The organism is Enterococcus sp. DIV0175, assembly GCF_050529075.1.
In the GTDB taxonomy this organism is placed as follows: domain Bacteria; phylum Bacillota; class Bacilli; order Lactobacillales; family Enterococcaceae; genus Enterococcus_B; species Enterococcus_B thailandicus.
The window spans coordinates 2,249,188-2,479,873 of record NZ_CP172880.1; the positions used below are offsets into that span (position 1 = coordinate 2,249,188).

Annotated in this window: 213 protein-coding genes, 2 tRNA genes, 1 other RNA gene, 4 pseudogenes and 2 other annotated features (2 of these 222 running past the window's edge); of the genes and pseudogenes, 51 read left to right on the forward strand and 169 right to left on the reverse strand. The window is 37.1% G+C overall.

The window, feature by feature from the left end; translation table 11 throughout:
• Positions 1 to 391 carry the 5' portion of a TetR/AcrR family transcriptional regulator gene (locus IGJ76_RS10600; protein ID WP_071868838.1) on the reverse strand. The gene continues 191 nt to the left of window position 1, outside the view, so 391 of the gene's 582 nt are visible here — the first part of the coding sequence; it begins with the start codon at positions 389 to 391; its stop codon lies beyond the left edge, outside the window.
• Positions 392 to 542: 151 nt separating this feature from the next.
• On the opposite strand from IGJ76_RS10600, the gene IGJ76_RS10605 reads away from it, so the two are divergent.
• A complete protein-coding gene (locus IGJ76_RS10605; RefSeq protein WP_430596608.1) occupies positions 543 to 1,841 on the forward strand; it encodes a multidrug efflux MFS transporter in 1,299 nt (432 codons plus the stop codon).
• A 479-nt stretch (positions 1,842 to 2,320) separates the two neighbouring features.
• Here the strand turns inward: IGJ76_RS10605 and mnmA are convergent, their stop codons facing one another.
• Entirely contained in the window at positions 2,321 to 3,442 is a 1,122-nt protein-coding gene (gene mnmA, locus IGJ76_RS10610) for a tRNA 2-thiouridine(34) synthase MnmA (RefSeq protein ID WP_430596609.1), read from the reverse strand.
• 185 nt (positions 3,443 to 3,627) lie between these two features.
• Positions 3,628 to 4,239 (reverse strand): metallophosphoesterase family protein, encoded by a 612-nt coding sequence (locus IGJ76_RS10615; RefSeq protein ID WP_430596610.1) that lies wholly within the window; start codon positions 4,237 to 4,239, stop codon positions 3,628 to 3,630.
• Positions 4,240 to 4,397: 158 nt separating this feature from the next.
• On the opposite strand from IGJ76_RS10615, the gene IGJ76_RS10620 reads away from it, so the two are divergent.
• Positions 4,398 to 5,168 carry a hypothetical protein gene (locus IGJ76_RS10620; RefSeq protein ID WP_270492848.1) on the forward strand — a complete coding sequence of 257 codons (771 nt, stop codon included), beginning with the start codon at positions 4,398 to 4,400 and terminating at the stop codon, positions 5,166 to 5,168.
• A 700-nt stretch (positions 5,169 to 5,868) separates the two neighbouring features.
• On the opposite strand, the gene IGJ76_RS10625 is transcribed toward IGJ76_RS10620, so the two are convergent.
• From IGJ76_RS10625 to IGJ76_RS10690, 14 genes are all read right to left on the reverse strand, one after another.
• A complete protein-coding gene (locus tag IGJ76_RS10625) occupies positions 5,869 to 6,876 on the reverse strand; it encodes a sugar kinase (protein ID WP_430596847.1) in 1,008 nt (335 codons plus the stop codon).
• Positions 6,877 to 6,886: 10 nt separating this feature from the next.
• Complete coding sequence (gene dagF / locus IGJ76_RS10630; RefSeq protein WP_430596611.1) at positions 6,887 to 7,627, reverse strand: 2-dehydro-3-deoxy-phosphogluconate aldolase; 741 nt, start codon at positions 7,625 to 7,627, stop codon at positions 6,887 to 6,889.
• 24 nt (positions 7,628 to 7,651) lie between these two features.
• Positions 7,652 to 8,746 (reverse strand): DgaE family pyridoxal phosphate-dependent ammonia lyase, encoded by a 1,095-nt coding sequence (locus tag IGJ76_RS10635; RefSeq protein ID WP_430596612.1) that lies wholly within the window; start codon positions 8,744 to 8,746, stop codon positions 7,652 to 7,654.
• Positions 8,730 to 9,842, reverse strand: coding sequence for an amidohydrolase/deacetylase family metallohydrolase (locus tag IGJ76_RS10640; protein ID WP_067482678.1), 1,113 nt, complete (start codon positions 9,840 to 9,842; stop codon positions 8,730 to 8,732). Before IGJ76_RS10640 ends, IGJ76_RS10635 begins: the two co-directional genes overlap by 17 nt.
• 9 nt (positions 9,843 to 9,851) lie before the next feature.
• Positions 9,852 to 10,940 (reverse strand): DUF871 domain-containing protein, encoded by a 1,089-nt coding sequence (locus IGJ76_RS10645; RefSeq protein ID WP_430596613.1) that lies wholly within the window; start codon positions 10,938 to 10,940, stop codon positions 9,852 to 9,854.
• On the reverse strand, positions 10,937 to 11,200 hold the full coding sequence (locus IGJ76_RS10650) for a hypothetical protein (RefSeq protein WP_430596614.1): 264 nt from the start codon (positions 11,198 to 11,200) through the stop codon (positions 10,937 to 10,939). Before IGJ76_RS10650 ends, IGJ76_RS10645 begins: the two co-directional genes overlap by 4 nt.
• A 70-nt stretch (positions 11,201 to 11,270) precedes the next feature.
• A complete protein-coding gene (locus IGJ76_RS10655) occupies positions 11,271 to 12,614 on the reverse strand; it encodes a PTS sugar transporter subunit IIC (protein ID WP_067482684.1) in 1,344 nt (447 codons plus the stop codon).
• 175 nt (positions 12,615 to 12,789) lie between these two features.
• The gene (locus IGJ76_RS10660) at positions 12,790 to 13,491 is read right to left on the reverse strand and encodes a GntR family transcriptional regulator (protein ID WP_067482686.1); all 702 of its coding nucleotides are present in this window, start codon (positions 13,489 to 13,491) and stop codon (positions 12,790 to 12,792) included.
• Between the two features lie 445 nt (positions 13,492 to 13,936).
• On the reverse strand, positions 13,937 to 15,379 hold the full coding sequence (locus tag IGJ76_RS10665; RefSeq protein WP_430596615.1) for a glycoside hydrolase family 1 protein: 1,443 nt from the start codon (positions 15,377 to 15,379) through the stop codon (positions 13,937 to 13,939).
• Between the two features lie 22 nt (positions 15,380 to 15,401).
• Complete coding sequence (locus tag IGJ76_RS10670; RefSeq protein ID WP_270660226.1) at positions 15,402 to 17,258, reverse strand: beta-glucoside-specific PTS transporter subunit IIABC; 1,857 nt, start codon at positions 17,256 to 17,258, stop codon at positions 15,402 to 15,404.
• Between the two features lie 124 nt (positions 17,259 to 17,382).
• Complete coding sequence (gene licT, locus IGJ76_RS10675; RefSeq protein ID WP_067482690.1) at positions 17,383 to 18,231, reverse strand: BglG family transcription antiterminator LicT; 849 nt, start codon at positions 18,229 to 18,231, stop codon at positions 17,383 to 17,385.
• 292 nt (positions 18,232 to 18,523) lie between these two features.
• Entirely contained in the window at positions 18,524 to 19,270 is a 747-nt protein-coding gene (locus IGJ76_RS10680) for a class A sortase (RefSeq protein ID WP_071869161.1), read from the reverse strand.
• Positions 19,271 to 19,365: 95 nt separating this feature from the next.
• Positions 19,366 to 19,692: a nucleotide pyrophosphohydrolase gene (locus IGJ76_RS10685; protein WP_067482694.1), complete on the reverse strand. Its 327-nt coding sequence runs from the start codon at positions 19,690 to 19,692 to the stop codon at positions 19,366 to 19,368.
• A gap of 36 nt (positions 19,693 to 19,728) precedes the next feature.
• A complete protein-coding gene (locus IGJ76_RS10690; protein WP_285603207.1) occupies positions 19,729 to 20,187 on the reverse strand; it encodes a MerR family transcriptional regulator in 459 nt (152 codons plus the stop codon).
• Positions 20,188 to 20,261: 74 nt separating this feature from the next.
• On the opposite strand from IGJ76_RS10690, the gene IGJ76_RS10695 reads away from it, so the two are divergent.
• Entirely contained in the window at positions 20,262 to 20,993 is a 732-nt protein-coding gene (locus tag IGJ76_RS10695) for an SDR family oxidoreductase (protein WP_430596616.1), read from the forward strand.
• Positions 20,994 to 21,681: 688 nt separating this feature from the next.
• Here the strand turns inward: IGJ76_RS10695 and IGJ76_RS10700 are convergent.
• Positions 21,682 to 22,053: a winged helix-turn-helix transcriptional regulator gene (locus IGJ76_RS10700; RefSeq protein ID WP_067482702.1), complete on the reverse strand. Its 372-nt coding sequence runs from the start codon at positions 22,051 to 22,053 to the stop codon at positions 21,682 to 21,684.
• 278 nt (positions 22,054 to 22,331) lie between these two features.
• Here IGJ76_RS10700 and IGJ76_RS10705 point away from each other — a divergent pair, with 278 nt between their 5' ends.
• Positions 22,332 to 23,573 (forward strand): MFS transporter, encoded by a 1,242-nt coding sequence (locus IGJ76_RS10705; RefSeq protein ID WP_082294047.1) that lies wholly within the window; start codon positions 22,332 to 22,334, stop codon positions 23,571 to 23,573.
• Positions 23,574 to 23,658: 85 nt separating this feature from the next.
• Here the strand turns inward: IGJ76_RS10705 and IGJ76_RS10710 are convergent, their stop codons facing one another.
• Positions 23,659 to 24,477 carry a MurR/RpiR family transcriptional regulator gene (locus IGJ76_RS10710; RefSeq protein WP_067482704.1) on the reverse strand — a complete coding sequence of 273 codons (819 nt, stop codon included), beginning with the start codon at positions 24,475 to 24,477 and terminating at the stop codon, positions 23,659 to 23,661.
• Between the two features lie 158 nt (positions 24,478 to 24,635).
• Between IGJ76_RS10710 and IGJ76_RS10715 the strand changes: the two genes are divergently transcribed.
• Positions 24,636 to 25,325 carry an N-acetylmannosamine-6-phosphate 2-epimerase gene (locus IGJ76_RS10715; protein ID WP_067482706.1) on the forward strand — a complete coding sequence of 230 codons (690 nt, stop codon included), beginning with the start codon at positions 24,636 to 24,638 and terminating at the stop codon, positions 25,323 to 25,325.
• Between the two features lie 11 nt (positions 25,326 to 25,336).
• Entirely contained in the window at positions 25,337 to 26,851 is a 1,515-nt protein-coding gene (locus IGJ76_RS10720; RefSeq protein ID WP_067482708.1) for a PTS transporter subunit EIIC, read from the forward strand.
• 90 nt (positions 26,852 to 26,941) lie between these two features.
• On the opposite strand, the gene IGJ76_RS10725 is transcribed toward IGJ76_RS10720, so the two are convergent.
• From IGJ76_RS10725 to gnd, 10 genes are all read right to left on the reverse strand, one after another.
• Positions 26,942 to 27,661 carry an HAD family hydrolase gene (locus tag IGJ76_RS10725; protein WP_071869165.1) on the reverse strand — a complete coding sequence of 240 codons (720 nt, stop codon included), beginning with the start codon at positions 27,659 to 27,661 and terminating at the stop codon, positions 26,942 to 26,944.
• Positions 27,662 to 27,933: 272 nt separating this feature from the next.
• Positions 27,934 to 28,593, reverse strand: coding sequence for a bifunctional 4-hydroxy-2-oxoglutarate aldolase/2-dehydro-3-deoxy-phosphogluconate aldolase (locus IGJ76_RS10730; RefSeq protein WP_218657939.1), 660 nt, complete (start codon positions 28,591 to 28,593; stop codon positions 27,934 to 27,936).
• Positions 28,594 to 28,623: 30 nt separating this feature from the next.
• Positions 28,624 to 29,688, reverse strand: coding sequence for a mannonate dehydratase (gene uxuA, locus IGJ76_RS10735; RefSeq protein ID WP_311798051.1), 1,065 nt, complete (start codon positions 29,686 to 29,688; stop codon positions 28,624 to 28,626).
• 17 nt (positions 29,689 to 29,705) lie between these two features.
• Positions 29,706 to 30,149 (reverse strand): PTS sugar transporter subunit IIA, encoded by a 444-nt coding sequence (locus IGJ76_RS10740; protein WP_067482716.1) that lies wholly within the window; start codon positions 30,147 to 30,149, stop codon positions 29,706 to 29,708.
• Positions 30,143 to 31,069: a hypothetical protein gene (locus IGJ76_RS10745; RefSeq protein ID WP_311798052.1), complete on the reverse strand. Its 927-nt coding sequence runs from the start codon at positions 31,067 to 31,069 to the stop codon at positions 30,143 to 30,145. Before IGJ76_RS10745 ends, IGJ76_RS10740 begins: the two co-directional genes overlap by 7 nt.
• Before the next feature lie 85 nt (positions 31,070 to 31,154).
• The gene (locus IGJ76_RS10750) at positions 31,155 to 31,661 is read right to left on the reverse strand and encodes a PTS system mannose/fructose/N-acetylgalactosamine-transporter subunit IIB (protein ID WP_067482720.1); all 507 of its coding nucleotides are present in this window, start codon (positions 31,659 to 31,661) and stop codon (positions 31,155 to 31,157) included.
• Positions 31,662 to 31,682: 21 nt separating this feature from the next.
• Positions 31,683 to 32,549 carry a PTS system mannose/fructose/sorbose family transporter subunit IID gene (locus IGJ76_RS10755; protein ID WP_067482722.1) on the reverse strand — a complete coding sequence of 289 codons (867 nt, stop codon included), beginning with the start codon at positions 32,547 to 32,549 and terminating at the stop codon, positions 31,683 to 31,685.
• A 21-nt stretch (positions 32,550 to 32,570) separates the two neighbouring features.
• Positions 32,571 to 33,416: a PTS mannose/fructose/sorbose/N-acetylgalactosamine transporter subunit IIC gene (locus IGJ76_RS10760; RefSeq protein ID WP_067482724.1), complete on the reverse strand. Its 846-nt coding sequence runs from the start codon at positions 33,414 to 33,416 to the stop codon at positions 32,571 to 32,573.
• Positions 33,417 to 33,496: 80 nt separating this feature from the next.
• Complete coding sequence (locus IGJ76_RS10765; RefSeq protein ID WP_071869168.1) at positions 33,497 to 34,495, reverse strand: D-isomer specific 2-hydroxyacid dehydrogenase family protein; 999 nt, start codon at positions 34,493 to 34,495, stop codon at positions 33,497 to 33,499.
• 13 nt (positions 34,496 to 34,508) lie between these two features.
• The gene (gene gnd / locus IGJ76_RS10770) at positions 34,509 to 35,420 is read right to left on the reverse strand and encodes a phosphogluconate dehydrogenase (NAD(+)-dependent, decarboxylating) (RefSeq protein ID WP_067482728.1); all 912 of its coding nucleotides are present in this window, start codon (positions 35,418 to 35,420) and stop codon (positions 34,509 to 34,511) included.
• Positions 35,421 to 35,555: 135 nt separating this feature from the next.
• Here gnd and IGJ76_RS10775 point away from each other — a divergent pair, with 135 nt between their 5' ends.
• Positions 35,556 to 36,404 (forward strand): MurR/RpiR family transcriptional regulator, encoded by an 849-nt coding sequence (locus tag IGJ76_RS10775; protein WP_067482730.1) that lies wholly within the window; start codon positions 35,556 to 35,558, stop codon positions 36,402 to 36,404.
• 251 nt (positions 36,405 to 36,655) lie between these two features.
• Here IGJ76_RS10775 and IGJ76_RS10780 read toward each other — a convergent pair whose 3' ends face one another.
• The 15 genes from IGJ76_RS10780 to IGJ76_RS10850 all read right to left on the reverse strand — a co-directional run bounded on the left by IGJ76_RS10780 (position 36,656) and on the right by IGJ76_RS10850 (position 55,221).
• Complete coding sequence (locus IGJ76_RS10780; protein WP_067482731.1) at positions 36,656 to 36,883, reverse strand: hypothetical protein; 228 nt, start codon at positions 36,881 to 36,883, stop codon at positions 36,656 to 36,658.
• Between the two features lie 226 nt (positions 36,884 to 37,109).
• Positions 37,110 to 37,946: an MBL fold metallo-hydrolase gene (locus IGJ76_RS10785; RefSeq protein ID WP_067482733.1), complete on the reverse strand. Its 837-nt coding sequence runs from the start codon at positions 37,944 to 37,946 to the stop codon at positions 37,110 to 37,112.
• Between the two features lie 11 nt (positions 37,947 to 37,957).
• The gene (locus IGJ76_RS10790; RefSeq protein WP_368027080.1) at positions 37,958 to 39,085 is read right to left on the reverse strand and encodes a glycoside hydrolase family 88 protein; all 1,128 of its coding nucleotides are present in this window, start codon (positions 39,083 to 39,085) and stop codon (positions 37,958 to 37,960) included.
• A gap of 13 nt (positions 39,086 to 39,098) precedes the next feature.
• Entirely contained in the window at positions 39,099 to 41,054 is a 1,956-nt protein-coding gene (locus IGJ76_RS10795) for an alginate lyase family protein (RefSeq protein WP_430596617.1), read from the reverse strand.
• A gap of 11 nt (positions 41,055 to 41,065) precedes the next feature.
• Positions 41,066 to 42,832 carry a glycoside hydrolase family 35 protein gene (locus IGJ76_RS10800; RefSeq protein WP_270345860.1) on the reverse strand — a complete coding sequence of 589 codons (1,767 nt, stop codon included), beginning with the start codon at positions 42,830 to 42,832 and terminating at the stop codon, positions 41,066 to 41,068.
• 22 nt (positions 42,833 to 42,854) lie between these two features.
• The gene (locus tag IGJ76_RS10805; RefSeq protein WP_067482741.1) at positions 42,855 to 43,679 is read right to left on the reverse strand and encodes a carbohydrate ABC transporter permease; all 825 of its coding nucleotides are present in this window, start codon (positions 43,677 to 43,679) and stop codon (positions 42,855 to 42,857) included.
• On the reverse strand, positions 43,669 to 44,559 hold the full coding sequence (locus IGJ76_RS10810) for a carbohydrate ABC transporter permease (protein ID WP_067482743.1): 891 nt from the start codon (positions 44,557 to 44,559) through the stop codon (positions 43,669 to 43,671). The genes IGJ76_RS10805 and IGJ76_RS10810 overlap by 11 nt, the downstream gene beginning before the upstream one ends.
• Before the next feature lie 75 nt (positions 44,560 to 44,634).
• Positions 44,635 to 45,975: an ABC transporter substrate-binding protein gene (locus tag IGJ76_RS10815; protein WP_430596618.1), complete on the reverse strand. Its 1,341-nt coding sequence runs from the start codon at positions 45,973 to 45,975 to the stop codon at positions 44,635 to 44,637.
• A 593-nt stretch (positions 45,976 to 46,568) separates the two neighbouring features.
• Positions 46,569 to 47,570 carry a LacI family DNA-binding transcriptional regulator gene (locus IGJ76_RS10820; protein WP_430596619.1) on the reverse strand — a complete coding sequence of 334 codons (1,002 nt, stop codon included), beginning with the start codon at positions 47,568 to 47,570 and terminating at the stop codon, positions 46,569 to 46,571.
• 9 nt (positions 47,571 to 47,579) lie between these two features.
• Positions 47,580 to 48,197: a YitT family protein gene (locus IGJ76_RS10825; protein WP_430596620.1), complete on the reverse strand. Its 618-nt coding sequence runs from the start codon at positions 48,195 to 48,197 to the stop codon at positions 47,580 to 47,582.
• A 544-nt stretch (positions 48,198 to 48,741) separates the two neighbouring features.
• Positions 48,742 to 51,765: a polysaccharide lyase 8 family protein gene (locus IGJ76_RS10830; protein WP_430596621.1), complete on the reverse strand. Its 3,024-nt coding sequence runs from the start codon at positions 51,763 to 51,765 to the stop codon at positions 48,742 to 48,744.
• Between the two features lie 264 nt (positions 51,766 to 52,029).
• Entirely contained in the window at positions 52,030 to 52,482 is a 453-nt protein-coding gene (locus tag IGJ76_RS10835; protein WP_067482753.1) for a MarR family winged helix-turn-helix transcriptional regulator, read from the reverse strand.
• A gap of 3 nt (positions 52,483 to 52,485) precedes the next feature.
• Positions 52,486 to 52,959 (reverse strand): YbaK/EbsC family protein, encoded by a 474-nt coding sequence (locus IGJ76_RS10840; RefSeq protein WP_075491548.1) that lies wholly within the window; start codon positions 52,957 to 52,959, stop codon positions 52,486 to 52,488.
• Positions 52,960 to 53,164: 205 nt separating this feature from the next.
• Positions 53,165 to 53,839, reverse strand: coding sequence for a DUF4767 domain-containing protein (locus tag IGJ76_RS10845; RefSeq protein ID WP_071869176.1), 675 nt, complete (start codon positions 53,837 to 53,839; stop codon positions 53,165 to 53,167).
• A gap of 659 nt (positions 53,840 to 54,498) precedes the next feature.
• The gene (locus IGJ76_RS10850) at positions 54,499 to 55,221 is read right to left on the reverse strand and encodes a hypothetical protein (RefSeq protein ID WP_095803814.1); all 723 of its coding nucleotides are present in this window, start codon (positions 55,219 to 55,221) and stop codon (positions 54,499 to 54,501) included.
• Between the two features lie 324 nt (positions 55,222 to 55,545).
• On the opposite strand from IGJ76_RS10850, the pseudogene IGJ76_RS10855 reads away from it, so the two are divergent.
• A pseudogene (locus IGJ76_RS10855) lies at positions 55,546 to 55,863 on the forward strand (tyrosine-type recombinase/integrase); the annotation flags it as partial.
• 94 nt (positions 55,864 to 55,957) lie between these two features.
• On the opposite strand, the gene sufB reads toward IGJ76_RS10855, so the two are convergent.
• From sufB to IGJ76_RS10920, 13 genes are all read right to left on the reverse strand, one after another.
• On the reverse strand, positions 55,958 to 57,349 hold the full coding sequence (gene sufB, locus IGJ76_RS10860) for a Fe-S cluster assembly protein SufB (protein ID WP_430596622.1): 1,392 nt from the start codon (positions 57,347 to 57,349) through the stop codon (positions 55,958 to 55,960).
• Between the two features lie 4 nt (positions 57,350 to 57,353).
• On the reverse strand, positions 57,354 to 57,824 hold the full coding sequence (gene sufU / locus IGJ76_RS10865) for a Fe-S cluster assembly sulfur transfer protein SufU (RefSeq protein ID WP_067482762.1): 471 nt from the start codon (positions 57,822 to 57,824) through the stop codon (positions 57,354 to 57,356).
• Complete coding sequence (locus tag IGJ76_RS10870) at positions 57,811 to 59,043, reverse strand: cysteine desulfurase (protein ID WP_071869092.1); 1,233 nt, start codon at positions 59,041 to 59,043, stop codon at positions 57,811 to 57,813. Before IGJ76_RS10870 ends, sufU begins: the two co-directional genes overlap by 14 nt.
• Positions 59,040 to 60,329: a Fe-S cluster assembly protein SufD gene (sufD, locus tag IGJ76_RS10875; RefSeq protein WP_071869093.1), complete on the reverse strand. Its 1,290-nt coding sequence runs from the start codon at positions 60,327 to 60,329 to the stop codon at positions 59,040 to 59,042. The genes IGJ76_RS10870 and sufD overlap by 4 nt, the downstream gene beginning before the upstream one ends.
• Before the next feature lie 12 nt (positions 60,330 to 60,341).
• The gene (gene sufC, locus IGJ76_RS10880) at positions 60,342 to 61,115 is read right to left on the reverse strand and encodes a Fe-S cluster assembly ATPase SufC (protein ID WP_067482766.1); all 774 of its coding nucleotides are present in this window, start codon (positions 61,113 to 61,115) and stop codon (positions 60,342 to 60,344) included.
• A 532-nt stretch (positions 61,116 to 61,647) separates the two neighbouring features.
• Complete coding sequence (locus tag IGJ76_RS10885; protein WP_067482768.1) at positions 61,648 to 62,493, reverse strand: MetQ/NlpA family ABC transporter substrate-binding protein; 846 nt, start codon at positions 62,491 to 62,493, stop codon at positions 61,648 to 61,650.
• A gap of 24 nt (positions 62,494 to 62,517) precedes the next feature.
• Entirely contained in the window at positions 62,518 to 63,204 is a 687-nt protein-coding gene (locus IGJ76_RS10890; RefSeq protein WP_067482770.1) for a methionine ABC transporter permease, read from the reverse strand.
• A complete protein-coding gene (locus tag IGJ76_RS10895) occupies positions 63,197 to 64,231 on the reverse strand; it encodes a methionine ABC transporter ATP-binding protein (RefSeq protein WP_067482772.1) in 1,035 nt (344 codons plus the stop codon). Before IGJ76_RS10895 ends, IGJ76_RS10890 begins: the two co-directional genes overlap by 8 nt.
• Positions 64,232 to 64,302: 71 nt before the next feature.
• Positions 64,303 to 64,555 (reverse strand) — a binding site (T-box leader).
• Between the two features lie 78 nt (positions 64,556 to 64,633).
• Complete coding sequence (locus IGJ76_RS10900) at positions 64,634 to 64,972, reverse strand: glycine cleavage system protein H (protein WP_067482774.1); 339 nt, start codon at positions 64,970 to 64,972, stop codon at positions 64,634 to 64,636.
• 1 nt (position 64,973) lies between these two features.
• Entirely contained in the window at positions 64,974 to 65,330 is a 357-nt protein-coding gene (locus tag IGJ76_RS10905) for an arsenate reductase family protein (protein ID WP_067482777.1), read from the reverse strand.
• 4 nt (positions 65,331 to 65,334) lie between these two features.
• Complete coding sequence (locus IGJ76_RS10910) at positions 65,335 to 66,522, reverse strand: FtsW/RodA/SpoVE family cell cycle protein (protein ID WP_067482779.1); 1,188 nt, start codon at positions 66,520 to 66,522, stop codon at positions 65,335 to 65,337.
• Positions 66,523 to 66,628: 106 nt separating this feature from the next.
• Positions 66,629 to 67,156: a GNAT family N-acetyltransferase gene (locus tag IGJ76_RS10915; RefSeq protein WP_430596623.1), complete on the reverse strand. Its 528-nt coding sequence runs from the start codon at positions 67,154 to 67,156 to the stop codon at positions 66,629 to 66,631.
• Positions 67,140 to 68,015, reverse strand: a complete 876-nt coding sequence (locus tag IGJ76_RS10920; protein ID WP_067482783.1) for a LysR family transcriptional regulator — start codon at positions 68,013 to 68,015, stop codon at positions 67,140 to 67,142. The genes IGJ76_RS10915 and IGJ76_RS10920 overlap by 17 nt, the downstream gene beginning before the upstream one ends.
• A gap of 160 nt (positions 68,016 to 68,175) precedes the next feature.
• Here IGJ76_RS10920 and IGJ76_RS10925 point away from each other — a divergent pair, with 160 nt between their 5' ends.
• Positions 68,176 to 69,219 carry a YeiH family protein gene (locus IGJ76_RS10925; protein WP_071869096.1) on the forward strand — a complete coding sequence of 348 codons (1,044 nt, stop codon included), beginning with the start codon at positions 68,176 to 68,178 and terminating at the stop codon, positions 69,217 to 69,219.
• A 90-nt stretch (positions 69,220 to 69,309) separates the two neighbouring features.
• Here IGJ76_RS10925 and IGJ76_RS10930 read toward each other — a convergent pair whose 3' ends face one another.
• Positions 69,310 to 69,774, reverse strand: coding sequence for a methylated-DNA--[protein]-cysteine S-methyltransferase (locus tag IGJ76_RS10930; protein ID WP_067482792.1), 465 nt, complete (start codon positions 69,772 to 69,774; stop codon positions 69,310 to 69,312).
• 286 nt (positions 69,775 to 70,060) lie between these two features.
• Here IGJ76_RS10930 and IGJ76_RS10935 point away from each other — a divergent pair, with 286 nt between their 5' ends.
• A complete protein-coding gene (locus IGJ76_RS10935) occupies positions 70,061 to 71,005 on the forward strand; it encodes a glycosyltransferase family 2 protein (RefSeq protein ID WP_271015825.1) in 945 nt (314 codons plus the stop codon).
• A gap of 122 nt (positions 71,006 to 71,127) precedes the next feature.
• On the opposite strand, the gene IGJ76_RS10940 is transcribed toward IGJ76_RS10935, so the two are convergent.
• A complete protein-coding gene (locus IGJ76_RS10940) occupies positions 71,128 to 71,364 on the reverse strand; it encodes a hypothetical protein (RefSeq protein ID WP_067482796.1) in 237 nt (78 codons plus the stop codon).
• A 123-nt stretch (positions 71,365 to 71,487) separates the two neighbouring features.
• On the opposite strand from IGJ76_RS10940, the gene IGJ76_RS10945 reads away from it, so the two are divergent.
• Both IGJ76_RS10945 and IGJ76_RS10950 read left to right on the forward strand, forming a co-directional pair.
• Positions 71,488 to 71,560, forward strand: a tRNA-Thr gene (locus tag IGJ76_RS10945).
• A 268-nt stretch (positions 71,561 to 71,828) separates the two neighbouring features.
• Entirely contained in the window at positions 71,829 to 72,110 is a 282-nt protein-coding gene (locus IGJ76_RS10950; protein ID WP_082294022.1) for a DUF1905 domain-containing protein, read from the forward strand.
• 89 nt (positions 72,111 to 72,199) lie between these two features.
• Here IGJ76_RS10950 and IGJ76_RS10955 read toward each other — a convergent pair whose 3' ends face one another.
• The 8 genes from IGJ76_RS10955 to IGJ76_RS10990 all read right to left on the reverse strand — a co-directional run bounded on the left by IGJ76_RS10955 (position 72,200) and on the right by IGJ76_RS10990 (position 82,121).
• Positions 72,200 to 73,690: a pectate lyase-like adhesive domain-containing protein gene (locus IGJ76_RS10955; RefSeq protein ID WP_430596624.1), complete on the reverse strand. Its 1,491-nt coding sequence runs from the start codon at positions 73,688 to 73,690 to the stop codon at positions 72,200 to 72,202.
• A 72-nt stretch (positions 73,691 to 73,762) separates the two neighbouring features.
• Positions 73,763 to 75,667, reverse strand: coding sequence for a pectate lyase-like adhesive domain-containing protein (locus tag IGJ76_RS10960; RefSeq protein WP_430596848.1), 1,905 nt, complete (start codon positions 75,665 to 75,667; stop codon positions 73,763 to 73,765).
• 243 nt (positions 75,668 to 75,910) lie between these two features.
• Positions 75,911 to 76,540, reverse strand: coding sequence for a uracil phosphoribosyltransferase (gene upp, locus IGJ76_RS10965; RefSeq protein ID WP_067482804.1), 630 nt, complete (start codon positions 76,538 to 76,540; stop codon positions 75,911 to 75,913).
• 551 nt (positions 76,541 to 77,091) lie between these two features.
• Positions 77,092 to 78,336, reverse strand: a complete 1,245-nt coding sequence (gene glyA, locus IGJ76_RS10970) for a serine hydroxymethyltransferase (RefSeq protein WP_075491261.1) — start codon at positions 78,334 to 78,336, stop codon at positions 77,092 to 77,094.
• Between the two features lie 70 nt (positions 78,337 to 78,406).
• A complete protein-coding gene (locus tag IGJ76_RS10975; protein ID WP_067482809.1) occupies positions 78,407 to 79,429 on the reverse strand; it encodes an L-threonylcarbamoyladenylate synthase in 1,023 nt (340 codons plus the stop codon).
• Between the two features lie 196 nt (positions 79,430 to 79,625).
• Positions 79,626 to 80,462 carry a peptide chain release factor N(5)-glutamine methyltransferase gene (prmC, locus tag IGJ76_RS10980; RefSeq protein WP_368027070.1) on the reverse strand — a complete coding sequence of 279 codons (837 nt, stop codon included), beginning with the start codon at positions 80,460 to 80,462 and terminating at the stop codon, positions 79,626 to 79,628.
• Positions 80,455 to 81,528 (reverse strand): peptide chain release factor 1, encoded by a 1,074-nt coding sequence (gene prfA / locus IGJ76_RS10985; protein ID WP_067482813.1) that lies wholly within the window; start codon positions 81,526 to 81,528, stop codon positions 80,455 to 80,457. Before prfA ends, prmC begins: the two co-directional genes overlap by 8 nt.
• 2 nt (positions 81,529 to 81,530) lie before the next feature.
• The gene (locus tag IGJ76_RS10990; protein ID WP_067482815.1) at positions 81,531 to 82,121 is read right to left on the reverse strand and encodes a thymidine kinase; all 591 of its coding nucleotides are present in this window, start codon (positions 82,119 to 82,121) and stop codon (positions 81,531 to 81,533) included.
• Between the two features lie 247 nt (positions 82,122 to 82,368).
• Here IGJ76_RS10990 and IGJ76_RS10995 point away from each other — a divergent pair, with 247 nt between their 5' ends.
• Complete coding sequence (locus IGJ76_RS10995) at positions 82,369 to 82,968, forward strand: class I SAM-dependent methyltransferase (protein ID WP_430596625.1); 600 nt, start codon at positions 82,369 to 82,371, stop codon at positions 82,966 to 82,968.
• Positions 82,969 to 83,490: 522 nt separating this feature from the next.
• Here IGJ76_RS10995 and lepB read toward each other — a convergent pair.
• The 4 genes from lepB to IGJ76_RS11015 form a co-directional block, all read right to left on the reverse strand.
• Complete coding sequence (gene lepB / locus IGJ76_RS11000) at positions 83,491 to 84,063, reverse strand: signal peptidase I (protein WP_067482821.1); 573 nt, start codon at positions 84,061 to 84,063, stop codon at positions 83,491 to 83,493.
• 247 nt (positions 84,064 to 84,310) lie between these two features.
• Entirely contained in the window at positions 84,311 to 85,087 is a 777-nt protein-coding gene (locus IGJ76_RS11005; protein WP_071869103.1) for a DUF6681 family protein, read from the reverse strand.
• Positions 85,084 to 85,545, reverse strand: a complete 462-nt coding sequence (locus tag IGJ76_RS11010) for a hypothetical protein (RefSeq protein WP_067482825.1) — start codon at positions 85,543 to 85,545, stop codon at positions 85,084 to 85,086. The genes IGJ76_RS11005 and IGJ76_RS11010 overlap by 4 nt, the downstream gene beginning before the upstream one ends.
• A gap of 95 nt (positions 85,546 to 85,640) precedes the next feature.
• Positions 85,641 to 86,327 carry an epoxyqueuosine reductase QueH gene (locus tag IGJ76_RS11015; RefSeq protein WP_270344650.1) on the reverse strand — a complete coding sequence of 229 codons (687 nt, stop codon included), beginning with the start codon at positions 86,325 to 86,327 and terminating at the stop codon, positions 85,641 to 85,643.
• A gap of 195 nt (positions 86,328 to 86,522) precedes the next feature.
• Here IGJ76_RS11015 and IGJ76_RS11020 point away from each other — a divergent pair, with 195 nt between their 5' ends.
• From IGJ76_RS11020 to IGJ76_RS11030, 3 genes are all read left to right on the forward strand, one after another.
• Positions 86,523 to 87,923: a TrkH family potassium uptake protein gene (locus IGJ76_RS11020; RefSeq protein ID WP_067482827.1), complete on the forward strand. Its 1,401-nt coding sequence runs from the start codon at positions 86,523 to 86,525 to the stop codon at positions 87,921 to 87,923.
• A gap of 188 nt (positions 87,924 to 88,111) precedes the next feature.
• The gene (locus IGJ76_RS11025) at positions 88,112 to 89,464 is read left to right on the forward strand and encodes a Mur ligase family protein (protein WP_067482829.1); all 1,353 of its coding nucleotides are present in this window, start codon (positions 88,112 to 88,114) and stop codon (positions 89,462 to 89,464) included.
• Positions 89,457 to 90,152 carry a type 1 glutamine amidotransferase gene (locus IGJ76_RS11030; RefSeq protein WP_067482831.1) on the forward strand — a complete coding sequence of 232 codons (696 nt, stop codon included), beginning with the start codon at positions 89,457 to 89,459 and terminating at the stop codon, positions 90,150 to 90,152. The genes IGJ76_RS11025 and IGJ76_RS11030 overlap by 8 nt, the downstream gene beginning before the upstream one ends.
• 92 nt (positions 90,153 to 90,244) lie before the next feature.
• Here the strand turns inward: IGJ76_RS11030 and manA are convergent, their stop codons facing one another.
• The 6 genes from manA to IGJ76_RS11060 form a co-directional block, all read right to left on the reverse strand.
• Positions 90,245 to 91,201 carry a mannose-6-phosphate isomerase, class I gene (gene manA, locus IGJ76_RS11035; RefSeq protein WP_067482833.1) on the reverse strand — a complete coding sequence of 319 codons (957 nt, stop codon included), beginning with the start codon at positions 91,199 to 91,201 and terminating at the stop codon, positions 90,245 to 90,247.
• A gap of 38 nt (positions 91,202 to 91,239) precedes the next feature.
• Positions 91,240 to 92,265 (reverse strand): serine hydrolase domain-containing protein, encoded by a 1,026-nt coding sequence (locus IGJ76_RS11040; protein WP_071869104.1) that lies wholly within the window; start codon positions 92,263 to 92,265, stop codon positions 91,240 to 91,242.
• Between the two features lie 231 nt (positions 92,266 to 92,496).
• Positions 92,497 to 93,333 (reverse strand): VOC family protein, encoded by an 837-nt coding sequence (locus IGJ76_RS11045; protein WP_067482841.1) that lies wholly within the window; start codon positions 93,331 to 93,333, stop codon positions 92,497 to 92,499.
• A gap of 395 nt (positions 93,334 to 93,728) precedes the next feature.
• Positions 93,729 to 95,618, reverse strand: coding sequence for an ABC transporter ATP-binding protein (locus IGJ76_RS11050; protein ID WP_067482843.1), 1,890 nt, complete (start codon positions 95,616 to 95,618; stop codon positions 93,729 to 93,731).
• Positions 95,615 to 97,342: an ABC transporter ATP-binding protein gene (locus IGJ76_RS11055; protein WP_071869107.1), complete on the reverse strand. Its 1,728-nt coding sequence runs from the start codon at positions 97,340 to 97,342 to the stop codon at positions 95,615 to 95,617. Before IGJ76_RS11055 ends, IGJ76_RS11050 begins: the two co-directional genes overlap by 4 nt.
• 15 nt (positions 97,343 to 97,357) lie before the next feature.
• Complete coding sequence (locus IGJ76_RS11060; RefSeq protein ID WP_071869108.1) at positions 97,358 to 98,011, reverse strand: TetR/AcrR family transcriptional regulator; 654 nt, start codon at positions 98,009 to 98,011, stop codon at positions 97,358 to 97,360.
• A gap of 721 nt (positions 98,012 to 98,732) precedes the next feature.
• Between IGJ76_RS11060 and IGJ76_RS11065 the strand changes: the two genes are divergently transcribed.
• The gene (locus tag IGJ76_RS11065; protein ID WP_067482848.1) at positions 98,733 to 99,353 is read left to right on the forward strand and encodes an FMN-dependent NADH-azoreductase; all 621 of its coding nucleotides are present in this window, start codon (positions 98,733 to 98,735) and stop codon (positions 99,351 to 99,353) included.
• 109 nt (positions 99,354 to 99,462) lie between these two features.
• Here the strand turns inward: IGJ76_RS11065 and IGJ76_RS11070 are convergent, their stop codons facing one another.
• Together IGJ76_RS11070 and IGJ76_RS11075 are read right to left on the reverse strand one after the other, a co-directional pair.
• Positions 99,463 to 100,632: an AI-2E family transporter gene (locus IGJ76_RS11070; RefSeq protein ID WP_067482849.1), complete on the reverse strand. Its 1,170-nt coding sequence runs from the start codon at positions 100,630 to 100,632 to the stop codon at positions 99,463 to 99,465.
• 9 nt (positions 100,633 to 100,641) lie between these two features.
• A complete protein-coding gene (locus tag IGJ76_RS11075; RefSeq protein WP_067482850.1) occupies positions 100,642 to 100,995 on the reverse strand; it encodes a PTS glucitol/sorbitol transporter subunit IIA in 354 nt (117 codons plus the stop codon).
• 165 nt (positions 100,996 to 101,160) lie between these two features.
• On the opposite strand from IGJ76_RS11075, the gene IGJ76_RS11080 reads away from it, so the two are divergent.
• Genes IGJ76_RS11080 through IGJ76_RS11090 form a run of 3 tightly spaced genes read left to right on the forward strand, consistent with a single transcriptional unit; the run spans position 101,161 to position 102,772 of the window.
• A complete protein-coding gene (locus IGJ76_RS11080; protein ID WP_430596626.1) occupies positions 101,161 to 102,177 on the forward strand; it encodes a lactonase family protein in 1,017 nt (338 codons plus the stop codon).
• Positions 102,178 to 102,209: 32 nt separating this feature from the next.
• Entirely contained in the window at positions 102,210 to 102,560 is a 351-nt protein-coding gene (locus IGJ76_RS11085; protein ID WP_067482853.1) for a hypothetical protein, read from the forward strand.
• A 50-nt stretch (positions 102,561 to 102,610) separates the two neighbouring features.
• Entirely contained in the window at positions 102,611 to 102,772 is a 162-nt protein-coding gene (locus IGJ76_RS11090; RefSeq protein ID WP_086270684.1) for a hypothetical protein, read from the forward strand.
• Positions 102,773 to 103,449: 677 nt separating this feature from the next.
• Here the strand turns inward: IGJ76_RS11090 and IGJ76_RS11095 are convergent.
• The 6 genes from IGJ76_RS11095 to IGJ76_RS11120 form a co-directional block, all read right to left on the reverse strand.
• A complete protein-coding gene (locus IGJ76_RS11095) occupies positions 103,450 to 103,884 on the reverse strand; it encodes a hypothetical protein (protein ID WP_071869109.1) in 435 nt (144 codons plus the stop codon).
• 93 nt (positions 103,885 to 103,977) lie between these two features.
• Entirely contained in the window at positions 103,978 to 105,840 is a 1,863-nt protein-coding gene (locus IGJ76_RS11100; RefSeq protein ID WP_376022024.1) for an LTA synthase family protein, read from the reverse strand.
• A 106-nt stretch (positions 105,841 to 105,946) separates the two neighbouring features.
• Positions 105,947 to 107,131 carry an NAD(P)-dependent oxidoreductase gene (locus tag IGJ76_RS11105; protein ID WP_430596627.1) on the reverse strand — a complete coding sequence of 395 codons (1,185 nt, stop codon included), beginning with the start codon at positions 107,129 to 107,131 and terminating at the stop codon, positions 105,947 to 105,949.
• Positions 107,132 to 107,263: 132 nt separating this feature from the next.
• The gene (locus IGJ76_RS11110; RefSeq protein WP_376022026.1) at positions 107,264 to 108,100 is read right to left on the reverse strand and encodes an HAD family hydrolase; all 837 of its coding nucleotides are present in this window, start codon (positions 108,098 to 108,100) and stop codon (positions 107,264 to 107,266) included.
• Between the two features lie 322 nt (positions 108,101 to 108,422).
• Positions 108,423 to 109,247 carry an ammonia-dependent NAD(+) synthetase gene (gene nadE, locus IGJ76_RS11115; RefSeq protein WP_067482866.1) on the reverse strand — a complete coding sequence of 275 codons (825 nt, stop codon included), beginning with the start codon at positions 109,245 to 109,247 and terminating at the stop codon, positions 108,423 to 108,425.
• Between the two features lie 25 nt (positions 109,248 to 109,272).
• Complete coding sequence (locus IGJ76_RS11120) at positions 109,273 to 110,745, reverse strand: nicotinate phosphoribosyltransferase (protein WP_095803822.1); 1,473 nt, start codon at positions 110,743 to 110,745, stop codon at positions 109,273 to 109,275.
• 257 nt (positions 110,746 to 111,002) lie between these two features.
• Here IGJ76_RS11120 and IGJ76_RS11125 point away from each other — a divergent pair, with 257 nt between their 5' ends.
• On the forward strand, positions 111,003 to 111,233 hold the full coding sequence (locus IGJ76_RS11125; protein WP_067482870.1) for a hypothetical protein: 231 nt from the start codon (positions 111,003 to 111,005) through the stop codon (positions 111,231 to 111,233).
• Between the two features lie 138 nt (positions 111,234 to 111,371).
• On the opposite strand, the gene IGJ76_RS11130 is transcribed toward IGJ76_RS11125, so the two are convergent.
• The gene (locus IGJ76_RS11130; RefSeq protein ID WP_067482872.1) at positions 111,372 to 111,728 is read right to left on the reverse strand and encodes a DUF1827 family protein; all 357 of its coding nucleotides are present in this window, start codon (positions 111,726 to 111,728) and stop codon (positions 111,372 to 111,374) included.
• Between the two features lie 23 nt (positions 111,729 to 111,751).
• Entirely contained in the window at positions 111,752 to 112,600 is an 849-nt protein-coding gene (locus IGJ76_RS11135) for an HAD family hydrolase (protein WP_071869113.1), read from the reverse strand.
• Positions 112,601 to 112,722: 122 nt separating this feature from the next.
• Here IGJ76_RS11135 and IGJ76_RS11140 point away from each other — a divergent pair, with 122 nt between their 5' ends.
• Positions 112,723 to 113,484: a MerR family transcriptional regulator gene (locus IGJ76_RS11140; protein WP_071869114.1), complete on the forward strand. Its 762-nt coding sequence runs from the start codon at positions 112,723 to 112,725 to the stop codon at positions 113,482 to 113,484.
• A gap of 242 nt (positions 113,485 to 113,726) precedes the next feature.
• Here the strand turns inward: IGJ76_RS11140 and IGJ76_RS11145 are convergent, their stop codons facing one another.
• The 5 genes from IGJ76_RS11145 to groES form a co-directional block, all read right to left on the reverse strand.
• The gene (locus IGJ76_RS11145) at positions 113,727 to 114,650 is read right to left on the reverse strand and encodes a LacI family DNA-binding transcriptional regulator (protein WP_095803823.1); all 924 of its coding nucleotides are present in this window, start codon (positions 114,648 to 114,650) and stop codon (positions 113,727 to 113,729) included.
• An 18-nt stretch (positions 114,651 to 114,668) separates the two neighbouring features.
• On the reverse strand, positions 114,669 to 114,938 hold the full coding sequence (locus IGJ76_RS11150) for a hypothetical protein (RefSeq protein WP_067482878.1): 270 nt from the start codon (positions 114,936 to 114,938) through the stop codon (positions 114,669 to 114,671).
• A 154-nt stretch (positions 114,939 to 115,092) separates the two neighbouring features.
• Positions 115,093 to 116,505 carry a PTS sugar transporter subunit IIC gene (locus IGJ76_RS11155; protein ID WP_270608158.1) on the reverse strand — a complete coding sequence of 471 codons (1,413 nt, stop codon included), beginning with the start codon at positions 116,503 to 116,505 and terminating at the stop codon, positions 115,093 to 115,095.
• A 424-nt stretch (positions 116,506 to 116,929) separates the two neighbouring features.
• Complete coding sequence (groL, locus tag IGJ76_RS11160; protein WP_067482882.1) at positions 116,930 to 118,555, reverse strand: chaperonin GroEL; 1,626 nt, start codon at positions 118,553 to 118,555, stop codon at positions 116,930 to 116,932.
• Between the two features lie 40 nt (positions 118,556 to 118,595).
• Positions 118,596 to 118,880 (reverse strand): co-chaperone GroES, encoded by a 285-nt coding sequence (gene groES / locus IGJ76_RS11165; RefSeq protein ID WP_067482883.1) that lies wholly within the window; start codon positions 118,878 to 118,880, stop codon positions 118,596 to 118,598.
• Positions 118,881 to 119,115: 235 nt separating this feature from the next.
• Here groES and IGJ76_RS11170 point away from each other — a divergent pair, with 235 nt between their 5' ends.
• Complete coding sequence (locus tag IGJ76_RS11170) at positions 119,116 to 119,769, forward strand: CPBP family intramembrane glutamic endopeptidase (protein WP_071869116.1); 654 nt, start codon at positions 119,116 to 119,118, stop codon at positions 119,767 to 119,769.
• Between the two features lie 57 nt (positions 119,770 to 119,826).
• Here IGJ76_RS11170 and IGJ76_RS11175 read toward each other — a convergent pair whose 3' ends face one another.
• The 3 genes from IGJ76_RS11175 to IGJ76_RS11185 form a co-directional block, all read right to left on the reverse strand.
• A complete protein-coding gene (locus IGJ76_RS11175) occupies positions 119,827 to 121,260 on the reverse strand; it encodes a 6-phospho-beta-glucosidase (protein WP_067482885.1) in 1,434 nt (477 codons plus the stop codon).
• A 36-nt stretch (positions 121,261 to 121,296) separates the two neighbouring features.
• Positions 121,297 to 122,628 carry a PTS sugar transporter subunit IIC gene (locus tag IGJ76_RS11180; protein ID WP_067482886.1) on the reverse strand — a complete coding sequence of 444 codons (1,332 nt, stop codon included), beginning with the start codon at positions 122,626 to 122,628 and terminating at the stop codon, positions 121,297 to 121,299.
• Between the two features lie 191 nt (positions 122,629 to 122,819).
• Positions 122,820 to 123,569 carry a MurR/RpiR family transcriptional regulator gene (locus IGJ76_RS11185; protein ID WP_086270683.1) on the reverse strand — a complete coding sequence of 250 codons (750 nt, stop codon included), beginning with the start codon at positions 123,567 to 123,569 and terminating at the stop codon, positions 122,820 to 122,822.
• A 147-nt stretch (positions 123,570 to 123,716) separates the two neighbouring features.
• On the opposite strand from IGJ76_RS11185, the gene IGJ76_RS11190 reads away from it, so the two are divergent.
• Positions 123,717 to 124,346, forward strand: coding sequence for an NAD(P)-dependent oxidoreductase (locus IGJ76_RS11190; RefSeq protein WP_430596628.1), 630 nt, complete (start codon positions 123,717 to 123,719; stop codon positions 124,344 to 124,346).
• 266 nt (positions 124,347 to 124,612) lie between these two features.
• Here IGJ76_RS11190 and IGJ76_RS11195 read toward each other — a convergent pair whose 3' ends face one another.
• From IGJ76_RS11195 to IGJ76_RS11240, 10 genes and pseudogenes are all read right to left on the reverse strand, one after another.
• Positions 124,613 to 125,422 carry an MBL fold metallo-hydrolase gene (locus IGJ76_RS11195; protein WP_067482895.1) on the reverse strand — a complete coding sequence of 270 codons (810 nt, stop codon included), beginning with the start codon at positions 125,420 to 125,422 and terminating at the stop codon, positions 124,613 to 124,615.
• A 55-nt stretch (positions 125,423 to 125,477) separates the two neighbouring features.
• On the reverse strand, positions 125,478 to 126,350 hold the full coding sequence (locus IGJ76_RS11200) for a two-component system regulatory protein YycI (protein WP_067482897.1): 873 nt from the start codon (positions 126,348 to 126,350) through the stop codon (positions 125,478 to 125,480).
• Positions 126,351 to 127,670, reverse strand: coding sequence for a YycH family regulatory protein (locus tag IGJ76_RS11205; protein WP_067482898.1), 1,320 nt, complete (start codon positions 127,668 to 127,670; stop codon positions 126,351 to 126,353).
• Positions 127,667 to 129,502 carry a cell wall metabolism sensor histidine kinase WalK gene (gene walK, locus IGJ76_RS11210; protein WP_086270682.1) on the reverse strand — a complete coding sequence of 612 codons (1,836 nt, stop codon included), beginning with the start codon at positions 129,500 to 129,502 and terminating at the stop codon, positions 127,667 to 127,669. The genes IGJ76_RS11205 and walK overlap by 4 nt, the downstream gene beginning before the upstream one ends.
• Positions 129,503 to 129,505: 3 nt before the next feature.
• Positions 129,506 to 130,210: a response regulator YycF gene (gene yycF / locus IGJ76_RS11215; protein WP_067482900.1), complete on the reverse strand. Its 705-nt coding sequence runs from the start codon at positions 130,208 to 130,210 to the stop codon at positions 129,506 to 129,508.
• Between the two features lie 529 nt (positions 130,211 to 130,739).
• Positions 130,740 to 131,582 (reverse strand): annotated as a pseudogene (locus tag IGJ76_RS11220) (IS30 family transposase).
• Positions 131,583 to 131,728: 146 nt separating this feature from the next.
• Entirely contained in the window at positions 131,729 to 132,409 is a 681-nt protein-coding gene (locus IGJ76_RS11225) for an MIP/aquaporin family protein (RefSeq protein WP_067482903.1), read from the reverse strand.
• 84 nt (positions 132,410 to 132,493) lie between these two features.
• Positions 132,494 to 133,354, reverse strand: coding sequence for a DegV family protein (locus IGJ76_RS11230; RefSeq protein WP_430596629.1), 861 nt, complete (start codon positions 133,352 to 133,354; stop codon positions 132,494 to 132,496).
• Entirely contained in the window at positions 133,347 to 133,913 is a 567-nt protein-coding gene (locus IGJ76_RS11235) for a DUF1836 domain-containing protein (RefSeq protein ID WP_067482907.1), read from the reverse strand. Before IGJ76_RS11235 ends, IGJ76_RS11230 begins: the two co-directional genes overlap by 8 nt.
• 472 nt (positions 133,914 to 134,385) lie before the next feature.
• Positions 134,386 to 135,078 carry a MurR/RpiR family transcriptional regulator gene (locus tag IGJ76_RS11240; protein ID WP_067482909.1) on the reverse strand — a complete coding sequence of 231 codons (693 nt, stop codon included), beginning with the start codon at positions 135,076 to 135,078 and terminating at the stop codon, positions 134,386 to 134,388.
• Between the two features lie 44 nt (positions 135,079 to 135,122).
• On the opposite strand from IGJ76_RS11240, the gene IGJ76_RS11245 reads away from it, so the two are divergent.
• The 4 genes from IGJ76_RS11245 to IGJ76_RS11260 all read left to right on the forward strand — a co-directional run bounded on the left by IGJ76_RS11245 (position 135,123) and on the right by IGJ76_RS11260 (position 138,795).
• Positions 135,123 to 135,740, forward strand: a complete 618-nt coding sequence (locus IGJ76_RS11245; RefSeq protein WP_067482911.1) for a hypothetical protein — start codon at positions 135,123 to 135,125, stop codon at positions 135,738 to 135,740.
• Positions 135,741 to 135,752: 12 nt separating this feature from the next.
• Positions 135,753 to 137,051 carry a PTS sugar transporter subunit IIC gene (locus IGJ76_RS11250; protein ID WP_067482912.1) on the forward strand — a complete coding sequence of 433 codons (1,299 nt, stop codon included), beginning with the start codon at positions 135,753 to 135,755 and terminating at the stop codon, positions 137,049 to 137,051.
• 586 nt (positions 137,052 to 137,637) lie between these two features.
• A tRNA-Lys gene (locus IGJ76_RS11255) sits at positions 137,638 to 137,710 on the forward strand.
• Positions 137,711 to 138,372: 662 nt separating this feature from the next.
• Positions 138,373 to 138,795: a VOC family protein gene (locus IGJ76_RS11260; protein WP_067482913.1), complete on the forward strand. Its 423-nt coding sequence runs from the start codon at positions 138,373 to 138,375 to the stop codon at positions 138,793 to 138,795.
• Between the two features lie 113 nt (positions 138,796 to 138,908).
• Here the strand turns inward: IGJ76_RS11260 and IGJ76_RS11265 are convergent, their stop codons facing one another.
• The 6 genes and pseudogenes from IGJ76_RS11265 to IGJ76_RS11290 form a co-directional block, all read right to left on the reverse strand.
• Positions 138,909 to 140,636, reverse strand: a complete 1,728-nt coding sequence (locus IGJ76_RS11265) for an ABC transporter permease/substrate binding protein (RefSeq protein ID WP_368027058.1) — start codon at positions 140,634 to 140,636, stop codon at positions 138,909 to 138,911.
• A complete protein-coding gene (locus tag IGJ76_RS11270) occupies positions 140,629 to 141,822 on the reverse strand; it encodes a quaternary amine ABC transporter ATP-binding protein (RefSeq protein WP_071868952.1) in 1,194 nt (397 codons plus the stop codon). The genes IGJ76_RS11265 and IGJ76_RS11270 overlap by 8 nt, the downstream gene beginning before the upstream one ends.
• 141 nt (positions 141,823 to 141,963) lie before the next feature.
• Complete coding sequence (locus IGJ76_RS11275) at positions 141,964 to 142,596, reverse strand: GntR family transcriptional regulator (RefSeq protein WP_067482918.1); 633 nt, start codon at positions 142,594 to 142,596, stop codon at positions 141,964 to 141,966.
• Between the two features lie 184 nt (positions 142,597 to 142,780).
• Positions 142,781 to 142,861 (reverse strand): annotated as a pseudogene (locus IGJ76_RS11280) (FeoB-associated Cys-rich membrane protein); the annotation flags it as partial.
• A 1-nt stretch (position 142,862) separates the two neighbouring features.
• Positions 142,863 to 145,004, reverse strand: a complete 2,142-nt coding sequence (gene feoB / locus IGJ76_RS11285) for a ferrous iron transport protein B (RefSeq protein WP_071868946.1) — start codon at positions 145,002 to 145,004, stop codon at positions 142,863 to 142,865.
• The gene (locus IGJ76_RS11290; RefSeq protein WP_067482922.1) at positions 145,001 to 145,474 is read right to left on the reverse strand and encodes a FeoA family protein; all 474 of its coding nucleotides are present in this window, start codon (positions 145,472 to 145,474) and stop codon (positions 145,001 to 145,003) included. Before IGJ76_RS11290 ends, feoB begins: the two co-directional genes overlap by 4 nt.
• A gap of 410 nt (positions 145,475 to 145,884) precedes the next feature.
• Here IGJ76_RS11290 and nrdH point away from each other — a divergent pair, with 410 nt between their 5' ends.
• The 3 genes from nrdH (at position 145,885) to nrdF (ending at position 149,404) form a co-directional block, all read left to right on the forward strand.
• A complete protein-coding gene (gene nrdH / locus IGJ76_RS11295) occupies positions 145,885 to 146,109 on the forward strand; it encodes a glutaredoxin-like protein NrdH (RefSeq protein ID WP_067482923.1) in 225 nt (74 codons plus the stop codon).
• 124 nt (positions 146,110 to 146,233) lie between these two features.
• Positions 146,234 to 148,393, forward strand: a complete 2,160-nt coding sequence (nrdE, locus tag IGJ76_RS11300; protein WP_067482924.1) for a class 1b ribonucleoside-diphosphate reductase subunit alpha — start codon at positions 146,234 to 146,236, stop codon at positions 148,391 to 148,393.
• Positions 148,394 to 148,438: 45 nt separating this feature from the next.
• Positions 148,439 to 149,404: a class 1b ribonucleoside-diphosphate reductase subunit beta gene (gene nrdF / locus IGJ76_RS11305; protein WP_067482926.1), complete on the forward strand. Its 966-nt coding sequence runs from the start codon at positions 148,439 to 148,441 to the stop codon at positions 149,402 to 149,404.
• A gap of 435 nt (positions 149,405 to 149,839) precedes the next feature.
• On the opposite strand, the gene IGJ76_RS11310 is transcribed toward nrdF, so the two are convergent.
• The 4 genes from IGJ76_RS11310 to IGJ76_RS11325 all read right to left on the reverse strand — a co-directional run bounded on the left by IGJ76_RS11310 (position 149,840) and on the right by IGJ76_RS11325 (position 153,196).
• Positions 149,840 to 150,550, reverse strand: coding sequence for an MgtC/SapB family protein (locus tag IGJ76_RS11310; RefSeq protein ID WP_067482927.1), 711 nt, complete (start codon positions 150,548 to 150,550; stop codon positions 149,840 to 149,842).
• A gap of 112 nt (positions 150,551 to 150,662) precedes the next feature.
• The gene (locus IGJ76_RS11315) at positions 150,663 to 151,469 is read right to left on the reverse strand and encodes a PTS system mannose/fructose/sorbose family transporter subunit IID (RefSeq protein WP_067482929.1); all 807 of its coding nucleotides are present in this window, start codon (positions 151,467 to 151,469) and stop codon (positions 150,663 to 150,665) included.
• The gene (locus IGJ76_RS11320; protein WP_067482931.1) at positions 151,456 to 152,250 is read right to left on the reverse strand and encodes a PTS mannose/fructose/sorbose/N-acetylgalactosamine transporter subunit IIC; all 795 of its coding nucleotides are present in this window, start codon (positions 152,248 to 152,250) and stop codon (positions 151,456 to 151,458) included. Before IGJ76_RS11320 ends, IGJ76_RS11315 begins: the two co-directional genes overlap by 14 nt.
• A 19-nt stretch (positions 152,251 to 152,269) precedes the next feature.
• A complete protein-coding gene (locus IGJ76_RS11325) occupies positions 152,270 to 153,196 on the reverse strand; it encodes a PTS mannose/fructose/sorbose transporter subunit IIAB (RefSeq protein WP_271027074.1) in 927 nt (308 codons plus the stop codon).
• 229 nt (positions 153,197 to 153,425) lie between these two features.
• Here IGJ76_RS11325 and IGJ76_RS11330 point away from each other — a divergent pair, with 229 nt between their 5' ends.
• The 3 genes from IGJ76_RS11330 to IGJ76_RS11340 all read left to right on the forward strand — a co-directional run bounded on the left by IGJ76_RS11330 (position 153,426) and on the right by IGJ76_RS11340 (position 157,278).
• Entirely contained in the window at positions 153,426 to 154,133 is a 708-nt protein-coding gene (locus IGJ76_RS11330) for a GntR family transcriptional regulator (RefSeq protein ID WP_067482933.1), read from the forward strand.
• Between the two features lie 127 nt (positions 154,134 to 154,260).
• Positions 154,261 to 155,466, forward strand: coding sequence for a glycoside hydrolase family 88 protein (locus IGJ76_RS11335; protein WP_430596630.1), 1,206 nt, complete (start codon positions 154,261 to 154,263; stop codon positions 155,464 to 155,466).
• A 12-nt stretch (positions 155,467 to 155,478) separates the two neighbouring features.
• Entirely contained in the window at positions 155,479 to 157,278 is a 1,800-nt protein-coding gene (locus IGJ76_RS11340) for a glycoside hydrolase family 35 protein (RefSeq protein WP_376022030.1), read from the forward strand.
• A gap of 460 nt (positions 157,279 to 157,738) precedes the next feature.
• Here IGJ76_RS11340 and IGJ76_RS11345 read toward each other — a convergent pair whose 3' ends face one another.
• The 3 genes from IGJ76_RS11345 to nagB all read right to left on the reverse strand — a co-directional run bounded on the left by IGJ76_RS11345 (position 157,739) and on the right by nagB (position 161,575).
• Positions 157,739 to 158,572 carry a hypothetical protein gene (locus tag IGJ76_RS11345; protein WP_270492977.1) on the reverse strand — a complete coding sequence of 278 codons (834 nt, stop codon included), beginning with the start codon at positions 158,570 to 158,572 and terminating at the stop codon, positions 157,739 to 157,741.
• A complete protein-coding gene (locus tag IGJ76_RS11350) occupies positions 158,559 to 160,301 on the reverse strand; it encodes a DUF2264 domain-containing protein (RefSeq protein WP_376022031.1) in 1,743 nt (580 codons plus the stop codon). The genes IGJ76_RS11345 and IGJ76_RS11350 overlap by 14 nt, the downstream gene beginning before the upstream one ends.
• Positions 160,302 to 160,873: 572 nt before the next feature.
• Complete coding sequence (nagB, locus tag IGJ76_RS11355) at positions 160,874 to 161,575, reverse strand: glucosamine-6-phosphate deaminase (RefSeq protein ID WP_067482938.1); 702 nt, start codon at positions 161,573 to 161,575, stop codon at positions 160,874 to 160,876.
• Between the two features lie 236 nt (positions 161,576 to 161,811).
• Here nagB and IGJ76_RS11360 point away from each other — a divergent pair, with 236 nt between their 5' ends.
• Entirely contained in the window at positions 161,812 to 163,368 is a 1,557-nt protein-coding gene (locus IGJ76_RS11360) for an ABC-F family ATP-binding cassette domain-containing protein (protein WP_430596631.1), read from the forward strand.
• 90 nt (positions 163,369 to 163,458) lie between these two features.
• Here the strand turns inward: IGJ76_RS11360 and IGJ76_RS11365 are convergent, their stop codons facing one another.
• From IGJ76_RS11365 to rplK, 7 genes and pseudogenes are all read right to left on the reverse strand, one after another.
• Positions 163,459 to 164,640, reverse strand: coding sequence for an MFS transporter (locus IGJ76_RS11365; protein ID WP_067482946.1), 1,182 nt, complete (start codon positions 164,638 to 164,640; stop codon positions 163,459 to 163,461).
• 68 nt (positions 164,641 to 164,708) lie between these two features.
• On the reverse strand, positions 164,709 to 165,404 hold the full coding sequence (locus IGJ76_RS11370) for a TVP38/TMEM64 family protein (protein WP_067482948.1): 696 nt from the start codon (positions 165,402 to 165,404) through the stop codon (positions 164,709 to 164,711).
• A 320-nt stretch (positions 165,405 to 165,724) separates the two neighbouring features.
• Positions 165,725 to 166,021 (reverse strand): annotated as a pseudogene (locus IGJ76_RS11375) (hypothetical protein); the annotation flags it as partial.
• A gap of 514 nt (positions 166,022 to 166,535) precedes the next feature.
• A complete protein-coding gene (rplL, locus tag IGJ76_RS11380) occupies positions 166,536 to 166,904 on the reverse strand; it encodes a 50S ribosomal protein L7/L12 (RefSeq protein ID WP_067482950.1) in 369 nt (122 codons plus the stop codon).
• A 50-nt stretch (positions 166,905 to 166,954) separates the two neighbouring features.
• On the reverse strand, positions 166,955 to 167,458 hold the full coding sequence (gene rplJ, locus IGJ76_RS11385) for a 50S ribosomal protein L10 (protein WP_067482952.1): 504 nt from the start codon (positions 167,456 to 167,458) through the stop codon (positions 166,955 to 166,957).
• Between the two features lie 118 nt (positions 167,459 to 167,576).
• Positions 167,577 to 167,702 (reverse strand) — a sequence feature (ribosomal protein L10 leader region).
• 82 nt (positions 167,703 to 167,784) lie between these two features.
• Positions 167,785 to 168,474 (reverse strand): 50S ribosomal protein L1, encoded by a 690-nt coding sequence (gene rplA / locus IGJ76_RS11390; protein ID WP_067482954.1) that lies wholly within the window; start codon positions 168,472 to 168,474, stop codon positions 167,785 to 167,787.
• A gap of 108 nt (positions 168,475 to 168,582) precedes the next feature.
• On the reverse strand, positions 168,583 to 169,005 hold the full coding sequence (gene rplK, locus IGJ76_RS11395) for a 50S ribosomal protein L11 (protein WP_067482956.1): 423 nt from the start codon (positions 169,003 to 169,005) through the stop codon (positions 168,583 to 168,585).
• A 326-nt stretch (positions 169,006 to 169,331) separates the two neighbouring features.
• Here rplK and sdaAB point away from each other — a divergent pair, with 326 nt between their 5' ends.
• Together sdaAB and sdaAA are read left to right on the forward strand one after the other, a co-directional pair.
• Positions 169,332 to 170,000, forward strand: coding sequence for an L-serine ammonia-lyase, iron-sulfur-dependent subunit beta (gene sdaAB / locus IGJ76_RS11400; RefSeq protein WP_067482958.1), 669 nt, complete (start codon positions 169,332 to 169,334; stop codon positions 169,998 to 170,000).
• Between the two features lie 17 nt (positions 170,001 to 170,017).
• Positions 170,018 to 170,890, forward strand: coding sequence for an L-serine ammonia-lyase, iron-sulfur-dependent, subunit alpha (gene sdaAA / locus IGJ76_RS11405; protein WP_067482964.1), 873 nt, complete (start codon positions 170,018 to 170,020; stop codon positions 170,888 to 170,890).
• A gap of 874 nt (positions 170,891 to 171,764) precedes the next feature.
• Here the strand turns inward: sdaAA and IGJ76_RS11410 are convergent.
• The 5 genes from IGJ76_RS11410 to rpmG all read right to left on the reverse strand — a co-directional run bounded on the left by IGJ76_RS11410 (position 171,765) and on the right by rpmG (position 175,008).
• Positions 171,765 to 172,865, reverse strand: coding sequence for a lactate oxidase (locus IGJ76_RS11410; protein WP_067482971.1), 1,101 nt, complete (start codon positions 172,863 to 172,865; stop codon positions 171,765 to 171,767).
• Between the two features lie 151 nt (positions 172,866 to 173,016).
• Positions 173,017 to 173,922, reverse strand: coding sequence for an alpha/beta fold hydrolase (locus IGJ76_RS11415; protein WP_075491281.1), 906 nt, complete (start codon positions 173,920 to 173,922; stop codon positions 173,017 to 173,019).
• Positions 173,923 to 174,018: 96 nt separating this feature from the next.
• Positions 174,019 to 174,564, reverse strand: coding sequence for a transcription termination/antitermination protein NusG (nusG, locus tag IGJ76_RS11420; protein ID WP_067482980.1), 546 nt, complete (start codon positions 174,562 to 174,564; stop codon positions 174,019 to 174,021).
• A gap of 99 nt (positions 174,565 to 174,663) precedes the next feature.
• The gene (gene secE, locus IGJ76_RS11425) at positions 174,664 to 174,834 is read right to left on the reverse strand and encodes a preprotein translocase subunit SecE (RefSeq protein ID WP_067482982.1); all 171 of its coding nucleotides are present in this window, start codon (positions 174,832 to 174,834) and stop codon (positions 174,664 to 174,666) included.
• A gap of 21 nt (positions 174,835 to 174,855) precedes the next feature.
• Complete coding sequence (gene rpmG, locus IGJ76_RS11430) at positions 174,856 to 175,008, reverse strand: 50S ribosomal protein L33 (RefSeq protein ID WP_067482984.1); 153 nt, start codon at positions 175,006 to 175,008, stop codon at positions 174,856 to 174,858.
• A gap of 159 nt (positions 175,009 to 175,167) precedes the next feature.
• Between rpmG and cbpA the strand changes: the two genes are divergently transcribed.
• A complete protein-coding gene (gene cbpA / locus IGJ76_RS11435; RefSeq protein WP_067482986.1) occupies positions 175,168 to 175,806 on the forward strand; it encodes a cyclic di-AMP binding protein CbpA in 639 nt (212 codons plus the stop codon).
• Positions 175,807 to 176,092: 286 nt separating this feature from the next.
• Here the strand turns inward: cbpA and IGJ76_RS11440 are convergent, their stop codons facing one another.
• Positions 176,093 to 176,590 (reverse strand): QueT transporter family protein, encoded by a 498-nt coding sequence (locus IGJ76_RS11440; RefSeq protein WP_067482987.1) that lies wholly within the window; start codon positions 176,588 to 176,590, stop codon positions 176,093 to 176,095.
• Positions 176,591 to 177,078: 488 nt separating this feature from the next.
• Between IGJ76_RS11440 and IGJ76_RS11445 the strand changes: the two genes are divergently transcribed.
• Positions 177,079 to 178,056 carry a diacylglycerol/lipid kinase family protein gene (locus IGJ76_RS11445; RefSeq protein ID WP_071868933.1) on the forward strand — a complete coding sequence of 326 codons (978 nt, stop codon included), beginning with the start codon at positions 177,079 to 177,081 and terminating at the stop codon, positions 178,054 to 178,056.
• 93 nt (positions 178,057 to 178,149) lie between these two features.
• Here IGJ76_RS11445 and recD2 read toward each other — a convergent pair whose 3' ends face one another.
• The 4 genes from recD2 to IGJ76_RS11465 all read right to left on the reverse strand — a co-directional run bounded on the left by recD2 (position 178,150) and on the right by IGJ76_RS11465 (position 183,045).
• Positions 178,150 to 180,720, reverse strand: a complete 2,571-nt coding sequence (gene recD2, locus IGJ76_RS11450) for an SF1B family DNA helicase RecD2 (RefSeq protein WP_071868932.1) — start codon at positions 180,718 to 180,720, stop codon at positions 178,150 to 178,152.
• A gap of 18 nt (positions 180,721 to 180,738) precedes the next feature.
• Complete coding sequence (locus IGJ76_RS11455) at positions 180,739 to 181,395, reverse strand: histidine phosphatase family protein (protein WP_075491284.1); 657 nt, start codon at positions 181,393 to 181,395, stop codon at positions 180,739 to 180,741.
• A 57-nt stretch (positions 181,396 to 181,452) separates the two neighbouring features.
• Positions 181,453 to 181,956: a tRNA (uridine(34)/cytosine(34)/5-carboxymethylaminomethyluridine(34)-2'-O)-methyltransferase TrmL gene (gene trmL, locus IGJ76_RS11460; protein ID WP_270608578.1), complete on the reverse strand. Its 504-nt coding sequence runs from the start codon at positions 181,954 to 181,956 to the stop codon at positions 181,453 to 181,455.
• Positions 181,957 to 182,187: 231 nt separating this feature from the next.
• On the reverse strand, positions 182,188 to 183,045 hold the full coding sequence (locus tag IGJ76_RS11465; protein ID WP_270608579.1) for a methyltransferase domain-containing protein: 858 nt from the start codon (positions 183,043 to 183,045) through the stop codon (positions 182,188 to 182,190).
• 103 nt (positions 183,046 to 183,148) lie between these two features.
• On the opposite strand from IGJ76_RS11465, the gene IGJ76_RS11470 reads away from it, so the two are divergent.
• The gene (locus IGJ76_RS11470) at positions 183,149 to 183,787 is read left to right on the forward strand and encodes a copper homeostasis protein CutC (protein ID WP_270608580.1); all 639 of its coding nucleotides are present in this window, start codon (positions 183,149 to 183,151) and stop codon (positions 183,785 to 183,787) included.
• A gap of 220 nt (positions 183,788 to 184,007) precedes the next feature.
• On the opposite strand, the gene mgtE is transcribed toward IGJ76_RS11470, so the two are convergent.
• The 4 genes from mgtE to IGJ76_RS11490 are packed head-to-tail and all read right to left on the reverse strand — an operon-like array spanning position 184,008 to position 187,768.
• Positions 184,008 to 185,369 (reverse strand): magnesium transporter, encoded by a 1,362-nt coding sequence (gene mgtE / locus IGJ76_RS11475; RefSeq protein ID WP_071868928.1) that lies wholly within the window; start codon positions 185,367 to 185,369, stop codon positions 184,008 to 184,010.
• A gap of 17 nt (positions 185,370 to 185,386) precedes the next feature.
• On the reverse strand, positions 185,387 to 186,286 hold the full coding sequence (locus IGJ76_RS11480; protein WP_067483005.1) for an RluA family pseudouridine synthase: 900 nt from the start codon (positions 186,284 to 186,286) through the stop codon (positions 185,387 to 185,389).
• 1 nt (position 186,287) lies between these two features.
• On the reverse strand, positions 186,288 to 187,085 hold the full coding sequence (locus tag IGJ76_RS11485) for an NAD kinase (RefSeq protein ID WP_067483007.1): 798 nt from the start codon (positions 187,083 to 187,085) through the stop codon (positions 186,288 to 186,290).
• A complete protein-coding gene (locus IGJ76_RS11490; protein ID WP_067483009.1) occupies positions 187,082 to 187,768 on the reverse strand; it encodes a GTP pyrophosphokinase in 687 nt (228 codons plus the stop codon). Before IGJ76_RS11490 ends, IGJ76_RS11485 begins: the two co-directional genes overlap by 4 nt.
• A gap of 132 nt (positions 187,769 to 187,900) precedes the next feature.
• Here IGJ76_RS11490 and IGJ76_RS11495 point away from each other — a divergent pair, with 132 nt between their 5' ends.
• The gene (locus IGJ76_RS11495; RefSeq protein WP_071868926.1) at positions 187,901 to 188,476 is read left to right on the forward strand and encodes a CYTH domain-containing protein; all 576 of its coding nucleotides are present in this window, start codon (positions 187,901 to 187,903) and stop codon (positions 188,474 to 188,476) included.
• A 118-nt stretch (positions 188,477 to 188,594) separates the two neighbouring features.
• Positions 188,595 to 189,272 carry a ClpXP adapter SpxH family protein gene (locus tag IGJ76_RS11500; protein ID WP_086270670.1) on the forward strand — a complete coding sequence of 226 codons (678 nt, stop codon included), beginning with the start codon at positions 188,595 to 188,597 and terminating at the stop codon, positions 189,270 to 189,272.
• A gap of 198 nt (positions 189,273 to 189,470) precedes the next feature.
• On the opposite strand, the gene pepF is transcribed toward IGJ76_RS11500, so the two are convergent.
• The 4 genes from pepF to spxA all read right to left on the reverse strand — a co-directional run bounded on the left by pepF (position 189,471) and on the right by spxA (position 193,871).
• Positions 189,471 to 191,282, reverse strand: coding sequence for an oligoendopeptidase F (gene pepF / locus IGJ76_RS11505; protein ID WP_071868924.1), 1,812 nt, complete (start codon positions 191,280 to 191,282; stop codon positions 189,471 to 189,473).
• A gap of 109 nt (positions 191,283 to 191,391) precedes the next feature.
• Complete coding sequence (locus IGJ76_RS11510) at positions 191,392 to 192,408, reverse strand: competence protein CoiA (protein WP_430596632.1); 1,017 nt, start codon at positions 192,406 to 192,408, stop codon at positions 191,392 to 191,394.
• A 116-nt stretch (positions 192,409 to 192,524) separates the two neighbouring features.
• On the reverse strand, positions 192,525 to 193,181 hold the full coding sequence (locus tag IGJ76_RS11515; RefSeq protein ID WP_071868922.1) for an adaptor protein MecA: 657 nt from the start codon (positions 193,179 to 193,181) through the stop codon (positions 192,525 to 192,527).
• A 291-nt stretch (positions 193,182 to 193,472) separates the two neighbouring features.
• Complete coding sequence (gene spxA, locus IGJ76_RS11520) at positions 193,473 to 193,871, reverse strand: transcriptional regulator SpxA (RefSeq protein WP_067483021.1); 399 nt, start codon at positions 193,869 to 193,871, stop codon at positions 193,473 to 193,475.
• A gap of 767 nt (positions 193,872 to 194,638) precedes the next feature.
• Between spxA and IGJ76_RS11525 the strand changes: the two genes are divergently transcribed.
• Complete coding sequence (locus IGJ76_RS11525) at positions 194,639 to 195,346, forward strand: HAD family hydrolase (RefSeq protein WP_067483023.1); 708 nt, start codon at positions 194,639 to 194,641, stop codon at positions 195,344 to 195,346.
• A 110-nt stretch (positions 195,347 to 195,456) separates the two neighbouring features.
• Here the strand turns inward: IGJ76_RS11525 and IGJ76_RS11530 are convergent, their stop codons facing one another.
• The 4 genes from IGJ76_RS11530 to IGJ76_RS11545 form a co-directional block, all read right to left on the reverse strand.
• Positions 195,457 to 198,651, reverse strand: coding sequence for an SNF2 helicase associated domain-containing protein (locus tag IGJ76_RS11530; protein WP_430596633.1), 3,195 nt, complete (start codon positions 198,649 to 198,651; stop codon positions 195,457 to 195,459).
• Positions 198,652 to 198,667: 16 nt separating this feature from the next.
• Positions 198,668 to 201,820 (reverse strand): AAA family ATPase, encoded by a 3,153-nt coding sequence (locus tag IGJ76_RS11535; RefSeq protein WP_413127086.1) that lies wholly within the window; start codon positions 201,818 to 201,820, stop codon positions 198,668 to 198,670.
• A gap of 6 nt (positions 201,821 to 201,826) precedes the next feature.
• On the reverse strand, positions 201,827 to 202,945 hold the full coding sequence (locus IGJ76_RS11540; protein ID WP_270345728.1) for an exonuclease SbcCD subunit D: 1,119 nt from the start codon (positions 202,943 to 202,945) through the stop codon (positions 201,827 to 201,829).
• A 152-nt stretch (positions 202,946 to 203,097) separates the two neighbouring features.
• Positions 203,098 to 203,715: a lysophospholipid acyltransferase family protein gene (locus tag IGJ76_RS11545; protein ID WP_270345727.1), complete on the reverse strand. Its 618-nt coding sequence runs from the start codon at positions 203,713 to 203,715 to the stop codon at positions 203,098 to 203,100.
• Positions 203,716 to 203,847: 132 nt separating this feature from the next.
• Here IGJ76_RS11545 and IGJ76_RS11550 point away from each other — a divergent pair, with 132 nt between their 5' ends.
• Both IGJ76_RS11550 and IGJ76_RS11555 read left to right on the forward strand, forming a co-directional pair.
• Positions 203,848 to 204,582, forward strand: coding sequence for a tRNA1(Val) (adenine(37)-N6)-methyltransferase (locus tag IGJ76_RS11550; protein ID WP_071868919.1), 735 nt, complete (start codon positions 203,848 to 203,850; stop codon positions 204,580 to 204,582).
• Positions 204,572 to 204,847: a GIY-YIG nuclease family protein gene (locus tag IGJ76_RS11555; RefSeq protein WP_075491245.1), complete on the forward strand. Its 276-nt coding sequence runs from the start codon at positions 204,572 to 204,574 to the stop codon at positions 204,845 to 204,847. The genes IGJ76_RS11550 and IGJ76_RS11555 overlap by 11 nt, the downstream gene beginning before the upstream one ends.
• A gap of 81 nt (positions 204,848 to 204,928) precedes the next feature.
• On the opposite strand, the gene IGJ76_RS11560 is transcribed toward IGJ76_RS11555, so the two are convergent.
• From IGJ76_RS11560 to hisS, 4 genes are all read right to left on the reverse strand, one after another.
• Positions 204,929 to 206,908 (reverse strand): acyltransferase family protein, encoded by a 1,980-nt coding sequence (locus IGJ76_RS11560; protein ID WP_430596634.1) that lies wholly within the window; start codon positions 206,906 to 206,908, stop codon positions 204,929 to 204,931.
• Positions 206,909 to 207,201: 293 nt separating this feature from the next.
• Entirely contained in the window at positions 207,202 to 208,077 is an 876-nt protein-coding gene (locus tag IGJ76_RS11565; protein ID WP_067483039.1) for a YitT family protein, read from the reverse strand.
• Between the two features lie 126 nt (positions 208,078 to 208,203).
• Complete coding sequence (gene aspS, locus IGJ76_RS11570) at positions 208,204 to 209,973, reverse strand: aspartate--tRNA ligase (protein ID WP_067483041.1); 1,770 nt, start codon at positions 209,971 to 209,973, stop codon at positions 208,204 to 208,206.
• Between the two features lie 15 nt (positions 209,974 to 209,988).
• Entirely contained in the window at positions 209,989 to 211,287 is a 1,299-nt protein-coding gene (gene hisS / locus IGJ76_RS11575; RefSeq protein WP_270492987.1) for a histidine--tRNA ligase, read from the reverse strand.
• A 424-nt stretch (positions 211,288 to 211,711) separates the two neighbouring features.
• Here hisS and IGJ76_RS11580 point away from each other — a divergent pair, with 424 nt between their 5' ends.
• Positions 211,712 to 212,659: an aldo/keto reductase gene (locus IGJ76_RS11580; RefSeq protein WP_067483045.1), complete on the forward strand. Its 948-nt coding sequence runs from the start codon at positions 211,712 to 211,714 to the stop codon at positions 212,657 to 212,659.
• Positions 212,660 to 212,859: 200 nt separating this feature from the next.
• Here IGJ76_RS11580 and IGJ76_RS11585 read toward each other — a convergent pair whose 3' ends face one another.
• The 8 genes from IGJ76_RS11585 to IGJ76_RS11620 all read right to left on the reverse strand — a co-directional run bounded on the left by IGJ76_RS11585 (position 212,860) and on the right by IGJ76_RS11620 (position 219,918).
• Positions 212,860 to 213,030 (reverse strand): hypothetical protein, encoded by a 171-nt coding sequence (locus tag IGJ76_RS11585; protein ID WP_169819333.1) that lies wholly within the window; start codon positions 213,028 to 213,030, stop codon positions 212,860 to 212,862.
• Positions 213,031 to 213,444: 414 nt separating this feature from the next.
• The gene (gene dtd, locus IGJ76_RS11590) at positions 213,445 to 213,891 is read right to left on the reverse strand and encodes a D-aminoacyl-tRNA deacylase (RefSeq protein ID WP_067483047.1); all 447 of its coding nucleotides are present in this window, start codon (positions 213,889 to 213,891) and stop codon (positions 213,445 to 213,447) included.
• A 22-nt stretch (positions 213,892 to 213,913) separates the two neighbouring features.
• Positions 213,914 to 216,127 carry a RelA/SpoT family protein gene (locus IGJ76_RS11595; protein ID WP_067483049.1) on the reverse strand — a complete coding sequence of 738 codons (2,214 nt, stop codon included), beginning with the start codon at positions 216,125 to 216,127 and terminating at the stop codon, positions 213,914 to 213,916.
• Positions 216,128 to 216,432: 305 nt separating this feature from the next.
• Positions 216,433 to 217,062 (reverse strand): hypothetical protein, encoded by a 630-nt coding sequence (locus IGJ76_RS11600; RefSeq protein ID WP_218657966.1) that lies wholly within the window; start codon positions 217,060 to 217,062, stop codon positions 216,433 to 216,435.
• The gene (locus IGJ76_RS11605) at positions 217,052 to 217,819 is read right to left on the reverse strand and encodes a 16S rRNA (uracil(1498)-N(3))-methyltransferase (protein WP_285603196.1); all 768 of its coding nucleotides are present in this window, start codon (positions 217,817 to 217,819) and stop codon (positions 217,052 to 217,054) included. The genes IGJ76_RS11600 and IGJ76_RS11605 overlap by 11 nt, the downstream gene beginning before the upstream one ends.
• Positions 217,820 to 218,767 (reverse strand): 50S ribosomal protein L11 methyltransferase, encoded by a 948-nt coding sequence (prmA, locus tag IGJ76_RS11610; protein WP_067483055.1) that lies wholly within the window; start codon positions 218,765 to 218,767, stop codon positions 217,820 to 217,822.
• Between the two features lie 13 nt (positions 218,768 to 218,780).
• Entirely contained in the window at positions 218,781 to 219,272 is a 492-nt protein-coding gene (locus IGJ76_RS11615; RefSeq protein WP_067483057.1) for a DUF3013 family protein, read from the reverse strand.
• The gene (locus IGJ76_RS11620) at positions 219,259 to 219,918 is read right to left on the reverse strand and encodes a DNA-3-methyladenine glycosylase (RefSeq protein ID WP_376022050.1); all 660 of its coding nucleotides are present in this window, start codon (positions 219,916 to 219,918) and stop codon (positions 219,259 to 219,261) included. Before IGJ76_RS11620 ends, IGJ76_RS11615 begins: the two co-directional genes overlap by 14 nt.
• Positions 219,919 to 220,057: 139 nt before the next feature.
• Here IGJ76_RS11620 and IGJ76_RS11625 point away from each other — a divergent pair, with 139 nt between their 5' ends.
• The 4 genes from IGJ76_RS11625 (at position 220,058) to IGJ76_RS11640 (ending at position 222,520) form a co-directional block, all read left to right on the forward strand.
• Positions 220,058 to 221,338 carry a replication-associated recombination protein A gene (locus IGJ76_RS11625; RefSeq protein WP_067483061.1) on the forward strand — a complete coding sequence of 427 codons (1,281 nt, stop codon included), beginning with the start codon at positions 220,058 to 220,060 and terminating at the stop codon, positions 221,336 to 221,338.
• A 70-nt stretch (positions 221,339 to 221,408) separates the two neighbouring features.
• Positions 221,409 to 221,603, forward strand: a non-coding RNA gene (gene ssrS / locus IGJ76_RS11630) — 6S RNA.
• Between the two features lie 79 nt (positions 221,604 to 221,682).
• Positions 221,683 to 221,967: a hypothetical protein gene (locus IGJ76_RS11635; RefSeq protein ID WP_067483063.1), complete on the forward strand. Its 285-nt coding sequence runs from the start codon at positions 221,683 to 221,685 to the stop codon at positions 221,965 to 221,967.
• Between the two features lie 76 nt (positions 221,968 to 222,043).
• On the forward strand, positions 222,044 to 222,520 hold the full coding sequence (locus tag IGJ76_RS11640) for a universal stress protein (protein ID WP_067483065.1): 477 nt from the start codon (positions 222,044 to 222,046) through the stop codon (positions 222,518 to 222,520).
• 126 nt (positions 222,521 to 222,646) lie between these two features.
• Here IGJ76_RS11640 and IGJ76_RS11645 read toward each other — a convergent pair whose 3' ends face one another.
• From IGJ76_RS11645 to comGA, 10 genes are all read right to left on the reverse strand, one after another.
• Positions 222,647 to 223,297, reverse strand: coding sequence for a uridine kinase family protein (locus IGJ76_RS11645; protein ID WP_430596635.1), 651 nt, complete (start codon positions 223,295 to 223,297; stop codon positions 222,647 to 222,649).
• A 182-nt stretch (positions 223,298 to 223,479) separates the two neighbouring features.
• Positions 223,480 to 224,664: an acetate/propionate family kinase gene (locus IGJ76_RS11650; RefSeq protein ID WP_430596636.1), complete on the reverse strand. Its 1,185-nt coding sequence runs from the start codon at positions 224,662 to 224,664 to the stop codon at positions 223,480 to 223,482.
• A 25-nt stretch (positions 224,665 to 224,689) separates the two neighbouring features.
• Positions 224,690 to 225,697, reverse strand: coding sequence for a class I SAM-dependent methyltransferase (locus tag IGJ76_RS11655; RefSeq protein ID WP_067483071.1), 1,008 nt, complete (start codon positions 225,695 to 225,697; stop codon positions 224,690 to 224,692).
• 171 nt (positions 225,698 to 225,868) lie between these two features.
• A complete protein-coding gene (comGG, locus tag IGJ76_RS11660; RefSeq protein WP_270345715.1) occupies positions 225,869 to 226,237 on the reverse strand; it encodes a competence type IV pilus minor pilin ComGG in 369 nt (122 codons plus the stop codon).
• Positions 226,215 to 226,565: a competence type IV pilus minor pilin ComGF gene (gene comGF, locus IGJ76_RS11665; RefSeq protein ID WP_258173288.1), complete on the reverse strand. Its 351-nt coding sequence runs from the start codon at positions 226,563 to 226,565 to the stop codon at positions 226,215 to 226,217. Before comGF ends, comGG begins: the two co-directional genes overlap by 23 nt.
• Before the next feature lie 31 nt (positions 226,566 to 226,596).
• Entirely contained in the window at positions 226,597 to 226,899 is a 303-nt protein-coding gene (locus IGJ76_RS11670) for a hypothetical protein (protein ID WP_067483077.1), read from the reverse strand.
• Positions 226,900 to 226,924: 25 nt separating this feature from the next.
• A complete protein-coding gene (comGD, locus tag IGJ76_RS11675) occupies positions 226,925 to 227,377 on the reverse strand; it encodes a competence type IV pilus minor pilin ComGD (RefSeq protein ID WP_270345713.1) in 453 nt (150 codons plus the stop codon).
• On the reverse strand, positions 227,358 to 227,669 hold the full coding sequence (gene comGC, locus IGJ76_RS11680) for a competence type IV pilus major pilin ComGC (protein ID WP_071868905.1): 312 nt from the start codon (positions 227,667 to 227,669) through the stop codon (positions 227,358 to 227,360). Before comGC ends, comGD begins: the two co-directional genes overlap by 20 nt.
• Complete coding sequence (comGB, locus tag IGJ76_RS11685; protein ID WP_071868904.1) at positions 227,666 to 228,715, reverse strand: competence type IV pilus assembly protein ComGB; 1,050 nt, start codon at positions 228,713 to 228,715, stop codon at positions 227,666 to 227,668. The genes comGC and comGB overlap by 4 nt, the downstream gene beginning before the upstream one ends.
• Entirely contained in the window at positions 228,660 to 229,661 is a 1,002-nt protein-coding gene (comGA, locus tag IGJ76_RS11690) for a competence type IV pilus ATPase ComGA (protein WP_071868903.1), read from the reverse strand. Before comGA ends, comGB begins: the two co-directional genes overlap by 56 nt.
• Positions 229,662 to 229,792: 131 nt before the next feature.
• Here comGA and ade point away from each other — a divergent pair, with 131 nt between their 5' ends.
• Positions 229,793 to 230,686, forward strand: partial view of an adenine deaminase gene (gene ade / locus IGJ76_RS11695; RefSeq protein ID WP_075491253.1) — the 5' portion only. Its footprint extends 834 nt past the window's final position; 894 of the gene's 1,728 nt are visible here — the first part of the coding sequence; the start codon lies at positions 229,793 to 229,795; the stop codon falls past the right edge of the window.

Consider the following 230,686-nt stretch of genomic DNA (forward strand, 5'->3'; position numbering starts at 1 on the left):
CTTCAAAAATCTGCAAGATGATTTGATTCGTTTCATGGATCCCATCGAGTAAAATTTCTTCATTCGTGTGGGGAATACTAATCAATAACTCATAGACTGCGCGATTGGCAAAAGCAAATTCTTGATAAGTTTTTGCGTATATTCGGAGTGCCTCAGCACCACTTTTCCCAACTAATGCTCGTAACAATTGGTCATTCAGTTCACGTAAAAGCTGCGCAGTCAACGCCGTTTTCACCTCACGAATATTTTTAAAATAGTTATAGAGTGAAGGCGACTTGATGTCTAAACGTTTTGCTAAATGTTGAAAAGTAAGTTGTTGCACATCCATTTCTTCTGCTAACTCACGAAAACAGTCGATGATTTTTTCTTGAGACAGATTTCTCTTTTTCATTTCTTTAATCTCCTCATAAGTAAAAAAATCCTTAACATTCATAGTTTAACATGAAAAACTCGGATAAAAAAGGAAGTTTTGTTGATAAACTACAAGTTGTAGTTTATAATAATCGACTGTAGATGAAAATTTTCAGAAAGAAGGATTTTGCTTGACTACGGAAATAAAAAGAAAAATATTTAGAAGAAGAGAAGTTTGGGAACGCAATCTGCTCGTTTTATGGTTTGGAACTTTTATGGCTGGTATTGGGTTCAGTCTGGTCATGCCATTTATGTCGCTTTACATAGATACGTTAGGTCATTATAGTACCGCTCAGTTGAATTTTTGGAGTGGCTTAACCTTTTCTTCTACTTTTTTGGTAACGACGATTATCTCCCCATGGTGGGGAAAACTTGCCGATCAAAAAGGGCGAAAATTGATGCTGTTACGTGCTTCTCTTGGGATGGCAGTTGTGATTGCCTTAATGGGTTGCGTCAGCAATGTTTATCAACTTGTTGGCTTACGTCTTTTGCAAGGTATCTTTTCGGGCTACATCAGTAATGCCACCGCTCTCGTTGCGACAGGTACTCCTAAAGAAAAAAGTGGTCAAGTTCTTGGAACACTGGCTACTGGATCAGTTACTGGAACATTACTCGGTCCGCTGTTAGGTGGTATTTCTGCTTCAACCTTTGGCTATCGTCCAACATTTTTCATTACTGGAATTATTTTATTTTTGGTTTTTCTACTTAGTCTATTTTTTGTTCATGAAGAATTTATACCTGTGAAAAAAGAAAACATGGTTTCTGCTAAACAAATTTTTCGAGAGCTTAAGTATCCTCAAGTTGTCTTGGGAATGTTTATCACTACAATGATTATCCAAGCATCTAATAATTCAATTAGTCCAATCATCAGTTTGTATATTCGTCAGTTATTGAATGGACATGGGGACGTGACTTTAGTTAGCGGAATTATTGCCTCGATTCCTGGGATAGCAACTTTGATTGCAGCACCTCGTTTTGGACGGCTTGGTGATCGAATCGGTAGTGAACGAATTCTAGCAATCGGCTTAGGCTTTGCCGTCTTAGTTTATATTCCAATGGCATTTGTCACAAATGTTTGGCAGCTTGCTGGTTTGCGTTTTTTAGTTGGGATCTCGGATGCTTGTCTTCTTCCAGCGGTTCAAGCATTGATCACGAAATATTCACCACATCACGCTGCTGGTAGAATTTTTAGTTACAATCAATCTTTCCAAGCGACAGGGAATGTGATTGGTCCAATGATTGGTTCAAGCGTTTCAAGTGCTTTTGGTTATCGGGGCGTGTTTCTCTCAACCTCGTTACTCGTTATGGTTAATTTTTTATTAGTCCGTCATAATACACAAGAAATCCATGAACCCATTGTTGAAAAGTCAGTTTCTTTAGATGATTCAGCATTAACAAAGCATTCTTTGAAAGAAAAACAATTACATTAACTAAAAAATGAAAAGGTTGGTTGCCATGTCAGCCAGCCTTTTTTACACCAAATTCTCTTAACTTATCTGCTAGTAAATAAAAAAATAGCTACTCCCAATTAGGAGCAGCTATTTTTTTATTTATTTTTTGTTACTTGCGTTACTTAAAATAATCATTAATGTTTGTTCTAAACGATGACAACTGTTTTTGAACATCATTCCTTATCTTCTCGGAGTTAAACGATTTGGGCCGCAACCTTTGATATTCGGTGCTCTCAAATCAACTCCTTGTGATAACTCTTGATTGTTCCAAACGATGGCAACTGTTTTTGAACATCACTCCTTATCTTCTCGGAGTTAAACGATTTGGGCTGCAACCTTTGATATTCGGTGCTCTCAAATCAACTCCTTGTGATAACTCTTGATTGTTCCAAACGATGACAACTGTTTTTGAACATCACTCCTTATCTTCTCGGAGTTAAACGATTTGGCCGCAACCTTTAGATATATTGCAACACTTTTGCTTCTTGGAAGGCATTATCAATTAAACCGCCACCCAAACATTCCATTCCATCATAAAAGACAACTGCTTGCCCTGGTGTGATCGCACGTACTGGTTCATCAAAAATGACTTCTGCACGATTTCCAGGAAGTAAGCGAACCGTTACAGGAACATCTTGTTGACGATAACGGAATTTCGCTGTGCATTTGAATTCTTCCGGCATTTCATTGTTGGTTGTGAAATGAATTTCACTTGCTTCAAGACTTGTTGCATACAAGGCAGGATGATTAAATCCTTGTCCAACATATAACGTGTTTGTTGTTAAGTCTTTTCCAACAACAAACCATGGTTCTTGTGTCTTTCCGCCACCACCAATTCCTAATCCTTGGCGTTGACCGATTGTGTAATACATTAAACCAGCATGTTGTCCCATGACTTCACCATCAAGCGTCACCATGTTTCCTTTTTTTGCTGGTAAGTAATTGCTTAAAAATTGTTTGAAATTCTTTTCTCCAATAAAACAGATCCCAGTTGAATCTTTTTTCTTTGCTGTCGCTAAGCCAGCACGTTCAGCAATGGCACGTACTTCTGATTTTTCCATACCGCCTAGTGGGAACATTGTTTTTGCTAATTGTTCTTGTGACAATTGGCTCAAGAAATAGGTTTGATCCTTGTTATTGTCCACACCACGAAGCATGTGAACCACACCATTTTCATCACGAGAAACTTGTGCATAATGCCCAGTTGCTACATATTCTGCACCTAAATCCATTGCGTAATCTAAAAATGCCTTAAACTTGATTTCTTTATTACACATCACATCTGGATTTGGTGTCCGTCCTGCACGGTATTCTGCTAAGAAATATTCAAACACTCGATCCCAATATTCTTTTTCAAAATTCACAGAGTAATAAGGAATCCCAATTTGCGCTGCAACTTTTGCAACGTCTTTGTAGTCTTCCGTCGCTGTACATACGCCATTTTCGTCAGTATCGTCCCAATTTTTCATGAAGATACCAACGACATCATACCCTTGTTCCTTTAGTAAAAGTGCTGTTACTGATGAGTCAACTCCGCCACTCATCCCTACGACAACGCGTGTTTTGCTGTTGTCTGTCATACTATCACCATCATTTCAATTAGATTTTCTGAAACATCTACGAGTTGAAGGTCGCAACTTTTCAGCGCTTTCCATTATACGTCATTTTTTTGAAAATTTCATCTCTTTGTTCTTAAGATTTTACCAAAAATAATTTCAATAATTTATAACAAAAAAATCACCGTTTTATATAAGATGAAGTTTGTTCATAATCGGTTAATTTTTGCTAATTCTTCTTGCTTTGCTTGAAAAATTTCATCAATGTTTGCTTCTGATAATGGCGATCCGAATGGTAAGGTTTTGACTAATAATTTCCTTTCCGGCGCATCTACACCCACATTTACGTCATTGCCGATTGGAACACTATAATTATGGATGTGACCGTGCAAATTACGAACGGCATCATTTTGCCCCAACAATAAAGGATAATGCGTTAAGTAATATTGATGGTGATTAAATTTAACGATTGCACCGACATCATGAAAATAAAACTTCTTGTCTTGATTCATCATTCCAGGATCATTTTTTTCTAAATAACGAAAAAAGGCACGGCTATCATGGTTGCCTTTAATAAAATGGATTTCCCCATTTAGTTGTTTCACTTGTTCAAGTATTTCCTGACTCCCCTTTTCATACTGAGGATGCATGGCAAGATCACCTAAGTGATAAACGGTATCTTGCTCTTTTACAATAGCATTCCAGCTATCGATAAGTTGAGCATTCATTTCATCAACTGTTTTAAATAAACGTGGAGCAAAATCATTTTGTCCTAATAGAGCCTCATGAAAAAAATGAAGATCACTAATAAAATAATTCATGTTCTCGCCTCTTTCTAAACTTATCAAGTTCTCTTTATTTTAGCGTTCTTTTGCTAAAATCACCAAAGTTAAAGCCAAATAAAGGGAAGTTGTTTTTCATTCATGCTAAACTGAACGTAGCTATTGCTTAAACTAAACGAGAGAGAAGGGAAAACATTATGACAATCTCATTTACTGGAACAATCAAACCAGACCAAACAATTATCGAGTTAGCTGAGAGCCAAGGAACCTTAACCATTTCAACTAAGAAAGTAGAACCTATGGACAACTCTTTTGAATTATACTTCCAAAATCGCCACTGTGTTGGAATTGATTCCGTACCTAAGGACTTCGATACGCTTATTTTGGTAACGCTCCCTTGGGAAATAGAAGCAAATTATTTAAGTCACTCCTTTTTAGTACTCGCAGAAGAAAACAACTTAACCATTTCGAAACCAGAAGAAATTGCCAAGCAGATCCCTACAAATGTTTTACCGAAAATCGAGGAAACACGCGAACAATTTTTGCGTATACTGACAACAATCGGTTACTTCTTCTTGCCAGCAGAAACAAAGAAAAAGAAACCAGCCAAAGCACGTCATCGTTGGACAAAAGAAGTCAGTGAGATTCCATTCACTGTTCATTTTCGTGGCAGTAAAGCCACCCTTTATTGGAAAAGTCGAAATGAAATGCTAGTTAAAAAGGGCGCTATTATGATGGAGGAAGCTCCGCTTAATAAAGATGGTTCCGTGAGTTACGCCGCAAAGTATGGTGACAAATTACGTGCCGATCATCAAGAAAAAATTTCTGGTAATAAAACAACTGCTGATATTATTTTGAAAAGTGTCAATGAAGTGAGTCTGTTCCTTTACTTTGGCGGGACAAACAGTTGGCTTGAAATTCTGGATGAGAATGGGAAAAGTCTAGATGAATGGACTAGAGTAGACTAATTAATTGATAAAAAATTCAAACAAAAAAAGTAGCATCAAACATAGTAAAACAGGAGCTGTGACAAAATTATTGTCACAGCTCCTGTTTCTTAATAGGCGATATTTCCCAAATCAGCTTTTTCGGCAACAAGTCCTCTTTTCATAAAAATATGAGGAACTTTTTTTAGAAAAATTTCTTATTGCGTGAAGCTGACCGCTTGGAGCTACAACCTTTTTTCCTCGGTGTTCCCAAAACAACTCCTCGCAATAGCTTGCATCCACTTCAAAATATGAAAGGCTATTTTGAGTGCCAGCTCGCTATCTTGTCGGAGCTAAACGTTTTGCGCCACAACCTTTTCCTCGGTACTCAAGAAGTAACTCCTTCAAAATAAGAATAAATTTCACAAAAATTTTAGAAGCAATTTCTGAAAATTTATTCTTATTTATTAGAGCTGAGCACTTCTTTCACAACCTTTTCCTCGGCATCCCCAAAGCAACTCCTCAAATTAATTTACAACTGTCCAAAAATATGAAAAGCTATTTTTCTCAGTTGCTCATTATTTTTTCGGAGCTGAGCGTTTTGAGCCACAGCCTTTATTCACGGTGTTCACAAAGTAGCTTCTTCGGTAATAAGTCTTTTTTTCATAAAAACATGAGAAACTATTTTTAGAAAAAATTCCTTATTACTTAAAGCTAACCACTTTGAGCCACAGCCTTTTTCTTAACGAATCAAATCTGTGTCTGGATGTTCCAGTAATTGCTTGACTTGTTTTCGCGTTGTCAATGGTACATCCCCTTGAATCGCATGCGCAAGTCGTGCATTGGCAATAGCAAATGCAACAGTTTCTTCCAATGACCAGCCTTCTGCAAAACCAAGTAGGATTCCTGCGGCATACGCATCTCCAGCACCAATTCGATCTAAAACCTCTAATCGTTGTTTGGGTATTTCAAATGCGTCTGTCGGCGTTATCAAATAACCGCTCAAAAATTTTTCGTGATTAATCACTTGGCGTTTTGTACCAGCAAACCACGTAATATCATAATGTGCTAAAAAGGATTGGATAAAGGCTGTTTCATTTTCTGAAACGGAGACTTCTGTTTTCCATTGCATCAACTCCACCAAATCTCGGGTGGAACCAAAAACTATCGTACAATAAGGCAATATTTCTTCGTAACGCTGTTTCATTTGCACTTTTTTCCCTGGTTCTTGGTTTAAACTTGGGCGAAAATTAAAATCAAAACAAACGATTTTCCCCGCAGCATGTGCCTCTTTTGCCAACGTAATCGCCGTTTGTGCTGTAATTTCAGTCAAACTTAAACTAATTCCGCAGATATGAAGCATATCCACTTGCTCAATGAATTGTTTCACGTCATAAGCTTCGATTGGAGACAAACTAAACGAACTACTTTTTCGGTTTTGGTAAGTCACTTCGGTTGGTCTTGCACCAAATCCCATCTCCGCAAAGTACGTACCAATATGTTGATGTTGTTGAACGATATACGCTGTTTGAATACCTAAACTTTTTAAATTAGCTAAGGCAGCTTTCCCCAAACGATTATCGGGTAACGCCGTCAACAGATAACTTTCTATTTCAAAATGTGCTAAATTTCCAACCAGATTCACACCTGTTCCCGTATACGCCATTCGCAAAGTATGTGTTTGTTCCAATTGCAAATGTTCAGGGGGCGTCAAGCGTAACATCACTTCACCATATGCACCAATCTTCATTTTTTTCACTTTACTTCACCAGCTTCTCCATCATTTCCAATAACGTTTTAACATCTTCAACTTTTGTATCTCCTGTTTCTGAATCAATAATTGAGCTATAAACATGGGGAATGATTTTTTTCACACCAGCATCAACGGCAATCTGCACGATCTCTTCGAAATTCGCCAAATCAATGCCACCAGTTGGCTCCAACGCAAAATCGAATTTCGCACAAGCTTTTGCGACTGCTTGATATTCTTCTTTGTGCGCAAGTCCCTTCATAGGGAAATATTTAATGGATGTCCCGCCCATGTCTTTTAACAACTGAATAGCTGTTTCAATTGGTACTTCAGCTGCAGGTGCTTGTGAACTTAATGGCCCAGTTGCGATATTGACATAGCCCACTTTTCCAGTCGGTGACACAAGACCATTGACAACCGTTTCTTCTTGTTGTAGTAATGCTCGTGAAGCACCTACTCCCGTAAATACTTGGTTCACATGTTGTGGTTGCAAAACAGCCGACAGTCTTGAGACCATTTGGCTTTGATTGGGATCGCCCGCACCCAGACCAACGGACAAAGCATTATTCGTTGCTTCTTGATATTTTTTCATATCAGTAATTGCTGCTTCATCTGTTTCGTAATTTTTTGAAAGAACACCTAAAACAATATGACCATTGGCTGCTTCATAACATGCTTTTGCATTTTCGACAGAGTTTGCTAAAACGTTTAGACAAATTCGATCGGCTAAATAATTTGGACTAAGTGACATCTTCATTCTCCTCATCAATTGTTTTTAGTTTAAAATTTCTGCTAATCGTGTAATAATTTTTTTCATTTCGGCTTCTGTGACTGACCGAATATCAAATTCGATCACACCATTGTTTGCCTGATATTCTCTTGTATAGATGGCAGGATCTTTTTCTTTCAACTCAGTAATCACTTCTTTAGCTGACTTTTCACCTGAAACTTTGATGCTTGCCCGATAAATATCCCGACCAGCACCATCCTGCACGATTTTTGCTTCAATATTTGGTAGTTGGTTCATCGCCTCAACAAAAGGAAGTAATCTTTTTTTCATTGATTCCCCAGTTTCACTTCCTGTAAGTAAATAGTCCTCAACGGCTTGAGTAAAGCCTAGTAAATTATCTTTGCCGATTTTCATCGCACGTCCGATTCCTTTGCTTTGCAAACGAACCCATTCCACATACGTTTTCTTGCCAATCACTAAGCCAGCACTAGGGCCTTCAATTGCTTTCGCGCCAGAGTAAATTACTAAGTCGGCACCAAGTTGACTATAAGTAAACAAATCTTCTTCTGCGGCTGCATCAACAATTAAAGGAAGATCATATTGATGTGCCACTGCTGCAGCTTCTTGGACACTCAGCATACTTTTTTGAACGGTGTGATGACTTTTAATATATAAAATTGCTGCTGTTTCTTCCGTAATCATCATTTCTAGGTGGTCAGGTGTACACATATTGGCATATCCTGCCTCGACAACTTGTCCACCACCTTGTTCAACCATCACTTCAACAGGCGTACCATAATCCACATTATGACCCTTAGGTAAAATGATTTCTCGCTTGGTGATTTTTTTGGTATAAGGGTGATACACGTGATAGGCACTTCCTTGCCCAATAATGCCAGCAACTGACTGTGCAATTCCAGCTGAGGCACTCGAAACGATTTGAGTATCTTCGACTTGAAGTAGCCCAGCCAAGTAGCTCCCTGTTTCTTTCACTAATTCACTCATTTCAAAAAAGTGTTCACCGCCAAAACGCTGCGCTTCCAGCACTTTTTCTGAAACCTTTGATACACCTAGAATGGTCATTTTTCCAGAAGCGTTGATGACTTCTTTTAAGTGAAATTTTTCATAACTGACAGTCATAAATTTCCCCTCCAATAATGGTTTTGACTGGTTTGATCTGACTATCCGTCGTCCGAGTAAAACCATTGGAATCTGTTAACACTTTTGGTTCTTCTAAAAATTCAAAAATCGTTAAATCTGCATCAAATCGTTCTTTCAACTGCCCTTTATTGGCTAGATGAAAGTTTTCCGCAGGTGCCTTTGTTACTTTTTCAATAATTTCTTCCCAAGAATAACCAACGACATGTAACTTTTCCATCGTGGTTGCTAAATCATAAACTGGTCCATTTTCACGATTACGAATATAGATATCCGTACTAATTGATGATGCTTTGATATTTGCTTGTTTTGCGACTTCTGCCACATGAAAATTGAAACTATCTGTCCCATGACCAATATCAAAAATGATTCCTTTCGCAAAGGCTTCTTTAGCAATCAATTTGATTTCATTTGTTTCTGAATCAAGGATACCATTACTTTTTCCATTGAAACAGTGAGTCAAGACATCTCCCTTTTCCATTCTAGCTAAAACTTCGGCTAATTCTGGTGGCGCAGAACCAATATGAACCATTAAAGGTAGATGCTGATTCTCATTTTGGATTTTTTTAGCTAAATCTAGTGGTGTGATGCCATTTTTTCCTACCACAGTTTTACTCATTCGTGCCTTGATTCCAACAATGAATTCAGGAAGTTCATTCATTTTTTGTTTCACTAATGTTTCTTGCACTTTACTTAAATCAGCTAACTCATCTTGCGTGACAATTCCCCATTTAGAGATATTCAGTAGCGCATAGACATTCGTTTTTGCTTGCTTGGCGTAACGATAAAACGTTTCGATATTTTCTGCGCCAGTTGTTCCGGCATCAATAACGGTCGTCACGCCTTTTTCAACGCCAATTTTATCCGGATAATCATAATAAAGTGTCATTTCTTCAAAACAATGTACATGATCATCAATCCAACCAGCTGATAAATATTGCTGTGAGGATAAGGTCAACGTTTCTTTTGTCTCTCCCGTAATTTTGGGTGCAATTTGGCTGATTTTCCCATTTTCAATACCAATTTCAAAGGACGGACCTTTAAGTTCTTTTGCATTTTTTATTACTAAATCAAACATGGCGACACCCTACTTTTCAATAAATTTAAATTTTGACCAAGGATGAATAAATGGCAATAAAATAAGCTCTTCTTCACGAATTGTTCCTACTTTATTTTTTCTTGAATCACTATGAGGCTCTAAAACGACTTGAAGTTCATTTTTGTATTTGCCAAATTGATCATTGCCAATCACAACGTCACCCACTTGAAATTCAAAACTTGCATCATGGACAGGATTGGCTACATTTTTATATTTTTTTCGTACTTCAGTTGAACGAATCACTTGGTTGGTAATATCTCCACGACGAACATGTTGCTCATTCAATACGATTTGACGCTCTACTTCATTTACTTCTGGTACAAATTCAATCGCAAAAACAGTTTGATAACGATCAATCTTGCCTAAAGCTTCTAGCTCTTCTTCTGAAGCATATGCATTTCCGATAATAACGTCATCAATCAAGTCTGTCGCAAATAAATGTTTTGCAGCAACATCAACAGGTAAATGGCGATGCATTTCTAATGTTGGTAACCCATCGTTGATGTCCCAAGGGCCAATTTCTCCAACTTGTGAAGTAATGAATGCCGCTGTGCGAATACCTTGACGTTTAAAACGTTGGCTACATTTTTTAAAAAATTCAAAAGGTAAAGCCGTGCCTTCTTGGGGATAAAAATTATGACAACCATATAAAAATGGTGTATTTGCTTGATAAGTCAAAATGTTATCTAAGTAAGCAACATCATTACTCATATTTAATTCGATTGCTAATTCATAAGGATTGTATGTTAGCATTGCTTCCTTATTTCCATCAAAACCTAAATCTAAACGAATGCCATCCGCACCTAATTCGTGGAAAAAACTCAAATCATCATACGAAATGCCAATCTGTTCAAAAATCGTTGGTGCAACATCTAAAATCGTTTCGTAACCAAGTGATTTGGCGAAAAAAATCAAATTTTTGAATTTTTCTTTGACAACTTCACTATCTTCATTGATTTCTAACATACTCATAAAAATTCGACGGAAACCATAACGATGTGCCAGTTCAATATAAGCACGATCTGTTTCACTATCACTGTGGTCTGGATAAACTGAAATACCTAAAACTCTCTTCATACTTCTTCTCCTCGTTCCATTTTTTTAAATTTTTTTCGGTACTTATAAGCAATACTTGTGGCAAAAAGAATGGTCACAATTCCTACAAGTTGGTGTAAACCAGCAAAAAGTCCACTCAAAATAATCACAGTTGAAATACCAATGATTGCAATAACTAGAAAATAACGTAATTTCATCTGCTCCATTTTTGGAGGTAATCCTCTTTTTTCCAAATAAGTATGTGCTGCAATTAACACAACTATGCCAACGATCAGTTCCATTTTTTCACCACCATTCACTTTTACTGATTCAATTCAATAAAGGGCAGGACTGCATCCCGCCCTTCGTTGTTTATTGTTCTTGCGTGATCCCAGTATTCAATACTTCTTGTGTTGCTTGTTCTTGTGCCTGTTCTTCAGCTTCTCTTGCTAGCTGTTGTTTTTCAAATACTTTAAAGAATGGATAGTAAATTCCTAACGTAATGAAGAAGTTCACCACAACTAAGATTCCTGCGGCTACGCTCCAATTCGTGCTCATCCAAGCAGCGATTGGTGCAGGCATTGCAAATGGTAAGCGTGCGACCATCATCGGTACAACTCCGCTGATTGTTAAGACATAAGATAAAGTTGTTGTAATCAACGGTGCTACGATAAATGGAATACCTAAAACAGGATTCATCACGATTGGAGCCCCGAAAATCACTGGTTCATTGATGTTAAATAAGCCAGGGAGAATGGATAATCGTCCTAAACTCTTCAAATATTTTGATTTTGAGAACATAAACAACACGACTAAAGCAAGGGTTGTTCCAGCGCCACCAATCCAAATGAACCATTGTAAAAATTGTTCTGTGAAAATATTTGGCATGTTTTGTGCACTTGCTCCAGCATTGAATGCATCAATGTTTTCAGCAATTGAAATATCCCAAAACGGACGGATAACTGGTCCCATGATTGCTGGCCCATGAATCCCTAAAACCCAGAAGAAGCAGATTAAGAAAACAGTTAGTAAACCACCAAACAAGCTATTTCCAGCTAAAATCCCTTTTAGAGGCATCAAAATTTGACTTAAGAATCCATTCAAATCGAATCCTAGCATATGACGAATAACCCAGAAGAAAATCAAGATTACTGCACCTGGGATCAAAGCGACAAATGAATTGGTGACTTCAGGTGGCACGCCATCTGGCATTTTGATGGTAATTTTCTTTTCAATAAAAAAGCGATAAATTTCTACAGAAATAATTGCAGTTACGATTGCACCAAATAATGACCCTGAACCTAAATTAGCAATATTGATATAGCGTCCTGCACCAATCACGTTATCCACATCTTCAAATACACGTGTTGGTGGTGCTGCAACGATCAAAAATGACATTAATGCTAAAATTCCGGCTGTTAATGAATCGACTTTGTAGCTTTTTGCTAATGATGAAGCAATCCCGAAAGTTGCATATAATGCTAAGATCCCAACGGTGTAACGAAATGGAATATCTAAAATTTCTCGGTATGGTTCAATCACTGCAGCAACTGATTCAATCGGAATATTTAACAAAATAGTGAAAAATGAACCAACAATCGTTAATGGCATTGTTGCGATGATTCCCTTTCTGATTGCAGTCATGTGTCGTTGTGTTCCAATTCGATTGGCTACTGGCATAATCTTTTGCTCAATGATGCCTACAAATTTATCCATGTTGCTCCCCCTCTAGTTCCTTTTGTTGTTATAACATTATAATGTTTATACAAAGAGAATAACACATATTCTTTATAATGTAAACGCTTTTTAAAATACAAAAAAGAAAAAGTGGAATCATTGCCCTCCCACCTTTTCTTTTTGATGTACCTTCTTACTTTTCGGTTCAGCTTCCTTACGTTTCATAGTCAATATGATAAGGATGTAAAGCCGTGTGATAGATAGCTTCTGAATACTCAACTAGCTGACCGTCTTCTGTCAATGAACGTCTGATTCGTTTCATTCCTAGCGGTTCAGTTGTTTTCAAGATTGCTTGTTCTTCTTTGCTTAAAAATACCGCAGAAAAATCATCCGAAAATTGATCAATTGCATAACCTTTTTGCGTTAACAAACGATATAAAGATTCTTGATGGAACATTTTTTCCTCTAGCTCAGTAACTGCTTTTGGCAAATAATGCACAAAATAAATATATGGCTTTTCGTTGAGATAATACAATCGCTTAAATCGTACCGCTTGATTTCCAAAAGAAGAAAATAATGGATCTTCTTCTGCCAAATCAATTGGGGTAAGCTCTAAAGTTTCTTTGCGTACTTCATGTTGTGAGTTTTCTAAAATTTGCGTAAAACTTGCTGCTTTAGATAAACGATTATATGGACGATTACTTAAAACCGTTGTGCCACGCCCACTTTTCTTTTCCACATATTCATCAGAAGCTAATAATTCAATTGCCTTACGCACAGTGATTTTACTTACCTGAAACATTTCTTCTAATTCATTTTCCGTCGGTAGCATGGAACCTACAGGATATTTTCCAGAGAAAATATCTGCTTTAATTTTATCTGCAACTTCTAAGTATAATACCCGCGTTCTCTTCATAGTTTCACCCTTTATTTTACTCTTAGTAAAAGAATAGCACATAAAAAATAAAATACAAAAAGAAGAACATAAAAGCCTGGGATTGAATAGATCTCCCAGACTTCTTTATTGTATATACAACAGTGATACCGTTTTTCTTTTTGAGTAATTTCGCGATTTTAGGAAAAATTTTTATCAATTAGCGTTGAGTGTTTGTATCACAATTTCTATCTGCGGTGTTCAAGAATCAACACCCAACTTTCTAAAAACATGGAAAGCCATTTTGAGTGTCAGCTCACTATCTTTTCAGAGCAAAGCGTTTTGCGCCACAACCTTTTTCACGGTGTTCCCCAAGCAGCTCCTCGAAATAATTCATAACTGTCCAAAAATATGGAAAGCTATTTTTGTCAGTTACTCTTTATTTTTTCGAAGCTGACCGCTTGGAGCCACAACCTTTTTCACAACCTTATGCTCCTTCACCATTCGTCTTAATAACTTCTTTATACCAATCAAATGATTTTTTCTTTGAACGGTTCAATGTACCAGCACCATTATCATCCAAATCAACATAGATGAATCCATAACGCTTGCTCATTTCACCGGTAGAAGCACTCACTAAATCAATACAACCCCACGGCGTATAGCCCATCAAGTCAACACCATCTGCCACCGCATCCGCCATTGCATCAATATGTCGACGTAAATAATCAATTCGATAATCATCATCAATTGTTCCATCTGGCTTTACTTCATCAATTGCACCTAAACCATTTTCTACAATAAATAGTGGTTTTTCATAACGATTATATAATTCGTTCAATGCAATTCGAAGGCCATCTGGATCAATTTGCCAACCCCACTCACTTGCTTCTAAGAATGGATTTTTGACCCCGCCTAATAAATTACCAATTGATGTATCTGCTTCTGGACTAACTTCATCAACTGCGCTAGACATGTAGTAGCTAAAGCCAATGTAATCTACAGGATAACTTTTCAACAACTCAAAGTCTTCAGCTGTTTGTTCTAGAAGGCTCGCATCCACGCCATATTTTGCATAAGTTCGAGCGGTATATGCAGGGTATTCACCACGAACTTGCACATCCGTACAAAAGAAATTAAATTCTTGATTTTGGATCATTGTTGCAACCTGGTTCACTGGGTTGGCATCAATACTATAAGTGGTCGCATAAATAATCATGCATCCAACTTCAATATCTGAACGTAATTCATGCGCAATCTTCACTGCTTTACTGCTAGCAACAAATTGATTGTGCCACGCCTGAAAAATATTTTGATAATCTGCTGCCCCATTGCTTGGGACTAAGCCTTGGCTTAAAGCAGGAAAATGGAAAGCTGAATTGATTTCATTGAACGTCATCCAGTATTTTACTTTTTCGTGGTAACGAGTCAACACTGTTTCTGCGAATCGTTCATAAAACGTAATCAATTCGCGTTTTTTCCAGCCACCATATTTTTTAGCTAAGTTCAACGGCATTTCATAATGAGAAATCGTAATCACAGGCTCAATACCATACTTCAAACATTCATCAATCAACTGATCGTAAAAGCGTAAACCTGCTTCATTTGGCGTCAACTCGTCTCCTTGAGGAAAAATTCGTGACCAAGCAATTGAGAAACGATAACATTTAAAGTTCATTTCAGCAAATAAAGCAATGTCTTCTTTAAAACGGTCATAATGTTCAATTCCTCGGTGATTTGGATAAATATATGTTTCTTCATCAATTGTCCAGTCAAAGTCCTCACTACCGATAATCGCAAATCGTTGCTTTCCACCCGGCATTGCATCGGCAACGGATAAACCTTTGCCATCACGATCAAATGCACCTTCTAATTGATTGGCGGCTGTTGCGCCTCCCCATAAAAACTCTTTTGAAAAACGTGTTGTCATCACTTATATCCTCCTAGTGTCTTTATTTTACGATTGCTAGAAAATCTTCATTCGAGATAATTTCTTTTTGATCTAGTTCTAAAACATCAGCAAATTGATCGGTATTCGTAATTACAATTGGTGTCACGGTACTGTAACCCGCAGCATGAATTGCCTCAATATCAAATTTTACTAACAGGTCACCCGCTTTCACTTGGTCCCCTTGTTTTACGACCGTTTCAAAACCAGTACCATTTAATTCCACCGTATCCATTCCAATATGCATCAAGATTTCAATACCATCCGTTGTTGTTAAACCAACTGCGTGACCCGTTGGGAAAATCGTAGTAATTTCACCATCTGCTGGTGCAACAAGTTCCCCTTTTTCTGGCTCAATTGCGATTCCTTTTCCCATCGCACCAGATGAAAAGACTTGATCGGCCACTTCACTTAATGGTAACACTTTTCCTGTCAATGGGCTCTTTAGATTATGACGACCAGAAGAAAGTGTTTCTCCTGCTGTGGCTTTCTTCTTTGTTTCTTCTGCAGGATCTTCAAATCCAACCAATAAAGTTCCTACAAAGGCAAGAATGAAAGAAATTCCTGTCGCAATGATTGCCATCGTTACATTGGACTCTACACCATCAATTGTACTGATGAACGACGGGATCGTTAGCAAGCTGACTAATCCACTAGCAAAAGATTTTACGCCTGCAAAACCGATCAAGGCACCACCAATCCCACCAGAAACACAAGCTACGATAAACGGTTTTTTCAATGGTAATGTTACCCCATATACAGTTGGTTCTGTAATCCCAAATAACGCAGTAATTGTGGATGAAATACCTAACGAACGTAATTTACTATCTTTCGAACGAACTGCAACAGCTAATGCTGCACCCCCTTGTGCTAAAACAGCTGGTAATAGCATTGGCATCAAAATATCATAACCAAATTGATCAAGGTTCAAGAACATAATTGGGACAAATCCCCAATGCATTCCAAACATAACAAACACTTGCCAAAAGCTTCCCATAATCAAACCAGCGACAATTGGACTAAAGTCATAAATTGAGTTGAACAAGCTACCTAACGCATTCCCAGCAATTGTTCCAATTGGTCCTAAAGCTAAGAAAACCAAAGGAACCATGACTACTAAAATAATTAAAGGAACCAAAATCATTTGTAAAAATTGTGGAATAATTTTTTTTACAAGTGGTTCAAACTTACTTTGGACCCAAACAGCCAAAAGAATTGGAATAACAGAAGAAGTATAACCAGATGGCGATAAAATAACTGATAGCCCAAAGAAATCTAATGCTGTTCCAGCACCAGCTGCTGCCGTGATTGCTGGATAAACCAGTGCCATTGCAATAGCTACTGCTAAAAATTGATTCGTTTTAAATTTCTTAGCTGCTGTAAAAGCCAACATTACTGGTAAAAATGTGAATACGCCATCAGCCGCTGCAAACAAAATCTGATAAGCCCCACTATCTGCAGCTAGCCAGCCAAGAACAGTTGCCAAAGATAGAAATCCTTTTAAAACCCCCGCTGCTGCCATTGCACCTAAAAATGGTGTAAAAATACTTGAGATGATATCAATAAACTTACTTAACAAATTACCTGATTTTTCTTCCTCTGTTGGTTGATCCGCCAAGCCTTCTTCATCCACAATCGCTTGATAGACATCAGCCACATTACTGCCAATCACCACTTGATACTGACCGCCACTTTGAACAACCTGAATCACATCTGGATCACTCTTCAATTTTTCTGTGTCTGCAATAGATTCATCTTTTAATTTAAAACGTAATCGTGTTGCGCAATGAACCAGACTGTTGACATTTTTTTGCCCCCCAACTGCTTCCCATACACGTTTGCCAACTGCTTTGTTATCCATTTTTCTTCCTTCTTTCTACTAAATTTTGATAAAATAAAAAACCTAGATTGAAAAAACGGTCACGAGCTGCTTGCTCGTGTCCATATTTTCAATCTAGGTTTTGCCTGCCTGACAGTAACAACCCTTATGATTGGATCTGTTTTTCATTCACTACACGTTGAATGTGAATCGTCAAATAAATTTGTTCTGCAACTTCCATCTCTTGTTGCTGCGTATGAACTAAATAATCATTAATTCGTTGCACACAACGAAAGGCTTGTGGGTATTTTCCCTGAACTAATGCGTAAAGAAACTCATCTTTTTCGTCAGAATTCTCACCTTTTAGGTAACGCTGTGCAAAAAATTGTAGATGTGTGATAATTCGTTGATAATTCAATGATTCTTCATCAAAAACGACACCGAAAAATTTACTAATAATGCTCAAGATATCACGTACCATGGTTGTCGCAGTCATTGTCACTTGCATATCACCATTTCCTTGCTGGCTATTCACAAAATGAAAAGCGATAAATCCAGCTTCATCTTCAGGAAATTCAATAGCAGTCTTTTCTTCAAGAAAATGCAAGGCTTCTTTAGCAATCTGATACTCTTTAGGATAAAACTTTTTTGTTTCAAATAATAACGGATTTGGCAATTGAATTTTTTCTTTTGCTCGTCCAATTGCATAATGAACGTGATCCGTTAGTGTTAAATAAATATTTGGTGAAAAGTTCACAGCTAATTTTTCTTCCGCTAAATCAACGATTTGCTTTACTAGCTCGACTTCCTCAGAGGGAATGTCAGCCATCAGCTGTTGAAATTGGTTTCTTGAAAAAGAATCCTTGAGTACAAACTCTTTTTGGATTGCTTCAGGTGAAATCGAATCGCCGGGCTTCTTTTGAAACGCCAGTCCTTTACCCATGTAGACAATTTCTTCACCTAATTCATTTTTCGAAATGACGACATTATTATTCAACACTTTTTCAATAATCATCTCGTCTTCCCCTTTCCAAAAAATAAAAAAAACCTAGAATTCGCCTGTAAATCCTCAGCTGAATTCTGGTTTTGCCTGCTAAGCAGTAACAATCCATTTCTTAACTGAATTTATGATAACACTTTCTTTTCTTCTTTGCAACCCCTTCCAAGTTTTTTTATTTTTTGTTTTGGCTTTCTTCTATTGTTAACTGTTGACAACTATTAAAATAAAAAAACTGAGAACCTTTAGTTCTCAGTTTCTAAGCCTTTCTATTCTCCAGCAACGCTCACACTTTTTATGAAATTTCGTACTAAAAAGTTTTTGTTTCTAAATTAAAGGCTTGTTTCATTTCATCTGTTGCATCTTTTATCGGTGTTACTTTTTCTAATGCGCCTTGTACAACTAAGCGAGTTACTGCATTATTATCTCCACAAGTAATCAGGGTCACGATTTCTTTACCGTCCACTACATCTAATAACTCAGTTTCTGTTGGTGCTACTTTTTCTTTGAAAAAAGCTTTATACGTGTACACATTCTCTAAATCAGTCAAATAGATTGTAGCACCCATTGATAGATTTTCTAAAGGAGTGAACAATAGCTCTGGATTGGTTGAGCGGTGACTAGCCAGCGCATAATTTCCTTTTCCCATTTGTTGATCAGGTGATAAAGTTCCTGCACCATACAATAACGCTGTATTTGAAAGTCCCTTAAAAATTGGTAAGTTGATTGATACAGATGGAACTGCGACACTAGCAATCACTGGCAGATCCTTACTTTCAGAACTGGCCTCTGCTCGAATCACACGTTCAGAACTCATTGGTTCAACTGCATCAAAATCAAACGTTGTTTCTCGTTCGTTGTTTTTTTGCAAATCTTCTTTAGTTACATTAGCTATCGCGTATTGATCACCAGTATTCTTAACAAAAAAATCTTTGATTTGTTCATTAAAAATTAAAGCAATCCCTACTAGTAAGAGTAACAGCAAAAGTAAATTCATTAGCCAACGTCTCACGCGTTTTCCTTTTTTCTCTTTATTCGTGTTGTTGTCAGTCGCCATTGTACGACCTCCTCTTTCCACACCATATTTTCTTCATTTTAATGGATATCCCTACTTCTGTCTATCATTCAAGCGTAACTTACTACTCATTTGTTTTAGAGTTCCGTGTATTTTTCGCGCTTTCCTATACTCTTTTCGACAGGATATTTTCTATTATTTTTGATTAACTTTTCTTCAATGATTTCATCCAAATCGAAATCAAGATTATCCGCTAACATGTACGAATAGATTAAAACATCTGCTAGCTCTTCCTTAATTCGTTCTACTTGATTTGTCGTAACTTCCTCAGGTTGCTTCCATTGAAAAAGTTCCAGAAGTTCTGAAGCTTCCAAAGAAATCGAAATCGCTAAATCTTTTTCGTTATGAAATTGTCGCCAATTCCGATCATCACGAAATTTATTTACTTTTTCCATACTGTTCATTTGTCGGGCCTACTTTCTTTTTATCACTAAGTTTTTTTAGTAGACAGTCTTTGATAATTGGTCTTCATATTCTTGATGCCATTTTTTGCTGACTTGTCTTGTTCCTGGTTCAAAAAAAACTGTTTCTGTTCCAACTTCATTTGCTTTTTGATAATACCATTTCTTCCAACGTAAAAAAGCCAAATTAGCTTCTAATACTTGAATTTTTGCTTCTAAAATCGTTTCTTGTTCAACAATAAAGGCATAGCGATCAGGTAGAGTCCCATCACCTTGCATACACCATTCCATAAATGTTGCAATATCTTTTACTGGAATAGCCGATTTTTTTAAACACTCAATGACATTCAAGTAACCTAAATCATCCTCGGTAAATACACGTCGCCCCGCTGAATTTTTTTTCACGAATGGCAACAAGCCTTCTTTATCATAATAGCGTAAGGTGTCTGTTGATAATTGATACTTTTCAGCAATTTCGCCAATTGTATAAGTTTTCATTTTTCCTCCTTGACTTGGAGCTAACTCCAAGTTGTATACTACGTTTATCTTAACAGAAGAAAGCAGGAAATGAAATGAATAAACCCCTAATCGTGATTACTGGAGCAAGCTCAGGCTTTGGAGCAGAAATCGCCAAATTATTTAATAAAGAAAACTATCCCCTGTTATTGCTAGGTCGTCGTACAGAAAAAATCTATTCCTTACCGCTTGATTTTGATCAAGTGCTTGTTGACTCTGTCGACGTGACTGATGAACAAGCTTTCAAAGCCAGTATTGCCGCAGCAGAAGAAAAGTTTGGAAAAACTGATTTATTAGTAAATAACGCTGGTGTGATGTTATTAGGTAATGTTCAATCACAATCTCCATCGGAATGGAAAACGATGATGGACACAAATGTTTTAGGTGTGTTAAATGGTATGCAAGCTGTACTAGCAGATATGGTTGAAAGAAAGCACGGTACAATCATCAACATGTCTTCATTAGCTGGACGTAAAACTTTTGTGAATCATGCCGCTTATGTTGCCTCAAAGTTTGGTGTTCACGGATTAAGCGAAACCATTCGCGAAGAAGTTTCAAAAGATAATGTTCGTGTAAGCTTAGTTGCCCCTGGCGCTGCCGAAACGGAATTATTAACTCATGTTACAGATACTGGTGCTTTGTCGGACTATCAAGCATGGAAAGAAACAATGGGCGGAATCACTCTTGATCCTGTCCACGTCGCAGAAGTGGTTAAATTTATTTATGATATGCCACAAGAAGTGAACATCAGAGAAATTGACATTGCAGCAACACGCCAAGATGGCTAATCATTCTGATACTAAAAAAGGTTGGAACAAATGGTTCCAACCTTTTTTCTATTTAAGGAGTAGCTCCTAAAAATAACATGCTACTCTTACCATCTATGAAAAGTTTTTGGTATCTCTGTTTGATATTTTTGTCAGTTGTTCTTTCTCTTTTCGGAACTGAACGCTTGGAGTCACAGGTTAAGCCTTTTGCGCTACAACCTTTTCCCTCGGTGTTCCCAAAGCAACTTCTCGAAATAACTCTCAATTGGTCAAAAATATGAAAAGCTATTTTTTGTCAGTTGCTCTTTATTATTTCGAAGCTAAACGCTTGGAATCACAACCTTTTTTCTCGGTGTTCCCAAAACAACTCCTCCACATAGCTTTCATCCACTTCAAAACATGAGATGCTGTTTTGAGTAACTGCTTGCTATCTGTTCGGAGCTGAACGTTTTGCGCCACAACCTTTTCCTCAGTGTTCCCCAAGCAACTTCTTCGACAATAAGTTCACTTTTTCTAAAAATATGGGAGGCTATTTTTAAAAAAGTTTTCTTATTGCTTGAAGCTAAACACTTGGATCCACAACCTTTCTCTCAGTGTTCAAGAAGTACCTCCTTCAAAATAAGCCCAAATTTCACAAAAATTTGAGGAACAATTTCTGGAAATTTACTCTTATTTATTGGAGCTGGGCACTTCTTTCACAACCTTTCTCTTAATAATTCAAATAACCGCCGTGCGTATGTAAAAGTTTGACTGACTTGCCTTCTTCTTGCTGCTTTTCAATTCGCTCCTCACCCCAAACAGACATTGCAACCAAAATCTCCCGTAGTGATTTTCCTTCTTCTGTTAATGAATATTCTACTTTAGGAGGCACTTGATTATAAATCTTTCGATGAACGATACCGTCTTGCTCTAACTCACGCAATTGTTGCGTTAACATTTTTTGAGTAATTGTAGGAATTTTTCGACGTAGTTCACCCGTGCGAATAGCCCCATTTCCTAAATGGCAAAGAATAATTGGTTTCCATTTTCCGCCAATCACTTCTAAAGTTGCTTCAACACCAATATGATAAATTTTTTCCATTCACTTACTCTCCTCCAAAAAAGATACGCTCCAAATACTAGCACCTTCTATCAACTTTTGAAAGCAAAAAAACTTTTTTCAAAGACTATCAATTAATAATCAGCGTCTTAAATAAAAAATGAAAAATTTCTAATACTACAATAAAACGATTTTTTTCGCGTACTTACGCAAATGTTACAAAAAAGTACCTATTGTACTAAAAAGTAGGTACTTTCTACTTTCATAAATAAGGTCTATATTTTCTATTCGTCAGGTAACAAACTTTTAGGAGGAAAAAAATGAAAAATAAAATCTCACCCACACTTACATTGATGGCATTAGTTATCAATGCCTTTGCCATTGGTTCAACTGAATTTATCAGTGTTGGCCTTATGCCTTTGATTGTAAATAGCTTTCACGTTAGCTTGGCACAAGCAGGACTGACTGTTTCCCTTTACGCAATTGGCGTTACTGTTGGCGCGCCACTCTTAACTATTTTAACTGGAAAATGGAATCGAAAATTTTTAATGATGATGATTATGTCTTTATTCATTGTTGGAAATCTATTTGCTGCATTCGCTGCAAGCTTTGCCATGTTACTAATTGGTCGTGTTATTTCTGCCCTAGCTCATGGTATTTTCATGTCCGTTTCAAGTGTCATTGCAGCAGATGTTGTTCAGCCACATAAACGTGCCAGTGCAATTGCCATCATGTTTACTGGATTAACCGTGGCTACCGTTACAGGTGTTCCATTAGGTACCTTCATCGGCCAACAGACCAATTGGCACATGACATTCATTTTTATTGCAGCTGTTGGTTTCATCGGGTTACTCGCCAATTTATTCTTGATTCCAAGTGGCTTACCTATCCCAGGGTCGGTAGACTTGAGAGGTATTCTAAGAATCTTTAAAAATAAATTTTTAGTTGGTTCCTTTTTGATCACTGCACTTGGTTATGGTGGTACTTTTGCTGCTTATACTTACCTAACGCCAATTTTGCAAGACAAAATTGGTTATTCTGCACATGCTGTCGTTATCTTATTAGTTATCTATGGACTAATGGTTGCCATTGGAAATACGATTGGTGGGCATTACTCTAACCGGCAACCTTTGAAAGCTTTAGGTGTTATGTTTGGTCTGTTAGTTCTTTCTCTACTTTTCCTATTTTTAACAATTTTGAGTGGAAATAAACTAGTAGCAACCGTTGCAACACTCGTCTTAGGACTCTTCTCTTTCATGAATGTTCCTGGGCTACAATTTTATGTCGTTCAACTAGCTGAAGGCTATACACCAAAAGATATTACTCTAGCTTCAGCATTTAATATTTCTGCATTTAATATCGGAATCGCATTCGGCTCGTTTGTCGGAGGACAAGTAACAAAAACTGTCGGCGTTGGTTACACGCCAATTTTCGGAGCAGGTATTGTCTTACTGGCTGTTTTTTTAGTTCTAAAATTGATTGCTGAAAATAAAAAAATAGAACAACTGTCTTTAACTGCACAGGAAATGAATCCTGAAAATTCAACTAGTGTCACAAAATAAAGAAGAGGACGAGTCTTAGGCTCGTCCTCTTCTTACGTTTTCTTGATGCTTTTTTCCTATACATACGTTATGTCTATTTAAGCGTTTAATCGATACTCTTATCGATAATTGCCCGCAGTACCTTTTCCCTTAACTCAATCGAATCAACGTTATTTTTTCGTTCATAACCTTGAACCAGAATATCGCAAAGATAAAGCTGAGAGATTTTTCCAGCTAAAGACGCCCCGTTCAGAAACTCTTCAATTGCTGTTTGTAAAACAAAATCGGCGGTTCGTCCAATTGGCGATTGAAGATAATTCGTAATTGCCAAAATTTTGGCACCATTTTTTTTCGCAATTTTCATTGAATCATACGTATCTTTTGTTTTCCCTGACAGTGAAAAAACAATTACTGTGTCTCCTTCATCCAATAGTGAAGCAACCTGTGCTTGAATATGCGGATCTACTACTGCATGCGCCTTTACACCAACTCTTAGAAACATAGTGGCTAAATCTAAACTAGTCGTTCCACTTGATCCCACTCCAAATATATAAATGTTGTTTGACTGGCTAATCAGTTGAAGCGCATCGGCTAATGTTTCCTCGTTAAGTAATGATTCTGTTGCATTCAATGCCTCTTTTACTCCAACTGCGATTTCAGTAAAATATTTTGCTTCTTTCGGTAGCTCTTGTTTCTGGCTAAAGTCTTCTTTCGCAATTTCGATTTTCAAATCAGAAAAACCAGAAAAACCTAATTTTTGACAAAAACGAATAATTGTTGCATCGCCAACTTTTGTTTTTGCCTTGATGTCACTCATTGTATTATAAATAACTGATTTCCCAGAATCCAAAATATAGTCAGCTACTTTTTTTTCAGATTTTGTTAAAAATGGATAGTGCTCGCGAATCAAATAGGTATACTTCATGACTTCTCCTTCACTACAACGTATTCGCTTCATTATACTCCAAAACAAAAAAATTCTCCAAAATTCTCCAATTAAGACTTTACATGATTGTAAGCGGATGCTACACTATGTTCGGAGTTATTATCCAAAAATAAAACAAAAATGGAGAATTAAGGAGAATGAAAAAACAAACATTTTTAGATGCCATTTCTGGCGGGTTGATTGTTTCTTGTCAGGCTTTACCTGGCGAAGTATTTTACAGCGAAACTGGCGGAATAATGCCTTTATTTGCTTTGGCTGCTCAAAAAGCAGGAGCTGTTGGTATTCGTGCAAATTCTGTTCGTGATATTTTGGAAATCAAAGAACAAGTTGACTTGCCGATGATTGGTATCATCAAACGTGATTATTTACCTGAAGAACCTTTTATTACTGCAACCATGCGCGAAGTTGACGAGCTTGTTGCAACCGGTGTGGAAGTTATTGCTCTTGATTGTACTTTACGAAAACGTCACGATGGCTTAAAAATCAATGACTTTATTGTTCAAATTAAAGATAAGTATCCCAATCAACTATTGATGGCGGACATCGCCACATTTGCAGAAGGTGTCAATGCTGCTAAGGCAGGAGTTGACTTTATTGGGACAACATTGAGTGGTTACACAGCAGACAGTAAACACCAAAACGAGCCAGATATTGAGCTTATCAAACAATTGGTTGATGCAAATCTATGTGTTATCGCAGAAGGAAAGATCCACACACCTGAACAAGCAAAAAAAATCAAAGACTTAGGTGTTGCTGGACTTGTTGTTGGTGGTGCAATTACGCGACCGCAAGAAATTGCACAGCGTTTTGTTGATGGATTAAACTAGGAGGAATCACTATGTTCAAAAAATTTTCACAGCTTGGTCGTGCTTTCATGCTCCCGATTGCTATCTTACCTGTCGCTGGTCTTCTTCTTGGACTGGGTGGCGCGCTAACAAATGAAAGCGCCATAAATGCCTACCCACTTTTAGCACAACCATGGCTACACACGATTTTGAGTATTATGAGTGTTGCTGGTAATGCTGTTTTTGCAAATCTAGCGTTGATTTTTGCGATTGGTATCGCAGTTGGCTTGGCAAATGGCGATAAAGGAACTGCTGGATTAGCTGGCGGTGTTGCCTATCTCGTGTATACAGCAACAATTAGTGGCTTTCTGGAACTTTTTTCTCCAGAGGGTGCCTCTTTGGATACTGGAGTTGTTGGTTCAATTGCCATTGGTGGCACGGTCGCCTTTTTGCATAATCGTTATCGAAAAATCGAATTACCACAGTTTCTTGGTTTTTTTGGCGGCTCTCGTTTTATTCCCATCGTTTCTAGTTTAGCTGCAATTCTTATCGGTTCATTTTTTTATTTGATCTGGCCGCCAATTCAAAACGGCTTAGTCATTGCTGGAGAGCAAATTGCACAAATGGGTAGTTTGGGTACATTTTTATATGGCTTTTTACTTCGTCTGACTGGTGCAGTTGGTTTGCACCACACGATTTATCCACTGTTCTGGTATACTTCGTTGGGCGGAACAGAAACAGTTGCTGGTTCAACGATTTCAGGTGCACAAAATATTTTCTTTGCTCAGTTAGCCGATTCTAGCCACACAGGTCTATTCACTTACGGAACCCGTTTCTTCGCAGGAAGATTTGCTACGATGATGTTCGGTTTACCTGCTGCATGTTATGCAATGTATCGCGCGATTCCCAAACAAAACCGTAAGAAGAATGGTGGTTTGTATTTTAGTGGTGCGTTGACCTCTTTTTTAACTGGGATTACTGAACCTATTGAATATATGTTTTTATTTGTAGCTCCATGGCTATATGTCATTCACGCATTTTTAGATGGGCTCTCTTTTTATTTCGCTGATATTTTAAACATTCGAATTGGTAATTCATTTTCTGGAGGCCTCATTGACTTCTTATTATTTGGTGTTTTACAAGGAAACGACAAAACAAATTGGTTGAAATTACTACCTTTTGGTCTTGCTTGGGCAGTTATCTATTATGTTGTCTTTTCATTTTGTATCAAAAAATTCAAAGTGGCGATTCCAGGTATGGAGTTAGCTACAGATGAAACTCCGAACGAATTTGAAAAGGAAAACAAAAAGAAACCAACTACTTTACATGACGAGTCACTAACCATCATTACTGCACTCGGAAGCCAAGAAAATATTGAATCAGTCGAAGCTTGTGCTACTCGTCTGCGTGTTTCTGTCACCGACGGACAACTGGTCAATAAACAAGCTATCCAAGAATTAGGCGCTACAGCTGTTTTTGAAGTTAAAGGTGGCATCCAAGCCGTTTTTGGTGGTAAGGCAGATCTTTTGAGTCAGGAAATCAACCAAATTTTAAATAAAGATAGTTAGCAGTTTGCTACTTATTGATTGCATAAAAAAGAAGCTCAGTTGTCCCACACTAGACAACTGAGCTTTTTCATTCTTTCATTTACTAAATACTTATAAAAACAACTCTTTTTTCGCCAAAAAATTTCTAGCTTGCAACAAATCATGAAACTGAAAATCTGCGGGTGCTGGACGTTCTCGTAAACGTGAAAGATCTTTTTTCAGTGGATAGCGCCCTTTTCTAACTGGTAGATCCGTGATATCATCTTCAACTAGAACAGAAAGAATTCCTGCACGACGCGCTGCTTCGATCCCGACTCTTGAATCTTCAAAAACAAGCGCATGTGCTGGATCAACACCAGCTTTTTGACTGGCTTTTAAGAAAATCTCTGGATTTGGTTTCCCGGCTTCGACTTCATCCCCCGCCAATAGTACATCAAAATAGTCAGTAAGTCCTTCCATCTCTAAATAAGTTAAGACTTTTTCTCGGTTTGAAGACGAGGCAACAGCGATTTTAACCCCTTGTTCTTTGGCGAAATCTAATAATGGAACCAAACCATATTTTTTATGAACTGTTTTTTCTTTCGCCAATAGTTCATTTTTGAATACGTTCATTGAGTCACGCCATTCATTATAAGGTACCTCCTCGCCATAGAGTTCTTTCATCCCTAAACGAATATCTGGATCCGTTTTTCCTGTTAAATAATAATAAACATTATGATTCAATTCATAATCATGTTTTTCTGCAGAATTGAAATAGCCTCGATAACTAAGACGACCTGTATCAAACATTAGTCCATCCATATCAAAAATAAATAATTCGATTTTATTCATAATAGCCTCCAATAACTTGAGTTGGTTCATTCTACCTCAAAAGGGAAAGAAAGGATAGCAGTAAGCGATTAAGGAATCCTCTAACGAAAAGAAAAATCAGAGGATTCACAGCTTTTTCTACAATTATTTGCTCATTTCAGAACGTTGTTTTTTCTTTGCTTTTTCTTTGCTTTTTCTCGCCTAACTAATAGTCATTTCCGTCAAAAAGGCGGGCAAAACGCCTGTTCGTTTTGTCCCACCCTCTTTTTTACCCGTTTGATACATTCACAACTTTATCTGCTTGCCGTGAAAGATTGTTCTTTGATTGTTTCTATTAATTCGTTCAAGTGCTGACTGGCAGTTACTCCGTCATCTTGCTTCAAACTTGCTTCTGAAAGAATAAATGACCCACCAACTGCTACTACTTGAGGATGGTTCAAATAGTCGAGAACATTGGTTTCATCAATGCCACCCGTTGGCAAAAATTTCACGTCATAAAATGGTCCACTCAAGGCCTTGATTGCCTTTAGCCCGCCATAGATATCTGCTGGGAAAAATTTAACCATATGAATACCATAATCCACCGCTTGCTGAATTTCACTGGGTGTTGCCGTTCCAGGAAAAACGGGAATACCTTGAGCTAAACTATATTCGATGACTTCAGGAATCACAGCTGGTGACACAATAAATTTCGCGCCATTCTTAACTGCTGCCTTTGCCTGTGCCAACGTTCGCACAGTGCCCGCACCCACCAACAATTTTCCAGATCTTGCTAATTGTTTGATGGCCGCTTCTGCCAATTCACTACGAAACGTGACTTCAACTAACGGTAACTGATTTGCTAACAGAATTTCTTCCAATCGATCCAGATAGTCAAGATCCGTTGCAGTATAAAGAGGCAATAGCTTTGCTTCTTCGATTTTTTGATAAACTTCGTTTTGAATTGTCTGCATTTTCAAGCTCGCTCCCTCACAAAACGTGATCTATTTTTTGGCTTTTGTGATTGCTTCGTGTAATCCTTGCATATAGGTAATCCCCATTGCGCGGTCATATAAACCATAGCCTGGCATCGCCACTTCTCCCCAAATCGTTCGACCATGGTCAGGACGAATCACACCATCAAAACCAACGTCCACTAATGCTTGCATCAGCGCATACATATCAAGTGAACCTTCTGTTGATAAATGTGCTGTTTCCTTGAACTTTCTTTCACCCATAAAGCCAACATTTCTAAAGTGGACAAAGTTAATTCGTTCTCCAACTTCATGAATGATTTCAACCAAATCGTTGGCTGGATCTGCTCCCAAGGAACCTGTGCATAACGTAATTCCATTGTAAGGAGAATCAACAATTGATAAAATTCGTTTTAAGTCTGCCAGGTTCTTTGTAATGCGTGGGAAGCCAAAGATCTCCCATGGTGGATCATCCGGATGGATAGCCATTTTCACATCCATTTCCTCGCAAACTGGAATAATTTTTTGCAGGAAATAGGAAAGATTTTCAAATAAAACTTCTTCCGTCACACCTTCATAAGTTTCCACCAACCGATTGAATTTATCTAGGCGTTCTTTCTCCCAGCCGGGCAAACGAAATCCTTTTGATTGGCTATGGATCAATGTATACATTTCACTTGGCTGCATGTTGTCAACTACTGACTGATCATAGACTAACGAAAAGCTGCCATCTTCATTTTCATAAAACAAATTGGTCTTTGCCCAACCAAAAATTGGCTTAAAGCTATAACAAATCAAATGCACGCCACACTTCGACAAATTTTTGATTGTCTGGATATAGTTATCAATATAATGATCTCTATCGACTGTTCCTGCTTTAATTGCATCATGGATGGCCACACTTTCAATTCCTAATAATTCTAGATTTCCAGCTTCAACAGAATCTTTTAATTCCTGAATTTCGTCAACTTCCCAGATATCACCAGGTAACTTGTCTAACAAAGTCCCTACAATTCCATTGATGCCCGGAATTTGACCTACATTTTCCAGCGGAATCGAGTCTCCTTGACCATACCATCTAAATCCCCACTTCATCTTGGCTTACGCCTCCTTTAAAAGTCATCTTCTTCATCATTTTCTTCAGTCATTGATGTATGCCATGCTTGTAAACTATCTTCTCCCTGTGCAAGGATTGCCGGAGCAACTTGTTCTAAAGGCGTTTCAATTAATTGATGATTGATCGTTTCCAATAACATTGGTAAGTTGACACCGCCAATGACATACACTTGTTCTTGAAGTGCTGGTTCCAATTGACTAACAGCTAATACTGACTGATTGTAGGGACTAGCACTTACCAAGTCTGTTAATACAATGACACCATTTTCTTGATTGACTTCATGGATTGCTTTCCCGATTTTTTCACCTAAAAGTTGTACATCATCCGCTTGGTTCAAGCGAACGGTTGCTGTATTATTCGTTGCCCCAATGATTACCGTTGCAGCATCTTTTAATCCTTCACTCAACGTACCATGTGTTGCAATCACAATTCCTAACATGATGCTTCCTCCTCGACAGACAGTTTTGGTTCATTTCTTTTGAAAAAAGTCATAACTTTTACGATATTTTCCATATTAAGTTCTTTTTGATCGAGTACTTCTCGACTTAGATAAAAGCCAGTTGTCTCTGCTTGATTTTCACCACTAAACAAATACATCGGCTGTTTTTCTAACAATTGTTCGGACACAACTTCAATGCCTGCTTTTTTAGCAGCTTCACTTGTTTTTTTAGGCGTACCCAGTACTCTCAATGGTGCCTTCGCCCCAACGCTATCCAACAAGTACACTTCACAATTTCTTTTGGTTACACTTTGTAGTACCGTAACTCCTTGCTCACCAAAGCATCCTTCATCAAGCAGTGCATAAGCTGTTTTTTCATCGGGTTCTTCCATCATTGCTAGTAGCGTCAAGATCGATGACGTATTCCGAACAAGATTTTTACGATTCGACAATCCTTGAGTCACCTTGCCTAAAAAATAAAAGTAACTAGCAAAGACAGCTATTACGAGCCATGTACTAAAAGTAGTCACATCAAAAACCAATGCATGCCTCATTAAGTAAACGATCGTCGCCATTAAGCCAATAAAAATCAGGCTGACTGTGCCTAATAAAATAAATTTGGTCGTAGCCTTCGCTTGTTCTTTTCGTTGAAACAAAGTGTACGCCCCCACATGTCTAGGTGGTGTGTCATAATACGTGCAAACCACTCGCTCGGCATTTTCGACATCGCCAATGTAAATATTTCTGGAAGAGGTTCTTTTCTGTTGGTTATATTCAATTACTTGTACGTCTTCTCGCATCGGCAAAATATCTGCAATAACAGCTGAGATAAATCTTGTTTTTTGTTTGTGTGTACGCCGTAAGCGATAGACATATTGGTAACGAAACAACCAATCTTGAAAGCGTTCCTTTTTTTGCATCGTACTCCCCACCTATCCTTGTTCGTTTATTTGGGGAGTCTGGTAATCAATCCCAGACTCCATTTGCTTATCCTTATGCGTGATTTTACAAATCAAATTTGCTTAAAATGTCTTTTAAAGTTGATTTTGGCGCAGATGGCGTTGCTTGGAAATAAATATTTTCAACCCCATAGTCTTCGTTCAATTCTTTTAATTTTTGCGCATCTTCTTTATTTAAATAAACTGATTTTGTTACTAATAAATCTTTTTCTGGATCTTTTTGAGCAATCCCGCCAATATTTAATTCTTTCATTGGTATACCATGTTTGACTAAGTCATAGATCACACTCACTGTTTTGGCAATCAAGATGCAGTTATACTCTTTAAACTCATATTCATCCCAATAAAATTTTGCTTTATCGCTTGTGATGACAATCGTTTTTTGCCCCGTACGACTTCCCGCGTTTTTATAAAGATCACGCATGAATTTATCTTTTGCGACAACATCATCCACTACAAAAATGGAATTAACTCCGCTCTTTTGTGACAAAGTCACCATTACTTGACCATGGATTAAACGTTCATCTACACGTGCTAAGTTTACTTTTCCCATCAAAAACACTTCCTTTAATTTTTATAAAATTCCAATACCTGCTAAGACAATCAAAATCAATGTTAACCAGAGCAACGCTTGAGTTACTTTTAGTCCCTTTTTGTTATAGAACCAGTAAACACCCATCACGACTGCTAACGGCAACAACCCTGGAACAATTTGGTCCAAAATATCTTGAATGACGAAATCTTTACCCGAAATAACAAACTTCAAGGTTGACTCTACTTTGACATAATTACCTGCTAAAACACCCATCATGAATAGCCCTAAAACAGATAATGTTTCAATTGCTGTTTGAATGCCGGTGCTTTGCATCAAACCAGTGGCATTTCGTCCCATTGCAAAAGCTTGTCTTGCAAAGAACACCCCTAAAATCGCTTGATACGTGGCAAAACAGATGAATGGGAACAACGCGCCTAACGCACTACCTTGTTGTGCCCATGGAACTGCGATTGCAATAAAGATATATTGAACAGTTCCTGAGTCAATCGCATCCCCAATTCCTGCTAAAGCCCCCATCAAACCAGCTTTTGTGTTGTACATCAAATCATCTTGCATCAAAACTTCACTGTCAGTATATTCTTCTTCTGCACGTTGTTGTTCCATTGAAGACATTAACCCAGTGATTACACCACCACCCCAACTTAATTGGGTATTGAAGAACAACAACTGACGTTTATAAGCAGCTCTTCTAGCATCATCATCTTTATACAATTTTTTCAAAATCGGCATCATTCCATAAAGTAAGGATGGTGCCAAATAGCGTTCAAATGAGTGCGGAATTTCATTAGCGAAATGCCAACGTAAGTAGGCTTTCGTCACATCTTTTTTGGTAATCTCTTCTGGTGCTTGACTGTTTACTTGTGTTTTTTCAATTGCTTCTGTCATCATTCTTCCTCCTTACTTTGCTTAGAATCCATCATCATAGTCATCGTCATCATCATCGAACGTTGTCGTTGCAGTACCATTACCATTGTCAGCAGCTGCTTGGACATGTTTTCCTTGTTGTGATTTCACGAAAATCAAAGCAATCAATACACCAAAGATTGCGTAAGTTACCATCGTGATTTCTAATGATTTGAAGACAACACTTAAGAAATAAGCCAAGAAGAAGAACACCATATAATCTTTTCGACCAATAACATAAACTGTTGTAGCAATCCCAATTGCCGCTAAACCACCACCAACAACTTCTAAAATATGAATCACAACCGTTCCTTCTAAAGCAGTAATCACATCGGCAATAATTGGTGCCCCCAAATAAAGTGCGATAAATACTAACGGTACGAATAACAGAAATGAAGCCAAGGTTGGATATAAGATAATTGAACGTTTGATTGCTTTGTCGTTCAAGTCTTCAACAGCTTTATCTGTATATTTCCCTAAAAATGTATTGATAAAGAAGCGCAATTGATATAAATAACTTCCTAATAATCCTACTGGAACAGCTACTGCAATTGCTGCCTCAGGTGAAAGATCTCCTAAAAGTGCTACTGGAACAGCCACCGCTGCTGCAATTGATGGTTCAGCTGGCATTGAACCTCCAGGTGAAAAGACACCCATATAAATCATTTGTAATGAAGCGGTGATAATCATTGCTTGTGCCACGTTTCCCATGATGATTCCGACAACTAACCCTGTCATCAATGGCGAGAATCGAAGTGTTAACGTTGCCCCTCCGCCAAGCCATCTTGACATGATAGCTGCAACCCATAAGGCAATCAATAAACTTTGTATGATACTTAAATTTTCCATAAGTCCTCCCCTAAACTTTCGTTCATTTTTGTTTTGACCTAACGACCTTTATCCTACGAACTGATTTTATCAACTGAATTTTATACTAAATAATAGCTCTGACTTTGAACCGCTCGTTCTGGTAAACGACCAGCAACAATTCGCTCGACATCTTCAACACATTTTTTTCCCATCTCTTCTAGGCATTCCCTTGTATATGCAGAGGTGTGTGGTGTCATTACAACATTTTCAAATGATAGATAAGGATGATCTTTTCTTCCCGGTTCTTCTTCCAAGACATCTGTAGCAAAACCAGCGATTTTTCCTGATTTTAGCCCTGCAACCAGTGCTTCCTCATCAATCAAAGCACCCCTAGCACTATTTGACAGATAAACCTGATCTTTCATCTTTTCGATTTCAGCCGTTGAAATCATATGATAATTTTCTTCTGTAAGATTGGCACATAAACAGATAATATCTGCTGAAGCAAGTAATTCATCCAGCTCCACTTTTTTGGCACCAAAGCTTTGTAAATACAACTCTGATTTATAAGGATCATATGCCAAAACTTCGCAACGAAATCCATTTCGTAAAATCTCGACCACACAGCTTCCTGTGTTTCCAACCCCGATTACGCCAACTGTTTTGTTGAAGAGTGCCCGACCAACAAATTGTGCACGATCTTCCCAGTGATCCTTTTTCACACTAGAATCTGCTTCAACTGTGCATCTTAAAATAGCTAACAGATTTGTGATATTGTTTTCGGCTACGGCATCTCGCTCAACTAATGCCGGAATGATTGAAACAATCGTTCCTTTTTCTTTTGCTGCTTCGAGGTCGATATTGTTGTACCCAATGCCGTGTCGAGAAATCAAACGTAGTTCATCTTTATACTCGAAAAATTCTTTGGTAAAAAACGGGGTAACACTGGCAATAATCACATTGTAACCGTGCAACATTTCTGCAAGTTCTTTTCCAGGTATCTCACCATCTACAGTAAAGTGTTTGACGGTTCCTAACGCTTCTAATCGTTTTAAATGTTCAGGAAAAATTTTGCCAAAGCTACTTGAATTCACAATTGCGATTTGATACTTAGCCATTTTTTTACTCCCTTCACTCTTTTTTGATTACTTCATGACCACCAAAACCATTTCGCAAAGCAGAAACAACTTTTGCAGAAAAACTGTCTTCTTCCTGTGACAGATTTCTCATGAATAAGCTCATCGCAATCACCGGAACAGGAACATTCATTGCTAATGCTGTTTCTACCGTCCATTTTGCCTCACCAGAAGCTGCTACGATTCCACGATAATCTGCCAATTCAGGACTTTGGCGAAATTGTTCTTCTGCGATTTCCATTAACCACCCTCGAATAACGGAACCGTGATTCCAAACACGAGCTACATCTGCTAGATCGAAATCATAATCACTTTGTTCCACTAATTGAAAGCCTTCGCCGATTGCCTGCATCATGCCATATTCAATCCCGTTGTGAACCATTTTCAAAAAGTGACCGCTCCCAGCTGGCCCAGCATATAGGTAACCGTTTTCAATTGCAAGATCTTTAAATAATTGCTCAATAGATAAAAAGATTTCTTGGTTTCCACCAATCATCAAACACGCATTGTTACGCGCACCTGAAATACCACCCGAAGTTCCACAATCAAAATAATAAATGCCACGTTCTTCAAAAATTGCTGCGCGCCGAACTGAATCTTGATAATTTGAGTTTCCACCTTCAATCACAATGTCCTGCGGTGCTAAAAGTGGCAATAATTGCTCTAATACTCGATCAGTTGGGCTGCCTGCGGGTAACATCAACCAAATAATTTTTTGCTCTAGCTTGTCTTCTTGATAAGAAGCTAGTAAGTCTTCGACTGTTTGAAAGGCTTCGATCCCTTCATGACTTGCAATATTTAACGTCTCTTCAGCTAAATCTGTCCCCTTTATTTCATAGCCACGCTCTTTCAAATTGATTGCTAAGTTCATTCCCATCTTACCTAATCCAACAAAACTCACTTTCATGATAGCGCCTCCATTTTTATATCCTCATTATACAAAAAAATATTTTTTTGTAAACATAAAAAATAAAAATTTTTTCGTTTGATTTTTTTATTGAAACATTATATCCTTTATTTAGAGAATAAAGGGGGAACACATATGTCTGTATCCATTCGCTTACAAATAAGAACCATGTACAATGATTTCAGTCCGAAAGAGCAAGCCATTGCAGATTATGTTCTAGAAAATTCAAGTAAAGTAGCCCACAGTTCCATTAGCGATTTAGCGAATGAGCTTGGAATCGCTGACTCCACTTTTTTTCAATTTACGAAAAAACTTGGTTACAATGGATTCAAAGATTTCAAAATGGCAATGCTCATTCAAGAAAATGATTTTTCTGCGATTGCCATCCACGAAAACATTGATCAAAATGATACGGAATTAACCATGGCACAAAAAGTTTTTGACTCCAACATCACAACTTTGAATGATACACAAAGGTTATTGCGACAAGAAGATTTAAAGCAAGCGGTTGATCTGATCAACACTTCTGATCGGCTCTTTTTCTTTGGTGTAGGTGGATCTGAAATCGTTGCAACCGATGCTTATCACAAATTTTTACGCTCACCAATCTCAGTTTTTCATAGTACGGATTACCATATTCAATTGATGGAGGCTTCTCTTTTAACACCCACTGATTGTGCAATCTTGATTTCTCACACAGGTAAATCAAAAGAAACCATTCGTTTAGCAGAAACCGTCAAAGCCACCGGGGCAAAAGCAATCGTCGTCACAAGTCAGGCAAATTCTCCTTTGGCTAAGTTGGGTGACGTGGTCTTTATTTCCATTGCAGAAGAAACCGAATTTCGTTCTGAAGCTTTAGCTTCGCGAATTTCTCAACTAAGCATTATGGACTCGCTTTACGTCATTTTAATGTTTTATAATCAAGAAAAAGCACGTGATTCAATTTCCAAAGTTCGCCGAGTAATTGCTCGCAGCAAACAATAAAAAATCCACCAACCATTAGCTCAGATTACTAATGGTTGGTGGATTTTTTATTTGTTCTGAAAGTAAATTGTTTATTGGTGGCATCAAAAGGAGAAAGACAGTACACACGTGTCAAATCAGAGGCATCTGTGTTCTCTACTTATTTTTGTCTAGGTAAGAAACTACCTAGCACTATCCCACAAAAAAACAGGCAACTAAGTTTCCCCATACCATACTTCAGTAGTCAGCCTGCTTTATTGAATTATTTTTACTTAATCAATCACTTGTTTCACCTTGAACTCTTTTGTCTGTTCCGATTTTTCTTCTTGGCTCGCTAATTCAAACAATATATGTTCTCCACTTGATTCATCTTCGACAATGACCAATTTTCCCAGTGGCTGACGTTGGTCTTTCACGATTTGTGCTTCACGAATCAATTCTTTTGGGTCACGTTTTGCTGCTAATGCATTTCCTAAATTAAAAAAAACTGTTTCTTCCATCATAATCCCTCCCATTTCCACCGATATTTTGCTTTTTATCAAAACTTGAAATCTTTACGCGTTGGAACCTGCCTGTTGAAACTTCTATAGTTTTATTATACCATGCGTCAGAAAAACAATGTATTTTGGGCACACTGATTCATTTATAAAAAATAACTTGATTATAAAAATAGAAAAAAAGTAGAGCCAAACATTCACACGTTTTGCTCCACTCTTCTCTTCATCCTTAAATTTCAATCAGCATACCGTCATAAGCTGTCAACATTTGGTGCTCATCTGCTAATTCTTTCATTTCTTGATGTGTCAAACCTCCATTGTGAGAAAAATGACTAAGAACATAGGTCGTCTTTTCATCACATAACCCTCGTTCGGACAACGATTGAATCAGTCGTAAATTTTCTCCTAAATTCATGTGAATACCACCAACATACGTCATGTTTTGTCCTGTACAATCCAATGAGATCGCATCTAGTTTTAATTGATTTTCTTCTAAATAATCCAGAACTTCATCGGTTGGAAATCCTGTATCATGTGTATAAAACAAGCGTTTCCCATCACGTTCAATCACATAAATGAAACAATCTCCATTTTTTTGACCATGAACAGCTGGTAGTGTATGAACTTGATACTCACCAATTTGATACTTTTCAAATGGCGCTAATTCTTGAAACTCGATTCGTTCAGGTTCAATCATTTTTTCTAATTCAAATGCACGATCAAAGAAGCGATGAACAGTTGCATTACCATAAACGGTCAGTTTTTTATCCAAATCATTCGCATACGAGCTCATTCGAAAAGCCAAATCTTCTGCATATAAATGATCGCTGTGCCAATGTGTAATCAATAAATGTTCAATCTCATTGAAATTCAGCTGATGTTCCCGTAAATGAAAATAGCTATCTCCAGGAAAATCAATTAATAACTCACCATCATCTATTAAGGTTTGTGTCTGAGTTCGTAAGTCTTTTCCACCATGTTCTCGTGCATAACGACAAATACGACAGTTACAAAAAATCCCGGGAACTCTTTCCGCTGCCGCCGTGCCTAAATAATGAATTTTCATGTTGTTTCCTCCTACCAATAAGTTGCCCAGCTTCGATACAAACGTGTCAGTGCCTCAAAATAAAAATAGTCCCCCCAGGTAGTACATTCGTTAACTCCTGTCCCACCTGGCTTAGAGTATACGCCTTGAACTAGTAAACCATTTGATTCAGGATGACTTTTTGTCGTGTAATTCATCAGATTAACCATGATTTCCTGCGCAGCCTCTTCATATTTTTGGCGTCGTGAATCCGTTAACGGTAAGTTTTTTGCCAACTCCAACAAACCACAAACAGTAATTGCTGATGCAGACGTATCTCTTTCTTCCTCACCATCCATAAAAAACAGATCCCAATAAGCAATTTTATCTTCCGGCAAGTGGGCTAAGTAATAATCTGCTAAATAACAAGAAGACTCTAGTAACGTTGCATCACCTGTATGAGTAAAACTGATTGGAAATCCATAGATTCCCCACGCTTGACCTCTTGCCCAACAGGAATCGTCTGCGTAGCCTTGCGCTGTCGCGCCAAAACGAGGGTTTCCTGTCTCAATATCCATATAATACGTATGAAAAGTCGAATAATCCTCACGAATCAAATATTTTTGTGCCAATTTCACATGATTTTTAGCTGCTTCTCGATAACGTGGGTCGCCTGTTTCATTTGAAGCAAAATACAGTAAAGGCAAATTCATATTGCAGTCAATAATCATTCGACCTTGTTGCTCTTTATCAGAAAGCTCCCCCCATGCTTGGAAAATCTTCGCTGTTTCGTTATAACGTCGCATTAAAACATCCGCGGCTTGGAGCGCCATTTTTCGTGAAGAACCTGTGTTATTTTCACGATAGTCGGCAACTGCTGCCAAGGAGTATAAAAAACCAATATCATGGTGGTTCAAAACAATTTCTTCATCTAGTCGTTGTTGAAATACTTCTAGCTGTTTGGTAATCACTTGCTGAATTCGCTTGTCTGGTCGATAGCCTTGAGCCAAATGCAGCATACCAATCCAAAAACCATCTGTCCAATCTGCGTTTTCAACAGCTGGATAACAATAGTTTTTAGAAACTGCTGCCGGAACTAGGGTTTCAAATGTTGTCAGGTTCTCAATGATTTTTTGATAAACAAATTCAAGCTCTTGTGCTACTTTTTCTTTCGTTAGCATATTGTCCTCCAATTTAATACAAAACAATTTTTTCTTGGTCAGTAGCTACAACCACTCGGCCATAATAATATTCTCCCTCAACACAATAGGCTCTTCGCCCATGGGCAGGCTCTTGATGCTGAATTAGAATGAGTTTTTGTGTGCGATCTTTCAACTGAACCTTGATTGCTTCCACTACTTCATCTGGTTGTTGTTCTGCTTCTGAATAAACGGGTAGCTTTTCAACTTTTGTAACCAGTCCTTGTGGGTTTAAAAGATAAGTTGTTGCGGCTGTTCCTTGAATATTTTTCTTTGCTCTCGCACAAGTGATTTTTCGCAATTCATTATAGGTTGGCGCACTATTTTTTTCGTAACATTCCCAGCGTGCTTCTTTTGCTAAACATGAAATCTCGTAGCCTAATTCTGGGAAGATTAACATACTTTGCTTTTGTTGAACTGTTGATGAATCAAAGTGAAAAAAGGTTTCAATTTCATGATTTCCGCGACAAATATAGCTGTCACTAACAAAGCTGAATCCCTCCGGAAAATGAATCACTTTACGATCGACGTACACTGGATCAGCTAATGTAAAATAACCCAAATGTCCACCTTCAAAAAACTGGATGCCTGACTTTTCGGTAGCTTTTTGATTGATTGGTGTCGCCACTTTGACACTGTCCCACGCATCTGTATGCTGATTAAAGTTTTCTTTATCAATCACGATGGTATTATGCGCTGTTGCTTCTTTGAAAACCAGTCGGTGCTTACTTAATTCGTAGCTGTATCGACCTGAATCAATCAAGATATCTTTTCCTTGATAGGCTAAGTCAATATGGAGTAAATCATCATGTCCATGCCCGCCCCCCAGAGGTCCGCATTTAAACAAATGATACGTCAGTGGGCTTTTTGCAATCATGATTCCTGCTTGCTCAAAATGATGAAAGGCTTCTTTCAATAACAAGCAATCGGTAATTGGAAATTGACCTCTTCCTAAAGAAGTTTTTGCAAAAAAGGTTAAGTCTGCTTGATTTTTTTTCACTGGTTCTTCTGGATTGGTTAAAATAACTTCTGCATATTGCAATAAGCCCGTCATATCTTCTTGATCGCTATCGCCATACATTGGTTGCTGACCATTTGGTTTCACAAACAAGCTTGCTGCTCTTGCCAATTGTTTCGCATAGTCAACCATTTTTTCTGGTATGTCAGTTGCTGTCCTTTGAGCGAGTTGTAAAATTTCCAATAAACAAAGCAAAACCTCATTGTGATACATAAAAGATTGTTCTCGTTGCATACCATCTGCTTCCACTTGTAAAGCGAATGAATGCGTTAAGTAAAAGAGACTTTCTGCTTGCCATAAATCTGCCTTCTCGAAATTGGGAAAAGCTAGACTTAAACTATACAACCCTGCAATTTCTAAAACCTGCCAGTTGCTCTGCCCTCGTTCAATTGATAAATTTTCGTAGAGATACGTTCCTTGAATCTCAAGAGCTGTTTCTACTTTTTGCTTCAATTCGTCCGAAAAAAGTGGCAAGAAGCGATTCATTTCAACTAGCTTCAACCAATTGACTACACGTAGCCCAACATCAATGGTTCGCCAGCTAGACTGTTTTGTTAGTTGATTTAGCGGATTATGTTGAAGAAACGCGTGTAAAAAACGTTCAAGATATTCTTGGTACTCTGGCTTTTCAGTTAATAAATAGGCCAATCCTACATCAACTAAAAAGCGATGACGATGTAACATATAGAGCCATTCCAAATCACCATTTGGACTAGTTGACCACTCAATGTCTGCTACTTGCCAGAAAACAGGCTCGTGGGTTCTTTCCATGTCCCATGCGTTATCAAAAAGATATTCCCCAGAAACAAACCGTTGACTCCTCGCAAGCAGTTCTTGACACTCTTTTTCGTTATTTTTTAGCAACTCTTCTTTAAATTCAAACAGCTCTTCTTGACTTGTGCAATTGAAAAAACCTTTAAAATTTTGCTCCATGTCACTGACTCCTATGCCATGATAGGTGCTTCAGAAAAATGAATTTCATAGATTGGCACACCTTCTGTTTCAAAAATAATGACTTCATTTATCCCTTTTTTCCAAAAGAAATCAGGAATGAATAAAGACTGGGTCGGCCCTGCTTGCCAATAGCGCCCGATGTTTTCCCCATTCACGAAAACAACACCTTTACCAAAACTGCTGCAATCTAAAAACGTATTTCCAACTTCCTCTAGCAATAGCTCAATCTTATAAAAACTTGGTGTTTTCGCGATTGTCGCTTTGGTAAAATCAATTTTATCTAACTGCTCCGGTTGCAATTCTAACGGATAATGTTCCCAATCAGAGATGTAATGAATATCCTCCATCACCCCACTTCGAATCCCTTTTTGTTGACTATCTGCAACTAACTTCGGCCCATAATTATTTCGGCCCATATTTTCAACCAACAAACTCAATTCATTTTGTTCTTTAGTCAATTCGCATGCAAACTCTTGTCCTAATTCTGCCTGATATTGGGTTGTAATCAACTGCTGATTCATGAAAAATTGCACACGATCCAAACCATCAACAACTTTCATTTTGGCAATGTGACGTTTGTTCAATAATTGGCTACGATACAAAGTATACCCAAAATTTTGTCCGATTTTTTCCATTGGTAAGGTGTAGTCATTGATTATCGGTTCACTGATTTCTTCCAAAACAGAAAACAAACTGACACTTTCCTTCACTGCATAAGAACCTAAGTAAATTGTCTTTGGATAAACAGGTTTTGAAATTTTAGCTGTTGGTACTTCTTCTTGAATAACTTTTTGAATAGCAAAATATTTTTCTGTTGGCATACCCCATTCTGTTAATGGCGCATCATAATCATAAGAAGTGATCTGTGGTTCATTGGTTGCTCCTGCATCTGAACAACCATTATAAAATCCAAAGTTTGTGCCACCTTGAAACATATAGAAATTAATACTCCCTTTTTTTAACACTTGGCGTACTTCTTCTGCTGTTTCTTGTGGATCACGACGAATAATTGGTTTCCCCCAAGAATTGAACCAGCCATCCCAAAACTCCATGCACATGTAAGGTTCCTTCAGTCCATTTTTTTCCTGATAATTCTGTAACCATTTGAAGTTTTCATTTGCATCAGAACCAAAATTTGCTGTAGCTAAAATACCTTCTTGTGGTAAAGTTCCAGCTTCTAAAACTTCTTCCCAGCCACCATCTGAAGTTACTAAAGGAACATCAAAGTAACGACGGAGTTCCTCTGCCAAAAATTTTAAATACATTTTATCTTCGCCGTAAGAACCATATTCATTTTCTACTTGAACAAGCAACAAACGCCCTCCACGTGTAACTTGATATGGCGCCAATTTTGGTAATAATACATGATAATATTCTTTCACCGCCTGCAAATAACCTGGATGTTGGCTGCGAATACGCATGCTTGGATCTGCCAATAACCAAGCTGGCAACCCACCAAAATCCCATTCTGCACAAATATACGGGCTTGGTCGAACAATGATATACAAACCTAATTCTTCTGCAATATCTAAGAATTTAGTTACATTCGCAATCCCAGTAAAATCAAACGTTCCCTTTTGTGGTTCATGTAAATTCCAAGGGATATACGTTTCCACGCAATTACAGCCCATTGCTTGCAAATTTTGTAACGTTTGACGCCAATGTGTCGGGGCAATTCTAAAATAATGAACGGCACCAGAAATCAACTTGATTGGCTGCCCATCCACATAAAATTCTTCTTTGACTTCGAAATTCATCCTGCAGTTCCTCCTAAAATTCTTATTTAATTGCAGAGTCTAGACCATTTGACTTGAATTTTGATTGTAAAAACATATAAAGAAAGACAATCGGGATAACTGACGTTGCTAAGACCGCCATCAGCGCACCATAATTCAAAGGATCGTAATTGTTTTGTGTCATGTTTTGAATAATTAATGGTACAGTGAATTTTTTTGAATCGGATAAAACAATCAACGGAATCAAATAAGAATTCCAGTAGCCCATAAATGTCAGTAACGCTGTCGTAATGATACTTGGTGTCAACACTGGAACAGCAATTTTCCAAAAAATCGTCCACTCACTAGCACCGTCGATCCGGGAAGCTTCCATCAATTCATTGGGAAACTGCTGTGCATATTGACGCATCATAAATACGGAAGTTGTCGAAGCAACACTCGGAATGATTACCCCGGCAAACGTGTTCGTTAAACCAAACTTACTTAAAATATAGAAGGTAGGAATCAATGTAGCAAAACTTGGAATCATTCGCGAAACCATCACTAAATTAAAGATAAGATTGCTACCTTTAAACCGGTATTTTGCCATAACATAACCAGCTAACGTTGTGACAATCGTCGAAAGTGCTGTCCCTACCAATGTGATGACAGCTGAATTAAATAAGACTCGGATATAATTATATTTTTCTTGTATCTCACCGAGGTTTTTCAAAAAATGTGGGCCAATCGTAAAATTGATTTTTTCCCCTAAAATGACATCATTCGATTGTGTCGAAGCAATGAGCATATAAACATAAGGTAAAGCAAAGATCACTAAACCAATCAGCAAAACGAAATAAATAAGTAAAGGGTTCAATTTACGCTTCATTGTTTTTTCCTCCTACAATAAACTGAATGATTGATAGGATTGCAGCGATAATTACCATCGTCCAGGCAATCGCAGAAGCTTTCCCAAAATCAACCATTTCAAAACTTGTTTTATACAAATTCACACCAACTGTTACTGCAGAAGATTCTGGTCCAAATCCATTTTTGAATAAGATGTTTGGCACTTCAAAAGCACCTAACCCATTGATTGTCGAAAGAATCATTCCCATCAGCACAACTGGTTTTAACAAAGGAATCGTGATTTTAAAGAACTTGTGGAAACTATTTGCTCCATCGATATCCGCGCTCTCATAAATTTCTGAAGAGATATTTTGCAATCCAGCTAAAAACAAGACTGTGTAATACCCAACATTCAACCAGATTGAGATAATGATGATGGATACTCGTGCCCAAAATGGATCCGTTAGCCAAGGAATCGGCTCCATTCCCAAAGTTGTTAACACGGTATTGAACAAACCTGTTGGATTATAAAAAGTTAAAAATACGGATGACACAGCAACAATCGATGTGATTGCCGGTAAATAATACACTGTTCGGAAAAAACCTTTTCCTTTAATCGTTGGCTTATTCAATAAAACAGCAAAAATCAAAGCAAAGAAAATCGTAATCGGAATTGAAAAAATCATAAAGATGAATACATTGAAGTATGATTTAAAAAACAATGGATCTTTAAAAATAGCTGTAAAATTATCTAAACCAATAAAATCAATGGATGTCGATACTTTTGAAAAACTAAATCCTAATGACATCACTGCTGGAATCAATAAAGTAATGATGAAAAATGCTAAAAATGGCAACAACATGATGTAAGCTGTTCGGGAATAATTCGTAATGCCTTTTTTCTTTTTTGGAAATTCCATGTCCAGATACTCCTTTTCTGTTCTAAAAATAGGTTAGGACAGTATGGCAGCCCTCACTATCCTAACCCGTTTCATTTACTCGTTTATTTCTACGTTGTATTTCGAAGCAAAATCTTCTGCCTGTTTCTTCAATGCTTTATCAACAGACATACCATTATTCTTGATGTCATAGCTTGCAGCCTCAATATAATTATCTAAATCTGCTGAGTAAGGGAATGCGTAACCCTTGATACTATTTTGACTAATTTCATCTAGCGTCAATAAAATCTTTTGGTTTCCGTAATAAGGAAACTCTTTTTGAGCAACTTCACTTTGATAAGCAGTCACGTTTGCAGGCAAACCACTTAGTTCCATATAAGCATCTAAAGCATCTTTATCCGTTAATGCAAAGGTAATGAATTGTAGTGCAGCTAACGCATTATCTGATCTTTTAGGTACATAATAGCTAGAACCACCACTCATTGGTGAAAAGTTTTTCGATTCGTCCACCGCAGGAATCGCACTGATTCGCCAGTTTCCTGCATCATCTGGATAATCCGTTGCTTGATAAGAAGCCAACCAGCCACCGGCAAAGATTACGCCACACTCTTGTCCAATCACTGTATAATCTTTTGAATTACCATAGGCCACTAAATCTTCATCTTGAAGTTTTTGAATGATTTCGTACGATTTTTTAACAGCATCATCTAATAAATTCAATTTTCCATTTTTATCAAATAGAGACACACCTTGTTGTTCCGTCAAATATTTAACAAGATCTAATTCTCCTGTATCACGCATGAATAATAGCTTTTTACCCGTTTTTTCTTTTAATTTCTTTCCTACATCAATCAACTCGTCCCAATTTTTGATAGTTGTTACGTCAATCCCGGCTTCTTTAAAAGCGGTTTCATTATAGAACATGCACGCATTTCCCCAGTCATTAGGAAAACCAAATACTTTTTTCGACGGTGCAATATTCCCCAACATGTTCATTTTTGCATCATAAAAATCTTTGCCATACTCTTTTACAAAGCCAAAGTCTTCAGATGAATAAAACAAATCTTCAAACTTGTCAAAAACCGAACCAGCATTACTATCTTGCAAGAAAATCAAATCTGGCATTTTTTCGTTTGCAACTAATTTTGGCGTTACCTTTTGAACCATCGGGATGGCAGGTGCGACATCTACTGGATTCAATTCCAATTCTGTATCATACTTCTGATTGTAAAGCTCAATGGATTTTTGCAAATAATCGGTATTTTTGCCTTTTGGAACATAGACCTCGATACTTGCTTTTTTCACGCGTTCTTCTTTTGCCAAATCCTTAGCAGAATCTGCCCCGGCTTCTGCTTTTGAATCACCGCCACCACAAGCTGCCAAACTAACTACTGCCAATAATCCTAAAGCACCGCTCAACAATTTTTTGTACTTCATAAAGTACCTCCTAAATTTTTGTAAACGCTTTATTCATTCGTAGAATACACGAAAGCTAGTCAAAGGTCAATAAGTTTAGTGAACTTTTTTATTTTATTCACTAAACTTATTGGAATTAATTTTTATAGGGTCTTTTTAAATAAAAAAGAGGTATGACAAACGCATTGTCATACCTCTGGTTTCCGAGTGAATGGTGTCCCAAAACAGCTCCTCCACCTAGCTTGCAAGCACTTCAAAATAGGAATTAGCTATTTGGGGTGCTATCTCGTCGGAGTTAAGTGTTTTGCTCCACAACCTTTTCCCTCGGTGTTCCCCAAGTAGATTCTTCGGTAATAAGTCCTCCTTTCTTAAAACTCCGGGAAGCTATTTTTAGAAAATATTCCTTATTACCTGAAGCTAAGCACTTTGTGTCACTACCTTTATTCACGGTGTTCACCAAGCAACTTCTCGAAATAGTTCATAACTGTTCAAAAATATGGAGAGCTATTTTTGTCAGTTGCTCATTATTTTTTCGAAGCAGAACGCTTGGAGTCACAACCTTTTCCTATTCATCCGCTTAAACAGTGAAACAAATAATCAACCATTAATCCAGTTTAATCGCCTGTACTTCCACGCAAACTGAGTTCCGTCGCAATAATTAATTTTTTAGCTACTTGTCTGCCAGTTTCTAATTTCTCCAACAGTAACTCCACGCTTGCTTCGCCCATCAGTTCTGTATGTATTCTAACTGAACTCAACGTTGGAAAAATATGTTTAGCAACACTCGTATCGTTGAACCCAATTAACGATACCCTTTCAGGTACCTTGATTCCCGATTCTAGCAATGCTCTTAATGCACCAACTGCCAAAGGATCATTTGCGATAAAAAATGCCGTTGGTAACTGTTGCCCTAAGGTAACGATTGCTTGTTTCATCATCTCGTAACCACTTTCGACATCAAAGCTACTTTGAAATACATTTTCCTCCCGATACACGTCGCGTAAACTCGTGTATTTCTCAAAAGCAATTGTTCGCTTATCTTTTCCAACAGGATGATTAGGTAATGTTTTGCCGTAGTCCAAACCACCAATGAACCCAATATTCTTATGGCCACGCGCACAGAAAAAGTCAATCACACTATTCACAGCTTGATCAAAGTCTAGTGAGACAGAATCATATTTGGTTGAAAGAATATCCATTCCAACAAAAACCAAGTTATCTGTAAAATCAATTAATGATTGTTGTTGTTCTGGCGTACATTCGCCAATCGAAATAATCCCAATTACCTCTTCGTCAAATATGCGTGTATCGTTATAAAAATAGCGCACAATCTCATAGCCTTCATCCAAAATCTTCTTTTCAGCACTCATTCTTAGTGAAAGATAATATACATCATCTAGTTCATCTTTTTCCGTCATCCACTGAACGATTGCGATTTTTCCTTTATCAATTACGCGATTCCGTTTATATTTGGTATATTCTAGTTTCTCTGCTGCTTCAAAAATTCGTTTTTTCGTTTCATCACTTACCGATAATGTTTGATCAAAATTCAATACTCTAGAAACGGTCGTCTTAGAAACGCCTGCTAAATCTGCAATGTCTTTAATTGTTGCCATGTCAGCACCTCATTCTTCAATCCTTCGTTTTAATAAAAAATCTAACATATACGAGTTCAGTAAACTGAACAAAATACCTATCACTACTGATTTTACCCCATAAGTCAAAAATCCCAAAGCCAGTACCATCACATTGATGTAACGGATTCCTCTGGCAATACTAAATTCTGGATGTTTTTTATTGATTGCTAAAGCAATGACATCCATTCCTACCGTAGAAGCATTCGCGGAAATGCAGCAATAATACCCAATCGCGATAAAAATACAAGCAAAAAGAAAATCGACAACCAAATTGATTTGCACATTGAGTTTCAGCAAATAAAACATCGTAAAGAACAGATTGTAGCAAATACTGCTAACGATTGATTTAAGAAAGTTCCCTTTGCCCAGAAAGAACCAACAAAAAATCAGTAGCAAGACTGTTACACCAGAGGTTAAATAAAAAATCGGTATTTGCGAGATTTTTTCTAAAATCATCGCGACACTTGTCACGCCTCCATTGATAATATTATTCGGTTTCATCCAATTTGCGTAAGCAAACCCTAAAAAAACATTTCCAACAATAACCTTTAAAATATTTTTTTGTTCTGTTGTCGTTACTTTACTTTGAATCACAGCTTTTCGCATTCATACTCTCTCCTAACAAAGCGCTTTCATTTTATTCTAGTAGACTATACCATTGATTCACCTATTTTTTCAAATAGTTTAGTGAAAATTCAGTAAAATAATTTAAATATTTTTGACCATCTATCTTTACATAAAAAAAGAAGAACGAGCGCAAACCCGTTCTTCCTTCTTAACTTCAGTCTTTCCTGCTATTCTCACTGTTTACGATTTGCAGCAACTAAATCAATAAATTTTTACAGTAGCTCATCATTTTGCGTGGCCATTAGCTAGTAAATTACCCTTACGTTGTGACTATTTCAAAATAGTGAACGCCTATGCCGAAATAACTCCTCCACATAGCTTTTATTCACTTCAAAATATGAAGAGCCATTTTGAGTGCTTACTCGCTATCTTGTCGGAGCTGAACGCTTGGCGCCACAACCTCATCCACGGTGTTCCCCAAGCAACTCCTCAAAATAATTCATAACTGTCCAAAAATATGAAATGCTATTTTTGCCAGTTGCTCATTATTTTTTCGGAGCTGAACGCTTGGCGCCACAACCTTTTATTCCCACTCAACTTCCAACTGACTAGATCCTCCTGTCATACCTGCTGTTTGAACTTGCGCACTTCTTCCATCTTCACTAATTGTTATATTTTCATCTGCGTGAATAACTGTTTTAACTGCTTTTGAAAAATTCAACGTCAGTGTTTCATTCGTTTGTAGCGGATTAGCAACGGTTACCCTCGCCTTATTTGATTCTTCTTTCAACAAAACAGATGCCGGATGGCTAAAGGTAATTCCTGCCACCGTTTGATTGGCTGCCCAAAGATTTGCTGCTGTTATTCCAGTGACTGTATCTTTGACACTTTGATTTGCCTTTTCATTTGATAAAATTTCGATTCGATTTTGTTTTGCATAATTCTCAAGACCTTGCTTTGTTGCATTTGGTAAAAGAACATACGCATACTTTTCATCGATTGGTTTTTGACCATGGTTAAGCAAAACTTTTTGATAGTTTTCCGTATACACTTGACTGTTTGGGAAACCTTCATTAATATCACTGTATTTTCCAGTACGCTGTTCATTAACCAAAGTAATTGTTTCTTCTTGAGGGAAGTAATATCCAATACTCTGATTTTTTTGTGAAGATGACAATAGGAGCCACTCATTTGCTTGCATCGTTTGTTCGCCGTTGCTGGAAACTTCACCTTGATTTGTCAACAACTGGTACGTACTGTTGGAATCAAGCATTCGGTTTTCAATCACTGTTTCAATCGAAGCTGACGTCGTCCCTTGAATGCCTGATCCTAATGCAACAATTTGGTCATCAAATACAAACCAAGATTTCTGTGCTTTGAGATCCATTGGTAAAACCGTACCGTTATTTTTCGTACCTGCTTTGTTTAACGCCATTCCAATAGCGGCATTTTCCCCGTCTGTTGCACCACCTACTTGTTTTTCTGAAGAACGCACCGTCGTAAATGAGCTCACTTCATCTGCTAATTTGACTGTATCAACTGTCGTACCAGGTAATCGGTATGGGTCAATCGTCGGCCAATAGCCTTCCCCATATTGCTGGTCTTGATTGAATAAATACAGCATGCCATCTGATGTATGCCAGCCTCGTTTATTCTCTTTGTTACCTGCCTCAAATGAAGAAATTCGGTTCGAGTACATGCTAAGTCCCACACTAAAATCACCGCTGGCATACACATAACGATCCATTGCACCATACAATTTGCTTCCTAGAAACGGTTTTTCTTTTCCAAGAATCGTTTCATCGCTCATCACCTGTTTCGTTAACAATAAATCCTTGAAATCACGTGCGTTGGTATAGTAATAAGCTGGATTCTCCTTCAACCAATACTTGACACTTTCCTTCAATTGACTGTTTGCTGATGGGTCTGCAAATTCTGATACTAGCAACAAATTATACATTGTTGGTGAACCAAAACCAGTTGTTTTTGTCGAAGTTGCCCGCGAAATTGAACGCCCATTCACCATTGGCATCATTTCACCTTTCTCAATTAACGGAATAAATGCATTATTCACGTTTGTCACAAAAGAATCTGTTACATCCTTTGGTAAATTCCATTTTGAATTGGCTAAAATTCCTAAAATCTTACTTGTTCCTTTCACCAAAACATTTCCATATGAACCAGTATATGGAATATCCCCATGTTGAATAAACGAGCCATCTTTATAGAATCCATCTCCTTTTGTCACAAGTGCAAAAACTTCTTTGATACTTTCTCCGGAAACACTTAATTTATCTCCATTTTTTTGTAAAATACCCAAGCCCATGATCGTTAACGCTAAATCCGTCCGATTCGCTCCTGTCGTTTGGAAATTGGGAATAAAATGCAAATCAACAAAGGTTCCTTGTGGCTTACCATACAATTGTTTATAAGGATCTGGAACATATCGTGAAATTACTTGCGTGTATTTCGCTAATTGGTCCGGTGTCAGTTCGTCTTTCATAATCATTAGAATATCAATAAATTTTTGTGGCACACCAATCTGCCAATCCCACCAGTTGCCGTGATATTTTTTCCCATCATATTTTCGAACATCTACCATAAAATCAAGCGCCTCGACAATGTCCGTTCCTACCTGTTGCTTTTGGTAAAGCGCCGTTCCCTGTGTCCCGTAAGCCCGAGCCAAAACAGAAAGATTAGCAAATTGCGTTGTTATATCTGCTGAGGCTGTGTCTGAAGCTACCTTTTCCCACAAATATGTGCGACTGGATTCTTTATTTAGTTTCCCATATAATTCATTCGCTTGTTCTGACAGCTTTTGCGTATACGCAATAACATCTGGATCATTTAACAATTCAGGATTTTTTTCAAAATCACCAACAAGATTGGTTTTCCATGTTTGTTGCAACTCTTTTGCTTCTGCCTCTGTTGGATCATTTGACTCTTCAGGATCTAAAGGAATTGAACCAATCTCCCCATTTTTTAACGTCACTACCTTCAACGTCACACGATCACCAAAAAGACGAATACCAATTTTTCCTTGCCAATCTCCATCAATGCTTCCATTGCCATTAGGATAGTTGACTTCTTGATTTTCATATAACAAGTGACCATTCAAATAAGCCATAATTTTTTTCTCTTCATAGCGCACCAACAAACGATATGTTTTTCCTTTGACCAATGGTGAACCTTTAATTGTGGTAATCCATTTTCCACCCGGTTGCCCTAGCTGCCAGTCCCCATCTCCATTGTAAGCAAAGGATTGCCAAGTCGCTGAATCAGTCTCACTACCTCTAAAAATCACCCCAAAGTTTTTTTGTCCTTCATAAAGAAAGCTCATCTCAACTTCTCCAGTTTTCTTTAACGGTGCATCTTGTAAAATACTCACAGATTCAATTGAAGTGCCTTGTGTTGTATTACTAATAACTAATTGATTCTCACTGAGACTAGTCTTGGAAGTCCCTTTGATATCTAACCAATTCCCTTTTTCTTGACTAAAATTAGTTTCAAAAATCTCCGCTGCTTTTACTGTTGTACTCTGAAACATACCAATAACAATGATACTTCCCACTAACGATAACCACTGAATCATCTTCCGTTTTTTCATCCAATACCTCCTAGATGACTTACCCACAGCATCTGCCTTTAATCCAATCGCAACACAACTAAATAAAGCGTTTTCAAAAAGCATGATAGCATAGACTTTATTTTTAGTAAACATATAAGATAATTCACTAAACTACTTCTCCCCCCCAAGTTTCTTTCGTAAAATACGGATTTTAAGCTATTTTATATCCGTCCAGAACATTGATTACAGACAAAGAGCCAAACAGACTACCCTCCTGTTTGGCTCTTTTATTGTTAGAAAAACCTAATAGATTCGTTTATTGCCGTTTTTAACAAACAGCCACTCTTCATCAACATTTTTACTCACCTTTTTCAATAGTTTTAACAAAGTTTCTCTTTCATTGGCTGAAAGATCGAGTAAAGCAGCTTTTTCTGAATAGGCTTCCTCACGTTTTAAATAGTCATAAAATGCTTCTGCTTTTTCAGTTGCATATAATCGACGAATTTTTTTATTTTCAGCATCAATTTCTTTCCGAACTAAACCAGCATTTACAAGTTTTTGAACAGACTTCGAGACAGTTGTCCGGTCTTGCTTGACCAGCTCTGCTACTGCATCATTGATGATACCCGGATTTTCATAGATTCTTGTTAAGTACAGATATTGTTCTTTGTTTAGCTCTAATTCCTTGAACTCAACATTGCTGATGTATGATAACGAACGGGAAATAATTCCAATTTCTCTTAAAATTTCAGACATTTTTTACTCCTCTGCAGGCAATAGATAGGTTTCCAAATTAAGCACTTCAATTATTCTATCTAAGTCTGCTACTTTCACCACCATGGTTTGATCTGGACGTCCTGGTGCGAAAACTAATTTTTCATGTGTCAATAACTCTTCGTCAATAATCACTGGAACATGTGCTTCGTAGCCAAAAGGTGATACAGCTCCAGGTTTTTGCCCCGTTTGTTCTTCCATCATTTCCGCAGAAACAACCGACACTCTTTTGCCAATTAACTTACTTAACCGTTTAAAATCACTCTTTTTCGTTGTGAAAGTCAGAAAAATATAGTTATTCTTTTGTTTATCTTTTAGGTATAAACTTTTGGTTTCTGTGCCAGAGAATCCTTGCTCTGCCTTGACCACTAACGCATCTTCATTGGTGTAAATCGCGCGATGATTATATAACTCAAAATCAATGTGTGCTTGACTAAATACTTCTTCTAAATTGATCAAAATGGCTCACTCCTCAAAATTGTTGAAAATTCTACATTAACTAGTTATAAACTTAACGCTTTTTTGTTGAAAAATCAACATTTTTTCATTGATGGATTGGTGATTTTTTAATCTATATTTGCAAGGAGCATAAAAAAATAACTTGTTAGAGTTACTAACAAGTTATTTTAATCATTTTCTTGTCAAAAAATTTTAAACTTTCGTTTTATACATTTCCCACAATTTCAGTAAAGCCATCTTTCAATTGTTGGTTCTCTGTCTCTTTGAAATATAAATAATTATCAGGATTTCCTTGATTCTGGCTCGTCACCAAGACTTTAGGAACACCCGCATCAATCGTAAAGAAATAAACATGCTTAGCTAATGATGCTTGCGTCTCCACATCAGAATAGACCGCTACTAACGCATAGCCAGCATTTGCTTCGCCATTTTCTGACCAAGTTAAAGTAATTGGCACATTATTGACTGTCGCTTGCCAGCCATTTGTGTTAGCAAGAACCGTATCAGGAAGCTGTAAGCCATATAAATTAACGTTATTGCCGGGACCATATTCTTTATAACTTTGTTTCATAGTTTGTCCCCAGCTAGCCATAAATGTGTTTAATTGTTGTGCCTTAGCCTCATTCCACAAAATATTCACCACTTGACTTTCTTTAATCGAAGAACTACTACTTTCCATGGTCATCTGCTGATTACTTGATTCTGTAGAGACGAAACTTGTACTTGTCTCCACTTCTTTTTTAACAGCAGCTGTCGAATTTGCCGTTGTTTCTTGAGTAATTTTAGTAGACGATGCCGTAGAATTAATCTCTTTATTTTGTTGACAAGCAGTCAACAATAATACTGTAAACAATAAACTGATGATCGACACTTTTTTCATTTTATAACTCCTCATAAAATAACTTTATTTTATCATTACAAAGTTATTATAACGAACTATATCTATTACTACAATTACCTACGAATTGTAAATAGTGAAAACTTATGCTGATTTGAAAAAGGTAATTCAGAATACACACTTATATTTTTTAACTTTTGCTAAAAATTTCATGATAATTAGTCCTTCAAGATAGAAGAAAAAATTTTAAGATAAGCCTGTTGAGACTAAGTATCGTTCAAAATCAATACAATGGGTTAAGACGCAGAATCAAAACTAATCCGTTGAAAAACTAAAAGCATATAGTCCCTCTAGGTAGAGTCCTACTGTACTATATGCTTTTAGTTTAAATTATCTGAAATAATTGCACTCACATTTTTCTCGTTTTCTATTTGCTAGTAACAAACACTCTCTTATTTTTCTCAATAAATTTTTCCCGCTATATAACATCCGGAAGAACTAAAATTGACACTACAGTAAAAAAAATCTATTCCCATTTAGCCTCAGATATATCTCACTTAAGCGGATTCAGAAAAAAGGAGTCCCTGATTAGCTTATCCCGAAAGTACTTTCTAAAAAATTCTATGAAGTAAGGTAACTCTTGATTTAGACTAACAAGAATATATGACATATTTATTAGTCAGTTCTCTATTTAACTATAGTCAGTTAATCTTTTTCATGGTATCTAATTTCTGAATAGTATCATTCGAAAACTGTTGCCATTGCTCATCTGAAACGCTCTGATTACTTGCATTTTCCAAAACTGTTTGAGCTAACCTTGCAACTTCTGGATCATTCCATGATCTTTGAGAAAAAGAAGACACTAAATCGTTTCTTGTGGAATTTTGGAGTGAGCTTTTAAGTGATAAAACCTCAAATGCCTTAGTATGTTTCCAAGTTCCATCGAAAAGAGTGGTACCTTCCTGAACAATCTGGGCAGTTTTATCGTTATTAGTATAGAGATCAGCCTGCCAAGTACCACTGTTATTTTTAACGGTAACAGGCGTTCTTGTAAAACGTTCCGACATATGACTCAATTCACCTTCTCGTGGCGTTATCGAACCATTAAAGCTCTCAAAAAAATAAACATGATTCAATAGTTCTACCCTTCCGCTAGAATCTTCTTCTGGCTCTGTACTACTTTCTGATATTCTTTCAACGTAATTATTATCCATTGAGGCGTTAGAAGTACTTATAGTACTTTCCCGTAGTTCTGTGCTATTTATGGTACTAGATTCCTCTATCTTTTTCTGATATTGTTCGTTCCTGATTGCTAAATTTTCTCGCTGACGGTCGAGATTATTCTTTTCAACAGTGGTATAAATCAGCGCTCCAGCCAGCGCTACATTAGCCAACAAACTAACTGCAAGTAATACTTTTTTCATTCTTTCCTCTCTTCTCTCTTTAATGTTATTCAATAAGACAAACTGTAGCAATATCCTAAAAATTTTTTTATTACTATTACCATCCAAAATAAAAACGCTTATCTATCAACTATTATACTCCTTAATCTCATTTCATAGATATGTTACTTAAACTGATTCTAAAAAAACTCCAGATAATTCATACTTTTCAGGAGTTTTCTAATATATACGTTCACACTGTAATAAATTAAATAATCAATTTAACATCCATACCTTAAACTATGGAATCTAAACATAAACCCGACCCTTCTTTGGATAGTGTTTTATATATGAAAAAATAATCGTAAAATTGTCTACAATACCAGTCTTAAAGAGCTATGTGTTTTTACTAGTTTAAAGAACGACCTCTACATGCCTAACACTGTGAATAATTGGTTAAGATATATTTTGAAAAAGTATAACTTGCCTTGTATTACGCCTCATGGGGTTAGACCTACGCATGCTAGTTTAATTATTAGAATCAGGAGAATCTGTCAAGGTAGTTCAACAACGATTAGGGCATGAAAATAGTAAAGTAACATTAGACATCTCTATACACACATTACAAACAACGCACCTAAGAAAACTGGTCAAGAGTTTGCTGATATGATGGCACATCAGTAAAAAAGCTGGTCAAAAGCTGGTCATTTCTATTATCAAGGTAAATTAAAAAAGCTAGAATCCTTATATATCAAGGGTTCTAGCTCCTATTACAGGTTTAACCTACACTGCCTTCCATCTCATAACTGATCAAACGATTGAGTTCAACCGCATATTCCATTGGAAGTTCTTTAGTGAATGGCTCAACAAAGCCCATCACGATCATTTCTGTCGCTTCTGATTCAGTCAAGCCACGGCTCATCAAATAGTAGAGCTGCTCTTCGGAAATTTTTGAAACTTTCGCTTCATGTTCTAAAGAAACTTGACTGTTGTGGATTTCATTGAATGGAATCGTATCTGATTTTGATAGTTCATCCATAATAATCGTGTCGCATTCAATGTGAGAAATAGATCCTGCGCTGTCTTTAGCAAAGGTTACTTGTCCACGATAGTTGACTTCGCCACCGTCTTTTGAAATTGATTTTGAGACGATAGAGCTTGAAGTGTTTGGTGCATTGTGAATCATTTTAGCACCTGTATCTTGGATTTGATTTGCACCTGCAAAAGCGATTGACAACATGGTACCTCGAGCACCTTTTCCGTCCAAGTAAACACTTGGGTATTTCATCGTTGTTTTCGCACCAAGGTTCCCATCAATCCATTCAACTGTTGCGCCTTCGTAAGCTTTTGCACGTTTCGTTACTAAATTATAGACGTTGTCAGACCAGTTTTGGATGGTTGTATAGCGGCAATAAGCATCTTTTCTGGTATAAATTTCAACAATCGCTGCATGTAAACTATTACTTGAATACGTGGGTGCCGTACAGCCTTCCACATAGTGAACACTAGCGCCTTCATCAACAATAATTAATGTTCGTTCAAATTGTCCAGTATTTTCTGCATTGATTCGGAAGTAGGTTTGTAAAGGAACATCTACTCGGACACCTTTTGGTACATAAATGAATGTGCCACCTGACCAAACCGCAGAGTTAAGTGCAGCTAATTTGTTGTCGGTTGGTGGAACTAATTTAGCAAAATATTCCTTGAATAATTCTGGATATTCTTTCAGTGCAGAGTCGGTGTCAGTAAAAATAATTCCTAATTTTTCGAATTCCTCTTTCATGTTGTGGTAAACCACTTCTGATTCATATTGAGCTGAGGCTCCTGCTAAATAAGCACGTTCGGCTTCAGGAATACCGATTTTTTCAAAGGTTTCTTTGATTTTTTCTGGTACATCTTCCCAATCACGAACAGGCTTATCACTTGGTTTTTGATAATATTTAATGGCCTCAAAGTCAATATCAGACAAGTCAGGTCCCCAAGTTTGCATCGGCATTTTATTAAACGTCTCTAACGACTTCAAGCGAAACTCGAGCATCCATTCTGGTTCTTCTTTAATTCGTGACATTTCACGAATTACTTCTTCAGTTAATCCTTCTCCGGTACTGAAAACAGGTTGCACATCATCGTGAAACCCAAATTTATATTCTTCTAATTCTGGTACGCCCATATTCTCACTCCTCTTCTTTATGGTAATGGTGGGCTGTTGCTGTGCCATTTTCAGTCACTGCTTGACTCAATGCTTTCCAAGCAAGTGTGGCACACTTGATTCTGGCTGGAAACTTCGCAACGCCACTTAACATGGCTGCATCACCTAATTTTTCTTCATCGGCGACTTCATTTCCTTGTACGAGTTGTAAAAATTCAACTGTTAAGTGTTGTGCTTCGGCAACGGTTTTACCGATTACAGCATCCGTCATCATCGAGGCACTGGCTGTACTGATTGAACAGCCACTACCATCAAATGCAATATTTTCAATCACGCCATTTTTAACATCTACTTGTAATTCGATCACATCACCACAAGTTGGATTGTTTAGTTCGATTTTATTCGTTGACTCGGTCAAACTTCCACGATGGTGTGGATGGGAAGAATGATCTAGAATCACTTGACGATAAAGATTGTCTAATTTAGATAGTCCCATGTTGGAAAAACTCCTTTGTTGCGAGAATTGCTTCAACTAACCGATCCGCGTCTTGCTTAGTATTATAGAAATAAAAACTTGCTCGAGCTGTTGCAGGTACCTGTAAATAATTCAATAATGGTTGTGCGCAATGATGGCCTGCTCGAACTGCTACACCTTCCATGTCAAGTGCTGTTGCCACATCATGTGGATGTAAATTTTCTAAATTAAATGCAATCACTCCGGTACGCTTTTCTGGCTCTTGTGGACCATAAATCGTTAATCCTTTGATTGCTTGAAGTTTAGGCAATACATAAGCTACAATTTCTTCTTCATAACGATGGATTTCTGCTAATCCAATCGTTTCTAAATAATCAATCGCATGACCAAGCGCAATCGCGCCAGCGATGTTCGGCGTTCCAGCTTCAAATTTCCAAGGCAGTTCTTTCCATGTGCTATCGTAAAGTTCAACGAAGTCAATCATTTCTCCACCAAACTCAACTGGTTCCATTTGTTCTAGCCAAGTTCTTTTACCATATAAAACACCAATTCCAGTTGGCCCACACATTTTATGACCACTAAAAGCATAAAAATCGCAATCAAGTTCTTGAACATTGATTGGCATATGTGGTGCAGCTTGCGCCCCATCAACCACGATTACGCCACCTTTTTCGTGAACGAGTTCTGCTAAATCTTTCACTGGATTTTTGACACCTAAAACATTAGAAACGTGGGCGATTGCAAGAATCTTTGTTTTTGCTGTAATTTTTTCTTTTGCATCAGCCATATCGAGTAATCTTTCTGGTGTTAATTCGATATACTTTAAGGTTGCACCTTTTTGTTTAGCCAGTTGTTGCCATGGAATGATATTAGAGTGATGTTCCATATAAGAAAGAACGATTTCGTCTCCTTCATGAATGAACTCCCCAAAGCTTCTTGCAACCCAGTTTAAACTTGTCGTCGTCCCGCGCGTGAATAGAACCTCTGCTGTTTCATTCGCATGGATAAACCGGCGAACTTTTTCTCGAGCAGCTTCGTATTCATGCGTTGCGCGTTCTGCTAAAGTATGAACCCCACGATGCACATTCGCATTATCTTTTTCATAATAGTTAGTTAGTGCAGCCAACACTTGCTTTGGTTTTTGGGTCGTTGCAGCATTATCCAAATACACCAAGGCTTCATCGTTCACTTCTTGAAATAAGATAGGAAAATCAGCACGTAATTTTTCTGCATGAATCATGCATTCAACTTCCCTTCAATGACCTCAATCAATTCTTTTTGCACTTCTTCAACAGGGATAGCCGTTAATACGGAACCAAGGAATCCGCGAATAACTAAGCGTTCAGCTTCTTCTTTATGCAAACCACGGCTCATCAAATAATACATTTCCTCTGGATCTACACGACCAACACTAGCAGCATGGCCAGCAGTTACTTCGTTTTCGTCAATCAAAAGAATTGGATTAGCATCACCACGAGCTTTATCTGAAAGCATCAAGACACGACTTTCTTGCTGTGCATCCGCACCTTTTGCGCCTTTTAAGATGTGCCCAATTCCGTTAAATGTTAACACACCTCGCTCACGAATCACGCCATGTTGTAAAATATGACCAATCGTATGTGGTGCTTTATTCGTCACACGTGTATCAATTCCTTGTGTTTGTTTGCCGCCACTAATAGCAACGATCTTAACTTCAGAATGACCGCCTTCGCCAACTAAATCAGAATCAAAGTCAGCAACAATATTGCCATCATTCATCACACCAATTGCCCAGTCTACAGAAGCATCACGTAAAATATGACCACGGCGATTCATATAAGCCGTCACATTCTCACCTAGTTGATCAACTGCGGAAAATTTCACTTTTGATCCAGCTTTCGCAATGACTTCTACCACGATATTTCCAGAAACTTTTGCTAGTTGCTCACCCGTTGTTTGAAAACGTTCAAGGTAAGAAAATTCACTATGTTCATCTGCGACAATCAAGACATGTTTAAAGAAATGTTGATCGATTGTGCCATCTTGAATAAATAAAGATTCAATTGGTTCTTCAATCACGACATTTTTAGGTACATAAAGAAATAAACCACTATTCATAAATGCTGCGTGCAAGGCAGTTAACTGATCTTCATCCATATTGACAGCTTTTGTCATATAGTATTCTTGTACTAATTCAGGATACTCTTGCATTGCAGTAAAGATATCGGTGAAAATCACACCTTGTTCTGCTAATTCTGTCGATAATTGTTCAAAAACAGTCCAAGTTCCCTGTTGTACCAGCACTGGATTGTCTTTCATTGTATCAAACGCAGCAACATTCCCAGCATCTGTCACAACATCTGTCATTTCTTTGATATCAAATAACGGCCAGCGAGCAAATTTTACTCGTTCAATTTTTGGTAAAACCAATTCATTTGCTTTTGCCAATGCTTGTTGACGAAGCTCTGTCATCCAAGCAGGCTCTCCTTTACTCAAAGAAAAGTCGTTGACCGCGTCAAGATGGTCGAGCCAGTTTTTCTCTTTCATTCCTGCTCCTCCTTACGCTTCTTCTTCTTTGTAGTCGATTCCTAATTCTTTACTGATTCCAGCATAGCCTTCTGCTTCTAAACGTTTTGCTAAATCAGCGTTTCCAGTCATTACAACGCGACCTTCCATCATGATATGGACCACGTCAGGAGTGATATAGTTCAACAAACGTTGATAGTGAGTGATGATTAATGCACCAAAGTTTTCGCCACGCATTTCATTCACACCTTTTGCTACTACTTTTAATGCATCAATGTCTAGCCCTGAATCGATTTCATCTAAAATAGCAAATGTTGGCTCAAGCATCAACAATTGTAAAATTTCATTACGTTTCTTTTCACCACCAGAAAAACCTTCGTTCAGATAACGTTCAGCCATTTCTTCAGGCATGTTTAATAGATCCATTTTTGCATCTAATTTTTTCAAGAAAGTCATGACAGACATCTTGTTATCTTCATCACGTTTTGCATTGATTGCTGCACGCATAAATTCTGCATTAGTGATTCCTGGAATCTCACTTGGGTATTGCATCGCTAAAAATAACCCTAGTCGTGCACGTTCATCCACTTCTAAGTCTAAAATATTTTTCCCATCGAATAAAACTTCGCCTTCTGTTACTTCATAATTAGGGTTCCCCATGATTGCAGCAGATAAAGTTGATTTACCTGTTCCATTTGGTCCCATGATTGCGTGGATTTCGCCCGTTTTCATTACTAAATTAACACCTTTAAGGATTTCTTTCTCCTCGATAGATACATGTAAATTTTTTACTTCTAAGACAGACATGCCAGTTTCCCTCCAAATTCTCTTTCGTTCTCACCCATTTTAGACTAATTGAGAATGAAGCGCAATGATCTAACCAGTCGAAATTAGAATAACTTTCATTTATTCTCAAAAAAGCTTTATTTTTACATTGTAATTTGTATAAAAAGAAAGGAGCTAGGATAAAAGTAGCCGAAATAGAAAAAAACGCCTAAAATTCGTTTTTTTAAACGTTGATTTTAGGCGTTTTTTAAATTAAAAAATGTATTATGAACGACTGATTTTTAGTTTTGTCTCGGTCTCTCTTTTATGAAACATTTATAGTTGTGCGTAGTGACGTTTCTCGTGAGATTTATTCTGATTTTATTCAAAATTTAGAAGCTATTTTGCATGCTTACTCACTATCTATTCGGAGCTAAACGTTTTGTGCCACAACCTTTTCCACGGTGTTCCCAAAGCAACTCCTCGAAATAATTCGTAACTGTCAAAAATATGAAAAGCTATTTTTATCAGTTACTTTTTATTTTTTCGGAGCTAGTCGCTTTGCGCCACACCTTTATTTTGCATCTGCTGAGACTGGCTTCACAGAACCGCCCCATTTTTCAGTGATCCATTTTTGAACATCATCACGGTGTAACACTTCAATCAAAGCTTTGATTTTCTTGCTGTCCTTATCTTTTGAACGTGTTGCAATGATATTTACATAAGGTGAATTGTCTTGTTCTAATAGCACCGCATCTTCCAATGGATTCAAACCAGCACCATAAGCAAAGTTTGCATTGATTGCAACTAAGTCACCTTCATTATTTTGATAAGTCGACGCAAGTAAAGAAGGATCAATTGTATGATTGAATTTTAAATTCTTAGGATTTTCTGCAATATCATCAAATGTCGCTGTTTCAAGATCCACACCATCTTTGACTTTCACTAAATCAGCATCTTGTAAAATTGTGATGATTCGACCCCAGTCAGATTCTGAGTTTGAAGTAATGATTGTAGCACCATCTTTTAATTCAGAAATATCTTTGATTGATTGAGAATACAAGCCCATTGGTTCAATATGGATGGCACCAGCATTCGCAAAGTCATACCCTTTTTCTTTGATTTCTTTGTTCAAATAAGGAATATGTTGGAAATAGTTGGCATCAATATCGCCTTCTTCAAGAGCTTGGTTCGGTAACACATAATCATCAAACTTAACAATTTCAAGATTGATGCCTTCCTCTTTCAATAATGGTTGGACGTGTTCCAAAATTTCTGCATGTGGTGTTGGTGATGCACCAACTTTTAATGTTGTTTCATCCGAACTATCCTTTGCGCTGTCTTTTCCGCTGTTCCCACAAGCTGCTAAACCGACTGTTAATAAAAGTGCTGCTGCTAATCCAAAAATTTTCTTTTTCATCCTGATATCCCCCTAGTATTTTTCTTATCTTCTATCTGTTTTCTTCGTTAAGAAATCTCCAATTCCCTGAACAACGAATACAATAGCTAAAATAATTAATGTTGCAACAAATGTCACTGTCAAATTACCACGTTGGTAGCCTTCTTGCCAAGCCAAACCACCTAGTCCGCCAGCGCCGATTGCTCCTGCCATTGCAGTGAAACCAATCATTGAAATCGTCGTTACCGTTAAACCTGAAATCAAAGCAGGTACACTTTCAGGAATCAACACTTTCCAAATGACTTCCCAATAACTTGCGCCCATTGCATCTGCGGCTTCAAGAACACCCGGACTTACTTCACGAAAAGCAATTTCAACTAATCGTGCGTAAAATGGTGCTGCAGATAATACCAATGCTGGAATCGCTGCTTGCGCGCCAAGCATCGTCCCAACGATTGCTTTTGTAAATGGAATGATCAATACCATCAAGATCATAAATGGTGTTGAACGGAAAATATTACTGATAATCGAAACAATCCCGTACACGATACGTGCATAAGGTTTATTTTTCCTACCAATCGAATAAAGAACTAAACCTAAAACTAATCCGATAACTGTAACTAAAACCATTGAAATCAATGTCATGTATAAAGTATCAACAATTGCTTGTTTCATCGTCTCTGCATTGATTTGGCTAAAATCTAAATAGGTTGCTGAAAAGCTTTTATCCATGATGAATCACCTCTACTTCTACGCCTTGTTCGGTAAAGAATACTTCTGCTTGATCTAATTCTTTTTCTTCACCTGTCATCAAAATCGTTAGTGAACCAAACGAACCTTCCTTTGCTTGTTTGATTTTGCCATAAACAACATTGATATCCACGTTATAACGACGAACTGCTTGAGAAATCACTGGTTCATTTGCGTTATTTTCGTCAAACGTTAGCGTAACTAGGCGGCCGTTTGGATTTTCCTTGATCAATTCAGCTAATAGCTCAGTAGAATCAGCTTCTGGTTCAATATCTTGTTGAACAAAACGTTTGGTTACTTCTTGTTTTGGATGACGGAAGACATTTAGAACCTCGCCTTCTTCAACTACTTTCCCAAGTTCCATTACAGCAACCTTATTACAAATTTTACGAATAACATTCATTTCATGTGTAATCAAAACAATCGTTAAATTTAATTTTTTGTTGATTGCCAATAACAGGTCCAGCACTTCTTCCGTTGTTTGCGGATCAAGTGCACTAGTAGCTTCATCACATAATAAAATTTCTGGATCATTTGCCAATGCGCGCGCAATCCCAACTCTTTGCTTTTGTCCACCAGATAGTTGCGAAGGATATGCATCACCTCTGCCTTCCAATCCAACAAGTCCCAATAGTTCTTCTGCTCGTTGTTGACGTTGCGCTTTTGGTATACCAGCAAGCTCAAGTGGCAACTGGATATTTTCTAACACTGTACGTGACCACAAAAGGTTGAAATGTTGAAAAATCATTCCGATTTTTTTACGAAAAGTTCGTAACTCTTTATTTTTCAACTTTGTGATATCTTGATTATTTACAATGACCTCGCCACTGCTAGGTAACTCAAGTCCATTTAACAAGCGGACTAATGTACTTTTTCCGGCGCCCGAGTACCCAACGATTCCATAAATATCTCCTTTGTCGATACTTAAAGACACATCGTTGACAGCGTGGATTGCTCCGTTTTTCCCACCAAAAGTCTTTTCGACATTGGTCAATTGGATTAGTGCCATATTTTCCCCATCTTTCTTCTAAAAATTTTCTTGGATAAACAAAAAAGCTTCCGCCCATTTGCTCCATTAAGCAAAAGGACGAAAGCATAAACTTCCGTGTTACCACCTTGATTCGTTAATGCTTTACAGCAATAACCTCTTTACAGTACTTGAATAATCACTCGTATACTGTCGTGCTATAACGGGCACTCCCGTAGTAAGTTCGCTTGTGCTCACTCACTCTGCTCTAAGACCATCTTCCATCTCATGTTCGTTACCCATTTTCAGCGAACAGGGCTCTCTTCAAACGTCTGTGAAATGTACTCTTCTTTTCAAAGCTTTCATGTAATTGCCTTTGATTATAGCAAGTAGAAATTCCAGTGTCAACAATTTTTAAAACTAGAATACTTAATCAAAAAATGATTATAGGTTTTCAAAATCCTGTGGATCAACCTCTTTAAAACTTAAAATCCAAGCATTCATTTCGTCTTCATCATTTAAAATGTTGATATCCGCATCGATTTTTTCATTTACGGAAGAAATCGTTCCTGTAACTGGGCTGGCAATTTCGCTGACCGCTTTTTCTGCTTCAACTTCAAGCAACGGTTCACCTTTTTGATACGTCTTGCCAACTTTTGGTAAATTGATAAAAGTAACTTGTCCTAATTCTTCTTGTGCTTCATTCGTTAAACCAATGCAGTATTCTTTTCCGTTAAATAAAACCCAAAGATTTTCAGTTTTCTTCAAATGTTTGCCTGCCATGTTAAACTAACGCTCCTTCATAAGTTTTTTCATTATAACCAACTGTTACTACCTGATCTTCTTTCACTAAAAGTGGACGTTTAATCAACATTCCGTCAGTTGAAAGTAGCTCACTAGCTTCTTCGATTGAAAAACCATCGATTTGTGATTTCAAACCTAATTCACGATATTTCATCCCGCTCGTATTGAACAAACGACGCATCGGTAAATCTGTATTCGTTAACCAAGTCTCAATTGTTTGAGCGGTTGGTGTTTCTTGAACCATATCGACTGTTTGATAAGCAATCTGATGTGTATCTAGCCATGCTTTTGCTTTTTTGCAGGTCGAACATTTCGGATACCAATAAAATGTGTACAACGTCTTACCTCCTAGATGTTTTGTCAGGTGTCTCGTTTTGGAAACGCATGGATAGAATTAAACCAATCCCAATCATATTTCCCAAAATAGATGAACCACCTTGACTAATAAATGGTAGGGGAATCCCCGTTAGTGGTAGTAAACCAATATTTGCGCCAATATTTTCAAAAACATGGAACAATAACATCATGATTAATCCACTAGCGATATACGCATAAAATTCATTATTTGTGTCAAAACAAACGCGAATCATTCGATAAATCAAAATAAAATATAAAAAGATCACGAATGCGCCGCCAATAAACCCAAAATTCTCGCCAATCACTGTAAAAATCATATCTGATTCACGAACAGGTACATATACATCACTGGTATTGAACCCTTTACCTAATAATCCACCAGAACCAATTGCCAATAAGCCTTGGGCAGGTTGATAACTCATACCAGAAGTATCGTGGAAAGGATCTAGCCACGAATCGATCCGAGCAAATTGATAAGACTTAAAACCAACTTTATATAATAAATCTCTTCCGCCTTCTGTCGTAACTAAATAGATCAGCCCTGCCCCAACAACTAAAGCGATCACTACGACAGGAATGACAATTTTCCAAGAAATCCCTGACATCAAGAAAATCCCACCAAAGATAGCCAAGAAAACTAGCATCGTCCCAAAATCATCTTGTGCCATAACTAAAGCTAAAACAGGTAACGTTACAAGCAACATCTTAGCAATCAGCCACAAATCATTTTTCGTCGTTCGTTCTTTCAACTGACTGTTGTGCTTGGTCACGATTAACGCCATCATCAAAATGTACGCAATTTTCATTAATTCCGCTGGCTGAAAAGTGAAGGAGCCAAAACTAAACCAGTTTTTTGACCCAGTTACCAATGCGAGCTGTTTGTCATAAAATTTGAGTAGCAATCCCATGACTACTAAACCCAGACCATATAAATAGGGTGTTAACTTCCAAATCCATTTGGAATTCAGGTGCATAATAACAATAATTGCTACAGCTCCAACCATGTACCACACGGTTTGCATCATTACACCTCGAAAGACAGATGGATTATTCGGATCGTGACTAAGTGCTACGTATAAAGAAAGTAATCCAATTAAACATAAAAGGAACACTGGTAAAATGACACCGTAGTCAATCCGATTATCGTTTGACGCTCTTTTTTTCTTTTCCATGTTTCATCCCTTTTCCTAAAACCATACTGCTATTTATTATAGCGGTCTGATTCTATAATTGAAAGTCTCAGCAAATGAGATTTGGGAAAAAATTAACTTTCCATCACTAAATTCCAAAAGCCGATGAATATTGAATGACACCAGCAGTTTTCACTGGTTTTTCTCCAATAAATTTTATCAAAGAGTACGCGTCGGGCACATCGAAAGGCAAACGAATTTGGGCTTGACTTGCTGGGAAGTACCCAAATTTTTGATAATACGCAGGTTCACCTAAAATACTGATTGCCACATAGCCTAATCGTTTCGCTCGTATTTCGAGTTCTCGAAGAATTGCAGCACCCACTCCTTGATGCTGACAAGTTGAACTAACTGCTAATGGCGCAAGTACTAATGCTTGGTATGCTGAATCTTCAGATAAGATATTGATTTTTGTCAGTAGTCCATAGCCAACTATTTGATTTTCTTTTTTCGCCACTACTTCTAACTCTGGAACATACGCCTCAGTTCCTCTTAATCGCTCAATCAATTCATGCTCATCGCCATCTCGATGCTCTGCCGTTAAAAATGCCTCATAAACCATTCTCTTAGTCGCTGAATAATCCTCTGGTTTAATCGTTTCAATCAAAAATTTCATTGTTCTCACCTTTTCTCTGCTTGATTTCTTTTTCATGAAAGAATGTTTTTAGCTTCTGCTTCAGCCAATCGTAGACGTCTGGAAGTAGGGAGTTTGTACTACTATGACCAGCTACAATAAAAATATCCCTCTTTTGTAAAAAATTACCTAGCGGTTGCCACTTCATATCCTCTGTAATCGATAATGATGACACGATTGATTTTCCAACACCTTCACGAATCAGTTGTAATAACAGTTCATTATTGTTCACATAGATGATTTGTGGATGTAAATCAAACTCATTCAAGTATAATTCATTAAAGAAACGTATACCAGAATCTTCTTCACGAATTAACCAATGCGCTGCTTCAGCATCACCAGCCAAAACCAATTGGTCTTCTAAGATGATTTCTTTACGAATATCATTTGTTGCTAACGGCTTCTCCAACAAACCAATGTCCGCGTGCCCAGCTTGAACAGCCAAAGCAACCTCGTTTGAATTCATCATGTTAATACTGAAATCAATTAACGGAAAAGTTTCAACTAAAGATTTCATTACTTTGGGTAACAAATAAATTGCGGTCGTATGAGAACAAGCAATGACACAATTTTCTTTAAAGTTATCTTTTTTGGCAGCTTGGGCAACCGAAGTAAATAATTCATTCATGACTGCTAAAAATTTAGGATATAAAAAATCAGCTTCTTTAGTTGCTGTAATTTTCTGCTTGCCATTTCTCAAAAACAATTGAATCTCTAACCGATCTTCTAACTTTTTGATTTGTGAAGATACTGTCGGCTGTGAGATGAACAATCGCTCTGCCGCAATACTAAAATTCTGTGTTTCATAAACAACTAAAAATGTCTGAATCCATTCAAACATTACGTTCACTTCTTTCTATTTCTTTTTTACTATTGTAACTTGTTAGCCTTAACATTACAAAACATAATCATAAATATAGTAATTATCAATTTTACAAATAGTTATTTTCTCTCTATAATACAGCTATCAGTTAAAATATTACTAGGAAGGATTCTGATTCATGAATAATTTATCAATACACCAAAATAAAACAGCGATGGCTCGCTTCAAACAGATTGCACCTGGTCTAGGATTGTCAATCATTGTCGCAGCCATTAGTCGTGTTTTAGCTATTTTTTTACCTACATTAGGAGGGGCAACAATTGCTATCTTATTAGGGATTCTTTTAGGAAACACGTTGTTCAAACAGCCAGTATTAGCTACTGGGACAAAGTTTGCAGAAAGTTTCTTGCTTGAATGTTCTGTTTTCTTATTAGGCGCAACAGTAACTGTTCAAACGATTGCGCAAATTGGCGTCAAAGGAATCTTTTTTATTCTTTTACAAATGACAGGGACAATCTTGGCAGCATACTTTATCGGGAAAAAATTATTATTTTCTGATACTGCTTCATTGATGATGGCAGGTGGTAACGCAGTCTGTGGTTCGTCTGCCATCGCAGCGATTGGGCCAAGCATTCGCGCTGACGAAGAAGAAAAAGGACAAATCATTACGTTAGTTAACTTATTAGGAACCGTAATGATGTTGACTTTACCATTTTTAGGTCTTCAGCTTTTCGGTGCTAATCTCATCGAAAAAAGTGCACTTTTAGGTGGAACACTTCAATCTGTCGGTCAAGTTGTTGCCGGAGCTAGCTTTTTAGATGCTTCTGTTGTTCAATTTTCAATGCTCTTCAAAATCTTACGTATTGTATTACTCGTAGTTGTAGTCTATATTTTTGAAAAAGTAATGGTTCGTAAACACCCCGAAAACTTTGTTCAAAATCTTCAAGATGTGAATAAAAGAAAATTACCACTACCATGGTATGTCTTAGGGTTTCTAGCATTTTGCCTAGTCAATAGCGTGTTCACGCTACCGACTGTGATTGATCACACTGCACATTTTATCAGCACTTGGTTTGAAATCACTGCGCTAGCTGCCATTGGTCTTCGTTTAGACTTTGTCAAATTTATGAAAGAAGGTCCACGATTTTTATCTTATGGTCTTGCCGTAGGTCTTTGTCAAACGATTTTAGCGGTAGGTTTGATTTGGCTCATTCGCCTATAAAAATCCTCGCTTACAATAAAACAGGAGAAAAAGTATGTCAGAATCTTTCTGACATACTTTTTTTGTGCCTCTAACTTTTTCTATTCATCTTTATTCTGAAAGAATTTTTTCTAATAAAAGCAATTTACGTTTCTTGGCTAACCCTTCTTCTCCATTGCCCATGTAGCCCGTTAACTGACCATTATGGCCGATTACTCGATGGCAAGGGACAATAATTGGCAGAGGATTTACTCGATTAGCTTGCCCAATTGCGCGCACTGCTTTCGGGTTGTCAATTGCCTGAGCAACTTCTTTGTAACTACGAGTTTCGCCATAAGGAATATTGATTAATGCTTGCCAAACATCTTGCTGAAATGCCGTACCTGTTTTAATCGATAATGGAACTGTAAACGCTTCTCGCTTTTCAGCAAAATATTCTGTAAATTGTTCTTTGGCTAAATTCAAGATTTCTTGATTAGCATTTTCGCTCTCTTCAATCAAAGTAAAGCTAACTTTTGTTACTCCTTTTTCGTCTGCGTCAAACCAAAGATCCCCAACAATTGTGTTCATCTTCATGATTTTCTTTGTGCCTACTCAACAGATGTGTGGTAGACTTTCCTCCTTAGAATTGTATGTAAAAAATAATCTTTAAAACTATTTCAAAAGTTTGCTTCATCATCTACTATCTCAGGTAAAATTGCAACTGGAAGGAGCTTTCTTCCTGTTTTTTAGCAATTTCTTTAAAGAAAAATTTTTTTAATTTTGAATGAAATGCTACACTAGACATATCACTAAAAAGCATAATACTCAACTTATCAACTAACCAAGTACTAGTTGTTGAGCAACAGAAAGGAACAAACGAATGAAAGTCTCTATCGTCGTACCCTGCTTTAATGAAGAAGCAGCAATTCCACTCTTTTTCCAAGAAGTTGAAAAATATCGTGGAACTTATACTTTTGAATACTTGTTTATTGATGACGGGTCCAAAGATCAGACCTTACCTGTCATCAAAGAATTAGCTAATGCCTATGATTCCGTGCGGTTCGTCTCATTTTCCAGAAATTTTGGAAAAGAAGCTGCATTATATGCTGGCTTGCAAGCTGCAACAGGTGATTTAGTCACCGTCATGGATGTTGATTTGCAAGACCCGCCTGAATTGTTACCAGAAATGATTGAACGTATCTTGACCTCTGATGTTGATTGCATCGGAACAAGACGATCTACTCGGGAAGGTGAACCCGTGATCCGTAGCTTTTTTGCCAAAAAATTCTATCAATTGATTAACCGAATCAGTGATACTGAAATGGTGGATGGCGCCCGCGATTTTCGTTTGATGACGCGTCAAATGGTCAATGCTGTTTTAGAATTAACAGAATACAATCGTTTTTCTAAAGGCTTATTCAGCTGGGTTGGTTTTAAAACAGAATATATTTCTTATGAAAATCGTGAACGTGTAGCTGGAGAAACTTCATGGTCTTTTTGGAAGCTGTTAAGTTATTCGATTGATGGCATCATCAACTTTTCTGATGCACCGCTTACCTTAGCTGCATTAATTGGCGCACTTTCTTGTATCGGTTCAGGGATTGCAATTTTATTTATCATTGTTCGCGCTCTTTTATTCGGCGATCCCACATCTGGTTGGCCTTCTATGGTTTCAATTACCTTATTCATCGGTGGAATCCAGTTGTTGTGCCTTGGTATTATTGGCAAATATATTGGGAAAATTTTCCATGAAACCAAGCGTCGTCCTATTTATATCATTCGTGAAACAGAGAAAATGAAACCTCATCAAATTGATTCTCACTAAAACATACGTCAATCAATACAAATTTTTTTAACGAGGCTGGGATAAAAATAAATCCTAGTCTCTTTTTTATTTTATAAAAAGACATAGAAAAAACCATCTCACTGGTACGAGATGGTTCATGACTAAATTTTTTGTAATTGTTTGTAATTAATAATAACTACGCCTTTGCTTTGGGTCATCAGGTTGGCATTTTCAGCAGTTTCATCAATTTCAACCACTGCAGAATTCTTAAGCTGCTTTGAAATCGTGCCAGTTTGTGGCTTTCCATGTACTGTAAAAGTGACGTGAGTGTCAATTGTAAATTTTTCACCCAATTCTGACGGGACGACATGTGTATCAAATTTTCCAAAAGTTGCCATTTCATAAAACCTGCCTTTCATTACAATTATAGCACATTTTATGAAAAAAATCATGAAATTGATAAAATCTACGAATATCTCTTTACATTCATTAAGATTGGGTTTATAATTTCTTTGGCATTTGCCAGCTTAGCTCAGTCGGTAGAGCAACGCACTCGTAACGCGTAGGTCACAGGTTCGATTCCTGCAGCTGGCATAAAAAGGTTGTGAAAGAAGTGACCTGCTCCAACAAATAAGAATAAATTTTCGGAAATTGCTTCCCAAATTTTTGTAAAATTTAGGCTTATTTGGAAGGAGTTACTTCTTGAACACCGTGAATGAAGTTGTGGCACAAAGTACTTGGCCGCAACTAAACAAATGCAAGAGTCTTGGGCATTCACTTGTCTTAGGCTCTTTTTTATAGCAAAAATCACTTATTTATTTTATATTGAAAAATACCTCACAGCAAAAGGAAGTTTACTATGATGAAAAGTTATCAGTTTGAATCAAAAATTTATTGTTCTGAAGCTGGCAAAGGTGGGGCCTACGTTATCTTTCCTTACGACCTCCGAAAAGAATTTCATCAAGGGCGTATAAAAGTCCATGCTACTTTTGATGGTGAAGATTATCAAGGAAGTATTGTAAACATGGGAGTGAAGAATGAAGACGGCAGCATTTGCTATATTCTCGGTATAAAAAAAGAAATTCGAAAGAAAATCAAAAAGGAGATTGGTGATACTGTACTCGTTACCGTTCACCCCATTTAAATCGTTAACAATAGCCTATCGCATAAAAAACTGGACTCTCTTGACAGTGAGAGCCCAGTTTTTATTTAGTACTCTTTCTCAACGTTTTTTTATTTAACGTTAACAGTTATATTTAGGCTGACCTTATCATTATATTCTTGATGAACTTCAATAATAGTGCCCGTTAGCTGTGCAGGAATGTCCATTACCCATTGTTTATCTTCGTCAACAGTTGTCCTTCCAATTTCAACATTGTTTACTTTTGCAATAACTGTTGCTCCTTTGAAACCTGTTCCTTGTAACTTGTCATCAACAGATGTTACTTCGCTTTGAATAGTAGGTGGCAATAAAAGCCACGGTGTATCATCATTAACGAATGAACCGCCAATTATTTTTCCTACTTGATTCGCCATAAAACCAGCCGAAAAATCTTCGTTTGAAGAGGAAATCATTTCCTGAACAGCAGTACTGCCAATTCCAGTAAGTGAAAATTCTGCTTCAACTGGTTCAGCATAAATTTGATCTGGTGTTTGAAGAAGCGCCCGACCACGCACCCAAGTTTTTACACCTTCCTTAGAATTCAGTTGGATAGTTGCTTTTCCACCAATATTGCTCCCAAAAATAGTTCCTAATTTTTGACTATTATTATTTACAATTTTAAAGTTAGCTCCTTCTTCAAAAATAATTTTTCCATTACTCATAATTGTTCCCTGTGCTTTTGTACCAATCGCTTCAAAAGTAGCGCCATTTTTTACTGTAATATCGGTGTTTTTTCCAACAATTCCTGTACTGCCACTTATTTTTGAGGTACTTCCAGATGCAAAATGTACAGAACTATTATTATCAACACTAATGGCAGAACCACCAAATCCATGAACTTCTAACGCTCCTTCATTAGTCAATGTCAGATTTGAATTGTTGTGTATTCCGTGAAGTGTACCTTGAACGTTTAAAGAAGCATTTTCCCCAATCGTAACATTTGGATTCGTACCGATCATATCAATTCCATTTGTTGCGGGATTAGGATAGCCCACTCTTGCACGCATATCTGCAATTGCATTCGGTAAAATTGTTAGTTTATTCCCTTGAAATGCCTCTTCTAAATTGGAAACACATTTAAAGTTTCCTGCAACTTGTAATTCACCAGAAGGCAAGTAAGTAAATTGATGCCCATTTTCAAAATCAACATTCTCAACATTCAATACAACGTTAGGTTGATCGCTCCAAAATACCCCATAGTTATCGGTATTTTCAATTTTTATATCTTTTAATGCTATCTGGGCATCTTCAACAGTGACCTTTATTTGAAATAGATTGGCATTGATTTTATGGTTATTGCCATAAATCGTTTTATTTTTAGCATTAGCTAAAATCGTTTCTTTTAAGTCCAGATCATTTTGCAAACTAATTTCTGTAATCGAACTGTCAATCAGAGCAGCCTTTAACTGTTCAGGAGTAGACACTTCTGCTAATCCTTTATACACTTCAATTTCATTTTGTCTCTCAGCATTCGAAATTGTTTGTGCTAAGCCAACACTTCCGTTCATCATCACTGCGCAAGTGAATAATGTCACGGAAAAATAAATTGCTTTTTTTATCATTATTCTTTCCTCCAAGAAATAGTTGATTTGCTAAGTATTTTGTTAACTCTGCAAGTTATTGTACGTTATCATTTATTTTACGACTAAATAGCCAATGCCATCTTTATCTAATGGCGCAATGGTGTGACTACCAACGGTTGTTTCTGGAATTTCAGTAAAGATGTGCGCATAGTTATCACGAACAGCACTTGCGACATTTAAGTCTTGTGTTTCTTTAAAGTCGCCTACTTCAAGTGTGATACTTAATTTATATTCGCCTGGTTCTAGCCCAGCTAGCACTGTATCTTCAACAATTGCTTGATAGCCATTGAAAACGCCAGTGTTGTACCAATCATGGTTTGCACAAGCAAACGTTCCGACCTCTGTTCCATCCGTTGCTGTTAGATGAAGCGTTTTCTTCACAGCATCTTTATTTGTTAAGTCTAAGCTTCCGTTATCAATTGAACCTTCTAAAATCAGACCATATCCTTGCCAGTAACCTAATTTAAAAAAGTTAACTGTTTGATCCAAATGACTAACGACTTGTGAAACAAACTCACTTTCGTTTCCGTCAACAACTTGATTCACATCAATTTTTGTTCCTTCTGCTTGTGGCTCAATCGAGATTGTCCAGCGACCATCTGCCCCTACTACTCCAGTTCCAAGCAGCACGCCGTCTACGTAAGCATTAATTGTTGCTCCTGGTGTACCAAGACCAGTTAACTGCTTATCTTTGTCATTCACAACGTTAAAAACAGGTGCATCAATTTTTTCTCCGACGTAAGTTCCACCTTGAATTTTACTTGTTTGTCCTGTGACATATGTACTCGAAAAATCTGCATTACTTGATTGCATGTTCGTTTGTTTCACACTCGATAGATAGCCTGACAACGTAAAAGTAGCTGTTGTTTTCTGGTACACTTTATCTGGCTGGCTTGCTTCACTATTTCCCAAATTCCAAGTATTGATTCCTCTGGTCGAAGCAATGCTGACATCTGTTGGAGTCGTGTAAGAACCCATGACAACTCCATTTTTATTATGATTTGTAATTGAGAAATTTGCGCCATCTTCAAACACAATCTTTTCACCTGCGATCAAAGTTCCTTGTGTCCCTTTACTTTCTGCAACAAAATCTGCACCTGTTCGTACAAATATACTTCCTGAAGTGGCTTCAACTGCTTCTTCAATTGTGTCTCCGCCATTTGCCTTCGTACTACTTCCTGCTTCAAAATTCATTTTACTCTTTGAAGCTAAATGAATTGCTTGATGTAGCTTTGAGGTAACTTCCAAATCTCCTTGATTTGTCAATATAAAATTAGTTCCGCCATAAATGCCAATTGAACTAGAATTTAATGTAAAGCTTGCACCTGTTCCAATCGTTAATTTCGCTTGGTCATAATCCATTGACACTGGCGCCCAAAGAGTAGAGTCGTTTTCAAATAAAACTTCTGCACCCGTCGTTAATTCTATTTCTTTTCCTTGAAAAACTTCCTCTGTATCCGAATGACTACTAACTTTTCCAGCTAGAATCAATTTCCCGTTTGGTAAGTAAATCATTTGCTTCCCACTATGGGTAATATTTTCATATGTAATTTGCACATTTTGATTGTCACTCCACAATAAGCCATAAATATCTGTGTTGATAATCGTTGCACTATCAATGGACCCGATTGACGAATCTTCATTAAAATATATTTGATAAGAATTCGCATCTAATGTATGACCGTTTCCATGAATATGTTTTTCTCCTCCCTGAATCGCTACAGTTGACTCTAATGTCAAATCATTCGCTAATGTGATATCTGAAACGTACTCATCACTTAAAGCATCTTTTAGCTCTTGCCAGTTAGCAACTTCGACTTTCCAACCCTTCTCTTTCAACAGAGCACTGCCAGAGATTGCGCTTTCATTCCCCTGTATTACTTGTCCACTTACCGTACTTGTTAACAATAACGTCGATAACAATACGCCTGCTAACAAGCCATTACGAAACACCACGTTTTTCAAAACTATACCTCCCGTTATTTTTATATAGAATTTTAATTCTAAAATAATTATACCAACAGAAAAACAAGACAGTCAATATAGATAAAATAAAGAATGTATGTTTTTTTAATTTTAAAAGAAGTTATTTAAAACCATTTTGATTCATTAGATAAAATAAAAGATACCATTCCCTCCGTATTAGAAAGAGAATGGTATCTTTTATTTCTTAACTAAATTTGAACTTATAGCCTTTAACTATTTTGTTCCAAATAAACGGTCACCAGCATCCCCTAAACCAGGAACGATGTACCCTTGTTCATTTAATTTTTCATCAAGAGCTGCTGTGTAGATATCAATATCAGGGTGTGCTTCTTGTAAAGCTTTCACGCCTTCTGGTGCAGCAACAAGACAAACAAATTTAATGTTTGATGCGCCACGTGCTTTCAAAGCATCAATAGCCATGATTGCTGAGCCACCAGTTGCTAACATTGGATCAACAACAAATAATTGACGTACGTCGATGTCTTCAGGTAATTTAACGAAATATTCGTGTGGTTCTAATGTTTCTTCATCACGATATAAACCAATATGGCCAACTTTAGCAGCAGGAATCAGTTCTAAAATTCCATCAACCATTCCAATACCTGCACGCAAGATTGGTACGATTGCTACTTTTTTTCCAGACAATGTTTTTTGTGTTGATTCTGTAATTGGTGTTTCAATGACGATATCTTCTAGTGGCATATCACGTGATACTTCATACGCCATTAACATAGCGATTTCATCGACAACTTCACGAAAAACCTTTGTTCCGCAGTTTTTGTCTCGAATAATAGTCAGTTTGTGTTGAATTAATGGATGGTCGATCACTTGAAATTTGCCCATTTTTAGCTCTCCTTTGTTCTGTCGTTTCTTTTTTATTTTAAAACAAAATTATCAGTTTAGCTAGTCCGAGTTGCCTTTTTCCGGAAGAAAATCATAGTCTAGTTTAATTTGTTTAAAAATAATCAGTCAAATTTTTGAGGAAGTCGCTTCAACTTTATCAAATCCTCATTCTCTTCCAATTGCTTTTTTCTCTATGAGAATACACTCAACTGTCATCTGTTCAACCAACGTATTAAAAAAGTTTTTCGCAAAAAAGGAGTTATGACAAAACTCTTGTCATAACTCCTTTTTACGAATAAACGGTGTTCAAGAAGTAACTCCTTCCAAATAAGCCTAAATTTCACAAAAATTTGAGAAGCAATTTCTGAAAATTTATTCTTATTTATTGGAGTTGAACACTTCTTTCACAACCTTATCCACGGTGTTCCCAAAACAACTCCTCGATATAGTTTGCCTACTCCTCAAAATATGAAAAGTTGCGTGTTTGCTCACTATCTTGTCGGAGCTAAGCATTTTGTGTCACAATCTACCAAATAGTTTTACCTTAAAATTTATTTTGAATACAAAGGATATTTTTGAGTCAACTCACGAACGCCTTGTTTTACTTCGTCTAACTGGGCATCGTCACCTTTTGATTGTAAAGCTTTCACAACAAGTTCAGCTACTTGAGCTGCGTCTTCTTCTTTGAAGCCACGTGTAGTGATTGCAGGTGTCCCAATTCGGATACCGCTTGTCTTGAACGGGCTTAATGTTTCAAATGGAATTGAGTTTTTATTTACTGTGATATTCACACTATCTAAAATTGCTTCTGCTTCCTTCCCATTAAGATCCATCTCACGAACATCGATTAGCATCAAATGATTATCAGTGGCACCTGAAATAACACGCGTACCCGTTGCTTGATTGAACACTTTGACCATCGCTTTAGCATTGGCAACAACTTGTTCGCTATACTCTTTGAACTCTGGTGTCAAAGCTTCTTTAAAGGCAGCCGCTTTTCCAGCAATCACATGCTCCAATGGACCACCTTGGATTCCTGGGAAGACAGCACTATTGATTTTTTTCGCTAATTCTTCACTGTTTGTTAAAATCATTCCACCACGTGGACCGCGAAGTGTTTTATGCGTTGTTGTTGTTGTAATATCAGCATATGGTACTGGGCTAGGATGAACACCAGCAGCTACTAAACCAGCAATATGTGCCATATCAACCATTAATTTTGCGCCGACTTCATCAGCAATTTCTCTGAATTTCGCAAAATCAATTTCTCTTCCATAAGCACTAGCACCCGCAACAATTAATTTTGGATGATGTTTTCGTGCTAAAATTCGTACAACATTGTAGTCAATGACTTCTGTTGTTGGATCAACGCCGTAAGCCACAAAATGATACGTTTTCCCACTGAAATTTACTGGTGATCCATGTGTTAAATGTCCACCTGCAGAAAGATCCATACCTAAAATCGTATCACCAGGTTCTACCAAGGCAAGGTATGCCGCAGTATTTGCTTGTGAACCAGAATGTGGTTGAACATTTGCAAATTTGGCACCAAATAATTCTTTGGCACGGTCAATTGCTAAATTTTCCACGATATCAACAAATTCACAACCGCCATAGTAACGATGTCCAGGATATCCCTCAGCGTATTTGTTTGTTAAAATACTTCCTTGTGCTGCCATCACCGCTTCAGAAACAACATTTTCAGAAGCAATCAGCTCCAAATTATTTTCTTGTCGCTCTTCCTCACGTGCAATTGCATTCCATAGATCAGGGTCAAACGTTTTGTAGTCTACCACAAACAACAGCTCCTTTTAACTAGTATACTGCATTGTATCATACTAAAAATTCATCGTAAAAAGTATTAGACTATTTTTCAAAATAATTTTGAGCCGCCGCTTTTTTCAAACGGTTCATGTAAGCGACACCTAACCCTTCGTTAGGGAAAACTTGAACAAAAATCAAGTCCAATCCAAGCAGTGGTTCATCTAAACCGCGTAGACCTGCAAACAAACCTTTTGCCGCAGCTTCAATAGAATCATCATGAAACATATATACAGCTGCCGTATCAAATCGTGTCTCTTCTGCAATTTTTGGTCCAGCAATCACGCCTGTTCTGAACCCTTTATTTTTTGCCCATTGGATAGCATCTGCCCAATCATTATCATGAACCATCAGGACTTTTGTGTCAGGTGAATAATGTTTATATTTCATTCCTGGTGCTTTCGGTGTCTCCGATTCTTTCACTAAATGCTTGTCAACAGAAACTTCTCCTACAACTTCTTCCAATTGCTCTTTGGTTACTGCACCTGGTCGTAAAATCATTGGTACTGCATCAGGATTACTTAAATCAATCACGGTTGATTCTACCCCAATTCGAGTTGCTCCATCCTCGATGATTCCAGTAATTTTCCCATGTAAATCGTGGTACACATGATCTGCCGTTGTTGGACTTGGCTTACCTGACGTGTTTGCACTTGGTCCTACTAAAGGCACACCCGCTTGGCGAATAACTTCAAGTGTTTTTTTGTTATCTGGCATTCGAAAAGCAGCTGTGGATAAGCCACCTGTTACGACACTTGGTAACTTGTTCTTTTTGATTTCAAAAATCATCGTCAACGGGCCAGGCCAGAAATTTTCAACAATTTTAGCTGTTGCAGGATGAAAGTTATCCACATATTCTTTTACTTGGTCAAACGAAGCAACATGAATGATCAATGGATTATCTTGTGGTCGTCCTTTCACTGTAAATACTTTCGCAACTGAATCGGGTAAAAGTGCATTAGCACCTAATCCGTAGACCGTTTCTGTAGGAAAAGCCACCAGTGAGCCATCGCGTAATGCTTGGGCCGCTTCTTTCAATTCTGATTCATTATATCGTTTTGTTTCCACAGTTTATCCACATCCTTTTTTTTGAAAATCCTTGATTTTTAACGATTTATCCTCAGGTTATCCCCAAATTGTTGATAAGTTATTTGTCAATAGTGGATAAGTATGTTGATAAGTTTTAAAATCGCTTTTTTAACTGTTATATCAGTGTTTTTTTATCATAAAAAAACACTAAAAAATTTTTTCATCCACAGACCTGTTAATAAACTTGAATCATTCGTTCATTTCCAGATAGATCTTTTTTTACTATGACCGTTTTATGCGGAAATGCCTGTTGAAAGATGTTTTGGACTGCCTCTCCTTGACGAAAACCAATTTCAAGAAAAATCTTTCCTTCTTCAGTCAAGACGTCTGGTGCTTCCCTCGCAATTTTCCGATAAATCGCTAAGCCATCAGCTTCTGCAAATAATGCCATTTTAGGCTCAAACGTTCGAACACTTTCATCCATTAAATCCCATTCTTTGTGACTAATATATGGTGGATTAGAAATAATTATGTCAAAACGTTGATCTAAGACCGGCTCCAATGTATCACCGAGATAAAAATCGATTTCAGCTTGTTCTTTTTCAGCATTTTCTTTTGCGACATCCAGGGCAGACGCAGATAAGTCTACTGCCGAAACTTGCCATCCTGGTCTTTCAGCCTTTAAACTAATGGCAATTGCACCTGTTCCCGTTCCAATGTCAATAACGGCTTGTTCAGAACCAGCTACTTCCGCCAAACACCAGTCCACCAGTTCTTCTGTTTCTGGGCGTGGAATAAGAGTTGCCTCCGTTACTTTTAGTCGATGACCATAAAAATCTGCATAGCCCAGTAAATATTGGGGGGGATGATTTTCCAGCAATAATTTCATATCCGTTTGGATCAAGAGCTGGTCAGCTTCTGAAATCACCTCATTCATATGCAATAACCAATCTAATTTTTGCCATTGTTTTCTTTCCAGAAACAAGAATTGGATACTATAACCTTCTTTGCCTTGCGCCTCTAAAAAAGAAGAAGCCCCTAACAAGGCTTCTCGATATGTTTTCTTATCCATTTTGCATAGCTTCCAGTTTAGAAGTTTGATCATACATAATCAAGGCGTCTACGATTTCATCTAATTTTCCAGCTAAAATTTGATCTAATTTTTGGATCGTTAAACCGATTCGATGATCGGTTACTCGATTTTGAGGGAAGTTATACGTACGAATACGCTCTGAACGATCACCTGTACCAACAGCTGATTTTCTAGTTGCATCATACTCACTTTGTGCTTCTTGTTGAATTTTATCATACACACGTGCACGTAGAATTTTCATTGCTTTTTCTCGGTTCTTCAACTGTGAACGTTCGTCCTGCATTGCGACCACGATTCCTGTTGGTAAGTGAGTCAAACGAACAGCAGATGCCGTTTTATTGACGTGCTGTCCACCGGCACCAGATGCATGATAAATATCTGTACGAATGTCTTTGTCTTCAATATCAATTTCAACTTCTTCTGCTTCTGGCATAACAACAACTGTAGCTGTTGATGTATGGATGCGCCCTTGTGATTCAGTTGATGGCACACGTTGTACGCGGTGTGCGCCACTTTCATATTTTAGTTTTGAATACACGTTTTCGCCCGTAATCATCATGATCACTTCTTTGTATCCGCCAATACCAGTAATATTCGCTTCCATCACTTCGGTTTTCCAACCTTGTGCTTCTGCATATTTTTGGTACATATTGAATAAATCACCTGCGAACAAGGCTGCTTCGTCCCCGCCAGCAGCGCCGCGAATTTCCATGATGATATTTTTATCATCATTAGGATCTTTTGGTAAAAGTAAGATTTTAATGCGGTCTTCTAAAACTTCTTTTTCTTTTTTTAGATCTGATAACTCTTCTTTTGCCATTTCAGCCATTTCATCATCAAGCTTTTCGCCTAAAAGTTCTTCCGTATCAGAAATTCCTTGGACAACTTCTTTATAACGACGATAAACTTCAACTGTTTCGCGTGTGTTTGCTTCTTCTTTTGATAATTCCATGAAGCGTTTTGTATCCGTAATTACTTCTGGGTCACTCAGTAACTCACCCAGTTCTTCATAACGGTCTTCAATTGATTGTAATTGATCGTACATGCTTATTCTCCTTCTTTGATAACTGGTGGGTGAAAATAATGATGTCTACATACTGGATAGTAAGCTTCATTTCCACCAATTTGGACTTGATCCCCTTCATAAACAGGCTGATCGTCGATATAATGTAAATTCATGATTGCTTTTTTGTGACAGAACCAACAGATTGTTTTCATTTCTTCAATCTTGTCTGCATAAAGCAATAAGTATTTTGATCCTTCAAATAACTCATTTCGAAAATCATTTTTCAAACCAAATGCCATAACTGGAATATTTAGTTCGTCAACAATTCTTGTGAACGCAATGACATGTTTCTTCTTCAAAAATTGCGCTTCATCAATCAAGACACAATAAGGTCTTTCTTCATCAATCATTTGGCTAATCAATTCAAATACATCTGTTTCTTCAAAAACTGGTATGGCTTCTCGCTTCAAACCAATTCGGCTTGAAACTACACCAATCCCATCACGTGTATCAACACCACTGGTCATTAATACGACATTTTTCCCTTGTTCTTCGTAGTTATGCGCTACTTTTAGAATCTCAATTGTTTTGCCGCTATTCATTGCGCCATATTTAAAAAAAAGTTGTGCCATTTATCCGTTCACCTTCCAGTTTGTTCCTAAGGTATTATACTTGATTTTCATCATTTTTTACAGTGACAATTTTTAACCATACTGAAATAAGTTTGAAAAGTCATTTTTATTTGTCTTAATTCCATCTCAACAAAGAAGTGATTCTCCTTGTTTTTATTTGAAACAGCTCGATAAACGTTGTTTCAGCTAACCTAAAAAATTTATGTTACAATCAATTTCTTATCAACGATGTTAAAGGAGACTTTCTATGTCTGAAAATATTTTTAATCAAATGGCCAATCATTATGACACACCTGACAGATTGGCGCTCGCAGAAATTATTCGTGCAGAAATTCGTCAAAATTTACCCAAAGAAACAAACCAAAAAGTTTTTATTGACTATGGTGGCGGTACTGGACTTGTTAGTTTACCTTTGGCAAAGTTATTCAAAGAAACTTGGATCATGGATGCTTCTAAAGCAATGTTAACTGTTGCTGACCAAAAAATAACTCACAGTCACTTAAATAATGTGCATACTCAGTTAGCAGACTTGACGAAGGATTTACCGAGTCAAAAAGCAGATCTTTTGCTGGTATCTTTAGTACTTTTACATATCCCCGATACTAAATTGATTCTGAAAAAACTAGCAGAACTATTAAACCCTGGCGGTCAATTATTCATTGTCGACTTCAATAAAAATGAAGCAGTCAACCATCCAAAAGTCCATAATGGATTTGAGCAAGAACCTTTGGAGCAATTGTTGGCAGAAGCTGGACTAACACCCCTCAAGCTAGAAACTTTCCATGAAGGAGAAAACCTTTTTATGAGGCAACTAGCTTCTTTGTTCTTAGCTATTAGCCAGAAATAAAAAGGGGCTGGGGCAAAAGTAGCCTAATGGATAGAAAAAAAGCCTAAAACCCGTTTTTGAAAACGTTGATTTAGGCTTTTTTTATCTGTTAAGAACGACTGGATTTTTAGTTTTGTCTCAGTCTCTTTTTCGTTAGCTGTGTTTTACCTTTCGTCCTTCGGGTTGCACTCTTTTCTACAATCATTATTTTTCCGTAAAATGAATAGCTATTTTTTGAAAGAACTTCGTATTGCTTGAAGCTAAACGCTTTATTTTTTCGAAGCTGAGTGCTTGAAACCACAACCTTCTCCTCGGTGCTCAAGAAGTAACTCCTTCCAAATAAGCCTAAATTTCACAAAAATTTGAGAAGTAATTTCTGAAAACTTATTCTTATTTATTGGAGTTGAACACTTCTTTCACAACCTCTTTCTCGGTGTTCCCAAAGCAGCTTCTTCGGTAATAAGTTTTCTTTTCATAAATATGAAAAGTTATTTTTAGAAAAGATTCCTTATCACTTGAAGCTAATCACTTTGCGCCACAACCTTAACTAATCAACGAAATTTCTGTCAACGGCCAATAACGGAAAACTACTTTTCCCTGAACCAATTTTTCATCAACTAAACCAAAAATTCGGCTATCTTTTGAAATCAAGCGATTATCGCCTAAAACCAAATAATTTCCTTCCGGCACCGTGTACTCAAAATCACTAGTGAAATTTGTCGAATTTTCTGCTTGAATTTGGAATGACTCATTATAAGAATACTCGTTTTGCAATTTGTCATCGGCAAACTTTTCTTTGTATTCATCCAAATAAGATTCATCATATTTTTTCCCATTGATTGTCAGCTGGTCATTGACCATCTTCACTGTGTCACCAGGCATCCCAATTATTCGTTTCACGATCATCCGTTCTTCGTCTTCCGGTTCTTTCGTGGTAATAATATCAAAACGTTCATATTTTGAAATTTTAGATGAAATCAATCGTTGTCCATCACTCAAAGTTGGATCCATCGAATGACCATTGACAGTTACTGGTGTAAAAACAAAAACTCTAGCTAGCAAAATAGCTGCCAAAACGAGAATTAATACGCCCCAGTTTTTCAAAAAATTTTTCACACTATCCCTCCTTTTTTCTTTGCATTCGTTTTTTATTCTCTTTGTTCATTTAAAAATAAAACTGATAACATAAGATTATGCTTACCTTTTATTCTACATTTTTTACAGAATAAAGAAAAGAAAAAGTGTCATTTTTAGTGACCTCTGTGTTTTCGATTTTAGGCATAAAAAAAGAAAAACTTGCCACTTTCCAAAAGAAACAATCTGCTTTCTTTTGGAAATTCTTTACTAGCAAGTCTCACTTCTTTTATGAATGTTTTCGACGCTGGCTTCGACTGTAAACAACAGGCTCTCCTGTAGCTGCTTGCAGTTGCTCTTTTTTCGCTATCAATTTTAGACGATATGGCTCATGGTAGCGCAGACCATCTTTCACGAAATCACCACCAACAATAAAAAGCCCTACCGGATTAATTGTTTCCTGACCAGCTTTTGCATGAATTTTGCCGACCTCAACTAACTCTGAATAGTTTTTTCCAATCTTCAAGACATATTCTTGTTCACTTACTTTTTTGACGTAATAATATGGATATAACGTATTACGATCAACTAAAAAACCATCCATTCGACCAAGATCATTAACCTTGATTTGACCCTCTGCAATCAAATAACTCATATTTTCAGCCAATTGCAGTTGATAATCTTCATTATAGTCAACAGTCACTTCTTCTGTATCTACTGATTGAAGTGTGTTTCCAGTTTGAATGCCACCTTCCGTTTGAATATTGAAAGCTTCATCTGGCAAGTACTTAACGAACACTTGTGTGACATCTGCTTTCGAGTTTTTGTCAAAAAAGTAATAGAAGATGTTTAAAACGATAAAATAAACTAAAACTAAAAAAACAATTCCATAAAGGAAAAACTGTAAATAATTCTGATTTTGCCACAAACCAAAAATGATTCGCAATAAATACATCGTTGGAATCACGCTTAAAATCGTGTATCCTCGATTCAAATATTTTGGACTAATATCCAAATAGCCTAAAAATTTGTGCACACCATTAATCAAATCTAATAAAAATGTCATTGATTCTCACCTGCTTGCTGATTACTCATTTGCGTTCCCGCTTTTTGTGTTGCAACGTCGTCCTGCGAATTCGCTGTCTCTGCTTCCGGCGTGGTATCATTTCCAGTCGCATCACTAGTTGTAGTGGCATCATCTTCCGTTGCAGAGGAATTCGTGGTTGGTGTTTGGTTATTCGTATCGTTATTCTCTGAACCAGAATCAATTACACCAAAATTATCTTTTGAACTACTTGTAGGTGTTTCATAAGTTGTTGAATCCGTTGTTTCGGCCCCTGTCTCTGTTGACTGGGTGTTTGGTAATGACGAACTGGTTGGTGTCGTTTCTTCTGTAGTTGGCGGCGTGGAGTTTGAGCTAGGAGCCCGATAACTTGAGCTATTAACTACGCCGGTTGCAGTTGCCACGATTGTGGAAATGGTTAACACTGCGATTGGTTTTAAAATCGGTGCTACTTTTCGCATCATATCTCTTCCTTTTCTAGTATCATCTGATCTTTCTATGTTACTTGATATTTATCATAATTCTTTTATTTTTTTCTTACGTTTTTATGAAGTTTTTATTGATTCGCTAGATATTCTTTCGCTTCAAGATTCACTTTTTTCAAGTCAATCCCTTGTTGTTTGGCAGAAAATACACAACCACAATAACATTGACGATAGATATCATATTCCTTACACATCTGAATCGAGCGTTCATAGCCCTTATTTTTCTTGAAATCACTAGGCAAATAATGGGTGCCATATATTTTTTGGATATCCATTCCAATTTGATTGATCAATGCCGCATTTTTTTTGGGCGAGATTGTTAGGGCACTCCCAAAGTAATCATAGCCTAATTCTTGTGCCTTTTGTGCTACTAAATCTAATCGCATGTTAAAGCAAGCTGTGCAACGTGCACCACCTTCTTTTTCATTTTCTAACTGATTTTCCAACACCATTTTGTTAAAAACGCTAGGACGATACTCATCGACAATTAGTTTCACTTGATGATTCGTATTTTCGTTAAATTCATCAACAAACCGTTGTTGCTCTGCTAACCGACGTAAATATTCACTTTTAGGATGGATATTTGAATTCGAGAAAAATAAAGTGACTTCTGCATACTCTGACATAAATTCTAATGTGTGCGTGCTGCAAGGAGCACAACAGGTGTGGATTAAAATGGTTGGCTTTTTTTGTGCCAATCCCCATTGTTTGATCATTTTTTTTAGAACAGAATCATAATTTATTTTTTGATTCTTCATTTTTTCAACTATTTCTGTGGCATCAACTACTTCCGTCACGCCAGCTCACCTCTTTTTAAAATATTGCTTCATTATATGCTATTTTTTCATAAACAAAAAGACGAATCTCACACTTATTTTAGCGATTTTTTTGAGCTTTTGCATTTGCACCTGTTATACTGTTAGCAACAACCCAAAGAAGGAGGCTTACTTTTTTTGAAGATTGAGCTTTTTTTGCGTAAGACGCAACGACACACGCAACGCTTTATCACGAATCACTTTACTTCGATTCAAATTATTGTGTCTTATTATATTTTGATGACTATCCTTTCATTAGGATTGTTTTATTTACCTGTTTTCCGAGAAAAAGGTAGCCACGTTCCATTTGTCGATATGCTATTTATGGCAATCAGCACGGTTAGCGTAACCGGTCTTTCTACTTTTGATATCAATTCGGTATTCAATGATTCGGGCATTATTTTATTGGAAGTTCTATTTCAAATCGGCGGGTTAGGAATCATGATGATTTCGACTGCTTTCATTATTTTATCCAAAAGGCGCATTACGTTGCGTCAACGGCAATTGATCATGACCGATATGAACCAGCCACGACTTTCGGGAATTGTGCGCTTGATTCGGACAACTTTTTCCATTTTGATTTGGTTTCAAGTAATCTTTGGTACATTATTTTCAATTTATTTCTACTATCAAGGGTACTTTGAGCGCTGGCGTGATGCTATCTTTTACGGTTTTTATCAAGCAATCTCAGCTGTAACCAACTCTGGCTTTGACGTGACTGGTGACTCCATCAAGCCTTTTGCTCATGACTATCCATTTCTGATTGCTATCATGTTTTTGATCTTCATTGGTGGGATTGGTTTTCCGGTTCTAATGGAAGTTCGCGAGTGGTTTTTGTATCGAAAACGAAAAGAACGCTTGCCTTTTCGCTTCTCTTTATTTACCAAATTAGCAGTTCTGGCATTTATCATTTTATTTATTAGTGGCACACTGTTGATTTATTTACTGGAAAAAGATCACCTCTTTCATTCTTCCAGTCAAGGTGTCCAGTGGATTAATTCCATGTTTTATTCAATGACTACCCGGAATGCGGGGCTTCAAATCCATGATTTAGGTAATTTTCAAATCACCACATTAATTGTCTTTTCATTGCTCATGTTTATCGGGTGTAGTCCAAGCTCTGTCGGTGGTGGAATTCGAACGACGACTGTTGCAATCATTGGGCTTTATCTGTACTCTTTCTTAAAAAGTGAAGATAATATCAATATTTTTGGGCGAAGAATCGATGATGATGATGTTCGTAAATCAGTCGTTGTGTTTATGTTATCCCTAGGTATGTGTTTCTTTTGTATCCTATTTCTATCTGCAACAGAAGAACAATCTCTAATAGCTATTATTGTAGAGGTCACATCTGCTTTTGGGACAACTGGTCTTTCATTAGGTATCACCCCAGATCTTTCTGTCATTGGAAAAATCACGATTGCTGGGCTGATGTTTATCGGACGAATCGGTATGCTTTATACCTTGATGTTGTTCGTGCCAAAAGAGACACGAGATTTGGGTTATGAATATCCTTCAGAAAAAATTATTATTGGGTAATCTCTTCTATATGAAAAAAAGAACGTTCTTGATTCTATCAATCAAGAGCGTTTTTCTTTTTTTTATTAACTTCCTCTGTAAAATCCTCCATTTCTTAAGAAAAAGAAAAGCAATTTAACCTTTTTTTCAACATGTGGTATGATAAGTTGAATTTACTCGTCAACACGACGTTTTTTGGAGGTTACATAATGGGAATACGCAGTCAATTTGCGATTGCAGTTGGGAAATCATCACAATGGGCATTGAAAACATTTTTTAAAGGTGGCTCAAGCTTACCTGGTAAGCTTGCTCTTAAAATAGATCCGCATATTTTAGATAGTTTAGCCAAAGATTATGAAGTAGTTGTCGTAACTGGAACAAATGGAAAAACATTGACCACTGCCTTAACTGTTAATATTTTGCGTCAACAATTTGATGAAGTTTTGACAAATCCAACTGGTGCAAACATGGTTCAAGGAATCGTTTCAACATTCTTACAAGCCAAACCAAAAAAAGGACAGAAAAAATTTGCTGTTCTCGAAATTGACGAAGCTAGCTTGAGTAAAGTGACAGAATATATGAAACCTGAACTATTTTTATTCACAAATATTTTCCGTGACCAAATGGATCGTTACGGTGAAATTTATACAACGTACAAAATGATTGTTGACGGTGCTGCAAAAGCACCAAATGCAACGATTATTTCAAATGGTGACTCACCAATTTTCAATTCGGTACAAACAGTCAATCCAAACAAATATTATGGGTTTGATCACGAAGAAGATCATGAACAAATGGCTCACTACAACACAGATGGCGTTCTGTGTCCAAAATGTCATCATATCTTACATTATAAAATGATCACTTATGCGAACTTAGGGAAGTATTATTGTCCAAATTGTGACTTTAAACGTCCTGAACTTGATTATCGTTTAACTGAGATGATTCGTATGGATAATGTTTCTGCTGATTTTGTCATTGATGGACATGAGTATGGTATCGAAGTTGGTGGAATGTATAACGTGTATAATGCGTTAGCTGCTACAGCTGTGGCTGAATATTATGGTGTCGCACCAGAAAAAATCAAACAAGGTCTGGGTTATGATGAAAAAGTCTTTGGTCGGCAAGAAACGATAACAATCAATGACAAGAAATGCACATTGATCCTTGTTAAAAATCCGGTTGGAATCAATCAAGTAATTGATATGATTGGTCTTGCGCCTTACCCGTTTTCATTAGTTTCCCTACTAAATGCGAATTATGCTGATGGAATTGATGTCAGTTGGATTTGGGATGGCAACTATGAAAACTTCGCAACCATGGCTATTCCAGCAGTTATCTCTGGTGGAGATCGCCATACAGACATGACTTTGCGCTTAAAAGTTGCGGGTATTCCAGAAGAAAAATTAACGGAAACAAAAGAAATTCCTGAAGTAATTGAAAAAATCAAAACACTTCCAACCGAACATGTTTATATTCTAGCGACTTACACCGCTGTTTTGCAGTTGCGTAAAGAATTAGCAAATCAGGGATATATTAAGGGAGGCATGAATAATGGCTAATTATGAATTAACTATTGCGCACCTGTATGGTAATTTAATGAATACTTACGGGGATAACGGAAATTTATTGATGCTCAAATACGTTGCCGAAAAAATGGGCGTGACTTTCAATTCTGAAATCGTCAGCATCCATGAACCTTTTGATGAAAAAAAATATGACTTAGTCTTTTTCGGTGGTGGGCAAGACTTTGAACAGCTGATTATTTCAGAAGACATTCAAGACAAGAAAGAATCTTTGACAAACTATATTGAAAATGATGGTGTCATGCTTGCGATTTGTGGTGGCTATCAATTACTTGGTCACTATTACATGGGCGCTAATGGTGAAAAAATCCAAGGAATCAGTGCTTTAGATCACTACACACTTAGCCAAGACAACAATCGTTTTATCGGAGATATTGTTATTCACAATGAAGAATTTGACGAAACTTATTATGGATTTGAAAATCATAATGGACGAACTTTCTTAGGTGAAGGTGAACGTCCTCTTGGGAAAGTCGTTCAAGGAGAAGGAAACAATGGCGAAGATCAGTCTGAAGGAGTTATTTACCGTAATGTTTATGGTTCTTACTTCCATGGTCCTATCTTAGCACGTAATGAACACTTAGCTGAACGCTTGATTCGCCTAGCTTTAGAAAAGCGTTATGGAAAAGAGTTAGATTTGCCAACTGTGACAACAAAAATGTAGCACCTAGCATTTCATACAAAAAACTCAAACAAAAAGAATGAACCAAAGCGAAATTCGCGTTGGCTCATTCTTTTTTGCATTCTTTCAATCAATTATTTCTTTTCACCGGGAACAGAAGCAATAATTGCTAACTCACCTTGGATCGTCCATTCTTTGACGCCATCAGGAATGATGCAGCTTGTCCCTTTTTCCAATGAATAAGTTTTTCCGTCAACCACTAACTCGCCAGCGCCAGCAATTACTGTCATCAGCGTATAAGGTGCTTGTTTTTTAAATGACATGATGCCTTTAACGTCCCATTCATAAACGTTAAAGAATTCTGTTTCTAGATACGTAACTACGGAAGAATTGCCTTCACGAATTTCTTTTACGTGTAATTCTGGCGTTTTCGCTGGAACAGTTGTTACATCAATTGATTGTTGGATGTGTAATTCACGGGTATTTCCTTGATCGTCTTTGCGATCGTAATCATAAACACGGTAAGTCGTATCTGAACTTTGTTGTGTTTCTAAAATCATGATTCCTTTACCAATTGCGTGGATTGTTCCACTTGGTACATAGAAGAAATCACCTTTTTTCACAGGAACACGTTTCAGTAAATCATCCCAACGACCTTCTTCAATCATTTTCGCAAGTTCTTCACGTGTTTTTGCGTGATGACCATAAATGATTTCTGCGCCTGGCTCTGCATCAATGATGTACCAGCACTCTGTTTTACCTAATTCACCTTCATGTTCCATTCCATATGTATCATCTGGATGGACTTGAACAGATAATTCATCTTCTGCATCTAAAATTTTAATTAGTAATGGAAAAACTGGTTCTGTGGGGTGACCGAATAACTCTTTATGATTTGCCCAAAGGTCATCTAATTTTTGACCTTTAAATTCGCCATTTTCAACGATACTTACACCATGAGGATGCGCACTGATTGCCCAGTCCTCTCCAATTTTGTCACTAGGAATGTCAAATCCAAATACAGAACGTAGGCGACTTCCTCCCCAAATTTTTTCTTGGAAAACTGGTTTTAAAAACATAGGTTCTTGCATAATTCAAACTCCTCTCAACTTTCATAGCTATTATAGCACTATTTTTGTAAGAACGCTTTCTCTTTCAGATAAGTTTCAACAATTTCATCACGACATTCAAGATAGGCTTCACGCGCATCATTTGGATGAATACGGTTGGATAAAAAGATAAAGCCTTCTTGACTAATAACATCAATTAACAGGAACGTTCCTGTATATCCCGTGTGGAAAAGTATCGGATGTTGATCCTTTTGATCTAATTTAAGAGCCCATCCTAATGATCGCTGTCCATTTTTTTCAGGTGTATGATCTTGAAGTAATGACTCAATCGTTTGGGTAGTCAAAAATTGTCCCCCATTGACTTTTCCTTTAGCCAAATACATTTGAACAAAAGAAATGCTATCTTCTAAATCCAAAAATAACCCTGCATTTCCAGCATGTTCAGCTAAAATTCTTGCTTTAGGGTCATGAGTGATTCCTCTTAAAACTTCTCCAGAGGGTAATTGTTCAGTAGGAACGATTTTTTTAGATGGAAAAGGTAAAAATAAACTATTCATCATTCCTAAAGGTTCAAGAACTTGTTCTTGAAATAATTCAACCGCTGGCTCTTGATAAATTTCTTCCAACATCAAACCAAGCAAGATCGTCCCTGCATCAGTATATTTTACCGTTTTGCCTAACTCAGCTCCAGGTTGCAATGTTAAATAAGCAGCAATCAATTCTTCTTGTGTTAATGAATCTCGGTCAGGTATCCAAGTTTGAATATCTGAAGTGTGCGTCAATAAATGACGAATGGTAATTGTCTGGTTTTCAAATGCTGGTAAATAGCGCTGGAGCGGTTGATCCAAGTCAAGTTTACCGTCTTCCCACAATCGTAAAACAAGTGTTGTGGTAGCGATGACTTTCGTTAACGATGCTGCATCAAAAAGTAAGTCTTCTGACATCGGTTGTGTATCAGGAACAATTTGGGCTTGTCCTGCTGCAAATGATTCGACTTTTTCTTGTTTGATAAAAGCAGCTACAACACCGGGGTAAAAACCTTCCGCAAGTTTAGTCAAAATCATTTGTTTTGTTTCTGGATACATGTTCTTTCCTCATTTCTACTCAAAGAATCTCTTTGAAGGATTTGATCATTCATACAGCACAAGCATATATTTTTCTGGGTAGTGAAGCAAGCTGTTTCAGTTGATTTCTTTCGATTACTTTGTTTAAAAAAAATAAGAGAAGCCATCCAGCTACTCTTGTCCTTTATCAAAATGATTGCAGTCAGCACTATCGTTAAGAAATTATTTTTTGGCTGACTCCAATCTATTTAGCTATTTTTTAGGATTGCTGACAAACCACCACTCGATACCAATTGCATCATACACAGTGATGACTGATTTTTTCTTATCTACGAAGAAATCAAGATTTTCAGCTTGTAAATGTTCAATCAATGTTTCCATGTTTTCTGGTGTCACGACAAATTTCAAGAAGTCTAATCCTAAAACCTCATCTGTTGGTAAGTCGATTGTTCCACCTACTGCTTGGTTCAAACCAACATGAAAATCGCCTTCGTTCAGTACATGCAGACCATTTTCTTCGTTATGTACTTTTAGTCCGAGTACATGACTCAAAAATTGGCGCTCTTTCGCTAGGTCGCTAACATTCAAATGAATTTTTTCAAAATAGGCACCTGATGTTAACTTTGTGAATTTTTCTTCAGATTTTCGCAGTAAAGCTTCTTGATCCATTACTTCAGGTTCTGCTTTTTCAGCATTTTTTTCTTCGTAATAAATTTCAAGTTCGTTACCTTCTGGGTCAACTAATAAGATTCCCATACGTGCTTGATCTTCCAGTGCATCTTTAATTGGATAATTTGTTTTACGGATACGGCATAACATATCTGCCATTTCTTCCACACTTGGAATGACCAAAGAAAAGCGACTCAACTTTTTGATTTCACCTGTGTGATTGTTCGCACGTGGGCTTTCTTCTAGTAAAAGCATTTCACTGTCACTATCTTGTGTACCAAAAATAGCCAACTCATTTTCTTCACGCTTCAAATCAAAACCAACTGTATCCTTATAAAAAGCAATCATTTTATCGCGATCTTTGACTCGGATAGCCACACTTTTTAAATAGGTAGTAGCCCCCAATTTAAAATCTTTCATTTATTCTACTCCCCTTCTGCGTCAAATTATATTTTAACGATGGATGTCACTTCTTTCAAGCAATAACTAAGAATTTGTGAAATTTATTTAGTCCGAGAGTAACACCAATCTCCATTTTCTTCAAGAAAATCAAAAAAATTGGCGGAATCTAACAAATAACTTTTCCTGAATACAGCTTTTTTAATTATTTTTCGTTGCCAATCAGTTGGTTATTTCAAATAAATATGAAAAAGGGATGTGACAATCCTTCTGTCACATCCCTTTTTAGAATAAACGGTGTTCCCAAAGCAACTACTCAATATAACTTGCATTCACTTCAAAACATGAAAAGCTATTTTGAGTGTTTGCTCATTATCTGTTCGGAGCTAATCGCTTGGCGCCACAACCTCTTGTTATTAAGCAACTTCTTCAGAAAATTGACTATTATAAAGATCAGCATAAAAACCATCTTTAGCCATTAGTTCTTCATGGTTACCTGTTTCTACAATTGATCCATGATTCATCACAATAATATTGTCTGCATCGCGAATCGTTGACAAGCGATGCGCAACCACAAAACTTGTCCGATTTTCTAAGAGACGGTTCATTGCTCGTTGGATCAAAATCTCTGTTCGAGTATCAACACTTGAAGTTGCCTCATCCAGAATCAAGACATCTGGATTAGCCAAGAATGCGCGAGCAATCGTGATCAATTGGCGTTGTCCTTGAGAGATGTTACTTGCATCTTCATTTAAAATCGTGTCATATCCTTCTGGTAATTTACGAACAAAATCATCCACATGAGCAGCTTTGGCAGCGGCAATTACTTGGTCTTTTGTGGCTTGTTCATTTCCATAATGGATATTGTCATAGATTGTACCTGTGAATAACCACGTATCTTGTAAGACCATCGAGAATTTGGCACGCAACTCATCACGGGATAAGTCTCGAGTATCAACACCTTCATAGCGAATGCTTCCGCCAGACACATCATAAAAACGTTCCAACAAATTGATCAACGTAGTTTTACCTGCACCAGTTGGGCCAACGATTGCGACCATTTCTCCCGGTTTGACATTTAAGTTAAAATCGGTCATCAATAAGTTATCCTCAGTATAACCAAACTGTACATTTTCAAAGCGAACTTTATAGGGAGAATCTTCTTCTACTGGGAGTCCTGAAGGTTCATCTGTCATTTCAGCTTCGTCTAAGACTTCAAATACACGTTCTGCAGAAGCGACAGTTGATTGAATGGTATTCATTAAGCTAGCGATTTGAGTAATTGGTTGTGAGAATTGGCTTGTATATTGCAAGAATGCTTGAACATCCCCTAAAGAAATATTCCCATTTGCTACTTTAATCCCACCAAGGACAGCGACAAACACATAGCCTAAATTCTTAACAAAGTTCATCAACGGCATAATGATTGCCGAAATAAATTGGGCTTTCCAACCAGACGCATAAAGTTTTTCATTTTCAACTTCAAAAACTTCCTGATCTTTTCCAGTATGATTAAAGGTTTTAACAATCGTGTGACCAGCATAGGTTTCTTCTACTTGGTTATTCAACAAACCTAAACTCTTTTGTTGATCTGAAAAATATACTTGTGATTTTGGTGCGACGATCATCACAACGATTAAACTTAACGGAATCATTAGTAAAGCGACTAGTGTCAATTGCCAACTAATTGATAACATCATCACGATGACCCCAATCAGTGTAACTGTACTCGTTACAAATTGCGTCAAATTTTGTTGAAGGGTACTTGCAATGTTGTCCATATCGTTGATTGCCCGAGACATAATATCCCCATTCGTATGTGTATCATAATAAGAAATGGGTACTCGGTTCATTTTAGCTTCTAAGTCCTTACGCAAATCATAAACTGTTCGTTGTGAGACACGCGTCATAATAAATTGTTGTAAGAAACTAAACACGGCAGCAATAACATACATGACAATGACGGTCGCAATAATTTGGCCGATTTTATCAAAGTCAATTGGAAATTCAGTCACTTTTTGACCTTGCTGCATCTGTTTCGCGCCAATCATGACGCCTTTAAAAATTTCAGTTGTTGCACGACCTAGAACTTTCGGCGTTTGGATTTGGAAAATCACTGCCGCAATTGCCAAGACAAATACTAAAACAATCGCAATTAGTCGTTTTGACATATAGCTAAAGAGGCGGCTAACTGTCCCCCAGAAGTTTTTTGCTTTTTCTCCTTTTGCACCAATGTTACGCCCAGGTCCATGACCACCTCCGCCACGCATTGATCCATGAGAGGATTGTGTTTTTTCTTTACTCATGCTAAGTCCTCCTCTCTTAATTGCGAACGAACAATTTCCGCATAAGTTTCATTTGTTTCTAGCAGTTCTTTATGTGTTCCTTTACCAACTAACTTGCCTTCATCTAAAACTAAAATCGTATCAGCATCCATGACGGTACTTACGCGTTGCGCTACTAAAACAGTTATACTGTCGGTCATGTCCTGTTTCAATGCTTGACGAAGTTTCGCATCTGTTTTGAAATCAAGCGCAGAAAATGAATCATCAAATACATAAACATCTGCTGGTTTGACTAATGCGCGAGCAATCGCTAACCGCTGTCTTTGTCCACCAGAAAAATTTCCTCCACCTTGTTCAACATGACTATCTAGCCCGTCTTCCAACTCAGAAACAAACTCTTTTGCTTGAGCAATTTCTAATGCTTTCCAGATCATTTCATCCGTTGCGTCAGGTAAGCCATATTGCATGTTTTCCCGAATCGTTCCAGAAAATAAAATCGCTTTTTGTGGAACGAAACCAATCAAATCACGCAAGTTTTCTTGAGTCATTTCGCGAATATCCGTTTGATTTAAACGAATTTCGCCTGATTCAATTTCATATAGTCGAGGAATCAAATTCACTAACGTTGTTTTACCAGAACCAGTTCCACCGATAATCGCAACGATTTCCCCTGATTTTGCACGAAAATCAATATCTTCAAGCGCTAATTTTTCTGCACCACGATAACGATAATCCACATGGTCAAAATTCAACGTTGCAGACTTTCCGGCAAGCGTTACTTCTTTTGGATTTTTTGGGTCCGTAATATCGATATCTTCGTCTAATACTTCATTGATCCGATCAGCAGAAGCTTGCGCACGAGGAACCATGATAAAGATCATTGATAGCATCATGAAACTAATTAGGATTTGCATCGCATAAGTCATAAAAGCAATTAAATTCCCAACTTCTAAATTCATTTCAGCTATGTAGTGTCCACCAAACCAAGTAATCGCTACGTTTGTTCCACTCATGATTAGCGTCATCAACGGCATCATCAATGCAACAATTGAGTTCACGCGAATCGCTGTATTTGTGTAATCTTTATTTGCTAAATCAAAACGGTTCTCTTCAAACTTTGTTTTATCAAACGCACGAATCACGCGGACACCCGTTAAGCCTTCACGGAAAACTAAGTTCAAGCGGTCCGTTTTCTTTTGCATACTCTTAAACAACGGAACCGCAAAATACATAATACCGCCAACTAAAACTAACATGATTGGGATAACTACCAAAAAGATTTTTGTTAACTCTTGATCTTTTTGATAAGCAAGAAAACTTGCCCCTATCAATGTAATAGGTGCGTTGATCATCATCCGTAAAAACATTTGAACAACCATTTGAATTTGTGTCACATCATTTGTTGTTCTCGTAATCAACGAGGCTGTTCCAAATTTATCAAAGCCATCATTTGTTAGATTTTCTGCCTTTTGATAAACATCTGAGCGTAATTTTTTCCCTAATTTTTGTGACTCACGCGTCGCAAAAAAAGTATTTCCAATAGCAGCTAAAATACTAATCAATGAAAAGCCAATCATGACAAAGCCAGTCTGCCAAATATAGTCAATGTCTCCTTTAGCTACCCCTTTATCAATAATGTTGGATGTCAATGTTGGTAAATATAAGTCTGCCAAAACTTGAACAACCATAAAACCAACTGCGGCAATGGCAGAAGTAATGGAAATTCGTTTAATAATTTTCAGCATCTATTCCCCTTCTTTCTACTTATAGGCTCCCTCTTTCAACCAAGAAAGCTTTAACTTAAATTCTTCGATTGCTTGTTCAACTGAGTAGTCTTTCGTCACTGAAAGTGATTTGTATGAATGTGTAATCGTTGAAAAAACAGCATTCATCAACAGTGATATCAGCAGCTCTAATTCGTGTGAATCTCTTACTTTTAGTTTTGTTTGATCAATCACTTCTATTAAAGCTTGAGTATCCTGCTTATGTCTTTTATGTGGCATTTTTTTTGCCTTTTCCTCTTCAGAAAGATGAGGAGTCACTTTACGTGAAGCGCGATAATCCATGTTCATGAATAAGTGTCGATAAAATGCAGAATTTTCTCCTGCTAAGATTTCGCGAATCATCTTTTCAAAATAAAGCTCGAAGCCTTCAAAAAGATCTCCATGAACTTCTTTCATCAAGTTTCGCATATCTCGCGAACTATCACGTCGCAGTGTCTCAAAATAATAGAAGTACAGATCCTCTTTATTTTCAAAATATTGATAAAAACTACCACGTGGTATCTCAGCTAGTTTCACGATATTAGCAATTGACGCATCCTTTAACGGCACACGTGAAAACTCAGCATTCGCAGCGGCTAATAATCGTTGTTGCTTTTCCTTTGGCAAATGAAAAAATGTTTGTGTTGGCATAGTCCTCCTCCTTTCGTTTCTTCGCCCAAATGACGCGTTGTCATATGACGCTATGTCATTATAACACCAGCAGACTGTTTTGCAAGTTTTTTACATTATTTTTTTCCTTTATTTCAACTGCAAAAAAGAAACAGTACATCCGTTAAACGAATGCACTGCTTCTTTTAAAAATAAGTGAGTAAGGGTTTCCCACCTTTTACGTTTGAGTTCGTTCATTATTTGCCTAAAAGAAAACCCGTTTGCCAGCCAGACGAACTTAGAATATGAGAAGTCTCTTCGGCTATCTTTTTGTAAAAACAATGAACTAACAGCAACTCTAATGAAAGAGTGATGATTTGCTACGACTATGTAAAAAAATCAGCTCTTCCACTTGTGGGGTTATTTGAGATGTTCATCCCAAATCAACATGGTGGAATAACTAAATTATAGCCATGCAAATCAATCATTTCCAATATACTTTTACCGATGTCGAGGTAAATAAATCTAAACAAACTGGCCTTTAGTTGAAGTTTTTTTATTTTTTTACACTTGATTTCAGTATGATTTTGTTTTGGCTCCACCAAATGGATCAGTAAAAAAAGAATGAGTAGTAAAAAAGAAAAGCAGCTAAATGAACTATTCTTTGTTTTTAAACCTTGATAGCCTTTTCTTTTTCGATTAAACTAGCTTTGTTAGTCTTGAACATAACAAGTATGTTTACAAAAAAGGAGATTGAATCATTATGTCATCAGTATTAATTGTCAAAGGTCATCCTTTAACTGCTGAAGAATCACGCTCAGTTAAAGCTCTTTCTACATTTCTAACTAGCTATAAAGAAAGTCATCCAGAAGATGAAATCACTATTCTTGATCTTTACCGTGATGATATTCCTGAAATTGACGAAGAATTATTATCTGGTTGGGAAGTTCTTCGTACTGGAGCCGACTTCTCAGAATTAACTGAAAAGCAACAACATAAAATCGCGCGGTTTAACGAATTAACTGAACAATTTCTAGCTGCTGATAAAATCGTCATTGCCAACGCACTTTGGAACCTAAATATTCCAACACGTTTAAAAGCTTGGTTTGACACGGTCAACGTAGCTGGTAAAACATTCAAATATACAGAAAATGGTCCTCAAGGTTTAGTTCAAGGAAAGAAAGCTTTACACATCCAATCAAATGGTGGTATTTATCAAGGCCAAGATTTTGCTTCACAATATGTTAAAGGAATCTTGAACTTTATTGGAATTGACGAAATCGATCAATTATTTATCGAAGGAATCGACTACACACCTGACCGTGCAGAAGAATTGATGCAAGAAGCACTAGACAAAGCTACTCAATTAGGAAAAGATTTCTAAGCAAAACAGATCTCTTTTACAACAAAAAAACAGCAAACAACAATCTAGTTTTCGATTGTCGTTTGCTGTTTTTATTTATGTTTCTTTTTTTGATTTTTAAGATAGTTGCCTATTCTTTTTTCGGCGTTTCAACTGGATCGTCTTCATATAAGGAAGAAATCGTTGTGTACCATTCAAAAATATGCGTGATGATTACTTTGGCTGCCGCATAAACAGGTATTCCCAAAATAACTCCCACAATTCCAAACAGTTTTCCAGAAGTCAATAAAACCAATAAAATCGTTACTGGATGAATCGCTAATTGATTCCCTAAAACTAATGGTGAAATCAATCGTCCTTCGATCGTTTGCTCGGCAATAAAGACGATAATCACTTTCACCAACATCAAAGGCCCTGCTACAATCCCAAGAAAGACTGCTGGAATCATGGCTAAAAATGAGCCAAGGTACGGAATTAGATTCAAGAATCCTGCAACAATACCTAACGTCACTGAATATTCCAATCCAATAATCGAAAAACCAATGATAAACATGATTGCCACAGCAAAAGCCACAGTCAATTGACCTCTTATATAAGAAGATACTTGATCGTTCATTTCACTTAATACTTTCAAAGTTGGTTTTCTCATACGTGTTGGTAAGAATTTAACAAAGTAAGGTGCTAATTGACGTCCATCTTTCAATAAATAAAACAAGATAAATGGCATCGTCATAATTGCCACAATGACTGTCGCTACCGCTCCTACGATACTTCCAACACTTTGAACGGTCGTTTTTGAAAGGTTCTTAATCAAATCGCCGGCAGAATTAATAATTTTATCCCCCGCAGTCTCAAGTTGTTCACGAAATTGATTAAACAAAGGATCGCGTAAGATTTCTGTTAATTTATCATCTATCGTGTCGACATATTGTGGGAAATTACTAGCAAAGCTAACTGATTGCTCTTGAATTTTTGGCACAATCACTACGATTCCCCAAACGATTAGCGCCACCACAACGACAAATAAACCAATAATACTGTAAATTCTGGGAATCTTTTTCTTCTCTAAATAGTCCACCACAGGATTCATCAAATAATATAAAATACCCGCTAAAATAATTGGTAGGCCAACGATAGCTAAGAATTGCCACACAGGTTCAAATAGGTATGACACTTTCGTAAAAAGAAAGACGATTACTAATAAAAGCAGAACAACTAATAAGGCCGTTACTACTTGATTATTTAAAAACCATTTCCAAAACCAGGAAATTGGTTTTCCTTTTTTATTTTTCTCCTCCATATGTCCCTCCTACTGATAATAAATTTGTGTTCCCAAATGAATTTCTGGAAGTTGATAAGGATTCAAATACACACCATTAACAATCGTATTTTCTGGTTGATGCTCGTCAAACACTAACGTTACGTGACCAACTGTTTCCAGATTTTGATTAGCAGTCGTTCCGACATGTTCAATCGTATATTCTTGTTCATCAAATCGAATTGTTTTTCCAGATTCTAGCTTAAAGGGTTCTTTATTTAAAAATTCTTGGATAATCGAGTAGTTTCGTAAAGTAGTTGTTGCTGTGTTGTTAAATAAAATCAGCATTGGTTCTTTTTCATTAATTGCTTCTGGTCCAATTTCTACTACATTGGCTTGAATCATCTTGATCTCTCCTTTGATTACTATCACAATGAACAGTGTTTTTCTTCATACAGCGTATTTTTACGCTCAAAAATATTATAGCATATTCTCTTTCATTATCCGCCAAGAACAGTTGTATGCTAAAATAAAAAAGAAAACAATTTCATTTTTTTAGGAGGGAATCAAATGATTGAAAAAATCATTTTGGGTACTTATACACGCCGAGTAAGTGAAGGAATTTATACAATCGATCTTGATACTGAAAAAAAAGAATTATCTGGACTAACTTTAGCAACTAAAGAAGTGAGTCCCACCTATTTAGCAAAGAGTAAAGCAGAGAATCTATACACGGTCACAACAGTTGATGGATTAGGTGGCGCAGGCGCATACGATTCAACGTATCAATTTTTGAATGCGGTAACAGAAGAAGGAGCACCTCTTTGTTATGTAGCAGTAGATGAAACCCGTCAGCTGGTTTATGGTGCAAATTATCATAAAGGTGAAGTAAATGTCTATCGTATTTTAGATAATGGTGGTATTGAAGCTGTCGAATCTCTTTATCATCAAGAGGAAACTGGACCACATAAAAATCAAGACCACGCACATGTCCACTACACTGATTTAACACCTGACCAACGTTTAGTTGTTTGTGATCTTGGAACTGATCGAGTGTACACTTATGATGTTGCAGAAAATGGAAAGTTAACTCTAGCAGCCACTTTTGTAGCTGAACCTGGAACTGGACCCCGTCATTTAGTTTTCCATCCGACACAGCCAATTGCTTATTTATTTGGTGAATTAGACAGCACCGTAAGCGTCCTCGCTTATCAAGAAAATGGTTCATTTGAAAAGTTACAAAAAATTTCAACTTTACCAGAAGATTTCACAGGTGAAAATGGCGGTGCTGCTATCCGAATTTCAAATGACGGCCGTTTCTTATATACTTCTAATCGTGGACATAACTCCATCGCAGTCTTTGAGATTTCTAGTAATGGTGAACAGCTTTCTGCTATTCAAAATATTTCAACAGAAGGTGATTTTCCTCGTGACTTTGCCTTAAATTCAACAAATGAGTTTTTAGTTTGTGCAAATCAAAATAGTGATAACTTAACTTTATTCACATGTGATGCTCAAACCGGAAAGTTAACATTACTACAAAAAGACATTTATGCACCTGAGTGTGTGTGCGTCTATTTCGACTAAAATCAACTTATTTTTCAAAGGAGGAAATTTTTATGATTCAAAAATCAGCTGAAGAGTATCTATTAGACAACCTTTCTGAACTTTATAATAAGTGTCTTCCCTTGTACGAATTGATTACTAGCCCACGCTATGAAAAAAATCGAGTTATTGTTGTGACGAACGAGCTATACAGCCTCGCTCAAACAGCAAAATTATATACTCAGCTACATCCAGAATTGCAAATCAAAGAAGTCAGCAAATTTTTTGATGCTTTTCATCAGTTTTATGCTGAACTCAAGCAAGTCTTCTTCAATGAAGATTCTAATACCGCTTTGCTTTATAGCAAATTGACCATTATGAAACAAAACTTTGAACATTTAACTGCTATTTTTCACAGCTTATAAATGAACCTAGTAATAACTATAGATGAATGATGAAGAAAGAAGCGAAGAACATGAACCAACAAGAAGTGTTAGATCGTTTGCGAGAAGATTTGCAGATTCCTTTTTTTCAGGGGAAAATCGAAGATAAAGAGTATACTGAAGCAGACTATCAACAACTAAAGAAAAATCTGGAAGATTATTTTGATAACTACGTCAGGAATGTTGAAAACTGAAAAAGGTTGTGGCGCAAAGTGGTTAGCTTCAAGTAATAAGGAATCTTTTCTAAAAATAGCTTCTCATATTTTTAAGAAAAGAGGACTTATTACCGAAGAAGCTACTTTGAGAACACTGTGAATAGAGGTTGTGGTTCCAAGCGCTCAACTCCAAACAGATAATGAGCAGGTACTCAAAATAGCTTCTCATATTTTGAAGTGGATCCACGTTATATGGAGGAGTTGCTTGGGGAACACCGTAAATAAAGGTCGTAAAAGAAGTGTCTAGCTTAAATAAATAAGAATAAATTTCCAGAAATTGTTTTTCAAATTTTGTGAAATTTAGACTTATTTAGCAGGAATTACTTCTTGAACACCGTGAGTAGAGCTTGTGGCACAAAACGTCTAGCTCCGACTAGATAACAATCAACTGACCAAAATAGCTTTTCATGTTTTGGGCTAGTTGTGAATTATCTGGCGGAGTCGGACGCTTTGTACCACAAGCTTTTTTATTATACATTGAATTTTTGAGCATCAAAAAACCACCGAGTTGGTTAGGCTCGGTGGAAAAGGCTACTTACTCAATGAGAGTAAATAAAGGTTGTTGTTGGTTATGCTTTTATCATATAGCAGTGAACAACTCTTATCATAAAAAAAACGTTATATTTAGATTAAATAACTCTAGTTTTATCTTTAAATTATTTTTTCATCAAAAGATTGGTCATTTTTTGGATTGCTAGTGAAATATCATCTGTTGCTTGGTCTTGTTTCTTTTCTGAAGCTTCAAATAAATCCGTATCAATTCCCTTTTCTACGTTAATACTTTGAATCATTTCTTCACAACCAGCTACATAAGAAAGATAGGCACGTTCAAATTTTTTGTGAATCCCCATCACTTTTGCTGGAGGACGTAACGTACTAACTTTTTTCAGCATAGCTCGGTATTGCTTAGTTCCAGCTTCAAACAATTGAACAACTTCTGTTAATTGTTCTGAATTTAATTCTGCCACTTTCTTTTCATCAATTGCTTGACGAATCATTTCGTATTTGGGATGCATTTGCTCGCCAATTTCTTCCGTTTGTTTCACAATGTTATCGACTGATTGAACATAATAACCAATATTTGGTAACATGAAATTCCCTACTTTCTCCGTTTATCTATCCTTTATTGTACCTGTTTTTACTATTTTATGACAAGCTTATTTCTCGCCTTGTTTCTTTTCACTTCAATCACTATTTTCAAAAAAACTAGCCTGTAAACTATATTGTTTACCAGAAACGATGTCATATTGAATCATTTGATAGTCTTCATATAATTTTTTTTGTTGCTCATTCAGTTGTGCCTCTTTACGCCACTGCCCATTTTGATAATATAAGCCCCTTTCAAACGCAGGTAAAACTTGCTCCATTTCCAATAGCAATTGATAGAACCCTGTTGTTGCTTGATTCGTTTGTTCCAATAAGTTAGCTGCAAAATAAAATGGACTACTGATTGCATCATGAGTAGCTTGATTTGTTAATTTTCCTTCGCTATCAAACATTAAAAATTGTGTTTCATGTAAAGTCTGCTCATCGTTTGCTCCTTGCACTACTTCTGAGTAAATACCAGGAAGATGATCTCCCCAGAAAACAACTAGGGTTCTTCGCGAAACATCTTGTAAACTATCAACAAATTCCTTCAGTGCCTCACTGCTATAGGCAACGTCCTGCAAATAGTTGGTTAAATTATCGGTGTCACTGCCGTCACTTGCCTGAGCATCGTAAGCAATATCTGAATACTTTCCACCATAAGGCATATGTGTTTGCATCGTTACTAGATGAACAAATTGTGGTGAATCTTGCTGTTTTAAAATAGATAAAACTTCTTGATAAGCGGCTTTATCTGAAATATAAGGATTGTTTTGGAGTTTTTCTGTGTAATTCATTTCTTTTTCACTGATAAATGAATCAAATCCCAAAACATCATACACATCTTCACGCTTATACATTGATGTGTTATAGGGATGAATCGCTGTTGTTTGATAATTTTGCGCTGCTAGATTGGAAACCAATGATGGAAATTTTGTCATTTTAGGAACTAACATCGTGTACGGAGTTGTTAATTGTGCATTAAATAGTTCCATTGAAAAACCAGTTAACGCTTCAAACTCAATATTTGCAGTTCCACCCCCATAATTTTGGGACAACATTTTGCCACTATAGGTTTGATTCGCAATGTCATAATAATCTTGCAGTGGATTTCCTGAAACTTCGATTCCGTTTAAGTGACTAGGGTCAGAAAAACTTTCGCTCATCACATAAACGATGTTTGGTTGCTCTTCTTCAACTGTTTGATTTTTCTTATCAGCTATTTGTTGATAATTCTTAGTGATTTCTGCCACTTTCGCTTTGGAATAGCCTTTTGGTTCATCCATTGCTTCAACTTGTAGATTGTAAAGAAACCCGCCAATAAATCCTGTATTATAGTAGTTCATTTTCTGACTATAAGGAATCCACAAGGCTGTTTTGTTGTACGCTTTTCGTAAGAGATTATTCGGGTTATTAAAACTACCAACGTACATCAATAGAATAGCAGATAAAACGAAGACAGTTCCTCGTACGACCTGAAAACGACGACCTTTTTTGAAACTCCGGTATAGCCCCCAAGCAAATAAAATGATTACTAAACCAGTAATTCCCATTAAAATAAAAAATGTCGTTCCCCCTGCCATCTCTTTCAGCAAACTAAGTTCCGTAATCATTTTGATGTCATCAGGATAAATAGGCTCCTGTCGATAACTCATTTTTAAATAGTCAGCAACACCTAAAATGCCGATAATCGTTGTATACAAAATGGATCCAACCAGAACCGATCCTGCAACACTGCTGAGGAAGACCAGAAAAACGAATAAAACTAAGCAAGCTAAAATAAACTTTTCTGTATGCCAAGAAAACGCAAATTTCAATGCTAAGTCATAGGACAAATCATTTTGGCACCATTGTAAAAATAAATTACTCAATACAACTAAAGCGATCACGCCAATCGTAGTCAAACTAATTCGAATGATACTCTTTTGTTTAAGTGAAAGATTATTTATTCTTTTCTTCAATTAATTGCTCCTTCATCGCCTACTTTATGAACTTAAACGATTATTTTAAATTTGACTCACTCTCTTATTTTAGTAGCATCAAATTTGAAAGTAAAGCGGTCATCGGCTAATTAAAGAAATAAAAATAACTTGATTGAACTTGTGGACGTACTAATAACCGTACACGTTTAACATCCGCAATCGTTTCTAACTGACGGTTAGCTTCTAATAAATTTTTGACATCTGTACTCTCAATGTCAATCAGTGTATAAACGTAATCCTCTTTCTGGTTACGCGTCATATTACCAATTGGTAAATCATTTTCCTCCAAAATTTTAAAAACTTCCGATAAGATTCCTTGTCTTTTTTGATAAAAAATCGTAAAACGATACGGCGCACGAAAGACCATTCGCACAGCTGGAAAATTCACCGATGAACGAACTGTTCCAAATAGCAGATAGTTTCGTAATGCTCGAACAGCTTCCCGACTGCTATCCGCTAAAGCTTCTTTTGTGGACCCACCAATGTGCGGAAGCATCATGATTTTTTCATTTCCTAAAAATTCTTGTGCTGGAAAATCTGTTATGTATTTTGCCAGTTTTCCATCCTCAATCACTTGTAAAAGTGCTGCATTATCTACAATTCCACTTCGTCCCACATTAATTAAAATAGCCTCTTCTTTCATTAAAGATAACTCTTCTTTCCCCAACAGCCCATTTGTTTCCGGCGTTGAAGGTAGCATAATCACGACGAAATCAGACAATCGTAAAATATCCGGCAAGGGTAATTGCTCAACATAGTCTAACTCGTGATTTCTTCTAGCATAGCCTAAAACTTCCATGCCTAATTCATAACAAATTCGAGCAACTTCTCTTCCAATTGAACCTAATCCAAGTAAACCAATCACTTTTCCTTGTAATTCTTTACCTACAAACGGTTTTCGGTTTGCTTCTGCTTGCTCTAACAAGTCTGCTCCCTCTAAAGCTTGAACCATCTCGCTTGCTTTGATAACCGGGCGAACAGATAAAAACAAACAGCTTAATACTAGTTCTTTGACTGCATTTGCATTAACGCCAGGCGTATTCATCACAATCGTGCCATTTTCGGTGGCTTTTTGTACCTGGATCGTGTTGACCCCAACACCAGCTCTTGAAATTGCTAACAATTCTGATCCAATCCAGTCTTCTTCAACAATTGAACTTCTTACTAGTAAGCCGTGCGCATCCTTTTTATCTGTCCGTTCAAAAAATGGCTCTTCCAATTGTTTCATCTGTTCCGTGGCAATATCATCAACTAAAGAAATCCGGTACATAAAATCGCCTCCTTTTTATCAGTATCTCTGATTACAGAAATTTAGACAAGAATTAACTTCTATTAGTCAACTGTTGTTATCCAATTAGCTTCCCAAGTAAAATAATCTATTTTCTTCACTTAAAAAATACAATCAAATTTCTTGCAAAAGAATCTGATTCAACAATACTTTTGACACACCATTTTCATCATTAGTCGCTGTTTGGATGGTTGCCCCTTTAGTTACTTCTTCCGGTGCATTGCCCATTGCCACTCCCATTCCAGATAATTTGATCATAGGCAGATCGTTAAAGTTATCTCCAATTGCCATCGTGTTTTCTAAAGGAATTTGATAGTGATTTGCCACAATCGTTAACGCTTTTTCTTTCGATACTTGATAGTGAGTAACTTCCAGATAATTTTCCTTTGATAAATAAAACGAACTAGTTTCCAGATTTAATGATTCGCAAACTTCCTTTAGTTGCTCAATTTCTGAAGTTAATCCTATCAATAATAGCTTATGAACTGGCAGTCTTTGTTCTAAAAGTAATTGGTTAAGATTGGCTACAATTGGTTCAAGTTTCGTGATTGCAGCTTCTTGCTCTACCCACTCGTCAACTGACTCCACATACCAGTCGCTTCCTGAATACAAACTAATTGAGATAGTTTTAAATTTTTTCGTTAAAAGTTCAATGAGCTGAAGTGTTTCTCCTACATTCAATTCTTGACTAAAAATTTGTTGAAACGGGTCGTCTTCTCCTTCTCTGACAATCAAGGCACCATTGTAACAAGCCATTGGGTATTCAGTGATTTCCAATACTTTCGCAATGTCATGCATTCCTTTAGGAGATCTGGCAGATGCCAAAACAAAAGGAATATTTCTAGCTTTTAGTTGTTTCAAACGACCAGCTAATTTGTTATCAATTCTGTGTTCGCTAGTTAAAATCGTTCCGTCAATATCACTCATTACTAGTTTGATTTCTTTTCTCATTTTCGTTCACCTTCTAAATGATTATTTTTAATTTTTTATAATCAAAATCGACTGCTCATGTTTCATCGCTTAGCCAATCTGTACAATCACACATTTTTTTAAAATTTATAATTGGCTTTTCCTTCAAGCTTACTCGCCCTTATGAATCATTCAAACCTTATTCAAATCCTATTTTTTAAACTAGCTTGTTCTCTTCTTTTATTATAACGGTTCCTGTAATTCTCTGTCTCATTTATCGGCATTTGCGAACATAGCTAGCTCAAATAAGTAAAAAAGAAGTCGGAAGATTTAAAAATCCTCCGACTTCTTTTACAGCTTTGTCTTACTTCCAAAAATCATCAAAAACCGTAATTGGTAGATGACGTTTATGTTTTGTTTTATCCCACCAAGCTTCAAGGGTTTCTTGTGCATGTTCAGGAATTTCTTTTCCTTCTAAATAATCATCAATTTGATCATAAGTGACACCTAAAGCAACTTCATCTGCAATTAATGGTTTCCCATCTTCCAAGTCCGCCGTTGGAATTTTTGTATACAATTCTGCTGGCGCACCTAGTTCTTTTAACAGAGCTTTTCCTTGTCGCTTGTTCAAACGAAAAAGTGGTAAAATATCTGCCCCACCATCACCAAATTTTGTAAAGAATCCTGTAATATTTTCTGCAGCATGATCTGTTCCCAAGACAGCACCAAATTTTGCACCAGCAACACCGTATTGAGTAATCATTCGTTGACGTGCTTTGATATTTCCTTTATTAAAATCACTGATTTCAACACCTGCTTCACTCAATGAGGCAACTTGTGCATCCACAGCAGGTTTGATATCAACACGTAAACTCACATCGGGCTGAATAAAATCCAATGCAGCTTTTGCATCTTCTTCGTCAGCTTGTTCGCCATAAGGTAAGCGAACAGCAACAAATTGATAACTGTCATCTTGTGTTTCTTCACGCATTTCAGCCATTGCTAACTGTGCTAAACGACCAGCTAAAGTTGAATCTTGTCCACCACTGATTCCTAAAACAAATGTTTTGATAAATGGGTATTTTTTTAAGTAGTCTTTCAAAAAGTCCACACTTCGACGAATTTCTGTTTGTGCATCAATTATAGGTTTCACACCTAGTTCTTGAATAATTTCTTGTTGTAAACTCATGTTTGTTCCCCCTCAGTGATTTCAATCATGCTTCATTGTGTAGATCAGCAACGCTTTTTTTCATTCGTTCCATAATAGACATCTTGTGATTCCAGCACTCTGTTGATAAATCAACTGGATACTTTTGTGGGTTCAAATCACGTTTATATTCTTCCCATAGAGAGTCCAAGTTCTCACGTGCATAGTCTTTAATTTCATTTAGCGAAGGTAATGAATAGACCAACTTTCCTTCAACAAAAATATCTTGTAACATCGGACGTGCCGAAAAATCACGTACCGTTTTATTGATGAACGTATGAACAGGATGGAACATAAAGATTTCCTCTTCCTTGCGAGGATCTTCATTCCATAACGTGACATAGTCTCCTTCAGATTTTCCGTCAAAATTTCGTGTAATACGCCAAACCTGTTTTTTCCCTGGCGTTGTTACTTTTTCTGCATTACTAGATAACTTGATGGTATCAATCATTTTTCCTTCTTTGTTTTCAATAGATACTAATTTGAAAACAGCCCCTAGTGCAGGTTGGTCGTAAGCTGTAATCAACTTAGTGCCCACACCCCAAACATCGATTTTTGCTTTTTGCATTTTTAAATTTAGAATCGTTGCTTCATCTAAGTCGTTAGAAGCATAGATTTTTGCTTCAGTAAAGCCTGCTGCATCTAATTGTTCACGCACACGTTTTGAAATATACGCCATATCACCACTATCAATGCGAACACCTTGGAAATTGATTTTATCACCCATTTCTCTCGCCACTCGAATCGCACTTGGCACACCTGACTTCAACGTATTATACGTATCTACTAAAAAGACACAGTCTTTATGTGTTTTCGCGTAAGCCATGAAAGCATCATAGTCGTTTCCATATGACTGAACTAATGAATGAGCATGAGTTCCACTCGCAGGAATACCAAAAATTTTCCCAGCACGCACGTTACTTGTCGCATCGGCACCACCAATGAAGGCTGCACGTGTTCCCCAAACCGCCGCATCAAGTTCTTGCGCACGTCTTGTTCCAAATTCCAATAGTGGATCGTCACCAATAACGGATTTGATTCGGGCTGCTTTCGTAGCAATCAATGTTTGGAAATTGACCATATTCAGCAGTGCTGTTTCGACCAACTGGCAATGTGCCAACGGTCCTTCGACTTGAATAAGTGGTTCATTGTTAAAGACGATCTCGCCTTCAAGCATTGAACGAACGGTTGCTTTAAATTCAAATTCTTTTAAATAAGTAAGGAAGCCTTCTGGATAGTTACCCACTTCTCGTAAGTAGTCAATATCTGATTCACTGAAAGTTAAGTTTTCTAAATATTGAACTAAACGTTCCAGACCAGCAAAGACAGCATAACCATGGTTAAAAGGCATTTCTCGAAAGTAACATTCAAAAACGGCATGTAGATCTGCACGACCTAATTCCCAGTATGTCTGCATCATATTGATTTGGTACAAATCAGTGTGTAGCGTCAAACTGTCATCTGGGTAAATTTTATTCATCTGTTTAATACTCCTCTTGGCAATTTTTCATTTCCTAACCATTATATCAAAAAAACGAAATAGGAAAAGAAAACTTGATTTTTTTCCGAAAATATCAGCTTGATATTCTTTATTCCTTTTCATTTTTTCTTTGATGAATTGATTGACAGAGAAACGAACATATGTTCTAATTAGTTTGTTGAAGACTTCAATTCATTGTAGTTATCCATTCATTTATTCGCGCAATCTACTTGGACAGTATAGATAAGGAGGCTGTTATGCGTACAATTACACAGCACTTTGAAACAGTTATTATCACTGCTTATATCGCAAAGCAAAAAATTATTGTTGAACGTTTGGACCATAGTTATGCAGAAGGATTGGTTCAACCAAGCATCACACCTGATGGCTTCTATCTTGATGAACATTTTATCCAGTGGGAACAGATTTCAACAATTTGCTTGGCTGAACAATATTTTCATTTTTGGAAGGACATCGTTCAAAAATAAAAAGAGTCTGGGACAAAACCAGCCTAAATAGAAAAAAAGCCTAAAATTCGTTTTTTAAAACGTTGATTTTAGGCTTTTTTGCATTGAAAGATAGATTAAGAACGACTGAATTTTTAGTTTCGTCCCAGTCCCTTTTTGTTAGGCATTTGTTACATTTTGTTCAATAATCACAATATCTTTATTTGGACGTTTGAATTGAAGGCCAGCCCGTTCCAATTCTTGTTTGACACCAATGTGAACGGTCACATCTTCGCGTGCTACTTTCAAGATTCGACGAATAGCATAGTCAATTTCTTGCTTTGTAATTTTCTTTTTCGTATTAATCATCACCAACTGGATTTTATCATACGTATCTACATATAAAATTTGTGTACGATCTAGCGAATAGAACTTATAGTAGTTAATTGCCTGATTTCCAAAAAAGAAATCCACTATTTTTGGGTAAAATGTCTTGATATTTAGATTACTATTTATTGGTGTTTCAACTAATTTCATCTCATCCCTCTTTTTCTTTTTAATTATAAAATATGTTCAAAAATAAACCGGCCGACGCCACCTTCACTGCAACTAGGCGCAATCACATGACTACTTTCTTTCACATTGGTTGCGGCATTTTCCACAGCAACAGGCACATCAACAACAGCTAACATAGCCAAATCATTTTCTCCATCTCCGATACCATAGCTGGTTGCTAATGGATAATCAGATAAATAATTGGTGATGGCACTTCCTTTTGTACTATCAGGATGTACAATTTCCAAGGTTTTTATAAATGAATGGAACACAAGCAATTCTGTTTCTTGTAAAGAAGATCGAATCGCCTCGTGACGTGCATCATCTGCTTCCATCAATTCGATCTTGACCACGATTGTTTCAGGTCTTTCAGAAAGATACTTTGCGATATCTTCCGTATGTACGCAATCGTTTTCAAAATATTGTTCCTTGTAATCCATAATTCGTTTGCCTTGCTCCCCAAGTTTTTCTAATGATTCTCTCAAGGCACTTAGCTGTTTCGTGTACTCTTTCGTAGGTCTTATCACCACACCGTGATTTGTATGAATAAAGTGTAAAATTTCTTGTTCTTCTAAAATGTTGATTACTTCTGTTGTTTCTTGATGTGTCAGTGTACTAGTATAACGTTCAGGTTCGCCTATTTTCTTAATACCTGCACCATTTCCAAAAATAACATCACAATCAATTAATAATTCATCATTCATTTGTTTGACTAAGTCGTATCCGCGTCCTGTAACAAAAACAAAATGATCGCCTTTGGCTTGTAACGCTTGAATGGCTTCGCGATTAATCGGCGGAATTTCTTTTCCTAACTCTTGAAACGTTCCATCAATATCTGAAAAAACAATGTTCATTGATTTCTCCTTTTCCTTTTCTTATGAAATAGTATAACATAATTTTTAATAGGATTTTGAAATTTTTCCTTGACCTTCTCGTTACGTGAGGGAGTATTCTAGCAAGTGTCAGGAGGGAAAAAATGGAATATACAATCAAAAAAATAGCAGAGCTATCAGGTGTTAGCCCCCGAACATTACGTTTCTATGATGAAATTGGGTTGCTCAAACCAGCTAGGATTAACTCTTCTGGTTATCGCATCTATGGAGCAAATGAAATTGATCGACTCCAACAAATTTTATTTTATCGCTCACTTGAGTTCAAACTTGAACAAATTCAGGAATTACTAAACCAACCAGACTTTGATCAGCACCAAGCTTTACTTGAACATCAGAAACTTCTATTAAAAAAAAGAGCGCAAATTGACGCCCTTTTGACAACTGTACAAAAAACACTTACTAGTTACGAAGGAGGAATAACTATGTCAGACCAAGAAAAATTTGCAGGATTCAAGCAACAAAAAATCAGCGAAAATGAAGAAAAATTTGGGCAAGAGATTCGAGAAGCGTATGGCGAAAAAACAGTTGCGAAAGCCAATCAAAAATGGGCGAACATGACTGAGGAACAATTCCAAGCCATGCAAACAGTTGAGTCACAGCTTTTAGCCGATTTAACAACTTATCTTACACAGCCAGGAGTGGATCAACCACTAGCAAAAGCCATTTTTGACGCACATAAAAAATGGCTAACATTTAGTTGGCCTACTTATACGCCACAAGCTCACCAAGGATTAGGACAAATGTATGTGGCAGATGAACGTTTTACCGCCTATTATGATGAACGAAGTGGGAATGGTGCAACCCAAGCATTGAATGAAATCATTCAACATTACACCAGCAAATAATTATTACTTTCTGTCCCTTATCAGTTATTGAAATAGGCGAAACATTTATTCCAATCCAATCTGTTCTAATTTTTACCGAAGAAAAAGACTGAGGTAGCCTACTCCAGTGCCCTCAAAAAGCCCAATTTTACAATTGAACTTTTTGAGGAATCACGTAAAGCTACTTCAGTCTTTTTTATTATTTCTAGCCTAACCTCTTACAATCACTAATTATTTTTGCTATTAGTTTGTTTAAACTTTCTTTATCTTTGAATAAATTCATATGGAATCTTGATTTGTTCCGGTTGTCTTTTCAAAAATAAGTGAAACGCCATTTCACCACACTGCTTCAAATGATGATCAATAGTGGGAAAATTTAAGAGATCACTCACATACAGATTGTCTCTGCCAACTAATTTAGGTGCTCGACCTTTCGGAAATGTTTTAAGGATACCAGCTGCAACCATATCTGAATTCGTAAAAATACCATCTACTGGATGCTCATTAAAAAAAGCACCTGCCTTGATCCCATCTTCCAAACCAATACAATCCCAGAAAACCATTTCTTCTTCAAAATTCGAATAGACTTTCCGACATAATTGCAAGGTAATCTTAGAATTAAAACTAAGTCGACTACTCCTTCCTAAAGTAACACCTAGTTTTTTGACACCAACTTTTTGTAAAAATTTCAATGCTTCCGTAATCGATTGTTCCCGATCAATAAAGACACAGCTTGATTTTTCATCTTTGATTTCTTCGCAAAAAATAATAGGGCCATATTTTTGGTACGCTTTCAATTTTTCTAACGAATGAGCACGCGAGGTTACGATCAAGCCATCAAATCTTTTTGCTGCAAACTCTTCGAGATACTCTTTTTCACGACTTGCTTGATAATTTGTCGGTAACAAGGTGACTTTATAATTGGAATCGAAAGCGGCTTCAGTAATTCCACTAATCAACTGATCAAAGTATGGATGATTGGTGTATGGCAAAATGACTCCTAAATTTTTGGTTTCTCCATAGCTTAATGTTCGTGCATTTGCATTAGGAATATAGTCTAGTTCCTTCATAACTGCTAAAATTTCTGCTCGTTTTCTTTCATCCACATAAGGGTGTTCATTAATAACTCGAGAAATAGTCGAGACGGAATAACCTGTTAAACGTGCGATATCTCGAATAGTTGCCACGATGATGATTCACCTACCTTAAACGAAAAGTTTTTCTTGTAGATAGTCTATCACAGCCGGCCCACATTCATAAAACTGATACAACTTTTCTTGATAATAAAAACTAATTCGCTGTCCGCCCCAAAATGTATCTTTTGTTAAATTCGTTAACTGATTGACATCGATTTCTTCTCTCATTGGTTTGTTCAGGCCTTGAAAACTTTTTAAAACTAGTTTATTTTCATTACAATCTACCAACGCGTAAAAACAAGTGCTTGATGTTCCCAAAACTTTCACATAAGTATGCATAGGTAAGCCCTCCTTCTTGATAGCTCGAGTATAGTTTATGAAACGCGTCCCAGAGCAAGCGGAAAGTTTTGGTTAAATAAAATCCAAGCAAACAAGTTGGAAATACTGTTTGCTTGGATTATTTTTATACTTATTAACAACTTTTTCAGTGCAATCAGTTTGTTTCGTTTGTTTCTCCCAAATTAGGGTCTAACTTATTTGCCGCAAGAATAAATGGTGCCCAAATCAATGCTGCTACAAGCAAATTCACAATCGTCAACACAATGGCACGCCAATCTCCAGCAGTCGCTAAGAAACCACTAATAATCGTTGGCATGACCCAGATTACATTGACAACTACAGGTCTTACAAATCCCGCCATCGTTGCGAAGTATGCAATAGTGGCAGTAGCTAAAGGCGCTAAAATAAACGGAATCATTAATAACGGATTTAGTACAACCGGCAAACCAAACATCACTGGTTCATTAATATTGAATAAACCCGGAGCAATACCTAATTTCCCAACTGTTTTATAATCCGCACGTTTTGATAAGAAAAGAATCATTACAATTAATACTAAAGTCACACCTGCACCACCAGGCCAGACAAAAGCTTCAAAAGAGCCGGCTACCCACTTAAACGGAATTGGCTCATTATTTTGAAAAGCATTCGTATTTTCAACCATAGCAGTTCCATAAAGTGTTTGTAGTACTGGTGACATGATGTTCGTTCCATGAAGCCCAAAGAACCAGAGAACATGAACAAGTAGCACAATGATAAATACTGCGCCGTAGCCCTGTGAAAGATGCATTAAAGGCTTTTGGATTGCTTCAGAAATCCAGTCGATTAAAGGAACACCAGCCGTTTGTTTGAATAAATAGTTAATAATTCCAACAACATACAAGGAAACCACTGCAGGGATGATTGCAGCAAAAGCCTTAGAAACAGCCGGTGGTACAGAGTCCGGCATACGGATAATAATGTTTTTTCGAATTAAAAGAGCAAAAATAATGACTGAAATAAATCCAAAGATCATTGCAGTAAAAAGACCCGATCCACCCATATACTTACCAAAGTTAAAATAACCCCATGCGCCCATCGAGAGCGTTTGGCCACCTTCTGCAGCATCAGAAATAACTCCACCTGCTGTAGTGATCATTGTCGAAGCTTCTTCTGATAACTTCTCTGGTAATGTCAAAACTGCAGTAGCGGCATCCGGTAATCCGATGATAAAAGCGACTAATGAAACAATACTTCCTGACACAGGATCAACTTCATACGCTTTTGCTAAATTTGCGCCTAAAGAAAGTGCAAACACAACTGCCATAATCGCCAATGTTCCATTCCAAATCAATCCATTTACACCAATAACAGGTGTAAAAAAGGTTGTAATTGCATTGCCCTCTCCTAAATAGGTATTAGGAAAATCGCGCATGAAAGCATTAAGCAAAACTGCGATTGCACCAGCCATTGTTGCTGGCATCGTACCAATAAAGGCATCTCGCAAGGCGACTAAATGCTTTTCTGACCCTATTTTTGTTGCCACAGGTAAAATATATTTTTCCATCCACTTCATCAATCCGTCCATCTTCATCCTCCTAAGTTTTAGTTGCATCACCTATAATGTATGCGCATACATTATAATGATATTACAAATATAGCATATATTTTTATATGTGCCTACTAAACGACACAGACGACTATTTTTGGCCATGAAGAAGACGTACTAAACGATTTTTGTTTATTTAGAGTTAATAACTAAGCTAAAGCAACAGAAATTTTTTCTACTTCTTGTAGTTTTTTCTAGTAAGAACAAACAGCAAGCTGTGCAGCCATATGAACGAAGATAAAAATTATTCCTCAGATAATTTTTTACATCTAATTTAATCGTATTTCTTTTTAAGATGTTGTTTCTCGAAAGAAAATAGGCACAAAAAAGAGGCACACCCCCTTTGAACAGGATGTGCCTCTTTTTTGTTATACTTTCAATTTTTATGAATTGAAAGTAGTGATTACATCATGCCGCCCATCATTGATGGATCCATTGCTGGAGCAGCAGGTGCAGCTGGTTCTGGTTTATCTGCAACAACTGCTTCTGTTGTTAATAACAATGCTGAAACGGAAGCAGCATTTTGCAATGCAGAACGAGTTACTTTTGTTGGATCAACGATTCCGGCTTCCACCATGTTTACCCATTCGCCTGTTGCAGCATTGAACCCAGTACCAAGTTCAACATTTTTCAGTTTATCAACGATTACTGAACCTTCATAGCCAGCATTTTCCGCGATTTGACGAATTGGTTCTTCTAATGCACGAACAACAATCTTAATTCCTGTTGCTACGTCACCTTGGGCTTCTACTGCAGAAACTTTTCCAATAACATTTACCAATGCAGTACCACCACCAGAAACCATGCCTTCTTCTACGGCAGCACGAGTAGCATTCAATGCATCTTCAATACGTAATTTCAATTCTTTTAATTCTGTTTCAGTCGCCGCACCAACTTTGACTACTGCAACACCGCCAGCTAATTTAGCTAGACGCTCTTGTAATTTTTCACGATCAAAGTCAGAAGTTGTTTCAGCAATTTGATTTTTGATCAATTGAACGCGTGCGTCAATTGCTGTTTTATCGCCAGAACCTTCAACGATTGTTGTATTGTCTTTATCAACAACAACTTTTGAAGCATTTCCTAAGTTATCGACAGTTGCGTCTTTTAATTCTAGACCTAGATCATCAGTGATTACTGTACCACCTGTCAAAATAGCGATATCTTCAAGCATCGCTTTACGACGGTCACCAAATCCTGGTGCTTTGACAGCAACTACGTTAAATGTTCCACGAATTTTATTCAATACTAATGTTGGTAATGCTTCGCCATCTACATCATCTGCAATGATTAATAATGGACGAGATTGTTGTAAAATTTGTTCTAATAGAGGCAAGATATCTTGAATATTTGAGATTTTTTTGTCTGTAATCAAGATATATGGATTATCTAAAACAGCTTCCATTTTGTCATTATCAGTAACCATGTATTGTGATAAATATCCACGGTCAAACTGCATTCCTTCAACAACATCTAGTTCTGTTTCGATCCCTTTTGATTCTTCAATTGTGATGACACCGTCATTGCCGACTTTTTCCATTGCATCCGCAATCAAATGACCTACTTGTTCTGAACCAGAAGAAACAGCCGCAACTTGTGCAATTGCTTCTTTTGAATCAACAACTGTTGAAATATTGTGTAATTCTTCTACTGCCGCTTTTGTAGCTAATTCAATTCCGCGACGAATGCCTAAAGGATTAGCGCCGGCTGTTACGTTTTTCAAGCCTTCACGAACGATTGCTTGTGTTAAAACAGTAGCAGTAGTTGTACCATCACCAGCAATATCATTCGTTTTTGAAGCAACTTCAGAAACTAATTTTGCACCCATATTTTCAAAATGATCTTCTAATTCGATTTCTTTTGCAATTGTTACCCCGTCATTAGTAATCAATGGAGATCCATAAGATTTTTCTAAAACAACATTACGGCCTTTTGGACCTAAGGTAACTTTTACTGTATCAGCTAATTTATCTACGCCACGAAGCATTGCTGCGCGTGCGTCTTCTGCGAATTTTAATTCTTTTGCCATGATTGGTTTCACCTCAATAATAAATTTTGTTTATCTTGTTTTACTCAACGATCGCCATGATATCTTTACCTGAAACGATCAAATATTCTTTACCTTCAAATTTCACTTCTGTCCCAGCATACTTTTCAAACATTACTTGATCGCCTTCTTTAACAGCGGCAGGAACTTGTTCACCGTTTTCTAATAAACGGCCTTCACCAACCGCAACGATTCTACCAGTTTGTGGTTTTTCTTTGGCAGAGGAAGCTAAGACGATTCCTCCAACAGTTTTTTCTTCTTCTTTTGCGACTTCGATGATGACGCGGTCACCTAATGGTTTTAACACGATAAATCCCTCCGATAACACGATTTTTAGTTCCGTTAGCACTCTTACCTTTCGAGTGCTAACCTACATTTTTAATAATACTCATTCTGCTCCTTTTTTGCAAGCTTTTTAAATCAAAGAAATCTGATTTTTTATTTTCATTGGCGAACAACTTTCGTATGGTATAATTACCAATAAATCTTGTCTACTAACACAGGTAAGTCATCTTTTATAAGAGCCTGTAAGGAGGAATTTCATGTCATTAAAAAAATATAGTCTACTAAGCATTTTTTGCTACGGTTTAGTCTTTGTTTCACCTGCCCTTTTAAGAATCACAGGTATTGTTACCTCTTCGACTGGTTTGATTTCGGCCATGACTATTACTTATTTACTAGGAGCAGTTTTGCTGCTGTTTTTGTACTTCAAACAAAAGGAACCTTTAACAATAGAGGCAGATGTCCCTAAAGCAAGTGTTCCTGAAATCATTTTACTTGGATTAGGTGGTATTTTGATAGCAATCTTTTTACAAGGTGCGGCTGTCGGAATCGAAACTTTCTTATTTGGTCAAAGCGCTCCATCTGAAAATACGCAAAACATCATCCAAATGATTTTAAAAGCACCCGCATTTATTCTAGCAACGACTATTGGTGGCCCAATCATGGAGGAGCTTGTTTTTCGTCGTAGTATTCTAGGACTCGTTAGTCACTACTCGAATTTTTGGGTAGGTGCTGTAATCAGTTCTCTACTTTTTGCTGTTGCACATGCAGATGGTCATCTATTGGTTTACTTTTTCTTAGGTTTCTTCTTTAGTTTATTGTATAAATCAACTGGTCGAATTTGGACTTCAATGATTACACATGTAGGTATGAATACATTGGTCATCGTTGTACAGTTGTTAATCCAAAAATAATTTTTGCTTTCAATTAAAAACTGCGACAAAATCTTAAACGATTTTGTCGCAGTTTTTTTAGCTTAATGTTTCACCGTTTGTGGCAATAACTTCCTTATACCAATCAAACGATTTTTTCTTGCTTCTTGCCAATGTTCCATTTCCTTCGTTGTCCTTATCAACATAGATAAAGCCGTAACGTTTTTTCATTTCTCCTGTCCCGGCAGAAACCAAATCAATGAATCCCCATGGCGTGTAGCCCATTAAATCAATACCATCATATTCAACAGCATCTTTCATTGAAGCAATGTGCTCTCGCAAATACTCAATGCGATAATCATCTTCGACTTGTCCGCTTTCCCCAATCTCATCAATTGCACCAAACCCATTTTCCACAATAAATAATGGTTTTTCGTAACGTTCATTGAACCAGTTCATTGCGTAACGCAAACCCATAGGATCGATTTGCCATCCCCAGTCAGATGCTTTCACATAAGGATTTTCTACTAAGTCTGCTGCTTCATCATAGTCAAAAGTTGGTGCTTTATCATGATCTTTGATTGCAAACGACATATAGTAACTAAAGCCGATATAGTCGACACACCCTACCTTTAAAATACGGGCATCTTCTGCTGTTCGATCTAATTCAAATCCTTTTCGTTTAAAGTACGCATCCATATAACTTGGATAGCGACCTTTACAATGCACGTCAGTAAACCAATAACGTCTTTGCATCGCAACTGTTGCTGCCATCATATCATTGGGGCTACATGAGTAACTATAGATTGGCACCATGGCAATCATACAACCAATTTCAAAATCTGGATTAATCCGATGACCAATTTCTACCGCTTGCGCACTTGCCACTAATTCATAGTGTGCAGCCTGGTACATGATTGCTTCGCGATCTTCGCCTTCTTCATAACGAATACCCGAATTAGTAAATGGTGCAAAATCTTCGTGAAAATTCGCTTGGTTATTGATTTCATTAAAGGTCATCCAGTATTTCACTTTCTCTTGGTAACGAGTGAAACAAGTTTCCGCAAACCGAGTAAAAAATTCAATCATTTTTCGATTTCGCCAACCACCATATTCTTTTACTAAATGATAAGGCATTTCAAAATGGGAAAGCGTGATAACCGGTTCGATCCCATATTTTAGACATTCATCAAATAGGTCATCATAAAATTGTAACCCTGCTTCATTTGGTTCTAATTCATCACCTTTTGGAAAAATTCTGCTCCAGGCAATTGATGTCCGAAAACAATTCAAACCTAATTCAGCAAATAAACGAACATCTTCCTTATAATGATGATAAAAATCAATTGCCTCATGATTAGGATAATAGTTGCCTTCAATCACACCATCTGTGATCTTTCTTGCCACACCGTTTTTTCCAGCAGTCATAACATCAGCAACACTAACACCTTTGCCACCTTCTTGCCAACCACCTTCTAATTGATGGGCTGCTACTGCACCGCCCCATAAAAATCCTTTTCTCAACACGCTCATACGATCGACTCATTTCTCGTTAATTTGTAAAATCGTTTATAAAACTTGTGATTCTTCTAATTGATCTGCTTCTGCAAAAGAAAGATCGTTTTCTTGTGCATAGTTCATTGCATCAATTTTCTTCACGAATGGTAAGTAGATAAAGAAACCAATTGCTAAAACAAATGTTTGTAACAACGCCGCTTGCCAGCCACCTACTAAAAATCCTGAAATAATTGGTGGTGTTGTCCATGGTACTTGTACAGCTGTAAACAATGGAACTAATCCTGTATACAAAGCGAAGTAAGTAATCACACCAGAAACAACTGGTGTCGCAATAAATGGAATCGCCATAATCGGATTCATTACGATTGGTGTTGCAAAAATAATGGGTTCGTTAATGTTAAAGATAGCTGGAGCTAAAGATAAACGTCCAAGCTGTTTGAACTGTGCTGATTTTGCAAAGAAAACCATGAACATCACAACACCAATCGTCATCCCAGCACCTGTTACTGTCATGAATTGGTCTAAGAATTGTTGCGTAACAATATGTCCACCATTTGCAACGGTCAATGCTTTACCAGATTCAAGAATCTCTGTGTTTGCTAATGAGTTTGCTTGTAAGATTGGTCCCATGATCCCACCAACAATTGTTGAACCATGTACTCCAAAGAACCATAAGAATGGAACTAAGAAACCAAGCATCAACGCACCACCAAGTGAATCTGTTACACCTTGCATTGGGCTTTGGATTACTTCATAAATCCATTGAATCATTGTTGTGCTGAAGACTGCATCAAAGAAAATATATACAAGCATTGCAAAGGTAATCAAAACAGCTGCTGGAATCAACGCTGTAAATGAGTTTGCTACGTTATCCGGCACTTGCTCTGGCAATTTGATTCGAATATCTCTTTTTAGGAACCAAGTGTAGCCCCAACCAACAAATAGACCAACCAAGATTGCACTGATCATCCCTTGACCACCAGTCCAACCTTTATCAATTACGTTACCAATTACAACACCAGATTCTGCATCCGTCACATCTGAACGCATAGTTAGTAAAAAGATAACCAATGCGATCATCCCTGCTGGTAGCCCTTCAAAGCCTTCATCTTTGACGTAAGAATAAGCAATCCCAACTACTGCAAAAATTGCCATAATAGCAAATGAAGCACCATACGCTTGGTTAAAATAAACTGCGAGTCCAGAATTGTTGACCCACTCTGAAACTGCTGTGACGGGGAAGTTAGCAAGTAGTAAGAAAACCGAGCCAACAATTGTGAACGGCATTGTGTATAACATCCCATTACGTAACGCAGTAATAGGTTTCGTATTAACAAATTTTAAAACCGGAGGTAAAACTTTCTCATTAATCCATTCATTCATAATACTTCTCTCCTTATCCAGTTAAATTAAAAAAATCATCCAATAAAAAATAAGTGCATTTCATCCAATAAATCCTATTCTATACTCCTTTCTTTTTTTGTATCCGTTTACATATATAACTATAACTAACCTGTACAAAGAAAAAAAGAGCTTAGCCTTCTGCAGGAACATGTTCCAACAAAAAAAACAGGCTAATGCGCTCTTTCTATTTCTTGACTCGCTTTTTGCGCTAACATTTCTAATAAAGTCACCACCGGAACTTGTGTTGTCAGGTTTAGCGATTCCTCTTTTCCTCTTGTCTCTGGCATATAATAAGACAAATTATAGTCTGCCAAACGAGCAATCGTCGAGGTTTCATCATTTGTAATACTAAGAACTTTTGCACCGTAGCGTTTAAAATCCTCTGTTTTTTCAATCATTTCAACCGTTTCACCTGATACAGACAAAATGATTGCTAGTGTACTTTCTAATCCGCGAGAAGGGACTGGAGCAAACGGATCAGTGATGCTATAGGCATTCAACCCTAAATTGATAAAATAACGACTACCATATAATCCAAGGACACCACTTGTACCAATTCCAGAAAAAGCAACATGACGGGCTTCTAAAATCATTTGGACTGCTTGCTCCAAAACGATTCGATAACTTTCATTATTGACCTTTTTCAAAAAAGAATCTACCTGAACCGTTGCATCATAAAATTGTTCAAACATCTGTTGTTTTGCTTGTGTTTGATAATTTTTTATTGCAAATTTCAGCTCAGAAAAGCCTTGTAAGCCCAATTTGTTACAGCAACGTAAAATCGTCGAAGTTGATACATGGCATGCATCTGACAATTGACGAATCGTCATTTTTGACACTTCTTCTAAATGAGCAATCAAGTAATTATAAACAATCATCTCCAGCTCATTCAGTTGCTTGATTTTTTCTGCTTCAAACACGGCTCCCCCTCCTTTCATTATCTTTTAATTATAACAGAGCAATAATTATAAAAGAAAGTCTGGTGTTAAAATCTTCTATAAAAAACCAATTCTTTGACCCAAGTGACATAACTTCATACAATAAAGGAAATGATAGGAGGTTTTTTGATGAAAATAGCAATTATTGGCGCAACTGGTCACGCAGGTTCATTGATTTTGAAGGAGGCTCTTGCTCGTCATCTTGACGTTACAGCCATTGTCAGAAATGCCAAAAAATTAACAGTAACTGTTCCATTTATTGAAAAGGATTTATACGATTTGACGACTGAAGACCTTGCTCCTTTTGACGTTGTTGTTGATGCGTTCAATGCACCTGTAGGTAAGGAAGAAATGCATCAAACATCCCTTGCACACTTAGCAAAAATTTTAGCGAATACTTCGACTCGTTTACTTGTCGTTGGTGGTGCTTCTTCTCTATTTATTGATCCAGAAAAAACAACTCGTATGATTGACCAAGTACCAGAAGACGCACCTTTTTATCCAACAGCTTTCCATATGTCGCAAGCACTTGTTCATTTAAAAGACACAAAAGGACTTCGTTGGACCTATATCAGTCCAGCTGCGTTCTTCAATCCAACAGGCGAACGAACAGGAAAATATCAACTAGATGATGACTTTCTTCATAAGAATGCACAGGGAGAAAGCGTTGTCAGCATGGCAGACTATGCCATTGCTTTGATTGACGAAGTACTGGCAGATAAACATGAGAATAAGCATGTTAGTGTCGTGAGCCAATAAAGCAGTTAAAATAAAAAAGGTGCAACCGGTTAGCTAAAAATAACCGATTGCACCTTTTTTATTTGGAATGAATACTTTATGTTCTTAATAGAAAGCAGATTGCTAGAAATCATCTTGTTACTTAACGTTTTACGCCACAATCTTTACCTTCGGTGTTCCCAAAACAGCTCCTCGATATAGCTTGCATCCATATCAAAATATGGAAAGCTATTTTGAATGACTGTTCGCTATCTAGTCGGAGCTGAACGTTTTGTGCCACAACCTTTTTAAATCGAAAACAATTCCGTCGCCTGATCAGGATCCGTATCGTACACATCAAAATCAGAACCCACACCAAAATCCTTTTCTTTTAACGTATTTTCCATCGTCAAATGCGCCAACTCTTTCAAGTTGTTTTCTTTACTCAAATGACCTAAATAGATACGTTTTGTTCGATTACCAATTACATCAGTCATCACTAATGCACCATCTTCATTTGATAAATGACCACGATCTCCCAAAATTCGTTGTTTTAAATTCCAAGGATAAGAACCCATTCGCAACATTTCTAAATCGTGATTACTTTCCATTAGATAGCCGTCCGCATTTTCAATAATTCCACGCATATAATCACTACAGTAACCAGTGTCTGTTAGCATCACAAATGAATGATTTTCTTTGTAGATACGATAAAACTGTGGCGCAGCCGCATCATGCGAAACACCAAAACTTTCAATATCTACATCCCCAAAAGTTTGGACTTTTCCCATTTCAAATAAATGTTTTTGCTCGACGGGGACATTGCCAATCAATGGCGACATTGCTTCCCACGTTTTTTCATTGGCATACACATCTAAATGATATTTCCGCGCCAGCACACCTACACCATGAATGTGATCTCGATGTTCATGCGTTACTAGAATGCCATCTAAATCTTCAGGTTTACGATCAATTTGAGCCATCAAGGAAGTAATTTTTTTCCCGCTAAGACCTGCATCCACCAATAGTCGTTTCTTCTCACTTTCTAAATAAAGTGAGTTTCCTGAACTCCCACTCGCAAGGATACTGATTTTAAAAGCTGGTTTTTCTTCGACCATTTATTTATTACTTCCCTTCTTCACACTGTAAACTTTTTTCATTATACCTACTTTTTTAATTATCTTCCACTTTTGGAACCACATTATTTGTCACAATCGTATTACTGAATGCGTTGACTGATTCAATTTGAACACTTTTATCACTCGTTTCAATAGCCACATACCAAATTGGAACATATACATTTTTTTCACGAACCTTCACGATACAAGAATAAGCAAGTTGACGCCACAAAATTTTTGAAGAACTAGGAATCTTATTATTCACATAAAGCGTTTGGATTGCTTCCTCTTCTGAATATAGATCCATTTTTTCACGTAGTTGTTCAATGTTTGTTAAGTGCGTCTGGGTATATTTCGTCAGTTTATAAACACCATCGTCTTTTTCCACTATAAAATTGATTTCAGCAGTATCGTCATGAAATGGGATTCCTTCATAGGACTGGCTTGCTTCAATTTCTAGTGAATTTCCTTCTAATGTGGAGAAATTCGACATAAATTCATATTCATCACCATAAAGTACGTTATTTTGACTATTCAAAAATTCTGTAATCGAATGTTTGGTCTGTTTGTTGTCGATTTTGTACTTTTCAGATTCTTCAGCAGTGAACGTCTTCGTTAAAGTCGACAGCCCATCAAAAGTGATTCCACTACGAAGTAGCCCTGTTGGATTCTTCTTTCGGTGTTGTGCTAAGACCGTACCAAGATCGCTTTGTTCGGCACTTAAATAGTATCCCTGTTTACTCTCAGAAGAAATATTTCCTGAATAAGAAATATCATCACTAGCTAGACGATTTTGCAGCGATTCTGTTTGGTCTGAACGTATCACATTGTTTTCTTGATTCATTGCCTCGTGATAACTGCTGAATAAAAAAACATTGAGGCCTAAGAAAGCTAGGAAAAAAATCCATTCAATTTTTTTAAAGTCCACTTAGTTCGCCCCCATTTCAGCTAGTTTGTTAGACAACTCACTGGCGGAGTACCAATTCCCTTGATATTTCACATACCATTCTGGTAACAAGTCTACGACCCGGTTCGTTTCTTTGATATTTTGCCACGTGTAACCAATAATGACTGATTCAAGTTCTTCCTTTTCCGCACCATGGGTAACTAATTGTTGAATAACGTCTGCCGTACTAGCCAATTCCACTGACTCGTCTGAAGGAATAGGTACTTGGATTGCATTTAAGCTGGTCTGAATGTTAACTTGCGTTTTTTCAGTAGCTTCACCATTAATCGTTATACCAACTTTGCCTTTACTATCCGTGCCAAACACTGGGAATCCTTCAACAAAAATCCGATAGTCAATTTGATTATCCGTACGATCAAAATAATGAAGATTTCCTAAGTTGCTGCCAATTTTACTAATGTATGGAAAACTTTTCGAGTAAATATTTCCGTTATTATTTGTATCAGATAACTCTCCACGAAAATCTACAACTTGACTGGCAGAATGAATCGTCATCGTTTCATTGCCACCATAAAAAATCAGTTCGCTGCTTTCATCATTATTTTTCACTTCATCTGGGGATTGAAAGAAAGCATTTCGAAAAAGTGTGTACGGTTGTTGCGATAAAATATAACTGTATTTTTTTAACTTAATTGGTGATTCTGTATCATATTGATGAGCAATCACAGATGTTTTTTTAGACATTTTAGTCCATTTATTTTCATCAAAAGATAACTCTTTTTTGATGTCTTCCCAGTCTAAAGAAAGGTTAGCTTCATAAATCGTTTGATGAACAAAATCCAAGAAACGAATTTTTTTATTTTTTTCATCAAACTGAATACAAGTAAAAGAAATCATCTCCGTATCATCAGATAGATTACTTACATCTAAGTTCAACCCAAATGCTTGGATATATTCTTGTAACAAAAATGGTGCTAGATAAGTTAACTCAAAGCCTTCCGAAAGTTCCTTTTTCTGATCAAATTCAGTTTTATCTCCTGTAACCACTTCTGAAAGCTTACCAAAACGAGCTTTACCGATTACTGTTTGCAGGCGCGAAACTAAGTTTTCACTATTTGTTTCTTGGATATTTTCTCCTTGGACCCACGTCACGTGTAGTGGTAAAAAAATTTCTGAAGATTTTCGATTTGATTGTGATTCAGTCATCACTTGTGAACTCGTTTCGTCAACATTCACTGTTTCTTTTCCAGCAGGACTTAGCCAGATGACATAGGAGAAATATAAACTCAGTGCAACCATCAAAACTAGTCCAATCCGGATGATTTTCCCTGAAATTTTCATTCCCACCAGTCCTCCTCATATGGTTCATATGGTAATGAAATATAGAAAGTCGAACCTTGACCTTCTTTACTTTCTGCCCAAATGGCGCCTCGGTGTGCCTTAACTACTTCACGCGAAATCGCTAAGCCAAGACCTGTTCCGCCTTGAGCACGTGCCCGAGCTTTGTCTACACGATAAAAACGCTCGAATACTCGAGTCAAATCTTTTTTAGGGATACCTAGCCCCTGGTCAGTTATGCTTAGAATAACGTTATTATGTGTTTCTAACAGACGGCAAGTAATCGTTCCTCCATCAGGAGAATATTTAATAGCGTTATTCATGATATTGTCGATTACTTGTATGATTTTGTCAGTATCTATTTCAACCCAGAGATCTCGTTGGGTAAATTCACGGCGAATCGCATATTTTTTTTCTTGATTACCAACCATCATATCGAAACGATCAAGTACAAAATTGATTAGCTCATTAAAATTGACGTATTCTAATTGCAGCTGTGTGTGTCCCGTGTCCATTCGAGAAAGATTCAATAAGTCATTGATCATCCGAATCATTCGGTCTGTTTCATCTAAAGTGACCTTCAAAAAGTTCGGTGCAATTTCTTCGTCTTGCCACGCGCCTTCGCTCAACGCTTCAATATAGCTACGCATACTTGTTAACGGTGTGCGTAGTTCATGGGAAACATTGGAAACAAACTCACGACGTTCACGTTCTGTCTTTTCTTGCTCGGTTACATCATGTAAGACAGCAACCAAACCACTAATAAAGCCTGATTCACGACGAATCATGGAGAAATCAACGCGTAAAATCATTTGGTCACTTTCAGTGGAGCCTGTTGAACGATCGAGAACCATTTCATCTGGATTCTCTAATAATTTACGCAACGTATATTCTTCTTCGATGTCAAGCAAGGTCAAAATAGACTGACCAATTGCCTCTTCATTTTTAATATCTAACAAGGATAAAGCCATATCGTTAATCGTAATGACTTTTCCTCGACGATCAGTTGCAATGACCCCATCCGTCATATGCGAAAGGACACTATCCAACCGATTTCGTTCAGCTTCCATCGTATCTTGTGCTTCTTCGATTCGTTCAGCCAACTGGTTAAAAGTATCTGCCAATTGCCCCAATTCATCTTGTCCATGGACTTTTACTTTTCGACTATAGTCACCCCGCGCAATGCGGATAGCTTGTTCGCGCATTTCGCCAATTGGTTGTGTAATCGAACGTGCAACTAAGACCGACACAATCATGGAAATGAATGCCGCAATCAGAGAAGCCGTGAAAAAGATAATCGCTGTGTTACTAATTTCTGAGTACTTTTGTTCAATATCACTTTTGACGTAAAGAGCCCCGATGACGGCATCGCCGGTCGGGGACAGAATAGGCTGAACATTAATATTTACCCGCTTGTCATCTGAATCAAGTGCGACATAACGTTTAGTAGTAAAATCATCAACGGCTACATAATCATTTTTCTTACCGATAGAACTTTGTTCACTTACATCCGTTGTCCCCCGAATGATCCCTTTTTCGTCAACCACACGAATTTCGATAATATCGCTTGAAGCACTATTTTCGATAAAACGTTTAATATTCGCATTGACCTCATCTGGATCTGCCGTATCTTTTCGACTAAGCTCAGGACTAATTGTTGAAGCTAATGAGACAACTGTCTGATTCATATCTTTGATAAAAGTGTTGATCGTGGAGCGCTCCAAACCACGTATAAAATACGCACCAATAATTTCAATCGAAATCAATAAAATCAAAATAAATGTAATGGCGATTTTAAAATTGACTGATCGAAAAAAGCGGACCTTTTTCTTCATTGATTACTCCTGTTCTGGGTTACGCAAGTAGTAACCGACGCCACGACGCGTAACTAAATAGTTCGGGTGACTTGGATTATCTTCGATTTTTTCGCGCAAACGACGTACAGTAACATCAACTGTTCGGACATCACCAAAATAGTCGTAACCCCAAACAGTCTGTAGTAAATGCTCACGTGTCATTACTTGTCCAATATGTTTTGCTAGATAGAAAAGCAACTCAAACTCACGATGTGTCAACTCAATTGTTTCGCCACGTTTCGTTACCATGTAAGCATCTGGATGGATTGTTAGATCACCAATTGTTAGTTCTGATGGTGTTACCTCTTCCACTTCTTTTGCAGCTGCTGCGCCACGACGTAAATTGGCTTTGACACGAGCTACCAATTCTCGATTCGAAAACGGTTTTGTCACGTAGTCATCCGCACCAAGTTCTAATCCTAAAACTTTATCAATTTCAGAATCTTTTGCAGTTACCATGATGATCGGCATGTCATAAGTTTTACGAACTTCTCGTGCTACTTCTAGCCCATCCATTTTTGGCAACATCAAATCTAATAAAATCAAATCAGGTACTACCTCTTCGACTTTTTCTAAGGCTTCTTCGCCATCGTACGCAGTGTAAACATCGTAACCTTCTTTTGTTAAATTAAACTTAACGATATCCGAAATCGGCTTTTCGTCATCGACAACTAAAATTTTCTTCATAAAGAGCCACCTCTTTTTTATTATTGTCATACCTTTTCATTATACCGTATTTCGAGATTTGTTTCATCCTTGCTTTTGAAATGAAATGGAAACTTAAAAAGGTTGTGGCGCAAAGCGTTTAGCTTCGAAAAAATAAAGAACAACTGACAAAAATAGCTTTTCATATTTTTGGACAGTTGTGAATTATTTCGAGGAGTTGCTTTGGGAACACCGTGAATAAAGGTTGTGGCACAAAGTGGTTAGCTTCAAGTAATAAGGAATCTTTTCTAAAAATAGCTTTCCATATTTTTAAGAAAAGAGGGCTTATTACCGAAGAAGCTACTTTGGGAACACCGTGAATAAAGGTTGTGGCACAAAGCGTTCAAGCCCACAAAAAAACAAGAAACAAACACACAAAATAGTTTCCTATTTTTGTGGTAACTGTTCCTTATTTTAAATAAATTGATTTTGATATCATATAAAAAGAATTAAATATAAATTACTCTTTCAAAAAATGAATCATTTCCCCAATTTTTTATCTCTTGAATTGTCAAATTAAGTGCAACGTTACTCCAAAAAATATTTCGTAGGGTGTTTTCCAGTGTAAACATTTTCTTGGCCGTAAATTTAATTTAAGAATATATTGATCAATTGTTTCATCAGTAACACTATCCATCTCTTTATTTTTTGGTAAATACTCTCTGAGTAAACCATTGGTGTTCTCATTTGTCCCTCATTGCCAAGGCGCATGCGGATCAGGAAAATAGAAAGGAACACCATTAAGAGATTTCGTGATTTCTGAATGTTTTGAAAACTCTTTTCCACGATCAGGAGTGATTGATTTCACTCGACTAGGATGGATAGAGGAAAATAATTCAATGAACTTGTCCTTAACAAATAGGGATAGTTTCTTCTCAATTTTTCCTCTTCTCTCAACAGGATGTTTGGCATGTCTTGTTTTTCCGCGGTGTCTAAGTGAACGAACCAATCCTCGATTTCCATGGCTTAGAGGCTCTGTTTCAAAAAGTCCATTATAAATACCACGATAAATTGTCGTGTAGCTTATAGCAATACCAGTTCGTTCACTTTTTAAACGATGAGAAATTTCTTCAGGAGACCATTGTTCTTCTACAAATAATCTTCGAACGCTAGTCCAGACCCTGTTGTTAGACAAGAGTAATTTTCGCCCACAGTTCTGTTTTCTATAGGAATATATAGTTTGAGCAAGCACAGGAGAATACGTAGTATTTTTTGTATTACGTTTAAGTTCTCTAGATATTGTAGAAGGGCTACGCTTCATAAGAGAAGCAATGGAACGTATAGACTTTCCTTGATTGAAGAATAAAAATATGTTTTCTCGCTCGAGTATTGTAAGATGGTTATAGTGGCTCATAGCTATCTTCCTTTCGAATAGTGTTCTAGACAAACCTATTTTAACTATGAGTCTTTTTTTGTAATCAACTGTTGCACTTAAAGTGTATATTCAAGCTACTAAAAAAAGCCAGAACATTTCTGTCCTGACTTTTCTTTTAAGAAGGCTTAAGCTTCTACGCTATCGTTTTCAGTATTTAATAGATATTTTGCAACAAGTGCTGCAAGAATCCCACCTACGATTGGCGCAACGATAAATACCCAAACTTGTTCTAACGCTTGACCACCAACTAAAACAGCTGGTGCTAAACTACGTGCTGGGTTAGCTGACATTCCTGTTAATGGAATCCCAACGAAGTGAATCAATGTTAATGACAAACCAATCACTAGACCAGCTAAGCTGCTGTTTCCTTTTGTTTGGCTGGTAACAGTCATGATAACTAATACAAAGATAAAAGTTAAAATAATTTCAACTGATAATGCACCTACTGTACCCATTTCAAAAACATTTTGTCCTAAGTTTTCAACACTTTTACCTGCTGAGTCAAGCAAACCAGATAATGTTAATGAAGCTGCAAATGCCCCAACAACTTGACCTACGATATAATAAACTAATTCAGTAACGGAAATTCTTTTATTCATCCACATTGCAATCGAAACAGCTGGATTCAAATGAGCGCCAGACACAGTACCAATACTGTAAGCTGCTGCAACAATTGTTAAACCAAATGCTAACGCGATGCCAGCAATCCCAACAATCCCTTCTGCTCCTCCGCCTAGTACGGCTGCGCCAGTCCCAACAAAGACTAGAATATAAGTGCCAATAAATTCTGCGATACCTTTTTTCATAAAAAAATATATCCCCTTTCCTTGCAATTATATCATTTTCTTGAAAATTTCCAAGGATTTACATTTCTGAGACATATTTTTCAATCAAGCTTTCAAAATTTGAACACCTACACCTAATAAACCAGGTCCAGTATGAACTACGAGAGCCGGTGAAATTTGGCCAAAATACATTTGTTGCACTTGTGGAAACTCTTGGCGCAACCTTGCTTCCATTGCATGTGCTTCCTCTTCCGCAGCTCCATGTGCGACAGCCAAATTGAAAACTTTTGCATCGCCTACTCGCTCTTTAATTAACGCTACAGTTTTATCCAGACTTTTTTTACGACCTCTGGCTTTAGCAACCGTGTAATAGATTCCTTCCTCATTACATGAAATGATTGGATTCAATTTCAAAGCTGTTCCTAAAATGGATGCAACTAAACCAATTCGACCACCTTTTTGTAAGTATTCAAGTGTCGCTACATTGAAAAACACTTTCGTTTGCTTCACTAGAGTTTCCAATTTGTTAATCAATGTTTGCCAGTTCACTCCCTCTTCAAGCCATTTTGCTGCCTGAATAGCTGAGAAACCCGCACCAATTCCAATATTTTTTGTATCAAGGATATACGTTTCTAACGCCGTTTGTTGTTCAGCAATCAATCGCACAACATTATAGGTGCCAGATAAGCCACTAGAAATTGTAATTGCTAGCACTTTTTCGTACCCATCTGCTTTGATTTGATCAAAAATAGCAGTAATCGTTTCACCATCAGGTAGTGAAGTTCCTGGAATTTCTGTTGGTAACTTTTCATAAATCTCTTCTGGGGTAATGTCTACCTTATCAATATATTCACGATCTGAATAAATAATTTTCAAAGGAATCATATACATCTGATATTGTTCCATCAATTCTGCCGGAACATCTGTACCTGAATCGACTAAAATTGCAATTTTTTCTTTATTCATTTGGTTTCTCCCCTTTTAGATAATCTGTTTCTAACATAATTGTTTTTTCTGCAAGTAATTTTAAGGCAAAAGATAATGTCGCCGTTTTGACAGCAATCATTTCGACTGCCATTGTTTGATTTAAAATGAGTGGTGCTTGCTCTTTTCCTTGTGCTTGTTGACTGATTAAATGAATCGCTGCTTCTTGTTCTTCACAAAATAAATTATAGGCTTCACGAATACCAATCACTTTTCCTTGAAACAAAATTCCATCTTTGATTTCTGGAATCGTCAAAACTTGTTTCAAAGTTGTAATCGCGATTAAAAAAGCAACATGTCGCTTATTGTAACGTTTTTTGATTGGCGCTGGAATCAAGCCTTGCTTGACGTAATTATTGACCATTGAGGACGTCAATAATGGATGCTTTTCGCCTTGGATAATCGGTGATAGATAACGATCAATCAGAGTGATTACCTGATCCATGTATAATTCTAAATCGGGTAATTCTTCCCAACGCGGCAAACGAAAGGTTTCAATATCTGTTCCCCACGCAACTAATTGTTCACGCATTTTTTCCATTAGTTCGTCTCCTTTTCTAATTTCATCCACATCATATCAAAGTTATCAAAAACATTCAATCTAGTTTTTAAAACTAGATACTTTCTTAATTTTCATTACACAAAAAATTTGAACAACGTGAACCATCGTCTCGAACAGCAAAAATGATTGACCCAAAATCCTTTTCAGAATTTTAGGTCAATCATTTTTATTAATATAGAAAACTTCTAGCCGGACTTCATTGATACTTTCACCAAAATGCGCGAAGAAAGAACATTTTTTTACAAAATATATTTTTAACAGTTGTACATTAAGCACAGTAAATGTATCCGATTTTCATCTATATTAAGCAAATGGACTTTTTGTGATCTACCCGCTTCCTCTAAACACGTTTATAAATTAACAAACATGTTCACAACTCAAGGAAACCCCTTACAATTTCAAGCCCAATATTTATACTAAGAAATGAAGAAACAGTGGCCACCTCGTTCTTCTACTCAAAGATCGATTTTAACGCTTCACTAAGTAATTGTTCGAATTGATTTAATGCTGTTCCAAAGAAAAGATTAGGTTGATATTCTGACAAAACCTGTGCTGTATATGTCTCTGTACTAATTGTTAACGTTGCTAACTGTCCAATTCGAGAATTTTTTTCGCCAACAAAGGCAATTACATCGATTCGATGATTTTTTGCCATTTCTGCAAGTTCTGTTAAACGAAAAGTATCGCCAGAATTCGAAATAATAATAATCAGAACATCTTTTTCAACATTTTCGCGAAGAAATTCTAAGTGACTGTTAGCTGTTGCACGAAATCCATAAAGATTAAATGTTTCAGAAAAATGATTGGCGATATTTTGAGAAAAACCTGATCCTAAAATCATGATTCTTTTTTCGCGATAGGCGGATAGCAAGTGGACGAACGTATCTCTGTCGGCACTTGAGAAAGTACTTGAGAAATTGTTTGAAGACTGCTTGTTTCCATAAGCAAAAACTAGTTCACTATAACCAGAATAACCAATCTTTTTTGCCATATTAACAATCGTTGCAGTTGAGACATACGTTTCTTTTGCTACGTCACGAATACCTAAATTTTTTAATGTTTCACGGTTTTTATCCATAAATCGCAAAACAGCAGCTTCTGAATCATTCAACTGATATTTTTCAATTAGCGTTTCCGTATTCAACAGGTTCACCTCAAATTCAATTCTTTAGTTAGGAGTATTATATTATGACAGAAAAACAGTTTATTCAAGACCCTTGGGCGAAAATGGTTACTAGAAATGGTTTGCGAGGGGACGAAGTTATTTCCGCGTTACAAAAATCTATTCGTAGAGGAAAAGAAAAAGAAGCCTGCGAATTTGCCTATGAGATGTACATCACTTCACCGCAATTTGAAGAAAAATTATGGCGTCGATTATTAGCTATCAGTGTGGAAGATGTTGGAATGGGAAATTCAATGGCTGCAATCATGATTAATAACTTGAACATGATGCGTAAAGAGTTTCAATATAATGAATCAGATCGTGCAATGTTTTTCTTTCATGCCATTCGTTACTTGTGCGAGTCAGAAAAAGATCGTTCATCTGATTTACTCAAAAATATTGTGATAAAGAGTTTTGCCATGGGTTATGTACCTGAAATTCCAGACATCGCACTCGACAAGCATACGACTCGTGGCCAAGAAATGGGACGAGGTTCAGAACATTTCTTACATGAAGCCAGTAAAGTGGTTCCACAAGCAAAAGTAACTAACAACTACAAAGAACAATATGAAGCAATCATAGAGAAATATGATCCAACGCACGTGGTTCCAAGTACCTTTGTTTTTAATCCTTGGCAAGTATAAGGGGGAAATGTTATGGAAAATTCTACGATCATTACAAAACTCAACGACATGCTTAGCCCTATCGCTGCAAAAATTGGGAATCAGCGACATCTTAAAGCAATTTCTAGTGGTATGATGTTTGGTTTACCGTTTATTGTAATTGGTTCTTTTTTTCTGATTTTTGCTAACCCACCTATCAACTTAGATCAATATACTCCCGAAACAGCCAATTTTTTTCTGAAATTTATGGCAGGCTGGAAGGATTTCGCAGTTGCAAATTATGATTTGATTACTGCACCGTACAATTTAACTATGGGACTTATCGGACTAATTAGTGTTTTTGGGATTGCTTTTTCTCTTGCTAGTGAATACAAAATCAATCCATCTATGAACGGTATGGTCGCAACAGTTATTTTTCTAATGGTATGCACACCTGTGACAGACGGAACGATAAATTTAAATTATTTAGGAACAAATGGATTATTTGTGGCTATTATCATTGGACTTCTGGTTGTTGAAATCAATCGATTATTTGAAGTAAAAGATATTAAATTAAAATTACCAGATACCGTACCACCCATGGTAGCAACCTTTATCAACACCTTGGTCCCGCTATTGACGAATATCATTCTTTTTTATGGAATTAACTTACTCTTCTTGAGTACAACTAAAAAGATTTTCCCAGAAACAATTATGAGCGTGCTAACACCTGCAACTGACATTGCTGGGAGTCTTGGCGGGTTCCTGTTAATAGTTACTTTAGGAAATATCTTATGGTTATTTGGAATTAACGGTTCATCAATTATTTTTCCAATCGTCTTTACTTTGGGGATGGCACAAACTGGACTGAATGCCGAGCAAATGTCTAATGGCGAAACGATGACCCATCTTATGAATCTACAAATGTTCCGCATCTCTGTTTTAGGTGGTGCTGGCGGAACACTTGGTTTAGTCATTTTAATGATGCGTAGCAAAGTTTCAGAATATCGTACGATTGGAAAACTATCGATTATTCCTGGAATTTGTTCCATAAATGAACCAATTATTTTCGGTTTACCCATTGTTTTCAATCCAATTTTGGCAATTCCATTTTTAGTTACGCCAATCGTCTCTTTATTACTAACCTATTTTGCTCAAAAACTGGGATTGATTGGTCTAGGATTTATCGTAGATCCGTCCTTCACACCGTTTTTTGCACAGGCGTATCTTTCAAGTATGGATTGGCGAAATATTGTCTTTTGTCTCGTACTAATTCTTATCAGTGCTGTCATCTATTACCCATTTTTCAAAGTGATGGAAAATAACAAGACGAAACTGGTGAATGAAGAATAATAAACAACTTTGTTTACCCGATTTGCTTAACCCTAAAAGATTTCTTTGTATCTTTTGAAATCGAAAATTTATTATGAATTTTACGAGCTATCCTTCCAAACATTCTTTTGAGAGAGGATAGCTCGTGTCACAAAATGAATAACTGCCTTTTTTAGCGTAACTGCTGATGCTGCAGACAAAATGATCTAAGTTTAGGACCTACTGAAGATTAGCATACCTCAGCTATACTGTTAATTTTGCTAAAATAAGTTTAAAAAAAACTAGCAAATTGGCAGTAATAGTCCAGACTCTTGCTTATTTCCCACAAAAAAACAAGCACGCCAGCCAAAGCATGCTTGTTTTTATTCTCGTTAAGAAATAAGAGGCCCGCCGAAAAATCGGCGGGAAAGGAGTAAAAATGAAAAAGTGTTAGGGTTCGTTCTTTTATTAAGAACTTTCTTTTGTTGGTATGCTTATATAATAGCCAGAAATTATGAATAAACTATGAAAAAAATTCTCTAACCTTGTAAACTTTTCTTTGATTTTTTTCTATGTCTTCTTGCATTTTAAAACGCTTAGTGCTAATATTATTAAGTACTTTTGGTACGGGCCGTTAGCTCAGTTGGTAGAGCAGCTGACTCTTAATCAGCGGGTCGCGGGTTCGAGCCCCTCACGGCCCATTGGGTGCCAAACCCACGAGAATGGTAGTTTGTCGGCGTCTTCGGACGTTTGGAAGACAGACTGCGCATTCTCTTTTTTTGTTTTCGAGCATAAAAATCAGATAAGCTACTTACTTTTTTCAACTTAATACTACGCAAAGAATCTAATTCATTAAAACTTCTATTCCTAATTTTCTGCTTATCCTCCCTCATTTTCGCTTTAACTGCTATTCTCATTTTCCAAATAAACACATATTTATAGTAGAAACACCTTGTTCAGCGTTATATTTCTAGCTAATGAAATGACTCTTAATCATCGATCTCAATAAGTATTGATATTTTTCACAGGCCGTTACTAAAGCAATTGTCTTCCAGCGGTTTTCTACTAATTTAAACTGAGTATAGGATAAGAAGATGCGGCATTGATTTAGCGCTCAATTGGTTAATTCTTTTCGTTCCCCAAAAGACTTACCTTCATTTGAATCACTACTGTTTTAAACTAGTTGTTCCTTTTCTTTTTCAGCAGACAGCGTAACGTTTGCTTTCCATTAATAACTCATTTAAGCTTTGAAGTATGAAATACAGACTGTCGCTTTGTCAGCTGTTCGTTGTCACGTAGGCATCCACTTTAAGTAACTCAAACTAGATTTTACTCTGCAGAAAAACCTTTAGGAGGAACCAACATGGACATCTATTTAACCTTTACTAATCAAGCAAAAGAAGTAATCCATTTTTACGAAGAAATCTTCTCAGTGACTTGTACCGACCTGACAACTTTTGGAGATATGCCTAGTTCACCTGATTTTTCTATCCCGGAAGAACAGAAACAGCTTGTTTTAAATGCTAGTCTGATGATTTATGGAACACGAGTTATGTTTTCTGACACACCAGAAGGAATGTCCGCTCCTGTTGTTAACGGTAATAATGTAGCTTTAGTCATTCAGACAACAACCCCAGCAGAAACCAAGCAGCTTTTCCAACAATTAAGTGAGGCCGGAGAAGTCACTATGCCTTTAGAGCCCACCTTTTGGGCAAAACTTTATGGAACATTCACCGACCGCTACGGAATTAACTGGATGGTCAATCTTCCATTAGAGGAGGACTAGTCCATCCATCCATTCAACTAGGTAACTTTCTCTTTGTACGGCAAAAATAACAAAAAGGAGTACAGCCAGACTGGCTGTACTCCTTTTTTGATAAACTCACAAACCAACTTCTGTTAAGCTTTCCAGCTAGCTACCTTGTCTTGGTTATTTTCAATCCAAGTTTTAGCAGCTTCTTGTGGATCTTTTCCATTGTTGATTTCTAGCATAACTTCTTCCATATCTTCTTTGGTCCAATTAAATTGGTCCAATACTTTATATGCTTCAGCTTGATCCTCTTTCAATCCTTTACGAACCATTGTATGGATCTGTTCTTCACTACCCATTCCATTTTTAGGATCTTCTAAATATTTCAACTCATATTTTGCGAACATCCAGTGAGGTGACCACCCAGTGATTACAATAGGTTCTTGCTTTTTAATTGCTTGCCCTAGTGCAACGGTCATTGCCCCTGACGAAGATGTTTCGACTGTCCAGTCCGCTAGATTATCATACGTATTGATTGTATTTTCTGCGGCGTTGACTACACCAGCACCGGGTTCGATCCCAATGATTTTTTTATTTGCTTGATTCGTTAAATCAGCAATTGAATCAACATCCATATAGTCTGGAACAACTAAACCAACTTTTGCGCCTTTTAAATTTGCTCCTAGATCAACGATTTGATCTTTATATTGAGCGTATTGAGAACCATGTGTTTTTGGCAACCAAGCAGAAACCATTCCATCTGATTCACCTTTTGCAATTGATTCCCACATGATTGAATTATCGAGGGGCGTCATCGTCACATCATACCCCATTTGACGTAGCACTTCGCCAACTACATTCGTTGATGCTACTTCTGTATCCCATTCGACATAAGATAAGTTGATTTTTTTCGTTTCTTTACTTGAAAAGACGCTACCGACACCTAATGCACCCACCAAGATAACTGCTGTTGCAATAATGATGGCTCCACGACGTTTTTTACTTTTAGCTCCTGCTACATCACTTACTTTTTTGGTACGTGGTTGATTCAAGTGTTGTGTGAAACGGTCAATGATAATCGCCAAAATAACTAAAGCAACACCATTAACGAATCCATTCCCAACTTGCGCTCGTTGTAAAGCAGACAGTACTCCACGACCTAGCCCAGGTGCACCAATCATTGAAGCAATAACAACCATAGATAATGAAAGCATCGTTGTTTGGTTGATCCCAGCCATAATAGTATTTTTTGCTAAAGGTAATTCTAGTTTAAATAATTTTTGCCAACCTGTGCTCCCAAATGAATCCGATGCTTCTACTAACTCTTTCGGTACTTGGCGAATGCCTAAATTCGTAAAACGAACAGTTGGCGGTAAAGCAAAAATAACGGAAGCGAACACACCAGGTACCATTCCAATTCCGAAAAAGGCAACTGCTGGAATTAAATAAACAAAACCAGGCATTGTTTGCATAAAGTCAAGAATCGGTTTGATTACACTCTGTGCTTTATCACTTTTTGCCATCAAGATTCCTAAAGGCACACCAATGATAATTGAAATCACACTTGATAATAAAACAAGAGTAACTGTGTTCATCAAATCAGTCCATAAACCTTGATTATAGATAAACCATAAACCAATCAGTGTAAATAAAGTCAAACCTAGACGTTTTTTAGAAATAAAGAAAGCTACTATTGTTAATAGTAAAATGAAAATTGGTGCTGGTATAACCAACAAAATGTTTGTTATACCAGTCATGATTGCTTGCCCGATTGTCTGTAGGAAAGAAAACAAGCCAGAGAATGTCGTTGTGAACCATTCCGTCATTGTTTCGACCCAATCAGCAACGGGAATTTGATAGTTTAATAAATTATTCATGTTCACTCACCTCACTTGTTTCTGCCAACGCTTCAATCACACTTCCACGAATGACGACTCCTCGTAGCTTGCCATTATCAACAACTGCTAGTGGTGTTGGTGAATCATAAATGATATTAAAAATATCATTGACTAGCATATCTTTATCAATTGTTGTCACATTTTCATCTAAGAAATCAGTCAACGGTCGTTTTTGACGACGAGCTTCCAAAGCATTTTCAGCTGTAATGATTCCTTTCAAGTGACGCTTTTTATCCACGGCCATCAGCATACTTACTTCTTCGCTACGCATGCGTGTCAATGCGACATTTGGTCCATCCACTTCAATATTTGTTGTTAAAGCTGGCACCATGATGTTTTGGGCGGTTAAGACTTTCGAACGATCGACTTCTTCCACGAATTCACGGACATATTCATTCGCAGGGTTTGTCAAAATTTCTTCTCCTGTTCCGATCTGCATAATTTCTCCGTCTTTCATTAGTGCAATTCGATCCCCAATGCGTAAAGCTTCATTTAAATCATGAGTGATAAAAATAATTGTTTTTTGAACAGAAGCTTGTAATTCAAGTAGCTCATCTTGCATCTCACGACGAATCAATGGATCCAACGCAGAAAAAGCCTCGTCCATCAACAAAATTTCCGGATCATTTGCTAGCGCTCGTGCTAGACCGACGCGTTGCTGCATCCCGCCAGATAATTGGTTGGGGTATTGATCTTTAAATGAAAGTAAGCCAGAATTTTCTAACGCTTGTTCCGCTTTCTTCTGACGCTCTTCTTTAGGTACGCCACGTACTTCTAATCCATACTCCGTGTTTTCTAAAATTGTTCGTTGTGGAAACAACCCAAAGTTTTGAAAAACCATGTTGATTTTATGACGACGAACTTCACGTAATTCTTCTTTATTTAATTGGGATACATCTTCCCCATCAATATAAATATTTCCAGCTGTTGGCTCAATCAGACGATTCAATAATCGAATCAATGTGGACTTTCCACTTCCTGAAAGTCCCATGATGACGAAAATTTCGCCTTCTTTCACATCGAAATTAACATCATATACGCCAACTGTTGCACCAGTTTTCTTTAAAATTTCTGTTTTTGGTTGATGCTGTTGCATCATTTCTAATGCGGTTTGTGTCTTTTTACCAAAAATCTTTGTTAATTTTTTTACTTCAACTTTTGTCAAACCAATTCTCCTTTTTTTCGCAAGTTTCAAATTTTTTTCATAAAAAAAGTGACCACACAATAGTAACATCATGTAGTCACTTTGTCAAAAAAGAAAAAAAGAGCGAACAATCGCTTGTCCGCTCTGCATTTTACTCAATTTTTATTCTTCTGGATAGAAAAAATTCATCATTCGTTGCAAGGTATATTCGTTTCCAATAAAGTGAACCGTATCACCTTCGCTAAATTTTGCATACGGCCCCGGGGAAACAAGTAGCTCTTCTTCATGCGAGATAGCAATGACTGTCGCACCAGTGACTTGCCAAATGTTTAATTCACTAATTGATTGATCCAAATGTTCCGCATTTTTGCTTAATTGAAGTTCAAACGGTAACAATGGATTCATTTTGTGGATGCGTTTTGTTTGGTTAACTAATTGATCCAGAAGTTGCGAAAAGTGATCCAACTCTTCTTTTTGTTTCTCAACACTAGCCATAATATCTGCTTTCGTTTCCTGAATGGATTGTACATCTTGATATTGTAATAAAAATTCTTTCGCTTTTTCTTTGGAAGCGACAAATGCACCACTACCATGACGAACTTCCATAATTCCCAAATCGACTAAAACATTGATTGCTTTACGTGTCGTTTCTGGTGAAGCATTATATGTGCTTGCTAAGGTTGAACGGGCATGGATTTTTTCGCCAACTTTGTAACGATTTTCCACAATTCGCTCCGCTAAGTCCACTGCAATTTGCTGGTAACGTGGACGAACAACTTTTTTCTTTTCCGCCATAGCTTATTCCTCTTCCCTTTCAAATCTTGTCAAAATCATCTTACTATGCTCCGTTAAAATAAGCAAAAAAAGCTGAAGTAAAGTGTTGCTCTTACCTCAGCTTTTTATTCGTTCTTACTCAATTTTCTTATTTTTCAGTGTTTGATGCTTTTTTCACTGGACAAGTAGTATGACAATCATCTCAATTCTTGCCTTTCTTCACGCGAGAATAAACAATATATCCTGCACTTCCAAAAATCAACACACTTAATAAAAATGTTGCCATCTTACCTTTCTCCTTCCAATGAAAGTGACACAACTGATTCTTTTCGTACCATCGGTTTTTTTATGATGCCATACACTAAAGCAATCAATACTAAGCCAGCTAAATAAGTCATGATTGACAAGTTGCCACCTTCAAAGATCACATGCCCAATTTGATAAATGATAAAGCTGACTAAGTAAGCTAAACCACACTGATAGCCAATCGCAATCCAAGTCCATTTTTTCGAACCCATTTCGCGATGAATTGCACCAATTGCAGCAAAACATGGCGCACACAACAAATTAAATGCAAGCAATGAATAGGCAGCAACTGGTGTATACGTTCCACGGAGCACTTGCCAGATTTCTTGTCCATTTTCGGAAACTTCTGCATTTCCAAACAGAATTCCAAATGTTCCAATCACATTTTCTTTTGCCACTAATCCAGTAATCGTTGCAACGGCACCTTGCCAGTTTCCCCAGCCAAGTGGCTGAAAAACAGGTGCAATGATTCTTCCAAGCCAAGCTAAAATACTGTGGGTTTCTGCTACTGATTGACCACGGAAATTGTAAGAAGATAAAAACCAAACAGCAATACTTGAAACAAAAATAATTGTTCCTGCTTTTTTCACAAATGATTTACAACGATCATACGTTTGTCGTAAAATCGTCTGAAGTTGTGGAAAATGATACATTGGCAACTCCATAATAAACGGAGCTGTTTCACCAGCAAATAAGCGCGTTTTTTTCAACGCAATCCCAGATAAAATAATGGCACTCATTCCTAAAAAGTAGGCAGACGGTGCCACCCATGAAGAACGTGGGAAAAAAGCACCTGCGATCAATGCAATAATTGGTAATTTTGCGGAACAAGGCATGAATGTCGTGACCATAATCGTTAAACGACGATCTTGTTCATTTTCAATTGTTCGGCTCGCCATCACGCCCGGCACACCACAACCCGTTGCAATCAGCATCGGAATGAACGATTTTCCTGACAAGCCAAATTTGCGGAATAAACGGTCCATCACAAAAGCAATCCGTGCCATGTACCCACAATCTTCCAAAAAACTTAAACAGAGAAACAAAACCATCAGTTGCGGTAAAAAGCCTAACACTGCACCAACACCAGCAATGATTCCATTTAAGATAAGTTGCTGCATCCAGTCCGCGACTTGAGCGGCCTGTAACCAGCTTCCAACCGTTTCCGGTACCCATGAGCCAAAGAACGTATCATTGATCCAGTCCGTTCCCATCGTTCCAATTGTTTGAATGGCTAAATAATAGATAAACCACATCACTAACGCAAAGATTGGTAACGCCAACCAACGATTCGTTACGATGCGATCAATTTTGTCACTTAACGAATATTGGAAAGAATCAACAACTACCACACTCAAAGCTGTTAGTTGTGTGATAAATTCATATCTTTCATTGACTAGAATAGTTTCACTTTCTTCTGCAAAAATTTTTTCTGTTAACTGAATCAACTCTTCAATTTCTTTTGTTTGTTGCGTTGTTAGCTCTAATTCAGAACTAGCTAATGTTTCTCGTTCAAAGTACTTTAGAGCATACCAACGCTGATTTTTTATTGTGAAATCAAAATGCAAGACATCTTCAATTTCATTTAATGCTGCTTCCAATCGTGGATCGTATTCGCATGGTTCTGGTACGGTAAAGGTTTCTTGATTGGTTAACAACTTTGAGACACGTTCAAGTCCTTGGTTTTTGACAACGCTCATTGGAATAACTGGCACGCCTAACCCATAAGACAATTTATCAAGGTTGATTGTCTTTCCTTCTTTTTTGACCACATCCATCATGTTTAAGCAGACAACAACCGGAATACCTAAATCAAGTAACTGCGTAGTGAGATAAAGGTTTCTTTCCAAATTAGTCGCATCTACGATATTCAACACAACATCTGGGCGTTCATGAATCAAATATTCTCTAGCAACCATTTCTTCAGGTGTATATGGAGAGAGAGAATAAATGCCGGGTAAATCTTGAATGTGGATTGCTGGATGTTTTTTTAGGTTACCTGATTTTTTTTCGACTGTAACCCCTGGCCAATTTCCAACATATTGATTGGCTCCCGTCAACGCATTGAATAAACTCGTCTTCCCACTGTTGGGATTACCAACTAACGCAACTTCAATACTCATTCACTTCGCTCCTTTTGAACAAGAATCAATTCAGCTTCTTTTTTTCGCAATGTTAATTCATATCCACGTAAAGTAATCTCGATTGGATCGCCTAACGGTGCTAACTTTCGAATCGCTACTCGAACATTTTTCGTCACGCCCATATCCATTAAGCGTCGTTTCACTGCACCTTGTCCATGAAGAGCTACCACTGTCGCGCTTTCGCCAACAGTCAGCTGATCAAGAGATGTCCAGCTTTCTGCTATAGAATCTGGCTTCTTCACAAAAATCTGCGCTAGTAATTCTCGATTTACAGCAATTCGATTGTTCTTTAATAGAAGAATTGCGTTTTCCCCTGACAAATTCACAACCACAATTTTGGTCCCTGGGATGATTCCTAAATTTTGCAAATGATTTTTGACAGACTCTTTTGTCTGGATTTTGACAATTTGGTAAACTAAATTCTGTTTTGCTTGTGCTAAAGTTTCCATCCGAAATCCTTTCTTGTGAAAAAAATCATGTGGGGAAATGATTTCATTCCTTTTTGTTTCTATTTATTTTTGTTGAACAGAACAACGATTGATAATCATTCTCAACAAGAATAACTCCATCAATTGAGAAAGTCAATTAGCATTGTGAAAGATTACACTTTTGTTATAGATTCTTTTAATTTGATGAGAAAAAAAATCTTTTTAAGTGGTTATCCACAGCTTATTTTTACTTAATTATGGGATTTCCCTTACTGATACTTGCTTTCAATTGTTTTTCAAAAAACACAAAACTTAGTATTCCACAGTTTCCACAACACAATATATAGTGTTTCCTGTTTGACTTTTTTACTAAGAGTTTTATACTATTGATTATAGATAACGATGAAATGTGTTACGAGGAGGCACAAACGATGAACGTAAAAATTTTTTCTAAAAACAACTGTATGCAATGTAAAATGGTCAAACGTTTTTTAGCTGATAACGAAATTGATTTTGAAGAAGTAAATATTGACGAAAAACCAGAAGCAATTGATTGGTTGAAAGAACAAGGATTCCAAAGCGTCCCTGTGACAACTTCTGAGATTGAAACGGTTATTGGTTTCCGTCCAGATCAATTACGCAGATTAGCTAGCTAATTTGTTTATCAACTAAAAATAGGTAGTACACTTGGATTTGACGGCTCGACCAAAAGCCCCAAATCCTTTTTTAAAGCACGATTCTCCAAAACTAAACAAAAAGAAAAGAAGGTTGGGCGTACTTATGAGTCTTAAAAATTTAAAAGATGTCAGTTACTTTAAGTTAAACAACGAGATTAACCGACCAGTTAACGGTCAAATTCCTTTGAATAAGGATAAAGAAGCTCTTGCAGCTTTTTTTGAGGAAAATGTACAACCAAATACGATGACATTTCCAACAATCAAAGAAAAAATCGATTATCTGATTGAAAATCAATATATCGAAGCAGAATTTATCCAATTATATTCTGATGAATTTATTGAAAAGTTGTATCAATTTTTAGCAGACCAACACTTTACCTTTAAGTCATTTATGGCAGCTTATAAATTTTATTCTCAATATGCGTTAAAAACAAATGATGGCTCTGCTTACCTTGAATCTTACGAAGACCGCGTAGCTTTTAATGCCTTATATTTTGCAAATGGTGACGAAGCACTTGCGTTGGCTTTAGCTGATGAAATGATCCATCAACGTTACCAACCTGCAACTCCTTCATTCTTGAATGCTGGACGTAAACGCCGTGGCGAATTAGTTTCTTGTTTCTTAACACAAGTTACTGACGATATGAACTCGATTGGGCGCTCAATCAACTCTGCTCTACAACTATCTCGCATTGGTGGCGGTGTCGGAATCACTCTTTCCAACTTGCGTGAAGCAGGGGCTCCTATCAAAGGCTACGAGGGCGCAGCCAGCGGTGTCGTTCCTGTCATGAAATTATTCGAAGATAGCTTTAGTTATTCAAATCAATTAGGTCAGCGTCAAGGTGCTGGTGTTGTTTATCTGAACGTTTTCCATCCAGATATCATTGCCTTTTTATCTGCAAAAAAAGAAAATGCTGATGAAAAAATCCGTGTAAAAACACTTTCTCTTGGGATTGTTGTTCCTGATAAGTTCTATGAATTGACTCGTAAAAACGAAGAAATGTATTTATTTAGTCCTTATAGTGTAGAAAAAGAATATGGTGTTCCATTCTCTTATGTTGACATCACGAAAGAATATGACAACTTAGTAGCCAACCCTAATATTCGTAAACAAAAAATCAAAGCACGCGATTTAGAAAATGAAATCTCAAAATTGCAACAAGAATCTGGTTATCCTTATATCATCAACATTGATACAGCGAACCGCGAAAACCCAATCGACGGTAAAATCATTATGAGTAACCTATGTTCTGAAATCTTACAAGTTCAAACGCCTTCTGTCATCAATGGCAAACAAGAATACGAAGTGTTAGGAACAGACATTTCATGTAACTTAGGTTCAACAAATATTGTTAACTTGATGGACAGTCCCGACTTTGGAAAATCCATTCGAACAATGACTCGTGCCTTAACCTACATCACTGATGCTTCTGATATTGATGTTGTGCCACCAATTCAAAATGGAAATCAACTAAATCATACCATTGGATTAGGTGCGATGGGCTTACACACTTACTTTGCAAAAGAACAAATGGAATATGGCTCTGAAGATTCTTTGGACTTTACCAATATCTATTTCATGTTACTGAACTATTGGACATTAGTTGAAAGTAATCAAATTGCTCGTGAACGTAAGGAAGTTTTCCATAACTTTGAAAAATCAGACTATGCGAATGGCTCTTACTTTGACAAATATATCACTGGCGAGTTCCAACCAAAATCTGAAAAAGTAAAAGCATTATTTGAAGGTATCTTCGTCCCAACTGCACAAGATTGGGAAGAGTTAAAACAAGCGATTATGAAAGATGGTCTATATCATCAAAATCGTCTGGCTGTAGCGCCAAACGGTTCAATTTCTTACATTAATGATACAAGTGCAAGTATTCATCCGATTACGCGAATGATTGAAGAACGTCAAGAAAAGAAAATCGGTAAAATCTACTATCCTGCACCTTATCTTTCAAATGAAACGATTCCTTATTACACTTCTGCTTACGATATGGATATGCGCAAAGTCATCGACATTTATGCAACTGCACAAAAGCATGTCGATCAAGGAATGAGTTTAACTTTATTTATGCGTTCAGAAATTCCAGAAGGCTTATATGAATGGAAAACAAGTAGCAAACAATCGACACGTGATTTAAACATTTTACGTCACTATGCTTTCCATAAAGGCGTGAAATCAATTTATTATGTACGTACCTTTACCGATGATGCAGAAGAAATCGGTAGCAACCAATGTGAAAGTTGTGTCATTTAACAAGCAAACGAATTTAGAAACGACAATCAATAAAGGAGCAAACTCATGTCAGAAACTTATTATGAAGCAATTAACTGGAATGAAATCGAAGATATTATTGACAAGTCTACCTGGGAAAAGTTAACGGAACAGTTTTGGTTAGATACTCGTATCCCACTTTCAAATGACTTAGATGACTGGCGGACACTTTCTGAACTAGAAAAAGAAACCGTTGGTCATGTATTCGGTGGTTTGACATTGCTTGATACGGTCCAATCAGAAAGCGGAATGGATCAGCTACGAAATGATGTCCGTACACCACATGAAGAAGCTGTTTTAAACAATATTCAGTTTATGGAATCTGTTCATGCGAAAAGCTATTCTTCTATTTTCAGTACATTAAATACCAAAAAAGAAATCGAAGAAATTTTTGAGTGGACCAATACAAACATCTATTTACAACGCAAAGCGGAACGCATCAATGAGATTTATAAAAATGGTACACCTTTAGAGAAAAAAGTAGCGAGTGTTTTCTTAGAAACATTCCTCTTCTATTCTGGTTTTTATACACCTCTTTATTATTTAGGAAATAATAAACTAGCAAACGTTGCTGAAATCATCAAATTGATTATCCGCGATGAATCTGTTCATGGAACGTATATTGGTTACAAATTCCAACTCGGCTACAACGAGTTACCTGAAGCAGAACAAGAACAATTGAAAGATTGGATGTACAATTTACTTTATGAATTGTATGAAAATGAAGAACGTTATACAGAAGAGTTATATGATGAAATGGGTTGGACAGAGGAAGTAAAAACTTTCTTGCGTTACAATGCAAATAAAGCATTGATGAATTTGGGGATGGATCCACTTTTCCCAGATACCGCAAATGATGTCAATCCAATCGTCATGAATGGAATCTCAACTGGTACAAGCAACCATGATTTCTTCTCTCAAGTAGGGAACGGCTATTTACTAGGTCACGTGGAAGCAATGAAAGATGATGACTATTTGATTGGATTAGAATAAGAAAACTTGATAATCTTTGAGAGAAAATTATCAAGACTTTCTCTCAGCAAACAAAGGTTTCCCAAATAGAAAAAACCGCCTAAAATTCGTTTTAAAAAACGGTGATTTTAGGTGGTTTTTTTATTTAATCATGTGTTAAAAATGACTGGGTCTTTCGTTTTGTCCCCGTCTCTTTTTGTAAGTAAACGGTGTTCCCAAAGCAACTTCTTCGGCAATAAGTCTTTTTTCATAAAAATATGCGAAACTATTTTCAGAAAAATTTCCTTATTGCTTGAAGCTAAACGCTTTGCGCCACAACCTCTTTCCACGGTGTTCTCAAAATAATTCCTCACAATAACGCCCAATTGTCCCAAAAATATGGACAGCTATTTTTTGTCAGTTGCTCATTATTTTGTCAGAGCTGAACGCTTTGCGCCACAACCTCTTTCCTGCTCATCAAGAAAGACTAACTAGTCGCAACTTAGTAATATTTTTATACGTGGAAAGTTCCTCAATCACGTCCGTGTAAGTCATTCCTTTTGGTAAATCAATCGTGTAAATATTCGTGTAAATGCGATAATCTTCGACAAATTTAACATCAAAATTCACATCTTCAATTTTAATTTTTCTCGCTTCAAAATAATCAGACAAAAAATCTTTGGTCTCCTGTCGGTGAATAAATTGGATCTCTAATTTTTTTGTCGTTGGAACGTGAATAATTCGCTTAACCATTGTCAAAGCAATCATCACACCAATGAAACTAATAATCGCAATCGAATAAAAACCCATCCCGATTGCAATCCCTAGGCCGGCTCCTGCCCAAAGAGAGGCCGCCGTTGTCAATCCAGTCACCGAGCGCTTTGTTACAATAATTGTCCCAGCACCTAAAAAACCAATCCCACTAACAACTTGAGCAATCAATCTCGCTTCATCTGAACGAATCACACCTGAAAGATCTGGATGTTGCATTGCGTCTTGCACTGCCCCACCAGCTATTTCCACTTGGATCAAAGCAATAATACATGCACCCATGCAAACTAAAATATGTGTGCGCATTCCCGCTGGACGATTTTTATATTGTCTTTCAAAACCAATCGCGCCCCCAAATAACATCGCCAAGCCTAAACGCAAGGTAATCTCTGGAATCGTTAATACCATATCTGCCATTTCAACATCTCCTCCCATTCAATATAGCACATTTTTTATGGGTAAGAAAAAAGAAGACAGCCAAATACTCATTGATTTGGTCGTCTTCTTTTCAATCATGTCTTCTTTACGATTAGCCCAAAATTCCTAGTGCACTTAACGCAATCGATAAAATCAAGATAATCCAGATAACACGTGTGGAATTCAATTTCTTATGGCCTAACATCCAGTAAGTTAATAAAACTAGCAACACTGGTACTAGTGCAGGTAAAATAGCATCCAATGTATCTTGAATCACTAGTTCTACGCCATCTTTTTTATAGACAAACGGTACAGTTGCTTTCACAACGGAAGGAATCAATGCCCCGATAACCGTAACTCCTAAGACAGTCGCTGCATTCGTAAAAGCAGATAACTTATCTTTTAAGGTCGTAACTAACTTCACCCCTTGTTTATATCCCAATGGCAATAAAGCCGCTCGACCAAATAACAAAGCAATATTGGCTATAATCCAGATGACACATCCCACAATTGAACCACTCTGAGCTAAGGTACCCGCAATTGAGCCAAAAATTGTTCCCCAAATCACGTGGAATAACGAGTCCCCAACACCTGCAAGTGAGCCCATCAACGCTGTTTTTAACGCAACGATCGTATCTTTTGCTCGATAGCCATCTTCTTCTTCAATTGCGACATCAATCCCCATAATCAAATTCCCAAAAATCGCGTTTGTGTTAAAAAACTGATTATGTGTTCGTAACATATCTTGCAATTCCAATGGATCTTCACCATAAAACTTTTTCAAGACAGGCAACATTCCGTATAAATACCCGGAACTCATCATCCGTTCATAGTTCCAGTTCAATTGACTTCCTAAAATGTAACGCCAACTAATTGCGTTTAATTCTTTTTTTGTTAGTTTTTGATTATTCATCACCATCAAATCCTCCCTCGAAAGTTCCAGTATTTGCTACTGTTTGAACACTGGCTGCTTTTTCGCTATCACGTTTAAAGACAATCATTGCTGCAATCACACCCACAATTGAAATACCTAACATTGGGACTTGCAAATAAGCAGCTAAAAAGAAACCTAAAAGCAAATATGGAATATATTGTTTTGTAGGAAGATAATGTAGCAAGATTCCGATACCAACTACTGGCAATACACCACCAGCTGTTTTTAGTCCATCCATCAACCAAGCAGGCGTATTTTCAGTAATTGTTGAAACAGCAGCATCACCGACAAGTAACATCAACAAGATTGGAATCGCACGTGATAATCCCCATAGGAAAGAACCTGATAACACAAGCCGAGGGATTCGACTAATCTTCATATCATCAATTGCACGATCAATGCGGTGTAGCAAGAAAACATTACAAAAGCGGGCTACTACATCAAGCTGCAGCATCAGTAAAGAAACTGGAACAGCTAACCCAATTCCATACTCTGCCCCTTTACCTGAAATCACCGCAAAAGCAGTTCCTAGCACGGCTCCCGTAAAGTAATCAGGAACTGAAGCGCCACCAAATGCTGCGATACCTAAACGCATCAATTGAAGCGTCCCACCGACCATTAATCCGGTTTTTAAATCGCCCATAATCATTCCGGAAATCATTCCGGCAATTGCCGGTTGCGTTAGTGTATTTGAAATAAGTGAATCATTAATGGCAATAAAAGCATAAACAGTAATAAGAATAATTTGATATATTTCTAAATGCATAGCTGTCTTCCTCCTAATATTAGCTTCTTAATTTTTCCATAAAGTCGATAACTGGATCATTTGGTACCAATTGCGCAGTTACTTTCACTTTTTTTGCGGCAATCGCTTCAAAAACTATTTCTTCTTCTTTCAATACTTTGATACTCTTCGTTATATCTCTTGCGCCTTCCTTATAACTCATGTTTCCAACATTGACCGTTTCCAATTGACCACCAGCTTCTAAGTATCTCAATACATCAGTTGGATTTTTAAAGACCAAGAATATTCTTTGCTTACCGTACTTACCTGATTGGATATTTTTAGCTGCAGTAGCAACATCTAAAACTGAAAGTCGCATAGATGTAGGCGCTGCCATTCTTAGTGAAGATTTTTGTAAAGAATCTGTAGCTGCTTCATCGTTAATCACAATGATTCGCTGTGTATTCAAGCTAGGTGACCAGATACCTGCAACTTGTCCATGAATCAATCGTTCGTCGATGCGGACATTCACGATGTTGGCTTTGCCTTCATATTCTTTGTATTTTTCTAAATCTTCATTGGAAACAACCGGATCTTTTTCTACTTCGGCTTCCAGCATTTTCTTTTTAACATTTGTAATCCCACTTATCGATAGCTGAATCAACTCACTAACACTAGCATGGCTATTCAATGTAGCTTCAATGACTAATGGTAAAGACATTCCCGCAATGATTTCTACCTCGTCATTTTCAAGATAGTTAGTCAATGCAACATTGCACGGTGTTCCACCCAATAAATCGGCAATGATCAAAGTCTCGCCGTTAAGGGCTTTCATTTTTTCTTCTAATTCATTTTCAAATTGTAGATTATCCCCGTCTGGTTTCAAAGAAGCTGTGTGAACATGTGCCTGCTTACCGACAATCATCTCCAAACTTGCTTTGACTCCTTCCGCCATATTCCCATGGCTAATCAATAGGATATTTCTCATCTGTCTTCCTCCCCCAAAATTGAATATTCAACTTAACATATTATGTTTTGCTTACCCATACTATATCACACCACTTTCTCCACGTAAACCTAACATCTTAACATATTATATTTTTTTCGATAAAAATCACATTTTGTGAATTGGCCTAGCGATAATCAATTGCTAAACTAAAGTTAACATGTTATGCTACTAGTTAGTATTTACCGCAGAGAATGGAGGGTATAATCGAATGATTCCCAAATATGAACAAATTAAGCAAGATTTATTAGCGGAAATAAAAAAACATAAATTTATTCCTGGCGATAAATTCTATTCAGAAGCTGACATCAAACAAAAATATTCTGTCAGCTCAATCACAGCTGTCAAAGCATTAAATGAGTTGACGACAGCTGGCTATCTTTACCGTATTCAAGGAAAAGGAACTTTTGTTTCTAAATCAAAAGTCTCCCAAAGTGTGAAATTCTCTGATATTGAACTTCATTCTTTAGATAAAGAGAAAGTCAAAGTTTTAGCTATTGAAGAAGAAAATCACCCTACTATTTTAAAGGAACTGGGCTTACCTGCCAATGCTTCCTACTATAAAATCAAACGTGTTCGTTTTTTTGAAGACGTCCCTTTTCTTTTACATATCACTCATCTACCTAAGAAGTTAGTAAAAGAACCACTGACAAAAGATCTCTCAACCTACGCAAGCATTTATGAGCGAGTACGTAAAGACTTTGATATTGATTTATTCTCTTTGTCTTCTGTTGAAACAGACGAAATTATTTTTTCTGATAACTCAGAATTATTGAATTTATTACAGTTAAGTTTTAGAGAACCTGTCGTCAAACAAGTCAAACATTCTTACTTAGCTGATCAAAGTGTTGCAGAATATATCGTCAGTTATAAACATTGGAAATATTTCAAAACCAAAATCGAAGTGGAAGCTGAGTAAGCGACCACTTTTTTTGCGTTTCTATCCTTTTTTAAATAAATAAAAAGAAATGGAATATTCGCTTTTTGTAGTTAAGTACTGTATACTAATCTAAGTTAATATGTTAACAAGTTAAAAGGAGGCTCTCATGAAACTTCAAGATAAGAAACAGGAACTGATTCAACTCGGTAGCAACGTACAACAAGACTGGTTGACACAACAATTAGATTGGTGCTGTCAAACAATCGAAGCCAACATGCAACGTTATGGGTTAGATTTTCCTTCTGCCTGTGCAACAAACGGAAACTATCGAATCAAACCAAATGATGATTGGACAAATGGTTTTTGGACTGGGATGCTTTGGCTCGCTTACGAATGGACTGGGAGAGAGACATTTTTAGTTCGTGCGATGGAAAATATCCATAACTTTCAAGAGCGATTAGAAAATCATTTTGTTTTAGATCACCACGATATCGGCTTTTTATATAGTTTATCTGCCGGCGCGGGCTATACTGTTACCGACAGTTTGTTATGTCAGCAACAAATTTTACAAGCTGCAGATGTTTTAATGGCACGTTTTCAAAAAAAAGGACAGTTTATTCAAGCTTGGGGAAAATTGGGTGATCCCAAAGAGTATCGACTAATCATTGACTCACTAATTAATTTGCCATTGCTCTTTCGTGCAACAGAGATTTCTGGAGATATGCGCTATCAAGAAGTTGCCCAAAAGCACTATCAGACTTTACTAAAAACGGTCATTCGAGAAAATGCGACAACTTTCCATACTTATTATTTTGATCCGCTAACCGGCAAACCAAGCCACGGTGCCACTCATCAAGGGAACAGTGATGATTCGATTTGGGCACGTGGACAAAGCTGGGCAATTTTGGGTATCCTATTAAACGAAAGCTATTCACAAAATAAGCAAGAAAATGGGGCACAGAAAGATACGTCGTTAACAAATGCTGGCTTTCCACAAAACTATAACGAAATCGTTGATGTCTTTCTAACTAACTTGCCTCAAGATCTCGTTCCTTACTGGGACTTTGATTTTAATGACCAAGTCCCTTCAGACAAAGACAGTTCTGCCCTAGCAATTACTGCATGTGGCCTGCTGGAAGCAGAAAAAAGTAACGCCTATCCAGCCGCGAAGGAATTAGCTCAAGGAATGATTTATCAATTAGGTGAAAAGTATTCAGCCAAACATGAAACTGTAAACGAAGGTCTTCTACTACACGGTGTCTACGCACACGCCGAAGGAAAAGGCATTGATGAACCAAATCTTTGGGGCGACTATTTTTATTTCGAAGCACTCATGCGTTTAGCAAATCCCGAGTGGAAAAAATATTGGTGAGGAGAAAAAAAGATGCAGACATTTGAAATCAAAGAAGATTTTTTACTTGATGGAGAACCCATCAAATTAATCAGCGGAGCAATTCACTACTTTCGACTAGCACCTGCTCAGTGGGAAGACAGCCTGTATAACTTAAAAGCTTTAGGCGCCAACACGGTAGAAACTTACATTCCATGGAACATCCATGAACCTAAAGAGGGAACTTTTGATTTTGAAGGAATGAAAGATGTTGTCGCTTTTGTTAACTTAGCACAAGAATTAGGTTTGATGGTCATTTTACGTCCTTCTGTTTACATCTGTGCTGAGTGGGAATTTGGTGGTTTACCAGCTTGGCTTTTGAAAGAATCTGGTATAAGATTACGCTCGACTGACCCTCGATTTATGGAAAAAGTCAAAAATTATTACACTGTTTTGTTACCAAAACTAGCACCCCTTCAAGTTTCTCAAGGTGGTCCTGTTATCATGATGCAAATCGAAAATGAGTATGGTTCTTATGGCATGGAAAAAGAATATCTTCGACAAACAAAGCAATTGATTGAATCTTTTGCAATCACTATTCCGTTATTTACCTCCGATGGTTCTTGGCCTGAAGTTTTAGATGCGGGTACATTGATTGAAGATGATGTATTTGTCACTGGAAACTTTGGTAGCCATTCAAAAGAAAATGCAAACGTTTTAAAAAAATTTATGCAACAACATGGAAAAAATTGGCCCATCATGTGTATGGAATACTGGGATGGCTGGTTCAATCGTTGGAACGAACCTATTATCAAACGAGATGCCCAAGATTTAGCAAATGAAGTCAAAGAGATGCTGAAGGTTGGCTCGCTTAATCTGTATATGTTTCATGGCGGTACAAATTTCGGTTTCTATAATGGTTGTTCAGCTCGAGGAATGTTGGACTTACCACAAGTCACAAGCTATGATTATGATGCGTTGTTAACTGAAGCTGGTGAACCAACTGAAAAGTACTATCTTGTGCAACAAGCAATCAAAGAGGTCTGTCCTGATGTTTGGCAAGCAGAACCAAGAACGAAAAAAATAAGTGCTCTTGGGAACTATCCAGTGACAGAAAGTGTTTCTTTTTTCAAAACAAAAGATCAAATGATGGCAGGAATTGCTTCGCCTTACCCACTAACCATGGAAAACATCAGTACAGGTTACGGTTATGTGCTGTATTCTGCTCAGTGGAAAAATTATCAGCACAAAAATAAATTACGACTTGTCGAAACTAGTGATCGCGCACATATCTATAGTGATGGCGAACATCAGGCTACACAATATCAAGAAACACTTGGCGAAGAAATTATGATTGCTGGTCAAAAAGAAAACGAAGTAATCCAAATTGATGTATTAGTAGAAAATTTAGGTCGAGTAAATTACGGAGCAAAATTAAACGGCCCCGAGCAATCAAAAGGTATTCGTGGAGGAATCATGCAAGATATCCATTTTCATCAAGGATATGTTCACTATCCATTGACGTTGGAAAAAGAACAACTCGAAAAAATTGATTATCAAGCTGGAAAAGTGCCAGAGCAACCTTCATTTTATCAATTTAAGTTTGATTTAGCAGAAACAGCTGATACCTTTATTGATTGTTCTCGTTATGGTAAAGGCGTTGTGGTCGTTAACGGAATCAATCTAGGACGTTACTGGAATCAAGGACCACTTCTAACTCTATATTGTCCAAAAAGTTTCTTGAAGCAAGGAGAAAATGAACTTGTGATTTTTGAGACGGAAGGTATTGAAATCGAGGAGCTTTGCTTCGTTGATATGCCGAAAGAAAAGGTTATTGATCGGCCAAACCTGTAGAGGTTGTGAAAGAAGTGCCCAGCTCCAATAAATAAGCATAAATTAACGAAAATTGCTTCTCAAATTTTTGAGTAATTTATGCTTGTTTTGAAGGAGTTACTTTTTGAACACCGTGAATGAGGTTGTGGCTCCAAGCGGTCAGCTCTGACAAAATAATAAGAAACTGACAAAAATAGTTTTTTATATTTTGAGACAGTTACGAATTATTTCGAGGAGTTGCTTGGGGAACACCGTGAATGAGGTTGTGGCTCCAAGCAGCTTTCGAGCAATAAGAACATCTTTTTAAAAATAGCTTCTCCTATGTCTATGAAAAAAAGGGATTGCCAACGTGGAGAGACTTTAGCAATCCCTTTTTTAATTTATGGCTTAAAACATCAATTTCGATGAATAGCATACATTACTAGAATAAATCACAGAAGGCTGAATCAGTTACTTCAGCCTTCTGTGATTTATTCTTTTGTTATTCATGACTATTTCGTCCAAAGACTTCGATTTGTGTCAATGCAGGAAATGGTGAATCATCATTTGCTTTTTTCAAGTTTTTGATTGTTAGTTTGCTTGTCTTTTTCATGGGGAAAGTGATCTCTTGAAATGACAAAGTATTTGTTGTTGGTACAACCAACGTTTCGCCATCTGAAAAAAGTAAAGTAATCTCTGTCCAAAAACTATCATGTGGATAATCGCCACGAAAGAGTACTTGTACCCGGTCTGTCTCAATCACTCGTCCAAAATCGATAACTAACTCTGCATCTGCTTGTTGATTGATCCCCCATGAAGCAAATGGATAGGAACCATGAGAAAGGTTTCCATATTTACCATCAATTGCATTTTTAGCAAAAAAGACAGAATCATTTCGTGTTTCTACATTTGCAAAAGCATGTGGGTAAGCACCTGAATCATTTTTTTGGTCGTGTGTGTTGATGGACAAGTTTTGATAGTTAGTGATTTCAAACTCATAAGCTTTGCGAATCATCAACTGATGGCGAGCTGATTGAAATCCAGTTTCTACACTTGATTTCGTCAAGGACTCCTCCAATGGAAAATGATATTCCCATTTTTCTTCGGGCAAATAGATTAAATTTGGTGCTAATGTTTCATCTAACTGAACGACAAAATAACTTTCATTTGCCTCTGTAGTCACTACGACTTTATCTCCCAACTGATAACGGTAATCTTTGATTGCCAAGACAGCCATTTCTTCTCCTCTTGCTTCAAATGGACCTGTCTCTTTGTCATGATCGATTTTTCCAATAATTGGTTGATTGTATTGATCCTTCAAACTAATTTTCAGCATGTTTCTCTCCCTCTCCTGTTATGCCACCAACTAAACAAATCAAGCGATGCGTTCCTGGTTGCAACTGATTTTTTAAATACGGTAAACTAGTTCGTGGAAAAAACAAAGAAGTATTTGCTTCCAGTTGCGTTATCTTTGCTTTCTCATATCCTTCAATCGCTATAATTTGCGAACATAGTTCTTCTGAAATGATTTTCGCGGATAATGGTTCAACTATCCCCCCAATGTTTTTCCCTTTTAACGGCAAACTAAATCCACCTTCTCTGATTTCGATTGGGATTGTCGTTTTGATTTCATGCACTCGCACATGCCATTCACCAAATGGATAAATTTCTGTCTGAATTTCTACTTCTCTAAACGGTCGCCAGAGATAACTTACACAATTATTATCTGCGTGATAATCAATGACTTCTCCTTTCACTCGGTAATACTGACCATCTCTAGAAACTGCCAGAACATTATCAAACGCACCTGCTTCATACTCAGAACTAGCTTTTGGAACACTGAACCCAAACTTGGTCGAATAAACAAATTTACTGTACTTTGCTTCAGCATGAGCTTGGTTATGCACTAGATTTCCAAATGGATAGCCCAGGACATGTTGCCCATTTTTTGCCTGAACGACGAACATATTCCCCGCAGTAACTATCTGATTTTCTTTTTTTACAATTGATTCTGGCTCTGCTTGCCAAAATGGATGTGCTGGTTCCGTGGCTAATAACAAGAAAAATTTAAATGCCCAATAAGGCGATCCTGGTGCATTATATCCTTCCGCCATCACAAGATTCTCATAGTGATAACCAATTGACAATCGGCCATCAAAAGTAAAGATATCATGTGCCAACCAGGTCTGTAGATGATTCGATAAAAGTGTTTTTATTTGTCCCCAAGGAATTGCTTCCACTTCTGCAAAAATCAGTGCCGAAAAAAATGCACCTTGCGCAAATCGATAAGTCAGACTTCGTCCGTAAGGTAATGCTTCGCCAGCTGAGTCAAAAAAATAAATAAATTCTTGTGTAAACCGTCTTGCTCGATCAATAAATTTATCTGCCCATTCTGGCAGTTCTTCCTTCATAAATTTCGCAACAATCAACCCATAATAATGAAAAGCAAAAGGTACATAATAATCTTTTTGCGTTGGTTTACCATCTACATACCAACCATTTTCAATCGCCATTGTATCAATTAAAGTCAGCTCTTCATTTAACTTTTCACGATTCAACTTTTCTCCACAATGAGCTAATGCCAAACGAATCAATACTTTGAAAAAAGTCCAATTATTTTTCGGAATTTTTTTATCCAAAGCTTGTGCTAGCCAAGCAACAAGATTGCGTTGACTCGTTGTAGACATTTCTACCCAAAAAGAATCTTTGTTTAATAATAAATTTAGCGAAAGTGCCGCCATTTCAACAATATATTGATCGTAGTCTTCGACTGTCCCCCAGTAGTATGGACTATCTGGGTCGGTTCCGTTTGAAACTTTTTGGATATAAACATCTCTTAATTCATCCTCTTGATTCATCGTCCAGTATGGTCCTAATCCCCAAAGCACGCGGATAAGCGCTTCCATATCCGCGCGTTTTTGATCGTATACTGCTCCGCTACTCCCCAAGTGTAATCCGGCCAATTCCGAATGAATCATCTCATTTCGTAAAGGCTGAATCATCTCTTCCAATGCATGTTGAAAATCTTCGCGCGTAAAAAAATGATGGCTCTCTTGCTGATACATCCAAGCTCCCCCCTTACCTCTTTCAGTCAAGAATAACAAGGCATCACTGCTTTTTCAACCCAACATTTCTTTCAAAATGAATGTTAGATGAGAAAAAAATTTTTTAGCTACTAACTTAACCTATTAACTTAGCACTAAGCATTTTCAACCTCAAGGATTCAGCCAGCTTTTCTTTTTTACTTAACCTAAAACAAATGAAAAAAAATTTATCAAATAATTTTACCCTTTTAAAAATAAAACTGGCTACCACGAATCGTTCGTTTCACCTAAGTTCATACAACAAAACAGGAGGCATGACAAAAGTTTTGTCATGCCTCCTGTTTTCGAGCAAATGGTGTTCCCAAAGCAACTCCTTCGGCAATAAGTCTTTTTTTCATAAAAACATGAGAAACTATTTCTATAAAAAATTCCTTATTGCTTGAAGTTTAACGCTTGGAACCACAACCTCATTCACGGTGTTCCCCAAGCAACTCCTCGAAATAGCTCACAGTCTCACCAAAATATGAAGAGCTATTTTGTGCGCCTGTTTGCTATTTTTTCGGAGCTAGTCGCTTGGAACCACAACCTTTTCTTTACAGTTTACTTGCAGCTTCTTCGTCGATGATTACAACAACGTCATCATGGTTTTGCAATGCACTTGCTGGCATTTCTGTCGTCACAGGTCCATCCACCATTCCTTTGATTGCATCTGCTTTGTTTTCGCCATAAGCCATCAAGACGATTTTCTTACCTTTAAGAATTGAACCAATTCCCATTGAAACAGCTTTAGTTGGTACATCTTCCACTTTATCAAAGAAACGTTTATTTGCATTGATTGTTGATTCAGTTAAGTCAACGACAGAAGTTGTTCCATCAAGTGGCGCACCAGGTTCATTGAAACCAATGTGTCCATTTTGACCAATTCCTAAGATTTGAATATCAATTGGATTTTCATCAATTGTTTTGTCATATTCTTTACATGCAGCACCTAAATCGTCCGCTTTACCATTTGGTACATAAGTTGCTTTGAATGGTTTTTTATCAAATAATTGAACATTCATAAAATGACGGTAGCTTTGTTCATCTGATCCGCCTAGTCCAACATACTCATCTAAGTTAACAGAAGTCATGTCACTAAAATCAATGTCGCTTGAAGTCATTTCTTTATATAAAGTAATTGGTGTACTACCTGTTGCCAAGCCTAAAACCTTTGCCCCATTTTCCATGCCGTCTTTGATTATTTCAAAAGCTTTTTTGCCGCCTTCTTCAGCGTTTTTCACACGAATGATTTCCATAGTGATTACTCCTTTGTGTTTTGGTATAGCCCAATTATAGCACCCTTTTTTTGGAATTACAATAATTAGTATAGACCAAATTCGTTTTTTTTCGTTTTCTTGACATTTTTCATTCATCTGTGTTAGTTTGCATAAGACGAGATAATTAAATTGATTTTTGCTGCACTTTAACCAGGATACTTGATGACTGCGGACACAATTGTCTGCAGTTTTTTTACTATTAAGAAGGAGAAATTATGAGTATATTAACACTAACAAATATCACCCAACAATTCGGTGATAAAATTCTTTATGAAGATGTCCAACTGCAATTAAATGCTGGTGAACATTTAGGACTGATTGGTCAAAATGGTGCGGGTAAAAGTACCCTGATTAAAATTATCACAGGGGAAATTTTGCCAGATAACGGTCATATCCAATGGCAAAAGAATATTCATCGTGGCTATTTAGACCAGTATGTCGAAGTTGACGAACAATTGACAATCCAAGAGTTTCTGAAAACTGCTTATGCCGATGAATTTGAAAAAGAACAAAAAATTGGCGAGCTTTATACCCAATACGGTGAAACTTTTGATGATTCACTACTTGAAAAGGCAGGAAAATTACAAACCGAACTCGATCAAGGAATCTTTTATCAAATTGATACACTTGTCGCTGAAATGAGTAGCGGACTTGGCTTAGATGTGTTGGGAGCCAACACATTGTTAAAAGAACTAAGCGGTGGACAACGTTCAAAAGTGATTTTAGCTAAATTACTTTTAGAAAATCCTGATGTTTTAATCTTGGACGAACCCACGAACCATTTAGACGATCAACACATTCAATGGCTGACACAATTTCTGCAAAGCTTTCAAGGTGCGTATATCGTGATTTCCCACGATCAAGAATTTTTAGACCAAATCACTACACACATTGCTGATATTGAATTCGGTCAATTAACGAAATACACTGGCCATCTAAAACAGGCTTTGAAACAAAAAGAACAAAACCGAGAAAGTTATTTACGTCAATATCATGCGCAACAAAAACAAATTGAGAAAACAGAAGCCTATATTCGTAAATACAAAGCCGGTTCTCGCTCGACAATGGCAAAGAGTCGCCAAAAACAATTAGATAAAGTTGATCGATTGAAGCCACCAACCAACACAGCAACTGCAGTATTTGATTTTCCTTTCACACCAATCGTGACAACATTAGCACTAGAGACAACCGATTTAATCATTGGGTATGAACGACCTCTACTAGCACCTATCAACTTGACTATTCGCTTTGGGGAAACGGTTGCGATTCGTGGCTTTAACGGAATCGGAAAATCAACACTGCTTAAAACCTTAATTGGTGAAATCAAACAGTTAGATGGTGATTTTCATTTTCCAGAAAACACCAAAATCAATTATTTTTCGCAAGACCTAACTTGGGAAAACCCATTAGAAACACCTTTGCAATATTTAAGTGGGCACTTTCCAAAAGCAACGATCAAAGAATTACGTCGTCAATTAGCCAAAGCTGGCTTAGTTAACCAGCTGGCAAGCGAACCTCTAGCTACGCTAAGTGGTGGTGAGCAAACAAAAGTAAAACTTGCACAGATGACTATGAACAGTGGCAATCTCCTGATTTTAGATGAGCCCACTAACCATATTGATCACGAAACAAAAGCAAGCTTGCAAAAAGGAATACAACAATTTACAGGAACTGTCTTAGTTGTTTCCCATGAACAAGAATTTTATCAAGAACTGGTTGATCGAGTGATTGAGATCGAAACGAATGAAGCAACGTACAGCAGCAAGCACTGAGCAAATGACAGGTGTCAAAACAAAAAAGGTGAAGCAAAACGAAAATACGTTTTGTTTCACCTTTTTTTGTTTTTGATTATTACTAACTCTTTATTTCTTGCGGAATAAAACCAATTGACAGAAATAGGCACATGCTTGAAAAGCGAGTCCTGCAAGTGTGACACCCATCCAGCCAAAATGTTCCCACATCGTTGTTCCTACTAACGAACCTGTTGCTCCCCCGATAAAATACATAAACATGAAAATCGTATTATTCCGGTTACTTGCTTCTTCACCAAGACCTTGAACACGTGCTTGGTTAGAAACTTGACCAAATTGATTACCAACATCTAATAAAATAATTGCAAATAATAGAAGCGTTAGATGATCTCCGCCAATCAAAAGTAAGACAAAACTAAGTGTTTGCATCCACAATCCCATCGAAATAATCTTTCTTTCGGAATAGGAATCTGCTAAACGCCCAACAATCGGTGCTGCAACAGCTCCCGACAAACCAAAAATCGCTAAGATCCCTGCTTCAAATGTGCCCCAATGATAAACAGGACTGCTAATATAAAAAATCAAAGTTGACCAAAAAATAGAAAACGTTCCAAACATAAAAAAGCCGTTGAATGCTGATTCACGTAATAAACGTTGAGATGCAAATAAATGCGGTAAGCTCTTCAAAGAATCGATATAAGAAACTGATGCTTTTCGACTTTCTTGCGTCCTCGGCAATTTCACATAAAGCAACGCTGTTAACAGCCCCACAGCAAGCAACGCAAATAAATAGACCATTCGCCAAGAAAACACGCTGGCAATAATTCCTGATACTGTTCTCGATAATAAAATCCCAATCAATAAACCACTTAATAATTGTCCCATTACTTTTCCGCGTGCGGCTGAGCCCGCTAAGACAGCGCCATACGGAATAATGATTTGTGGCACAATAGACAGTAAACCAATTAAGAAAGATGCACATGCAAATAACGTAAACGATGGCGCAAAAAAAGCAGCCAACAACGAAATAGCAGACAATGCAGCCATTCGAATAATCAATTTAGGTCGATTTACCACATCGCCCAATGGCACTAAGAATAATAAGCCTAAAGCATAGCCGAGTTGCGTCAACATGGTTAAAATACCAATTGCACTCGTACTAACTGAAAAACTTGTTGCTACTTTTGTTCCAATCGGTTGGATATAATACATATTGGCAACCACTACACCACAAGTAGTTGCTAGTAAAGTCGTCAATGCTCCTGTTAGTTGAATTTGGTTTTTTTGTTCCATTCTTTCCCCTCACTTCCAACTAATAGTGTAGCTCTTTCATAAAAAAAATGAAATCATCTAAGAACATTTTATTCACTTTTCTTTACCTTATCTAGACGATGTTTTTCACGGTCCTTATAAATAATAACAACTAACCCAATCAGTAGAAGTACACTAGCAATAATTCCTACTGCTGTTTTGTTATAGCCATGGAACAAGGCTTCGCCCCCACAAGCATATAAGATTGATGACGGTAATACACCTAAAATCACCGATAACGCTACTTGTTTTAAAGATAGATTCAGTGTATAGGCTGTAAAACTGACAATGGAAGAAGGAATCACTGGTACCATGTAGCCAATCATCACACCTATTTTAGGATGCCTCATTCGAGTAATTGCTTTCACCCAGCGATTTTCTTTGGTTGACTGATCCAAAAAAGTTAAGTGATGTAATAAAAAAATAGCGAATAAGTTTCCCAAGGCATTCCCACTAATATTGATGAGACTTCCAAGAATTGGACCATAGCTAACCCCCACCAAAACGCCAACAATTGATGTCGGAATCCCTGGAACAACACACATCACTGTTGTTAATAAAATCAATAACGCCGCAGTAATTACCCCATGGGAACGTACTGTTTTTTGTAATAACGCCTGACTTGCCTTTGGATTTAACAAAATATCAATATCCTTTGCATATTGCAAATAGACATGATAACCAATAAAAGAAATCAATCCGATACCACATAGAATCAAAATGATTTGAACTATTCTCTTTTTCATTGATACTCCTTTTCTCAAATACTCCCTATTTATATCTTATTTTAGCATAGGTTTCTCTTTCTTTGTTTCCTCCTTAAGTCACCTTATCCTAGCTCCAACTTTTCAGTTTTTCTATGTACTAGTCTTTTTAATCTAGAGTAAAATTCATTGATACCTTGCCAGTTCAATGTTCAATCCCTAATTTTCAATAGATTATCATAAAAATAGTGATTAAAATACTGTTTTCAAATCAATCATTTTTGAAAAATCAGACAACTGCATAGAAAAATTATCACACTCTAATAATTTTACCCAAAAAATAATTGATGAGGAATCAAATTCTATGTGATTAACAACCTTTTTGTATGTATTAGCAAAAAATACCAAAAAATTCTACCACTAACATAAGATATATCAGATAAAGCATTATGTAACTGTAGTAGAACTTCAGGAATAAAAGAATAGTGCTTTCTTTCAAAAAGTAGGATTAAATAATTTACCAAAAAAGATATTTTACAATGCTGATATTTGGGATAACCATGACACTTATCATATGTGTTCATTATAATCACATATTGATTCTTAATATAACTTATTGAAAAAAGACTTAGACAATTAGTAAACATAGAGAATTCAAAACATCCCCAGGTTTAAACTTTATCTAAATATTTTTTACAACTACTATTTCAGAGTCCAAATCAGTTCTCTTGTCATAGATTCTATTTTGAATATTTGCGGCCTCTACAAAAAGTAGTAAATAAAAGATGATTCCATCTTATTCCCATTTTTTCAAGTTGCAAATAAACTTCGATGAAGATAGGTTAGTCACTTCCTTTAAAAAGTATTGATAAATATCTTCTTTTTCATTTTTACTTTCCTGATTAACTATCAAAAAAATTTTTCAGATCTAATATTTAAGCGATTTAAATAATGAAAAAGTGCTTCTAACGTTACTTTCGTTTCTTCAGACTCAAATCTTACTACAGAAACTCTTGTTTAGAGTCCTTTCTACAAGTTTCAATCTCTTACTGAAATAATATTCAGTAAGCTTTTTTATCACACTAGACTCATATTTTTACATCAGTAAGCATAATAAAAAAGCACCAAAATCCCATCATATCAAGGATTTTGGTGCTCTATAATCAGCAAAAATTATTTAACTGTTACTGATGCGCCAACTTCTTCAAGTTTAGCTTTTAATTCTTCAGCTTCGTCTTTAGACACGCCTTCTTTAACTGGTGCAGGAGCGCCGTCAACTACAGCTTTAGCTTCTTTCAAGCCTAAGCCAGTTGCTTCACGAACTGCTTTGATAACTTTAACTTTTTGGTCTCCAGCTGCAGTTAATTCTACAGTGAATTCAGTTTGTTCTTCAGCTGCAGCACCTGCTACAGCACCAGCTGCAGCTACAGGAGCAGCAGCAGATACGCCAAATTCTTCTTCAATAGCTTTAACTAGGTCGTTAAGTTCTAGGATAGTTGCTTCTTTTAACTCAGCAACGATGTTTTCAATGTTCAATGCCATGATAATTTCCTCCATTAAATGTTGTTTGTTTTATTTATGCTATGCGGCTATTAAGCTGCATCTCCATCTTCTTTGTCTGCGACTGCTTTGACAGCGTAAGCCACGTTGCGGACTGGCGCTTGTAGTACAGATAGCAACATAGAAAGAAGACCTTCGCGGTTTGGCAATTTTGCCAAGGCTGTAATTTCTTCCAATGAAGATACTTTACCTTCGATGATACCGCCTTTGATTTCTAATGCTTTTGCTTCTTTAGCAAATTCATCCATGATTTTTGCTGGTGCAACTACATCTTCGTTACTAAATGCAACGGCTGTAGGGCCAGTAAATACTTCGTCCAAGCCTTCTAATCCAGCTTGTTTTGCAGCACGTGAAAGGATAGAGTTTTTGATAACTTTCATTTCTACGTTTGCATCACGAAGTTGTTTACGTAAGCGAGTTACTTCATCAACAGTTAGTCCACGGTAGTCAACGACTACTACAGATGCTGCTGCTGTAAATTTTTCACTTACTTTATCAACGATTTCTGCTTTTTTTGCGATTGCTGCTTCACTCATTTTGAGTTTCACCTCCTGAATTTTGATGGAAGAGTTTTTAGTTGCCTCATTATGCTGTTCAAAAGAAATCCTTTTTACTTCGCTTAGCGAGTATTGTTCATCAGCTAATTTCTTAGTAATTCACAATAAAAAAACCCTATGCCACCGTAGACATAGAGGGACTATTGAAATTATTCAATAAACGTCCTCGGTAGGAAATTAAGGCTAAGCCACCTACTGTCTTCGGTACAAGTTAATTATTAACCTCAACTAGCTTAGCACGCTAAACTAGTTGAGTCAAGAATTATTTTTCAGTTGGATCAATCAACTATCTAACTTAATTAAAATTAGAAAGAAGCTTGGTCAACGTGGATACCAGGTCCAAATGTTGTTGTTACAGTAACATTCTTCATGTATTGACCTTTAGCTGCTGATGGTTTAGCTTTCACTAATACATCATGGATTGTTTGGAAGTTTTCGATAAGTTTTGCATCATCGAATGAAACTTTACCGATTGGAACATGTACGTTACCAGCTTTGTCAACGCGGTAAGTTACTTTACCAGCTTTTACTTCGTTAACAGCTTTTGTTACGTCCATTGTAACTGTTCCAGTTTTAGGGTTAGGCATTAAGCCTTTAGGTCCTAATACACGACCTAATTTACCAACAGTTGCCATCATATCAGGTGTTGCAACAACTACGTCAAAGTCAAACCATCCACCTTGGATTTTTTGAACCATGTCGTCGTCACCAACGAAATCTGCACCAGCTGCTTCAGCTTCTTTTGCTTTTTCGCCTTTAGCGAATACTAAAACAGATTGTGTTTTACCAGTTCCGTTTGGTAATACAACAGCACCACGAATTTGTTGGTCTGCTTTTTTAGGGTCAACATTCAAACGGTAAGCAACTTCAACAGTTGCGTCGAATTTTGCAATGTTAGTTTCTTTTGCCAAAGCTACTGCTTCTGCAACAGGATAAACTTTACTTGAATCAACTTTTTTTAATGCATCTTGCATTTTTTTGCTCTTTTTAGCCATTTTGTTTCCTCCTTGATTGTGGTTATAACGGTTGTACCTCCCACGTGTTCTATATCTTTCAATACAGAGCCAACTGAGAAGCTACTTTCTTGGGGACGGTAGAATAAATTATTCTACAACGATACCCATGCTTCGTGCAGTTCCTTCAACCATGCGCATTGCTGATTCAACGTTAGCAGCGTTTAGGTCTTCCATTTTCAATTCAGCGATTTCTCTTACTTGATCGCTAGAAATTGTAGCAACTTTATTTTTGTTTGGTTCACCTGAACCTTTTTCGATTTTAGCTGATTTTTTCAATAAAACTGCAGCTGGTGGTGTTTTTGTAACAAAAGTAAATGAACGATCTTCATATACTGAGATTACAACTGGGATAATCAAGCCTGCTTGATCAGCTGTACGAGCGTTGAATTCTTTAGTGAATCCCATAATGTTGATACCCGCTTGACCTAGTGCAGGACCTACTGGTGGTGCTGGAGTTGCTTTACCTGCAGGAATTTGCAATTTAACGATTTTTTCTACTTTCTTTGCCACGAGACATACCTCCTTAAGTCCGTGATGTGGTTAATTGGAGATACATATTTCTCCTCCCACGTTTTCATCTATCAATTTAAAAAAGTTAGATAAAAATGTGCATTTCAATGCACACTGATACATTATAGCAAATCCAATCATATTTTCAAGAATTTTTTTGATTATTTTTATAGTTATCAGCAAAAAGTGCTAAAAATTTTCTTATAAAGGAAAGATTTTTTTCTTTCTTTCGTCCTTTTGTGCTAAACTTACGCCAGAATAATTAAATGTACGAAAAATGAAGTTTGTAGAAACTTTTTTCCTTAAGAATTTGACGAGGTGAAAAAATGAAAGAGTTAAAGTATAGAAGCGTCTTTGATATTATCGGGCCAGTGATGATTGGTCCAAGCAGTTCTCATACAGCTGGAGCAGCTAGAATTGGCAAAGTGATTCGCAGTATTTTTGGTGAGCAACCAGATTCTGTTGATATTTACCTTTATGAGTCATTTGCGAAAACTTATCGTGGCCACGGTACCGACATTGCTTTGGTTGGTGGTTTGTTGGGAATGGAACCTGATGATGAACGTTTAGCTGATTCACTAAAATTAGCGTATGAAGCTGGGATGGAAGTTTTATTCGTACCAAAAAGTGAAAAAGCAGAACATCCAAACTCAGTCAAAATGCTTTTATCAAAAGGAAAACGGAAATTGTCAGTCACTGGTATCTCGATTGGAGGCGGAAATATTCAGATTTCCGAACTCAACGGTTTCAAGATTTCTTTAAGTATGGGAACACCAACACTGATTGTTGTCCATCAAGACGTTCCTGGAATGATTGCCAAAGTGACCAATATTCTTTCCGAAACAAACACAAATATCGGAACGATGACCGTGACAAGAGAGTCAAAAGGTGAAAATGCCATTATGATTATCGAAGTGGATGATCCACAAGTCGAAGAAACTGTCCGAAAACTACAACAGCTACCACATATTGATAGCGTGAATTACTTTGATTAAGGGAGTCTGCAAAGCCTATGTTTTTATCAATTGAAGAATTAGTCGAACAAGCAAAAGACTACTCATCTGTCGCAGAGCTAATGATTGCAACCGAGATGGAAATGAGCGGCCGTTCGCGCGAACACATCATTCAAATCATGGAAAAAAATCTAGCAGTCATGGAGCAATCAATCACTGAAGGAAAAGCTGGCGTTACTTCTGTCACAGGAATTACTGGTGGAGATGCAAAACGTTTAGATACTTACTTAGAACAAGGTGATTTTTTGAGCGGTGATACGATTTTAACAGCAGTAAGAAATGCCATCGCAGTGAATGAAGTCAACGCCAAAATGGGACTCATCTGTGCAACACCAACTGCTGGAAGTGCGGGCGTTGTCCCCGGTGTATTAATGGCCGTTCGTGAACGTCTTTCTTTGACACACGAGCAACAACTAGACTTTTTATTCACAGCAGGAGCATTTGGATTAGTCATTGCAAACAATGCTTCAATCAGCGGTGCCGAAGGCGGTTGTCAAGCGGAGGTTGGTTCCGCTAGCGCAATGGCAGCTGCGGCTTTAGTTTGTGCTAAAAATGGCACACCTCATCAAGCTGCTCAAGCAATTGCCATTACTTTAAAAAATATGATGGGACTGATTTGTGATCCTGTTGCAGGACTAGTAGAAGTTCCCTGTGTGAAACGAAATGCTTTAGGTTCCTCACAAGCTTTTATTTCAGCAGACATGGCACTTGCAGGAATCGAAAGCGTCATTCCACCAGACGAAGTAGTTGCTGCTATGTATCAAGTTGGTCGTCAAATGCCATCGATTTTCAAAGAAACGGCTGAGGGTGGTCTAGCTACTACGCCAACTGCACAACGCTTAACCAATGAACTGTTAACTAAACAAGCTTAAAAAGGTCGGGGCAGATAATTCTGCCTCGACCAACCTGAAGACAACAATCCTTTCATGGTTGTTGTCTTCAGGTTTTTTATTTTCTTTACCTATGTATTTGTTAACCGATAAATTCATGCATCCTATCACGGCCAGCATACTACTATAGTTTTTAAGTACCAAGCCTCATTCCAGAGTTGGTATTGAAGTCATTTTAGGGATTATCGCCTCGGCTATTGCAATTATTCAAGGAATGTACAATGTTGGTAGATACGCTGCTAAGCAATGTGTATCTCGTGGTATTCTTTCTAAAAAAGAATATAAACCTAACGGTGGTTGGATAATGGCTGGAATTACAGCCTCATTTGGCTTTCCAGCAGCACTAGGTTTTGATGATTACATGTACAATCGTTAATTTGTCTTACGAAAGGAATAGAAATGAACATATTTAGGGATATTTTTAAATTTTTTATTGATCACTATGATTTCATCGCAATCTTATTACTCTCAGGAGCCGTAATATCTTTATCTATCAAATCCGCTAGACAGCAAGATGAAATTGACCAAATTAAGCAGCAACTTCACACTTACGAAGTACAAGATCTTTTATCAAGAAAAAAATAATTAGCCGAATTCACTAAATTGATTGTTCTTACAAAAATCTTGATAATAAAGTGGCTGTAACAAAGGTGGGCACCTTCAAAAAAATAAGAAGGACTTTCTAAAAATCTCTTCTCAAATGTTTGTGACACTTCGACTTATTTACGAAGGAGTTACTTCTTGAACACCGTTTATTCAGAGAAAGAGCAGTGACAAAAATTTCGTCACTGCTCTTTCTCCATTTTATTAGTGTATTTAAATGTAGATAGAAAGTTTTTGACTACAACTCCCTCACCTAATCCAACAATGTTGTATTTTTTACTTCTTCAATTGTTTTTGTTCCAGCCAATTGCATAGTAATTGATAGTTCTTTATTGAAATGTTCAAAAACAGAAGTTACGCCTTCTGCTCCGCCTAAATTCAACCCATAAATCACTGGACGACCTATTGCTACTAAGTCCGCACCACTTGCCAATGCTTTGAAAACATGTTCACCACGACGTACGCCTGAATCAAAAACAATTGGTACACGTTTATTAACTGTTGCAGCAATCATTGGTAATACTTCAAATGAGGCAGGACCACCATCTAATTGACGTCCACCATGATTTGAAACCCAGATACCATCTGCTCCAGCAGCAATTGCAACTTCGGCGTCTTCTGGTGATTGAATTCCTTTTACAAAAACAGGAAGATGAGTAAATTCTTTGATTTTTTTGATATCATCTGGAACTAGCCCTTGTTTAGCAGCAGCATAAATTTCAGCAATTCCTTTTCCTTCACCACTTCCACTAGCACTTTGCTCGCTATAAGCAGCTAAGTTAGGCATTGGTAATGGGAATTGGAATTGATTGATGACATCTTCTTCACGATAACCACCTAATGTTGAGTCCGCAGTAAGAATAATTGCTTTTGCTCCGGCTTCCATCGCTTGCGTCAAAATAAATTCATTGAAACCATCATCTTTACTCATATATAGTTGGAAAAATTGTGGCGCATTTGGTGCTGCTGCAGCGGCGTCTTTAATTGTTGTATTCGCATACGTACTGATTGAAAAAATTGAACCAGCTGCTGCTACACCTTTTGCAGTATCCGCCTCACCTTTTTCATGAGCTAATCCTTGCGCAGCTGATGGTGCTTGAATAATTGGTGTATCTAAATCAATACCAAAAACAGACGTGTGTAAATCAGCATGATCAATCCCGCGCAAGACGCGTGGCATAATTTTTTTAGTATTGAATGCAGAAGTATTTTCTTTCATCGTCCATTCATCTTCAGAACCGCCACGAATATAACCGAAAGCCCCCGCTTCCATACGTTCTTTCACGCGGTCTTCTAGTGATGCAATGTTTACGATTTCGATTGGATGTTCTTCATTACTTGTATGATAAGTCATTTTGACTCCTTCTTTCTTTTCAACTTTACGAAATTAAGTATATTACTCTTACAAAAAGTAAGCAAATATTTATACTCGACAAAAAGAGCGCTAGCTTAAAATAGCTAACGCCCAATATATTTCAACTAAAAGTTCTTGCTTTATCAATTTTTTAACTAGCTGCATTCTCTTCCCAAATAAATTTCTGCACAAGTTGATCTACTTCTTGATTTTCATGAAGCATACTATGGGAAGCGTTATCTCCTTCGATGACTTTTTCCTTCACTTGGTTTCCGTGCTGGGTTAGCAAAGCAAATACAGCTAACGCACTATTGAGTGGCACCGTTCCATCACTTAAATCGGTTTGACTTAACTGCCCCGCAATTAATAACACCTTTGTCTGTGTAGGAACATTGTCAATCATTTGCTGATAGTCTTGATAGCGACTGGAAGTGACTGCCGGACCATTTGCTCGTTCATCTGTTAAAGTTTGCGCACTATCATCTGTAAAGTCATTAAATGGCGCACCAATCGCTACAAATTTTTCGACTTGAGGTAACGAAGTCTCTTGGCCATAAGTTACCAAGTAGCGCAATGCACTTACGCCACCCATCGAATGCCCAACAACATTCACTTTTTCCACACCATACGTTGTTTGTAAATAGGTTAAACAGTTTTTGATCCACTCCGTCTGATTCCACTCATTGTTGACATTATCAGTAAACAAAACTTGAATCATTGGATTTTCTGCCTGCTGACTTAACTTGCCTGTTGCTTGAACCGTTCCATCTGGACTGACCGTCAACTGAAGCGATTGCTTTGCTAGTTGCGTTTCTTCTAACCGTTGCAACATGCCCTTAAAAGAATTGACTGTTCCACTGTAGCCATGAAAAAAAAGTGTTGGTGTCGTTGACTTCTTTGACGCATCGCTCGTTTGCGTCGTTTGTTCAGTTTGTGTAGATGCATTGGAACTAGATTTATCATTTGTTCTTTGACAACCAGCCATGATGACCAGCCCTAATAAAAGTAAACTGATGATCAAAGCAGGATTGATTTTCTTTGAGTTAAATTTTTTCAATGACCTGATTCCTCCTTTTCACACACGATCCGTCTTATCTACTAAAAAAACCTGAAGCGCCAATCACTAGGATTAGCATTTCAGGTTTCTGTTTAATTAGTCAATTTTATCTACTTGATCGAAGTCAAGCTCAGTACTTGTTTCACGACCAAACATATCGATATTTACTTTTAGTTTTTCTTTTTCTTCATCGACTTCAGTTACGTGTCCTTCAAGTCCAGCAAATGCACCTTCAATAATTTTCACTGTTTCGCCAACGCCAACTTCTAAATCATTTTGGCGTACGCTCATACCGATTGAACGTAAAATGTGATTTGCTTCTTCAGGTAACAATGGAGCAGGTTTACTACCAGCACCGTGAGATCCTACAAAACCAGTTACTCCTGGAGTATTACGAACAACATACCAAGAACCGTCGGACATAATCATTTCAACTAGGACATAACCAGGAAATGTTTTATGAACCGTTTCTTTTTCTTTGCCATTTTTCACTTCAGTCTCTGTTTCTTCTGGGACAACGACACGGAAAATATAATCAGCCATTTTCATGCTTTGCGCACGAGATTCAATGTTTGCCTTTACCTTATTTTCATAACCAGAATACGTGTGCAGCACGTACCAATTTTTTTCAAAAGATTCCATTTACGGCTCCTCATTTCGTTGTAAAATAAAAAAACCTCAGTCACCCGAAGTTTTTCTTCCACCCAATTGTAGCACAAATCACGCTCGTTTACTAGCGTCTTATTTAAGAACTAATGCAAACAAGCTTTGGATTGCTGTGTCCATAATGAAAAACATCAAAGCAAAAATAATTGATGTTTCAATGACAACTAAAGTGTCACGACGTAATTGTCTTTTTGTTGGCCAAGTAACTTGTTTCATTTCAGCCAATACACTTTTAATAAATTTCACCGTTGTGTCCTCGTTTCATTCTTATTTTGTTTCTTTATGTAATGTGTACTGATTACAATATTTACAAAATTTATTGATTTCCAAACGCGCGCCACTTTTTCCTTCACTAACCGATTTGGTGTAGTTTCGAGAGCCACAAACGGAACAAGCTAATGCTGCTTTTTTCTTTGCCATCCGTGTCTACCTCCTAACTGAAAATCAAATTTGTACACTCTAACAGTAGCATGGAAATAAGTTCTTGTCAATTTGTGATGAGTACTAGCTATTGTTTTATAAATACTTATGATATGATTAGTAAGAAATGAAGTAAAAATGAGATATGGGGGTATTATTATGCTACTTAAAACGCTTGTATATAAGAAAAAAGATCTAACAACTGTAACAGAAACAAATACATTAGAAGAAGCACTTGAAATCTTAGAAACATCTGGTTATCGTTGTGTGCCAATCTTAGATGAATCCGGAAAAATCTTCCGCGGAAATATCTACAAAATGCACATCTACCGTCATAAAGCAAACGGCGGAGACATGACTTTGCCAGTCACTCACCTGTTAAAAAATGCGACAAAGTTTATTTACGTGAATACTTCATTCTTTAAAGTGTTCTTCACAATTAAAGAGTTACCTTATATTGCTGTTCTCGATGATGAAAATCATTTCTATGGCATCTTGACGCATAGCACATTGCTAAACATGTTGTCACAATCTTGGAGCGTTGAGCAAGGAAGCTACGTTCTAACTATTGCTTCTACGGGTAAGCAAGGTGACTTAGCAGCCATTTCTAAAATTATTTCTAAATACAGCAGCATTGCCAGCTGTATCACATTGGATATTGGCAAAGACGAATTTATTCGTCGCACATTGATTACCTTACCAGCTGACACAGACCAAAAACTTTGCGATACAATTGTTGAACATTTGGAACGTAAAAACTACAAAGTTGTCGAAATCGAAAATTTAAGAGATATGTAAGTAACAAAAAAAGTTACGCTAAATTGGCGCAACTTTTTTTCGTATAAGATTCTATTTTCATCTCTTTTAGGCAAACTCTCAAAAATACAAAAAGAACTAGCCCTCACTCTAACAAGAGAGTTGGCTAGTTCTTTTTAACTTCATTGACTCACTTACCACCCATTTTGGCGGTGCTGTTTAAGCTGTTACTCGCGCAACTGCTTTGTTTATTGATTATTCATTAACCAGCTGACACAAGCGAACTCCAAATAATTTTTTAGTCGGCTATTGCTCGTGTTAGAAAAATCTATACTCTTTTATCGAATCCAATTGCTCGATTCAAGTAATACATAATTGGTGCCGAGATTGCCATTGTCACGAACTCACTCAACGCCAATGTTCCATATGTGATCCAAAAAGGTTTCCCGCCTGTTGGCACTAGCATATACGCAATCAAGATCATACTCACTGTGAAAAATAGCGTATTTAATGCTAAGCGAACTTTGACATTTTTTACTTTATTATACAATAGAGCTGTAATACCTAATGCAAGCAATGTTTGTCCACCACCGAACAGGACATCTAAAATACCAAAGCCAAAAAATGCATTATATACAACTACACCACCCAAGACACCCCATAATAATTTTCGGTTGAAGACGACTAAATGGTTCAAGCTTTCCGAAATCCGAATTTGAACGGGACCTGATGAAAGTGGTGTAATAAAAGTTAACGCCAAATATAAAGCCATCACAATTCCGTTAATCATTACTACTCTTAAACGCTGATTACTCTTTGTTTTCATTTCCTTTTCCTCTTTTCTCCTAGTTTTGTTAACGCGGGATGGTCGACGAACCGCAAAGGGTATTATAGCAGATGTCTTTTACTTTTCAACCATACTTTTGCTTTTTTAGTAGCCAGCACCAGTGCAAACGCTTGCAAAAACGTACGTTTTATGGTATAAAGTAAGTGTAAGAGGACATAGGAATTCCCCGTCACGCAAACGAAGTAGGTTTTGCACGCAGAGAATTGTTATGAACTTAAATAAACAACAGAAAGGTGTGGGAATTTGAGCTACCTCTTACTATTACCAGGGTCTAGCAAGCAGCGGAAGAACTAAGTGGACATTTCGAACCTTAGAATTCTTCTCCTTACGCAGTTAAGGATTAAGCACTTGCTAGACTTTTTTTGTTTTTTTCGTGTAAGTTCTTTTTTATTTCGGATTTCCTCTGCTATAATAACTAGGAATCTGCAAAAAAAGATCTTTTTTTGCGTTAGCCACAGGAGGCACACATGAATTTTCATTATCATCTTTTAATCAACCGAGCTGCTGGAAGTGGCAATGGACAGAAAGTCGCCGATAAAATGTTACCTATCTTCGATCAGTATCGAGCTACCTATTCTGTCTACTATTCAGAATATCCCGGACATGATGCAGAGCTAGCGGAACAACTTGCCAAAGCTACACTGGTGCCATGGACTACTGAAAATCAAGAAACATTGACTACCTTTCCACTCCTAGTTATCGTCGGTGGTGACGGTACGCTACACCAAGTTTTAAATACCTTTTACCAATTAGATTTGGAATTCCCCGTTGCTTATGTTCCAGCTGGTTCTGGAAATGATTTTGCTCGAGGAATTGGCTTATCTCGCAATACAGAACAAGCGGTCACTAATTTATTGAACACAACCGAGCCACAGGAAATCAATCTGCTGACTTATCAAGAACAAGTGACCGATACTAAAGGGGTTTTAGTCAACAATTTGGGAATTGGTCTTGATGCAGCAATCGTTCATGCAACAAACCATTCTGCTACCAAAGAGCGCTTAAATAAATATAATTTAGGCTCACTTTCCTATATTTTATCCATTTTACGTGTCTTTTTTACACAAAAAGGATTCCCAATTTTGGTAGATGTTGGCGGGAAAACAATAAATTTTGAAAAAGCTTTTCTTTGTACTACAACCAACCATCCTTATTTTGGGGGCGGCGTTGCTATTGCACCAACTGCTGAGGCATTTAAGCCAACGATTGATTTCGTTGTGGTTGAAAGAATTAATTTATTCAAAATTATTTGGATCGTGATTTTATTACTACAAAAGAAACAATTGAAATCAAAAAATTTCCATCACTTTACTACAAGCAAACTACGCATCGTTTCCACGACTCCCCAGTTTGGTCAAGCAGACGGTGAAGACATTGCACCTCAATCATTTGATTTACAGTTTGGAACAAAAAACCAGTCATTCTGGTGCCAGACGAAAAAATAAGGTCATGTTTCTAAAACAATTAATACATGCTAAAAAGCAATTAGCGGGTAAAATCAACGATGGTTGATTTTACCCGCTAATTTTAGTATTTTTTCATTGCAAACGAATCTTTTCCATCCCAATCATTGGATCGATTGTTTGATTTTCAATTGCTTCACTTGTTAAAATATACGTTTTAGGTTGTTCGTTTGATGCCACTTCTTTTTCCGTTTCGATCGTTTGTGTTTCAAACAAAGGAACTTCTTCGACAATAAATTCATTTCTTACTTCTTTTTTGTTGGAAACAGTACGCTCTTCTTTTTTGGCTGTCTTTACTACTTTTTCTGATACTTCACTTGTATAGGAGCCATCTTCAAAAGGATCATTTCCAGCTAACGAATCTTCATAAGCAGTCAACTTCGTCCGTGTCACAAGCGTCATGCTATCATTTTCTTCAATTCTTCGCTTCAAGGTTGTCATTCGACTAGCAGTTTCATTTTTCACACAAGTCAGGTAAGCTTGTTCTTCTCCAAGCAAAATCAACAGGTCTTTACTTCGGGTAACTGCCGTATACAATAAATTACGTTGCAACATTCGTTGATACTGATGCACCATTGGCAAGATAACCATCTTAAATTCACTACCTTGTGATTTATGGATCGAGCAACAGTAAGACAAAGTAATTTTATTCCACTCGTTTCGCTTATACGTTACCTCATTTGCATCAAATTGAATGACTAATTCATCCACTTTATCGTCAGAATCCTTTGCTAAAATAATTCCCGTAATCACACCCATATCACCGTTGAAAACATTCAATTCTGGCGTATTGACTAATTGTAATACTTTGTCGCCAATTCGATAAACTGTTTCATTCCATCGAACTTCTTTTTTATTTGGTCCACCTGGATTAAAAATTTCTTGCATCATTTTATTCAGTGCATCAATTCCTGCTGCCCCTCGATACATCGGAGCTAATAATTGAATATCTTGCGCAGTAAATCCTTTATTTTTAGCTTTTTCTACGATCTGCGAAATCAAAGGTTCGATTTGGTACGCATCACTTCTAAAAAAAGAGCGATCTTTTTGATTTTTCGTAAAATCACTAGGCAAGCGCCCTTCCTTGATTTCATGTGCTAACGGAATAATACTGGATCCGTCGCCTTGGCGATAAATCTCATTGAGCTCCATTTTTGGAATCTGTTCGATGTTTAGCAAATCATGTAAAACTTGCCCAGGACCAACAGATGGCAGCTGGTCTTTATCTCCAACTAAAATCACCTGCATATTTGTTGGAATTGCTTTAAACAAAGTATTTGCTAACCACGTATCAACCATCGACATTTCATCCACAATTAATAAACCGCCTTCTAATTCCTTGGTACTGACAGAAGGTGTTTTTTCACGCCCATTCAAGCCAAGTAGACGATGAATCGTACTTGCCGGTAAACCCGTTGTTTCATTCATCCGTTTAGCTGCCCGACCTGTTGGTGCTGCCAATAAAATAGGAAATAGTTCTTGCGTATATTTATTGGGATCTAGTTCAATTCCATTTAGTTCAGCAAACAAATTGACGATTCCGTTGATGACTGTTGTTTTCCCCGTTCCCGGCCCACCAGTTAAAATAAATAAAGGCGAGCGAATCGCTTCAGCAATCGCTTTTTCTTGTGAATCACCATATTGAATTCCAAAGATTTTTTCGACGCGTCGAATGTTCTTAGTGACTTCTTTTTCAGGATAATGAATTTCTTTTTTACGACTTAACAATCGTTGAATTGAATTGCCGATCCCCCACTCTGAAAAATACAAGCTGTTTTCATATAGGTTAGTTTCCTCTTGCTGGATTTTTCCTTCTTCGACTAGCTGAATAATGACTGTGGCAACTTGATCGGGTTCAATCTCAACTGGACGACTGGTTTCTAAAATCCGGATCGTTTGCTCCAATAGTGTGTCAGCGGGAACATAAGTATCACCTGTTTGGACACTGTGTTGAAAAATTTGATGTAAAATAGCCGCACGGATTCGTCTTGGCGAGTCAGAAGCAATCCCAATTTGTTCTGCCAAATTGTCCGCTCGTTTAAACCCGATTCCTTCGATATCTTCGACTAATTGATACGGGTTTTCTTGAATAATATCTAACGCTTCATTTTTGTATGCTTGATAGATGCTGAAAGCCAATTGACTACCGAAGCCATAGCGATTCAATCCCATAATGACTTGATCCATTCCGTGATTCAAGCGAATCGTTTCAGCAATCATGTCACGCTTTGGTTTCGTTAAACCAGAGATTTGTCGTAAAAGAGAAGGATCTTCAATGATTTTTTCAATGGCATCTTCCCCCAGCATCTCAACAATTTTTTCAGCTGTTTTTTTACCAATCCCTGGAAATTTTTCACTTGAGAGATACGAAACAATCCCATTAGCCGTTGTTGGTTTTTCTTGCTCATAACGTTCAACTTTTAACTGACGGCCGTATTTAGGATGGTCAACTAGTTCACCATAGAAACGATACGTCTCATTTTCTTGGATTTCCCCGAAACTCCCCGTAACGACAATTTCTTTTTCTCGATAATCTGCACTCGTTTCATTCACATGGACTAAGAGAACTTTATAAAAATTACTTGGATTTTGAAAAAAAATCGCGGCAACTGTCCCAACGAAATATGGCATTTCTTCTGGCTGCATCGAAGCCGCCTCCTTCATCTATAGTAACGGTTCTGGTTTATTCTCCAAGCCTAAAAAATCGACTTCATTCCAAACTTTTAGTTGGTAAGGTAATAAGTTATTTGGCTCTTCTGTCTCTAGTATAGTCAAACTGCTATTAAATAAGCCACCCATTTCACGTAATTGGCTTAGTTCTTTTCCTGTCATCCATTGAATTGCAGCCGTCAACGATGCACCATGTCCCACGAACAAAATGGGACCATCATGTTGCGCCACTGCATCTGCTACAACCGTTTCAATTCGCGTAATCGCAGCCGTAATTGGCTCACCATTAAACGGTGTTGGATCATATTTATCTAAATGATTACGCAAATTAGGTAGATTTTCCGGGAATCTTTCATACATTTCTTCGATTTTTTGACCTTCCAGCAAACCTAGTCCTAGCTCACGAAGTTTATCCGTAAAAATAATTTCAACTGGGTGTGCCAGCATTTGATTGATTCCTTCAGCTGTATCACGTGCTCTCTTCGCCGTGCTTGCGTAAATGACTTCAAAAGGAACGTTTTTCACTTTTTCCCCTAGCGCTTTGATTTCTTCATAACTTTGTGGGAGTAAAGGTGAATCTCCATTACTTCCTTGGAAACGACGTTCTTGGTTCCACTCTGTTTTACCATGTCGGGTAAAATATAAATCCATTTTTCCTCACACCTCACTCATTTATCTAGCATTCTTTTTACTATTTTTTATCAAAGATTAGTCTAGTTTATCATGTTCATAGTGGTGTGTTAATTCTAACGCAGGAAATCCTTGTTGGCGCAATGCTTCATATACGATAATCGCTGCCGTGTTCGATAAATTTAGTGAGCGTACATGTTCATCATTCATTGGGATGCGTAAACATTTTTCTTCATTATTACGCATAAATTCTTCAGGCAATCCTGTCGTTTCTTTGCCGAATAAAAAGAAATGTTCTTCACCATCTGCAAAGTTTTCATCACTATAGATTTTATTGGCAAATTTTGAGATTAAATGTAATTTTCGATCCCCCAAAAAATCTAAAAATGCTTCAAGATTTGGATAATACTTGATATTAACGTCATTCCAGTAGTCCAACCCCGCACGTTTTAAATGTTTATCATCTGTCGAAAATCCTAAAGGCTCGATCAAATGTAAAGGTGTGTTCGTTGCAGCACATGTTCGTGCGATATTTCCAGTGTTCGCTGGAATCAAAGGTTCAAATAAAACGATATGATTCATCTGTTGCTCATCCTCTCATGGTAATGTTCATTTTTTATAATAAATACGATTGAATTTTGGCATAAAAAAAAACGTATCAACTCGGTGTTAGTCACTGCGAGTCGTTACGTTAGTGAAGCTCTTCTCACTATCTTTTATCAGAACAGGAACCTGATAAAAACCAATGAAAAAACAACTTGTTGCTACTATATCACCATTAAATTATTTTTGCAACCACTTGTTAATAAAAACTCAATATAAACGTTTTTTCTTAGTGCCTTTTAATAATTCAACATCGATTGTAATTTTTTCCAGCGGATGCTTGTACAAATTCTCTTTTATTTCTGGCGCAACTTGCCATTCCAAAGGTGACATCGCCAAGAGATCTTGTCGATTTTTTTCGGGGATTTCAAATTCATACGTGACACGCTGACGTTCAATCAAGTCTAATGATTCAGTAAACTTTGTGACAACTCGCTCATTTGAATAATTTTGTTTTTCTGGTTGATCCGGATAAAAAGCTTGTCGTAATTCTTTCAAATAGTTCTCTTGAGGTACAATTTTTAAAACCGTGCCATCATCTGTTAACACACGTTGAAATTCTTGATAGTGTGACGGCGAAAAAATATTTAAAATCGTTGAAAACTGTTGTGATGCAAACGGCAGGTTCGTCAAATCTGCCACACACCAGAATGCAGGGATTTCTTGTTCCGTTGCAGCATACACGCCTTCTTTAGAAATATCAAACCCAACTGCTGTATTTATTTTTTGCAATTCATTGATTTCATTTAAAAAACTACCTTCTCCGCAACCAACATCTAAAACACTCGCTCCTTCTGGTAGTTTTTTTGCAAGCAATTCGATTACCGGTTGGTACATTCCTGAACGAATCATTCGGCGTCTAGGAGCAAACATTTCTTGGTCATAGTCCGTTTTCACTGCATGTGATAAAAAATAAAGTGTTCCTTTTTTGGATAAATCAAAACGATGGCTGTTTTGACAAACTAAACCTTGTTCTGTTGCGACAATTGATTCCTGACAAACGGGACAACAAAACAATTGCTGATGTTTCAGTAAAAACTGGCGTCCACGGTCAATTTTTTTTAGCATATATTTCCCTCATTTCATTTTTATCTTACCTGTTGGCGAAAACTTTAGCAACCGGAAAAAATGTGTTACAATGCCCAAGAAGAAGAGCAAAGGAGTGCTGTTTATGATTAAAGAATTTTGTGCCGAAAATTACACCTCGATCCCTTTAGCGATTTCCCGCGGCGCGAACCGGATTGAGTTATGCGACAATCTTGCTGTGGGAGGAACCACACCAAGTACTGGCGTAATTGAAGAAGCTTTAAGTTACGCTGGTGAAAAAGAAGTCCCCGTGATGACGATTATTCGTCCGCGTGGAGGCGACTTTGTTTACAATGATATTGAATTAAAGATTATGCACACTGATTTGATTGAAGCAAAGAAATTAGGAACAGATGGTGTTGTTATTGGCTGCCTGACTCCTTCCGGTTGGCTGGATGAAGAGGCTTTAGAGTTGTTGATCGAAACAGCAGAAGGTCTACAGATTACTTTCCACATGGCATTTGACAGTGTCCCCGAAGAGCGTCAATTTGCAGCGATTGATTGGCTAGTTGAACACGGCGTTGAACGAATTTTAACCCATGGTGGCACAGCTGGTACACCAATTGAAGATAACTTTGCACATTTGAAAAAATTAATTGCTTATGCAAATAATCGTTTGATTATTTTACCTGGTGGTGGTGTATCTGATAAAAATGCAGAACAAGTTGCAAAAGAATTAGGTGTCACTGAAGTACATGGAACAAAAATTATTCCACTGGATTAACCACAAAAAGGGAGTGTGGCCTGATTAGGTCACACTCCCTTTTGATTATATAAATAATTGCTCGCTAATTTGTTGAAGCTGAACGCTTTGAGCCACAGCCTCATCCACGGTGTTCTCAAAACAGCTTCTTCGGCATAAGCCAATCTTTCATAAAAATATGAGAAGCTATTTTTAGAAAGAATGTCTTATTGCTTGAAGCTGAGCATTTTGAGCCATAACCTTACATAAAATACCCCATAAACAAAGAAGCAATATTAAAATAAATCAACACACTTGTCAAATCACTTAAAGTGGTAATAAAAGGCCCACTCGCAACTGCCGGATCAAATCCCAAACGATCCATCAACATTGGAATCAAACTTCCCGCTAGGTTAGCAACTGTAATCGCAAATAACATTGCCATACCAATAACAAAACCTAAAATAAAATTATTCTTCCAAAAACCAACAATCAAGAAAATAGTCAGACCTGTCACAGCTCCAGTAACTAAACCTGTGAAAACTTCCGCTAGAATCAATCGTGTAAAACTATTTTCTTTTTCATCCGAGATAGCCAATCGTCGCACGGCAACCGCCAATGATTGCGTACCCGCATTCCCAGCTGTCCCCGTAATTAGTGAAATAAACACCGCTAAAATACTCGCTTCACTCACAAGGTCTTCGTAATGACTAATCAATGATGCTGTTGACATTCCTAAAAACAATAGCGTAATCAGCCACGGTAGTCGCCTGGATGCAGCCTTGATTGGATTTTCATTGACTTCTTCTACATTGACCCCAGCCAAACCAGAGTAGTCACTTGCTGCTTCATCATCAATAACGTCAATAATATCATCAACCGTTACGATTCCTAACAAATGATCATCATAGTCAGTAACTGGTAATGCTAGAAAGTCATAGTCCCGAAATGTTTGCGCCACGTCTTCTTGGTCATCACCCACATGCACTGAGATAATTCGTTCACTCATTAAGTCAGCGATCATTGTATCGTCATCGTTGACAATCAAATCGCGCAAAGAAATAACACCAACTAGTTTTCCTTCTTGATTGACCACATAAATGTAGTAAATCGTTTCAGCCACATCTGCCTCATTTTTCAACACATACATCGCTGAACGGACGGTTTGATTTGCAACGATTGAAACAAATTCCGTTGTCATGATAGCGCCGGCTGTTTCATCTTCATAGTGTAACAATTCTTTGATTTCACTGGCATCTTCAGTGGACATCAAACTTAAGTATTTAGCTATTTGTTTTTTATCTAACGTATTTAACAAATCGACCGCATTATCGGTATACATTTCTGCCAACATATCCGCGGCATAGCTTGGTCGCATCTCTGCCAAATATTCCTTCATATGTTCATTATCTTCTTCAATCACGTCGAACATATCGGCTAATTCTTTTGGCGAAAGATACGTATAGATCAATTGACGATCATCTTCAGGGAGTGACTGGTAGAACTGCCCCTGCTCATAAATATGCATCTCCAAGAAATCATTTCTAAATTCTTGAATATTATTTGTCTTCAAATCCTGAGCCAACTGGGCAAATCTTTCCTCTAATTCTTGATTTTCGTCCAAACCAATCTCACCTCACCTTAATCTTTAAAACGTTTGATCACTGCCGCCATATCTTCTGCTAGTGGCTGCTTAAATTCTAATAATTCTTGAGTAAAAGGATGATAAAAGCGTAAATCATAACAATGGAGCGCCTGTCTTTGGATACCCAAATCCATGCGTCCCTCATACATATCATCGCCTAACAAAGGACAACCTATTGCAGCAAAATGAACCCTAATTTGATGCGTACGCCCTGTATGAAGTTGAATATCAACTAACGCTGCATCTGAAAAAGCTTGATCAAGCCAATACTCTGTTTCCGCAGCTCGACCTTCTGGGGAAATCGTTCGTTTCAGTAACGAAGTATAGTCCCTCGCAATCGGCAATTCAATGCGTCCATGCGTTTGTAATTCATTCATTTTTCCGCTAACTAATGCTTGATATTTCTTCGTAAATTTCTTTTCTCGAAGTTGCGTATCCAACTTGGCATGAGCAAAACCATGTTTGGCAAATAGCATCAATCCAGATGTATCTCGATCCAATCTGGTTACTACGTGGATCACTTGGTTTTCATACGCTTGTTTTTTGTAATACGCTTTGACCCGATTCGCCATCGTACCATTAGGATGGTATTGTGCCGGAATCGAAGAAACACCCGCTGGTTTATTGACTACCAAAACATGTTCATCTTCAAAAACAATGTCGATTGGTGTCTCATCTAAAAGAACCGTTTCATGCTCTCCTTCAGCGGGAATCACAATGGTTACCTTATCATTGTCTGTCAGAGAAAACAAGACATTTTCGACTTGGTCATTGACTTTGATTTCGCCGCCTTGGAATTTTATTTTTGCTAATAAACCTTTAGAAATCCCTTGTTCTTTCAAGAAATATTTTACTTGTTGCGGATGCTCCTTTTGATAAACCCATGTAAACTGCATACTATCCCTCACCAATAAAGGCATCCTTCACGCGATGCCAAAAATGCATATGTCGATAAGAAGCAAAATGGATGCGTTCTTTCGCAATTCGGTAATAAATTGAATGAATGTGTCCCTTTGCCACGTCCAATTGATCAACTGTCACCAAATAATCTTCTGTATTTTCTAACTTGATTTCAACCCACTCATCTTGCCCAATTACAATGGGGGAACCTAACGTCCGAAAAACACGATTATTCAAAGAGGCAATTTCTGTTAATTGAAAGGCATTGATACTAGGATGGATAACCGCTCCACCAATACTTTTATTGTACGCAGTAGAGCCAGTCGGTGTCGAAATCGCCAAACCATCACCACGAAAACTTTCAAACAATTCATCTTTGATATACACATCAGCAACCATCGTCCGGTTCGCACGTTTGATTGTTGATTCATTCAATGCAAAAAAATGTTTATCTGGTTGATCATTTGTGTAACTAATTCGCACATCGAGTAACGGATAACTAACACTTTGTTCGCGCGTCGTCAATAAACTATCGACTAACTCTTCTAGTTCGTAATCGCGCCAGTCTGTATAAAAACCAAGATGCCCAGTATGCACACCTAAAAAGCGAACTTCATTCAACCGATGATTAAACCGATGAAAAGCCGAAAGTAACGTTCCATCCCCTCCAACCGAAATCACCAATTCTGGATTTTTTTCATTGATTTTGATACCAGCTTGCGTTAAAAGAGCAACCAACCGTTCGGTAACTTCTAATGTTTTTGCTTCATTATTATGAACAATGGCTACTTTCATTCGTTGCCTCCTTGCTTCTCATCTTCTTTATCCAGCAATGTTCGATAATAAACATCATCTGATTTTCCTCGACCATGAGAAAATAGGCGCTGTGCCTCTTGAATTTCTTCACGAATATTAGACATTTCTTCGTCTAATTGATAGGCAGCTTCTGCGGCACGTTGCAATCGTTCACTCATTTCTTCTGGAAAGACGCCTTGGTATTTATAATTTAGCGAATGTTCAATTGTTGCCCAAAAATTCATCGCTAATGTTCGAATTTGGATTTCAGCTAATATTTTCTTTTCGCCGCTAATCAACTGAACAGGATATTCGATTACTAAATGATAGGAACGATACCCACTCGCTTTTTTATTCGTAATGTAGTCTCTTTCTTGAATTACCTTCATGTCTTTACGGTTACGAATCACTTCCACAACTTGGTGGATATCTTCGACAAACTGGCACATAATACGTAACCCAGCAATATCGGACATTTCTTCTTCTAACCGTCCCATTGGAATATGTCGTAACTGAGATTTTGTTACAATGCTATCGACTGGTTTCACACGACCAGTTACAAATTCAATTGGCACATGTTGATTTTGTTCACGGAATTGTTTACGAATCCCACGTAACTTAACTTTCAATTCTGATACAGTTTGTTCATATGGTGCTAAAAATGTTTCCCAATCTCGTTCCATAACTCATACCTCTACTTTGCACTGACATTCATTGCCTATTTTACCATACAACCAAGAGTTTCCGTAATCGTTCACCCTTTCATTGACCAGAAAAGAAAATTTAGGCAAAATAAAGAAAAAGGGGCGAATAACATGGCAGAAAATTTAGAGATTGAATTCAAAACAATGCTTTCTCAATCAGAATATCAACAATTGATTACCCATTATCAATTGACAGCAACCGATTTTAAAACGCAAACAAACAGTTACTTTGACACACCTGATTTTCAATTAAAAGCAAAAAATTGTGGACTACGCATCCGAAGATATGAGGACTTGGCAGAATACACATTAAAAACGCCAACAACATCTGGACTTTTAGAAACAACTGATACACTAACCAAAGCTTGTGCTGACGACATCCTCCAATCAAATGTGCTACCAATCACAGGTCACGTCTTTGAAAAGTTAATTGATCTTGGCATTCACTCCTCTCAACTCATCAAAACTGGAGAGTTAACGACTAAACGTGCAGAGTTTCACATAAAGGAAGGCCTCTTAGCTATCGATCAAAGTTGGGCACAGAATTTACATGACTATGAATTAGAGCTCGAAGTACAGGACACGACTACTACAAGCGCTGATTTTTTGCAGTTTCTAAGTTCTTTCAACCTTCCTTATCGTCCGGCGAAAAATAAAATCCATCGAATGATTGAGGCAAAAAATTAGATTTCTTTCATTTTCACAAGGCGCATGAGTTCATTTTTTGCGCCTTTTCTGTTAAGTTATAGTCTGTGGATGAAAGTATTCACTAATTATATAGAATCTATTTTTGGGGGAGATTCATATGATCGAAATTTATCTTTTCGTGAACCCTTTGGGGAAATACTGTTTTAATATGGAACGGCAGCTGTTACAGTTCATCGAAGAAGAATATGGGACGACAAATCTAAAAAACAAAAAAGTTCAATTTCGTTTTTTACCTTTAGTTAACTTGCAGATAATCGGGGATGTCATGCAAACACGAGGCATTGATCGTCAAGATTTAGAAGAACGTAATAATTTATTTTCAACAATCTACTCTGCATCACTTGATTGTAAAGCTGCACAGTTTCAAGGAAAGAAAAAAGGACGTCAATTTTTGATTAAATTGCAAGAAGCTGTAGGCTGTAAAGATATTCCTTATTCACAAGCTTTATCTGAGGAACTTTTTGCGTCTATTGGTGGAGATTTAGCAATGTTCAAAGAAGACCGTCAATCTGAATTTGTAAAGGAAGCTTTTTTCTCTGATCAGAAAATCGCTCGAGAGATGGGGATTACCAAACATCCTTCCGCGGTTGTTTATAACTACGCATATGATTGTGATTTCGGCGTTTTAGTCGAAGGGACAAATACTGCTCACCGTATTCAAGAACTTTGTAAAGTAACTGATGAATCCTATCAAATTTTTACTGGTCAACAATTACATACAACTGGTTCAAAATTTACAACTGGCGCAAGCCACTTATCTTTACTTTCAAATTAACTTTTATTCAAAACAAATAAGATCTATTTAACATCCAAGACAGATTGAATATTCTGTTTTGGATGTTTTTTATTTCACTAAAAATAAAGAGCCTCGACAAAAGTCGAGACTCTTTATTCAGCTTCATAAATTCTTTTTTTGTATCTGCACACGAAAAATTCGTTTTCTCATTTGAAACATTCTTTACCCTCTTGATTTTTATAACTCATCAATCAATGCTTCTAATTCATCCAAACGTTTTTCAAACATCGCCATTGCATCTTCAATATAAGCTGCTTGCGTCATATCAACACCTGCTTTTTTCATTACTTCCACTGGATAATCGCTGTTTCCTGCTTTCAAATAAGCTAGGTAGTTACCTAACGCATCTGGTTCTTTCGCCCAGATTTTCTTCGCTAATGCAGACGCTGCAGAAAATCCTGTCGCATATTGGAAAACATAGTAATTATAATAGAAATGTGGAATCCGTGACCATTCATATTTGATTTCTGGATCTTCTTCTACTGCTGGTCCGTAATATTTTGCATTTAATTTTCCATAACTTTCACTTAAATATTCACTTGTTAATGGCACACCTTTTGCGTCTTCAACATACATAAAATGTTCAAATTCAGCAAATTGTGTTTGACGGAAAATTGTTCCTTTGAAACCATCCAAATAATGATTTAACACGTATGCACGCACACGAGGATCTGTTTCTGTTTCCAACAAATACTCAGTCAAAATATTTTCATTTGTTGTCGAAGCAATCTCTGCCAAGAAAATTGAATAATCTCCATAAACATAAGGTTGGTTTGAACGAGTAAAGAAACTATGCACGCTATGACCCATTTCATGAACTAAGGTAAATAATTGATCTAGTGTATCATGCCAATTCAACAAAATGTATGGTTTCGTATCATAGCTTCCTGAAGAATACGCTCCGCTGCGTTTTCCTTTGTTTTCAACCACATCGATCCAACGATCAGCAAATGCTTCTTCAACAACTGCCATGTACTCTTCACCCATTGGCTGTAAAGCTTCTAAGGCTTTTGCTCTTGCATCCTCATAAGAAAACTTGATTGGCGCTTCCCCTAATACCGGAGTATACAAATCATACATGTGTAGTTCTTCAACATTTAATAAACGTTTACGCAATTCCATATAACGATGTAATAATGGCAAATGCTTATTCACTACTTCAACCAATGTATCATATACACTTTCAGGCACATGGTTGTTGCTTAAAGAAGCTTCACGAGCAGAATGATAATGACGTGCTTTCGCTTTAAAATTGTACCCTTTGATGTGTGCACTCAAAGTCGAAGCAAAAGTATTTCTAAATTGTTCATATACTTCATATAGTCCTTTAAATGCCGCTTCTCGTACAGAACGATCTGTACTTTCTAACAACTGACCATAGACCCCATGAGAAAGTTGGATTTTTTCGCCATTTTCTCCTGTTATAGTTGGAAAAACTAAATCAGCATTATTCAATACGGAAAATGTACTACTTGATGCACCAAAAATTTCTCCAGCACCAGCTAAAAGTGCTTCTTGATCAGCCGATAAGACGTGCGCACGATTATCTACCATTTGCTGAACAAAATGGCGATAGATTTCTAATTTTGGCTCTTCTTCAAAGTAACTCCAAATCGTTTCATCTGATAATTGGAGAACTTCTGGTTCCAACCAAGAAACTGATTCACCCACTTTTGCCATTAAGCTACCCGCACGTGAATGCAAAGCTTGATATGTCGTGTTTGCAGTATCTTGATCATTCTTCAAATGAGCGTAAACGTATAACACTTCAATTTTACGATAAACATCTAAAACAAACTCAAGCGCATTCAAAAATGCGGTTGCGCCGTTAGCTAGCGTTCCCTTATACTTTTCTGCCTGTGTCAGTTCCTCAGATAGTTCTTGATATTTTTCGTCAAATTCTTGATCATTTGCAAAAATTTTCGTCAAATCCCAAGTTAAATTTTCAGATAGTTCTTCGCGATTCGGTAATTGGGTTGTTTCACTCATGAAATCGACTCCTTTTTCTTAATCTTTCTTCATCTTATCACAAATTTTCTCAGACAAAAGCTTCTTGCTTAAATTCGTCTAAATATTCTAACAAAAGTTTTTTAACTTTTTAGTTATCCACTTTCTTTTTCCATAGGTCACAACACTCTTCAAAAAATCGCCAATACGTTTGTTCTTTCGAAATCAACGGAAACAACCACTCTGGGGCCACGTCTTCAAGCTTTTCACGCCAGCAAAGATAATGAAGCAGTCGTTTTTCCTGCAACGTTTCCTCAAATAGCACTCGATACACAAGCACGTTTGTCCCAAAGAAAAAGAAAAATGCACTTTGCTGATAGATCCATGAGGAAAGATAGAGAAGATGCTTTCCTCTCATATAACAAAACTCTTGAACTTGCAAAAGAGTATCTTGTTTCCGGCGCAATTGCCGATTAAGTTCCTGATAAATTTCTTTTTTAGCTCGACTAGCAACGATTTGTGTGTCACTAACCAACTGATTGGTCAGAATCTTAGTTAAAGAACAAGTATAAAATGACCACTCCATTACCCGATAACTGATTTCCTGAGCGACAGACAACGTCAACTCATGATAAAGATACAACTTTCCTGTGTGTCTATCCACCGCCCAAAAATGAACATGTCGTTGCTCGTCATAGCGGCAAGCACCTTTCACTAATTGTGATAATTTGGGGCCTGCTAACAACTTTTTGTTAATCAAACTACTGCTAAGAATCCACCAAACGGTGAACTGCTTACGCTGATAATTCGTTGTTCGTTCAATAAATCGTGAATAAGCTAATGGTGAACATTGAATCTCAAATGCAAAATTTTCGCTAAGTAAATCTGGTCTTTGGGCTAATTCAGACAAATAAGGTTCTATTTCTACTTGTTCAGCGAATTTTTTTAACCATTGATAGAAGACTTCTTTCAGGAATACATGCTCCTCTGATTCTGCTTCGCTAAAAACTTGACATACACTACTTTTCTTATGTGCAAAATGTGCGCGAACTTGCTTTCCTTGTTTTAAAATCACCGGCAACCGACAGCCTGGACAAAAATAAATTTCTTGTTTCACAGCTTGACTAGCAATGAATCTTTTTCCATATTGATTGATTGCACACAACATTGTACTCTCCCTTTTTTGTTTCTCAAAAAAAGTTACGCGATTTTCAATGATTTTTTTTTTTGCAAAAAAAACCATTGTTGATATGCAATCAACAATGGCTTTTCCAATGACAATATTTAGTTGAAATAAAATCTAGTGCGTTCAATCGCATTTCGTTCCATTAAACATTTTCCATGCTCACTCAACGCGTCTGCAGTTCGATCACTCTTCTTAGAAAATTCAAGAATTCTCGCAATTTGATTTTCTACATCTGCTTGGTTAAGATTTTCGAGCCAAAAATGTACCGATAAATAATACTTTTCGTCAAACAAATATAAATCTGTCCAAGCAGACTCTAATCGCACATCTTGAGCCAACTGAATCATTTGTTCAAAATCATCAAACACAAAAATCGCACGACTCTCATCTGCTTTTACAGGCTCATCTTCCGCATCTTTGGGTTCATCATAATCATCCATCATTTGTTGGCGCAAGAACTCACTAACATCATCTGAGTCAATCGGACCATCGTGTGCTTGAATCATTTCTTCATCAGGCAAATTCTTACTAATAAATAATTCTAGCCCATCACCCTTTGGCAAAACTTGGAAAGTCACAGCTTCGCTTCCACGAAATTCTTCTTCGATATCGACTTCTTCTAAAATACTATAGAAGAAATTCTCTATCTCCTTGTGATTACCCAACAAATCTAAAAAAGAAACACCTCGTTCTTCTAAATCTTCATGACCAATCAATACGCGGATGGTATTTTCATTGATATGTTCCATTTCCATTTCGCAACACCTCACTTTGCCGCAACGGTTAATATAGCTTCATTGTAGCGAAAACCAGTTAAATGTAAAGAAAAACCTTACTTTACCAATAGAAAGTTAAAAAATTTTTCTTTATTGAAACAGCTACTGAAACAATCACCCTACGCTATTTTTTATAATTGTGTAATGATTTCTTATCTAATCACAAATAAATAACCATAATCCTTGAACTAAAAATATCAGCCAAATTTTTTATTATAACAAAAAACTTGGAAGACCATCTACAGACAGTCTTCCAAGTTTGATAATCTTTTATAATCCAGCCATTAACTGGGCCTGACGTAACTCTAATTGGCGAACATCGCGTGGTAAGAAACGGCGAATTTCATCTTCATTGAAGCCAACTTGCAAACGTTTGTCGTCAATCATAATTGGACGACGAAGCAATCCAGGGTTTTTTTGAACTAAGTCTAGTAGCTCTGGCAATGGTAGCTCATCTAAATCCATATTCAACTTTTGAAATACCTTTGATCGCGTTGAAATAATTTCTTCTGTACCATCTTCTGTCATTTGTAAAATAGCTTTTAATTCAGCGCTATTCAACGGTTCAGAGAAAATATTACGCTCAACAAATGGGATTTGATGCTCTTGCAGCCACGCACGAGCCTTTCTACAGGATGTACAACTTGGGGAAGTATATAGTGTTAACAACGTGCACCACTCCTTTTCGTGAAAATCATCACATTTTTGTAACAGAAGACTCATTTCATCTTCCATCTGTTTCTATTATACCTAATCGCAAATTAAATAGCTACCTTTTTTTTTATATTTTTTTTCAAAAATGAATGTTATCTAAGGTTTTTTTACAGTTAAAGCAAGGTTTTTCATTTTGATACACATTTAAAAATGAGAAAACTCCAATCATTTTGCAATTTTATTGCAAAATTAAACAGCCTGAAAAACTGTACTATTTTAAAATCACTAAAGCAAAAAGAAATCGGATACATTAGATCAAATATGTTTTTTATTCCTACGAAATCAATTAAGCCTATTCAACAGTCGATAAAAAAAGTTTAACATAACGCCTATTTCATCTGTACTAAATAACAACACTGTTAACATAAAAAACAAGTAATTAAAATTATTCTAAATTAAAAATAAAGATAGTGTTATTTAAAGTTTCCTGCAAAATTTTGCTACTGTATCAAAATTTGATTTCTAAACAATTTCTTTAGATTTAAAAGAAAAATTATCTCTCAAAAAAATCTCAAAAAAGCTTAATTGATTGTTCTGGTCACCTTTTTCTTTTTTTATATCATTTTTGGTGAAAAAAACTGAAATTTAAAAACGTTGCTACAACAACAACTAGAAAATACAGTAATAAAAACCTTTATTATCAACGTTTATCGAGATTTTTTTCTGATACAATGATGAAGGATTTGTGAAAAAACAAATGAAAATCGAAAGGCGTGTAAGATTTGATTAAAGCTGTTGTATTTGATGTTGACGATACAATGTATGACCAACAACAACCATTTAAAAATGCGGTGAATAAAGTGGTTCCGCTGGTTTCAGATGAAGATATGCATCCATTATATATTCGTTTCCGTCATCATAGTGATGAAAACTTCCCAAAAGTGATGGCTGGGGAATGGACATTAGAATATATGCGGGCACATCGGATTAGCCAGTCGCTAAAAGATTTAGACTATCCACATATTACTGAAGAAGATGGTTTGTTTTTCCAAAAAGTATATGAAGACGAACTAAACAATATTTGTCTACATGATGAGGTTCGCAAAACACTCGACTTTCTAAAAGAAAAACACGTACCTATGGGTATTATCACGAACGGTCCAACAGATCACCAATCAAAAAAATTAAGCCAGCTACAATTAGCAAATTGGATTCCAACTAAAAATATGATTGTTTCTCAAGCAACTGGTTTTCAAAAACCTGAAAAAGAAATTTTCCAATTAGCAGCCGCAACATTTTCAATGGAACCAGCAGAAACACTCTACGTTGGTGACAACTATGACAATGACGTTCTTGGCGCGCATCGTGCAGATTGGCATTCTCTTTGGTTTAATCACCGTGGAAGAACGATTGATACAACACCTGTTTCAGACATCGAAATTAGTTCATTCGATCAATTACTTGAAACAATGGAATCTGTCTTTGCTTAATCAAGTTAAAAATACTCAGGACAAGTAGTTTGTCCTGAGTATTTTTGTTAGCAAAAAATTAGGCAAATTTTTTCTCAAAAAACGGATTAAATCCGCACTTTTTTTGAGTCCTACTCTTCCAATTCACCCACACTTAAAATCATGCGAATATCGTCTTCCGTTAGCTTCGTCAATTGTTCTTCGTTTCCTTGAATTACTTTTTGGAACAATTCTCGTTTTTCTTTTTGTAAAGAGTTCATTCGTTCTTCAATCGTTCCTTCAGCAATCATTCGCCAAACTTCCACCACGTTTTTCTGACCAATGCGGTGTGCCCGTCCGGCTGCTTGTTCTTCGATTGCGGGATTCCACCACAAATCGTACAAGATAACGGTGTCTGCTCCTGTCAGATTTAGTCCGGTCCCACCAGCTTTCAATGAAATCAAAAAGACATCTCGCTCACCGTCATTGAAAGCATCAACCATTGTTAAACGATCTTGTGGTTTTGTACTTCCACGTAAATAGAAAGTTGTCATTCCTAGCTCTGCCAGCTCTTCTTCCAAGATGCTCAACATCCCAGTAAATTGAGAGAAGAGTAATACACGTCGGTTGTTTTCTTTGGCAGCTACTAACATATCTTTCACTTGTTCTAATTTTCCTGACCCACCTTGATAATCATCAATAAACAAGCGTGGATCACAACAAATTTGGCGTAAGCGTGTTAAGCCAGCTAAAATTCCAATCCGATTTTTCTTAAATGCTTCTGTATCCATTGAAGCTACTTCTTCACGCATTTGGCGCAAATAAGCAAGATAAACCGTTTTTTGTTCTTCTGTTAAAGCAGAATATAAATTCATTTCCGTTTTTTCTGGCAAATCTTGAAGCACCGTTTGCTTATCTCTTCTCAAGACAAACGGACGAATCATTTGTGCAATCTCTTCTGTCGAAAGTTCTCTGAATTTCGTTCGATTTGGAAAGAAACCAGGCATGATTGTCGCAAATAATGACCATAGTTCTTCTAAATTATTTTCAATTGGTGTTCCGCTCAGTGCAAATCGTTGTGGAACTTGTAGTTCTCTCAAGGCTTGCGCCGTTTTCGTACTACTATTTTTTACCATTTGTGCCTCATCTAAAACCAAATATTGAATCGACATTTCTTGATAATCAGCAACGTCTTGTCGCAAACTTGCATAAGAAGTTACGCGAATATCAACGTCATTTTTAAGAAGTGTTTCCCGTTCTTTTTTATTTCCATTTATCACTTGAACACTTAAAGAAGGCGCAAATTTTCTGATTTCTGCTTGCCAATTATAAATCAGACTTGCAGGAGCAACAATCAGTGCAGATAACCCATTCTTTTCTTCTTTTTCTGAAAGTAAAAAAGCGATTGTTTGTAGCGTTTTACCTAACCCCATCTCATCAGCTAAAATTCCACCAAATTGATAATGACCGAGCATTTTTAACCACTGGAACCCTTGTCTTTGATAATCGCGCAATTTCGCATTCAGTCCCTCAGGTAACGCCACTTCATAGTTTTCTGGTTGGATCAGATCTTGTACCATTTTTTTGAAAGAATCGCTAAAGGTTGTTCGACTTCCTGATAATTGGCTTTGAACAATCAGGCCTTGATTTTTAGGTACATGGATCGTTCCTGCTTCCGAACGAATTGATTCTCTTAACTGACGCAAAACCTCACTTGTTTGTTGAAATTCTTCTGAGTCAAAAGATAAAACTTGTCCATTTTCCAACGTGTAGAACGCATCATTGCGCAACAAACTTTGTAGCACATGATCGATCTCTTTTTCCTGGATTCCTGTGACATCAAACCGGATATCTAACCATGAACCTGTTTCAGTCACTTCGATTTGCGGTTGGTGCTTTTGGGCATCTAAATATAATTCACGTAATTTTTTTCCAATTCGTACTTCACCGAACTGGCGAAAAACAGCTAATTCTGTTCTGAAAAATGCGTATAATTCTTCCCCCGCAGGCAACACCCGCTCATAACCTGTTTCATTTTCTTGATAGTGATACATCTTGAATAAGTCAATCACTCGTTGTTCTTGTGCTTGATCTCGTAAAATTTCACGAGAAGAGTCTGATTGTACTTCATGCTTCTCATCAGTTGAATAAATGACATCTTCATAAATAAAATCAATTCGCGCTTGAATTTTCCCTTTGGATTTCCGGAAGAAAAACACGAATTCAACAGGGATATCTGCAACTTCCGATTCCACCTCTTCTGTCACTTCCACTTCTGCAATTTGGGTTAACAGAGGCAACAGTTCTTTAAACAGTGAAGAAAGTTGTTGTTTTTCAAATCTGACTTGAGGTGTTTCAAAACGCTTCATTAGTTGTTGCCAGGTAAGATAGATGGTTTGCTGTTGTTTCGTTAAGGAATAGAACGTTCCTTGCATCATTCCCCATTGATAGTGAGTAAAAAATAAATCAAATGTATTTTCAGCACGTAATAGATACGCATCTTCCTCTTTAACTACTTTAAAATGCAGTGGCTTTTCTTGATCTGAAAATTCAATTCCCTGATACGTTTGTTGATCAATTATCACTTGTAAACGGGTTGTTTGATTCATCTGCTCCAACAAATATTTTGCTTGCTCTACGGGTAACATCAAATATCGCTTATCTAATTTCCCTTTGACTTGCAGACCGCTGACGCCCAGTAGTTGTTGTGTTTGTGCCGTTCCAGCGAATAAGCTCAAAATCGTTTGATCTTCTCCTTGAAACGCGCGTTTATTCAATTCAAATTGATATTGTTTATTTACGGTGTAAGCTTCATTTTCGGTATAAGCTTGCAAAAAATCATAAATATTTTTGACAATATAGGTTTTCTTAGGTGCTTTTAAGTAGCCGATTCTCAAAGAAACTGCTAGTAATGATAGTTCTGGATGGTATTGATTTGTTTCAATCGCTTCAACTTGATACTCAACAATTAACGGCTGGATTGCACGCGTTGTTTGTTTCGTTTGTAAACGCGCAAACCCTTTGCTTAAAATCTCACCTTCACTAACTGTTCGAACTGGTTCAAGCATTGGCTGGTCTTTTCTCATCACTCGGGAAACATTTTTCGAACGTAGATATAATTCAACAGCCACCGTATGCTTACAATAATGATGCTCTTCCCAATAAGGACATTGGCAATAATCAACTTCCTTTGCTGTGCCATCTAAATCGACCATGTACAATTCGCTACCTAATACTTCAGCATGCCATACGATATTTTCTTGATCAGGAACAACCGATAACACTCGACCTTCTTGCAAGTATTTGCGTCCGCGTTCAATCACTTTTTCCGGAATACTCCATTTCATCGTTATCAATCTCCCTTTATCCAAGATGATAGCGAACGGTACTTTGTCCACTACCTTTTGCATCAATTCTTATTTGTTGTAACACTCGTTCTTTTAGTTCTCTGACGTGACTGATGATTCCTATCATCCTTCCTTCGCTTTCAATCGTTTCCAAAGCTTCCATTGCCATTTCTAGTGCTTCCTCATCTAATGAGCCAAAACCTTCATCAATAAATAACGCCTCAACGGTAATTCCGCCTGACTGTGCCTGAATGACTTCGGCTAACGCTAATGCTAACGAGAGAGCAGCAATGAAACTTTCTCCTCCAGACAAGGTGTGCGCACTTCGCGTCATCCCAGCTTCGTCATCATACACGTTGATTTCCAATCCAGTTTTGCCACGATAGCTCCCAACTGAATCGGCTAACTCAAACTGATACCGATTTTTCGTTAGACGTTGTAAATGAGTATTGGCAACTTGGAGTACTTCTTGTAAGTACACTTGAAGTACATATCTTTCTAAACTGATTTTTTTCACGTTTTCCCCATTGATTGTTTGCGAAAGCTGTTGTAGCTGTGCCAACTCATCCAGTTGCTTTTGACTTGTTTGATAAAGTGCTGCAAATTCCGTCACAATCGCTTGATTATTTTCTTGTTGCTCTTGGATTTTATAAAGTGCCGTTTGCTGTTCTTCAATTACTTGCTTTCCTTGCGCAATCTGTTCAGCTAAATGGGTATCCTCTGGCACTTCAACTGACAAATCCACCGACTCTAGTTGTGCTAGTTTCGCCTTCGTAATCAATTGCTCTTCTTGATATGTTGCGACAATCGTTTTGTACTCCTCATATTCAACTTGTTGCTGAGCAAAAGACACTCCTTCATCTGCTGAATTAAAATACTCTTGTTCGGCTAACAAATCCTGAATTTTTGCTTCTGTTTTCATTTGTTTGATAGCCAATTTTGCTAATTGTTCTGTTACTTGACTAAGTTGCGCTTTCGTTACCTCAATGGATTGATTGAGTTTATCTCCGACTGCTTTTTCTTGAGCTAGTTGTTTACTTTGCTCTTCTATCTGTTGAGCCAGCTGCTGGACAACTTCTTCCAGTGTATCAATTTCAACTGTTGCTAATTGTTTCTTCAATGTTTCCATTTGACCAATACTGTGCTGGTATTTCGCCAATAAATCTGTCTGAATTTTTTGTTGTTCTTCAACTGCTTGGCGATTTTTTTCAAATTTTACTTGCAGGGCTACTTGCTCAATCTTGGCTTTTGCCAACGTTTGCTCTTCTTGAATTATTTTTTGTTCAATCTTAGTGAACAAATCTGATATTTGTTCACTGGTAATCGTTATGTTTGATGCATCCTCGGCCAAAGGAAAATCTTGTAATGATTCACTCAATGCTTGTTCACAAGTTGTTACTTTTATCAATGAATCAGCTAACTCTTTTTCTTCTTTTGCCAATTGTTGTTCAAGTTTAGCTACGTACGCTTCATTTTGACCATGACGTTGGTTTAACGATTCTGCATAGGCTTCCGCATCTGCTAGCTCTTTTTCTAGCTGTTGTACAGCTTGTTGTTCAGGTACTTCATGACTGGTATTTTCTAGAGGATGTTCTACTGAACCGCAGACAGGACAAGGTTCCCCTGGCAAAAGTAATAATTGCAATCGAGCAATCTGCTGTTTCGCCCACTGACTTTTAAGTTGGGCAATCTTCACTTGATGTTTTTTTCGTTTCTCTTGAATTTCTGTGGCTTCACTACTTAACTGAGCTAGTTGTTTCTGGCTCTTTGTTTTTTGTTGGTCAAGTTTTTGTGTCACTTGTTGTGCACTTTCCCACTCTCTTTTTTGTTGCTGCAAGTTTGCGAATGCAAGCTGTTGCTTTGCTAGTTCTTCTTGTGTTGCTAGTAGTTGCGTTATTTCTTGTTCGCGTATATTCAATACCCCTTGTTGCTGTTGAAAGTCCTTTAACTGTTGTGTAGCTATGGCTAGTTCTTCATCGATCAATCGAAGTGATTTGCCTTGTTCGGTGTATTCTTTGACACGAGGAAGCAATGTTTTCTTTTCTTGATAGTCATCATTTAACCGTTCAATTGCTTTTTGCAAGTTTTGCCGTTCTTCGATTTTTTCTTTCCACTGCGTGAGTTCTTCTTGTAACTCGTCCAACAGCTCTTTCTGCTTTAATTCATCTTCAAGAAGCAATTTCCGTTCATTTTCGTATTCTTTGTTATGTGATACAGGATCAAGCAAACGTTGTCCAAACTCATAATAACGAATCCATTGTTTTTTTTCTGTTATTTCGTCTTGCATTTCAAGCAAATTCCCCATTTTTTCGAGTAACGTTTGCTTTTCTGCTCTTTGTTTTTGTACCGATTGGATTTGGTAATACTCTTTTTCTAGCTTTCCTTGAACAACTTGCTCTTTTTTCAACTGTTGTTGAACGAGTTGGATTTTCTCTGCTAACACTTGCTGTTCTTTTGTCCAACACTGCATCACTTCTTCAAAGCTCAGATCAGAAAAATCTCGTTCTTCTAGAGAAACAAAACGTTTTTGTAAAAGCAATAATTCTTGTTCTAAGTAATCAAGCGTTTTTTGTTGTTTCTTGGCTTTTTCTTTTAAAATTTCATTGAACTGTTGGAAAATCTGCGTACCAAATAAATTACGGAGTACTACTTCCTTTTCGCTACTAGATGAAATCAAAAAATTACGAAATTCCCCTTGCGGCAATAGTACGATTTGTGAAAATTGCTTAGCATCTAAGTGCAAGAGTTCTTTAATCAGCTCGTCGACTTCCCCGCGTTTCGTTAATTGACGCACTTCTTTTCCTGATTCGTTAAAAATTGTTAAGGAAACTTTCGCTGATTGCTTACGATTTCCGTCGCCTTTTAACTTAGCCAGCACTTGCTCAGGTTTGCGCGTGACTTCATAAGTTAGCTTCTGATGTTCAAACGAAAAAGTGACACTGGTTTCTTCTGCCGGTGTCGCAAATAATGAACGCATCTCTTTTCCCGAGCGCAGTCGCCCTGAAGTTTCTCCAAACAAAGCATAGGTCATCCCATCAAAGATTGTCGTCTTGCCTGCACCTGTTTTACCGCTAATCAAAAATAGTGGTGCTTCAGTCAAAAGCGAAAAATCAATGGTTTCATCAATAAAGGGACCAAAGTTTTTTAATCGTAATTTTTGTGGTTTCATCACTGATCATTCCATTTCCATTAGTTCTTGTAGAGTTTCTGTGAGCCACTTTTCTTGATGATCTGTCAGTGGTTCATCCGTTATTTCTTTAAAGAAAGTTGTCGCCATTGATTTCGGATCTTTCATTTCTACCGACTGTTTTGTCGTTATTGTATCCAGACGGCCGTTCACTCGTTCCACGCCTAAGATTCGTGGATATATTTTCCGCAACTGATTCATCATATTGGGGATGATCGTTCGGTCTGTTAAGTAGATTTGTGTGTAATTTTCCCGATTAACTGTTTGGTAAAAATCTGGGCTCAATAGTTCTTTAAAATTTGCTTGTAGCTCTTGAATATCATGAAGAGGTGTCAATTCACGGAAAGTCAATTGTAGACGATCATTCAAATCAACTATCCAGACACCTTTTTTCTGATTGATTTCTGATAAAGAAAACTTCAACGGTGAGCCACTGTAGCGTGCATTTTCTTGGTGTAAAGCCGCTTGATTATGCAAATGACCCAATGCAACATAGTCAAAATCTTTCAGCAAGTCGCCAGACACTGCATCTAAACCACCGACTTCAATCTTTGTTTCTGAATCAGATTTTGAGCTTCCCGTTACAAAAAAGTGACTGACTAATACTTGTTTTTTATTTGGTTCAAATAGCGTCTGCATTTTTTCAACGACTAAAGTCATTGCTTGTTGAATCGTACGAATTTCATCGTCTTCAAAATATAAACGAGCAGCAATTGGTTCAAAGTAAGGTAACAAAAAGAACTGTGTGTCACCAAACGTAATCGGTTGAAACGCTTCAGCAAACTGAGTGCGCAAGAAAAAATCAGATTGACTAAACCAAGGTGTCCCTGTCGACAATCGAATGCTACTATCGTGATTGCCAGAAATTGCGAAAATCGGAAATTTTTCTTCTAAATTCCAATCAATCATCAACTGATTAAACAACTCGACTGCTTCCGTCGCTGGCACGCTTCGATCATACAAATCACCTGCGATGATGATTGCATCAACTTGTTCCTCTTTTGCTACATTCAAAATATCTGAAATAACTTGCTTTTGTTCTTCAAGCAAATCATAGCCTTGTAATTTTTTTCCAATATGCCAATCGGCTGTGTGCAAGAAACGCATATACTCACCTCAAAAAAATGTCCTTCTAATGATTATAACACTTCCCAGAAGGTCGTAACAGAAATGTTTCACATCTCCTATATCCATAAAAAAACAGAGACGAAACAAAAAACTACGAAAAAATCAAAATTGATTTTCTCGTAGTTTCTCATTTATTTTATTTCATATTTAAAATCAGGATTTACTTCTTTGTCTAATTGATCAAACGCACCTTGTGTTCGACGTTCGACTTCTTCCAAACCTTCCTTATCCATTTTCTTAATGTCAGATAAGTCAATTGGTTCTCCAAACCGAACCGTTACACGTTTGCGCTTAAACAGATCCCACAATGTCAATGGTCCTTGGTAAACAGCCGGAACGATTTTCACTTTTGCCATTTTAGCAATCAACGCCATTCCACCTTTCAACTCTGTCGCATGGCGCGTACCACTTGGAAACATAATTAGACCCAAGTCTGTTGATTTCAATATTTTTACAGGTGTTTTGATTGCGCTTGGTCCTGGTTTATCGCGTTTGACCGGAAAAGCATTCGCATGTGTCAAAATAAATCGTAAAATCGAATTTTTGAACAACTCTTCTTTTGCCATAAAGCTAAATTTCTTTGGTGCTGCCCCAACAGCCAGGTACAATGGATCCCACCAAGTGCGATGTGGCGCAACTAATATGTAATTCTCGTCTTTAGGCAACAATTCTTTATTTTCATAATGGGCATTGCCGTTGACTATCGCTAAGACAACTCGAACAACCCCGCGCATAAATCGATAAAACATAGACTCTTCCTTTCTCTTTGCTGAACATAGATAGTATGCCTAAAAAAATCTTCCTTGGCAAGCAAACTTGGTTCTTTTTAACAAACATAGTATAATACAAACGATTATTTTATTCACTTTGGAGGGAAACCCATGCTTCACGAAGACGAACGAATTGACCAATTATACGCAGAAGATATTAAAATTATCCAAAGTGCGCAAGTTTTTTCCTTTTCACTTGATGCTGTTTTACTCGCAAATTTTGCGCGTGTGCCGAAAAGAGGACAAATCGTCGACCTATGTGCTGGAAACGGTGCAGTCGGTTTATTTTTAAGTAGAAAAACGAATGCACAGATTGATTTGATTGAACTACAGCCTCGCTTAGCCGATATGGCGAAAAGAAGCGTTGTGCTTAACCATTTAGAAGACCAAGTCACTGTTCATACCACCGATTTAAAAAATAGTTTAGCAGTTGTTCGTCATAATTCTTGTGATCTTGTTGTCTGTAATCCACCCTACTTCAAAGGATTGCCCACAAACAAAAAAAATCCAAATGAACACTTAGCCATTGCGAGACATGAGATTTATACAACACTCAATGACGTTATCCAAATCTCCAGTAAACTTTTAAAGACAAACGGGCGCTTTGCAATGGTTCATCGACCTGAACGCTTTTTAGAAATTTTAGATGTCATGCGTGAACACCAAATCATTCCAAAACGCATTCGCTTTGTCTACCCAAAAGCTGGAAAAGATGCCAATATTTTATTGATTGAAGGCATCAAAGAAGGAAAATTAGACGGGTTTAAGGTTTCTTCACCACTTATCACTTATGATGAAGATGGTCAGTATACGCCAGAATTACGTGGTATGCTTTATGGAGACTAAGCATTATTTTTATGTTCTCGCTTGTAAGGACGACACTTTTTATGGTGGATATACAACCAACCTTGAGCGAAGACTTGCCGAGCATAACAACGGTACAGGCGCCAAGTACACTCGCTTACGTAAGCGTCGCCCTTTACAAATGATTCATGCAGAATGTTTTGAAACTAGAAGTGAAGCAACCAAAGCAGAGTCTGCCTTTAAAAAATTAACTCGAAAACAAAAAGAACTTTATTTAGACACGCATCTTTCCGTTGATCTTCCCTAAGGTGTAATGGGAAAAACTTCTTCTTATTCCTATTTAGAACAAAAAAAGACTTGAGATGAACCTTCATCTCAAGTCTTTTTCTTATTGTGCTGTATCTAAATCTTCTGATGTATTTGCCATCGAGGATGAAGTTGCGCCATTAGTTAAATCTTCACTGTCCTGATTCGTTGCCTCGTCAGTTACTTCTGAATCTTTCGTTAACTCACTGCTTGAACTTTTACCACCTAATAACGCTTGGCTAACAAAGTGCGCATAATGGATCATTCCTTCAGGGTTTGGATGAACTTGATCGTCGTAGAACCATTCATCGTGATCTTTGCTGTAGTCATACCAATCAATCAGGGTCATATTATCATATTTTTTCGCCATTTTAGCTAGCATATCATTTACATCATTTTGCCAGCGTTTAGTTGGTACTCGAACATTTACCCAGTAAACTTTGCGATCACCTATCGTGTCCATCACACTATCAAATTGCGTTTCTGAAAATGCACCATTAGTTCCTAAACCAACCAACACGGTATCTTTCAAGAGCTCTTGTTTTTTCAGTTCTTCAAGATAAGGTTCGCTCGTATAAAGCTGGCGTCCGACGTCACCGTCCACAACTACTTTAGGATAAATTTCTTTTAAGTCCGTGGCTGCATCAAGCATAACCGAATCGCCAAAAGCTGTCAGTTCCAGTTTTTGTGCTTTCTTTCCTTGTGCCTTAGTCAAATCATATTTATCCAAAACACTCTGATCAAGTGTTCCAGAAGCTTTGCCATTTTCTTCTTTACTTTTTTCTGCTAATTTTTTATTCGCAGCAATTTTTTCTTGTAACTGTTGTTGATCCGCTGTCACAGCATTCTTTGGCGCAATCGTAAAGCCAACTAATGCAATGATGACAACTAGTAAACCTGGAACTAGCCACGGCTTTTCAAGACTAAGAATTGGTTTTTGGAACCAGCCCTTAACAACTGAAAATGTTTTGCTATAATCAAAACGTGCCAATGGTCGTTCAATATAGCGATAAGACAATTCACTAATCAACAGAATCAAAGTTACTTCAATTAACGTGTGCATCCAGACGTGGTCGCCAATATTAGAAACTTTTGCCTCATAAAAAATCATCACAGGAAATTGGTAAAGATAGATGCCATAACTTCGCTTACCAACCCAAGTAAAGATTGGGTTCGTTAACCACCTATTCCAGCTTGCGCCAGGATGAGCTGTCACCGCAACTAACACCACACACAACAAGCTAACTAACAACATCCCACCGTAATAAACAAAGTCCATATGGTCATTGAAGAAAAAGAATGCTGAAACCAATAAGACAAACGAAATCAATCCAGCGATATTCAATGTCTTCTTCGCTTGTTTAGGTATCTCTTTTTTCAATCGTGTGCTTGGCCAAACAAAAGCCAACGCACAGCCGAGCCAAATCGAAAATAGTCGTGTATCTGTTCCATAATAAACACGAGTTGGATCTGCGCCAGGTGAATACAAAATCATCATCAGGATAGCTGAAATTCCCGACATTCCCAATACGGTGTAAAAAATCCATTTTTTCTTTCGAACTAAAGTCATCAGTAAGACAAAGATAATTGGCCAAAACAGATAATTTTGTCCTTCAACTGCCAAAGACCAAATGTGAGTAAACGGTGATTCGTTGGCAAACCGATCAAAATAAGATAGCCCATTATTGATTTGCCACCAGTTATTCACATAAAACAAACTACTGATAACCGTGCCTCGCAAGTTATTTAACAAACCTCGCTGAAACAAAGTAATATACGCTGAAGCAGTAACTAATAAAAAGACTAAGCCCGGATAAAGTCGCTTCATCCTTCGAACATAAAACTGCCAAATATTTATTTTTCCATTTTGTTCCCATTCTTGTCGCAATAAATCGGTAATCAAATAACCAGATACCACAAAAAATATCGGTACGCCCAAATAACCACCTGTCATTACTCTTGGTAACAAATGATAGAGAATAACGCCCATTACGGCTAAAGAACGAATACCATCAAAGCCTGTGATATAGCGACTTTTTTTCAATCTTTTTTGTTTTTCCATTCAATCTTCCAACTTTTCATAAACTTTTTTCATTTGTAATATACGTTCATTATAAGAAAATAGCAAGACTTATTTAAACTTCTTGCCATCTTTTCTATCATCCCATAAAATTTGGCAAAAGAACAATGATTTCATCGACTTTAAGAAATTTTCAAAAGAAATAACGTAGCAACTTTTTTCACTTCCAGTCAAAAGTTAACGAGATAAGTTATTTTTTTGAAGTCATCAATAAGCAGATACAAAAAGAGGATAAAACGAACAGTCGTTTTATCCTATTATTTTTTATTTTCTGATTAGACGCCATCTTCATAAAAACGTCCTAGAATTTGAACATTCTCTGCAATACTTACGAAAGCATCCGGGTCAGAGGCTTTCATTGCTTCTCTTAATAGCGGAAGTTCGTAACGTGTCACGATTGTCATCAAGACTGTTTGTTTGTCATGTTTGTACGCACCTTCTGCTTCATTGATAATCGTGATTCCTCGACGCATACATTTTTGGATTTCATTCACGACTTTTTCAGGATGTTTCGTCACAATCATAACCTGCATTTTCTTCTGCTTCGTGTAAAAAACATCTGTCACTTTCCCACTAACAAAAATCGACAACGTGCTATAAAACATATATTGCCAACCAAACAGAATTCCAGCAACAAACACAATCAATGCATTGAAATAAATCGAAATAGAACCAATGGATTTACCAGTTTTCTTTCGTATTGTGATACTGACAATATCTAATCCACCAGAAGACAGACCATTTCTAAGTACTAAACCAATCCCAGCTCCCATCACTGCTCCACCAAATAATGCACAGATGATTGGATCTGTTGATAACACGGTTTCGGGTACGATGTGAATAAATAGCGAGGTCAAAGTAACCGTGATAAACGTGAAAATTGTAAATTTTTTACCGATTTTAAACCAGGCTAGGAAAAATAATGGAATGTTCAATAGATAAAGAGTTGTTGACACTGGTACTTCAAAACCAATCAACGTTTTGGATAAGGTTGTTAAAATTTGCGCCAGACCAGTAATTCCACTTGAATAAATATGACCCGGTTGATAAAAAAGATTTAACGCAATAGATGCAATTAATGCATAAACAATAGATACCGAAAGTTTGGTCGTATAGTCGTGATAGGCCCAATTTTCGAACGTTTTTTTCATGAAAAAGCCTCGCTTTACATAATTATGGCTCTATTATAAGGTTTTTTCTTATAAAAAAAAAGAGAAGATGACAAAAGCTTAACACTTTTACCGTCTTCTCAGAATCATTTACAATTTAACTGATTTTTATTCTTCAATTTCAGTGACATCAATACTTAATTCTGCCAATTGAAGTGGAGAAACTAAGCTTGGTGCTTCACTCATGACATCAGCTGCTTTTCCGTTTTTAGGGAAAGCAATCACTTCACGGATATTTTCTTCACCTGCAAGTAGCATAGCAAAACGATCTAATCCTAAAGCAATTCCGCCATGTGGAGGGAAGCCGTAGTCCAACGCAGTTAATAAGAAACCAAATTGTTCTTCCATTTGTTCTTTCGTGAATCCAAGTGTTTCAAGAACTTTTTCTTGTAACTCACGAGTGTGAATCCGAATTGATCCACCACCAAGTTCATAACCATTTAAGACAATGTCGTAAGCTTCAGCATAAACTTTCGCTGGGTCTGTACCCAACAAGTCAACATCTTTGGCTTTTGGCATCGTAAATGGATGGTGCGCAGACACATAGCGACCTTCTTCTTCTGAGTATTCAAATTGTGGCCAATCAGTTACCCATAAGAAGTTGAATTTTGCTTCATCAATCAATCCCAATTCTTTGGCTAAGCGTGTACGAAGCGCACCTAATGACGCTGCGACAACTTCTACCTTATCTGCACAGAATAACAGTAAATCGCCCACTTGTGCATCCGTTGCTTGAATGATGTCTTCTCCCGCTTCACCCATGAATTTTGCGATTGGTCCTTTTAACCCATCTTCTTCCACTTTTAACCATGCAAGTCCTTTTGCTCCAAATTGACCAACATATTGACCTAAATGATCTAAATCTTTTCGAGAATAATTGCCAGCAGCACCTTTCGCATTCAATGCTTTTACTGCCCCACCATTTTCTAAAGCCATTTGGAAGACTTTGAATTCGATTGATTTCACCGTTTCACTCAAGTCAATCAATTCCATTTCAAAACGTGTATCTGGTTTGTCACTACCGTAACGGCTCATCGCATCATCATAAGTCATTCTTGGGAATGGTAATGTTACCTCTAATCCACGGACGTCTTTCATAACTTTAGCAATCAAACCTTCAGTATAAGTTTGAATTTCTTCAGAAGTTAAAAACGTTGTTTCAATATCGACTTGGGTAAATTCCGGTTGGCGGTCGCCACGTAAGTCTTCATCTCGGAAGCAACGGACGATTTGGTAGTAACGATCAAATCCTGCATTCATCAATAACTGCTTAAATAATTGTGGTGATTGAGGCAATGCATAGAAATGACCTGCATGAACACGAGAAGGAACTAAATAGTCACGCGCGCCTTCAGGTGTTGATTTACCTAAATAAGGTGTTTCAATGTCTAGAAAATCATTGTCATCCAAATAATGACGAATAGCTTTAGTTGTTTCGTGACGCATTTTGATATTCTTTGTCATTTTTGGACGACGTAAATCTAAATAGCGATATTTCAAGCGAACTTCATCGCTGATTGTTTGGTCATCTTCAATTGAAAACGGAGGTGTTTTCGCTTGGTTTAAAATCGTAATTTCATTGGCAATAATTTCGACTTCACCTGTCGCCATTTTCGGATTGACTGCATTTTCGCCACGACGTTTGACGATACCAGTAACTTCAATCACATATTCACTTCGGCATTTATCAGCTACTGACCAAGCATCTTTTGAAATTTCTGGGTTGAAGACTACTTGTACAATTCCTTCGCGGTCACGTAAGTCAATAAAAATCAATCCGCCTAAATCACGACGCTTTTGTACCCACCCTTTCAGTGTAACTGTTTGATCTAATTGTTCTTGGGAAACAAGTCCACAATAAATTGTCCTTTTTGCCATCGTTCTCTCTCCTTCTTACTCAAATAATGTCGTTGTCATTTCATCATACACTTCATCAAATCGTTGATAGATTTCTTGTAATGAAAAGCTTTTTTCTTTACGATCTGCCATTGACTTCACATTAATTGTTTGGTTATTTAATTCATCTTCTCCAAGCACTAGCACTAATTTGGCATTTGCTTTATCCGCTGTCTTGAACTGGGCTTTCGCTTTACGATTCATAACATCACGATCTGCAGAGAAGCCAAAGTTACGAATTGCTTGAACAACTTTTAGTGCTTCAAGATTTGTGGCTTCACCAATTCCAACTACGTAAGCATCTAATTCATTTAAGGCTGGAATAACTACTTCTTCTGCCTCCATAGTTAACAAGATACGTTCGATTCCCATTGCAAAACCAAATGCTGGTGTTTCTGGTCCACCAAGTTCTTCTACCAAGCGATCATAACGACCACCCGCACAAATCGTCGCTTGGGCACCCATTTTTGGCGCATCACTCATAATTTCAAAGATAGTATGTGTATAGTAATCTAGACCACGAACCATATTGCTATCAATCTCATAAGGAATTTCTAGTGCATCTAACATCGTTGTTACTGTTTCAAAATGTTTCTTAGCTGATTCACTTAAATAATCTAAAATCGAAGGTGCATCCACAACAAATTTTTGGTCTCGTTTATCTTTACTGTCAAGGACACGTAAAGGATTTTGGTGTAAACGGCGTTTTGAATCTTCACTTAATTCATTTTCAACTGGTTCTAAGTAGTCAATCAACGCTTGGCGATAAGCTTGGCGTGTTTCTTGATCTCCTAAAGAATTGATAACCAAGCGAATTTGTGTGATACCCAACTGTTTAAAGAAGTCTAGCGCCATTGCCATACTTTCAACGTCTGTTGCTGGATTATCTGAACCAAATGCCTCAACACCAATTTGGTGAAATTGACGCAAACGGCCTTTTTGTGGACGTTCATAGCGGAACATTGGCCCCATATAAAAAGTTTTGTAAGGTTTAGCAAACTCTGGTCCAAATAATTTGTGTTCTACAAACGAACGAACGATTGGCGCTGTTCCTTCTGGACGTAAAGTTACATGACGATCACCTTTGTCATAAAAATCATACATTTCTTTTGAAACGATATCTGTCGTATCTCCTACACTACGTGAGATAACTTCATAATGTTCAAAAATCGGCGTGCGCATTTCATTGTATTGATAATCTCTAAATAATAAGCGTGCTGTCTCTTCAATAAATTGCCATTTTTCTGATTCACCGGGTAAAATATCATTCGTTCCTTTTGGTCTTTGGAAGTTCATACATCTCTCTCCTTTTCTTTTATGTAACTAAGTGAAAATAAAAAAATTCACCCCTGTTCACAATGAACAAGGGTGAATGAAAGTCATACACGGTACCACCTAATTTTGAAAGATTTCTCTTTCCTCTCACGAATAACGCTCGTACGCGGGACGGCTTTGCACGCGTCCATCTCCAGAGTGTCTTTTCGGTAACCAACTCTTGAATCATTTTCAGCCTCGATGATTCTCTCTTTCTAAAAGTATCGGTAACTTACTCGCTCTTTCAGTGATTTTCTATATTACCTACAACTTACTAAAAACACATCTTAAAGTCAAGAATATTTGCCCTAAAAGTTGGACTATGCTCATTTCATTTTTCAAAAGACGATTTAGTTTTGCATTTTTTTTGTTTGTTTTAAACTAAAAGCAAAGGGAGGAATGCAACATGGCAGAAGTAAGAATCGGACATTCACAAGTATATGCAGAACAACTTGGTTTAGGAGCAAATGCCGTTGGCGGTCACAATTTATTTCCTCATTTAGAAGATGAAGTTGGGAAACAAATCATTCGAACAGCACTCGATAATGGAATCAACCTTCTTGATACGGCTTATGCCTATGGTTTTGGACGTTCTGAAGAACTAATTGGTGAAGTTTTAAAAGAAAAAGAATATGATCGTTCACGCGTAATCATTGCAACTAAGGCGGCTCATGACCCCAACAATTCTGGGAAATTCAATAATACACCCGAATTTTTGACACAGGCTGTTGAAGAGGCATTGAAAAGACTACAAACAAATTATATTGATATTTTTTATATTCATTTTCCAGATGAAACAACGCCAAAAAATGAAGCAATTGCTGCTTTGCATCAATTAAAAGAAGCAGGGAAAATTCGAGCAATCGGCGTTTCAAACTTTTCTTTAGCACAACTAAAAGAAGCGAATCAAGAAGGGTATGTGGATATCATCGAAGACCATTACAGCTTGATTCAACGAAAAGCAGAGACCGAACTTTTTCCTTACATCAAACAACATAAAATTAGTTTTGTTCCTTATTTCCCACTAGCTTCAGGTTTGTTGACTGGTAAATATCAGATTGGACAACCACTTTCATTTTCCAAAGGTGACCTTCGATTAAAACAGCCAAATTTTCAGGGCGAACGCTTTGAAAAAATCATTCGTACGGTTGAGCAGCTAAGACCACTTGCAGCGAACTATCAAACGAACATCGCTCAATTAGTCTTAGCTTGGTATATGAAAAATCCGGTTATCTCTGTCGTAATCCCGGGTGCAAAGAAACCAGAACAAGTTGCAATCAATGCTCAAGCTTTAGACATTCATTTGACAAATGAAGACTATCAAAAGATAGATCAATTATTTGCCGAATTTTAATTAGGACAATCTTGTTTCTTTTTTTCTTCACTAGCTAAGAGACTGGGATAAACCTAAAAAAAAACAGTCGTTTTGAACACATTTCCAATTAAAGAAAGCCTAAAATCAACGTTTTCAAAAACGAATTTTAGGCTTTTTTTCTATTTAGACTTCCTTTTCTACCAGCACCTTTTTTGTATTCAACACTGACAAAATATGCCTTATTTCCCGTCGTACTTACCATCTTTGCTAAACAAAAAATAAACTACTGTTCCGAACCCGACTAGTGCAATAATGCTTCCGACAATTGGAACCCAATTAGCATATTCGCCTGCTAACATAAGTATTGCCCCGCCAATAAATAAAAAACCTCCAGCTAATAAATTTTTCATCATTACTCCTCCTCTTTTTCATATTTCTCCATCAATATAACATGGAATCACAAAAAATTGTCCTCACTGTATCGCAAAACTCAGGTCCAAGTTCCTGTGTAAGAAATTCGTGAAGAAAGTAAGTTTGGCGCAGCGATTGATTTCTATGTTGAAAAAGTAAATCCTCTTAACTGGACTTGATGTAACCCGATTGATTGCGAAACTTTACAACGTCCGGCTTTTTTTCATTCGATGTTCCAATAAGTTTCAGAAAAATACATTCACTCCTAACTTTATCAACGACTTTGGGTTGTACAAGAGTATTGTCCAACCCAAAGTACAAATGAAAAACAAAAATCGACATAGCATCTACCTGCCATGTCGATTTTCACCTAAACTATTTTCGTAGTTAAGGGAACCGTTATCTCTGGTTTTTTATTTGTTTTGGGAGTCGATTAAAATGGTTACGGGGCCGTCATTCACTAAAGACACATCCATATCTTCACCAAACTTCCCAGTTGAAACTGGAATACCACGTTGTTTCAAACCAGTATTAAATGCTTCGTACAATGGAATAGCTGTTTCTGGACGAGCAGCAGCAATAAAACTTGGTCGATTCCCTTTTTTAGTATCTGCAAATAACGTAAATTGTGAAATGCTTAGTATTTGACCACCAATATCTTCAATACTTGTGTTCATTTTTCCTTGTTCATCTTCAAAAATACGCATTTGTGCGATTTTTTTGACCAAATACTCCACATCGTTTTGAGTATCTGTTTCATGAATACCTAATAAAATTAATAGCCCTTGATTGATTTTACCAATTTCTTGACCATTAATTGTAACTGCCGCACGACTCACTCGTTGAATGACTGCTCGCATCAAATTCTCCCTCTCTTCACGTTTATCCGTTCATTCGACGTACACTATAGACATCTGGAACAGACTTGATTTTATCTACAATACTTTTTAAGTGTGTTAAGTTCTGAATCCCTACAGTTAAATGGATTGTTGCCATCTTATCTTTATTTGTGCGAGCTTCCACACTATTAAGATTTTTTGTCATCGAATTAACTGTTTGTAAAACATCATTTAACAGTCCTGAACGATTGTATCCATAAATTTCTAGGTCAGCATCGTATTCTTTTTTTGAATTTGAAGTGTCTTCCCATTCTACCTCGATTAACCGTTCAGCAACATTTGGTTTATCTGGCTGAACATTAGGACAATCACGACGATGAATGGAAATTCCTCGACCTTTTGTAATATATCCAACGATATTGTCTCCTGGAACTGGATTACAACACCGACTGATGCGAATAAGCAAGTTTTCGACGCCTTGAATCACCACGCCGCCTTCATGACGAACCTTCATTTTTTCTGGTTCTTTTTTCGGTTGGTTCATCAATTCATTGGCTTCTTGTTTTTGTTGCTCGATTTTTTGTTCACGACGTTCTTTTTCAGTTAATCGATTTGCCATCGTTAACGGACTGATTTCACCATAACCTACAGCAGCATAAATATCATCTTCGTTATTGTAATTAAAACGATCCAATACTTCTTGCAATTTTTCTTTGGTCAAAATATCTTTTGGTAAGAAACCAAGATCAGAAATACATTTGGTAACTGATTCATGGCCTTTGACAATATTCTCTTCGCGATCTTGTGCTTTAAAGAAACGTTTGATTTTATTTTTTGCTTTACTTGTTGCAACAATTTTTAACCAGTCACGGCTTGGGCCAAATGAATTAGGCGAAGTTAAGATTTCAATGATATCGCCATTTTTCAATTTGTAATCTAATTGAACCATTTTCCCGTTCACTTTTGCACCAGTTGTCTTGTTTCCAATATCGGTATGGATACTGTAAGAGAAATCTAGTGGTCCTGATCCTTTAGGAAGCTCAGTTACATCTCCTTTTGGCGTAAAGACATACACTTTATCGCTGAAAATATCTCCTTTGACACCTTCCATAAAGTCAGATGCATCATAACTTTCGTCTTGCAATTCAATAATTTCATGGAACCAGCTTAATTGTTTCGTCATTCCATCAGGTTCTACTTTATCATTTTTTCCTTCTTTATAAGCCCAGTGTGCTGCTACCCCAAATTCCGCGATTTCATGCATTTCTTGCGTGCGAATTTGAATTTCAACAGGATTTCCCGCTGGACCAATCACTGTCGTATGCAAAGATTGATACATGTTAGCTTTTGGCATAGCAATATAATCTTTAAATCGCCCAGGCATTGGTTTCCATTTCGTATGGATCGCGCCTAAGACTGCATAACAATCTTTGATTGAATCAACGATGACTCGGATAGCCAGTAAATCATAGATTTCACTAAATTGTTTTTTCTGGTCTTTCATTTTTCGATAAATCGAATAGATATGCTTTGGACGGCCATATATTTCTGCATAGATACCTAGTTCTTCTGTTGCCAATCGAATATCTTCCACCGTAGCATTCACGTATTGCTCACGTTCTTCACGTTTTGATCGCATTAAATGAACGATTCGGTAATATTGTTTTGGATTCAGATAACGTAGAGCGGTATCTTCCAATTCCCATTTGATTCGGCTAATCCCCAAACGGTGTGCTAATGGTGCATAGATTTCTAGTGTTTCTTGTGCGATTCGACGTTGTTTGTCTTCACGTAAGTGTTTTAGCGTGCGCATATTATGAAGACGGTCTGCCAATTTCACCATGATTACACGTAAGTCTTGTGCCATTGCTAACAACATTTTACGATGATTCTCTGCCAATTGTTCTTCATGAGATTTATATTTGATTTTTCCCAATTTCGTCACGCCGTCAACCAGCATGGCTACATCATCACCAAATTCTTCTCGCAAATCATCCAAAGTTACTTCTGTATCTTCAACTACATCATGTAAAAATCCTGTTGCTACAGTGTGTGGATCCATTTTTAACTCAGCTAAGATTCCAGCAACTTGGATCGGATGAATAATATAAGGCTCCCCAGATTTTCTAAATTGTCCGTCATGTGCTGCTGTTGCATAGTCACATGCTTTTTGCACGAATGCAACATGATCCGGTCCCATATATTTGCTAACAAGCGCAATAACGCCAGGACCTGTTAAAATTTCTTCTTTTGACATACAAACCGATCCCCCTTTCGTTTCGATAGCAAAACAGGAGAGGTATCTGAAATCACAATTTCTAAATTACAGTTAACTGGTATAAAGAATTCGTTTTTCCACGAATGGTATTAAAAAATAACTCCGAAAAAACAACGCATCATCACACAAAAACCTAAAAATGATTTGTGGTGCCTTTTGTCAATTCCATCGGAGCTAGTTAATTTGTCCCAACCTCTTTTATTTTTTATCGGACTCTTGAACGGTTATTGCTACTATTATACAAATTGTCGTTTATTTTTTCAATTCTATCATGTTCAAATTTATTAAGAAAAGTTCAAATGACTTATGGCAATTCTTGTAATGCCATTCGCAACTAATTTTTGCTTTTCTTGTGATGTAATCTGGTGCACGTTAATTGTTAATGCTAGCTTAGTCGCCGTATCCGATTTAAAAATTTCCGCTAGACGTAAAGCTTCTCGATAAGGCAAATCTTCTCCTAATGATAAACGTGTCCACCCTAATGGTTTCATCGCACGCTCAAATTTCACCAGTGTCAGTTCCTTTACTTGACGTGTGTCTAAATAAAAGCTTAATTTCCCATTACTTAAAGCTAGAGAAAACAACGACTCGCGCAATTCTTTTACTCGAACTGGGTGTTCAAAAATATCTGCTAGGTTCACACAAACTTCGAGAAACCCCGCTCCTGCTTGATACGCATGTGCGGCTTCAAACACTTTTTTCTCCACTGTACTTGCTCCCAATGGAAAATCAATTACACTCCCAATTTGGATCGCGGAATCTGCTAAAAGATACTTTACTCGTGCAATTTGAGTAGGCAAAACAACGATTTCCGTTGCGCCTCCTGCAACTAACCGGTACACTGTTTCTTTTAACAAGTCATCACTCATTTGATGATCCAATAATCGTACGCGAATGGATGCCTTATTTTCCATCCTGTTCACCTAGTAATTCCCATTGATAGCTCGCGGCACTCAATAAATATAATGGCGCTGTTTCCGTTCGCAAAATCCTTGGGCCTAAGCCACAAATAACTGCACCTTCTGCCGATAGTTTCTCCACTTCATCTGTCGTTAATCCACCTTCTGGCCCAAAAATTGCCAAAATACGTTGTCCTGAGCCCGATTTTTGTAAGGCTTGTGCTAAGTTAGCTAATTCTCCTCGCTTAGCTGACTCTTCGTAGGCAACTAACACCTTGTCGTAAGAAGAAATTTGTTGATAAAATTCGCTGGCTGTACTCAACAATTCTACTTGTGGTACTACTTGGCGATGTGATTGTTCGGCAGCTTCTTGAGCAATTTTTGCTAAACGTTGTTGTCGTTTGTTTCGCTTCTTTTCATCCCATTTAACAACCGACGTTTTTGCCGGAAAGCCAAGAAATGCGTGTGCTCCAAGTTCCGTTCCTTTTTGCACAATCCAGTCTAGTTTTTCACCTTTTGGATAACCACTTGCAATGGTAATCATACTTGGTAATTCCTTTTGCCCTTGTTCTTTCATTACCTCTTTTAATTCAACTTCATTTTCTGTGATAGCAGTAATTTCAGCGATGATTGCCACTTGGTCGCTAAAAGCTAAGTAAACACGATTTTCTGGCGTCATACGCATAACGCGAGTTATATGATGATATGGCTCACCAACTAATACAAAACGGTCTTTTTGCTGGTATGGTTCTTCCAAAAAATAACGTTGCATTTAGTCCACCTCAGGTTTTTTCAAAATAATTGCATACCAATCTTTTTGTTGGAAAATTTGATCAACTACAAATCCTTGCGCCTCCATAGCATCAATAACCATTTGTTTTTTATCTTCAATAATTCCAGAGACAACCAGAGTGCCTGTTTGCTTTAATAAACGCCAAGCATCAGGAATCATCAATAAAATAATATCAGCTAAAATATTAGCAACAATTACGTCACTCTCAATCTCGATTCCGTTCAATAAATCATTGGCAGCAACATGAACATCTTTTGCAATTTCATTCATGTCCATATTTTCCTTTGCTGAACGAACAGCTACATCGTCAAGATCGTACGCATAAACTTCCTTTGCACCTAAATATTTGGCAGCAATACTTAACACGCCTGAGCCTGTACCAACGTCTAGTACCGTCTCACCACCGCGTAAAACAGATTCCAATGCTTCCAAAGTCAGCAAGGTCGTTGGATGTGTTCCTGTTCCAAAAGCCATACCTGGATCTAATGTAATGATTTTTTCCATTGGATCTTGTGTCGTATAATTTTCCCAGCTCGGAGCAACAGTCAACATTCGCGTAATACGGACAGGATGATAGTACTTTTTCCAAGCCGTTGCCCAGTTACTTTCTTCTACTTCACTAACCGTTACAATATTTTTCCCAATGGCCAGGCCAAATTCAGGCAATTGTGTCACGCGGTCTTTGATAAAAGGTAAAATTTCTGGCAAGAAAATTGTTTCTGGAAAATATGCCATGACCAGCGCACCCTCAGTTAATGAGGTAAAATCAGCTTTATCTAAAATTTCACCATACTGATCTGATTTAAAATTTTCAACATCAAGCGCATCTTCGATAGCCACACCACTTGCTCCTGCTTCCATTAAAATATTGGCAACAGCTTCGACTGCCTCACTCGCTGTTTCTACTTTGACTTCGTTCCATTTCATCGCTATCGACTCCTTAATAACTAGGGTAAGGTAAATAAGTTGTTGTATTTTGTTCCTGTTGTTTCTGTTCAACTAACTGTGCTAGTTGTTGATTATCCCAGTGTAATTCAAAAATTGCATCTTCATCGTCTGCATCTAAAAAGTCCAACAAATCACTTTGTCCCTGGTCTAGTACATCCTGTAAATAATCAATAATTGCATCTGCAACTGCTTTTTCTAACCCCTTTTTACCTTCATAAGGAATTACTGCTAAGTAGTCTTCTTCGTCAAATGAAGATTTTTGTGGGTTAAATAATAAAATACCATCCTCAAATTCAATAATTTCTTCTTCAGACACAACACCTTGTGCATCGTCGATTTCTAAATGTGCTTTGTTTTCTGCAAACAAGCGAACAACTATCTCAATCGTATGATTTTTTGTATCCCAATCTAATGCAACATCATAAGCATCAATATTTTTTTCAATGGACTCATCCAAATAACTCAGTAAATTATTTTTTTTCATCTTCGTTCCTCCATCCCCAATCGTTTTGATCGATCAGGCTCTTTTTTTGTAAAGAAATATATGGATTTCCCGAAACAATGTAGCGTAACGGCATATCCGTCCACTCACCCTTATTCGGAATACCAATTCTTGGCAAAGCAATAATTTGTTTTGGTTCTTTACGTTTCTCAAAATTCAAACGCAGCGTACTTTCACTATCCATAATTGATTGGCCATAAAGTTCTGGACCGATGGCTAAAGCTTTCACTAGCTTACCTGGACCGTTGCTAATGTCTGGCCCCTCTTTTCCTCCACGATTTTGACTCATCTGTTCAATCATAGCTGCTGGCTGAACTGCACGAATCATCACACCTTGGGGGATTCCCTCAGGTTGAGTAATGATATTCAAAATCCGATGTGTATGCATCGTATAGAGATAGATTGTTCCTGCTTTTTGATACATCGCCCGCACCCTTGGCGTATCTCGCATGCCATAACTGTGCGCAGCTCGGTCCTCTGGCCCAAGATAAGCTTCAACATCAACGATGTAACCAGCTAATTTGCCCATCGGTGTTACATGTTCTAAATACATTCCCAATAAATTTTGCGCAATTTCTGGTGTTGTTTTATTTTCAAAAAAAGTTTCGATTTTCTTTTTTTCCGTCATTTTTTTCACCTACTTTATCATACACAATATTTTCGTTAGATGCTATGAAAACAAAACGTTTCCTTTGTGTTCTTTCCCCCAGTTTTTTTGCAAACTATGCTATAATAAACGAACGAAAAATTGAAAGGGAGGCCACTTCATGCAACAACCTTTAGCTTATCGAATGCGCCCTCGCACAATCGATGAAGTCGTTGGACAACAGCAACTAGTCGGTGAAGGAAAAATCATTCGCCGAATGGTTGACGCGCGAATGTTGTCATCAATGATTTTATATGGACCACCTGGAACTGGAAAAACCAGTATTGCTAGTGCCATTGCTGGTTCAACAAACTATGCTTTTCGTATGCTGAATGCTGCAACTGATTCAAAAAAAGATTTACAAATTGTGGCTGAAGAAGCCAAAATGAGCGGCACAGTCATTCTGTTACTCGATGAAGTCCATCGATTAGATAAGACAAAACAAGATTTTCTTTTGCCTCATCTTGAAAGTGGACGCATTATTTTAATTGGCGCTACGACCGAAAATCCTTATATCACAATTAATCCTGCGATTCGGAGTCGAACACAAATTTTTGAAGTCAAACCTTTAGATGAAACAGATATTCAATCAGCCATTCAAACAGCCTTACTTGATAAAGAACGCGGGCTTGGAGAACTACCGATTCAACTTGATGAGGATGCCTTACTTCATTTATCACGAGCAACAAACGGCGATTTACGAAGTGCTTTGAATGGTCTTGAACTAGCGGCTCGTTCAACCAAACCAATGGAAGATGGACGCATTCACCTCACCTTAGCAATCATTGAAGAATGTGTACAAAGAAAAGCATTGACTCATGATAAAAATGGCGATGCTCATTACGATGTCATCTCGGCTTTTCAAAAGTCGATTCGTGGAAGCGATGTGGATGCAGCACTTCATTACTTGGCACGTTTAGTGGAAGCCGGCGATCTTGCAAGTATTTGTCGACGTCTAATGGTTATTGGCTACGAGGACATCGGCTTAGGAAATCCTGCAGCAGCAGCTCGTACTGTTAATGCTGTTCTTGCAGCAGAACGTTTAGGATTACCCGAAGCACGAATTCCTTTGGCAGATGTCGTAGTTGACCTTTGTCTTTCCCCTAAATCCAATTCTGCTTATACTGCATTAGATGCTGCCATTGCAGATATTCGAGCTGGAAAAGCCGGAGAAGTACCAGACCATTTGCGAGATAGTCATTATCAGGGTGCGAAAGAATTGAAACGTGGACTTGATTACCAATATCCCCACAACTTTGAAAACGCTTGGGTCAATCAACAGTATCTACCAGATAAATTAAAAAATGAAACCTATTATCAGCCAAAAGAAACTGGAAAATATGAACAAGCCTTAAAGCAACAATATGAGCGAATCCAAAATTGGAAAAAGCATTCTTCTTAAAAATAAAACGGTTACTTTTTAAAGAGCGCTCCCGTTGCTCTTTTTAAATTCCTATGCTACTATAGAGATGGGAAATCTGTGATGTTCGAATTGTCCTCTTTGTGTGTTGACCGAACATTTTTATTGATATCTTGGGACCTGTCTTGTGTCACTGCTGGTAACATGCCTTATCATTTGGTAGTTCGAAGCTTCGACCGTGGGACCCACCTGCTAGAATTTGCGGGATCAATACTACAGGACAAACAACGGCATTAACGGAGATTACCCTTTGTTTAAGAATGAAGCAATTTGCTTTTAGCAAATTGCTTTTTCTGTTTTTATTCTGATTTTTTGGAGGACGTTTCATGATTCGTGTGTTGATATCTATTGCAACCATACTATTGGTATTTGTTAGCTATTATTTACTCAAGAAACAATCTATTTTCTTTGCTTTAATTGAACCATCCGAAAAAAACCAAGCCTTTTTACAGTTTTCTGGTGTCGTCTATGCCTTTCTTGGTGCTTTAGGCTTACTTGTAGTCTTTTTTAATCAGAGAATGCTCGCTTTCTTATTCCTAATCGTAGTTATTCTAGCTTCAACTGTCTTCAGTATTTCATTTGCTAAAAAAATATCTGCTACTAAACAGTAAAATAATTTTCTTTTTTTGCAAAGTGCTTTACAATAAAGATAGTAAAAGAACTGATCTTTGAAGGGAGCGAACACTTATGTTACAACAATATAAAAAAATCATGGTCGCCGTTGATGGCTCTGCCGAAGCTGAGTTAGCTTTTAAAAAAGCGGTCAATGTTGCAAAACGTAATAACGGAGAACTTTTATTAGCACACGTTATTGATACTCGTGCATTTCAGACAGTTTCTTCATTTGATGGAATGCTAGCTGAACAAGCAACAGAAATGGCTAAACAAACACTAGCTGATTATGAAAAGAGCGCAAAAGAAGCTGGTTTAGAAAAAGTTTCAACTGTTGTGGAATATGGTTCACCAAAACCAATCATTGCCAAAGAGATTCCTGATGACAATGATATTGATTTGATTTTATTAGGTGCAACTGGGCTAAACGCTGTAGAACGTTTATTCATCGGTTCAGTTTCTGAATACGTTATTCGTAATGCAAATTGCGATGTCCTTGTGGTACGTACAGATTTAGAAAATCAATTACCAAAAGATGATGACAAGGAATAATCTAACTAAAAAAACCGCCAATCGTCGTGTACGATTGGCGGTTTTTTTCATTTTTAAAACATTTATCACAAGATGCGTTACACAAAGCAAGTCTATTTTGGTTTAAGAATTTTTATCGTAAGTGAACTACTTGATACTAGGATGATTATAGTCGTTATTATCAATAACTAAATCAGCAATTTCTCTTACATGATTTTGGTTAAGATGTCGTTGATAAACCGGAATATAACGCGTACGATATTTATCCATAATCCATTCACCGAATTTAGGCACATCCCTTTCTCTCCCTCGTCGCATAACCTCCTCCATTGACACCTCTAAAAAGATTTTATAATCAATAAATGAAAGTAACTTCTCTCTAAATAAAAGTGAGCCTTCTAAAAGCACAATTGTACGCTCACCAATAGTAATCATCCGATCATTAGCATATGTAGCTGACACCCAATCAAGACCCTTGATTGTCTTGTTAAGAACACCTTCTTGCTTCAAAGGAATCAAAAGTTCATCCAAAATTTTTTGGCTGTTGAAAGCATGATAAAAGGCATCCACTTCGCTATTTTTTTCTTGAGACCATGTAATCGATGGAAGTGGCTTGTGAAAGTCATCGTAATGAATGACTTGTATATCGTAACCGTTCTTTCTAAGATGAGTGGCTAATTGTACTGTAAAGTTCGTTTTCCCTGAAGCATAACTACCATCAATTCCTACAACACTTGGTGTCTTTAACTTTTTAATCTTCTCTTCAATCAAATCATAAATTGGATACGATAAGTTCACTCTCTTACTCCTTAGCTACTTCTATTATTTTTAATTTTATAAAACAACATTGCTAGATGACAGACAGCAACTGATCTGTAGATAGTTAATACCTTTTTTATCCTTCATTTTCATCTCTAGATTATGTAAAAAGAATGCTAAACTTAAATTAAGTTTAGCATCCCTTCTGTTTCAACATTTTATTATCCGCGTAAACGTTCCACGTCGCGAGCAATCATTAGTTCTTCATCCGTTGGAATAACTAACACTTTCACTTTAGATTCTGGTGTTGAAATTTCAACTTCTTCGCCACGAATACTATTCAATTCGGGATCCACTTCACACCCAAACCAAGTCATTCCTTTAATGATCTCACTACGTACGTGTGCATCATTTTCACCGATTCCAGCGGTAAAGACAATTGCATCAACGCCATTCATAGTAGTTACATAACCACCAATGTATTTACGAATACGGTCAACAAAAATATCATAAGCTAAGCGGATATGATCTTTTTCGTAATTTTTCTCTAGATCACGCATGTCACTTGATAATCCTGTTAAGCCTAATAAACCAGATTCTTTGTTTAAAACTGTAATCATTTCATCGATTGTCAAATCTAATTTACCCATTAAGTATGGTAAAACAGCTGGATCTAAATCACCTGAACGAGTCCCCATTGTTACTCCTGCTAGCGGTGTGAATCCCATTGATGTATCTACTGATTTTCCACCATCAACAGCAGTAATAGAAACGCCATTACCCAAATGACAAGTAATGATTTTTAAGTCTTCAATTGGTTTATCTAATAGACTAGCTGCACGTTCTGAAACATATCGATGACTTGTACCATGGAAACCATATTTTCTTACTTTAAAGTCCTCATAGTAAGAAGTTGGTAAACTATACAAGTAGTTATGTTTTGGCATAGTTGCATGGAAAGATGTGTCAAATACTGCAACACTGATGATACCAGGCAAGATTTTTTTGAATGCCTTGATTCCCATCAAGTTTGCTGGGTTGTGTAATGGGGCAAATTCTGCCAATTCTGCAATTCGTTCCATTACTTCGTCAGTCACAACAACAGAGTCACTATAAGTTTCTCCACCATGAACGACACGGTGTCCAACACCTGTGATCTCGTCATAAGAACTCAAGATTGTTAATTCAATCAATTGATCCAATAACATTCTAACAGCTATGTCATGGTCAGCGATATCCAAAATTTGTTCGAACTTTTGATTGTCACCATATTTAATTGTAAAAATAGAGTCGCTTAAACCGATACGCTCAACGATTCCTTTGGCGATAACTGTTTCTTCAGGCATTTGATATAATTGCCATTTTAAACTTGAACTTCCAGCATTGATTGCAATTGTTTTAGACATAGTACTCTCCTTCTATTTTGAATGATTACAGAGCAGATGATTTCCAATCTTCAAATTCTTTAAAGAATTCTGTCACCTTTTCTGGTTCTTTAAGTGAAGCAAGTTTAACAAGCAATACTTCTTTGACTTGTTTCGCTTGCGGACCTTTTTTCTGTAAAATTAAAATACTTTTTTGTGATTCTTTTTTGCGGAATAATTCATCTGGCAACTGAACCATCCCTTGAAGATAGCCTTCTTCTTTAAACCATTTTTTGATCATTTCACTTTGATCAGTTTCTAGGAAGTTACTTGGAATCAAGAACAAACCAAAGCCATCTGGTTTTACATATTTCATTGATTGTTCTAACAATAAATGATGTGCATAACTATGACCTTCATCTGCGCTTGTCAAAAATTCACTCGCTTTTTGATCGTTTGGATAATAACCAATTGGTAAATCACTAATAGCGACATCCACAGGGTCAACCAATAAATCCTGTAAACCATCTTGATGAAAGTACTGCACGTTTGCTTTTGTCAATTCACTTGTCGACGCAGCCACGGACAACAACGTATCATCAATATCTACACCAAATCCTTCAACTTGATAGTTGGCAATCTTCAAATTTAAAAGAACTGTTAGTAGTAAGTTACCCATTCCAGCCGAAATATCTAAAATTTTGACTGCTTCTTTTTTATTTGTGAACAACTGTTCAATCAAGAAAACAAATAGATAACCAATACTATCTGGTGTTAGCTGATGATTTGCTTGCAGTCGTTCTGTTTGACCACCTTTTAATAAAAGCAATTGTGACAGACGGCGCCACTCTTCTGGTTCAAAAGACAATTTTTGCAACTCTTTATAAAGAGCCTCAATTTGTTGGACAACTTCTGGTGTTGGCACGCCATCAACTACCCGAACTTGATAATCATCATTTAAATTTTCAGCATTCTCGACATAAGCCTCTAAAAAGGAAGTTCCCAATGCATTTTGTAGCAGCTGAATTGCTTCAAGGTTTTGATTAAACCCTTGCTCCATTTTTTCTGGTAACATGGTGCACCTCATTTCTAGATATATTATAACAATTTTTTCACCTGTTTAATTCTATCGGACAATCACAAAAATTTCAATCGTTTTCACAGTTTTTTTGTTTGTGAAACGGCAAACATTCTTTAGCTAAAACAGTGATATAACAGAAAAGAGGACGTTTTCATGATTATCCCTTCATTCTGTACTACTAACTGTACCATTCTGTATCGTTTCTGTAAAATAAAAGTCAAATGTATCAACTGTAATTTGAAATTTCATCTTTTCGTATTCAATCTCATATTCAACTACTCCTGTAGTATAGACATATTTACCTCTCTGTGTTGTATTTTCAGCTTGTAAAAGTTCTGATAGACAAAGCTCCTTCATTGTTTGTGCTATGTAAAAAAACTTTGTTCGTTGATTAAAATCAATTGTTAATCGATAGCTATCAACCACTGCTGTTAATAAAAAGCCACACAGCAAAAACAATAATAAAGTAGAAAATAAAATGTTTCCCTTAACCCTGTTTTTCTTTCGTTGGTCATGGCTTCGTCCATTTGCCATACCCTCGTTCTCCGTTTTCAAATTTAACTTCCAGTATGACCTCATTGCCCTTCTCCTCAAAACTAAACTCGCTCACATTCATGAGCATTGGTTGATGTCCGCCAGCAACTTGTCTTTTTCGAATAACTGATTGATATTGTTCAATAATATACGTTTTATTTTCTATCACATAGCAAAATTGTCTGCTTTGTATATCCAGTAATGTGCTACCCGCCACTTCATTTTCAAATTGCGTCAAAAAAATCAACCATTCTTTTTGATCCTTCCTTTGTAAATACTGATCTACCTGGTCTGCGCGTCGAATAATCAAGGTAATTGTTAGTATCACTCCACTAAAAACAAGAAAAGATATCAAACACTCAATCAGAGTAAAGCTTGGATACTTCTGAGTTTTTTTCAATTTCCAATACGACCTTCCCCTTAACTTCAATCCCGACTTTTTGAATAGCACCTTGTTCTGCTTGAAAAACAATCTTACTTTTTATTGGTTGTTCTCGAGTAATATATTTTGCTCCCTCATGCAGCCGGTAATTTCGTGCCTCTTCATAAATAATGCGTGCAAGTTGAACTTCTCGATTACTCTTTTGTCCTTGCTCTAACAAAAAGGTCTGATGTGCACTGATGCCATAGACGATGATTAAGGTTAAACCCAATGCTGTCATTGTTTCCAATAATATGTAGCCAGACTTATTCGATTTTTTTCGTATAATGACCACTTCCTAACTGGAATTGATAAGTAATTGTTTGTTTTTTCTTCGGCCAGTAAAACTGATAAGTTTTTAGTGAACTGTTATTTCCCGTTCGACCAGCAAAAGTCACTGTCCCATGACGTTGAATTTTTAAATTTTCTGGTATTTTTAGATATGCCCAATCAAACGTGATGTATTTAGGTACACCAAAGTAAATTTTTTGTTGATCATCGGTTAGATGCATTCGAGTCGCTTGCTGACTGACAATCGCAATCTTTTGCGTTGCATAAATTCGTTTTTCAAACTGACTGAAAAATTGATGCACCACTATGTCTTTTTGCAAATGATCAAACGAAAAAACAGGAACTGCTACGAAGAACAACGTAATTAGAAAAACAACTAATGATTCTACTAAAGTAAACCCTGCGTATTTATTTCTTATTGTAGACATCTGCGTGTTCTTGCTTGATATAGCCCTCTGCAAGTAGCTCATCAATAGTTGGGACTTTTCCATCATTTTGTAAAGCATACAATTCTTTTTGTGTATCAACTAACTGAACCACTGCTGCTTGGCTTTCTTTATCCACATGATTTTTGTATTTTGAAAGATTGGGTACAAATAATAAAATCAACACACTGATAATTAACAAAACTATCAGCATTTCAATCAAAGTAAACGCATTCGCTTTTCTCGATAGATTTACCTTAAATTGCTCGTTCTTACTTACATTTTCTATCCTCATGAAATAACCTCCTCAAGATTTCCATATATTGGTAATAAAACCGCTGCATAAATCATTAATACTAAACAAGCAATCACTAAAAAGAGTACGGGTTGAATCCAACTTAACCATCGATTTAACCGTTCAAAAAAATGTTGTCGTGTGTAATTACTATAAAATAATAATTCTTTACCTAAATTTCCCTTTAACTCTCCTTGCTGAACGATTGTGCTGAACTCTTCGGTTAAAAAAGAGTATTTTTCAAATTGAGTTGCTAATGAAATTCCTTTTTCCAATTCATTTGCCATTTGTAAAGCTAACTGTTGCATCAAGCTTCCTGTTTTTGTCTCTTTTAAACAAAAAACGACTTGTTTCAACTCAAGACCTTCATTAAAAAGTTTCCCTAATTCCAACGAAAAATAAGCAGATTGATACAACGTATAAACTGGACCTAAAATTTTCAACTGACTAAGCCACTGACTCCGCCGCAATGAATTTCCCTTCCGATCAAAAAATCGAATAGCTCCATATAAAAGAATTAGCAACACCAAAATACCTAACACGTACCAGTGAAATGTTTGGATCAACTGAATTCCCCAATGATTTTGGGGAACCATCTCTGAAATTAACAACTGTGGTAAGACAATTTGACGCATACTAAACAAGATGCCAATCAAAAACAACGAAAGCAATGCAGGATAGCTTAATAATTTTTGCAACTCTTTGCGAAATGCACCCATTCGTTGAAATTGGTCGGCTATGCTTTCCAATGTAGTTATTAAATTCCCGTGAACTTCAGCCAATTCCACCTGTACAAGATAAGTTTTATTAAATCCACAGTAAGCTAGTATTTCCGTAAATGATCCACCAGAAATCACTATTTTTTGAGCTTGTTCTAGTAGTTCAACCGGAAATAATTTCAACTTAATTACTAACTGCAATGCTTCTTGCAAACTGAAGCCATTGCTCAGTAAATCAGCAATGATTTGAATAAACTGTTGTTGCTGTTTTTTATTCAATTTCTTCAAATGGATATGACCTCCAGTCGTTTCTTTCTGCCTGAAGATGACTTGTTTGCCAACATTTTTCTTTCACCACTTGAAAGATAGCTTCTTTATCACTTCGCTTAGTTGGTTCTTCCTGTATTTTTTCAAAAAACTGATAACTCCATAACACAGCAGAAGACTGTTCTTTATCTGGTAGTATTTCTTGATAAACAATCCCTTTTAAACAGCCTATTAATGCTTGCTGGTAACCCATCAACTCTTCGATTCTTGGCAGGATCCCTGCTAACTCTCTAGCATGAATCGTGGCAAACACCCGATGGCCAGTCAATGCCGCACGTAAAGTCATTTGGGCAGTTAACGCATCTCTTATCTCTCCAACAATCAATAGATCTGGTCGATGACGCAAAGAAAGTTTTAACAGTTCCTCATAGCTTTGGTGAATTTTCTCATTGACTTGTAGTTGTAAAAATGTCGCTTCTTCCAGCTCTACAGGATCTTCAACCGTAATGATTTGTTCTGCATTTTCTTGGGCTAAACGATACATTAAAGATGTTTTTCCTGATCCGACCGGACCACTAAAGAGATATAATCCTCTTTCCTTAGTATACCGGTGTAATGCTACTAGATCTTCTGTAGAAAAACAGCGAAAATGCTGGTCACTAAGTGGATAAAGCAAACGAATCACCAAGGTTTCTCGGTGCTGATAATCCCCAACAGACGAGAGCCTCAATCGAATTTTCTCATTGACACTTGAATGCTCGCTCCTATAAGTCAGTGCACCAGATTGTACTTTTCTTTTTTCACCAATATCCATTTGCCCTAAGTACTTGAATCTGGAAATCAACTGTTGGCCTATTTCTTTTGAAAAATTCTGCTTTAATGTTCGGTTTTTACCTTTACGTTCAAAAAGTTGATAATCTTCTGCTTTTGGCAAAATGTAAACATCTTCTATTCTTCTTTTGTAGGCATCTGCAATGATTTTATCTGATAATTTTTGAATGTCCATTATCCTCCCCTCCAATAAAAACATACGCTTTTATCAATTTTTTATCGTAGATTTTGATAATTTCATAAAAAATGTTGGCTAAATCCGAATTTGTGTTATACTATTAAAAATTTATCTTAGGAGGCGCCACCTTGGAATCATTACTAAAAAAACATCTTTTAGTTGCGAGCAAACAACAACCAGCAGATTTAGTTATCAAGAATGCCAAAATCGTCAATGTCTTTACCAGAAAAATTATGTCAGGTACTCTTGCTATCAGTGATGGGAAAATCATTGGAATTGGCGAATATGAAGGGAAACAAACTTACGATGCAAATCATCAATACTTAGTTCCAGGTTTTATTGATGGGCATGTTCATATTGAAAGCTCTCTGCTTTGTCCACAAGAATTTGCTAAAATTTCTGTGTTGCATGGTGTGACAACTGTTGTAACAGATCCTCATGAGATTGGAAACGTTGCTGGCAGTACCGGCTTGAAATTCATGCTGGAAGATGCTAAAAAAGCACCGATGAATATTTTTTTCATGCTCCCTTCTTGTGTTCCCGTTACACCTTTTGAAACAAATGGCGCTGTCCTAGATGCCGAAACCTTGGCGACCTTCTTAGAAATGCCTGAAGTTCTTGGCCTTGCTGAAGTAATGAACTATCAAGCAGTCGCAAATGCTGAAACAGAAATTTTAGACAAACTTCAATTAATGCTTGATCATCACAAAAAAATTGATGGCCACGCAGCTGGAATTACTGGTGATGCGTTGAATGTTTATCCTGTTGCTGGTATTCGGACTGACCACGAAGCCACGACTGCTGAAGAAGCGAGAGAAAGACTTGATTTAGGGATGTACTTGATGATTCGTGAAGGGACTGTTGCAAAAGATTTAGCTGCTCTCTTTCCAGCCATTACCCCAGAAAATTCTCGACGTTGCTTTTTTGTTACTGATGATAAGTTAATTAATGATTTAGTGAGTGAAGGTTCGATTGATTATATCGTCCGAAAGGTGATTGAATTAGGGATGGACCCATTGCAA

Excerpts from the sequence above, each read along its gene's own strand:
- nrdE (WP_067482924.1), top strand. The coding sequence starts at position 146,234 with ATGAGTCTTAAAAATTTAAAAGATGTCAGTTACTTTAAGTTAAACAAC.
- IGJ76_RS11580 (WP_067483045.1), top strand. The coding sequence starts at position 211,712 with ATGGCAGAAGTAAGAATCGGACATTCACAAGTATATGCAGAACAACTT.
- IGJ76_RS10900 (WP_067482774.1), bottom strand. The coding sequence starts at position 64,972 with ATGGCAGGCAAACATTTGAAGAAAACTGAAAATCTTTGGGTTTTATTT.
- IGJ76_RS11265 (WP_368027058.1), bottom strand. The coding sequence starts at position 140,636 with ATGAATAATTTATTAAACTATCAAATTCCCGTTGCTGATTGGGTCGAA.
- IGJ76_RS11535 (WP_413127086.1), bottom strand. The coding sequence starts at position 201,820 with ATGAAACCACAAAAATTACGATTAAAAAACTTTGGTCCCTTTATTGAT.
- upp (WP_067482804.1), bottom strand. The coding sequence starts at position 76,540 with ATGGGCAAATTTCAAGTGATCGACCATCCATTAATTCAACACAAACTG.
- IGJ76_RS10615 (WP_430596610.1), bottom strand. The coding sequence starts at position 4,239 with ATGAATTATTTTATTAGTGATCTTCATTTTTTTCATGAGGCTCTATTA.
- rpmG (WP_067482984.1), bottom strand. The coding sequence starts at position 175,008 with ATGGCAAAGAAAAAAGCAGCATTAGCTTGTTCCGTTTGTGGCTCTCGA.
- prfA (WP_067482813.1), bottom strand. The coding sequence starts at position 81,528 with ATGTACGATCAATTACAATCAATTGAAGACCGTTATGAAGAACTGGGT.
- IGJ76_RS11055 (WP_071869107.1), bottom strand. The coding sequence starts at position 97,342 with ATGCTGAAAATTATTAAACGAATTTCCATTACTTCTGCCATTGCCGCA.
- IGJ76_RS10955 (WP_430596624.1), bottom strand. The coding sequence starts at position 73,690 with ATGATAAAAAAAGCAATTTATTTTTCCGTGACATTATTCACTTGCGCA.
- IGJ76_RS11045 (WP_067482841.1), bottom strand. The coding sequence starts at position 93,333 with ATGAAAGATTTTAAATTGGGGGCTACTACCTATTTAAAAAGTGTGGCT.
- IGJ76_RS11360 (WP_430596631.1), top strand. The coding sequence starts at position 161,812 with ATGAGTATATTAACACTAACAAATATCACCCAACAATTCGGTGATAAA.
- trmL (WP_270608578.1), bottom strand. The coding sequence starts at position 181,956 with ATGAATCATATCGTTTTATTTGAACCTTTGATTCCAGCGAACACTGGA.
- IGJ76_RS10645 (WP_430596613.1), bottom strand. The coding sequence starts at position 10,940 with ATGAAGAGAGTTTTAGGTATTTCAGTTTATCCAGACCACAGTGATAGT.
- IGJ76_RS11230 (WP_430596629.1), bottom strand. The coding sequence starts at position 133,354 with ATGAATAAAGAAAAAATTGCAATTTTAGTCGATTCAGGTACAGATGTT.
- IGJ76_RS10990 (WP_067482815.1), bottom strand. The coding sequence starts at position 82,121 with ATGGCACAACTTTTTTTTAAATATGGCGCAATGAATAGCGGCAAAACA.
- uxuA (WP_311798051.1), bottom strand. The coding sequence starts at position 29,688 with ATGAAGTGGGGATTTAGATGGTATGGTCAAGGAGACTCGATTCCGCTG.
- IGJ76_RS10815 (WP_430596618.1), bottom strand. The coding sequence starts at position 45,975 with ATGAAGTACAAAAAATTGTTGAGCGGTGCTTTAGGATTATTGGCAGTA.
- IGJ76_RS10710 (WP_067482704.1), bottom strand. The coding sequence starts at position 24,477 with ATGAAGTATACCTATTTGATTCGCGAGCACTATCCATTTTTAACAAAA.
- IGJ76_RS11605 (WP_285603196.1), bottom strand. The coding sequence starts at position 217,819 with ATGCAACGTTATTTTTTGGAAGAACCATACCAGCAAAAAGACCGTTTT.
- IGJ76_RS10750 (WP_067482720.1), bottom strand. The coding sequence starts at position 31,661 with ATGGGAAAAGTAAACTTAGCACGTGTAGATGAACGTTTAATCCATGGT.
- IGJ76_RS11565 (WP_067483039.1), bottom strand. The coding sequence starts at position 208,077 with ATGAAAAAAACGTTCGAAAATTGGGCCTATCACGACTATACGACCAAA.
- IGJ76_RS10755 (WP_067482722.1), bottom strand. The coding sequence starts at position 32,549 with ATGACAGAAGCAATTGAAAAAACACAAGTAAACAGTCAAGCACCAGAA.
- IGJ76_RS11345 (WP_270492977.1), bottom strand. The coding sequence starts at position 158,572 with ATGCTGAAAATTAGTTTGAAGGATCAATACAATCAACCAATTATTGGA.
- IGJ76_RS10700 (WP_067482702.1), bottom strand. The coding sequence starts at position 22,053 with ATGGAAAAAATTTATCATATTGGTGTTGAAGCAACTTTAGAAGTGATT.
- IGJ76_RS11555 (WP_075491245.1), top strand. The coding sequence starts at position 204,572 with ATGGAGACTAAGCATTATTTTTATGTTCTCGCTTGTAAGGACGACACT.
- sufU (WP_067482762.1), bottom strand. The coding sequence starts at position 57,824 with ATGGGACTATCTAAATTAGACAATCTTTATCGTCAAGTGATTCTAGAT.
- IGJ76_RS11060 (WP_071869108.1), bottom strand. The coding sequence starts at position 98,011 with ATGCCAACACAAACATTTTTTCATTTGCCAAAGGAAAAGCAACAACGA.
- IGJ76_RS10995 (WP_430596625.1), top strand. The coding sequence starts at position 82,369 with ATGTCTGAAAATATTTTTAATCAAATGGCCAATCATTATGACACACCT.
- IGJ76_RS11110 (WP_376022026.1), bottom strand. The coding sequence starts at position 108,100 with ATGAGAAAAGAAATCAAACTAGTAATGAGTGATATTGACGGAACGATT.
- IGJ76_RS10890 (WP_067482770.1), bottom strand. The coding sequence starts at position 63,204 with ATGGATAAAAGCTTTTCAGCAACCTATTTAGATTTTAGCCAAATCAAT.
- IGJ76_RS10845 (WP_071869176.1), bottom strand. The coding sequence starts at position 53,839 with ATGAAAAAAGTGTCGATCATCAGTTTATTGTTTACAGTATTATTGTTG.
- IGJ76_RS10725 (WP_071869165.1), bottom strand. The coding sequence starts at position 27,661 with ATGAATAAAATCGAATTATTTATTTTTGATATGGATGGACTAATGTTT.
- IGJ76_RS11485 (WP_067483007.1), bottom strand. The coding sequence starts at position 187,085 with ATGAAAGTAGCCATTGTTCATAATAATGAAGCAAAAACATTAGAAGTT.
- mnmA (WP_430596609.1), bottom strand. The coding sequence starts at position 3,442 with ATGACAGACAACAGCAAAACACGCGTTGTCGTAGGGATGAGTGGCGGA.
- IGJ76_RS10625 (WP_430596847.1), bottom strand. The coding sequence starts at position 6,876 with ATGAAGATTGGTGCATATGGTGAAGTGATGTTACGCTTGACGCCCCCT.
- IGJ76_RS11545 (WP_270345727.1), bottom strand. The coding sequence starts at position 203,715 with ATGTTTTATCGATTTATGCGCGGGGTTGTTCGAGTTGTCTTAGCGATA.
- IGJ76_RS11065 (WP_067482848.1), top strand. The coding sequence starts at position 98,733 with ATGTCATCAGTATTAATTGTCAAAGGTCATCCTTTAACTGCTGAAGAA.
- aspS (WP_067483041.1), bottom strand. The coding sequence starts at position 209,973 with ATGGCAAAAAGGACAATTTATTGTGGACTTGTTTCCCAAGAACAATTA.
- IGJ76_RS11180 (WP_067482886.1), bottom strand. The coding sequence starts at position 122,628 with ATGAATGAATGGATTAATGAGAAAGTTTTACCTCCGGTTTTAAAATTT.
- IGJ76_RS11080 (WP_430596626.1), top strand. The coding sequence starts at position 101,161 with ATGATTGAAAAAATCATTTTGGGTACTTATACACGCCGAGTAAGTGAA.
- IGJ76_RS11260 (WP_067482913.1), top strand. The coding sequence starts at position 138,373 with ATGGACATCTATTTAACCTTTACTAATCAAGCAAAAGAAGTAATCCAT.
- IGJ76_RS10950 (WP_082294022.1), top strand. The coding sequence starts at position 71,829 with ATGAAAAGTTATCAGTTTGAATCAAAAATTTATTGTTCTGAAGCTGGC.
- IGJ76_RS11530 (WP_430596633.1), bottom strand. The coding sequence starts at position 198,651 with ATGAAATGGAGTATTCCGGAAAAAGTGATTGAACGCGGACGCAAATAC.
- IGJ76_RS11500 (WP_086270670.1), top strand. The coding sequence starts at position 188,595 with ATGATCGAAATTTATCTTTTCGTGAACCCTTTGGGGAAATACTGTTTT.
- nrdF (WP_067482926.1), top strand. The coding sequence starts at position 148,439 with ATGTCAGAAACTTATTATGAAGCAATTAACTGGAATGAAATCGAAGAT.
- IGJ76_RS10745 (WP_311798052.1), bottom strand. The coding sequence starts at position 31,069 with ATGCAAAAAAAGGAACGCTTTCAAGATTGGTTGTTTCGTTACCAATAT.
- IGJ76_RS11015 (WP_270344650.1), bottom strand. The coding sequence starts at position 86,327 with ATGAAGAATCAAAAAATAAATTATGATTCTGTTCTAAAAAAAATGATC.
- IGJ76_RS10920 (WP_067482783.1), bottom strand. The coding sequence starts at position 68,015 with ATGTTTGAATGGATTCAGACATTTTTAGTTGTTTATGAAACACAGAAT.
- IGJ76_RS11040 (WP_071869104.1), bottom strand. The coding sequence starts at position 92,265 with ATGTATCCAGAAACAAAACAAATGATTTTGACTAAACTTGCGGAAGGT.
- IGJ76_RS11370 (WP_067482948.1), bottom strand. The coding sequence starts at position 165,404 with ATGAAAAAGAGAATAGTTCAAATCATTTTGATTCTATGTGGTATCGGA.
- IGJ76_RS11250 (WP_067482912.1), top strand. The coding sequence starts at position 135,753 with ATGGAAAATTCTACGATCATTACAAAACTCAACGACATGCTTAGCCCT.
- IGJ76_RS11635 (WP_067483063.1), top strand. The coding sequence starts at position 221,683 with ATGATTCGTGTGTTGATATCTATTGCAACCATACTATTGGTATTTGTT.
- IGJ76_RS11615 (WP_067483057.1), bottom strand. The coding sequence starts at position 219,272 with ATGAAAAAAAATAATTTACTGAGTTATTTGGATGAGTCCATTGAAAAA.
- IGJ76_RS11410 (WP_067482971.1), bottom strand. The coding sequence starts at position 172,865 with ATGACTTATCATACAAGTAATGAAGAACATCCAATCGAAATCGTAAAC.
- IGJ76_RS11490 (WP_067483009.1), bottom strand. The coding sequence starts at position 187,768 with ATGGAACGAGATTGGGAAACATTTTTAGCACCATATGAACAAACTGTA.
- IGJ76_RS11495 (WP_071868926.1), top strand. The coding sequence starts at position 187,901 with ATGGCAGAAAATTTAGAGATTGAATTCAAAACAATGCTTTCTCAATCA.
- comGA (WP_071868903.1), bottom strand. The coding sequence starts at position 229,661 with ATGGACATTCAAAAATTATCAGATAAAATCATTGCAGATGCCTACAAA.
- IGJ76_RS11595 (WP_067483049.1), bottom strand. The coding sequence starts at position 216,127 with ATGTCAAAAGAAGAAATTTTAACAGGTCCTGGCGTTATTGCGCTTGTT.
- IGJ76_RS11290 (WP_067482922.1), bottom strand. The coding sequence starts at position 145,474 with ATGGAAACTTTAGCACAAGCAAAACAGAATTTAGTTTACCAAATTGTC.
- IGJ76_RS10765 (WP_071869168.1), bottom strand. The coding sequence starts at position 34,495 with ATGGCTAAGTATCAAATCGCAATTGTGAATTCAAGTAGCTTTGGCAAA.
- IGJ76_RS10870 (WP_071869092.1), bottom strand. The coding sequence starts at position 59,043 with ATGATTCATGCAGAAAAATTACGTGCTGATTTTCCTATCTTATTTCAA.
- IGJ76_RS10805 (WP_067482741.1), bottom strand. The coding sequence starts at position 43,679 with ATGAAGCGTAAATTGAACCCTTTACTTATTTATTTCGTTTTGCTGATT.
- IGJ76_RS11155 (WP_270608158.1), bottom strand. The coding sequence starts at position 116,505 with ATGGACGGATTGATGAAGTGGATGGAAAAATATATTTTACCTGTGGCA.
- cbpA (WP_067482986.1), top strand. The coding sequence starts at position 175,168 with ATGCTACTTAAAACGCTTGTATATAAGAAAAAAGATCTAACAACTGTA.
- IGJ76_RS11620 (WP_376022050.1), bottom strand. The coding sequence starts at position 219,918 with ATGACGGAAAAAAAGAAAATCGAAACTTTTTTTGAAAATAAAACAACA.
- IGJ76_RS11655 (WP_067483071.1), bottom strand. The coding sequence starts at position 225,697 with ATGTTACCAGAAAAAATGGAGCAAGGGTTTAATCAAAACCTTGAAGCA.
- IGJ76_RS11515 (WP_071868922.1), bottom strand. The coding sequence starts at position 193,181 with ATGGAAATGGAACATATCAATGAAAATACCATCCGCGTATTGATTGGT.
- IGJ76_RS10685 (WP_067482694.1), bottom strand. The coding sequence starts at position 19,692 with ATGAACAGTATGGAAAAAGTAAATAAATTTCGTGATGATCGGAATTGG.
- IGJ76_RS11070 (WP_067482849.1), bottom strand. The coding sequence starts at position 100,632 with ATGGAGGAGAAAAATAAAAAAGGAAAACCAATTTCCTGGTTTTGGAAA.
- IGJ76_RS11350 (WP_376022031.1), bottom strand. The coding sequence starts at position 160,301 with ATGTATCAGCAAGAGAGCCATCATTTTTTTACGCGCGAAGATTTTCAA.
- IGJ76_RS10935 (WP_271015825.1), top strand. The coding sequence starts at position 70,061 with ATGAAAGTCTCTATCGTCGTACCCTGCTTTAATGAAGAAGCAGCAATT.
- IGJ76_RS10665 (WP_430596615.1), bottom strand. The coding sequence starts at position 15,379 with ATGACAACACGTTTTTCAAAAGAGTTTTTATGGGGAGGCGCAACAGCC.
- IGJ76_RS10780 (WP_067482731.1), bottom strand. The coding sequence starts at position 36,883 with ATGGAAGAAACAGTTTTTTTTAATTTAGGAAATGCATTAGCAGCAAAA.
- IGJ76_RS11510 (WP_430596632.1), bottom strand. The coding sequence starts at position 192,408 with ATGTTGTGTGCAATCAATCAATATGGAAAAAGATTCATTGCTAGTCAA.
- IGJ76_RS10790 (WP_368027080.1), bottom strand. The coding sequence starts at position 39,085 with ATGCTAACGAAAGAAAAAGTAGCACAAGAGCTTGAATTTGTTTATCAA.
- IGJ76_RS10655 (WP_067482684.1), bottom strand. The coding sequence starts at position 12,614 with ATGGATAAATTTGTAGGCATCATTGAGCAAAAGATTATGCCAGTAGCC.
- IGJ76_RS10660 (WP_067482686.1), bottom strand. The coding sequence starts at position 13,491 with ATGAAGAGAACGCGGGTATTATACTTAGAAGTTGCAGATAAAATTAAA.
- IGJ76_RS10895 (WP_067482772.1), bottom strand. The coding sequence starts at position 64,231 with ATGGCACTAATCCAATTGACCAATGTCGAAAAGACTTTTGGTGGGAAA.
- nadE (WP_067482866.1), bottom strand. The coding sequence starts at position 109,247 with ATGAGTTTACAACAAGAAATTATTCAAGAACTAGGTGTGAAACCTATA.
- IGJ76_RS10800 (WP_270345860.1), bottom strand. The coding sequence starts at position 42,832 with ATGAATTTCGAAGTCAAAGAAGAATTTTATGTGGATGGGCAGCCAATC.
- IGJ76_RS11470 (WP_270608580.1), top strand. The coding sequence starts at position 183,149 with ATGATTAAAGAATTTTGTGCCGAAAATTACACCTCGATCCCTTTAGCG.
- IGJ76_RS11005 (WP_071869103.1), bottom strand. The coding sequence starts at position 85,087 with ATGACATTTTTATTAGATTTGATTAATGGTGTGCACAAATTTTTAGGC.
- dagF (WP_430596611.1), bottom strand. The coding sequence starts at position 7,627 with ATGTCACTTAGTCCAAATTATTTAGCCGATCGAATTTGTCTAAACGTT.
- IGJ76_RS10620 (WP_270492848.1), top strand. The coding sequence starts at position 4,398 with ATGACAATCTCATTTACTGGAACAATCAAACCAGACCAAACAATTATC.
- sufD (WP_071869093.1), bottom strand. The coding sequence starts at position 60,329 with ATGAAAGAGAAAAACTGGCTCGACCATCTTGACGCGGTCAACGACTTT.
- IGJ76_RS11150 (WP_067482878.1), bottom strand. The coding sequence starts at position 114,938 with ATGCATACTTATGTGAAAGTTTTGGGAACATCAAGCACTTGTTTTTAC.
- IGJ76_RS11310 (WP_067482927.1), bottom strand. The coding sequence starts at position 150,550 with ATGGCAGATATGGTATTAACGATTCCAGAGATTACCTTGCGTTTAGGC.
- IGJ76_RS11010 (WP_067482825.1), bottom strand. The coding sequence starts at position 85,545 with ATGCGAAAAGTAGCACCGATTTTAAAACCAATCGCAGTGTTAACCATT.
- manA (WP_067482833.1), bottom strand. The coding sequence starts at position 91,201 with ATGCAAGAACCTATGTTTTTAAAACCAGTTTTCCAAGAAAAAATTTGG.
- sdaAB (WP_067482958.1), top strand. The coding sequence starts at position 169,332 with ATGAAAGAGTTAAAGTATAGAAGCGTCTTTGATATTATCGGGCCAGTG.
- IGJ76_RS11030 (WP_067482831.1), top strand. The coding sequence starts at position 89,457 with ATGGCTAATTATGAATTAACTATTGCGCACCTGTATGGTAATTTAATG.
- IGJ76_RS11320 (WP_067482931.1), bottom strand. The coding sequence starts at position 152,250 with ATGCATTTAGAAATATATCAAATTATTCTTATTACTGTTTATGCTTTT.
- IGJ76_RS10760 (WP_067482724.1), bottom strand. The coding sequence starts at position 33,416 with ATGGAAAATTTAAGTATCATACAAAGTTTATTGATTGCCTTATGGGTT.
- IGJ76_RS10785 (WP_067482733.1), bottom strand. The coding sequence starts at position 37,946 with ATGAAAATTCATTATTTAGGCACGGCGGCAGCGGAAAGAGTTCCCGGG.
- IGJ76_RS11130 (WP_067482872.1), bottom strand. The coding sequence starts at position 111,728 with ATGAAATTAGTTGAAACACCAATAAATAGTAATCTAAATATCAAGACA.
- sdaAA (WP_067482964.1), top strand. The coding sequence starts at position 170,018 with ATGTTTTTATCAATTGAAGAATTAGTCGAACAAGCAAAAGACTACTCA.
- IGJ76_RS11465 (WP_270608579.1), bottom strand. The coding sequence starts at position 183,045 with ATGCTAAAAAAAATTGACCGTGGACGCCAGTTTTTACTGAAACATCAG.
- IGJ76_RS11170 (WP_071869116.1), top strand. The coding sequence starts at position 119,116 with ATGTCATTAAAAAAATATAGTCTACTAAGCATTTTTTGCTACGGTTTA.
- IGJ76_RS11550 (WP_071868919.1), top strand. The coding sequence starts at position 203,848 with ATGCTTCACGAAGACGAACGAATTGACCAATTATACGCAGAAGATATT.
- IGJ76_RS10915 (WP_430596623.1), bottom strand. The coding sequence starts at position 67,156 with ATGAAATTTTTGATTGAAACGATTAAACCAGAGGATTATTCAGCGACT.
- IGJ76_RS10670 (WP_270660226.1), bottom strand. The coding sequence starts at position 17,258 with ATGGATAACAAAGCAGTTGGCAAACGTGTATGGGAAGCAGTTGGGGGG.
- IGJ76_RS10650 (WP_430596614.1), bottom strand. The coding sequence starts at position 11,200 with ATGGAACTGATCGTTGGCATAGTTGTGTTAATTGCAGCACATACTTAT.
- IGJ76_RS11640 (WP_067483065.1), top strand. The coding sequence starts at position 222,044 with ATGTTACAACAATATAAAAAAATCATGGTCGCCGTTGATGGCTCTGCC.
- comGD (WP_270345713.1), bottom strand. The coding sequence starts at position 227,377 with ATGTCTACAATAAGAAATAAATACGCAGGGTTTACTTTAGTAGAATCA.
- IGJ76_RS10680 (WP_071869161.1), bottom strand. The coding sequence starts at position 19,270 with ATGGCGACTGACAACAACACGAATAAAGAGAAAAAAGGAAAACGCGTG.
- IGJ76_RS11625 (WP_067483061.1), top strand. The coding sequence starts at position 220,058 with ATGCAACAACCTTTAGCTTATCGAATGCGCCCTCGCACAATCGATGAA.
- groL (WP_067482882.1), bottom strand. The coding sequence starts at position 118,555 with ATGGCAAAAGAATTAAAATTCGCAGAAGACGCACGCGCAGCAATGCTT.
- IGJ76_RS11235 (WP_067482907.1), bottom strand. The coding sequence starts at position 133,913 with ATGGAAAAAATGCGTGAACAATTAGTTGCGTGGGGAACAGATATTGAA.
- prmA (WP_067483055.1), bottom strand. The coding sequence starts at position 218,767 with ATGAAATGGAACGAAGTCAAAGTAGAAACAGCGAGTGAGGCAGTCGAA.
- IGJ76_RS11540 (WP_270345728.1), bottom strand. The coding sequence starts at position 202,945 with ATGCGTTTCTTGCACACAGCCGATTGGCATATTGGAAAAAAATTACAA.
- IGJ76_RS11105 (WP_430596627.1), bottom strand. The coding sequence starts at position 107,131 with ATGTACCGGATTTCTTTAGTTGATGATATTGCCACGGAACAGATGAAA.
- dtd (WP_067483047.1), bottom strand. The coding sequence starts at position 213,891 with ATGCGAGCAGTCATTCAACGAGTGAGTCGTGCGGCAGTTACAATTAAT.
- IGJ76_RS11340 (WP_376022030.1), top strand. The coding sequence starts at position 155,479 with ATGCAGACATTTGAAATCAAAGAAGATTTTTTACTTGATGGAGAACCC.
- IGJ76_RS10910 (WP_067482779.1), bottom strand. The coding sequence starts at position 66,522 with ATGGAAAAGAAAAAAAGAGCGTCAAACGATAATCGGATTGACTACGGT.
- IGJ76_RS11075 (WP_067482850.1), bottom strand. The coding sequence starts at position 100,995 with ATGATTCAAGCCAATGTAGTAGAAATTGGACCAGAAGCAATTAATGAA.
- IGJ76_RS10695 (WP_430596616.1), top strand. The coding sequence starts at position 20,262 with ATGAATAAACCCCTAATCGTGATTACTGGAGCAAGCTCAGGCTTTGGA.
- IGJ76_RS10640 (WP_067482678.1), bottom strand. The coding sequence starts at position 9,842 with ATGTTTGATTTAGTAATAAAAAATGCAAAAGAACTTAAAGGTCCGTCC.
- IGJ76_RS11600 (WP_218657966.1), bottom strand. The coding sequence starts at position 217,062 with ATGGAAAATAAGGCATCCATTCGCGTACGATTATTGGATCATCAAATG.
- IGJ76_RS11175 (WP_067482885.1), bottom strand. The coding sequence starts at position 121,260 with ATGAGCGTGTTGAGAAAAGGATTTTTATGGGGCGGTGCAGTAGCAGCC.
- IGJ76_RS11025 (WP_067482829.1), top strand. The coding sequence starts at position 88,112 with ATGGGAATACGCAGTCAATTTGCGATTGCAGTTGGGAAATCATCACAA.
- IGJ76_RS11480 (WP_067483005.1), bottom strand. The coding sequence starts at position 186,286 with ATGCAGTTTACATGGGTTTATCAAAAGGAGCATCCGCAACAAGTAAAA.
- IGJ76_RS11225 (WP_067482903.1), bottom strand. The coding sequence starts at position 132,409 with ATGAAAAAAGGTATCGCAGAATTTATTGGCACTTATATTCTAGTCTTT.
- IGJ76_RS11335 (WP_430596630.1), top strand. The coding sequence starts at position 154,261 with ATGAAACTTCAAGATAAGAAACAGGAACTGATTCAACTCGGTAGCAAC.
- IGJ76_RS11135 (WP_071869113.1), bottom strand. The coding sequence starts at position 112,600 with ATGAACATTGTTTTTTCAGATATTGATGGAACGTTTCAAGAGTTAGGA.
- nagB (WP_067482938.1), bottom strand. The coding sequence starts at position 161,575 with ATGGAAATCATTCGTGTGAAAAACGCTGAAGAAGGCGGCAAAAAAGCT.
- IGJ76_RS11190 (WP_430596628.1), top strand. The coding sequence starts at position 123,717 with ATGAAAATAGCAATTATTGGCGCAACTGGTCACGCAGGTTCATTGATT.
- comGC (WP_071868905.1), bottom strand. The coding sequence starts at position 227,669 with ATGAGGATAGAAAATGTAAGTAAGAACGAGCAATTTAAGGTAAATCTA.
- IGJ76_RS11585 (WP_169819333.1), bottom strand. The coding sequence starts at position 213,030 with ATGAAAAATTTATTAGCTGGAGGTTTTTTATTTATTGGCGGGGCAATA.
- IGJ76_RS10820 (WP_430596619.1), bottom strand. The coding sequence starts at position 47,570 with ATGGCAACAATTAAAGACATTGCAGATTTAGCAGGCGTTTCTAAGACG.
- IGJ76_RS10635 (WP_430596612.1), bottom strand. The coding sequence starts at position 8,746 with ATGACTGTCAGTTATGAAAAATTTCACTTAAAAGAAGTCATCAACGCT.
- IGJ76_RS10740 (WP_067482716.1), bottom strand. The coding sequence starts at position 30,149 with ATGTTAGGAATTGTGATTGCAACACATGGTACGTTGAGTGAAGGATTA.
- IGJ76_RS11195 (WP_067482895.1), bottom strand. The coding sequence starts at position 125,422 with ATGGTCGAAGAAAAACCAGCTTTTAAAATCAGTATCCTTGCGAGTGGG.
- feoB (WP_071868946.1), bottom strand. The coding sequence starts at position 145,004 with ATGAGTATTGAAGTTGCGTTAGTTGGTAATCCCAACAGTGGGAAGACG.
- IGJ76_RS10850 (WP_095803814.1), bottom strand. The coding sequence starts at position 55,221 with ATGAAAAAAGTATTACTTGCAGTTAGTTTGTTGGCTAATGTAGCGCTG.
- rplA (WP_067482954.1), bottom strand. The coding sequence starts at position 168,474 with ATGGCTAAAAAGAGCAAAAAAATGCAAGATGCATTAAAAAAAGTTGAT.
- IGJ76_RS11085 (WP_067482853.1), top strand. The coding sequence starts at position 102,210 with ATGATTCAAAAATCAGCTGAAGAGTATCTATTAGACAACCTTTCTGAA.
- IGJ76_RS10705 (WP_082294047.1), top strand. The coding sequence starts at position 22,332 with ATGAAAAATAAAATCTCACCCACACTTACATTGATGGCATTAGTTATC.
- IGJ76_RS11315 (WP_067482929.1), bottom strand. The coding sequence starts at position 151,469 with ATGGTGATGAATAATCAAAAACTAACAAAAAAAGAATTAAACGCAATT.
- IGJ76_RS11090 (WP_086270684.1), top strand. The coding sequence starts at position 102,611 with ATGAACCAACAAGAAGTGTTAGATCGTTTGCGAGAAGATTTGCAGATT.
- yycF (WP_067482900.1), bottom strand. The coding sequence starts at position 130,210 with ATGAAGAAAATTTTAGTTGTCGATGACGAAAAGCCGATTTCGGATATC.
- rplL (WP_067482950.1), bottom strand. The coding sequence starts at position 166,904 with ATGGCATTGAACATTGAAAACATCGTTGCTGAGTTAAAAGAAGCAACT.
- sufB (WP_430596622.1), bottom strand. The coding sequence starts at position 57,349 with ATGGGCGTACCAGAATTAGAAGAATATAAATTTGGGTTTCACGATGAT.
- IGJ76_RS11365 (WP_067482946.1), bottom strand. The coding sequence starts at position 164,640 with ATGGAACAAAAAAACCAAATTCAACTAACAGGAGCATTGACGACTTTA.
- prmC (WP_368027070.1), bottom strand. The coding sequence starts at position 80,462 with ATGGATAAGAAAACATATCGAGAAGCCTTGTTAGGGGCTTCTTCTTTT.
- pepF (WP_071868924.1), bottom strand. The coding sequence starts at position 191,282 with ATGAGTGAAACAACCCAATTACCGAATCGCGAAGAACTATCTGAAAAT.
- hisS (WP_270492987.1), bottom strand. The coding sequence starts at position 211,287 with ATGAACTTCCAAAGACCAAAAGGAACGAATGATATTTTACCCGGTGAA.
- IGJ76_RS11095 (WP_071869109.1), bottom strand. The coding sequence starts at position 103,884 with ATGTTACCAAATATTGGTTATTATGTTCAATCAGTCGATAACATTGTG.
- IGJ76_RS10830 (WP_430596621.1), bottom strand. The coding sequence starts at position 51,765 with ATGAAAAAACGGAAGATGATTCAGTGGTTATCGTTAGTGGGAAGTATC.
- gnd (WP_067482728.1), bottom strand. The coding sequence starts at position 35,420 with ATGAAAGTGAGTTTTGTTGGATTAGGTAAGATGGGAATGAACTTAGCA.
- nusG (WP_067482980.1), bottom strand. The coding sequence starts at position 174,564 with ATGGAATCTTTTGAAAAAAATTGGTACGTGCTGCACACGTATTCTGGT.
- IGJ76_RS10715 (WP_067482706.1), top strand. The coding sequence starts at position 24,636 with ATGAAAAAACAAACATTTTTAGATGCCATTTCTGGCGGGTTGATTGTT.
- IGJ76_RS10720 (WP_067482708.1), top strand. The coding sequence starts at position 25,337 with ATGTTCAAAAAATTTTCACAGCTTGGTCGTGCTTTCATGCTCCCGATT.
- licT (WP_067482690.1), bottom strand. The coding sequence starts at position 18,231 with ATGATTATTGAAAAAGTGTTGAATAATAATGTCGTCATTTCGAAAAAT.
- IGJ76_RS11670 (WP_067483077.1), bottom strand. The coding sequence starts at position 226,899 with ATGACAGCATTGGGTTTAACCTTAATCATCGTCTATGGCATCAGTGCA.
- IGJ76_RS11325 (WP_271027074.1), bottom strand. The coding sequence starts at position 153,196 with ATGAGAAATATCCTATTGATTAGCCATGGGAATATGGCGGAAGGAGTC.
- IGJ76_RS11455 (WP_075491284.1), bottom strand. The coding sequence starts at position 181,395 with ATGGATTTATATTTTACCCGACATGGTAAAACAGAGTGGAACCAAGAA.
- IGJ76_RS10690 (WP_285603207.1), bottom strand. The coding sequence starts at position 20,187 with ATGAAAACTTATACAATTGGCGAAATTGCTGAAAAGTATCAATTATCA.
- IGJ76_RS11560 (WP_430596634.1), bottom strand. The coding sequence starts at position 206,908 with ATGGAAAAACAAAAAAGATTGAAAAAAAGTCGCTATATCACAGGCTTT.
- IGJ76_RS10940 (WP_067482796.1), bottom strand. The coding sequence starts at position 71,364 with ATGGCAACTTTTGGAAAATTTGATACACATGTCGTCCCGTCAGAATTG.
- IGJ76_RS11650 (WP_430596636.1), bottom strand. The coding sequence starts at position 224,664 with ATGTCTAAAACAATTGCAATCAATGCTGGAAGTTCAAGTTTAAAATGG.
- IGJ76_RS11330 (WP_067482933.1), top strand. The coding sequence starts at position 153,426 with ATGATTCCCAAATATGAACAAATTAAGCAAGATTTATTAGCGGAAATA.
- IGJ76_RS10810 (WP_067482743.1), bottom strand. The coding sequence starts at position 44,559 with ATGGAATTTCCAAAAAAGAAAAAAGGCATTACGAATTATTCCCGAACA.
- walK (WP_086270682.1), bottom strand. The coding sequence starts at position 129,502 with ATGAAGAAAAAGGTCCGCTTTTTTCGATCAGTCAATTTTAAAATCGCC.
- IGJ76_RS10730 (WP_218657939.1), bottom strand. The coding sequence starts at position 28,593 with ATGCAGACAATTCAAAACGAAGTTTATCAAAAAATCGAAGAAGCAAAG.
- IGJ76_RS10925 (WP_071869096.1), top strand. The coding sequence starts at position 68,176 with ATGAATAATTTATCAATACACCAAAATAAAACAGCGATGGCTCGCTTC.
- IGJ76_RS10775 (WP_067482730.1), top strand. The coding sequence starts at position 35,556 with ATGTCTGTATCCATTCGCTTACAAATAAGAACCATGTACAATGATTTC.
- IGJ76_RS11440 (WP_067482987.1), bottom strand. The coding sequence starts at position 176,590 with ATGAAAACAAAGAGTAATCAGCGTTTAAGAGTAGTAATGATTAACGGA.
- IGJ76_RS11050 (WP_067482843.1), bottom strand. The coding sequence starts at position 95,618 with ATGAGTAAAGAAAAAACACAATCCTCTCATGGATCAATGCGTGGCGGA.
- IGJ76_RS11120 (WP_095803822.1), bottom strand. The coding sequence starts at position 110,745 with ATGAATAAAATTTACCCAGATGACAGTTTGACGCTACACACTGATTTG.
- IGJ76_RS11245 (WP_067482911.1), top strand. The coding sequence starts at position 135,123 with ATGACAGAAAAACAGTTTATTCAAGACCCTTGGGCGAAAATGGTTACT.
- comGG (WP_270345715.1), bottom strand. The coding sequence starts at position 226,237 with ATGGCAAATGGACGAAGCCATGACCAACGAAAGAAAAACAGGGTTAAG.
- IGJ76_RS11140 (WP_071869114.1), top strand. The coding sequence starts at position 112,723 with ATGGAATATACAATCAAAAAAATAGCAGAGCTATCAGGTGTTAGCCCC.
- IGJ76_RS10835 (WP_067482753.1), bottom strand. The coding sequence starts at position 52,482 with ATGTCTGAAATTTTAAGAGAAATTGGAATTATTTCCCGTTCGTTATCA.
- IGJ76_RS10795 (WP_430596617.1), bottom strand. The coding sequence starts at position 41,054 with ATGGAGCAAAATTTTAAAGGTTTTTTCAATTGCACAAGTCAAGAAGAG.
- recD2 (WP_071868932.1), bottom strand. The coding sequence starts at position 180,720 with ATGCAGCCAGAAGAAATGCCATATTTCGTTGGGACAGTTGCCGCGATT.
- sufC (WP_067482766.1), bottom strand. The coding sequence starts at position 61,115 with ATGTCTGTCTTAGAAGTAAAAAATTTACATGTATCTATCGAGGAGAAA.
- IGJ76_RS10825 (WP_430596620.1), bottom strand. The coding sequence starts at position 48,197 with ATGCGAAAAGCTGTGATTCAAAGTAAAGTAACGACAACAGAACAAAAA.
- rplJ (WP_067482952.1), bottom strand. The coding sequence starts at position 167,458 with ATGAGTGAAGCAGCAATCGCAAAAAAAGCAGAAATCGTTGATAAAGTA.
- IGJ76_RS10885 (WP_067482768.1), bottom strand. The coding sequence starts at position 62,493 with ATGAAAAAGAAAATTTTTGGATTAGCAGCAGCACTTTTATTAACAGTC.
- IGJ76_RS11275 (WP_067482918.1), bottom strand. The coding sequence starts at position 142,596 with ATGGCGGAAAAGAAAAAAGTTGTTCGTCCACGTTACCAGCAAATTGCA.
- nrdH (WP_067482923.1), top strand. The coding sequence starts at position 145,885 with ATGAACGTAAAAATTTTTTCTAAAAACAACTGTATGCAATGTAAAATG.
- IGJ76_RS10930 (WP_067482792.1), bottom strand. The coding sequence starts at position 69,774 with ATGAAGATGAACACAATTGTTGGGGATCTTTGGTTTGACGCAGACGAA.
- IGJ76_RS11205 (WP_067482898.1), bottom strand. The coding sequence starts at position 127,670 with ATGAAAATTTCAGGGAAAATCATCCGGATTGGACTAGTTTTGATGGTT.
- IGJ76_RS11125 (WP_067482870.1), top strand. The coding sequence starts at position 111,003 with ATGCGTACAATTACACAGCACTTTGAAACAGTTATTATCACTGCTTAT.
- IGJ76_RS11445 (WP_071868933.1), top strand. The coding sequence starts at position 177,079 with ATGAATTTTCATTATCATCTTTTAATCAACCGAGCTGCTGGAAGTGGC.